This is a genomic window from Arthrobacter sp. 05N33_2 (genome assembly GCF_056397425.1).
In genome coordinates, this window is sequence record NZ_JBFTNJ010000001.1 from 113,071 (window position 1) to 336,719 (window position 223,649).

General features: G+C 68.1%; 208 protein-coding genes, 1 tRNA gene and 2 pseudogenes (2 of these 211 only partly in view). 83 read left to right on the plus strand and 128 right to left on the minus strand.

The features are described 5' to 3' along the window. A protein-coding gene (locus AC1DHX_RS00500) for a heavy metal translocating P-type ATPase (RefSeq protein ID WP_230008468.1) crosses the window boundary here: on the plus strand, positions 1-1,435 show its 3' portion. The gene continues 515 nt to the left of window position 1, outside the view; only the last 1,435 of its 1,950 coding nucleotides appear in the window; its start codon lies off the left edge, out of view; the stop codon is at positions 1,433-1,435. Here the strand turns inward: AC1DHX_RS00500 and ppsA are convergent, their stop codons facing one another. The 8 genes from ppsA to AC1DHX_RS00540 all read right to left on the minus strand — a co-directional run bounded on the left by ppsA (position 1,436) and on the right by AC1DHX_RS00540 (position 11,798). Next, entirely contained in the window at positions 1,436-3,865 is a 2,430-nt protein-coding gene (gene ppsA, locus AC1DHX_RS00505; protein ID WP_476859467.1) for a phosphoenolpyruvate synthase, read from the minus strand. 58 nt (positions 3,866-3,923) lie between these two features. Continuing rightward, positions 3,924-6,620 carry a cation-translocating P-type ATPase gene (locus AC1DHX_RS00510; RefSeq protein WP_476859468.1) on the minus strand — a complete coding sequence of 899 codons (2,697 nt, stop codon included), beginning with the start codon at positions 6,618-6,620 and terminating at the stop codon, positions 3,924-3,926. Positions 6,621-6,762: 142 nt separating this feature from the next. Further along, positions 6,763-6,981, minus strand: a complete 219-nt coding sequence (locus tag AC1DHX_RS00515) for a three-helix bundle dimerization domain-containing protein (protein ID WP_079552243.1) — start codon at positions 6,979-6,981, stop codon at positions 6,763-6,765. Between the two features lie 42 nt (positions 6,982-7,023). After that, positions 7,024-7,809: a glycosyltransferase family 2 protein gene (locus tag AC1DHX_RS00520; protein WP_459383645.1), complete on the minus strand. Its 786-nt coding sequence runs from the start codon at positions 7,807-7,809 to the stop codon at positions 7,024-7,026. Between the two features lie 5 nt (positions 7,810-7,814). Then, positions 7,815-9,344, minus strand: coding sequence for a PIG-L family deacetylase (locus AC1DHX_RS00525; RefSeq protein WP_476859469.1), 1,530 nt, complete (start codon positions 9,342-9,344; stop codon positions 7,815-7,817). After that, on the minus strand, positions 9,338-10,444 hold the full coding sequence (locus AC1DHX_RS00530; protein ID WP_476859470.1) for an acyl-CoA dehydrogenase family protein: 1,107 nt from the start codon (positions 10,442-10,444) through the stop codon (positions 9,338-9,340). The genes AC1DHX_RS00525 and AC1DHX_RS00530 overlap by 7 nt, the downstream gene beginning before the upstream one ends. A gap of 218 nt (positions 10,445-10,662) precedes the next feature. Next, a complete protein-coding gene (locus AC1DHX_RS00535) occupies positions 10,663-11,340 on the minus strand; it encodes an O-methyltransferase (protein WP_476859471.1) in 678 nt (225 codons plus the stop codon). Positions 11,341-11,432: 92 nt separating this feature from the next. Then, positions 11,433-11,798, minus strand: a complete 366-nt coding sequence (locus tag AC1DHX_RS00540) for a thiamine-binding protein (RefSeq protein WP_230008484.1) — start codon at positions 11,796-11,798, stop codon at positions 11,433-11,435. 177 nt (positions 11,799-11,975) lie between these two features. Here AC1DHX_RS00540 and AC1DHX_RS00545 point away from each other — a divergent pair, with 177 nt between their 5' ends. After that, positions 11,976-12,608 carry a TetR/AcrR family transcriptional regulator gene (locus tag AC1DHX_RS00545; RefSeq protein WP_028275272.1) on the plus strand — a complete coding sequence of 211 codons (633 nt, stop codon included), beginning with the start codon at positions 11,976-11,978 and terminating at the stop codon, positions 12,606-12,608. 51 nt (positions 12,609-12,659) lie between these two features. Here the strand turns inward: AC1DHX_RS00545 and AC1DHX_RS00550 are convergent, their stop codons facing one another. From AC1DHX_RS00550 to AC1DHX_RS00570, 5 genes and pseudogenes are all read right to left on the minus strand, one after another. After that, a complete protein-coding gene (locus AC1DHX_RS00550; RefSeq protein WP_223914633.1) occupies positions 12,660-12,899 on the minus strand; it encodes a hypothetical protein in 240 nt (79 codons plus the stop codon). Between the two features lie 108 nt (positions 12,900-13,007). Continuing rightward, positions 13,008-13,319 (minus strand): AzlD domain-containing protein, encoded by a 312-nt coding sequence (locus tag AC1DHX_RS00555; RefSeq protein WP_476849852.1) that lies wholly within the window; start codon positions 13,317-13,319, stop codon positions 13,008-13,010. Then, positions 13,316-14,125: an AzlC family ABC transporter permease gene (locus tag AC1DHX_RS00560; protein WP_476859472.1), complete on the minus strand. Its 810-nt coding sequence runs from the start codon at positions 14,123-14,125 to the stop codon at positions 13,316-13,318. Before AC1DHX_RS00560 ends, AC1DHX_RS00555 begins: the two co-directional genes overlap by 4 nt. Further along, the gene (locus AC1DHX_RS00565; RefSeq protein WP_230008480.1) at positions 14,086-14,532 is read right to left on the minus strand and encodes a DoxX family protein; all 447 of its coding nucleotides are present in this window, start codon (positions 14,530-14,532) and stop codon (positions 14,086-14,088) included. The genes AC1DHX_RS00560 and AC1DHX_RS00565 overlap by 40 nt, the downstream gene beginning before the upstream one ends. Before the next feature lie 97 nt (positions 14,533-14,629). Next, positions 14,630-15,530 (minus strand): annotated as a pseudogene (locus tag AC1DHX_RS00570) (glycerophosphodiester phosphodiesterase). Positions 15,531-15,580: 50 nt separating this feature from the next. Between AC1DHX_RS00570 and AC1DHX_RS00575 the strand changes: the two are divergent. Beyond that, positions 15,581-16,918, plus strand: a complete 1,338-nt coding sequence (locus AC1DHX_RS00575; RefSeq protein WP_476859473.1) for a DUF445 domain-containing protein — start codon at positions 15,581-15,583, stop codon at positions 16,916-16,918. Positions 16,919-16,942: 24 nt separating this feature from the next. On the opposite strand, the gene AC1DHX_RS00580 is transcribed toward AC1DHX_RS00575, so the two are convergent. The 7 genes from AC1DHX_RS00580 to AC1DHX_RS00610 form a co-directional block, all read right to left on the minus strand. Next, complete coding sequence (locus tag AC1DHX_RS00580) at positions 16,943-18,166, minus strand: MFS transporter (protein WP_223914637.1); 1,224 nt, start codon at positions 18,164-18,166, stop codon at positions 16,943-16,945. Positions 18,167-18,241: 75 nt separating this feature from the next. Beyond that, positions 18,242-19,087, minus strand: a complete 846-nt coding sequence (gene narI / locus AC1DHX_RS00585; RefSeq protein ID WP_476856154.1) for a respiratory nitrate reductase subunit gamma — start codon at positions 19,085-19,087, stop codon at positions 18,242-18,244. A gap of 2 nt (positions 19,088-19,089) precedes the next feature. After that, a complete protein-coding gene (narJ, locus tag AC1DHX_RS00590) occupies positions 19,090-19,710 on the minus strand; it encodes a nitrate reductase molybdenum cofactor assembly chaperone (RefSeq protein ID WP_476859474.1) in 621 nt (206 codons plus the stop codon). Continuing rightward, positions 19,707-21,449, minus strand: coding sequence for a nitrate reductase subunit beta (gene narH, locus AC1DHX_RS00595; protein ID WP_476859475.1), 1,743 nt, complete (start codon positions 21,447-21,449; stop codon positions 19,707-19,709). Before narH ends, narJ begins: the two co-directional genes overlap by 4 nt. Continuing rightward, the gene (locus AC1DHX_RS00600; protein ID WP_476859476.1) at positions 21,449-25,159 is read right to left on the minus strand and encodes a nitrate reductase subunit alpha; all 3,711 of its coding nucleotides are present in this window, start codon (positions 25,157-25,159) and stop codon (positions 21,449-21,451) included. Before AC1DHX_RS00600 ends, narH begins: the two co-directional genes overlap by 1 nt. Positions 25,160-25,302: 143 nt before the next feature. Beyond that, the gene (locus tag AC1DHX_RS00605; RefSeq protein WP_476859477.1) at positions 25,303-26,052 is read right to left on the minus strand and encodes a LamB/YcsF family protein; all 750 of its coding nucleotides are present in this window, start codon (positions 26,050-26,052) and stop codon (positions 25,303-25,305) included. After that, positions 26,043-26,966, minus strand: a complete 924-nt coding sequence (locus tag AC1DHX_RS00610; protein WP_476859478.1) for a hypothetical protein — start codon at positions 26,964-26,966, stop codon at positions 26,043-26,045. Before AC1DHX_RS00610 ends, AC1DHX_RS00605 begins: the two co-directional genes overlap by 10 nt. A gap of 126 nt (positions 26,967-27,092) precedes the next feature. On the opposite strand from AC1DHX_RS00610, the gene AC1DHX_RS00615 reads away from it, so the two are divergent. Further along, positions 27,093-28,448 (plus strand): MFS transporter, encoded by a 1,356-nt coding sequence (locus AC1DHX_RS00615; RefSeq protein WP_476859479.1) that lies wholly within the window; start codon positions 27,093-27,095, stop codon positions 28,446-28,448. A 58-nt stretch (positions 28,449-28,506) separates the two neighbouring features. Here the strand turns inward: AC1DHX_RS00615 and AC1DHX_RS00620 are convergent, their stop codons facing one another. The 4 genes from AC1DHX_RS00620 to AC1DHX_RS00635 form a co-directional block, all read right to left on the minus strand. Beyond that, complete coding sequence (locus AC1DHX_RS00620; RefSeq protein ID WP_476859480.1) at positions 28,507-30,837, minus strand: glycoside hydrolase family 65 protein; 2,331 nt, start codon at positions 30,835-30,837, stop codon at positions 28,507-28,509. 63 nt (positions 30,838-30,900) lie between these two features. Continuing rightward, a complete protein-coding gene (locus AC1DHX_RS00625) occupies positions 30,901-31,644 on the minus strand; it encodes an HAD family hydrolase (RefSeq protein WP_476859481.1) in 744 nt (247 codons plus the stop codon). A 118-nt stretch (positions 31,645-31,762) separates the two neighbouring features. Then, positions 31,763-32,134, minus strand: a complete 372-nt coding sequence (locus tag AC1DHX_RS00630) for a substrate-binding domain-containing protein (RefSeq protein ID WP_476859482.1) — start codon at positions 32,132-32,134, stop codon at positions 31,763-31,765. A gap of 274 nt (positions 32,135-32,408) precedes the next feature. Then, a complete protein-coding gene (locus AC1DHX_RS00635) occupies positions 32,409-33,026 on the minus strand; it encodes an alpha/beta hydrolase (protein WP_476849868.1) in 618 nt (205 codons plus the stop codon). A 261-nt stretch (positions 33,027-33,287) separates the two neighbouring features. On the opposite strand from AC1DHX_RS00635, the gene AC1DHX_RS00640 reads away from it, so the two are divergent. The 6 genes from AC1DHX_RS00640 (at position 33,288) to AC1DHX_RS00665 (ending at position 38,922) form a co-directional block, all read left to right on the plus strand. Next, positions 33,288-33,551, plus strand: coding sequence for a DUF6458 family protein (locus tag AC1DHX_RS00640; protein ID WP_018774860.1), 264 nt, complete (start codon positions 33,288-33,290; stop codon positions 33,549-33,551). 517 nt (positions 33,552-34,068) lie between these two features. Then, positions 34,069-34,887 (plus strand): DeoR/GlpR family DNA-binding transcription regulator, encoded by an 819-nt coding sequence (locus tag AC1DHX_RS00645; protein WP_476859483.1) that lies wholly within the window; start codon positions 34,069-34,071, stop codon positions 34,885-34,887. Continuing rightward, positions 34,884-35,870: a 1-phosphofructokinase family hexose kinase gene (locus tag AC1DHX_RS00650; RefSeq protein ID WP_230008209.1), complete on the plus strand. Its 987-nt coding sequence runs from the start codon at positions 34,884-34,886 to the stop codon at positions 35,868-35,870. Before AC1DHX_RS00645 ends, AC1DHX_RS00650 begins: the two co-directional genes overlap by 4 nt. 2 nt (positions 35,871-35,872) lie before the next feature. Next, positions 35,873-37,951: a PTS fructose transporter subunit IIABC gene (locus AC1DHX_RS00655; RefSeq protein WP_476856144.1), complete on the plus strand. Its 2,079-nt coding sequence runs from the start codon at positions 35,873-35,875 to the stop codon at positions 37,949-37,951. 67 nt (positions 37,952-38,018) lie between these two features. Then, positions 38,019-38,300 carry an HPr family phosphocarrier protein gene (locus tag AC1DHX_RS00660; RefSeq protein ID WP_018774864.1) on the plus strand — a complete coding sequence of 94 codons (282 nt, stop codon included), beginning with the start codon at positions 38,019-38,021 and terminating at the stop codon, positions 38,298-38,300. 334 nt (positions 38,301-38,634) lie between these two features. Continuing rightward, positions 38,635-38,922: a DUF7218 family protein gene (locus tag AC1DHX_RS00665; protein WP_230008207.1), complete on the plus strand. Its 288-nt coding sequence runs from the start codon at positions 38,635-38,637 to the stop codon at positions 38,920-38,922. A 35-nt stretch (positions 38,923-38,957) separates the two neighbouring features. On the opposite strand, the gene ku is transcribed toward AC1DHX_RS00665, so the two are convergent. Next, entirely contained in the window at positions 38,958-39,956 is a 999-nt protein-coding gene (gene ku, locus AC1DHX_RS00670) for a non-homologous end joining protein Ku (protein ID WP_476859484.1), read from the minus strand. A gap of 67 nt (positions 39,957-40,023) precedes the next feature. Between ku and AC1DHX_RS00675 the strand changes: the two genes are divergently transcribed. Further along, entirely contained in the window at positions 40,024-42,630 is a 2,607-nt protein-coding gene (locus tag AC1DHX_RS00675; protein WP_476859582.1) for an ATP-dependent DNA ligase, read from the plus strand. A 25-nt stretch (positions 42,631-42,655) separates the two neighbouring features. Here AC1DHX_RS00675 and AC1DHX_RS00680 read toward each other — a convergent pair whose 3' ends face one another. Beyond that, the gene (locus AC1DHX_RS00680) at positions 42,656-42,913 is read right to left on the minus strand and encodes a hypothetical protein (RefSeq protein WP_223914655.1); all 258 of its coding nucleotides are present in this window, start codon (positions 42,911-42,913) and stop codon (positions 42,656-42,658) included. Between the two features lie 370 nt (positions 42,914-43,283). Here AC1DHX_RS00680 and AC1DHX_RS00685 point away from each other — a divergent pair, with 370 nt between their 5' ends. Both AC1DHX_RS00685 and AC1DHX_RS00690 read left to right on the plus strand, forming a co-directional pair. After that, complete coding sequence (locus AC1DHX_RS00685; protein WP_476859485.1) at positions 43,284-44,885, plus strand: MFS transporter; 1,602 nt, start codon at positions 43,284-43,286, stop codon at positions 44,883-44,885. Between the two features lie 215 nt (positions 44,886-45,100). Beyond that, positions 45,101-46,156: an FUSC family protein gene (locus tag AC1DHX_RS00690; protein WP_476859486.1), complete on the plus strand. Its 1,056-nt coding sequence runs from the start codon at positions 45,101-45,103 to the stop codon at positions 46,154-46,156. Positions 46,157-46,168: 12 nt separating this feature from the next. Here AC1DHX_RS00690 and AC1DHX_RS00695 read toward each other — a convergent pair whose 3' ends face one another. The 8 genes from AC1DHX_RS00695 to AC1DHX_RS00730 form a co-directional block, all read right to left on the minus strand. Further along, on the minus strand, positions 46,169-46,951 hold the full coding sequence (locus tag AC1DHX_RS00695) for an SDR family NAD(P)-dependent oxidoreductase (protein WP_223914657.1): 783 nt from the start codon (positions 46,949-46,951) through the stop codon (positions 46,169-46,171). Between the two features lie 25 nt (positions 46,952-46,976). Beyond that, complete coding sequence (locus AC1DHX_RS00700) at positions 46,977-47,741, minus strand: hypothetical protein (protein ID WP_476859487.1); 765 nt, start codon at positions 47,739-47,741, stop codon at positions 46,977-46,979. Positions 47,742-47,864: 123 nt separating this feature from the next. Further along, a complete protein-coding gene (locus AC1DHX_RS00705; RefSeq protein WP_028276599.1) occupies positions 47,865-48,209 on the minus strand; it encodes a GNAT family N-acetyltransferase in 345 nt (114 codons plus the stop codon). After that, positions 48,206-49,546 (minus strand): acyltransferase family protein, encoded by a 1,341-nt coding sequence (locus AC1DHX_RS00710; RefSeq protein WP_476849876.1) that lies wholly within the window; start codon positions 49,544-49,546, stop codon positions 48,206-48,208. The genes AC1DHX_RS00705 and AC1DHX_RS00710 overlap by 4 nt, the downstream gene beginning before the upstream one ends. A 122-nt stretch (positions 49,547-49,668) precedes the next feature. Continuing rightward, the gene (locus AC1DHX_RS00715) at positions 49,669-50,553 is read right to left on the minus strand and encodes a class II fructose-bisphosphate aldolase (RefSeq protein ID WP_476859488.1); all 885 of its coding nucleotides are present in this window, start codon (positions 50,551-50,553) and stop codon (positions 49,669-49,671) included. Further along, positions 50,553-52,019, minus strand: a complete 1,467-nt coding sequence (locus tag AC1DHX_RS00720; RefSeq protein ID WP_476859489.1) for a GntP family transporter — start codon at positions 52,017-52,019, stop codon at positions 50,553-50,555. Before AC1DHX_RS00720 ends, AC1DHX_RS00715 begins: the two co-directional genes overlap by 1 nt. Positions 52,020-52,136: 117 nt before the next feature. After that, on the minus strand, positions 52,137-53,036 hold the full coding sequence (locus tag AC1DHX_RS00725) for an NAD(P)-dependent oxidoreductase (RefSeq protein ID WP_476849879.1): 900 nt from the start codon (positions 53,034-53,036) through the stop codon (positions 52,137-52,139). 37 nt (positions 53,037-53,073) lie between these two features. Beyond that, positions 53,074-54,561 (minus strand): four-carbon acid sugar kinase family protein, encoded by a 1,488-nt coding sequence (locus tag AC1DHX_RS00730; RefSeq protein ID WP_476859490.1) that lies wholly within the window; start codon positions 54,559-54,561, stop codon positions 53,074-53,076. A gap of 190 nt (positions 54,562-54,751) precedes the next feature. Between AC1DHX_RS00730 and AC1DHX_RS00735 the strand changes: the two genes are divergently transcribed. After that, positions 54,752-55,462, plus strand: coding sequence for a FadR/GntR family transcriptional regulator (locus AC1DHX_RS00735; protein WP_223914664.1), 711 nt, complete (start codon positions 54,752-54,754; stop codon positions 55,460-55,462). A 31-nt stretch (positions 55,463-55,493) separates the two neighbouring features. Here the strand turns inward: AC1DHX_RS00735 and AC1DHX_RS00740 are convergent, their stop codons facing one another. Further along, positions 55,494-55,751 (minus strand): metal-sensitive transcriptional regulator, encoded by a 258-nt coding sequence (locus tag AC1DHX_RS00740; protein ID WP_018774886.1) that lies wholly within the window; start codon positions 55,749-55,751, stop codon positions 55,494-55,496. 134 nt (positions 55,752-55,885) lie between these two features. On the opposite strand from AC1DHX_RS00740, the gene AC1DHX_RS00745 reads away from it, so the two are divergent. From AC1DHX_RS00745 to AC1DHX_RS00765, 5 genes are all read left to right on the plus strand, one after another. Beyond that, positions 55,886-56,848, plus strand: coding sequence for an SGNH/GDSL hydrolase family protein (locus AC1DHX_RS00745; protein WP_476849881.1), 963 nt, complete (start codon positions 55,886-55,888; stop codon positions 56,846-56,848). A 52-nt stretch (positions 56,849-56,900) separates the two neighbouring features. Further along, positions 56,901-57,110, plus strand: coding sequence for a dodecin (locus AC1DHX_RS00750; RefSeq protein WP_223914666.1), 210 nt, complete (start codon positions 56,901-56,903; stop codon positions 57,108-57,110). A 96-nt stretch (positions 57,111-57,206) separates the two neighbouring features. After that, the gene (locus tag AC1DHX_RS00755; RefSeq protein ID WP_476859491.1) at positions 57,207-58,178 is read left to right on the plus strand and encodes an aldo/keto reductase; all 972 of its coding nucleotides are present in this window, start codon (positions 57,207-57,209) and stop codon (positions 58,176-58,178) included. Positions 58,179-58,327: 149 nt separating this feature from the next. After that, positions 58,328-58,591: a GlsB/YeaQ/YmgE family stress response membrane protein gene (locus tag AC1DHX_RS00760; RefSeq protein ID WP_018774889.1), complete on the plus strand. Its 264-nt coding sequence runs from the start codon at positions 58,328-58,330 to the stop codon at positions 58,589-58,591. A gap of 169 nt (positions 58,592-58,760) precedes the next feature. Then, positions 58,761-59,216 (plus strand): hypothetical protein, encoded by a 456-nt coding sequence (locus AC1DHX_RS00765; protein ID WP_476859492.1) that lies wholly within the window; start codon positions 58,761-58,763, stop codon positions 59,214-59,216. On the opposite strand, the gene AC1DHX_RS00770 is transcribed toward AC1DHX_RS00765, so the two are convergent. Further along, positions 59,213-60,085: a putative protein N(5)-glutamine methyltransferase gene (locus AC1DHX_RS00770; RefSeq protein WP_476859493.1), complete on the minus strand. Its 873-nt coding sequence runs from the start codon at positions 60,083-60,085 to the stop codon at positions 59,213-59,215. The genes AC1DHX_RS00765 and AC1DHX_RS00770 overlap by 4 nt on opposite strands. A 267-nt stretch (positions 60,086-60,352) precedes the next feature. Here AC1DHX_RS00770 and AC1DHX_RS00775 point away from each other — a divergent pair, with 267 nt between their 5' ends. Next, positions 60,353-61,453, plus strand: a complete 1,101-nt coding sequence (locus tag AC1DHX_RS00775) for a lactonase family protein (RefSeq protein WP_476859494.1) — start codon at positions 60,353-60,355, stop codon at positions 61,451-61,453. Positions 61,454-61,518: 65 nt separating this feature from the next. Here AC1DHX_RS00775 and AC1DHX_RS00780 read toward each other — a convergent pair whose 3' ends face one another. The 3 genes from AC1DHX_RS00780 to AC1DHX_RS00790 all read right to left on the minus strand — a co-directional run bounded on the left by AC1DHX_RS00780 (position 61,519) and on the right by AC1DHX_RS00790 (position 62,692). Then, positions 61,519-61,866 (minus strand): hypothetical protein, encoded by a 348-nt coding sequence (locus AC1DHX_RS00780; protein WP_476859495.1) that lies wholly within the window; start codon positions 61,864-61,866, stop codon positions 61,519-61,521. A gap of 64 nt (positions 61,867-61,930) precedes the next feature. Beyond that, positions 61,931-62,425, minus strand: coding sequence for a MarR family winged helix-turn-helix transcriptional regulator (locus tag AC1DHX_RS00785; RefSeq protein WP_028276609.1), 495 nt, complete (start codon positions 62,423-62,425; stop codon positions 61,931-61,933). A gap of 194 nt (positions 62,426-62,619) precedes the next feature. After that, positions 62,620-62,692: transfer RNA gene (locus AC1DHX_RS00790), tRNA-Lys, on the minus strand. Positions 62,693-62,894: 202 nt separating this feature from the next. Between AC1DHX_RS00790 and AC1DHX_RS00795 the strand changes: the two genes are divergently transcribed. The 3 genes from AC1DHX_RS00795 to AC1DHX_RS00805 all read left to right on the plus strand — a co-directional run bounded on the left by AC1DHX_RS00795 (position 62,895) and on the right by AC1DHX_RS00805 (position 65,567). Next, positions 62,895-63,548 carry a hypothetical protein gene (locus tag AC1DHX_RS00795; protein WP_018774895.1) on the plus strand — a complete coding sequence of 218 codons (654 nt, stop codon included), beginning with the start codon at positions 62,895-62,897 and terminating at the stop codon, positions 63,546-63,548. Positions 63,549-63,931: 383 nt separating this feature from the next. Beyond that, the gene (locus AC1DHX_RS00800; protein WP_028276610.1) at positions 63,932-64,549 is read left to right on the plus strand and encodes a DUF47 domain-containing protein; all 618 of its coding nucleotides are present in this window, start codon (positions 63,932-63,934) and stop codon (positions 64,547-64,549) included. 1 nt (position 64,550) lies between these two features. Then, positions 64,551-65,567 carry an inorganic phosphate transporter gene (locus AC1DHX_RS00805; RefSeq protein WP_476859496.1) on the plus strand — a complete coding sequence of 339 codons (1,017 nt, stop codon included), beginning with the start codon at positions 64,551-64,553 and terminating at the stop codon, positions 65,565-65,567. Positions 65,568-65,578: 11 nt separating this feature from the next. On the opposite strand, the gene pstB is transcribed toward AC1DHX_RS00805, so the two are convergent. From pstB to pstS, 4 genes are all read right to left on the minus strand, one after another. Next, positions 65,579-66,358: a phosphate ABC transporter ATP-binding protein PstB gene (gene pstB / locus AC1DHX_RS00810; RefSeq protein ID WP_018774898.1), complete on the minus strand. Its 780-nt coding sequence runs from the start codon at positions 66,356-66,358 to the stop codon at positions 65,579-65,581. Between the two features lie 46 nt (positions 66,359-66,404). Next, positions 66,405-67,514 (minus strand): phosphate ABC transporter permease PstA, encoded by a 1,110-nt coding sequence (gene pstA, locus AC1DHX_RS00815; protein WP_476856130.1) that lies wholly within the window; start codon positions 67,512-67,514, stop codon positions 66,405-66,407. Further along, positions 67,515-68,447 carry a phosphate ABC transporter permease subunit PstC gene (pstC, locus tag AC1DHX_RS00820; RefSeq protein ID WP_223914675.1) on the minus strand — a complete coding sequence of 311 codons (933 nt, stop codon included), beginning with the start codon at positions 68,445-68,447 and terminating at the stop codon, positions 67,515-67,517. It lies immediately after the preceding gene. A 210-nt stretch (positions 68,448-68,657) separates the two neighbouring features. Continuing rightward, a complete protein-coding gene (pstS, locus tag AC1DHX_RS00825) occupies positions 68,658-69,779 on the minus strand; it encodes a phosphate ABC transporter substrate-binding protein PstS (protein ID WP_476849890.1) in 1,122 nt (373 codons plus the stop codon). Positions 69,780-70,054: 275 nt separating this feature from the next. On the opposite strand from pstS, the gene AC1DHX_RS00830 reads away from it, so the two are divergent. The 4 genes from AC1DHX_RS00830 to AC1DHX_RS00845 all read left to right on the plus strand — a co-directional run bounded on the left by AC1DHX_RS00830 (position 70,055) and on the right by AC1DHX_RS00845 (position 75,577). Continuing rightward, entirely contained in the window at positions 70,055-71,182 is a 1,128-nt protein-coding gene (locus AC1DHX_RS00830) for an FUSC family protein (RefSeq protein WP_230007454.1), read from the plus strand. Positions 71,183-71,267: 85 nt separating this feature from the next. Further along, complete coding sequence (radA, locus tag AC1DHX_RS00835) at positions 71,268-72,641, plus strand: DNA repair protein RadA (protein WP_223914678.1); 1,374 nt, start codon at positions 71,268-71,270, stop codon at positions 72,639-72,641. Between the two features lie 157 nt (positions 72,642-72,798). After that, entirely contained in the window at positions 72,799-74,925 is a 2,127-nt protein-coding gene (locus tag AC1DHX_RS00840; RefSeq protein ID WP_476859497.1) for a copper-translocating P-type ATPase, read from the plus strand. Between the two features lie 79 nt (positions 74,926-75,004). Beyond that, positions 75,005-75,577 carry a class I SAM-dependent methyltransferase gene (locus AC1DHX_RS00845; RefSeq protein WP_476859498.1) on the plus strand — a complete coding sequence of 191 codons (573 nt, stop codon included), beginning with the start codon at positions 75,005-75,007 and terminating at the stop codon, positions 75,575-75,577. 89 nt (positions 75,578-75,666) lie between these two features. On the opposite strand, the gene AC1DHX_RS00850 is transcribed toward AC1DHX_RS00845, so the two are convergent. Together AC1DHX_RS00850 and AC1DHX_RS00855 are read right to left on the minus strand one after the other, a co-directional pair. Next, a complete protein-coding gene (locus tag AC1DHX_RS00850; RefSeq protein WP_243178328.1) occupies positions 75,667-76,878 on the minus strand; it encodes a fatty acid desaturase family protein in 1,212 nt (403 codons plus the stop codon). A gap of 13 nt (positions 76,879-76,891) precedes the next feature. Beyond that, positions 76,892-77,971: a ferredoxin reductase gene (locus AC1DHX_RS00855; RefSeq protein WP_028276907.1), complete on the minus strand. Its 1,080-nt coding sequence runs from the start codon at positions 77,969-77,971 to the stop codon at positions 76,892-76,894. A gap of 97 nt (positions 77,972-78,068) precedes the next feature. Between AC1DHX_RS00855 and AC1DHX_RS00860 the strand changes: the two genes are divergently transcribed. Beyond that, the gene (locus AC1DHX_RS00860; RefSeq protein WP_476859499.1) at positions 78,069-79,277 is read left to right on the plus strand and encodes a PucR family transcriptional regulator; all 1,209 of its coding nucleotides are present in this window, start codon (positions 78,069-78,071) and stop codon (positions 79,275-79,277) included. Between the two features lie 26 nt (positions 79,278-79,303). Here the strand turns inward: AC1DHX_RS00860 and AC1DHX_RS00865 are convergent, their stop codons facing one another. Continuing rightward, on the minus strand, positions 79,304-80,662 hold the full coding sequence (locus tag AC1DHX_RS00865; RefSeq protein ID WP_476859583.1) for a protein kinase domain-containing protein: 1,359 nt from the start codon (positions 80,660-80,662) through the stop codon (positions 79,304-79,306). 172 nt (positions 80,663-80,834) lie between these two features. Beyond that, on the minus strand, positions 80,835-82,448 hold the full coding sequence (locus AC1DHX_RS00870) for a peptide chain release factor 3 (protein ID WP_028276909.1): 1,614 nt from the start codon (positions 82,446-82,448) through the stop codon (positions 80,835-80,837). A gap of 376 nt (positions 82,449-82,824) precedes the next feature. Between AC1DHX_RS00870 and disA the strand changes: the two genes are divergently transcribed. After that, positions 82,825-83,901, plus strand: coding sequence for a DNA integrity scanning diadenylate cyclase DisA (disA, locus tag AC1DHX_RS00875; protein ID WP_018774911.1), 1,077 nt, complete (start codon positions 82,825-82,827; stop codon positions 83,899-83,901). Positions 83,902-83,956: 55 nt separating this feature from the next. On the opposite strand, the gene AC1DHX_RS00880 is transcribed toward disA, so the two are convergent. After that, on the minus strand, positions 83,957-84,673 hold the full coding sequence (locus AC1DHX_RS00880; protein WP_476859500.1) for a hypothetical protein: 717 nt from the start codon (positions 84,671-84,673) through the stop codon (positions 83,957-83,959). A gap of 275 nt (positions 84,674-84,948) precedes the next feature. Here AC1DHX_RS00880 and AC1DHX_RS00885 point away from each other — a divergent pair, with 275 nt between their 5' ends. Both AC1DHX_RS00885 and AC1DHX_RS00890 read left to right on the plus strand, forming a co-directional pair. Beyond that, positions 84,949-85,785 (plus strand): HhH-GPD family protein, encoded by an 837-nt coding sequence (locus AC1DHX_RS00885; protein WP_476859501.1) that lies wholly within the window; start codon positions 84,949-84,951, stop codon positions 85,783-85,785. A gap of 16 nt (positions 85,786-85,801) precedes the next feature. Continuing rightward, on the plus strand, positions 85,802-86,299 hold the full coding sequence (locus tag AC1DHX_RS00890) for a hypothetical protein (protein ID WP_476859502.1): 498 nt from the start codon (positions 85,802-85,804) through the stop codon (positions 86,297-86,299). Between the two features lie 3 nt (positions 86,300-86,302). Here AC1DHX_RS00890 and dhaM read toward each other — a convergent pair whose 3' ends face one another. The 10 genes from dhaM to lysS form a co-directional block, all read right to left on the minus strand. Continuing rightward, complete coding sequence (gene dhaM, locus AC1DHX_RS00895) at positions 86,303-86,974, minus strand: dihydroxyacetone kinase phosphoryl donor subunit DhaM (protein WP_243178322.1); 672 nt, start codon at positions 86,972-86,974, stop codon at positions 86,303-86,305. Next, entirely contained in the window at positions 86,971-87,603 is a 633-nt protein-coding gene (dhaL, locus tag AC1DHX_RS00900; RefSeq protein ID WP_223914688.1) for a dihydroxyacetone kinase subunit DhaL, read from the minus strand. Before dhaL ends, dhaM begins: the two co-directional genes overlap by 4 nt. A 2-nt stretch (positions 87,604-87,605) precedes the next feature. Then, on the minus strand, positions 87,606-88,607 hold the full coding sequence (gene dhaK, locus AC1DHX_RS00905) for a dihydroxyacetone kinase subunit DhaK (RefSeq protein ID WP_476849901.1): 1,002 nt from the start codon (positions 88,605-88,607) through the stop codon (positions 87,606-87,608). A 157-nt stretch (positions 88,608-88,764) separates the two neighbouring features. Then, positions 88,765-89,046: a hypothetical protein gene (locus AC1DHX_RS00910; protein WP_476859503.1), complete on the minus strand. Its 282-nt coding sequence runs from the start codon at positions 89,044-89,046 to the stop codon at positions 88,765-88,767. 193 nt (positions 89,047-89,239) lie between these two features. Next, positions 89,240-89,773 (minus strand): amino-acid N-acetyltransferase, encoded by a 534-nt coding sequence (locus AC1DHX_RS00915; RefSeq protein WP_230009315.1) that lies wholly within the window; start codon positions 89,771-89,773, stop codon positions 89,240-89,242. Positions 89,774-89,834: 61 nt separating this feature from the next. Next, entirely contained in the window at positions 89,835-91,958 is a 2,124-nt protein-coding gene (locus tag AC1DHX_RS00920; protein ID WP_476859504.1) for a S9 family peptidase, read from the minus strand. A 252-nt stretch (positions 91,959-92,210) separates the two neighbouring features. Beyond that, positions 92,211-94,703, minus strand: a complete 2,493-nt coding sequence (locus tag AC1DHX_RS00925; RefSeq protein ID WP_028276917.1) for an ATP-dependent Clp protease ATP-binding subunit — start codon at positions 94,701-94,703, stop codon at positions 92,211-92,213. 590 nt (positions 94,704-95,293) lie between these two features. After that, the gene (locus AC1DHX_RS00930) at positions 95,294-95,620 is read right to left on the minus strand and encodes a histone-like nucleoid-structuring protein Lsr2 (protein WP_028276918.1); all 327 of its coding nucleotides are present in this window, start codon (positions 95,618-95,620) and stop codon (positions 95,294-95,296) included. A gap of 152 nt (positions 95,621-95,772) precedes the next feature. Continuing rightward, positions 95,773-95,943, minus strand: a complete 171-nt coding sequence (locus AC1DHX_RS00935) for a hypothetical protein (protein ID WP_223914693.1) — start codon at positions 95,941-95,943, stop codon at positions 95,773-95,775. A 2-nt stretch (positions 95,944-95,945) separates the two neighbouring features. Continuing rightward, a complete protein-coding gene (lysS, locus tag AC1DHX_RS00940) occupies positions 95,946-97,478 on the minus strand; it encodes a lysine--tRNA ligase (protein WP_476859505.1) in 1,533 nt (510 codons plus the stop codon). 100 nt (positions 97,479-97,578) lie between these two features. Here lysS and AC1DHX_RS00945 point away from each other — a divergent pair, with 100 nt between their 5' ends. The 3 genes from AC1DHX_RS00945 (at position 97,579) to AC1DHX_RS00955 (ending at position 100,211) form a co-directional block, all read left to right on the plus strand. Beyond that, positions 97,579-98,556 carry an alpha/beta fold hydrolase gene (locus tag AC1DHX_RS00945; protein ID WP_459383604.1) on the plus strand — a complete coding sequence of 326 codons (978 nt, stop codon included), beginning with the start codon at positions 97,579-97,581 and terminating at the stop codon, positions 98,554-98,556. A 56-nt stretch (positions 98,557-98,612) separates the two neighbouring features. Continuing rightward, positions 98,613-99,239 carry a thymidine kinase gene (locus AC1DHX_RS00950; RefSeq protein WP_028276920.1) on the plus strand — a complete coding sequence of 209 codons (627 nt, stop codon included), beginning with the start codon at positions 98,613-98,615 and terminating at the stop codon, positions 99,237-99,239. Between the two features lie 138 nt (positions 99,240-99,377). Continuing rightward, a complete protein-coding gene (locus AC1DHX_RS00955) occupies positions 99,378-100,211 on the plus strand; it encodes an alpha/beta fold hydrolase (RefSeq protein WP_028276921.1) in 834 nt (277 codons plus the stop codon). Between the two features lie 102 nt (positions 100,212-100,313). Here AC1DHX_RS00955 and AC1DHX_RS00960 read toward each other — a convergent pair whose 3' ends face one another. The 15 genes from AC1DHX_RS00960 to dacB form a co-directional block, all read right to left on the minus strand. Further along, entirely contained in the window at positions 100,314-101,822 is a 1,509-nt protein-coding gene (locus tag AC1DHX_RS00960; RefSeq protein ID WP_476859506.1) for an MDR family MFS transporter, read from the minus strand. Positions 101,823-102,005: 183 nt separating this feature from the next. After that, positions 102,006-102,908 carry a pantoate--beta-alanine ligase gene (panC, locus tag AC1DHX_RS00965; protein WP_476859507.1) on the minus strand — a complete coding sequence of 301 codons (903 nt, stop codon included), beginning with the start codon at positions 102,906-102,908 and terminating at the stop codon, positions 102,006-102,008. Between the two features lies 1 nt (position 102,909). Then, entirely contained in the window at positions 102,910-103,830 is a 921-nt protein-coding gene (locus AC1DHX_RS00970; protein ID WP_476859508.1) for a Rossmann-like and DUF2520 domain-containing protein, read from the minus strand. Beyond that, positions 103,823-105,421, minus strand: a complete 1,599-nt coding sequence (locus AC1DHX_RS00975) for a PH domain-containing protein (protein ID WP_476859509.1) — start codon at positions 105,419-105,421, stop codon at positions 103,823-103,825. Before AC1DHX_RS00975 ends, AC1DHX_RS00970 begins: the two co-directional genes overlap by 8 nt. An 18-nt stretch (positions 105,422-105,439) precedes the next feature. After that, the gene (locus AC1DHX_RS00980) at positions 105,440-105,952 is read right to left on the minus strand and encodes a PH domain-containing protein (protein ID WP_476859510.1); all 513 of its coding nucleotides are present in this window, start codon (positions 105,950-105,952) and stop codon (positions 105,440-105,442) included. Further along, complete coding sequence (locus AC1DHX_RS00985) at positions 105,933-106,457, minus strand: DUF3180 domain-containing protein (protein ID WP_476859511.1); 525 nt, start codon at positions 106,455-106,457, stop codon at positions 105,933-105,935. The genes AC1DHX_RS00980 and AC1DHX_RS00985 overlap by 20 nt, the downstream gene beginning before the upstream one ends. Further along, positions 106,454-107,023: a 2-amino-4-hydroxy-6-hydroxymethyldihydropteridine diphosphokinase gene (gene folK, locus AC1DHX_RS00990; RefSeq protein WP_476859512.1), complete on the minus strand. Its 570-nt coding sequence runs from the start codon at positions 107,021-107,023 to the stop codon at positions 106,454-106,456. The genes AC1DHX_RS00985 and folK overlap by 4 nt, the downstream gene beginning before the upstream one ends. Beyond that, positions 107,020-107,379: a dihydroneopterin aldolase gene (gene folB / locus AC1DHX_RS00995; RefSeq protein WP_476856113.1), complete on the minus strand. Its 360-nt coding sequence runs from the start codon at positions 107,377-107,379 to the stop codon at positions 107,020-107,022. The genes folK and folB overlap by 4 nt, the downstream gene beginning before the upstream one ends. A 13-nt stretch (positions 107,380-107,392) precedes the next feature. Then, complete coding sequence (gene folP / locus AC1DHX_RS01000) at positions 107,393-108,334, minus strand: dihydropteroate synthase (protein WP_476859513.1); 942 nt, start codon at positions 108,332-108,334, stop codon at positions 107,393-107,395. Between the two features lie 11 nt (positions 108,335-108,345). Beyond that, positions 108,346-108,990 carry a GTP cyclohydrolase I FolE gene (gene folE, locus AC1DHX_RS01005; RefSeq protein WP_223914705.1) on the minus strand — a complete coding sequence of 215 codons (645 nt, stop codon included), beginning with the start codon at positions 108,988-108,990 and terminating at the stop codon, positions 108,346-108,348. Between the two features lie 9 nt (positions 108,991-108,999). Next, complete coding sequence (ftsH, locus tag AC1DHX_RS01010; RefSeq protein ID WP_223914706.1) at positions 109,000-111,066, minus strand: ATP-dependent zinc metalloprotease FtsH; 2,067 nt, start codon at positions 111,064-111,066, stop codon at positions 109,000-109,002. A 198-nt stretch (positions 111,067-111,264) separates the two neighbouring features. Next, entirely contained in the window at positions 111,265-111,816 is a 552-nt protein-coding gene (gene hpt / locus AC1DHX_RS01015) for a hypoxanthine phosphoribosyltransferase (RefSeq protein ID WP_018774939.1), read from the minus strand. Positions 111,817-111,846: 30 nt separating this feature from the next. Beyond that, positions 111,847-112,881 (minus strand): tRNA lysidine(34) synthetase TilS, encoded by a 1,035-nt coding sequence (tilS, locus tag AC1DHX_RS01020; RefSeq protein ID WP_476850005.1) that lies wholly within the window; start codon positions 112,879-112,881, stop codon positions 111,847-111,849. 98 nt (positions 112,882-112,979) lie between these two features. Further along, positions 112,980-114,140, minus strand: a complete 1,161-nt coding sequence (locus AC1DHX_RS01025; RefSeq protein WP_476859514.1) for a zinc-dependent metalloprotease — start codon at positions 114,138-114,140, stop codon at positions 112,980-112,982. A gap of 109 nt (positions 114,141-114,249) precedes the next feature. Further along, positions 114,250-115,743, minus strand: a complete 1,494-nt coding sequence (gene dacB / locus AC1DHX_RS01030) for a D-alanyl-D-alanine carboxypeptidase/D-alanyl-D-alanine endopeptidase (RefSeq protein ID WP_476859515.1) — start codon at positions 115,741-115,743, stop codon at positions 114,250-114,252. 142 nt (positions 115,744-115,885) lie between these two features. On the opposite strand from dacB, the gene AC1DHX_RS01035 reads away from it, so the two are divergent. The 3 genes from AC1DHX_RS01035 (at position 115,886) to AC1DHX_RS01045 (ending at position 117,940) form a co-directional block, all read left to right on the plus strand. Next, positions 115,886-116,377, plus strand: a complete 492-nt coding sequence (locus AC1DHX_RS01035) for an inorganic diphosphatase (protein WP_018774943.1) — start codon at positions 115,886-115,888, stop codon at positions 116,375-116,377. Between the two features lie 127 nt (positions 116,378-116,504). After that, complete coding sequence (locus AC1DHX_RS01040; protein WP_476859584.1) at positions 116,505-117,260, plus strand: DUF429 domain-containing protein; 756 nt, start codon at positions 116,505-116,507, stop codon at positions 117,258-117,260. A gap of 80 nt (positions 117,261-117,340) precedes the next feature. Continuing rightward, positions 117,341-117,940 (plus strand): hypothetical protein, encoded by a 600-nt coding sequence (locus tag AC1DHX_RS01045; protein WP_476859585.1) that lies wholly within the window; start codon positions 117,341-117,343, stop codon positions 117,938-117,940. Positions 117,941-117,991: 51 nt separating this feature from the next. On the opposite strand, the gene AC1DHX_RS01050 is transcribed toward AC1DHX_RS01045, so the two are convergent. After that, entirely contained in the window at positions 117,992-118,912 is a 921-nt protein-coding gene (locus AC1DHX_RS01050) for an HAD family hydrolase (RefSeq protein ID WP_476859516.1), read from the minus strand. Positions 118,913-119,056: 144 nt separating this feature from the next. Then, positions 119,057-120,337, minus strand: coding sequence for a serine--tRNA ligase (gene serS, locus AC1DHX_RS01055; RefSeq protein ID WP_230008894.1), 1,281 nt, complete (start codon positions 120,335-120,337; stop codon positions 119,057-119,059). Positions 120,338-120,415: 78 nt separating this feature from the next. On the opposite strand from serS, the gene AC1DHX_RS01060 reads away from it, so the two are divergent. Then, a complete protein-coding gene (locus tag AC1DHX_RS01060; protein WP_230008895.1) occupies positions 120,416-121,480 on the plus strand; it encodes a diacylglycerol/lipid kinase family protein in 1,065 nt (354 codons plus the stop codon). Positions 121,481-121,515: 35 nt separating this feature from the next. On the opposite strand, the gene AC1DHX_RS01065 is transcribed toward AC1DHX_RS01060, so the two are convergent. The 3 genes from AC1DHX_RS01065 to AC1DHX_RS01075 form a co-directional block, all read right to left on the minus strand. Next, the gene (locus tag AC1DHX_RS01065) at positions 121,516-121,737 is read right to left on the minus strand and encodes a hypothetical protein (RefSeq protein ID WP_018774949.1); all 222 of its coding nucleotides are present in this window, start codon (positions 121,735-121,737) and stop codon (positions 121,516-121,518) included. Positions 121,738-121,831: 94 nt separating this feature from the next. Then, complete coding sequence (pheA, locus tag AC1DHX_RS01070; protein ID WP_230009146.1) at positions 121,832-122,815, minus strand: prephenate dehydratase; 984 nt, start codon at positions 122,813-122,815, stop codon at positions 121,832-121,834. 18 nt (positions 122,816-122,833) lie between these two features. Further along, a complete protein-coding gene (locus tag AC1DHX_RS01075) occupies positions 122,834-123,160 on the minus strand; it encodes a rhodanese-like domain-containing protein (protein WP_223914713.1) in 327 nt (108 codons plus the stop codon). A gap of 288 nt (positions 123,161-123,448) precedes the next feature. On the opposite strand from AC1DHX_RS01075, the gene AC1DHX_RS01080 reads away from it, so the two are divergent. Next, complete coding sequence (locus AC1DHX_RS01080; protein ID WP_476859517.1) at positions 123,449-124,924, plus strand: amidase; 1,476 nt, start codon at positions 123,449-123,451, stop codon at positions 124,922-124,924. A 315-nt stretch (positions 124,925-125,239) separates the two neighbouring features. Here the strand turns inward: AC1DHX_RS01080 and AC1DHX_RS01085 are convergent, their stop codons facing one another. Further along, positions 125,240-127,213, minus strand: a complete 1,974-nt coding sequence (locus AC1DHX_RS01085) for a sialate O-acetylesterase (RefSeq protein WP_476859518.1) — start codon at positions 127,211-127,213, stop codon at positions 125,240-125,242. A gap of 367 nt (positions 127,214-127,580) precedes the next feature. Here AC1DHX_RS01085 and AC1DHX_RS01090 point away from each other — a divergent pair, with 367 nt between their 5' ends. The 3 genes from AC1DHX_RS01090 to AC1DHX_RS01100 all read left to right on the plus strand — a co-directional run bounded on the left by AC1DHX_RS01090 (position 127,581) and on the right by AC1DHX_RS01100 (position 131,218). Continuing rightward, complete coding sequence (locus AC1DHX_RS01090; protein WP_476859519.1) at positions 127,581-128,726, plus strand: alcohol dehydrogenase catalytic domain-containing protein; 1,146 nt, start codon at positions 127,581-127,583, stop codon at positions 128,724-128,726. Between the two features lie 127 nt (positions 128,727-128,853). Continuing rightward, a complete protein-coding gene (locus tag AC1DHX_RS01095; RefSeq protein ID WP_476859520.1) occupies positions 128,854-130,359 on the plus strand; it encodes a peptide MFS transporter in 1,506 nt (501 codons plus the stop codon). Between the two features lie 4 nt (positions 130,360-130,363). Continuing rightward, the gene (locus AC1DHX_RS01100; protein WP_476859521.1) at positions 130,364-131,218 is read left to right on the plus strand and encodes a phosphotransferase; all 855 of its coding nucleotides are present in this window, start codon (positions 130,364-130,366) and stop codon (positions 131,216-131,218) included. 31 nt (positions 131,219-131,249) lie between these two features. On the opposite strand, the gene AC1DHX_RS01105 is transcribed toward AC1DHX_RS01100, so the two are convergent. Then, on the minus strand, positions 131,250-131,942 hold the full coding sequence (locus AC1DHX_RS01105; protein WP_476859522.1) for a DUF4190 domain-containing protein: 693 nt from the start codon (positions 131,940-131,942) through the stop codon (positions 131,250-131,252). Positions 131,943-132,090: 148 nt separating this feature from the next. On the opposite strand from AC1DHX_RS01105, the gene pgm reads away from it, so the two are divergent. Further along, on the plus strand, positions 132,091-133,740 hold the full coding sequence (pgm, locus tag AC1DHX_RS01110; RefSeq protein WP_243178293.1) for a phosphoglucomutase (alpha-D-glucose-1,6-bisphosphate-dependent): 1,650 nt from the start codon (positions 132,091-132,093) through the stop codon (positions 133,738-133,740). Between the two features lies 1 nt (position 133,741). Here pgm and AC1DHX_RS01115 read toward each other — a convergent pair whose 3' ends face one another. From AC1DHX_RS01115 to AC1DHX_RS01125, 3 genes are all read right to left on the minus strand, one after another. Beyond that, on the minus strand, positions 133,742-134,890 hold the full coding sequence (locus AC1DHX_RS01115) for a GGDEF domain-containing protein (protein WP_476859523.1): 1,149 nt from the start codon (positions 134,888-134,890) through the stop codon (positions 133,742-133,744). 168 nt (positions 134,891-135,058) lie between these two features. After that, positions 135,059-135,628: a hypothetical protein gene (locus AC1DHX_RS01120; protein WP_476859524.1), complete on the minus strand. Its 570-nt coding sequence runs from the start codon at positions 135,626-135,628 to the stop codon at positions 135,059-135,061. Positions 135,629-135,970: 342 nt separating this feature from the next. Then, a complete protein-coding gene (locus tag AC1DHX_RS01125; RefSeq protein ID WP_476859525.1) occupies positions 135,971-136,576 on the minus strand; it encodes a malonic semialdehyde reductase in 606 nt (201 codons plus the stop codon). Between the two features lie 231 nt (positions 136,577-136,807). On the opposite strand from AC1DHX_RS01125, the gene AC1DHX_RS01130 reads away from it, so the two are divergent. Then, a complete protein-coding gene (locus AC1DHX_RS01130) occupies positions 136,808-138,163 on the plus strand; it encodes a uracil-xanthine permease family protein (protein ID WP_223914722.1) in 1,356 nt (451 codons plus the stop codon). 130 nt (positions 138,164-138,293) lie between these two features. Here AC1DHX_RS01130 and AC1DHX_RS01135 read toward each other — a convergent pair whose 3' ends face one another. Together AC1DHX_RS01135 and AC1DHX_RS01140 are read right to left on the minus strand one after the other, a co-directional pair. Next, on the minus strand, positions 138,294-138,815 hold the full coding sequence (locus AC1DHX_RS01135; protein WP_476859526.1) for a hypothetical protein: 522 nt from the start codon (positions 138,813-138,815) through the stop codon (positions 138,294-138,296). Between the two features lie 83 nt (positions 138,816-138,898). Then, positions 138,899-139,816: an SDR family oxidoreductase gene (locus tag AC1DHX_RS01140; RefSeq protein WP_476859527.1), complete on the minus strand. Its 918-nt coding sequence runs from the start codon at positions 139,814-139,816 to the stop codon at positions 138,899-138,901. A 218-nt stretch (positions 139,817-140,034) separates the two neighbouring features. Between AC1DHX_RS01140 and AC1DHX_RS01145 the strand changes: the two genes are divergently transcribed. Continuing rightward, entirely contained in the window at positions 140,035-140,535 is a 501-nt protein-coding gene (locus AC1DHX_RS01145) for a DUF6328 family protein (RefSeq protein WP_028275968.1), read from the plus strand. Further along, positions 140,532-141,239, plus strand: coding sequence for a DUF6766 family protein (locus AC1DHX_RS01150; protein WP_476859528.1), 708 nt, complete (start codon positions 140,532-140,534; stop codon positions 141,237-141,239). The genes AC1DHX_RS01145 and AC1DHX_RS01150 overlap by 4 nt, the downstream gene beginning before the upstream one ends. Before the next feature lie 37 nt (positions 141,240-141,276). Here AC1DHX_RS01150 and AC1DHX_RS01155 read toward each other — a convergent pair whose 3' ends face one another. Next, a complete protein-coding gene (locus tag AC1DHX_RS01155) occupies positions 141,277-142,401 on the minus strand; it encodes a glycerate kinase (protein ID WP_476859529.1) in 1,125 nt (374 codons plus the stop codon). Between the two features lie 184 nt (positions 142,402-142,585). On the opposite strand from AC1DHX_RS01155, the gene AC1DHX_RS01160 reads away from it, so the two are divergent. Both AC1DHX_RS01160 and AC1DHX_RS01165 read left to right on the plus strand, forming a co-directional pair. Then, the gene (locus AC1DHX_RS01160) at positions 142,586-143,317 is read left to right on the plus strand and encodes a histidine phosphatase family protein (RefSeq protein ID WP_476859530.1); all 732 of its coding nucleotides are present in this window, start codon (positions 142,586-142,588) and stop codon (positions 143,315-143,317) included. Beyond that, positions 143,301-144,230, plus strand: coding sequence for an NAD(P)H-hydrate dehydratase (locus AC1DHX_RS01165; RefSeq protein ID WP_476859531.1), 930 nt, complete (start codon positions 143,301-143,303; stop codon positions 144,228-144,230). Before AC1DHX_RS01160 ends, AC1DHX_RS01165 begins: the two co-directional genes overlap by 17 nt. Before the next feature lie 13 nt (positions 144,231-144,243). On the opposite strand, the gene AC1DHX_RS01170 is transcribed toward AC1DHX_RS01165, so the two are convergent. From AC1DHX_RS01170 to AC1DHX_RS01210, 9 genes are all read right to left on the minus strand, one after another. Further along, positions 144,244-145,086 carry a glycerophosphodiester phosphodiesterase family protein gene (locus tag AC1DHX_RS01170; RefSeq protein ID WP_476859532.1) on the minus strand — a complete coding sequence of 281 codons (843 nt, stop codon included), beginning with the start codon at positions 145,084-145,086 and terminating at the stop codon, positions 144,244-144,246. A gap of 97 nt (positions 145,087-145,183) precedes the next feature. Continuing rightward, positions 145,184-145,447, minus strand: a complete 264-nt coding sequence (locus AC1DHX_RS01175) for a hypothetical protein (protein WP_476849936.1) — start codon at positions 145,445-145,447, stop codon at positions 145,184-145,186. A gap of 204 nt (positions 145,448-145,651) precedes the next feature. Then, entirely contained in the window at positions 145,652-146,470 is an 819-nt protein-coding gene (locus tag AC1DHX_RS01180) for an HAD family hydrolase (protein WP_476859533.1), read from the minus strand. A gap of 164 nt (positions 146,471-146,634) precedes the next feature. After that, positions 146,635-147,147, minus strand: a complete 513-nt coding sequence (locus tag AC1DHX_RS01185; RefSeq protein ID WP_223914728.1) for a YbhB/YbcL family Raf kinase inhibitor-like protein — start codon at positions 147,145-147,147, stop codon at positions 146,635-146,637. 13 nt (positions 147,148-147,160) lie between these two features. Further along, entirely contained in the window at positions 147,161-148,114 is a 954-nt protein-coding gene (locus AC1DHX_RS01190) for a carbohydrate kinase family protein (RefSeq protein WP_230010142.1), read from the minus strand. 72 nt (positions 148,115-148,186) lie between these two features. After that, positions 148,187-149,548: an MBL fold metallo-hydrolase gene (locus AC1DHX_RS01195; protein WP_476859534.1), complete on the minus strand. Its 1,362-nt coding sequence runs from the start codon at positions 149,546-149,548 to the stop codon at positions 148,187-148,189. Between the two features lie 31 nt (positions 149,549-149,579). Then, positions 149,580-149,882, minus strand: coding sequence for a rhodanese-like domain-containing protein (locus tag AC1DHX_RS01200; protein ID WP_028275958.1), 303 nt, complete (start codon positions 149,880-149,882; stop codon positions 149,580-149,582). A gap of 140 nt (positions 149,883-150,022) precedes the next feature. Further along, complete coding sequence (gene nhaA, locus AC1DHX_RS01205; RefSeq protein WP_476859535.1) at positions 150,023-151,405, minus strand: Na+/H+ antiporter NhaA; 1,383 nt, start codon at positions 151,403-151,405, stop codon at positions 150,023-150,025. Positions 151,406-151,543: 138 nt separating this feature from the next. Continuing rightward, positions 151,544-152,341 carry an alpha/beta hydrolase gene (locus AC1DHX_RS01210; RefSeq protein WP_223914733.1) on the minus strand — a complete coding sequence of 266 codons (798 nt, stop codon included), beginning with the start codon at positions 152,339-152,341 and terminating at the stop codon, positions 151,544-151,546. Between the two features lie 255 nt (positions 152,342-152,596). On the opposite strand from AC1DHX_RS01210, the gene AC1DHX_RS01215 reads away from it, so the two are divergent. After that, a complete protein-coding gene (locus AC1DHX_RS01215) occupies positions 152,597-153,703 on the plus strand; it encodes a GTP pyrophosphokinase (protein WP_223914734.1) in 1,107 nt (368 codons plus the stop codon). Between the two features lie 171 nt (positions 153,704-153,874). Here the strand turns inward: AC1DHX_RS01215 and AC1DHX_RS01220 are convergent, their stop codons facing one another. After that, positions 153,875-154,159, minus strand: coding sequence for a DUF1540 domain-containing protein (locus AC1DHX_RS01220; protein WP_028275954.1), 285 nt, complete (start codon positions 154,157-154,159; stop codon positions 153,875-153,877). Between the two features lie 126 nt (positions 154,160-154,285). After that, on the minus strand, positions 154,286-155,806 hold the full coding sequence (locus tag AC1DHX_RS01225) for a SulP family inorganic anion transporter (protein ID WP_476859536.1): 1,521 nt from the start codon (positions 155,804-155,806) through the stop codon (positions 154,286-154,288). 241 nt (positions 155,807-156,047) lie between these two features. On the opposite strand from AC1DHX_RS01225, the gene AC1DHX_RS01230 reads away from it, so the two are divergent. Beyond that, entirely contained in the window at positions 156,048-157,124 is a 1,077-nt protein-coding gene (locus AC1DHX_RS01230) for a bile acid:sodium symporter family protein (protein WP_476859537.1), read from the plus strand. Between the two features lie 5 nt (positions 157,125-157,129). Here AC1DHX_RS01230 and AC1DHX_RS01235 read toward each other — a convergent pair whose 3' ends face one another. The 3 genes from AC1DHX_RS01235 to AC1DHX_RS01245 all read right to left on the minus strand — a co-directional run bounded on the left by AC1DHX_RS01235 (position 157,130) and on the right by AC1DHX_RS01245 (position 160,398). Further along, on the minus strand, positions 157,130-157,705 hold the full coding sequence (locus tag AC1DHX_RS01235) for a LacI family DNA-binding transcriptional regulator (RefSeq protein WP_476859538.1): 576 nt from the start codon (positions 157,703-157,705) through the stop codon (positions 157,130-157,132). A gap of 81 nt (positions 157,706-157,786) precedes the next feature. After that, positions 157,787-158,395: a GNAT family N-acetyltransferase gene (locus AC1DHX_RS01240; RefSeq protein WP_476859539.1), complete on the minus strand. Its 609-nt coding sequence runs from the start codon at positions 158,393-158,395 to the stop codon at positions 157,787-157,789. After that, a complete protein-coding gene (locus tag AC1DHX_RS01245) occupies positions 158,392-160,398 on the minus strand; it encodes an FAD/NAD(P)-binding protein (RefSeq protein ID WP_476859540.1) in 2,007 nt (668 codons plus the stop codon). The genes AC1DHX_RS01240 and AC1DHX_RS01245 overlap by 4 nt, the downstream gene beginning before the upstream one ends. Before the next feature lie 241 nt (positions 160,399-160,639). Between AC1DHX_RS01245 and AC1DHX_RS01250 the strand changes: the two genes are divergently transcribed. From AC1DHX_RS01250 to AC1DHX_RS01280, 7 genes are read left to right on the plus strand one after another with little or no spacing between them, the layout of a single operon-like run. Next, positions 160,640-161,737 (plus strand): amino acid ABC transporter permease, encoded by a 1,098-nt coding sequence (locus tag AC1DHX_RS01250; protein ID WP_476859541.1) that lies wholly within the window; start codon positions 160,640-160,642, stop codon positions 161,735-161,737. Next, positions 161,734-162,594: an amino acid ABC transporter ATP-binding protein gene (locus AC1DHX_RS01255; RefSeq protein ID WP_476859542.1), complete on the plus strand. Its 861-nt coding sequence runs from the start codon at positions 161,734-161,736 to the stop codon at positions 162,592-162,594. Before AC1DHX_RS01250 ends, AC1DHX_RS01255 begins: the two co-directional genes overlap by 4 nt. Positions 162,595-162,608: 14 nt before the next feature. Then, a complete protein-coding gene (locus AC1DHX_RS01260; RefSeq protein WP_476899840.1) occupies positions 162,609-163,667 on the plus strand; it encodes an ABC transporter substrate-binding protein in 1,059 nt (352 codons plus the stop codon). Beyond that, positions 163,664-164,821, plus strand: a complete 1,158-nt coding sequence (locus tag AC1DHX_RS01265; RefSeq protein WP_476859544.1) for an LLM class flavin-dependent oxidoreductase — start codon at positions 163,664-163,666, stop codon at positions 164,819-164,821. Before AC1DHX_RS01260 ends, AC1DHX_RS01265 begins: the two co-directional genes overlap by 4 nt. Further along, complete coding sequence (locus tag AC1DHX_RS01270) at positions 164,805-165,692, plus strand: DUF1684 domain-containing protein (protein WP_476859545.1); 888 nt, start codon at positions 164,805-164,807, stop codon at positions 165,690-165,692. The genes AC1DHX_RS01265 and AC1DHX_RS01270 overlap by 17 nt, the downstream gene beginning before the upstream one ends. Next, on the plus strand, positions 165,689-166,849 hold the full coding sequence (locus AC1DHX_RS01275; protein WP_476859546.1) for an LLM class flavin-dependent oxidoreductase: 1,161 nt from the start codon (positions 165,689-165,691) through the stop codon (positions 166,847-166,849). Before AC1DHX_RS01270 ends, AC1DHX_RS01275 begins: the two co-directional genes overlap by 4 nt. A 10-nt stretch (positions 166,850-166,859) precedes the next feature. Next, a complete protein-coding gene (locus AC1DHX_RS01280) occupies positions 166,860-168,305 on the plus strand; it encodes an NtaA/DmoA family FMN-dependent monooxygenase (protein ID WP_476859547.1) in 1,446 nt (481 codons plus the stop codon). Between the two features lie 170 nt (positions 168,306-168,475). Here AC1DHX_RS01280 and AC1DHX_RS01285 read toward each other — a convergent pair whose 3' ends face one another. Further along, positions 168,476-169,459, minus strand: a complete 984-nt coding sequence (locus AC1DHX_RS01285) for an ABC transporter substrate-binding protein (RefSeq protein ID WP_476859548.1) — start codon at positions 169,457-169,459, stop codon at positions 168,476-168,478. Positions 169,460-169,742: 283 nt separating this feature from the next. On the opposite strand from AC1DHX_RS01285, the gene AC1DHX_RS01290 reads away from it, so the two are divergent. Beyond that, entirely contained in the window at positions 169,743-170,282 is a 540-nt protein-coding gene (locus tag AC1DHX_RS01290; RefSeq protein ID WP_476849954.1) for an SRPBCC family protein, read from the plus strand. After that, positions 170,283-170,885, plus strand: a complete 603-nt coding sequence (locus AC1DHX_RS01295; RefSeq protein WP_223914749.1) for a DUF6919 domain-containing protein — start codon at positions 170,283-170,285, stop codon at positions 170,883-170,885. Between the two features lie 51 nt (positions 170,886-170,936). Here AC1DHX_RS01295 and AC1DHX_RS01300 read toward each other — a convergent pair whose 3' ends face one another. Beyond that, a complete protein-coding gene (locus AC1DHX_RS01300; RefSeq protein ID WP_028275943.1) occupies positions 170,937-171,266 on the minus strand; it encodes an antibiotic biosynthesis monooxygenase family protein in 330 nt (109 codons plus the stop codon). Positions 171,267-171,494: 228 nt separating this feature from the next. Here AC1DHX_RS01300 and AC1DHX_RS01305 point away from each other — a divergent pair, with 228 nt between their 5' ends. Then, a complete protein-coding gene (locus tag AC1DHX_RS01305) occupies positions 171,495-171,815 on the plus strand; it encodes a GYD domain-containing protein (RefSeq protein WP_476849956.1) in 321 nt (106 codons plus the stop codon). 107 nt (positions 171,816-171,922) lie between these two features. Here the strand turns inward: AC1DHX_RS01305 and AC1DHX_RS01310 are convergent, their stop codons facing one another. Together AC1DHX_RS01310 and AC1DHX_RS01315 are read right to left on the minus strand one after the other, a co-directional pair. Next, a complete protein-coding gene (locus AC1DHX_RS01310; RefSeq protein WP_476856078.1) occupies positions 171,923-172,330 on the minus strand; it encodes a (R)-mandelonitrile lyase in 408 nt (135 codons plus the stop codon). Between the two features lie 87 nt (positions 172,331-172,417). Further along, positions 172,418-173,461, minus strand: a complete 1,044-nt coding sequence (locus AC1DHX_RS01315) for an NAD(P)-dependent alcohol dehydrogenase (protein ID WP_476859549.1) — start codon at positions 173,459-173,461, stop codon at positions 172,418-172,420. A 144-nt stretch (positions 173,462-173,605) separates the two neighbouring features. On the opposite strand from AC1DHX_RS01315, the gene AC1DHX_RS01320 reads away from it, so the two are divergent. Continuing rightward, positions 173,606-174,499, plus strand: a complete 894-nt coding sequence (locus AC1DHX_RS01320) for a helix-turn-helix transcriptional regulator (RefSeq protein WP_476859550.1) — start codon at positions 173,606-173,608, stop codon at positions 174,497-174,499. A 19-nt stretch (positions 174,500-174,518) separates the two neighbouring features. Here the strand turns inward: AC1DHX_RS01320 and AC1DHX_RS01325 are convergent, their stop codons facing one another. Then, positions 174,519-174,935: a DUF7793 family protein gene (locus AC1DHX_RS01325; RefSeq protein WP_476859551.1), complete on the minus strand. Its 417-nt coding sequence runs from the start codon at positions 174,933-174,935 to the stop codon at positions 174,519-174,521. 256 nt (positions 174,936-175,191) lie between these two features. Between AC1DHX_RS01325 and AC1DHX_RS01330 the strand changes: the two genes are divergently transcribed. Further along, on the plus strand, positions 175,192-176,034 hold the full coding sequence (locus AC1DHX_RS01330; RefSeq protein WP_476849961.1) for an alpha/beta hydrolase: 843 nt from the start codon (positions 175,192-175,194) through the stop codon (positions 176,032-176,034). Positions 176,035-176,243: 209 nt separating this feature from the next. Here AC1DHX_RS01330 and AC1DHX_RS01335 read toward each other — a convergent pair whose 3' ends face one another. From AC1DHX_RS01335 to AC1DHX_RS01360, 6 genes are all read right to left on the minus strand, one after another. Continuing rightward, positions 176,244-177,365 (minus strand): ABC transporter ATP-binding protein, encoded by a 1,122-nt coding sequence (locus AC1DHX_RS01335; RefSeq protein ID WP_476849962.1) that lies wholly within the window; start codon positions 177,363-177,365, stop codon positions 176,244-176,246. Positions 177,366-177,374: 9 nt separating this feature from the next. Beyond that, positions 177,375-178,202 (minus strand): ABC transporter permease, encoded by an 828-nt coding sequence (locus AC1DHX_RS01340; protein WP_026539571.1) that lies wholly within the window; start codon positions 178,200-178,202, stop codon positions 177,375-177,377. Then, complete coding sequence (locus AC1DHX_RS01345; RefSeq protein ID WP_476859552.1) at positions 178,189-179,076, minus strand: ABC transporter permease; 888 nt, start codon at positions 179,074-179,076, stop codon at positions 178,189-178,191. Before AC1DHX_RS01345 ends, AC1DHX_RS01340 begins: the two co-directional genes overlap by 14 nt. A 1-nt stretch (position 179,077) precedes the next feature. Then, positions 179,078-180,172 (minus strand): extracellular solute-binding protein, encoded by a 1,095-nt coding sequence (locus AC1DHX_RS01350; protein WP_476859553.1) that lies wholly within the window; start codon positions 180,170-180,172, stop codon positions 179,078-179,080. A gap of 329 nt (positions 180,173-180,501) precedes the next feature. Then, the gene (locus AC1DHX_RS01355) at positions 180,502-181,701 is read right to left on the minus strand and encodes a metal-dependent hydrolase family protein (protein ID WP_476859554.1); all 1,200 of its coding nucleotides are present in this window, start codon (positions 181,699-181,701) and stop codon (positions 180,502-180,504) included. Between the two features lie 50 nt (positions 181,702-181,751). Beyond that, positions 181,752-182,801, minus strand: coding sequence for a LacI family DNA-binding transcriptional regulator (locus tag AC1DHX_RS01360; RefSeq protein WP_476859555.1), 1,050 nt, complete (start codon positions 182,799-182,801; stop codon positions 181,752-181,754). A 166-nt stretch (positions 182,802-182,967) separates the two neighbouring features. Here AC1DHX_RS01360 and uriH point away from each other — a divergent pair, with 166 nt between their 5' ends. The 4 genes from uriH (at position 182,968) to AC1DHX_RS01380 (ending at position 187,817) form a co-directional block, all read left to right on the plus strand. Beyond that, a complete protein-coding gene (gene uriH, locus AC1DHX_RS01365) occupies positions 182,968-183,981 on the plus strand; it encodes a uridine-preferring nucleoside hydrolase UriH (protein ID WP_243178259.1) in 1,014 nt (337 codons plus the stop codon). Beyond that, on the plus strand, positions 183,978-185,402 hold the full coding sequence (gene uriT, locus AC1DHX_RS01370) for a uridine transporter UriT (protein ID WP_243178258.1): 1,425 nt from the start codon (positions 183,978-183,980) through the stop codon (positions 185,400-185,402). Before uriH ends, uriT begins: the two co-directional genes overlap by 4 nt. After that, the gene (locus AC1DHX_RS01375) at positions 185,399-186,355 is read left to right on the plus strand and encodes a ribokinase (protein ID WP_476849966.1); all 957 of its coding nucleotides are present in this window, start codon (positions 185,399-185,401) and stop codon (positions 186,353-186,355) included. The genes uriT and AC1DHX_RS01375 overlap by 4 nt, the downstream gene beginning before the upstream one ends. Before the next feature lie 301 nt (positions 186,356-186,656). Further along, complete coding sequence (locus AC1DHX_RS01380; RefSeq protein ID WP_476859556.1) at positions 186,657-187,817, plus strand: M20/M25/M40 family metallo-hydrolase; 1,161 nt, start codon at positions 186,657-186,659, stop codon at positions 187,815-187,817. Positions 187,818-187,930: 113 nt separating this feature from the next. On the opposite strand, the gene AC1DHX_RS01385 is transcribed toward AC1DHX_RS01380, so the two are convergent. Both AC1DHX_RS01385 and AC1DHX_RS01390 read right to left on the minus strand, forming a co-directional pair. Next, positions 187,931-188,902: a polysaccharide deacetylase family protein gene (locus tag AC1DHX_RS01385; RefSeq protein ID WP_476856072.1), complete on the minus strand. Its 972-nt coding sequence runs from the start codon at positions 188,900-188,902 to the stop codon at positions 187,931-187,933. Positions 188,903-188,917: 15 nt separating this feature from the next. Continuing rightward, positions 188,918-190,447, minus strand: a complete 1,530-nt coding sequence (locus tag AC1DHX_RS01390) for a purine-cytosine permease family protein (RefSeq protein ID WP_476849969.1) — start codon at positions 190,445-190,447, stop codon at positions 188,918-188,920. 107 nt (positions 190,448-190,554) lie between these two features. On the opposite strand from AC1DHX_RS01390, the gene AC1DHX_RS01395 reads away from it, so the two are divergent. Next, entirely contained in the window at positions 190,555-192,099 is a 1,545-nt protein-coding gene (locus AC1DHX_RS01395; protein WP_476859557.1) for a PucR family transcriptional regulator, read from the plus strand. A 36-nt stretch (positions 192,100-192,135) separates the two neighbouring features. Here the strand turns inward: AC1DHX_RS01395 and AC1DHX_RS01400 are convergent, their stop codons facing one another. The 4 genes from AC1DHX_RS01400 to AC1DHX_RS01415 all read right to left on the minus strand — a co-directional run bounded on the left by AC1DHX_RS01400 (position 192,136) and on the right by AC1DHX_RS01415 (position 197,070). Further along, positions 192,136-192,945, minus strand: coding sequence for an IclR family transcriptional regulator (locus AC1DHX_RS01400; RefSeq protein ID WP_476856070.1), 810 nt, complete (start codon positions 192,943-192,945; stop codon positions 192,136-192,138). A gap of 94 nt (positions 192,946-193,039) precedes the next feature. After that, positions 193,040-194,296 carry an aminopeptidase P family protein gene (locus tag AC1DHX_RS01405; RefSeq protein ID WP_223914764.1) on the minus strand — a complete coding sequence of 419 codons (1,257 nt, stop codon included), beginning with the start codon at positions 194,294-194,296 and terminating at the stop codon, positions 193,040-193,042. A 63-nt stretch (positions 194,297-194,359) separates the two neighbouring features. Continuing rightward, positions 194,360-195,769: an MFS transporter gene (locus AC1DHX_RS01410; RefSeq protein ID WP_230008206.1), complete on the minus strand. Its 1,410-nt coding sequence runs from the start codon at positions 195,767-195,769 to the stop codon at positions 194,360-194,362. 629 nt (positions 195,770-196,398) lie between these two features. After that, on the minus strand, positions 196,399-197,070 hold the full coding sequence (locus AC1DHX_RS01415; protein ID WP_476859558.1) for a GntR family transcriptional regulator: 672 nt from the start codon (positions 197,068-197,070) through the stop codon (positions 196,399-196,401). Positions 197,071-197,229: 159 nt separating this feature from the next. On the opposite strand from AC1DHX_RS01415, the gene glyA reads away from it, so the two are divergent. The 9 genes from glyA to AC1DHX_RS01460 all read left to right on the plus strand — a co-directional run bounded on the left by glyA (position 197,230) and on the right by AC1DHX_RS01460 (position 207,987). Next, positions 197,230-198,570, plus strand: coding sequence for a serine hydroxymethyltransferase (glyA, locus tag AC1DHX_RS01420; protein ID WP_476859559.1), 1,341 nt, complete (start codon positions 197,230-197,232; stop codon positions 198,568-198,570). Continuing rightward, positions 198,567-199,787: a sarcosine oxidase subunit beta family protein gene (locus AC1DHX_RS01425; RefSeq protein WP_026539064.1), complete on the plus strand. Its 1,221-nt coding sequence runs from the start codon at positions 198,567-198,569 to the stop codon at positions 199,785-199,787. The genes glyA and AC1DHX_RS01425 overlap by 4 nt, the downstream gene beginning before the upstream one ends. Positions 199,788-199,801: 14 nt before the next feature. Beyond that, entirely contained in the window at positions 199,802-200,146 is a 345-nt protein-coding gene (locus AC1DHX_RS01430; RefSeq protein WP_476859560.1) for a sarcosine oxidase subunit delta, read from the plus strand. After that, the gene (locus tag AC1DHX_RS01435) at positions 200,143-203,097 is read left to right on the plus strand and encodes a 2Fe-2S iron-sulfur cluster-binding protein (RefSeq protein ID WP_476859561.1); all 2,955 of its coding nucleotides are present in this window, start codon (positions 200,143-200,145) and stop codon (positions 203,095-203,097) included. Before AC1DHX_RS01430 ends, AC1DHX_RS01435 begins: the two co-directional genes overlap by 4 nt. Continuing rightward, positions 203,090-203,725 carry a sarcosine oxidase subunit gamma gene (locus AC1DHX_RS01440; protein WP_476859562.1) on the plus strand — a complete coding sequence of 212 codons (636 nt, stop codon included), beginning with the start codon at positions 203,090-203,092 and terminating at the stop codon, positions 203,723-203,725. Before AC1DHX_RS01435 ends, AC1DHX_RS01440 begins: the two co-directional genes overlap by 8 nt. Beyond that, positions 203,725-205,140 carry an L-serine ammonia-lyase gene (locus AC1DHX_RS01445; protein WP_476859563.1) on the plus strand — a complete coding sequence of 472 codons (1,416 nt, stop codon included), beginning with the start codon at positions 203,725-203,727 and terminating at the stop codon, positions 205,138-205,140. The genes AC1DHX_RS01440 and AC1DHX_RS01445 overlap by 1 nt, the downstream gene beginning before the upstream one ends. A gap of 2 nt (positions 205,141-205,142) precedes the next feature. Beyond that, entirely contained in the window at positions 205,143-206,018 is an 876-nt protein-coding gene (gene purU, locus AC1DHX_RS01450) for a formyltetrahydrofolate deformylase (RefSeq protein ID WP_476859586.1), read from the plus strand. A gap of 10 nt (positions 206,019-206,028) precedes the next feature. Next, entirely contained in the window at positions 206,029-207,300 is a 1,272-nt protein-coding gene (locus AC1DHX_RS01455) for an N-acetylglucosamine-6-phosphate deacetylase (RefSeq protein ID WP_476859564.1), read from the plus strand. A gap of 93 nt (positions 207,301-207,393) precedes the next feature. Then, positions 207,394-207,987 carry an NADPH-dependent FMN reductase gene (locus tag AC1DHX_RS01460; protein ID WP_476859565.1) on the plus strand — a complete coding sequence of 198 codons (594 nt, stop codon included), beginning with the start codon at positions 207,394-207,396 and terminating at the stop codon, positions 207,985-207,987. 56 nt (positions 207,988-208,043) lie between these two features. On the opposite strand, the gene AC1DHX_RS01465 is transcribed toward AC1DHX_RS01460, so the two are convergent. Continuing rightward, a complete protein-coding gene (locus tag AC1DHX_RS01465; RefSeq protein ID WP_476859566.1) occupies positions 208,044-208,862 on the minus strand; it encodes a GAF domain-containing protein in 819 nt (272 codons plus the stop codon). A gap of 489 nt (positions 208,863-209,351) precedes the next feature. Here AC1DHX_RS01465 and AC1DHX_RS01470 point away from each other — a divergent pair, with 489 nt between their 5' ends. Then, on the plus strand, positions 209,352-209,813 hold the full coding sequence (locus tag AC1DHX_RS01470) for a hypothetical protein (RefSeq protein ID WP_476859567.1): 462 nt from the start codon (positions 209,352-209,354) through the stop codon (positions 209,811-209,813). Positions 209,814-209,854: 41 nt separating this feature from the next. Here AC1DHX_RS01470 and AC1DHX_RS01475 read toward each other — a convergent pair whose 3' ends face one another. After that, positions 209,855-210,655, minus strand: coding sequence for a glycoside hydrolase family 25 domain-containing protein (locus tag AC1DHX_RS01475; RefSeq protein ID WP_476856060.1), 801 nt, complete (start codon positions 210,653-210,655; stop codon positions 209,855-209,857). Positions 210,656-210,802: 147 nt separating this feature from the next. On the opposite strand from AC1DHX_RS01475, the gene AC1DHX_RS01480 reads away from it, so the two are divergent. After that, on the plus strand, positions 210,803-211,678 hold the full coding sequence (locus AC1DHX_RS01480; protein ID WP_223914778.1) for a PhzF family phenazine biosynthesis protein: 876 nt from the start codon (positions 210,803-210,805) through the stop codon (positions 211,676-211,678). On the opposite strand, the gene AC1DHX_RS01485 is transcribed toward AC1DHX_RS01480, so the two are convergent. The 5 genes from AC1DHX_RS01485 to AC1DHX_RS01505 all read right to left on the minus strand — a co-directional run bounded on the left by AC1DHX_RS01485 (position 211,679) and on the right by AC1DHX_RS01505 (position 217,896). Further along, complete coding sequence (locus AC1DHX_RS01485) at positions 211,679-213,292, minus strand: glycoside hydrolase family 32 protein (RefSeq protein WP_476859568.1); 1,614 nt, start codon at positions 213,290-213,292, stop codon at positions 211,679-211,681. Between the two features lie 139 nt (positions 213,293-213,431). Continuing rightward, positions 213,432-215,030: a glycoside hydrolase family 68 protein gene (locus AC1DHX_RS01490; protein ID WP_476859569.1), complete on the minus strand. Its 1,599-nt coding sequence runs from the start codon at positions 215,028-215,030 to the stop codon at positions 213,432-213,434. A 520-nt stretch (positions 215,031-215,550) separates the two neighbouring features. After that, on the minus strand, positions 215,551-215,799 hold the full coding sequence (locus AC1DHX_RS01495) for a CDGSH iron-sulfur domain-containing protein (RefSeq protein WP_476849986.1): 249 nt from the start codon (positions 215,797-215,799) through the stop codon (positions 215,551-215,553). A gap of 30 nt (positions 215,800-215,829) precedes the next feature. Continuing rightward, on the minus strand, positions 215,830-216,894 hold the full coding sequence (locus AC1DHX_RS01500) for an iron-containing redox enzyme family protein (RefSeq protein ID WP_476859570.1): 1,065 nt from the start codon (positions 216,892-216,894) through the stop codon (positions 215,830-215,832). A gap of 744 nt (positions 216,895-217,638) precedes the next feature. Next, positions 217,639-217,896: a hypothetical protein gene (locus AC1DHX_RS01505; RefSeq protein ID WP_230010808.1), complete on the minus strand. Its 258-nt coding sequence runs from the start codon at positions 217,894-217,896 to the stop codon at positions 217,639-217,641. A gap of 274 nt (positions 217,897-218,170) precedes the next feature. Here AC1DHX_RS01505 and AC1DHX_RS01510 point away from each other — a divergent pair, with 274 nt between their 5' ends. Then, the gene (locus AC1DHX_RS01510) at positions 218,171-218,884 is read left to right on the plus strand and encodes a TetR/AcrR family transcriptional regulator C-terminal domain-containing protein (RefSeq protein ID WP_476849988.1); all 714 of its coding nucleotides are present in this window, start codon (positions 218,171-218,173) and stop codon (positions 218,882-218,884) included. A gap of 21 nt (positions 218,885-218,905) precedes the next feature. On the opposite strand, the gene AC1DHX_RS01515 is transcribed toward AC1DHX_RS01510, so the two are convergent. After that, positions 218,906-219,382 carry a DUF4188 domain-containing protein gene (locus AC1DHX_RS01515; protein WP_476859571.1) on the minus strand — a complete coding sequence of 159 codons (477 nt, stop codon included), beginning with the start codon at positions 219,380-219,382 and terminating at the stop codon, positions 218,906-218,908. 71 nt (positions 219,383-219,453) lie between these two features. Here AC1DHX_RS01515 and AC1DHX_RS01520 point away from each other — a divergent pair, with 71 nt between their 5' ends. Further along, entirely contained in the window at positions 219,454-220,134 is a 681-nt protein-coding gene (locus tag AC1DHX_RS01520; protein WP_476859572.1) for a MerR family transcriptional regulator, read from the plus strand. Here the strand turns inward: AC1DHX_RS01520 and AC1DHX_RS01525 are convergent. The 3 genes and pseudogenes from AC1DHX_RS01525 to AC1DHX_RS01535 all read right to left on the minus strand — a co-directional run. Beyond that, a pseudogene (locus tag AC1DHX_RS01525) lies at positions 220,071-220,553 on the minus strand (N-acetyltransferase family protein); the annotation flags it as partial. The gene AC1DHX_RS01520 and the pseudogene AC1DHX_RS01525 overlap by 64 nt on opposite strands. A gap of 32 nt (positions 220,554-220,585) precedes the next feature. Further along, complete coding sequence (locus tag AC1DHX_RS01530) at positions 220,586-220,936, minus strand: ArsR/SmtB family transcription factor (RefSeq protein ID WP_459383543.1); 351 nt, start codon at positions 220,934-220,936, stop codon at positions 220,586-220,588. 7 nt (positions 220,937-220,943) lie between these two features. Further along, entirely contained in the window at positions 220,944-221,795 is an 852-nt protein-coding gene (locus AC1DHX_RS01535; protein ID WP_476859573.1) for an aquaporin, read from the minus strand. 45 nt (positions 221,796-221,840) lie between these two features. Between AC1DHX_RS01535 and AC1DHX_RS01540 the strand changes: the two genes are divergently transcribed. The 3 genes from AC1DHX_RS01540 to AC1DHX_RS01550 all read left to right on the plus strand — a co-directional run. Beyond that, positions 221,841-222,515, plus strand: coding sequence for an arsenate reductase/protein-tyrosine-phosphatase family protein (locus AC1DHX_RS01540; protein ID WP_476856054.1), 675 nt, complete (start codon positions 221,841-221,843; stop codon positions 222,513-222,515). Between the two features lie 163 nt (positions 222,516-222,678). Then, on the plus strand, positions 222,679-223,101 hold the full coding sequence (locus tag AC1DHX_RS01545) for an arsenate reductase ArsC (RefSeq protein ID WP_476849994.1): 423 nt from the start codon (positions 222,679-222,681) through the stop codon (positions 223,099-223,101). A gap of 195 nt (positions 223,102-223,296) precedes the next feature. After that, positions 223,297-223,649, plus strand: partial view of an FAD-dependent oxidoreductase gene (locus tag AC1DHX_RS01550; protein WP_476859574.1) — the start only. 1,078 nt of this gene lie beyond the right edge of the window; the window shows 353 of its 1,431 coding nt (coding positions 1-353); it begins with the start codon at positions 223,297-223,299; the stop codon falls past the right edge of the window.

Sequence of the window (223,649 nt, forward strand, 5' to 3'; positions counted from 1 at the left end):
GGTCCCGCTGGACGGCGTCCTGCTCTCCGAGTCAGGCTCTTTCGATGAGTCCTCGCTCACCGGGGAGAGCCTGCCGGTGGAGCGGTCCGCCGGGGACGGGCTCATGAGCGGTTCGCTGAACGGTGAGGCCGCGGTCCGGATGCGGGTCACGGCGCGCATGGAGGATTCGCAGTACAGCCGGATCGTCGCCCTCGTGCAGGAGGCGGCGGACAGCAAGGCGCCCATGGTCCGGCTCGCGGACCGCTATGCCGTGCCGTTCACGGCCCTCGCCTACGTGCTCGGCGCCGTGGGCTGGATCATCAGCGGCAGCCCGGAACGCTTCGCGGAGGTCCTGGTGGTGGCCACGCCGTGCCCCCTGCTGATCGCAGCGCCGGTGGCGTTCCTCGGTGGCATGAGCCGCGCCGCGCACTCCGGTGTCATCGTCAAGTACGCCGGGGTGCTGGAACAGCTGAGCCGGATCAAGACGGCCGCCTTCGACAAGACGGGAACCCTCACGTACGGCCGCCCGTCCCTGCTGCGTATCCGGACCGCCGGGCCCCTCGCAGAGGACGAGGTCCTGCAGTTGGCGGCGTCCGCGGAACAGTATTCCTCACATGTCCTGGCCGCCTCGGTGATGGAGGCCGCCCGGAACCGGGCCCTGCCCTTCGCGGCCGCCACCGAAGCCACCGAATTCGCCACCCACGGGGTCCGCGCCAGGTTCGACGGCCAGGACGTGGTGGTGGGCAAGCCCGCGTTCGTCGCAGAGTGGGCGTCCGGCGTGGTGGAGGCGGGGCTGGCCAGCGGCGAGCTCGCCATCTACGTCGGTGCCGGCGGAAAATTCGTGGGCGCCCTGGTGATGAGCGATCCCATTCGCAAAGAGACCCGCCGCACCCTCGCCGACCTCAAGGCCCTGGGCGTACGCCGAACGGTCATGCTGACCGGTGACGCGCTCGCCACGGCCCGGCACATCGCGGACGAGGCAGGGCTCACCGACGTCCGCGCCGAGTGCCTGCCGCGGGACAAGGTCGAGGCCATCAGGTCGCTGCCGGACCGTCCGGTCATGATGGTCGGCGACGGCGTCAACGATGCCCCCGTCCTGGCGGTCGCCGACGTCGGAATCGCCATGGGCGCCCGCGGCTCGACGGCGGCCGGCGAGTCGGCCGACGTCGTGATCATCCTCGATGATCTCTCCAAGGTGGGGACCGCCGTCCGGATCGGGCAACGCACCGTGCAGGTGGCCCTGCAGAGCATCTGGATCGGCATCGGCCTGAGCGTGGCCCTCATGCTGGCCGCGGCCGCGGGCTACGTGCCGGCCATCGCCGGCGCCCTGTCCCAGGAACTGGTGGACCTCGCCACGATCCTCAATGCCCTGCGTTCACTCGGCCCCGGCCGCCACGGCGCCGCCAGCCCGGTGCGGTCCCGGGAAAGCGCGCGGCAGGCCCCGCTACCGGGATGACTATTTCCTGGCTGATTCTGTCTCCGCTGCCGCGACGGCTGACTCTGTCTCCGCTGCCGCGATCCGCGGCACGGTCTTGAGGTAGCTGTCCGGGTTCAGGGAGATCGAGTCGATCCCTTCGCGCACCAGGAACGCGGCGAACTCCGGGTGGTTGCTCGGTCCCTGCCCGCAAATGCCGATCTTGATCCCGGCGGCGTGGGCCTTGCGGATGGCCTCGCTGATCATCGCCATCACGGCCTCGTCCCGCTCATCGAAGAGCGCCGCGAGCTGGCCGGAGTCACGGTCCACACCCAGGACCAGCTGGGTGAGGTCGTTGGAGCCGATCGAGAACCCGTCGAAGCGGGTGGCGAACTTCTCGGCCAGGACCACGTTGGACGGGATTTCGCACATCATGTACACCTGCAGCCCGTTGCTGCCGCGGACCAAACCGTGCTCGGCCATCACGGCCAGGACCTTGTCTGCCTCCTGCGGCGTGCGGCAAAACGGCACCATGACAATCACGTTGGTGAACCCGAGCTTCTCGCGGACCCGTTTGAGCGCGGCGCATTCGAGCGCGAACCCCTCACGGTAACGGGGGTCGTAGTAGCGCGAGGCGCCGCGGAACCCGAGCATGGGATTCTCTTCCGGTTCCTCGAAGGCGGCCCCGCCGAGCAGGTGGGCGTATTCGTTGGTCTTGAAGTCGCTGAGCCGGACAATCACGGGGCGCGGATAATACGGCGCGGCGATCTTGGCGATCCCCAGCGACAGGGCGTCCACGAAGTACTCGGCCGGGTCCGCATACCCCTGCGCCAGCTCCCGGATCTGGCGCGCCTCGGCGGGATCCGTGACCCGTTCCGGGTGGACAAGCGCCATGGGATGGACGCGGATCAGGCTGCTGATGATGAATTCCATCCGGGCAAGCCCGACGCCGTCCGCCGGCAGCCGCCACCACTGGAAGGCCGCGGCCGGGCTGGCGATGTTGACCATGACGGCCGTGCGCGTCGCAGGCAGCGCACCGAGGTCCACATCTTCGGTTTCGAACGCCAGGGTGCCGTCGTAGACCCGGCCCAGATCACCTTCGGCGCAGGAGATCGTCACGGACCGGCCCTCGGCCAGGACGGCCGTGGCGTTGCCGGTTCCGACGACGGCGGGGACACCCAGCTCGCGGCTGACGATCGCCGCGTGGCTCGTGGGGCCGCCGTGGTCCGTGACGATCCCGGCTGCCCGTTTCATGATGGGCACCCAGTCCGGGTCGGTCATTTCGGTCACGAGGATGGCGCCGTCGCGGAACGCCGCGATGTCCGCCGCGGTCCGGATGACGCAGGCCGTGCCGTGCGCAATCGAGTCGCCGATGGCCGATCCGGTGGCGAGCACGGGCCCCTGTTCCAGCAGGTGGTGGATGGTGAACTGCGGCCCGGTCCGGCGTGACTGGACCGTCTCGGGCCGGGCCTGGACCATGAAGAGTTCCCCGGTCTCGCCGTCCCGGGCCCATTCCATGTCCATGGGCCGGCCGTAGTGGTTTTCGACCGTGACGGCCCAGCGGGCGAGGGCGAGGATCTCGGCGTCGCCCAGCACGAAGGCCCGGCGCTCGGCCTCCGAGGTGTCCACCATCCGGGTGCGGGCGCTCCCGCCGCGGCTGTAGACCATCTTCCGGGCCTTGGAGCCGAGGGATTTCTCGATGATCGGGGTGATGCCCTCCGCGGCCGCGGACTCTGTCAGGAGCGGCTTGAAGACCAGGTACTTGTCCGGATTGATGGTGCCCTGGACGACTGTTTCGCCGAGGCCCCAGGCCGCGCTGATGACGGCGGCGCGGGGAAAGCCCGAGTCGGTATCGATGGAGAACATCACCCCGGATGCCCCGACGTCGGAGCGCACCATCCGCTGGACGCCGATCGAGAGGGCGACGTCCATGTGGTCGAAGCCCTTGACCTCGCGGTAGCTGATGGCCCGGTCCGTGAAGAGTGAGGCGTAACAGCGGCGGCAGGCGTCCAGCAGTTCCCGCTCACCCGCAATGTTCAGGAAGGTCTCCTGCTGCCCGGCGAAGCTCGCGTCCGGGAGATCCTCCGCCGTCGCGCTGCTGCGCACCGCCACGGCGAGCCGGTCCATGCCGGCCCGGTCCCCCAGCGTCCGGTAGTGGGCGCGGATGGCTTCGGCGATGTCGCCGGGGAACTCGCTGGCCAGGAACAGGTCCCGGATGGCCTCGCCGGTGGCGCGCAGCGTGGCGTCCCCGGCCCGGTAGGCGGCAATACGCGATCGCATGGCGGCGTCGATCCCGTTAGCCACGACGAACGAGCGGTACGCGGCGGCTGTGGTGGCGAACCCGTCAGGAACCCGTATCCCCTCGCGTTGGAGGGTCCGGATGAGCTCGCCGAGCGAGGCGTTCTTGCCGCCGACCCGCGGGACGTCGGCCATGCCGATCTCGTCAAACCACATCACGGGCGATTCAGCCATGTCAGTACTCCTGCGGATTGTCGGTGGACCCATACTGCGCGGGACCGGTGTCCCGGGGTCAGGGGCTTTGGACCCGCGCGCCGCCGCCGGCTACTGTGCCGCCTGGGGGAAAGCCTCCTGTTCCCGCGCCGGGCCCGGCGCCGCCGGCGGAACCAGCCCGGCGGCGGACGATCTTGTACAGCCAGTCGGCGAGCAGGACGGCAGGGACGGCGGCCAGCGCCACCGCCAGGCCTCCCGGCGTCGGCGGCGCGTGGCCCAGCAGCGCCGCCAACGGCCCGAGGAACAGGAACACGCACAGCAGCCCCAGCTCGGCCAGCACGGCCCACAGCAGCAGCTTGTTGGTAAACCAGCCCAGCCGCCAGGGCGGGACGGTGGCGCTGCGGCAGGCGAAGGCGTTCGCCAGCTGGGCCAGGACAACCGTGGTGAAGGCCGCGCCCGACGCCGCCAGGAGCACGTCGCTAGCCGGCAGCTCGGCGCCGGGCCGCCACCCCGCACCGAGCAGAACCACCGTATACGCCGTCATCTCCATCAGCGCCTCGACCGGTCCCAGCAGCCCAAACACCCGAAACATGAGGGCGCGGTCCATCAGGTGCCGGCGCTCGGGCGGCCGCTTCAGCGTCCCCTTGCTTGGCGCCTCGCTGCCCAGGGCCAGGGCGGGCAGCAGGTCGGTGCCGATGTCCAGGGCGAGGATCTGCAGCACGCCCAGCGCCAGTGGGAAGTGGCCGCCGGACAAGGCCCAGATGACGAAGGGCGTGAGCTCGGCGACGTTGTCCGTCAGGTGGTACGTCAGGAAGCGCCGGATGTTCGCGTAGGTGGCACGGCCCTGCTCCACCGCGGCCATGATCGTGGCGAAGTCGTCGTCCAACAGCACGAGGTCGGCGGCCTCACGGGCGACGTCGGTGCCGCTCAGTCCCATCGCGACCCCGATGTCGGCCTGCTGCAGCGCCGGGCCGTCGTTGACGCCGTCGCCGGTCATGGCCAGGACATGCCCGCGGCCCTGCAGGAGCCGGGCCACGCGGAGCTTCTGTTCCGGCGTCACCCGGCTGACCACCACTCCGTCGCAGTCCAGCAGTGCGGCCAGGACGGCGTCATCGCCGGGCAGGTCCCCTCCCTGCAGCACGGTTTCCGTGGGGCCGAGCAGCCCCGTCTCCCGGGCGATGGCAGCGGCGGTGAAGGCGTGGTCGCCTGTCACCATCGCCACTTTGATTCCTGCGTCGCGGGCCGCTTGGAGTGCCACTTTCACCTCGGTCCGGGGAGGATCGTGCAGGCCCATCAGGCCCAGCAGCGTCAGCCCGGCCTCGACGTCCTCCAGCTTGAACGCGGCGCCGGGCGGCCCGGGCAGGCTGCGCTGGGCGACGGCGAGTACCCGCAGGCCACGGGCGGCCATCTCGTCAACCATGTCCATTGCGCGGTTCGAGCCGGGATCCGAAGCCCCGCCTCCGGTGGCCAGACACAGCGGAATCACGGACTCCGGGGCCCCCTTCACGAAGAGGGCGGTGCCGACGATTGCCGACTCCCGCAGCCGGCGGGAGTCGAACGCGAACCGGTGCGACGGCGTCGGCCATTCCGGCTGCTCACCCGGAAGGGCGAGGCGGACGGCGAGCGCGTCGATGGCCGCCTCCATCGGGTCCCCCTCGGCTATCCATCGGTCTTCGTGGAGGACGGCGCGCCCCACCGAGGCGGCGCGGGCAGCGACGCTGAGCCGCCGGGCTTCTTGAAGGCCGCCGCCCGTCATCTCGGCTTCGGGGCCGTAGCCCTGGCCATTGATGGTCAGCTCCCCGGCCGGGGTCCAGACCTCGACGACGTTCATCCGGTTCTGCGTCAGGGTTCCGGTCTTGTCGGTGCAGATGAAGGTCGTGGAGCCGAGGGTCTCCACGGCTTGGAGGTTGCGCACGAGGGCGTTGCGCCTGGACATGCGCTGCGCGCCGACGGCCAGGGAGAGCGTGACGGTCGGCAGCAGGCCCTCGGGGACCAGCGCGACGGCCACCCCGATGGCGAACAGGAAGGCGTCGCGCCAGGAAATGCCAATCACGAGCGAGAGGACGAAGAACAGGGCGCCGATGCCCAGGGCCATGGTGGCGGTGATGCGGACGATTCTTTGCAGTTCCAGCGACAGCGGGCTGGTGGGGGCTTCGACTTTACCTGTCAGGGATGCGATCTCCGCGAGCCGGGTCTGGCCGCCCGTCACCGAGACCACGCCTTCGGCGTGCCCGTTGACCAGGAAGGTCCCGCCGAAGGCGGTGTCGCCGGGGGTTTTGGCGACTGCCTCGCTTTCGCCCGTGAGCATGGACTCGTCCACCTCGCAGCCGGTGGCCAGGGCCAGCCGGAGGTCCGCCGGAACGCGGTCGCCGGCCACCAGCACCACGACGTCGTCCGGCACCAGTTCGGTGGAGTGGACCTTGATGACGCGGCCGTCCCGGCGGACTGACACCATGGCCGGGAGCAGTTCGCGGAGCTTGGCGGCGGCATGCTGGGCCCGCTCCTGCTGGATGTAGGCGAACACCCCGTTGACCAGGATCACCGCCACGATGGCGATGCCCAGTTCCGGCATGCCGGCAATGATCGCGAAGAGGGCCGCCACCCAGAGCATGATCGCGAAGAAATGGGTCAGCTCAGCCAAGAGCCTTCGCCAGCCGGGGACCGGACGGGGCTCGGGCAGTTTGTTGGCACCGAATTGCTTCAACCGCCGGACAGCTTCGTCGGCGCTGAGTCCGGCGACGGCTGACAGCGAGTCCTGCCCCGGCCCGGGATTCACCCCCGCGCTCCGCCCCTCACGGGCACTGCAGACCGCCGGCCGCCGCCGTCGAAATCGCCGGACAGCTGCGGGATCGCCGGAACTTTCCGGCGGTGTGGCGCGGATCCGGCGAACTCGGGGGTAGGGGGCGGCGTCACGTGCGTTAGTCTTCGGCGGCGCTGATCCCGAACTCGCTCTTGAGCCGCACGCGGGCGCCGCGCTCAACCAGTGTGGGTATGTAGGTCCGGATCCGGCCTGCGTTCAGGGCATCGAATTCCTCGCCGACGATCCCGGCGATGTGCCTCCGCGGTACGTGCGGAAACCTGGCAGCCAGACGCTCGACAACCTGATCAATGCTGGGTTCTTTCGCATCGTCCGTCACTTCTTCAGTGTGGAGCGGCCTGGTCCCGGCGTCAATGAATCTTCAACTGGCAGGCGGCAGCAGGTGGCCCAGGCTCCGCAGGTAGGTGCCAAAGCCGTGGGGCGCCCGGGCATGGGTCCGGCCGGAGGTCATGACCCTGATGCTGTCCGTCGCGGTGACCGTAAAGGCGCGGCTGCGGAGGCTGTGCACCAGGGTCCGGTCTTCTTCGGACGTGACCCGGGCGAACCCTCCGGCGGCAAGATAGGCGGAAGCCCGGACCCCGAAATTCGCGCCATAGATATGGGGGTGGTCCTCGCGGAACGGGTGGCGTTCGTGCCAGCACCGGAGCAGTTCAGGGTCCATCCCGGCGGGGTCCGGTTCCACGGAACCCAGCACGGCGTCGGCCCCGGCCTCGGCGAACTCCAGCTGGCGCACCAGCCAGTTCTCCGGCACCCGGGAATCGGCGTCGGTGTTGGCCAGCCAGGTCCGCCCGGCCCAGGGCGGCGGCGTCCAGCGCTGGCCGGGCGGCCGCCGCCTGGTCACGCCGATGCCGGAGGCCCGGACGCCAGCGGCCCGGCTGGCGCCGGCGCTGCGGTAGCTGACCTCCAATGCGCTGAAACGCGGGTCCGAGGCTGCGAAGCCGGCCATGACGGCGGCGGAACCGTCCGTGCAGCTGTCCAGCACCACCGTCACCCGGGTCTCGACGTCGGACCGGACCCTGCGCAGTGCGTCCGCGGACCGCTGAACGGCCTCCAACGCCAGTTCCAGGTGGTCTTCTTCGTTGTTTGCGGGCATGACGACGGCGACCCGGTCGATGCGGTGCCCGCGCGGCAACGGCAGCGCCGTCATCCGGGTCACCGGATCCGTTCCGGGCCGCCCAGGCCCGGCGCGGCACCCGGTGCAGCGTCCGGGGCAAGGAACACCTCGAGCACAAAGTCGCGCTCCTGGTAGGTCCCGCCGCCGGCCCAGCCCAGGTGCCGCCGGGCCGCGGCATGGACCGCGTCGCCGTCGAGTTCCCAGCCGGAAATGGGGTGCCGCCAGTGGCACAGCGCGAGGGTCCCGCCAGGCATGAGCGAGCCTTGAATCCGGTCGAACAGTCCGGCGAGCTCTGCCGGCGAGAGGTAGTAGCCCACCTCTGAAACCACGATCAGGTCGAACGATCCGTCCGGCCACTCGTTCGGGACGGTCAGGTGTCGCGTCGTCGCCGCGGGCAGGTGCGCGAGCCGCCTGGCGGCACGGTCCAGGGCGGTGCCGCTGGCATCGACGGCGAGGAAGCTTCCGCAGCGCGGCGCGAGTTCCACGCTCAGGGCCCCGATGGAGCAGCCGATCTCCAACCCGGACGTGTAGCTGCTGCCGGGCAGCGCGGCGAGCGTGAGGGTGCGTTTGCGCTGCTCGTACCAGCTCGAGGTGTACTGCCAGGGGTCCTCCTCCTGGGCGTGGACCGCATCGAACACGCGCTCCGCGTCGCCCGCGGCGAAGGGCTGCCGGGACCCGCCATCGCCCGGGCCGTCCGCCGGGGCGGCCGCGGGGTGCCAGGCAAACGTCTCCCAGGTCCGCTCAAAGTGTGTCAGGAAGGCCGGAGGCAGGAGCACCTCGTCGCCCGGCAGCCCGGAGAGCGGGCGCACCTGGGACACATGTGCCGCCATCGCGGCGGCCTTGGCCTCAAGCTCTGCCGGGCGCAGCGGCAGCCGGAACCAGCCGCGCCATGCCCCGCCGTCCGGGTCGCCGGGTCCGGTCAGGCCGGCCGCCCCGGCCGGGCCGCCGCCGGCGTCCGGCGCGCCTGGTGCCGCCCATAACCAGTACCAGATGGGGTATTCGAGGAGGGCGTGGCCCGCCGCGGCGCTGAGCCCGGCGGCAACGGATCCGAGGACGTCGTGGTCGGTGTGTCCATCGGAGCGGTAGGGCGCCACGAGAACCACCTCGTCGGCGGCGCGACCGCACACGGCCGCTGCCTCCCGGACCGCGTCCCGGACGGCGGCCCGGATCTCTTCCCGGTGCCCGGCGAGGTGACCGTCGGGCAGGCCCAGGCACTGCCACGCCACGTTCCCGGCCCCGTTCCCGGCTCCGGAAAGGCGTTTCAGGGCGTCGCCGAACTCCTGCAGCCGGACCGCGGCGAGCTGTTCCGGCGTCGTCGTTGGCGAGCCGGGGTGGGATCCTTCCCCCGCCGTGCACAGCAGCACGCGGACCGTGGCGCCGACGGCGTGCAGCCGGGCCAGCAGCCCGCCAGCCCCGAGCGATTCGTCGTCCGGGTGCGCGGCCAGGACAATGAAGGCCCGGCCGGCGAGCGCCGCGTCATCCAGCGGCAGGTCCGGCAGCCTGGCGGCGGGGCTGCCGGCCCAGGCGGCCTCGGACGTCCCGGCGTCGTTGTGTGTGAAAGTCACCATGGGTTGCCTTCGGCCAGTGCCAGGGCGCCCAGTTGTGCGTCGTCGCGCATCGCGTGGTGTTGGCGGATGTACAGGGCGAGATCGGCCATCCGTTTTCCGTAGCGCTCGTCAAAGGCGAGGGGGGCCGGACCGAGATTTTGGCTCACGAGCGTCTGGACGCGTTCGACGGCGGCGGCCACGCTGCCGCGCACACGCAGGGCTTCCTGCCACGCACCGCGGTCCGAGAGTTCGCCTGCGTCGATCCTTGCGGCCGTGCCGGCCAGGTAGGCGGTGAGGGCGGCAAGCGTTCGGTCAATCTCGCCGAGGTGGGCCAGCGCAATCTGGTCCGGTTCCCGTCCGCCGTCGGCGGCGTGCCGCAGGGAGTCGGCGAAGCTGCGCGCCACGGCGACGGCGCCGCCGAGCCAGCAGGCGGCCACGCCCATGCCGCCCCACGCGAAACCAGGGCGCTGGTAATACCAGCCGGCGCCGCCGAGGGGCACGGCGGGAACGGCCTCGAAGTGGACTGTGCCGCTGGGAATCTCGCGCAGTCCCAGGCTGGTCCACTCCGGATTCGCGAAGCCCACGCCGTTCGCGTGGAGGTCGACGGCGAAGGCGGCCCGGCCTCCGGCCTCCAGATGGGCCGTCAGCACGGCATGGTCCAGTTGGGCGGCGAGCGAGCACCAGGGCTTGGATCCCTGCAGGATCCAGCCGTCTGCGGATTCCTTGGCTTCAAGCCGCAGGCCGGGCGCCTCGGCGGCGAACACACCCCAGGCCCCCTCGAAGTTGGCATCGTCGGGGTCCGGGCAGTCCCGGCCGTGCCGTGCCGCCTCGTCGCCGGCCTGGGCCAGGATCGCCACGGCGTCCAGGTGGGGTTCCAGCACCCGTCCGGCGGCGACATCGACGGCGGTTACGGAGGCCAGAATCTCCCACAGGAACGCGGTCCGGCCGTCCCCGGGTTTGGGCGCCGCCGCCGCGGCCGCCTTGGCCAGCTCCAGCAGCCCCGGGACATCGCGGACGGCGTCCTGCGCCTCGGACAGCAGGGGGCTGATCGTCTCCAGGTCTGCGGCCGCGGAGCTGATCCGGACGGGTAGGGGGTGGTCGGAGATGGGGATCCCGTTCATTTCGGCTGCCTGTGTTCCTTCGGGCTGGGCGGATTCGGGCTGGGCGGATTCGGGCTGGGCCCGGCCACGTGGCTGAAGTCCTGCGCGTCCGCGGCCGCGCCGCCATCGCTGGCGCCGTCGACAAGTAATCTAAGCATACTTAGCACTTGGGGGTGGCCGGGGGCTGCACGGGGTCGGCTGCCACCGGCGCGTTCGCCCCGGCGGACAGTCTCTTGCGCCTAGCGGACGATCGCGAGGGCGAAGCCGTCCCAGCCTTTCGAACCCACGGTCTGGATCACGGTGCCGTCCAGCCGCGGGTCATCGCCCATCATCTGGAGCGTGCTGATGATTCCGGGGGCGTTGACCGGGTCCATCGACGCGTCCAGCACCGCACCCTCCCACACGACGTTGTCCACCACGATGGTGGTGCCGGGCCGGCCAAGCCGGATGGCCCAGTCCAGGTAGTGCGGGTTGTTTTCCTTGTCGGCATCGATGAACACGAAATCGAAGGGCGGCCCGGCCTCGCTTTTCAGCTCGGGCAGGGTGTCCAGCGCCGCGCCGACCCGGATCTCCACCTTGTGGCCCAGCCCGGCGTCGTCAACGTTGGTCCGCGCGACGCGGGCGTGCAGGGGGAGGTATTCACAGGTGACCAGCCGGCCGTCGTCGGGCAGTCCCTGGGCCATCCAGATGGTGCTGAAGCCGGCCAGCGTGCCGATCTCCAGGACGTGGCGCGCACCGGAGAGCTGGACCAGCAGTTTCAGGAGTTTGCCGGCGTTGGGGGCCACTTCGATGGCCGGCATGCCTGCCTCAAGTGCGCTGGTCACGGCGCGCTTGAGTGAACGGTCCGGGCGGACCACCGCGTCGGAGAGGAAGTTCTCGACGGCGACCCAGCCGGGGGCGGGTTGATGCTCGATCATGCCCCCAGTGTTCCAGCCGCCCGCGCCTGGCGGTACCCCTCCGGGCGCGCCGTTCCCGCCCGCGTTTCGGCGTGCGGTCCGGCTCAGTACGCCTAGTTTCCCGGCCGGGCTGGAATCTGCGGGCCGGTCCCGCCGGCGCCCTGCCCGTCGATGGCGTTTTCCAGCCGTTCCACCTTGCCGGTCAGCTCGCCGCTGTAGCCCGGCCGGATGTCCGCCTTGAGGACCAGCGAGACGCGCGAACCGTAGGCGCCCACCGCGTCCGTGGCCCGCTTGACGACGTCCATGACCTGGTCCCACTCGCCCTCGATCTCGGTGAACATGGAACTCGTCCGGTTGGGCAGGCCCGACTCCCGGACGATCCGCACCGCGGCCGCGACGGCGTCGTGGACCGACGCGTCGCCGGGCGCTTGCCCGTTGGCGGGGTCACCGGAGGGTGCTACGGAGAATGCGACCAGCATGTGGTGGTTCCCTTCACTCAGTCAGGACACCGGGGGCGAAAACTTCCGGGCTGTCCGGCACCAGTCTTTCACGCGATTCCAGCCCGGCAGCGGCCGGGCGCACCTCCGCCACCGTCATATAAGTCACTACCCGCCGGTAACAGGTTCGCGCACCCTTCGCGTTGCTACCCTAGGCAAATGAACCGGGCAGTAGACCGCAGGCCGCTCCGCGCAGATGCCGCGCGCAACGTGGACAAAATCATCGCCGCGGCCCGCCAGTGCTTCCGCGAGCACGGCCCCGAGGTGCCGCTGCAGACCATTGCCGTCACCGCCGGAGTGGGTCCCGCCACCCTTTTCCGGAATTTCGCCGACAAGGAAGAGCTGGTGCTCGCTGCCCTGAACCAGCAGCTCCGGCTGCAGGTGGACCCGGCCATCGATGAGGCCCTGGCCGATCCTGACGCCGCCGCAGGGCTCTTTCGGGTCATCGATGCCACGATGCATGTCGCCAGCGAAGAGGCCAACCTGCTGGGAGCTGTCGCGGGCCGGCGCGGGCTGCTGACCGGGATTACGGGTGGCCTGATTGAATCCATCGCCGTGCTGCTGGGCCGGGGCCAGGGGCAGGGCACCCTGCGCAGCGATATTTCCATGACGGACATGATCCGCCTGCTGGCCATGCTGATCGGCGTCGTGGACACCATGGAGCCGGGCTCCGACGCGTGGCGCCGGCCCGTGGCGCTGGTTGAGGACGCCATCCGGACGGAGCGGCCGGACCGGGCGTTGCCGCCGCAGGCCCCGCTGACGGGCACCGCGTTCGACGCCGTTCTCGGCTAGCACCCATAAGCGCCGGATCCTGCAGGTGCCCCGACAGTCCGGTGCCCGGCGCTAGTCTTCGGCCGGCTTTTCCTTGGCTTCGAGAAGGTGTTGCTGAAGCTTCTCTTCGGCTTCCCGACGGCGGCGGGACATTTCGCGCATTTCCCGGGTGGACTCAGCCCCGCCGGAAACATACGGCTCGTGCTGCTTGGTGCGCTGATCCTTGCGCGGCTCCGCGGCCTGCTGCTCCGCGGCTTGCTCGTCGGCAGCCTCCCGGCCGGCAGCCGGCAGCTCGCCGTCGTGTTCAGTCATGTTCGAATGCTCCCATGGGATCCCGGCACCAAGTAGGGACTAAAGACCGTTCCGGCGGCACCCCCAGCCCATCCGCGCTCCAGCGCGGTCAGGCGTTCCACTGGCGGGTCAGTCCCAGCCGAGCAGCCGGAGCCCGGCGGCCGCGGCCGCGCCGGCGATCACCACCACCAGGAACGGCGCACGCAACCACAAGGCGATGCCCGCCGCCGCCAATGCGCCCAGCCGGGCGTCCAGGACGAGCGACTGGCCGGAGGCGACAGCATTGACCACCGTCAGGGACGCCAGCAGCCCGATTGTCATGGTCCCGGCAATCCTGGACATCCGCGGGTTGCGGAGCAGGCTGGCCGGCACCAGGTAACCGAGCAGCTTCCAGGCGTAGGCGAGCAGGCAGGAGAGCAGCAGCCACATCCAAAGAGTCATGCGTCGTCTCCGAGGCGGTCACCGCGGGATTCGCGGGCCGGGTCGTGGCGGTGGTGCACGTGGTCCTCCGCGTACGGATCGACGTCCGGTTCCAGGCCCTCATCGCTGCGGCCGTGGCTGAACCAGCCGATCCCTGCCGCGACCACGGCGGCGACGAGGATCGGCACTCCCGGGGGCACGAACGGCACGGCCAGCACGGTGGCCAGCGCGCAGACCACCGCGATGGCCACAGGTTCCCTGCCTTTCAGCCGCGGCCAGAGCAGGCCCAGGAAGGCCGCCACGGCGGCGCCGTCCAGTCCCCACTGTTTGGGATCCCCGAGCGCCCCGCCGGCCAGTGCGCCGAGGGCGGTGAACAGGTTCCAGAGGACAAAGACGCCGATTCCGGCGGTCCAGAAGCCGCGTTTCTGCTCGTCGGGGTCCGTCTGCCCTGTGCTGGTGGCGGTGGACTCGTCGATGGTCAGCTGGGCCGCGGCAAACTTCCGCCACCCGCGCGGCTGCAGGAGGGCATTGATCTGCATGCCGTAGATGCCGTTGCGCATGCCCAGCAGCGTCGCGGCGCCCATCGCTGCGACGCCGGACCCGCCTCCGGCCACCACACCGATGAAGGCGAACTGCGAGCCGCCGCTGAACAGCAGCAGGCTCAGTGCCACGGTCTGCCAGAAATCCAGGCCCGAGGTTACGGACAGCGCACCGAAGGAGACGCCGTAGAGACCGGTGGCGATGCTGATCGATAAACCGATCCGCACCGCCTGTGACTGCAGGAATTTCACGGGCGCCGGTTCCGCCGCGTCAAAGTCCAGGCCCATGCGATGAGGGGCGCCTGGAGCGGGAGCCGCAGGGTGTGCACGCGTCGCCGGCGCGGCGAGCCCTCCGGCCCGTAGGCTTTGCGCAGGGCATCCACGTGGCCGGCGAGGAAGGCGGCGAACATCGCCGTGACGCAGCCCGCGGCGGCCCTCCGGGTGGCCGGGACCAGGAGCCCGACGGCGGCGGCGGCTTCCAGCAGCCCGCTCACTGCCACCCATTCCTCACGGGACAGGACGGCCAGGGGCCCGTTCGGCTGCTCGCCGGAGTCGTCCCGGCACAGGAAGTCAGGTACCACCGGGTGGAAAAATTCAGGCTCGCGGAAGTGCTTGGCGGCACTGGTGAGCAGCAGCGCGCTCATCGCTGCCGCGGACAGCGTCTGGAGGTCCGGGACGGGCCGGCGAAATGGCATGCAACAACTCAACCACAGCGGCCACGCCGGCCGTAATCCGCCCGGGACTCGGGGGATGTGAAGATGTCAGCCCAAGATCCGTGTGGCAGCCAGACGGCTACCGTGGGGGCCGGCTGTCCGCCATGAGCTGGGAGAGGACCTGGGCGGGCCAGTTGGTGGTGATCTCCTGGATCCCGAGTTTCCGGCACCGTTCGACGTTCGTCCTCGGTGTCGACCGTCCACACCCGGCACCGCAGCCCCGAGGCGAGCCAGCGCTGAACGGCCGGGGCGTGCGTGCGGACGTACCCGATGCCGGGGCCGGCAATGCCGGCCTCGGCCGCCGCCAGGATCCGTTCCCCCTCAGCCTGGGCGGCCTTCATCACGTTGGCCAGCGCCCCGCCGGTCAGGGCACCGAGGCCCAGTTCCTCCCGGATGTCCGCCACATTGACGTCATCCACGAGCTGGCAGACGGCCGCGGCCGGTACGGACTCCAGGAGGTGTTTTACGGAGTCGGGGCTAAAGCTCATGAAGGAAACCGTGATGTTCTCCAGCATCGACGTCCGCGGATCCCAGCCCTGGGCCCTCAGGACCTCGAGGGCCCGGTCCTCGAGTCTGAGCTGGTACGGGCTCGGGTGTTTGAACTCGATCGCCAGCCCGATCCCGCGGCCGGCCGCGCGCAGGATGTCGAGCAGGTCCGGCAGGGTCAGGAACTGCCCGGACTTGGCGCCGTAGGCCTCCGGGATCCGGGCTCCCTTCCAGGAGGAGAAGTCCAGTTCCTGGAGTTCTTGCAGCGTCCGGTCGGCCACCTGGCCGGTGCCGTCCGAGGTGCGGTCCAGGGTGGCATCGTGCAGGAGCACCACGTGCTGGTCCCGGGTCAGGTGGACATCGCATTCGACGCCGTCGGCGCCGTCGGCGATTGCCTGCAGGTACGCGGCCCGGGTGTGCTCGGCGAAGGTTCCGCTGGCGCCGCGGTGGGCATAGACCAAAGGCCGGGCGGCGGCAGGCTCATCAGTGGTCATGGTGCCACGTTAGCGGACCGTCCGTTTCCGTGGCGGGCTAGGCTGGGCTCATGCAGGTCAATACTGAGTCAACTTCCCTGACCGGCGCCGCGGGACGTCCGGGCGGCGCCCGGCCGGGCGGTCCCCCCGGACAGCGTTCCGCTGCCTCCAGCGACGTCGAGAAGGCCGCGGCGCTGCGCCGGATGAAGCTCCTGGCCCTCTCGCTGCTGGTCGTCATGGCGGTGATCTTCATCGTCGCGTTCGCCCTGCAGAAGCAGTATCCGGGGTTCGAATACGTCCGCGCCGCGGCCGAGGGCGGCATGGTCGGTGCCCTCGCGGACTGGTTCGCCGTCACGGCCCTGTTCAAGTACCCCATGGGCATCAAGATCCCGCACACCGCGATCATCCCGCGCCGCAAGGACCAGATCGGCGCCTCGCTGGGCGAATTCGTGGAAACCAATTTCCTCTCCGAACAGGTGGTCCAGGAGAAGCTGGCGTCCGCAGACATTGCGCGCAAGGCCGGCGCCTGGCTGTCCAGCCCCGGCGGCCCGGACCGGGTCGCCAAGGAGGGTGCCGCCGTCATCCGCGGCGCGTTCAAGGTCCTCAACGACGACGACGTCCAGGCCGTGATCGAGTCCATGGTCCGCAAGCACCTGCTCACCCCGCCGTGGGGGCCGCCGGTGGGCCGCCTCGCCGAGCGGATTTTCGACGACGGGCACCACCATGCGCTGGTGGACCTAATGGTGGACCGCACCGTGGACTGGGTGCGGGACAACCAGGAGACGGTCAACAGGCTGGTCACCGACCGGTCCCCGACGTGGGTGCCCTCGTTCGTGGACGGGCTGGTGGGCGACAAGGTGTATGTGGAGATCCTCAAGTTCACCCGCGCCGTGCAGTCCGACCCGCAGCACCAGGTCCGCCTCTCGATCGACAAGTACCTCAAGGAACTCGCGCAGGACCTGCAGCATGATCCTGTCATGATCGCCCGCGCCGAGGGCATCAAGGCCCAAGTGCTCGGCGACCCGGAGGTCCGCGAGCTCGCCTCCCGCACCTGGGAGACCATCAAGACGGCCCTGCTCACCGCCGTCGATGACCCGCACAGCGAACTGACCGTCAAGTTCAAGGCGGCCGTGCATGACTTCGGCACCCGGCTGCTGGTCGATCCCGAGCTCGCCGGCAAGGTGAACGCCTGGATCGGCGACGCGGCCGGCTACCTCGTGAAGACCTACCGCTCGGACATCGCGGGGGTCATCACGGACACCGTGGCCCGCTGGGATGCCGACGAGACGTCGCAGAAGATCGAGCTGCAGGTCGGCAGGGACCTGCAGTTCATCCGGATCAACGGCACGGTGGTGGGCGCCCTGGCCGGGCTGGCCATCTTTACGCTGGCCACCCTGCTGTTCGGCTAGCTTGGCCCCGCTCCGCGGCACCGGCTAGGCGGCCGCGACCTTGGCCTTGGTCCTGCCGTGCATGGCGAAGATGGTGAAGACAAGCGCCGCGAGCGCTGTGGCGACGAGCAGCAGCAGCCCGATCGCGTAGCTGTGCGCCGCGGCGTCATAGGTGGCGCCCATGATCAGCGGCGGGAAGTAGCCGCCCAGGCCGCCGGCCGCGCTGACCACCCCGCTGATGCTGCCGACCTTGCCCTCCGGCGCGAGGACCCCCACCCAGGCGAATACCCCGCCCGTGCCCAGGCCCAGCGCCGCCGCCATGGCGACGAACGTCAGGCCGGCGGGGACGTCGCCGTCGGGTTGCAGGTTCACCACCCAGGCAAGGACGGCGACGCCGGCGAGGGCGGCGATCACCACTGGCTTGGGACCGATCTTGTCGGCGAGTACGCCGCCCACCGGCCGCGCCAGCACGGCGGCGAGCGCAAAACCCGCGGTGCGGGCGCCGGCCGCGCTGGGATCGAAGCTGTAGACATCCCGGAGGTACGTGGGCAGATACGTGGCGAAGGAAACGAAGCCACCGAAAAGGACTGCGTAGAGGAAGCACAGCTTCCACGTGACCGGGGTCTTCGCGGCGTCGATCAGCTTGGGCATCACGGGCGCGTTGCTGCGGGTCCAGCCCGGCGCCTCCTTCAAGCGGAACCAGATGATGGCGGCCATGACCGCCAGAATCGCGGCGATCAGCAGGTGGGTGGGAACGTAGCCGATGGCGGCGACAAGCCGGGGGTTCAGGAAAGCGGCCAGGGCCGTTCCGCCCATGCCCGCGCCGAAGACGCCGGTGGCGAAACCCCGCCGGGCGGGCTCGTACCAAGCGCTGACAAAGGGGATCCCGACGGCGAAGACGGTTCCGGCGACCCCCAGCAGCACGCCGGCAGCCAGCACCAGGGCGAAGGAGTCGAGGCTGCCGCCGACTGCCACCAGCAGGATCGGGACGATGGAGGCCAGCAGGACAAAAGTGAACATGGCGCGGCCGCCGTACTTGTCCGTCAAGGCGCCGACGACGATCCGCCCCAGCGAGCCGACGAAGACGGGCATGGCCACGAGCACACCGGTGGTGGCCGGATTGAGGTGCAGATGCTGGGTGTAGAACGCGCTCAGTGTGGCGATGGAGTTCCAGGCCCAGAAGCACACCACGGAGGTCGAGGTGGCGAGCGTCAGATTGAGCGCCCGGCCCGCAGGGGCGGCGACGGGCGGGGACACTGCTCCGGCCACGGCGGTCTCCTTCCTGGTTCAGCAAAGCGGTTCAGCAAAGCGGTTCAGCAACGCAGCTTCAGCGATGGCACCGGGTCACCGGTTCCTGGTGTCCCGGTCCCGGGTTCCGACGGCGGACCAGCCCCGCCGGGCGCCGGCCGTGGAGCTCCGGGCGCCGGCAGCGCCGGCTGTGCCTTTGGCCCCGGCGCCGCCGGAGTCCCGATCCCGGGAGCGGTAAACGATGTAGGGGCGGAAGAGGTAGTGGAACGGGGCCGTGAAGGCGTGGACCAGGCGCGTGAACGGCCAGATCACGAACAGCGCCATGCCTACCAGGGTGTGCAGGTGGAAGGAGAACGGCGCCGCGGCCATCGCCGCGATGTCGGGCTGGAAGATGAACAGCGAGCGGAACCACGGGGCCACGGTCTCGCGGTAATTGTGCCCGTGCTCGCCCTCGAAGACACTCGCCAAGGTGGTCCACAGCCCGAACACGATGGCCGCGGTGAGCACCACGTACATGGTCTTGTCATTGCCGGTGGTGGCCATGAAGACCGGCCCGGTGGTCCGGCGGCGGTAGATCAGCAGGAGGATCCCGCCCAGCGTTCCGACCCCGGCGATCCCGCCGACCAGCAGGGCGTTGAAATGGTAGAACTCCTGGCTCATCCCGGCCGCCTGGGTCCACGCCATCGGAATGACCAGGCCGAAGAAGTGACCGGCGATCACGGCGAGCAGGCCAAAGTGGAACAACGGGGACGCAATCCTCAACAGCCTGGACTCATAGAGCTGGGAAGACCTCGTGGTCCAGCCGAACTGGTCGTACTTGTAGCGCCAGAGAAGTCCGCCGACCAAAACCACCACCATGACGTACGGCAGCACGCCCCACAGCACGATGTCCAGTGCGGTGAGTCCGACGGCGGATCCGGGTTCCGCTTCGAATGCCAGCATGCTCAGGCCCCCTTCACGGGCAGCAGGCGCGGATCGTACGGGTTCAGGCCCACGGCCTCCGTGGGCGGGCCGTAGCCGGCCATCCGCATGACGGCCTGCTCGTCCGCCGGGGATTTCCCGGGCAGCGTGGCGCAGACGGCCTGCAGGATCCGGGCGTGCGGCAGCTGGTCCCGGAGCAGCCCGAAGCGGAGCATCTCCAGGCTCGCCCGAAAGCGCGTCAGCAGCCCGCGGCCGGCCGCGAGGTCCACCAGCGCGGCGTATTCGAGGACCATCGGGAGGTAGTCGGGCAGTTCGCCGTGGGTGTCCACCAGGATGTCGCTTTGCCGGTAGGTCTTCTTGAAGTTGCCCAGAACCTCGCCGCGGCGCCGGGTGTCCCCGTCAGTCCAGTAGGACAGGTGCAGGGCGTGGCGCTTTCCGAGGTCAAACTCGCGCACGTACTGGGACTGGAGCTGGATCGGCGGCGTGGACTCCAGCTGGTCCAGGACCGCAACGAAGTCCGCCGTGGCGCCGGGGAACTCGGCCAGCGCGGCCCGCATCAGCGGGACCCGGCCGGTCAGTTCCTCGTCAGGGTAGGACAGGCACCAGGCCGCGGCGAGGTAGAGGACCTGCTGGCGGCGGGTCATGGCTGCTCCCCCGCCGGAGGGGATTCCGCGGGGCCCGCCGGTTTCGGCGGCGGCGGTTCCGCCGGAGGCGGTTTTTCCGGAAGCAACGCCTTTTCCGGAAAAAGCCCGGAGGGCGCTCCGGTGCCGTCCCAGTTCAGCAGGTTCACCCTGCCGCGCAGGGTGGTTTCGCCGGGCGCGGAGCCGGAGGTCTGCCGGTCCCGGAGGGCGTTGAAGGTTTCCACCGCCACGGGGACGGGCCGGCCGCTGGCTTCGCCGAAGTGGGCGGTATCCTGCATGCCCGGGCCGCCCTCGAAGTCGAGCGAACAGCCCATTTCCTCGAGGTCGTGGGCCTGCTCCACGTGGGCCTTCGGGATGACGTAGCGCTCCTCGTATTTCGCGATCGCCATCAGCCGGTACATCTCGTACATGCTCTGGCTGTCCATCCCCACGGCCTCCGGGATGGCGTCGTCCGGGTCGTCGCCGAGGCTGATGCCGCGCATGAAGGAGCGCATCGCCGCCAGCTTCTTCAGCACCGCGGTCACCCGGTCCGCGTCGCCGGCGGTGAAGAGTTCAGCGAGGTATTCCACCGGGATGCGCAGCGCGTCGATGGCGCCGAAAAGGTTGCCGGTGTCCTCGCCGTCGTGGCCCTGGTCGCGCAGCAGGTCCACCACGGGTGAGAGCGGCGGCACGTACCAGACCATCGGCATGGTCCGGTATTCCGGGTGCAGCGGCAGCGCCACCTTGTAGACCTTGGCCAGGGCGTAGACCGGCGAGCGCCCGGCCGCGTCGATCCAGTCCTCCGGGATGCCCTGGGCCCGGGCCTCGGCCTGGACGGCGGGGTCGTTCGGGTCCAGCAGCACGTCCATCTGGGCGTCGTAGAGTTCCCGGGGGTCCGTGACGGAGGCCGCCGCGGTGACGGCGTCGGCGTCGTACAGGAACAGCCCCAGGTACCGCAACCGGCCCACGCAGGTCTCGGAGCAGACTGTCGGGAGCCCCACCTCCACCCGCGGGTAGCAGAAGGTGCACTTCTCGGCCTTGCCGGTCTTGTGGTTGAAGTAGATCTTCTTGTAGGGGCAACCGGTGACGCACTGGCGCCAGCCGCGGCATTTGTCCTGGTCCACCAGCACAATCCCGTCCTCCACCCGCTTGTAGATCGCGCCGGAGGGGCAGGAGGCCATGCAGGAAGGGTTCAGGCAGTGCTCGCAGATCCGCGGCAGGTAGAACATGAAGGTTTGTTCGTACGCGAACTTGATCTTGTCCTCGGATTCCCGCCGGACCTTCTCCACGATCGGGTCCAGGTGGCCGTTCTCGGCGGAGCCGCCGAGGTCATCGTCCCAGTTCGCGGACCAGGTGATCTTGGTGTCCTGCCCGGTGATCAGGGACTTGGGCCGGGCCACCGGGAAGTCGTCGCCCAGCGGCGCGTCAACGAGGGTCTTGTAGTCGTAGGTCCATGGCTCGTAGTAGTCCTTGAGCTCGGGCTGGACCGGGCTGGCGAAGATCCCGAAGAGCTTCTTGACCCGGCCGCCCGCCTTGAGCACCAGCTTCCCGCGCTTGTTCAGCGCCCAGCCGCCGTGCCACTTCTCCTGGTCCTCGTAGCGGCGCGGATAGCCCTGCCCGGGCCGGGTTTCGACGTTGTTGAACCAGACGTATTCGGTGCCGGCACGGTTGGTCCACGCCTGCTTGCAGGTTACGGAACAGGTGTGGCAGCCGATGCATTTGTCCAGGTTCATGACCATGCCCATTTGGGCCATGACACGCATCAGTACTGCACCTCCTGGGAACGACGCCGGACGGTGGCCACCATGTCGCGCTGGTTTCCGGTGGGGCCAAGGTAGTTGAACGCGTAGGCGAGCTGGGCGTAGCCGCCGATCAGGTGCGAGGGCTTGACCAGCAGCCGGGTCACGGAGTTGTGGATGCCGCCGCGCCGCCCGGTGGCCTCGGACTTCGGCACATCGATGGTGCGTTCCTGCGCGTGGTGGACGTAGACCACACCGGCCGGCATCCGGTGGCTGACGATCGCCCGGGCCACCAGGACGCCGTTGATGTTCAGGCACTCCACCCAGTCGTTGTCCTTGACCTCGATGGCCGCCGCGTCGGCGGGGCTCATCCAGACCGTGGGCCCGCCGCGGGAGAGCGAGAGCATCAGCAGGTTGTCCTGGTATTCGGAGTGGATGGACCACTTGGAATGTGGCGTCAGGTAGCGGACCACCACCTCCATGGACCCGTCCTGGCCGAGCCTGGGTTCGCCGAAGAGCCGGTGCATGTCCAGCGGCGGCCGGTAGATCGGCAGCGCCTCGCCGATGTCCCGGATCCAGTCGTGGTCCAGGAAGAAGTGCATCCGGCCGGTCAGGGTGTGGAAGGGCTTGAGCCGCTCGACGTTGATGGTGAAGGGTGCGTAGCGCCGGCCGCCGGTCTCTGAGCCGGACCATTCCGGCGAGGTGATCACCGGAACCGGGCCGGCCTGGGTCTGGGCGAAAGTGATGTATTTTTCTTCGGAGCCCTCGGCCAGGTCCGCCAGTTTCCTCCCGGTGCGGATTTCCAGGTCCTTGAAGCCCTGCACGGCCAGCGCCCCGTTGGTGGTGCCGGAGAACGCCAGGATGGCCTCGGCCATCTTCGCGTCCGTATCGATCGCGGGACGGCCGTCCGCGGCGCCGCCAAGCATCACCCCGTTGGAACGGCTGAGCCGGTCCAACGGGCCGGCAAGTTTGTACGTGACGTTCTTGACCGTGAAGCCCAGTTTGTCCGCCAGCGGCCCGACGGCGGCGAGCTTGTCCGCGATGGCGGTGTAGTCCCGCTCGACGACGGAAAAAATGGGCATGTTCTGACCCGGGACCGCGGGGACGGACATGTCCCGCCAGTCCCGCACAATCCCGCCGGGCTGGGCCAGCTGGCCGGGCGTGTCGTGCTGCAGCGGCACGCTCACCAGGTCCCGGCGGACGCCGAGGTGGGTTTTGGCTTGCCGGGAGAACTCCTGGGCCAGCAGGTGGAATGCGTCGAAGTCCGTCTTGGTCTCCCACGGCGGGTCAATCGCGGGGGTGAAGGCGTGCACGAACGGATGCATGTCGGTCGAGGACAGGTCGTGCTTTTCGTACCAGGTGGCGGCCGGGAACACGACGTCGGACAGCAGGGTGGTGGAGGTCATCCTGAAGTCCGCGGAAACCAGCAGGTCGAGCTTCCCTTCGGGCGCCTGCTCATGCCATTTCACATCCTTGGGCTTGAGCCCCTCGGCATGGTCCTGGCCCAGGACATTGTTGTGGGTTCCCAGCAGGTTCCGCAGGAAGTACTCGTTGCCCTTGGCCGAGGAGCCGAACAGGTTGGAGCGCCATAGCACGAGGGTCCGCGGCCAGTTTTCCGGGGCGTCCACGTCCTCGATCGCCGGGTTCAGGGTGCGGCTCTTCAGGGCATCGGCGATGTAGCCGGCGGCGTCTGTCGCGGTGCCGGCGGCGACGGCCGCCCCGGCCTCGTCCGCGAGGTCCAGCGGGTTCCGGTCGAACTGCGGGTAAAACGGCATCCAGCCGAGCCGGGCGGACTGGGCGAGGGCATCCGCGGTGTGCATGCCGTCCAGGGCCCCGGTGGAGAGCGGGGACTTCAGCGCATCCGCGCAGTAGCCGTCCTGCCGCCACTGGTCCGTGTGCATGTACCAGTAGCCTGTGCCGATCATGGTCCGCGGCGGCCGGGACCAGTCAAGGGCGTTGGCCAGCGACAGCCAGCCGGTGACCGGCCGGGTCTTTTCCTGGCCGACGTAGTGCGCCCAGCCTCCGCCGTTGCGGCCCATGCAGCCGGTCAGCATCACCAGGGCCAGCACCGCCCGGTAGGTGCTGTCGCCGTGGAACCACTGGCAGATCCCGGCGCCCATGATGATCATGGACCGGCCCTTGGACTGTTCGGCGGTGCGGGCGAATTCGCGGGCCACCCGGATGCAGGCCTGCGCCGGGACGGAGGTGATCTCCTCCTGCCAGGCCGGCGTGTAGGGCGTCGCGGCGTCCTCATAGCCGGCGGCCCACTCCCCCGGGAGCCCGTCGCGGCCGACCCCGTACTGGGCCAGCATGAGGTCGAAGACGGTGGTGACCGGCTGGCCTTCCAGCTCCAGGACGGGAACACCGCGCCGGAGCACACTACCGTCCCCGCCGGCGTCCTCGAAGCACGGCAGCAGGATCTCGGCGCTTTCCGTTGAGACTTCCCGGAGGGACAGCGCCGGTTCGATCGCTTCGAGGTCCAGGTTCCACTTGCCCTCGCCGCTCTCTGAGTAGCGGAAGCCCATCGAGCCATTGGGGACCGCCGGCAGCCCGGTCTTCTTGTCGAACAGGACGGTGCGGAACGCCGCGTCCTCGGTCAGCGACTCGGCGGGAAGGTCCTTGGCGGTGAGGAACTTGGCCGGGGTGAGGGAGCCGTCGTCGCGCCGTTCGAGACGGACCAGGAACGGCAGGTCGGTGTACTGGCGGACGTAGTCGGCGAAGAACGGCACCTCACGGTCGACGAAGAATTCCTTGAGCATGACGTGCCCCATCGCCATGGCCAGCGCGGCGTCGGTTCCGGCCTGTGCGGGGAGCCATTCGTCGGCGAACTTCGTGTTGTCCGCATAGTCCGGGCTGACCGTGACCACCTTGGTGCCGCGGTACCGCACCTCGGCCATCCAGTGCGCGTCCGGGGTGCGGGTGACGGGGACGTTGGATCCCCACATCATCAAATACCGGGCGTCCCACCAGTCCCCCGATTCCGGGACGTCGGTCTGGTCCCCGAACACCTGCGGGCTGGCCACGGGGAGGTCGGCGTACCAGTCGTAGAAGGACGTCATCACCCCGCCGATCAGCTGGATGAAGCGGGTCCCCACGGCGTGCGAGACCATGGACATCGCCGGGATGGGCGAGAAGCCGGCGCAGCGGTCCGGGCCGTAGGCCTTGATGGTGTTCACGTGCGCGGCGGCGGCGATTTCGATCGCCTCCTGCCAGGAGACCCGCACCAGGCCTCCCTTGCCGCGGGCGCGCTGGTAGCGGCGGCGCCGCTCGGGGTCGCCCACGACGTCGGCAAAGGCCAGCACCGGGTCACCCAGCCGGGCCTTGGCCTCGCGGTACATCTCGACGAGGACGCCCCGCGCATACGGAAAACGCACCCGGGTGGGTGAATAGGTGTACCAGGAGAAGGCCGCGCCGCGCGGGCAGCCCCGCGGCTCGTATTCCGGGCTGTCCGGGCCCACGGAGGGGTAGTCGGTCTGCTGGGATTCCCAGGTGATGATGCCGTCCTTGACGTACACCTTCCAGGAGCAGGAGCCGGTGCAGTTCACCCCGTGCGTGGACCGGACCACCTTGTCGTGGCTCCAGCGGTCCCGGTAAAAGATGTCGCCCTTGCGGCCACCCTCGCGGAACACCGCCCTGCCGTCGTCGGTCTGGTCCCATTTCGTAAAGAATCGGCCCAGCTTCAACATTGCATCCGAGGCGGGCCCGTCCAGCCCCGCCGCGTCTCCGGCAGTCATTCCTTCAAGCTAGGGTGCCCCCTCTGGCCGGAACAGGGCCTTAGGACACTGTGGCAGGCCCGGGTCCGGGCGGCCCGGGAGCTGCCCGGCCGGCCCCGCAGTTCAGGGCCAGCCGGCCGGCCCCGCGGGTCGGGGCTCGCGGTTCAGGCGAAGCTCTCCAGCTCGACGCCGGCAGCCTCCAGCGCCGCACGGATCGCTGTCGCCGCGGCAACGGAGCCGGCGGTGTCGCCGTGGAGGCACAGCGATTGCGGCTCGATCCGGAGCACGGTGCCGTCGACGGCCTCGATTTCGCCCTTCGTGGCGAGCCTGACCGCCCGCTCGGCAACCTGTCCGGCGTCGAGCATCATTGCTCCCACCTCGGTGCGCGGCACGAGGGTGCCGTCGGGGAAGTAGGCGCGGTCGGCGAAGGCCTCGGAGAAGACGGGGTGCCCGGCTTCCTTGGCGATTTCCAGCAGGGCTGAGCCGGGGAAGCCGAGGACGGGCAGTCCGGGATCGTAGGCCTGGATGGCGGCGATCACGGCGGAGGCCTGCTCGCCGTCGTGCACGGTGCGGTCGTAGAGCGCCCCGTGCAGCTTGACGTAGTCCACCGAGGCGCCCACGGCATGGGCCACGCCGTCGAGCGCCCCGAGCTGGTAAAGGACCGCGCCGAAGAGATCGTCAAAGGTCATGTCCAGCGAGCGCAGGCCAAAGCCGGCCAGGTCCGGGTAGCCGATGTGGGCACCGACGTTGACGTCGAGCTCGTACGCCGCCCGGCAGGTGTCCAGCATGGTCACGGGGTCCCCGGCGTGCATCCCGCAGGCCACGCTGGCGCTCGTGACCAGCGGAAACATCGCGGCGTCGGCGCCCTTGGTCCAGGTCCCGAAGGACTCCCCCAGGTCAGTGTTCAGATCCAAAACGTGCCGCCGTCCTTCGTTGAAGTCTTCGGGGCGCCGCTGCCCTGAGTGCCGCCGCCCTGGGTGCCGCCGCCCGGGGCGCCGCCGCCCGGGGCGCCGCCGTCCGGCTGCGCGTCCAGGGAAGTTTCGTAGAGCGCTGCCGGGCCGGTGGTTTCCGCAAGGGCCTGCAGTTCTCCCGGAATCGTGTCCGGGATGGGCCCGAATGCTTCCCTGGCGTTCGCCACGACCGCATGGCCCATCACCCGGTTGCCCACGCCGCCTACGACGGCGCCGATACCGAAGGGCAGGGCACGGCCCAGCCAGGCTGTGCCCTGGGTCTTGAGCAGGGAGCGCAGGAACATCGTCTGGATCTTGGCCCGCACTGTACCGAAGCCGGCGAGGGGGACGCGGCGGGTGAAGGCCGCGGTCCAGGCCTGGGTGGGCCCCTTGCCCCGGCCCGCCGCTTGTCCGCTCAGCGAGCTCAGTAGCTGGGTGCCTTCCTCGCCCAGCATGACCGCCATGACCAGGGTGCTGGCTCTGTCCGGGTCCACCATCCGGATGCCGTGCAGTTCAGCAAGGGCCGTGGAATACAGTGCGGTGGCTTCGAGGAACCCGACTGCTGCGGCGGCCGAGAGACCCAGTGCGGCCGCAGTTCCGACGCCCGGAATCACGGCAGCCACGCCGACCAGCGCACCGCCGCCGGTGACGGCCAGCAGGTAGTCGCGCTCCAGGATGGCGGCGAGCTGCGCCGCGGTGGCCTGCGGGTGCCTGCGCTGAAGCCTGCGGATATTGGCCAGCACCAGCGGCCGCTGGACTTCAACCGCCCGCAGGAGCACCTTGTGCAGGCCGGGCCGGGGCTGGCCTGCCGCGTCGAACATCGCGCTGTGGGCTGTTTCCTGGGCAATCTTCATTGCCGGGTTGCTGCGCTTGGCCATGATCGCCTCTCGTCGGAACCATAAAACTAAGTGCACTTAACACTACACACGGGCAGGCAGGCGGGGTCGCCGCTGCGCCCCGGAGGGGTCCAGCCCGGCCGCGCGGCTGGCTACTAGACTGGGCCCATGCCCGCCCTGCGAGCCCTCCGCCCCTTCGCGCACCGGGAGTACCGCGTGCTGATCACGGCGCTGGCCATCTCCATCTTCGGTTCCGGGATGTGGGCCGTCGCGATGGTCTACGAGGTGATCCACCTGGGCGGCGGACCGCTGGAGCTTTCGGTCGTGGCCGCGGCGGGCAGCGTCGGGCTGGTGACGTTTCTGCTGGCCGGCGGCATCGCCGCGGACCGCGTGCCCCAGCGGCTCCTGATCATCGCGGTCGAGGGCGCCAACCTCGCCGTCGTTGCCACTGTCAGCGGGCTGGCCCTGGCCGGCTTGCTCGAGCTGTGGCATCTCGCGCTGGGGGCCTTCGTGCTCGGCGTCGGGGCTGCGTTCTTCTTCCCCGCCTACTCCGCCATCCTGCCGCGGATCCTGCCGCCTGAGGACCTGCTGGCGGCCAACGGCCTGGAAGGCACCATGCGGCCGCTGTTGCAGCAGGCCGCCGGACCGGCCGTCGCGGGCATCCTGGTGGCGGCCCTGTCCCCCGCCTACGCCGTCACCGGAGTGGCGGCCTGCCATCTGGTGGCCTTCTGCATCCTGAACCTCCTCCACCGCCAGCCCGCGGCAGGGGTCCCGGACAGCGGTGGGGCTACCGAATCTGGCCAGCCGCGGGCCAAGACGTCCCTGCGCCACGACCTCCGCGAGGGCGTCAGCTACACCGTCCGGACGCCCTGGCTGCTGTGGACCCTGCTCTGGGCCTGCATTTCGGTGCTGTTCCTGATCGGCCCCATCGAGGTCCTGATCCCCTTCGTGGTCCGGGACCAGCTCGGCGGGGACGCGCGCATGTTCGGCTTCCTGCTCGCCATCATGGGCGTGGGCGGTGCCGCAGCCTCGCTGGCCACGGCTTCTTTTCCCCTCCCGCGCCGCTACCTCACCGTGATGATGGTGTCCTGGGGAGCGGGAAGCCTGCCAATCGCCGCCGTCGGAATCATGGACAGTTTCTGGGCCGTGGCCGCCGCCCTCTTCATCTTCGGCGCCACCGGCGGCGTGGGCATGGTGATCTGGGGAACCTTGCTCCAGCGCCGGGTGCCGCCGCATCTGCTGGGCCGCGTCTCGAGCCTGGACTTCTTTGTATCCCTGGCCCTCATGCCGGTCTCCATGGCACTCGCCGGGCCGGCCGCCGAGGCGCTGCCGGTGTGGCTGATCTTCCTCGTCGCCGGGACCGTGTGCCCGGCGATGGCCGTTGTCGCGATGGTCGTGGCGCGGATGCCGGCCGATGAACTGGCCCACCCCCTCACCGGCGGTGAGGAGCCCGCCGACGCCCCGGCGCCTGCCGAATCCTCCGGACCAGGGCAGCCCGGCCCAGACCAACGCGGGGTCACCTAGCGCCCATGTCCGGGGGAATCATGGGTGCTAAGTGACCCCGCGTTGTTTCGGCGGCGGTTTAGACTGCGGCGCGCACCACCGGGATCGACGACGTCGGAAGGCCGCTGGGGAAGATGGTCGGTTCCGGGACGGTGACGGGCGCCAGCGGGACCCGGACCGGGCCGCCGTCGACCGTGAGCAGTTCCCCGCGCACGTCGACCTCCAGCGGCGCGCCGTCGCGGACGGTCAGGCTGATCGAATCCTGTTCGAGTCCGACGTGCAGGAGCCTGCCCTGGATCTTCAGGTGGAACTCGAGGCCGTCCCATTCGGCAGGCAGCCGGGGATCGAAGTACGGCACAGCGCCCTGGTCCCGCAGCCCGGCGAAGCCGCTGACCAGCGAGCTCCACACCCCGCCGGTGGAGGCGATGTGGACGCCGTCGATCGTGTTGCCGTGGGTGTCGTCGAGGTCGATGAACAGGGCGTGGGTGAAGTGGTCCAGCGCGGCCTTGCCGTAGCCGACCTCGGCCGCCATGATGCCCTGGACGCAGGCGGACAGCGTGGAGTCGCCCGTGGTGATGGGGTCGTAGAAATCGAAGGCGCGGCGCTTTTCCTCGGCGGTGAAGTCCTGCCACTGCAGGAACATGGCCAGCACGGTGTCGGCCTGCTTAAGGACCTGGTGCCGGTAGATCACCAGGGGGTGGAAGTGCAGCAGGAGCGGGTACTCGGACCGGGGAGTGGTCCAGTCCCACGGTTCCAGGGTCATGAAGTCGTTGTCCTGGGAATGGACCTGGAGGTCCTCGTCGTAGGGCAGCTGCATGCGGTTTGCTGCCTGCTCCCAGAGCTGGCGTTCGGCGTCGTCGATCTCCGGGTGGTCCAGTGCCGCCGCGGCGCGCAGGTTGAAGCGGGCCATGACGTTCGTGTACAGGTTGTCGTTGACGACGGCGGTGTACTCGTCGGGACCCGTGACGCCGTGGATGTGGAACAGTCCGTCCTTGCCGAAGAAGCCGAGTGAGACCCACATCCGTGCAGTCTCGATCAGCAGATCGGAGCCCAGGGTGGCCTGGAACTCGGTGTCCCCGCTGGCCCAGATGTACCGGTTGGTCGCGAAGGCGATAGCGGCGGCGATGTGGAACTGCGCGGTGCCGGCCGCGTAGTAGGCGCTGGCCTCGAGTCCGTTGATGGTGCGCCAGGGGAAGAGGGCGCCGTCGACGCTGAGCTCCTTGGCGCGGATCTTCGCCTCGGGCAGGAGGTCGTGGCGGAATTCCAGGACCTGGCGGGCGTTGCCCGGGTTCGTGTAGGTCAGGTAGGGCAGCAGGTACACCTCCTGGTCCCAGAAGTAGTGGCCGTCGTAGCCGGAGCCGGACACGCCCTTGGCCGGGATGCCGGCCACATCGGCGCAGGCCGTGGCCTGCGCGAGCTGGAAGAGGTTCCAGCGCACGCCCTGCTGGAGCTCGGTCTGGCCCGCAAGGACGATGTCGCTTGTGCTCCAGTAGGCGCGGTAGTGGTCCTCGCTCTCGGCGAAGATCTCGCTGACCGGCTTGAGGCTGGCTTCGGCGTTGTCGGCGAGGTCCTCGGCGGCCTGGCCCACGGCGTAGCTGACGCTCTTCTCCAGCACGAACGGTGCGTCCGCGCTGACGGCGAGCACGTAGCGCACGCTGCTGTCGTCCTGGTCCACCTGGGTGTCGAACGGCTGCACGCCGGCCGAGGTCCAGTGATCCACGGCCATCCCGAGCCGCTGCTTGGATTCCGAGGCTTCCCAGGACAGGCGCAGGGAGCCGTCCCCGCCGTCGAGCCGCAGGGGCAGCAGCACACGGCCGGCGTGGCGGCCGGCGCGGCGCGGATCATGGGCGGAGTGGTCCTCCACCGGCTGGTCCTGGCGGTTGATGACCGAGGACGTGACGTCCGCGGAGATATCCCGGTCGGCCGCCACTTCGAGGCTGATGCCCAGCGCCCCGCGGGTTGCGTAACCGACGGCGCGCCGTTCGGTGGTGGTCACGGTCGCGCCGGAACGGCACTGCCAGGTGATCCGGCACTCATAGATACCCGTGGCGAAATCCACCGAGCGGCGGTAGTCCAGCACGGTGGACTCCTCCAGGCTCAGCGGCTCGCCGTCGATGATGACGGTGAAGTTGTTGGCGTCCGGGACGTAGAGGATCCGCTGGCCGGTGCGGGCGAAGCCGTACGCGTTTTCCGCGTGCTTGATGTCCCAGGTCTCGTGGAAGCCGTTGATGAAGCTGCCCGGAAGTTCGGCGTCCGCGGCACCCCAGTGCGCGCCGCGGATGCCCAGGTGCCCGTTGCCGAGGCTGAACAGGGTCTCCAGGGTGCCGGCATTGCCGGGGAGGTGAACGGTCTCGACCAGCTGCCAGGGATCGTTGGGGAACCGGGCGCGGTCCGAGGTGATGAGAGCCATGGTTTAGGGGGTTCCTTCGGCGGGAGTGGGCAGTGGGCAGGGCGGTGGGGTGAGCGGGCCGGGCTAGAGCAGTTCGGCGAGGTCGTTGACCACGACCGTGGCCCCGGCGTCGAGCAGGGTCTGCCGGCCGGCGCCGCGGTCGACGCCGATCACCGAGCGGAAGTCTCCCGCGCTGCCGGCTTGGACGCCGGAGACGGCGTCCTCCACCACGACGCACTCCTGGCTTGGCAGGCCCAAGAGCCGCGCGGCGTATTCGTAGGTGGCCGGGTTGGGCTTGCCGGGCAGTCCCTCGGCGACGGCGACGACGCCGTCGACCACCACCGGGAAGTAGTCGGACAGGCCGGCAGCCTTCAGCACGGCAGGGGCGTTGCGGGAAGAGGAGACGACGGCGAGCTTGAGTCCGCGGGCCAGCGCGGCCTCAACCAGCCGGACGGAGCCCTCGTACGGCTGGACTCCGCCGGCCTCGACGATGTCGTTGAAGACCTTGTTCTTGCGGTTGCCGAGTCCGTGGACGGTGTCATGCGCGGGCTCGTCGTTCACCGGGCCCTCGGGCAGCACAATCCCGCGGGAGGCCAGGAAGTCCCGGACGCCGTCAAACCGCGGCTTGCCGTCGATGTGGTCGAAATAGTCGCTCTCACGGTAGGGCTCAGCACCGGGGACCGAGGCCAGGAAGCCGTCAAAGAGCTGCTTCCAGGCGTGCTCGTGCACCACGGCGGTGGGGGTCAGTACGCCGTCGAGGTCAAAAAGGATGGCGGTTGCACCGGAGAGCGCACCGGCGAGGCCGGAGGTGTCGGGAACTACAGTCATGAGTCGAGGTCCTTTCAGACGACGGGCAGGCAAGACGGTTTGGTCAAAGCGATGGTCTAAGGCAGGCAGTTCAGGGCTGCTCTGTTGGGGGCCGTTCCGGCGTCGGACGCCGTCCGGATCAGCGTCGGCGCGTGCTGGTGTGCTCTACCAATTTGGTGTCCAGCAGATGGTTCGACGGCGGACTGGCAGGCGGCGTGGCAAGTCCTGAGCGATGAAGTCTTTCAATCAGCAGGTTGGCCGCGAACGCGCCCTGGCCGGCCAGTGGCTGGGCAATTATGGTCAGGCCCAGGAACCAACTCATCTGATGATCGTCTATTCCTATGATGGACACGTTTTCCGGCGCTGACAACCCGAGCTCCCGCATGGCCATGAGCGCACCGCAGGCTGTCTCGCCGCAACCGGCGAAGACCGCGGACGGCATCCCGGGGTTTTCCACAGGCTCCACCATGGCCAGCCGGCCGCCTTCGATGCTGGAGCCGGCGTCGAGCACGAGGTCCGGAGGAGACAGTGCAGATGGAGAGTCCGGGGAGCGCGGGGACGTGCTGGATTCTCACGCGCGGGGTGTTGGCCTGCGGCACGGGCTCAGCCCTTTCTTCCCCCCGAAGTAGTGGGCCCGGTGTTCATGGCCGAGGTCGATTGTAAGCGCTTACATATTTGGCATGCAAGTGGATGATTCGGAGTTTGGCAGCGGAGTGGGAACGGGTTGGCAGGCCTGCTTGGCCGTGGGTTGGCGGGGCCGGGCGGGCGTCCTGGTCAGCGCCCGGTCAGCGCAGGACGTAGTGCCGCAGGAACGCACTGACGTCCACGAGTTCGGCCAGCGAGATCGTGTGGCCCATGCCCGGATAGGTCCTGGCTGTGAGCTGGGTATTCCGGTTCAGCCAAGCCTCGGTGTGCTCGGTAGCGGCGTCGTTGATGACGACGTCGCCCTTGTCCCGGCCCCAAAAGAACGGCGGCCGGGCGGTGAACGATTCACTCATCGCCAGCAGTTCGTTGTCCAGGACAAAACCCGAGAGCCCCACAGCTGCGCGGAATTGTTCCGGCCGGAGCCGCAGGAGCGTGCTGGCCATCGCCATCCCCTGCGAAAATCCGAACAGGCTGACGCTGCTGTGCCGGGCTTTGACCGACTCGATCCAGGCGAAGACCGCGTTCGTGGAGGCGATGACGTCGGCAAAGTCATGGGTGAGGAAATAGTCCAGCAGGAACCAGCCGTAGTGGTCTCCAATGTCCTTGGGTCCACGCAGGGCGGCGCAGCTGAACTCGGGCGGCAGGGAAGCGAACAGCTTGGACATGCGGAATTCGTCCGTGCCGTAGCCGTGCAGCATCACCAGCAGCGGGGTGCCGCCGCGTTCGTGTTCGGGTTTTGACCAGATCACCGTCTCCATTGGCTCAGCCTATCCAGCACCGCCACGCGTCCCGCACCGCACGGGGCCGCGCTCCGCGGCTTCCGCGGCGGAAACGGACCTCCGCCCCCCGGATCCGTGGCGCATCCGTCCGGAAAAGGCGAGGCTGGCCGAAACCGGCGCCGAAATTTTCCCCGCGGGGCGGAGGGCGCTTCATTGAAACAGTAGGAGCGGGGTTGTAGCGTGACGCTGGACAGCATGCTTACCATCATCAGTCCGCCCCCGGGCATCAAGGAGCACGTTATGAGAATCGGTTCCGCAATCTTCCTCATCGCCATCGGCGCCATCCTCGCTTGGGCCGTCGCCCCGGGGCTGATCCCCAATGTGAACCAGGCCATGATCGGCTACATCCTGATGGCGGTCGGCGTGATTGGACTCATCGCTTCTCTCGTCCTCGCCGGCCCCGGACGCGGCCGCACGCGCCGGGTCAGCGAGAGCCGCACGGTAGTGGACCCCAACACCGGCGAGACCATCACCCGCAATGAGAGCCGCGACGCAGGCATCTGAGATTTCCCCGCACCCACTGAGCGGCGCGGAAGCTAACGACCCGGAAGCCGGGCCGGACCTCGAGGTCGGGCCCGGCTTCCGCCATCCCGGCCCACTCCCACCACAACCGCAGCACATGCCCAGTCCCCGCGGCAGCCCATGGACATATTCCCCAAGTGCCCACTCCCCGGTCCGAACACTGGACATGTCCCCTGGCGCCCGGCCCGCAACCTCCGCAAGCGCAGCACATGCCCAGTCCCCGCGGCGGCCCATGGACATATTCCCCAAGTGCCCACTCCGCGGCCCGAACACCGGACATGTCCCCAGACGCCCGGCCCGACCACTGGACATGTCCCGCGGCGAAGCCCACCCTTCTGCGTTCATGTGGTTTTTCATTGACAAACCAACAAGAACAAAGATAAAGTCAAATAATTCCACTTCATGTGACGGGAGTCACCGAAGCGGCCAGGGCGCAATTCCAGCTCAACGCACGGCAAGAACAAGAACCAAGTCAGACGCAGTACGCAATGGAGGGTAAGTGTTCGCCGAAGAACGCCAGCAGCTGATCGTGGGGCTCATCTACGCCAGCGGCCGGGCCAGTGTCACGGACCTGGCCGAGCGCTTCAGCATCACCACCGAAACCATCCGCCGGGACCTCGCCGCCCTGGAAGCCTCCGGCAGCGTGCGCCGGGTGCACGGCGGCGCAGTCTCCCCGGACCGCTTCAGCACCACGGAAGAAAGCATCCTGGAACGGACCGTCCAGCGGCAGCCCGAAAAGACCCGGATCGCCGAGGCCGCCTTGGCCCTCATTCCCCAGGGCCTCACCGGCAGCATCCTGATCGACGCCGGCTCCACCACGGAGGCCCTCGCCGAACTCCTGTCCGCCCGGGCCGCCGGAGCCGCCGCGCAGGGCACCGTTGCGGCGTCCGGGTCCGACGCCGAACTCGTCGTCATCACCCACTCCCTGCCCATCGCATCCCGGCTGTCCGGCGGACCCGGGATCGCCCTGCACCTGCTCGGCGGCAAGGTCCGCGGCCTGACCCAGGCCGCCGTCGGCCAGTCCACGGTGGAAGCCGCCCGCCGGATCCGCCCGGACATCGCCTTCATCGGCACCAACGGCATCCATGCAGCCTTCGGGCTGAGCACACCCGATCCTGAAGAAGCCGCTGTCAAGGCTGCCTTCGTCCAATCAGCGCGCCGCATTGTGGTGCTGGCTGACTCCTCCAAGCTGGACGCGGAAACGCTGGTCCAGTTCGCCTCGTTGAAAGATCTGGACACCGTGATCACAGACACGCAACCCAGCCGGGAACTCGCCGACGCCCTTGCGGAAGCCGGAGTGGAGGTGGTGGTCGCGTGATTGTCACCCTCACCGCCAACCCCAGCCTGGACCGCACCGTGGCGCTGCCCGGCCCCCTCCTCCGCGGGGAAGTTCAGCGGGCCATCTCCGTCCGCCAGGAATCCGGCGGCAAGGGAGTCAACGTCTCCCGCGCCCTCGTCGCGTCGGGGCTGAAGACAGTCGCAGTTCTCCCCGGCGCCGAGGCCGACCCCGTCCTCACCGGCCTGCGGGAGACCGACGTTCCGTTCGCGGCCCTCCCGATTGGCGAGCCGCTGCGCAGCAACGTGGCCCTCACCGAGCCCGGCGGCGTCACCACCAAGATCAATGAACCCGGACCGGCCCTCAGCGAGGAGCAGCAGGAGGCCCTGATCAGCCTGTTGCTGGACCACGCCCGCGGTGCCGCCTGGGTAGTCCTGGCCGGCTCGCTCCCACCCGGGGTCCCGGCCGACTTCTACGCGACCGTCACCCGGCGGCTGCGGTCCATGTTCGACGGCGAGGCCGCACCACGGGTCGCCGTCGATTCATCCGGCGAACCCCTCGCCGCAGCGGTCTCCGGCGACACCTCGGGAAAGCCGGACCTCTTGAAACCCAACGCCGAGGAACTGGTGGAACTGGCTGCCGCAGCCGGTTTCGCCACGAACAAGTCCGCCGAGGAGCTCGAAGCGGACCCGGAGGCTGCAGCAGCCGCCGCCTCCGCCGTCGTGCGCTCCGGAGTGGGTGCCGTACTGGCCACCCTCGGCTCCAAGGGTGCCGTTCTTGTGACGGCCGACGGCGCGTGGCTGGCCACGCACCCGCCGGTCACCGCGGTCAGCACTGTCGGCGCCGGCGATTCCTCGCTGGCCGGATACCTGCTCGCATCCAGCCAGGGCGCCGCCCCGGTCGATTGCCTCCGTCAGGCGGTGGCCCATGGTGCCGCCGCCGCTTCCCTGCCTGGCTCCACTGTCCCGGCAGTCAACCAAACCACCCCTGATGCCGTAACCATCACGGCCCTCCGGAAGGATTGACAGTGACACAGCTCATTACCACCGAACTGGTCGAGCTCGACCAGAATCTGGGCAGCTCGCCCGAGGACGTGATCCGGCATCTGGCAGGCAGGGTTGCAGCCACCGGACGCGCCACCGAGGCCGAAGGGCTTTTCGCCGATGCCTTCGCCCGGGAATCCAAGACCGCCACGGGCGTCCCGGGCGGCATCGCGATCCCGCACTGCCGCTCGACGGCGGTCACCGAACCCACGCTGGCGATGGCGCGGCTGTCCCAGCCGGTAGACTTCGGCGCCAAGGACGGGCCCGCTGACATCATCTTCTTCATCGCCGCTCCTGAGGGCGCGGACCAGGACCACTTGAAGCTGCTTTCGAAGCTGGCGCGGTCGCTGATCAAGAAGGACTTCACAGCCAGCCTGCGCGCCGCGACCTCCGAGGCGGAAATTGTCGACCTCGTCGACGCCGCCCTGGCGGACAAGCCGGCCGCCCACACCGCTGCCGAAGCGACCGGCGCCGCATCCGCGGCCGGCGCCTCAACCGCGGCGGCCGCAACCGGTGAAGGTGCCGGCGCGGCGAAGGCCAAGGGGCCTAAGCGCCTCGTCGCCGTCACCGCGTGCCCCACCGGCATCGCCCACACCTACATGGCCGCCGACTCGCTCGTCGCCGCGGCCAAAGAGGTCGGCGTGGACCTGCAGGTCGAAACCCAGGGATCCTCCGGCGCCAAGGCACTTGACCCCGCCGTGATCGCCGCCGCCGATGCCGTGATCTTCGCAGTGGACGTGGACGTGCGCGGCAAGGAGCGCTTCGCCGGCATGCCGGTGATCAACGCGCCGGTCAAGCGAGGCATCGACGAACCGGACAAGATGGTCGCCGAGGCACTCGCCGCAGCGGACAACCCGCACGCCCACCGCGTGCCCCACTTCGGCGCCGAGGAGCAGGCTGAGATGGCCGCCGAGGAAAAGAGTGAGCACATTGGCACGAAGCTGAAGAAGGCCCTCCTGACCGGTGTCAGCTACATGATCCCGTTCGTGGCTGGCGGCGGTCTGCTGATCGCCCTCGGCTTCCTGCTGGGTGGCTACAACATCACCGCCTTCGCGGACAAGATCCTGGCGGAGAACAGCCTCACGAACTTGCCTACCGTGTACCCGGAGCTGGCCTGGGGCCCGCTGGGCGCCTACCTGGGGGCCGTGCTCTTCAAGATCGGCGCCCTGTCCCTGGGCTTCCTCGTACCCGCGCTGGCCGGCTACATCGCCTACGCCATTGCTGACCGGCCCGGCATCGCCCCGGGCTTCGTTTCCGGCGCCGTTGCCGTCTTCATGGGTGCCGGGTTCCTCGGCGGCATCGTGGGCGGCCTGATCGCCGGCTACGTGGCCCATTCGATCGGCAAGCTTAAAGTGGCCCGCTGGCTGCGCGGCCTGATGCCGGTGGTCGTTATCCCGCTCGTGGCGTCGCTCGCGGCGTCGGGCCTGTTGTTCGTGTTCCTGGGCGCTTACATCGCCCGGGTCACTGTCGGGCTCAACGAGTTCCTGTCCGGCCTCACCGGTGCCAGCGCCATCGCCCTGGGCGTCATCCTGGGCCTGATGATGTGCTTCGACCTCGGCGGTCCCGTCAACAAGGTTGCCTATTCCTTCGCAGTCGCCGGCCTGGGCGCAGCCTCCATCACCAACCAGGCCCCGTGGCAGATCATGGCGGCCGTCATGGCCGCCGGCATGGTCCCGCCGCTGGCCATGGCGTTGGCCGCGACCGTGCTGAACAAGAGGCTCTTCAGCCTTGCGGAACAGGAAAACGGCAAGGCTGCCTGGCTGCTGGGGGCCTCCTTCATCACCGAAGGCGCCATCCCGTTCGCCGCCGCGGACCCGCTCCGCGTCATCCCCGCCAGCATGCTCGGCGGCGCCGTGACCGGTGCCATCTCGATGGCGGCCGGCGTGGGCTCGAAGGCCCCGCACGGCGGAATCTTCGTCTTCTTCGCGATCGATTCGTTCCTGTGGTTCTGCATCGCCATTGCGGCCGGTACCGTGGTCGGCGCCTTCGCCGTGATCGGGCTCAAGCGCTGGGCAGTCAAGAAGCCGGTTGATACGGTGGAAACGGTTCCCGTAGCCGCCTGAACCGGGACGCTTTTCCAAGCAGATACTCACAGCTGACAAACACCCAAGCTGACTTCAAGGAGCAGAAATGACCGAACGTAACGCCACCATTGCCAGCCGGGTCGGGCTGCACGCCCGTCCGGCCGCCATCTTCGCCGAGGCTGCAGGCGAGTTCGACAACCTCGAGATCACGATTGCCCGGCTGGGCGAGCCCGAGGACGAGGCGATGGACGCCGCCAGCATCCTGTCGCTGATGAGCCTCGGCGCATCGCACGGCGAAGTTGTGGTGTTGCGTGCCGAAGGTGAGGGCGCCGACGCCGCACTTGACCGCCTCGTGCAGATCCTTGAGACGGATCACGACGCCGAATAGCCCCACCTTCCGGCCCCGCGCCGGAACACCGGCAGCTTCAGTTGGCCCGGCCGGCCCCGATCAGGGGCCGGCCGGGCCTTCGCGTTGCCTGCCGCTTCGTTCAGAAGCAACGCGGGGTCATTTACGGCCCATTCCGGTGGGGTACTTGGGCGCTAAGTGACCCCGCGTTGCTCTGGCGGCGGACCGTCGGGGCAACTTTTATAAGCGTTTTATAAGCGGCCTTAGCAAATGCTTGTCATGGCCCCGCGGCGCGGCTAGTTTGGAATCCCCCGGCGGCACCGACCGCGGGCCGCCGCCCATGTGGTTCCCGGCCGAAGGAGATGATCGCGCAGCCATGCCAACGACGAAAGGCGAGCCCCAAGGCTCAGAGAGCCCCAGCATCAAGGACCCCGAGCTCTATGAGAAGTTGCTCGAGGACGGCGCCTCCAAGCAAAAAGCCGCCAGGATCTCCAACGCCGCCGCCCAGCGGGGCCGGTCCTCGGTCGGCCGCAAGGGCGGCAAGGCCGGAGACTACGAGGACTGGACAGTGCCGCAGCTGAAGGCACGCGCCAAGGAGATCGGCCTCAAAGGTTACTCGGCCAAGAAGAAGAGCGAGCTCATCTCCGCCCTGCGGAACTCCTGATTAACGTGCACGACGGCGCCAGCCGGCATCCGGGCTCAGGCACGCTTTCGCGCCGTCTTCGACGCCGTCACTTTAGGCGCCGCTTCAGTCTTGGAAGCCGCCGCAGTCTTGGAACCAGTCCTGGTTGCCGCCGTCTTGGCGGCCGTGGATTTAGTGCCCGTGGACTTGGCTGCCGCCGTCTTGGCGGAGGTCCTCGGGGCGGCCTTGGCAGCAGAACCGGAGCCTCCGGCAGGAGTCTCCGCCGGCCCACCGCCGCGCTTTTTCTCGATGCTGCGCTTGAGGGCTTCCATCAGGTCGATAACTTCGCCCTCGCCGGCCTCGGCGGGGGCGCCGAAGGTCTCCTCCGTGTCCAGCGACTCCCCCTTGTCCAGCTTGGCCTCAATCAGCTGACGCAACTGCTCCTGGTAATCATCCGTGAACTGGTCCGGCTCAAAGTCGGAGGCCATCGAGTCAACCAGGGCCGCGGACATCTCGCGTTCCTGCGCCGAGATCCGGATGGAGGTCTCGAGTGCGGGAAAGCTGGCCTCGCGGACCTCGTCGGCCCACAGCAGCGACTGCAGCACCAGGACCTCGTCGCGAATCCTCAGCGCGCCAAGCCGGGTCTTGTCCCGGAGCGCGAACTGCACAATTGCCACCCGGTCCGTGTCCTCGAGGGCGCGCCGCAGCAGCACATAGGCCTTGGGCGACTTGGAGTCGGGTTCAAGGTAGTAGCTCTTTTCAAACATCATCGGATCGAGCTGGTCGACCGGAACGAACTGGACCACTTCGATTTCGTGGCTGTTTTCCGCCGGGATGGACTTGAGCTCGTCGCGCGTCAGGACCACCGTGCGGCCGTCGTCCTCGTAGGCCTTGTCGATGTCCTCGTAGTCGATGACCTTGCTGCAGACCTCGCAACGGCGCTGGTAGCGGATCCGGCCGCCGTCGGCGTTGTGGACCTGGTGGAGGCTGATGTCGTGGTCCTCGGTGGCGCTGTAGACCTTGACCGGCACGTTGACCAGCCCGAACGCTATTGCGCCTTTCCAGATGGCTCTCATGGATCAAGTGAACATCACAGTTGCGCGGAGGTGAAGGGTTTTGCCCAACGGTAAGGAACGCGTCCGCGTGGACGGGCGCGAACTGGTGCTCACCAACCTGGAAAAAATCATGTACCCGGAGACGGGCACCACCAAGGCCGACGTCCTGGCCTACTACGCCGCCGTCGCGCCGGTGCTGATCCCCGCCGCCCGCAACCGGCCGGCCACGCGCAAGCGCTGGGTCCACGGCGTCGGGACCGCCGACGCCCCCGGGGAAATGTTCTTCCAGAAGAACCTGGACCATTCAACGCCCGGCTGGGTGCCCCGTGCCGCCATCACGCACAAGGACCGGACCATCCAATATCCCCTGGTCAATGATCCCGCCACCCTCACCTGGCTGGCCCAGATCGCGGCCCTGGAGATCCACGTGCCGCAGTGGCGGGTTGACTCCCACGGCAACGCCATGCCGCCCGACCGGCTGGTGCTGGACCTGGACCCGGGCGAGGGCGCGGGACTGGCGGAGTGCGTGGAGGTGGCCAGGCTGGCCCGCACCATCCTGCAGGACGTTGGCCTGGACCCCGTACCGGTGACGAGCGGCAGCAAGGGCATCCACGTCTACGCGGCCCTGGACGGGTCCCAGAGCTCGGACCGGATTTCCGACTTCGCCCGCGAACTGGCCCGCTCGCTCGAGGCAGACCACCCGGATCTCGCCGTCAGCGACATGAAAAAGACCCTGCGCACGGGCAAGGTGCTGGTGGACTGGAGCCAGAACAACGCGGCCAAGACCACGATCGTGCCGTACTCGCTGCGCGGCCGGCTCCGGCCGACGGTGGCCGCCCCGCGCACATGGCGGGAACTCAGTTCCGCGTCGCTGCACCAGCTGGATTTCCAGGAGGTGATGAAGCGCGTCGCAGCCGGCAAGGATCCGTTCGCCCCGGTTTCCGGCGGCCGGCACGGCGCCGGAGCCCCGGCGGCGCACGCGCCGGACCGCCGGGCGGACCACCGGGACGTCCACCTGCCCGGAGGGCGGGCCGAAATCTCTCCCGAGCCGGCCGGCGACGGCGGCGACACCGATCCGCGGCTGGAAAAGTACCGCACCAAACGGGACAGGGCGGCCACTCCCGAGCCCTTCACCGCGGACCGGCACCACGCCGGGGACGACGGCGGGACACGGCGGGAGAAGTTCGTCATCCAGGAGCACCACGCCAGCCGGCTCCACTACGACTTCCGGCTGGAACGCGACGGCGTGCTGGTGTCCTGGGCACTGCCCAAGGGCGTCCCGACCAGCAAAACCAAGAACCACCTCGCGGTCCAGACCGAGGACCACCCGCTGGACTACGCCGACTTCGAGGGTGACATTCCCAAGGGCCAGTACGGCGCCGGGACGGTCAGCATCTGGGACCACGGACACTACGAATGCGAAAAATGGATCGCGGGCAAGGAGGTCATCGCCACCTTGACCGGCGCGGAGGGCGGCGGCCTCGGCGGACCGCGCAGGTTCGCCCTGATCCACACCGACCGGGCCGATGACCAGTGGCTGATCCACCTGATGGACCCGGCGGGCCCGCAAGGCCGTCCCGTCCCGCCGCTCCCGGCCGGCACGGCGGAGCATACCGAGAAAGACACCGACGAGGCAGCGGACGAGGGCGGGGAGGACGGCTCAGGGGACGGCCGCGGCCATGGTGAGGGCGGAGCGGAAACCGCCGACGGCACCGAACGTGCCCCCGACGCCTCAGGGTTCAGCCCGATGCTGGCCACATCAGGGACCCTGGCGGACCTTCCGGACCTGGACTGGCAGATCGAGCTCAAGTGGGACGGGGTGCGGGCCCTGGTGATCGGCGACGCAACGACAGTCCGGCTCATCAGCCGCAATGGCATCGACATGTCAGTGAGCTACCCCGAGCTGACGGACCGGTCCTCCTGGCCGGAGCAGGGCTTCGTCGCCGACGCCGAGATCATCGCCGTCGGCCGCTCCGGCCGGCCCGACTTCGGGCTGCTGCAGGGCCGGATGAAACTGAGCAGGGCCGCCGACGTCGCCCGGGCGCAGCAGTCGACGCCCGTGCGGCTGATGCTGTTCGATCTGCTCTTCGACGCCGGCGAGGACCTGCGGCGCCAGCCGCTGAGTGAGCGGCGCCGCCGGCTGGAGCAGTTCTTCCGCCCTTCCGCCGCCCCGGTGGAGCTTTCCGGCGTGATCGATGGCGACGTCGCGCACATCCTGGAAAGCGCCGCCGAGCTCGGACTCGAGGGGGTCATGGCCAAGCGCACGGACGGGCGCTACGTCGGCCAGCGCAGCCGGTCCTGGCTCAAGCTCAAGGTTGAACGGACCCAGGAGGTGGTGGTGGGCGGCTGGCGGCCCGGGAAAGGGGGGCGCCGGGAATCCGTGGGCTCGCTGCTGCTGGGGATTCCGGACGGCTCGAAACTACGGTATGTGGGCCGGGTGGGCAGCGGCTTCAGCACCCGTGAACTCAAGGAACTCAGGCAACAACTCGACGCCCTGCCACGGAAGACCTCCCCGTTCCGGGACGTGCCGGACGCTGACGCGGCAGACGCCAACTGGGTGAGCGCAAAACTCGTCGGCGAGGTCACCTTCGGGGAATGGACCGGCAACGGGAAGCTCCGGCACCCGGTGTGGCGCGGCTGGCGCCTGGATAAGGCGCCAGCCGACGTCGTGGCTGACCCTGCCGCCGGCCCCTAGTCGTGTGGGGCCAGCGGTGATGGGGCTAGTCGTGGTGGGGCAGCTGCGGACGGCTTTGCCGGTGCATGGCGCCGGCGGCCACCTGCTGGCCCTGCCGCCCGCGGGCGGTGTCGCGGTCCTTGGGGTGCCGCTGCTTGCCGCTGCCGTCCGGCCATTGCTGTCCCTGGCCGGGCCCGGGGGGAGCGTGGTGCAGGGCCTCGGGTCCCGGGGCTTCAGCCATGGACTGCGCCAGATGGCTCGCGACCTCGGGCTCGATTTCTTCTCCGAACTGATGATCCGCCATTGATCTTCCTTTCCGCTGTAATTAACCGCTGTGAAATGAAGTGTCCATCAATCGTAGGACTGCCCCGGGGAGATGTCTGTAGCGCCCGCCGTCGGACTTTCCGTCGGCCCGAATCCCGTCGGAAACCCCCGCAATCGAGGGCTGGCGCGGAAAATTTTGGGCGCGGCGCCGCCGGGAAGGCCGGTTCCCAGTATCCGCGCGGCGAAAGTGGGCAAAAGAAATTAGTGAATTGCCCCCAATTTGCACCCGAAATGGGCGATCATACGGCACACAACTCGGAAACTCCAGAGAATTCCCGTAAAATTGAAAGCCTGCCCAGAGCGGGGCAGCTACAAGTCGCAAGCAAATGATCTCCCTAGGAGCTTCCCAAATGCCCACAGACCGAAGCACGACCGACTCTTCAGCAGGCGTCATCGACGCCAGCAGAACCAACCAAGGCGCACCCAAGGGTGTGAAGAAACCGAAGCTACGTCGCCGTCGACTCCGCGAGTCCGACGTCAACGTTGTCGACCAGCCGATGCTAAAGAAGGCACTCGGCGGCACCATCGTGGGTAACACCATGGAGTGGTACGACGTCGGCGTGTTCGGCTACCTGATCACCACCATGGGACCGGTATTCCTGCCGGAGGCGGACAAGTCCGTCCAGACACTGTTCCTGCTCGGAACCTTCGCCGCCACCTTCATCGCGCGCCCCCTCGGCGGAGTCGTGTTCGGCTGGCTTGGCGACAAGATCGGCCGCCAGAAGGTCCTCGCCGCGACCCTGATGATCATGGCCGCCAGCACCTTCGCCGTCGGGCTCCTGCCCGGCTACGCACAGATCGGCATCTGGGCTGCGGTCCTGCTGGTCCTGTTCAAAGTTATCCAGGGCTTCTCTACCGGCGGGGAATACGCTGGCGCCACGACCTTTGTGAGCGAGTACGCCCCTGACAAGCGCCGCGGATTCTTCGCCAGCTTCCTGGACATGGGCAGCTACCTCGGTTTCGCCCTTGGCGCGGCCCTCGTTTCGGTGTTGCAGCTGACCCTCGGCCAGGACACCATGGAGCAGTGGGGCTGGCGCATCCCGTTCCTCCTTGCCGGCCCGCTCGGCCTGATCGCCGTGTACTTCCGGAGCAAGATCGAGGAATCCCCGCAGTTCCAGGCAACCCTGGATGCCCAGGAGAACCTCGCCAAGGACGCAACCGCCTCGGACTCCACAGCCTCCAAGGGCCCGGTGGGCATCGTGAAGGCGTACTGGCGCTCCCTCATCGTCGCGATGATCCTGGTCGCGGCAGCAAACACCGCCGGCTACGCACTGACCTCCTACATGCCGACGTACCTGACGGAGTCCAAGGGCTACGACGAGCTGCACGGCACGCTGCTGACCATCCCGGTGCTGGTCATCATGAGCCTCTGCATCCCGCTGACCGGCAGGCTTTCGGACCGGATCGGCCGCCGCCCCGTGCTGTGGATCGGCGCCATCAGCACCGTCGTCCTCGCCACCCCCGCCTTCCTGCTGATCGGCATCGGTGAAATCTGGTCCACGCTGGCCGGCCTTTCCCTGATTGCCTTCCCCGTGACGTTCTACGTGGCCAACCTGGCGTCGGCCCTGCCGGCCCAGTTCCCGACGGCCAGCCGCTACGGCGCCATGGGCATCGCGTACAACTTCTCTGTGGCCATCTTCGGCGGCACCACGCCGTTCATCGTTGCCGCCCTGATCAGCGCAACCGGCAACGACATGATGCCGGCCTACTACCTGATGGCCACCTCGGCGATCGGCGCAGTAGCGATCTACTTCCTCAAGGAATCCGCCCAGATGCCGCTGCCCGGCTCCATGCCGAGCGTGGACACCCAGGCCGAGGCCCGCGAACTGGTCGCGACGCAGGACGAGAACCCGCTGATCGACCTCGAGCACATGGACATGCCCATGGTCGCACCGGCCGTCGATTCCACCGCAGGGCGCGGGGAAGCCGAGAAAGTCCCGGCCACAGCCTAAGCCTGCCGGTCCGCCCGGACCGGCAGCAGCAGTCCAGGCTACGTAGCTGACAGCCCCGCCCTTTGAGGCCTGTTCCGGATGCTTACCCGTTGGGGGACGCATCCGGGCAGGCCTTAGGCGTGTCCGAACCACTATTAGCACCCGGGCCCCGCGAACCCCGCAAACCCCGGGCCCCCGGGGAAACAACAGGAACCACAGGAATCGGAGAGGCAGTTGTGAAGTCCCTGCTGCACCACATCCGTTCGCTGCACAGCCTGGCCCCGGCCAACAAGGACCACGTGTCGGCTTGGCGGGTGGCGATCAGCGTGGCCGTTCCGTCCCTGGCGCTCCTGGCGGCCGATCGCCCCGGGCTGGCGGGCTACGCTGTTTTCGGCGCGCTGACCGGCATGTACGGCCGCACCGAGCCTCACCAGCTCCGGCTCCGGCATCAAGGCCAGGCGGCTGTCCTTTTGGTTGCCGGCGTAGGAGTCGGCGTCTTCCTCTCGGCCCACCACATTCATTCGTGGGCCCTGGTGATCATTGAGGCCGCGTTCGCCGGCGTGGGCTCGCTGTTCACGGACAAGACGGCCCTGAAACCCGCCGGTCCCTTCTTCGGGATCCTGGCCCTGGGCGCGTGCGCCTCCGTTCCCGCCGCCGTCCCCTGGCACACGGGCGTTCTCATCGCCGCGGGATCGGCCGCGTTCTCCATCATGGTCGGCTTTGGCGGCTGGTTTGTCGGCCGCACCTGGCAGCGCGGGAGGCGGCGGGACGTCACAGTGCTGCGCGGGGCCGGGCGCCGGGCGGCGTGGCTGCATGCCGCCCGCTACGTCACCGCTGTCGGCGGCGCCGGGACCCTGGGGGTCCTCAGCGGCAGCGGCCACCCGCACTGGGCCATGGCCGCGGCGGCGGTGCCGCTTGCCGGTGCGGACCTGCCCAGCAGCGTGTACCGCGGCGTCCACCGGATCGTCGGGACACTGGGCGGTCTCGTGGTGGTCGCGGCGGTCCTGTTCCCGTGGCCGGGGTCACCGCTGCTGGCCTTCCCCGGGCAGGAGGCCGCCGTCCTGGTCTGCCTCGTGATCGTGTTGCAGTTCAGCACCGAGCTGTTCATGACCCGGCACTACGGCCTTGCCATGGTCTCCTTCACCCCGGTGATCCTGCTGGTCGGACAGCTCGCCGCGCCGGCCGATCCCGCCGTGCTGGTGACCGAACGGGCCGTCGAAACACTGGTGGGCGCCGCCGTCGGGATCGCCGTCGTCGTACTGATCCGCCGACGGCGGCTGGCCGCCCGCTGATGTACCCGGTGGCTACTTGGCGCGCCGCGCCGGCCCGGCGATGAGCTTTGAGGGCAGCACCCGCGAAACCGAGGTCAGGACCTTGTAGCGCTTGCTGGGGATCGAGACGGCCTTGCCCTTGGCGTTGTCCGCCAGTCCCTCGCTGACCACCTGCCGGGCCTCGAGCCACATCCAGCGCGGCGTCGCCGTCTTGTCCATCCCCATCCGGTCGTGGAACTCGGTGTGGGTGAAGCCGGGGCACACGGCGGTGACCTTCACTCCCCGCGCCGCATAGGCCATGTTGGCCGAGCGCGAGAAACTCAGCAGCCAGGCCTTCGCTGCGGAATAGGTGCCGCGGGGCAGGAAGGCCGCCACGCTGGCGACGTTGATGATCCTGCCGGACTGGCGCCCGAGCATGCCTTGCAGGGCGGCGTGGCTGAGCTCCATGGCGGTTTCGACATGGAGCTTCAGGTGTTTCTTCTCCTCGGCAATGTCGTTGTCCTCGAAGGGCCGCAGCAGGCCGATTCCCGCGTTGTTGACCAGGATCTCCACCGGCCGCGCGGGGTCGGTCAGGCGCGCGACGACGGCGGCAATCCCTGCGTCGTCGGTCAGGTCCGCGGCGATCGTCTCCGTCGCGGTCCCGTAGCTGTTCTCCAGCTCCGCCGCGGTGGCCGCGAGGCGGCCGGCGTCGCGGGCCACGAGCACCACGCGGTGGCCCTGCTCGGCGAGCTGGCGGGCGAACTCGGCGCCAAGGCCTGCCGTCGCGCCCGTGACCAGGGCTGTGCTGCCGGATGTAGAGGCTGTTTGAGGGTTCATAGCGACAGCCTAGTCTCGTCCCGGCTCAGGCCAGGGCCGTGTCTTGCGCCAGTTCGTCCCCTGCCGGGTCACCGTCATCGAGCAGGTGGCGGTTCTGAAGCTCTTCGGCCGCAAGCTCGTACCAGGTGTGCGCCCCGAAAGAGGGGCTGCTGGTGTCGAGGTGGCGGTAGAGAGCGTCCGCGAGCCGGCACAGCGCCGTGTCGGACAGTGCCCGGACCGTGGCCACAGGATCCAGCGTTCCCTCGAAGTACTCCGAAAGCGCCAGCCCGTCGATGGAGCCAAGGTCGCTGGCGCCGCCGGTTTCCGCGGCCAGCGGGCTGTTGGCCTCCCCCAGCCCGGAGTCGGATCCGGAGCCGGGCCCGACGTCAAGCAGTCCGGCAGCTTCGCTGTCTCCGTTCCCGGCGACGGCGACGGGGGCCGGGCGGTCGTCGGTGTCGAGTCCGGCGAGGACTTCGGCGTCGGCGCCGACGTGCACGAGGCAGATTGGCAGCACCGCCGGCTCGTCGAGGGCGAAACGAAGCGGTCCGGACTCTGCGGAGCCCCCGGCATCGGGAGAGGGCAGGTGTCCGGCATCAGCGAGACGCCGGAGGTCCAGCAGCACCTCAGGGTCCAGGTGGGAGGCGCCGTGGAGATCGATGACCACGGCGGCGCCCGGTTCGAGGCGGCAGGCGCGGCGCACAATGTGCAGGAGGGTTGCTGAGTCAGACTGGGTAACGCAGCCGGTAATTTCGAGGGTGACCTGTGCGGGATCGACGTCCACCCGGACAAGCACACGCAGTTTATGGTTCATGGGGTACTCCAAAGTCACCTGTCCAAGAGCCAACTGCATAACTCTGGTCAAACTTTACGAGGTTGGTCCGCTGCCCACAAGCGGGCAGGCCGATGACTCCGTTCCGGCCCCCGCGCCAGGCGCTCAGGCTCCCTCTGGGACCCGCTCCGGCCAGTCCACATACTGGTGGTACGACTCATGTTTGCGCAGGTAGCGGTACATGAACGGGCAATTCGGGATGATCCGCTTGCCGGAGGCAACCACGTCATCGAGGGCGAAGTGCGCCAGCACTTTGGCGAGCCCTTGGCCCTGGAACTGCTCTGCGGTATCCGTGTGGATAAAGTCGATATGGCCCGGCCTGTCGATGAAGCGCACCTGGACGGCCAGCTTGTCGCCGACACGGAGTTCGTAACGGTGCAGCTCGTCGTTCCGGGTGGTGGAGACGTCCGGGGTGAAGGTGTCTTCCGTGGTTGCCGAGTTCTCCGTCATGGTTCGACATTGGCACTTAATGGCGGGCGTGGCAATGGCGGTTCCGATCCGCCCTGCCCGTCAGGTGGCGTCGTGAGCCGAACCGGAATCCGGCCCAGGAGCACGACGGCGAGCGCGAAGCAGGCGGCACCCCCGCCGAGGAGCCCGGGCGTGAGCCCGGTGAGCGCGGCGTTGACTGCCGGGACAAAAACGGCGACGGCGGCGAGCAGCACGGCGGCCGCCGGCCGGCTCGGCGACGGGCCGGACGCCGTCGGCCGCTCCTCCAGCCTGCCAAACAATGCCACCACCGGCAGCAGCAGGGCGATGACGCCCAACAGCACCAGGGGCCGCCCCCACCACCAGGCCGCACTACCCCCGGGGGGCTGCGGGAAATCCGTCAGCAGCAGCACACCGGACATCGCCGCCAGCAGGGGCAGATGCCACAGATAAACAGTCATGGACCGCCGGCCGGCCACGCCCATCATCCGGCGCACCCCGGCCACGGACGCGATCCGGGACAGCACCGGCCGGAAGAGCTGGAGGGCGGCGGCCTGCGAGATGCCCAGGAGCAGCAGCGTCACATTGGGCGGATTGAGGTTCACCAGCATGTTCCCCGAATACAGCCCCAGCAGGACTATCAGCCCCAGCAGCATGTTGCTGGCAACCATGATGCCCAGGTGCGCCGGCCGGCCCGGCAGCAGCCGCGGGCCATCCGCCACGATGAATCCGAGCTGCTGCACGGCGCACCACAGGAACAGCATGTTCAGGTATGCCAGCAGCGGCAGCACTCCCCGCAGGCAATCGACCGTCACCACCAGGGCGGTGAGGCCGGCGAAGGTCAGCCATGGCGCGCGGGTGTGGAGGGCCGCCAGCCAGGGAAGGTTGAGTTGCGCGGCGAGGTACGCGGCCAGGAACCACAGCGGCATGCCGGCTCCGCTGGTGAGCAGCTCGATGACCTGAGGGTCAACCCCTGCGAGGCGGGCCGCCGACAGGCCAACGAACATGACCGCCAGCAGGACGGCGGCCGGCCGAATCAGGCGCAGCAGCCGGGCCTGCATGAAATCGAAGGCGTTGCCGCCCCTGGCGCGGAGCCGGCGCCAGGACTGCAGCCCGGTGATGCCTCCGGCCACAAAGAACAGCGGCATGATCTGGAAGACCCACACCACTGGTTCAAACCAGTGCTGATCGCCCAAGGTGTTCTCGGACGTCACGGTGCCGTCCGGGTGCAGTACGGGACTCACCATCATGGTGTGCGCGACCACCACCAATGCCAGGCAAAAGAACCGGACAAGGTCGATCACCGGGTCTCGGTCCGGCATCGGCGCCGGGTCGCCGGTTGGCCGCTGCTGCGCAAGCATGGCACCCCTCGGGAAGACAGGCTGTGTTGCCATCATTGTCGGGCCGCGGCGCCCTGGCTGCCAGAGCAGTATGGCCCGGATGCGCGCCGGCTGCGGGCCATACTGCCCTGGCAGTCACAGTGTCAGCGCGAGAGTGTGGCCAGGGCGGTGGCCGCGAAGGTCCTGGCCGAGGCATTCCACAGGCCCAGCAGTGCCTGGAGGTTCTCGCCGTCAGCCCGGTGCGCTGTGGTCTGTTCCTCAAGGACCGTCAGGACGCCGGTGCGCAGCTCCGTGTTGAAGTTGACCTTGCCCACGTTCATCGCGGCGGCCTTGACCAGTTCCTCGGCCGGAATGCCGGAGGCGCCGTGCAGGACCAGCGGGATCCGGGTCCGCACGGCGATGTCCTGCAGCACGTCCCAGCGCAGCCGGGGCTCCCCTTTGTACTTGCCATGGACATTGCCCACAGCCACGGCGAGAAGCTGCGCCCCGGTGCGGGCCACGAAGTCCTCCACCTGGGCGGAGTCGGTGAGCCCGGCGGGGGCGTCCGCCACTGTGCTGCCTGCGTTATCCGCGGCGTCGGTCCCGAAGGCCCGGTCCTCGTCGCCGGCGAGTCCGCCGAGTTCTGCTTCAATGACGACGTCGGCCCGGCCCTGCGCTGCCAAGGCCGCGCGGACGTTCCGGACCAGGGCGATGTTGTCCTCGTACGGCAGCGAGGACCCGTCGACCAGCACCGAGTCGGCCCCGGCACTGACGGCGTCGGCGATCACCTGCGGGTCGGTGGCATGATCCAGCTGCACCGCAATCGGCACGGAGGCTGCGTCGGCGAGTCCGCGCAGGGCGGCGACCAGCCGCAGCCCGTTGGGCGTTGCCGCGGTCTTCGGTGCGACCAGCAGGATGGCGCCCCGGCCGGATTCCTCGGCCGCCCCCACAACGGCGAGCGCGGTGGTGAAGTCGTAACAGGTGAACGCCGGAACGGCAGAGCCTTGCTGCAGGGCGCCGGTCACCAGGGTGTCCAGTTGGGTACGCATCAGGCGCTCAGTCCCCCCACCAGCATCCAGGCGACGAATGTCAGGGCGAAGCCTGCCAGTCCCAGCGCGGTGGTGAGCACGGTCCAGGTCCTGAGGCCGTCGGCGACGGTCAGTCCGTAGTAGCGCACAACCACCCAGAAACCGGCGTCGGTCACGTGGGAGAGGCCGAGGGCGCCGAATCCGATGGCGATCACGATCACGGCGGTCTGCGCCGGCGTGTAGCCGCCGCCGGCGACGGCGGAGGAGAGCAGGCCGGCCGTGGTGACGATCGCGACGGTGGCCGAGCCCTGGGCTGCGCGGAGGGCGAGGGAGATGATGAAGCCAAGCAGCAGCAGCGGAACGCCGAGCGTGTCGAGGGATTCGGAGAGAGCCTTGCCGATTCCGCTCACCTGCAGGACGCTGCCGAACACGCCGCCTGCCGCAACAACCATCAGGATGGACGCGATCGGAGGCAACGCGCCTTCGAAGATTTCGCCGGTTTCCGTCAGCGACCACTGCCGGCGGACGGCCAGAAGGAAGAAGCAGAGCGCAACGGCCACCAGCAGGGCGAAGACGGGGTTGCCCACGAACGCCGCGACGCCGTACCAGAAGTCGTTCTTGTCGATCACCAGGGTGCCGACGGTGCCGAGGAGGATCAGCACGATCGGGGTGGCGATGAGGAAGATGATCAGTCCCGGACGGGGCGGGGCGATGGCTTTGCTGCCCGGGCCCTCGTGGCCAACGCGGACCATGGTGGCGGAGCCGAACTCGTCCACCTGGGTTTTGACGGCCGGCAGCAGTTCGTAGGTCTTGCGGTTCATGATGGACGCGACCCAGTAGGACAGGAAGCCCAGCGGCACGCAGATCGTCAGCGAGATCAGGGCGATCAGTCCGATGTCGGCGCCGAGCACGCCGGCACCGGCAACAATCCCCGGGTGCGGGGGCACGGCCACGTGGATGGCTAGCATGATGCCGGCCATGGGCAGGCCGAACTTCACCGGGTGGACGTTGGCAATTTTAGCGAAGGCGTAGACGACCGGCACCAGGACAATGATGCCGACCTCGAAGAACACCGGAATCGCCACCAGGAAGCCGACTGCGGTGAGGGCGACGGCCACCCGGGTGGCCCCGAGCTTGGCGGTGAAGTGGTCGGCGAGGGACTGGACGCCGCCGGATACCTCGATCATCCGCCCCAGGATCGCGCCGAGCGCAATCAGGAGGGCGACCTTGCCCATGGTGCCTCCCACCCCGGCGGCCACCACGGTGAACACGTCCTTGAGCGGGATCTGCGCGGCCACGGCCACCAGGATACTGACGGTCAGCAGGGCCACGAAGGCCTGGATCTTGAAGCGGATGATCATCACCAGCAGCAGGGCGACGCCGGCCGCCGCGATTGTCAGCAGCAGCGGAGTTCCCAGCTCCACGGCCGGCTTGATGACGGGCGCGTCGGCTGCGCGCACCATCAGGGAATTGAGCAGGGGGGTCATGAAGAGGTGTCTCCTTTGACAGGAAGGTCGCCCAGCGAGTCAGTCGCCGGGAACAGTGGGGTGGGGACCCGGCGACGGCGGAGGGGGACCGCCGTCGTCGGGGATGGGGGTGGCTGGTTAGGCGGTGCGCCTGGTGGGCGCGACGACCTTGATGACGGCGGAGTCATCGGCGGCGGCGAGGCCCTGGGCCTGGCCAAGGAGGTAGAGCTGCTCGGCGGCGGCGGCCACCGGGGCGGCGAGGCCGGCGGCGCGGGTGGCCTTGCCGACGATCCCCATGTCCTTGACGAAGATGTCCAGCCGGCTGAGGACTTCGGCGCCGTCCTCGGTGTAGGCCTCCAGGATGCGCGGTCCGCGGTTGGAAAGCATGAAGGAACCCGCCGCGCCGGCTTCAAGGGCGGCGAGGGTCTTGGCCTGGTCCAGGCCGAGGGCGTCGGCCAGGGCCATCGCCTCGGCGGCGGCGGCGATGTGGATGCCGCAGAGCAGCTGGTTGACGGTCTTGAGGGCCTGGCCGTCGCCGGGCTTGTCGCCGACCACGGTCAGGGTGGAGGCGAGCAGCTCAAGGGCCGGGCGGGCCTTTTCCTGGGCCTCGGGCGAGGCGCCCACCACGATCAGGAGGTCGCCCTCGCCGGCACGCTTGGGGCCGCCGGACAGCGGGGCATCAACCAGTTCGACGCCGTATTCGGCCAGGCGGTCGACGGCGGCCGGGATGGCCTCGGTGCCCACGGTGCTGCCCAGGATCACGACGGCGCCCGGCTTGAGCACGGAGGCCACGCCGTTCTCGCCGAACAGGACATCGTTTAGCTGTTCACCGTTGCGCACTGCCAGCAGCAGCGCGTCGGCGCCTTTCGAGGCTTCCCGTGCGGAGGCGAAGGTGCGGATGCCGGCCTCTTCAGCCAGCTTCAGGCGCGGTTCGGCGATGTCGAAGCCGTGGACGGTGAGCTCGCTTGCCAGGCGCGTGGCCATGGGCAGGCCCATGGCGCCAAGGCCAAGGACGGTGATGGTGTAGTTGCTGGTCATGGTGTTCTCCATCGAATGACGTTTGGTGCTGGGGGGATTAGAAGGTGTTGCTGAGCTTGCGCGTGACATCGGCGAGGGACTGGTCGTCGCCCACGTTGCCGGCGAAGACGATGTACGGGATGCCCTTGGCCGGTCCGTCCACCGGTTCCCACAGGCTGACGATGCCCGGCAGCATGGGCCCGCGGACTATCGCGTGCCGGATTTCCAGGCCGTGTGCGGCCACGTCCGAGGATGTGATGCCGCCCTTGGCGATTACGAAGCGGGGCGGGAAGGTCTTTAGCGTGCGGTTCACCACGGCGACGACGGCGGCAGAGACGGTGCGGGCGATCCGCAGGCTTTCGGCGGCGTCGGAGGTCTTGATCAGGAGCCGGCTCGTGTGCACGATCACGTCGCCGCCGCGGAGGGCAGCGACGACCGTGTCCACGGTTTCGTCCAGGTACTCCCCCGCGTTGTCGCCGAGGAGCTTCTCGACGTCGATCTCCACGATCCGGGCCGCGCTGTGCTGTTCGGTGAGGGCGTTGAGCTGGCGGGTGGTGACACCGACGTGCGAGCCGACCACGATCAGGCCACCGGCTTCCGAGGGGATGTTGCCCGCATAGGCTTCCTCGCCGCTGAGTTCGGTGCGGATTTCCTGGCCGATCCGTGCCCGCACAAACGGCGGGCCCACGCGGTAGAGCAGCTTCTTGCCGCGGCTTTCCGCTTCTTCCAGGCCCAGGGCCAGCGCCCGCAGGTCGTTTTCGGTGACGATGTCCGCCACGATCGGAGTCGAATCCGTGGCGGCGTCGATGGCATCGGCAATGGCCTTGGCGGAGATCATCGGATCGGCGGACGCCCGGATGATGTCCAGATCCAGCACGATCACCGAATCCGCGGGGAACCGGCCGTTCGACTTCTCCTCGACATACTTGGCCATCTCCGAGTTGGCGAAGCCGAAGCTGGCGTCCCGGGCGAATTCGGTCTCGGCCACGGGGGTGAGCTGCCCGGCGTCCGTGCCTGTGCCGCGGGTGAAGTGCACGCCGCCGACCGTCACGCGGCCGGCGTCAGGGAACGCGGGAACGATCACGACGCCGTCCGTCTTCTCGCCGTTGACGGCGGTGACGGTAGCTGCGATGACGTCCGGTTCGAGCGGGTAGTGTCCGCGGAGGGTGGAGTCGCTGCGGCTGACAAAGCTGAGCCGAAGCGCGGGTTCAGCGGTCGCTGCGGCCGCGAGTGCGTTGCGGACGATCTCCTCGTTGCGGGCAGCCGCCTCGGCAGGGTCAAGGCTGCGGGTGTTGGTGAGCACGTAGACCGCGCGCTGGCGCTGGCCGTCGACTTCGTAGGCGAACGCCCAGGCAAAGTCCGCCACTTCCCAGCGGGTGAGGACCGGCAGGTTCGCCACGGACTGGGTGCCGGTGGGGTCGTCGTCGAGTACGACCAGGACACGGGGGGATGCCTCGGAGGAGGCGGCCACGCTGTCTGCCACCAGCCGGGCGGGGATCTGTACTTCCGCGGGGAAAGCGGCGAGCACGTCTGCTTCGAGGGGCACTATGCACTCCATTGTGTGTGGATCTGTCAGTGGAAAACTGCGGTTCTCCGCGAGCCGCAGCAGGAACAAAATGTAAGATGTCAGACATCTTGCATATGAATGCTAGTGTGGCATATGGCACAACGACGCGCAAGTAGACTTGGCCATCACGGAGCACGCCATCAGGCAACAAGTCGCTGGACGGGGAGAATTGGCTAGGAAATCGCTGGTCGGCGTTGTGGCCGACGAACTGCTGGACCGGATTATTGGCGGCGAGTTCCCGCCCGGCGCGAGCGTCCCCGGCGAACTGGAGCTCAGCTCCCGGCACGAAGTCAGCCGCATGACCGTGCGCGAGGCCATGAAAACCCTTGAAGCCCAGCGGATCCTCAGCGTGGAACGCGGCCGGGGCACGTTCGTGAACCCGGTGAACCGCTGGGGCTCCCTGGACGCCGTGCTGCGGGCAGCCTCGGAAGGCACAAACGACGCCTCGGCCGCCATCCAGCTCATCGAGCTCCGGCGGATGCTGGAGACGGGCGCCTGCGAACTGGCCGCCGGGCGAATGTCGGACACGGACATCCAGGCCCTCCGCGCGCACGTCGACAGGATGCGGCTAGCCCACGAGAGGAATGATCTCGCGGCATTCGTGGAGGAAGACCTCGCTTTCCACGACCTCATCCTGCAGGCCTCGGAAAACGTCTTCGTCGCCGTGTTATTCGAACCCTTGCACCGCGTGCTGGAAAAACGGCGGACGGAAACTTCCAAGGTGCCGGAGATCCAGGAGCACGCCATCGGGCACCATCAGAACATCGCTGACGCCCTGGCCTCCCGCGACCCGCACCGCGCCCGCGACGCCATGGACGCCCACATGCAGCAGACCCTTGACGATCTGAAGACCTTCGTGCTGGCCGGAGGCCCCGCCTGACGCGGACCCGCGCTTTGCCCGGATAATGAACTCAGGCGAGCGAGAGGAAGAGCTTCTCGAGTTCGGCGCGGTCCAGGCTGGGGTCTTCCTGCTGCATGCACTGCTGCAGGCCCGTCGCAATGATGGAGAATCCAGCCTTGTCCAGGGCACTCGACACGGCCGCCAGCTGGGTCACGACGCTCTTGCAGTCGCGGCCCTCCTCGATCATCCTGGTGACGGCCGCGAGCTGGCCCTGGGCGCGGCGAAGCCGGTTAATGACAGGCTTCATGTCGGTGGGATCGAGTTCCATTGGTTCCTCCGGTTCGATGCGTCAGGCTCCACATTATACCCCCCTGAGTATTTCGCCTCCCGGGTGGCGGACGGCCGGGGGTGGCCGCCGCGGCCTCATGCCGCCCCGCTAGGGGCATAAGTACCTAGCGAGGCATGGAATATCGGCGTATTGCTGGTGATGTGAACGCCGCCAGGTTCCTAGAGCCGGACGCCGGCGGTACCGGCGTCAACCTCCCCGCCGCGGGGCCGTGGCATCCAGGGGATCAGAGCTCCGCACGCGGCCGTGCCGGTGACCTGCGTTCCCGGCCCTGGAGCCGGTATGTCGCTTTGGGCGACTCGTTCACGGCAGGCGTCGGCGACCCGGAACCGCTGAGCCCCGGGGGCATTCGGGGGTGGGCGGACCGCATCGCCGAGGAACTCGGCGAGGGCCGCCGCGAGTTCGGGTACGCAAACCTTGCCATCAGCGGCCTGGTCCTGCGCGAAATACTCGACCAGCAACTCGGACCGGCCCTGAACCTGAAGCCTGACCTCGTCTCGCTCTCCGCCGGCGGGAACGATCTCGTGTTTCATCGCGGCGATCCGGACCGGATGGCCGCGGCCCTGGACGACGCCGTGGCAGCCCTCTCTGCCACCGGGGCCACGGTGGTCCTGTTCACCGGGCCGGACTGGGGCGAAACCGCCGTGTTCGGACACATCCGGGGGAAGGTCGCGGTATTCAACGAGAACATCCGTGTCATCGCCGCCCGGCGTGATGTCGTCATCGCCGATTTGTGGGCCCTGCGGCAACTGAGCGATCCGCGGATGTGGGATCCGGACCGCCTGCACTTCTCGCCGCTGGGACACCACACCATTGCGGCCATGGTCCTGGACACGCTCAGCGTGCCACACCGTCTGCGGCCGCTGGAACCGAAGCCGATGCCGCCGGGCAACTGGCGGGAGACCCGGGCCGGTGACCTGGCATGGATGGCGCACTACATGCTGCCCTGGATGGTGAGCCGGATCAGGCCGCGCGCAGACACCCCGCCCCGGCAGGCCAAACGCCCGCTGCCCGGACCGCCTCCCGGGGTCCCGGACTCCGGGCACAAACCCCTAGTCCGGCCGGGTTCGGTCGGCTAGTCTGCAGGAACGGCCCACAGCCGGGCATCGATGGCGATCACGAGGAGCGAAGTTGCCTAATCACACTTACAGCATTTCTGAAATTGTCGGAACCTCGAACGAGGGCGTCGATGCGGCCGTCCGGAACGGCATCGCCGAGGCCGCCAAGACCCTCCGGAACCTTGACTGGTTCGAAGTCAAGGAGATCCGCGGCCACCTTGAAAACGGGCAGGTCGCCGACTGGCAGGTCACCATCAAGCTGGGGTTCCGCCTGGAGCGTTGACGCCAGACTCCGGAGCGGGCCGGCACGCACCGTCCCGCTCCGGAGAAACCCGCAACCCGTCAGGGCAGAGGAGGCCAGGGCGGAGAGGAAAACTTCATGCGCTATACGCATCTGGGCCGCTCCGGCCTGACAGTCTCGCGGCTTTGCCTGGGCACCATGAACTTTGGCCCGCAGACCGAGGAGACGCAGGCCTTCGCCATCCTGGACACCGCGCAGGCCGCCGGCATCAACTTCGTCGACACGGCCAATGTGTATGGCGGGTCCAGCCACCGCGGCTGGACGGAGGAAATACTCGGCCGCTGGTTCGCCCAGGGCGGCGAGCGCCGCGAGCGCACGGTGCTTGCCACCAAGTTGTTCGGCACCATGACCGACCGGCCCAACGAGTCCAAACTCTCGGCACTGCACATCCGCCGGGCGCTCGATGCCAGCCTGAAGCGGCTGCAGACGGACTACATCGATCTGTACCAGTTCCATCACGTGGACCGGAACACGCCCTGGGATGAGATCTGGCAGGCTGTCGAGGTCGCCGTCCAGCAAGGCAAGATCCTGTACTCCGGCAGCAGCAACTTCGCCGGCTGGCACATCGCCCGGGCCCAGGAAACAGCCGGCCGCCGCAACTACAACGGGCTGGTCAGCGAGCAGTCGATTTACAACCTGCTGACCCGGGACGTGGAATTGGAGGTCATCCCGGCCGCCCAGCAGTATGGCCTGGGGATCCTGCCATGGTCGCCGTTGCACGGCGGCCTGCTCGGCGGAGTGCTGAAGAAGGAGAACGACGGCGTCCGGCGCATCGCGGGCCGGGCCCTCGAGGCGCTCAAGTCGCACCAGAAACAGATCCGGCGATACGAGGAATTCGCCGCCGAACTGGGTCAGGAACCCGCGGACCTGGCACTCGCGTGGCTGCTCCACCAGCCGGCAGTCACCGCTCCGATCATCGGCCCGCGTACCCTCGAGCAGCTCGAAGCCTCCGTCAGGGCGCACAAATTGAAGCTCGACACCGATGCACTCAAGCGCCTCGACGAGATCTTCCCGGGCCACAGGACGGCTCCGGAAGACTACGCATGGTAGGGCGCAGTCGGCTGTTTTGGCACCCCGCCCGCCGAACCCACGGGTGTCGGGTGGCTCTTTGATACTAAGCATGATTAGTATTAGGGCAGAAGGATGTAGCGCACCCGGCGATCCGGGTGCCTCCTCTATGAAAGAAGAAGGAACGAAAAATGGGTTTTCTCGCATTTCTGATTCTGGGCCTCATCGCCGGCGCCATCGCTAAGGCTATCCTCCCGGGACGTCAGGGCGGTGGCATCATCATCACTCTGATCCTGGGCGTCGTCGGCGCCCTGCTCGGCGGATTCATTGGCAGCGCACTGTTCGGCGTGGGCATCAACGAGTTCTTCTCGCTGTCGACCTGGCTGCTGGCCATCGGCGGTGCGATCATCGTCCTGCTCGTTTACGGCATGATCAGCAAGCGCTCAGCCCGCTAACACGGAAGCTGACCGGAAACCGGCCCTGGGTTATTCCCGGGGCCGGTTTTTTGCACTATTTTGACAGCAAGGCGGCCCGCCGGCCGCATGGTCCGGCACTGCCACCCACTGTCCACGAACTGTTCAACAACGTCTACTTTTCACCTACGTCAGGGAGCAGGAGCACAGCATGAAGGGCAAATTTCTTTTCGCCACCGGACTGGCAGCAGGGTACGTCCTGGGATCGCGGTCAGGCCGCGCAGCCTATGACAAGCTCAAGGCCAGGTCGGCAGAGCTCTGGCACAGCAAGCCGGTCCAGGACAAGGTGGCCGCGGCAGCAGAAACGGTCAAAGACAAAGCCCCCGAGGTCTCCGAGCATCTCGGCGAAGCCGCGCGCCGCGCCGGTACCGTCATAAGCTCCGCTGTCCACCGCGATGCCGGCCACGGAAGCACGTCCGCGGCCACGCCCGGAACGGCCACGCCAGGAAAACCGGGAGCAGCCACGCCCGGAACGCCGGCACCCGCGGCCCGCGATGTCCATTCCGACCCTGCGCTCACCGACCAGACCGGCCAGGACTGGTCAGACGAGGGCGGCGCCACCCCGGCGGGCCCCGCCACCAACGTGGACGGGGACAAACTGCCCTAGGAGTTTCTTTGAGGGGCCACCGTCGCCGCCCCTGCCGGCCACCGCCCGCCGGAGGGCAGCAGCACGCCGGCCACCACGGTGGCCCCCAGTTCCTCCGAGCGCAGCACCCGGGCCGCCAGTCCGTGCCCGCGGAGGATTCCGGCCGTCTGCGCGGACTGCCGGCGGCTGGTCTCTATCAGCACGTGGCCGCCGGGCGCCAGCCACTGCCGCGCGCCGGCGGCGACCCGCCGCTGCACCTGAAGCCCGTCGGCGCCGCCGTCGAGGCAGGCCCGCGGCTCGTGGACGCGCGCTTCCTGCGGCATGGTTTCGATGTCTGCCGAGGGAACGTAGGGGGCGTTGACGGCCAGCAGCCGGACCCGGCCCCGGAGGGCCGCCGGGAGGGGAGCATAGAGATCACCCTCGTGGACCTCCCCGCCCAGGGGCAGGACGTTGGTGCGTGCACAGGACACGGCCGCGGGGTCGATATCGGCGCAGTGGAGTTCGGCGGGGCCGGCGAGGGCCGCGAGCGCCGCACCGACAGCGCCGGACCCGCAGCACAGATCGACAACGACCGGTGCCGGGGCGTCGCCCCGCGCCATGCGGCTTGCGTCCAGGAACGCAGCGGCCTGCCGGACGAGGAATTCCGTCCGGCGGCGGGGCACGAAGACTCCGGCGTCGACCGCGATGCGGAGTCCGCAGAATTCCGCCCAACCGAGAATGTGTTCAAGGGGAAGGCCGGCGACCCTCCGGCCGGCCATCCGTTCGAGCGCCTCCGGGGTCGGGGCCGCGTCGATCAGCAGGCGGGCCTCGTCTTCGGCAAACACGCAGCCGGCTGCCCGGAGCCTGGCCGTGAGTATCTCGTGCGGGGAAAGATGGCGGATTACTGGCATGGGTGCGCCTTTCGGTCGGGTGTCAGACGCCCTCACCGTGAGCTGGCCGAGGCCGGCACTGCTGGGCGGGCATCCTTTCTGGACTTGCGTGAACGGGACCCACCTCCTTTTGCTGCAGTTGCTCGATTGCCCCATGCTACCGAAGCCGCCCGCGGCCAGCTGTGATTGGGTCTGCTGTGATTAGTCCGGGTTTTGCGGCGGACTGCGGCGGCGGATTGTGACGCCTGCTTGGGATGCCTTGGCGGCGGCGGCTGGCAGGATGGCAGCATGGACTCCCTCCCTGCCCACGATCTCATCTGGACCGGCTCCTACACGGCAGATTCCGGCGGCCGCGGCACGGGGATCGGCGCGGTTGCCGCGGCGGCCGACGGCACATTGCGCTGGTTGGGTGTTGCGGCGGCGGCCGACTCGCCGTCCTTCCTGGCGGTCCACCCGTCTCTCCCTGTGGTCTATGCCGTGGCCGAGCAGGCCAGGACCGTCCGGGCCTACCGCCGGGCCGGCGCGTTTGGACTGGAGCCCGCGGGCCCGGCGTGGCCGGCCGGTGACGCGGCCTGCCATGTCGCCGTCGAGCCTTCCGGCCGTTTCCTCGTTGTCTGCTGCTGGGGCGACGGCCGGGTGCTGTTCTATGAGCTCGACGCCGACGGCGGCATTGTTGACCGGACGGCCGGCGTCGAATCGCGCGACCCGTACGGTGAGACTCCCGGCGGCGGCCCCGGCGAACGGGAAAAACGGCCGAGCCGCGCTCATGCGGCACTTATGCTGGCCGACGGCAGGGTGATGACCACCGACCTCGGCCACGACCTGCTGCGGATCTGGAATGTCGGATCCGGACCGGGGCTGGCTCTGGGGCCGGCCCTGGACCACGAGGTGGTCCTGCCGCGGGGCAGCGGCCCGCGGCACCTGGTCCAGCATCAGGGCGGCCATGTCTTTGTGGTGACCGAGTATTCAATCGAGGTGGCTGTGGCCGGGTTGTCGCCGGACTCCGGGGACTTCCGGCTCGGATTCGTCGGGCCCGCCGGCGCCGCCGGGGCGCAGCCGGATGATTCGGCGGCAGAGATCGCGTTGGCGGCCGACGGCAGGTACGCCTATGTGGGCGTCCGCGGTTCGAACCGGGTCTGCGTGCTGGAGGTGGAGGCCGGGGGCGCGGCGCTGCGTCCGGTGGCCGACGTCCCCAGCGGCGGCGACTGGCCCCGGCACCACGCGGTCCGCGACGGCTTGCTGCACGTCGCCCACGAACGCTCCGGCGACATCGTGACGTTTCCTCTGGACGCGGCATCAGGGTTGCCGGGTATCCCTGCGGACCGGCTGCAGGTGGCCTCCCCCACGGCGCTGGTGCCGGCCCGGCCCCGGCTGGCGCACCGGGGGTGAGGAGCCGGCGCCCGGCTGACGCGGTGCTGCGGCGAAGAGCAGGCTGGTGAGAAACGGCCGCTGGGTCAGCAGGCCGCGGCAAGCCCCGCAGCAGCCTGATCGACGCCCTGTTCGCCACCATCCAGCTGGATCCCGCTCAACTGAAACCCGCCCTCCAGCTGGAACACGCTCTCCGCCTGGAAACCGTCGGCGAAGTGGAGTCCGTCCCCCGGCTGGATACCGCCGTCGAGCTGGAAGCCACAGGGACAGCGCCACAGGGCCGGAAGATCGAGGGACGGGTCCGCGGGCCCGAACGAGTAGGAGGGCATCGCCGGCTCAGGCGAGGTCCACTGCATGGGTGCGCCGCAGTGCAGCGGGGCGCCGGGCGGGAGCACTGTCGCAGGGTCCCCGGTCAGGGTTGCGGATTCAGCCACGGCGCCTACTCTCGTTGAGATCTAAAAAACAAGTAGTAAGCATACATATAACTAGTTAAACGAGCTAGTTATGCCGCTCGGCGCCGATGGCCGCGCTCATCCGGCGGAGGAAAGTAATGACCACGCGGGCGTCCTCCGCGCTCATGGACTCTGCCACCTCCATCATGCGCCGGTGCATGTGTCCAAGCGTGGCGCGGACTTCGGAGTCCGTCGCCACCGTCGGCACGATCACAAGGGAGCGCCGGTCCGTCGGGTGCGGCTCCCGCCGGACATGCCCGCTTGCTACCAGCCGGTCGATCAGGGACGTTGTGGAAGCGGTGGTGATGCCCAGGACGCGGCTGAGATCCTTCGGGCCAACCCGTTCGCCTGTCGCCTTAGCCCGCAGCAGGTAGCGCAAAGCCAGCAGGTCCGTCTCACCCATGCCCATCGAATCGCGGGTGGACCGCCTGGTCGCCACCTCCGAGATCCGATAGTCGCGGAGGGCCTGCAGGATCGCCGCCGGAGGATCCAGGCTGTCATCGGGGCCATACCAGTATCCGGAGGCGCCGTGGGAGTCCATTCGCCAAGCCTAGCGGAACTGGTAACTAGCCAGCCGTGCAATCCGGGTGGCTGCAGCCACACGGCCCCAGGGCCCCGGAGCCCTGGCGGCTAGGGCCCCCGAACCGCCCGGACTGGACCCCGGTGGCGGGCACAAAAAAACCCCGGCCTCCTGTTGCCAGGAAACCGGGGTTTTTCCACTCTTCGCTAAAAGAGTGGGCCCTGTGGGGATCGAACCCACGACCCACGGATTAAAAGTCCGATGCTCTACCAACTGAGCTAAAGGCCCCAGCCGACAGCCCCGAACCAGCGGATACATCCGCTGATGCAGCGCGTTTCGGCCCAGTCCATTTCTGGACGTTAACACTGTACCCCAGACCCGGGCCGGCTTTTTTCACGTTGGCCGCACCGGCGGCGTCGGCCCCCGGCGTCTACGGCAGCAGCGCGCACCGATCCTCGATTCCCTTGCGGCACTGGAGTAGCGTGGGGGCATGAGCGAGCAAGCAGGATCAAGCGCCCCCGGCCCGCGGCACCACAAGCCGAAACCCTTCGCACCGATCGACTTTGAGCCTTTCGCCGGAGGGGCCGATCCTGCCCGCGTCTCGGAGGCGGCCCATCTGGCCGCGCAGGCTCTCGTGCGCCGCGGCCGGGACAGCGACGATCCCAAAGTCACCAAACGGCTCGTCAAACTCGCCGATGAGCAGGGCCTGGAAGCAATCGCCGAAATGTGGGCCGAAAGCCCCGCCCGGTCCCTCCCCGGCGCGCTGTGGCGCCTGTACGCCCTGCGGGCCGCCACCATCCAGGATCCCGAGCGGATCTCCGTCTACTTCAAGGCGGGCAAGGACACGGCCCAGGTTTCGCATGTGGTCGCCGGCGCGGCCGAACCGCCCGGCGCCGATGAGATGAAATCCATGGCGGACGCCATCCTCTCCGGGGCGTTCGACGGCGAATTCGACGTCGCCCTGGAACGCTCCGCAGCGTTCTGCCGCGTGGTGGCCCTGGGCCAGGCAACGCTTGCGGACAACGCCGAGCACAGCAACGAAAACCACGCCAGCAAACTCACCCGCAACTCGCATCTGCTCGTCAAGACGGCCGAGGACCTCGAGCACGCCGCCAACGCGTGGCGGCTGGGCGAACTGGACTGAGGGGCCAGCCGGGCCGGGCGGCAGGCGCCCGGATGACGGGCCCGCAGCACCCAGGACACGCACGGCTCGGGCAGGCTGTCAATGTTGACTTGCATGAACCTACGTAGAAAACTAAAAGCGGTGCCGAACCGCGAAACCCCCGGGCTTCAACATTTAGCCGCCTAGAGCGGCCTACCGCCGAGAGGCGTATCCGGTTCGGCACCATTTTCATGCCTTCTGACCCTGATGTTCGCCCGGTTTTCACCTGCGCCGTCACACGCCGCGTCGGGCCGGGCCGGACCCGCCGCGGACGGTAAAGTGATGCGTATGCACTGGTCACCGTCAAGTCACACGGCCGGCCGGCTCCACCCGCGAACCTCCTCCCGGAAGACCGGTGACACCACGTGAAGCTGCGCCTGTTCCCCCAGGAGTCCGCCGGACTGAACCTGCTCTCCCAAATGGCGCGCCAGATCGTGCTGGGGACCGGAACACTCTCGGAGATCCTCGGCGCCCCGGCCAGCGAGCATGCCCGGCTGGTGGAGGACATGCACAACCACGAGGCCAAATCCGCGGAGCTGCACTTTGCCCTCCTGACCCATATGCGCACCAGCTTCGTGAACCCGCTGCCGCGCGAGGACATGTACACGCTGTCCCGGTTCCTCAACGAGGCCATGGAGAAGCTCGACGCCGCCGCCGAGCTCGTCTCCCTTTACAAGCTCGAACGGCTGCCCAGGCGGGCCGCCGACCAGCTGGAAATCATCAGCCGCCAGGCCGAACTAACGGTCGATGCGATGCGGCGGCTGAACAATCTGGACGACCTCGAGGACTACTGGATCGAGATCCTGCGCCTGGCCAAGCGTGCCGAGCGCACGCACCGGGTCTGGGTCGCGGACATGCTCCACGAGATGAAGGCCATGCAGTACGCGCGCAACCGCGACGTCGCGAACCAGCTCGTGGAAGTCACGAAGGACATGCGCCGGATCGCCACCCAGGTGGGCAGCATCATCGTCAAGGAATCCTGACGTGGTGCTCTTCTTCCTTGCCCTGGTGCTGCTCTGCGCCGGGGCCTTTGCATTCCTCAACGGGTTCAGGGACGCGTCCTCGTCGGTGGCGCTGGCCGTGCGGACGCGCGCGCTGACCCCAACAGTGGCGGTGATTCTGGCCAGCCTGTTCAACTTCATCGGCGCCGGGCTGAGCGCCGCCCTGGCGCTGGCCGTCAGCCAGGCGTGGCTGTCGCTGCCGCCGGGCACAAACGGCCTGACGATTCTGCTGGCCGCGCTGCTGAGCGCCATCCTCTGGGGCGTCTACTTGTGGTGGCGCGGCATCCCCTCGTCCTCCACCCATGCCTTGGTCGGCGGGCTCGCCGGGGCGGGGGTCGCCAGCGTCGCCGTCGGCGGAAACCCCGTCATGGGCGTTGACGCCTCGCTCCTGTCCCAGGTGGTGCTCCCGCTGCTGATCTCACCGGTGATCGCCTATGCGGGGTCGTTCCTGCTGGTCTGGCCCGCGGGCTGGGCGGCCCGGTACACGCCGCCCAATGTCGTCAACACCCGCTCCCGGCGGGCCCAGGCCATTGCCGCGGGCGCCGTCGCCTTCGGGCACGGGCTGCAGGACGGCCAACGCACCAGCGCGGTGGTGATCCTGGCGCTGCTGGCGGCCGGGCTCTCCGACGGCGGTTCAGTGCCGGCGTGGGTGGCCCTGCTGACGGCCGTCTTGCTGTCGGCGGGAACCCTCGCGGGCGGGTGGCGGATTTCCTACACCATCGGCTACCGGCTGACCCGGGTCGATCCCCTGCGCGGATTCGTCGCGCAGATGTACAGCGCGGTGATGCTGCTGGTGGGCGCGATCGGGCTGCACTGGCCCGTCTCCACCACGCACACGGTGACGGCGGCAACCCTTGGCGCCGGCGCCAACCAGAGTTTCCCGGGCACCGACCGGCGGCTGGTGATCCGCATCCTGGTGTTCTGGGTAGCGACCCCGGTTGTCACCGCCGCCGCCGCGTTCGTCCTGCAGTTGGCGCTCTCGACGGTGGCCGGCCTGTAGGACTCGGTTGGTTATCCGAAGCGGCCGGAGACGTAGTCCTCGGTGGCCTTCTCGGTCGGGTTGCTGAAGATCGTGGGGGTGTCGCCGAACTCGATCAGCTTGCCCGGCTTGCCGGTGCCGGCAATGTTGAAGAAGGCCGTCTTGTCCGACACGCGGGCAGCCTGCTGCATGTTGTGCGTCACGATCACCACCGTGTACTGGTCCTTGAGCTCGTTGATGAGGTCCTCAATGGCCAGCGTCGAGATCGGGTCCAGGGCGGAGCAGGGCTCGTCCATGAGGATCACCTGGGGTTCAACGGCAATCGCGCGCGCAATGCACAGGCGCTGCTGCTGGCCGCCGGAGAGCCCGGAGCCGGGCTTGGCCAGACGGTCCTTGACCTCGTTCCAGAGGTTGGCCCCCTGCAGGGACCGCTCCACCAGGACATCGGCCTCGCCCTTGGAGATCTTCGTGTTGTTCAGCTTCACGCCGGCCAGCACGTTGTCCCGGATGGACATGGTGGGGAACGGGTTGGGGCGCTGGAACACCATGCCGATCTGGGACCGGACGGTGACCGGATCGACGCCGGGGCCGTACAGGTTGTCCCCGTCCAGCAGCACTTCGCCCTCAACCCGCGCACCGGGAATGACCTCGTGCATGCGGTTCAGGGTGCGCAGGAAGGTGGACTTGCCGCAGCCCGAGGGGCCGATGAAGGCCGTGACGGACTTGGCGTCGATGTTGATGTTGACGCCTTCGACGGCCAGGAATTTGCTGTAGTAGACGTTGAGGTCCTTGACGTCGATGCGCTTAGACATGGTGTTCCTTCACTTGCTGGAGGTAGGGGCGGCGGGCGCGGATGGCCTAGCGGCCTGTCTTGGGGGCGAAGATGCGGGCAATCAGGCGGGCGCCGAGGTTGAGCAGCATCACCAGGATGATGAGCACCAGGGCCGCCCCCCAGGCCCGTTGGGAGGACGGATCCGGGTTGGACGGCGAGGTGGGGTTCAGGATCTGGGTGTAGATGAAGGTCGGCAGCGAGGCCATCCAGCCGCTGAACACGTTGGTGTTGATGGTGGTCGCGAATCCGGCGGTGACCAGAATCGGCGCGGTTTCGCCGATCACGCGGGCGATCGCCAGGGTGATGCCGGACGCGATGCCGGAGATCGCCGTCGGGAGAACCACCTTGAGGATGGTCCGCCACTTGCGGACGCCGAGGGCGTAGGCGGCCTCGCGGAGTTCGTTGGGCACGATCTTGAGCATTTCCTCGCTGGAGCGGACCACCACCGGGATCATCAGCACCGACAGTGCGACGGCGGCGACGGCGCCGGTCTTGGTGCCCGGGCCGACCACCGCGAAGAACGCGGCGGCGGCGAACAGGCCGGCGACAATCGAGGGGATGCCGGTCATGACGTCCACGAAGAAGGTGATGGCCCGGGCCAGTGCGCGGTCCTCGCCGTATTCCACGAGGTAGATCGCGGTCAGCAGGCCCACGGGGACCGAGATGAGGGTGGCGAGCACCGTGATCAGCAAGGTGCCCATGAGCGCGTGGTAGATGCCGCCCAGCAGGGGGGCACCTTCCTCGACCGTCTTGTTGTCAAAGGCGCCGGTGACACCGTTCATGGAGGTGGTGAGGAAACCGGGATCCAGGAGCCCGGGTAGCCCATTGATCAACACGGTCCAGATCACCGAGAACAGGGGCAGCAGGGCAACCAGGAAGGCCCCCACAACCAGGCAGGTGGCCAGCTTGTCCTTGGCTTTGCGGGCGCCTTCCACAATAAGGCTCCAGCCCACCAGGCCGGCGGCGAAGAGGACGGCGGAGACGATTCCCCAGCCGAAGGCATTGAAGCCGATCAGCGCGAGGATCGCGGCGCCGAGGATCAAGGCAACGGCCAGGACGATGTACGGCGCGGCCTTGGGCAGTTGGCCCCTGGTCAGCGCCGAGCGCTTGCGTACCGGAGTCAGGGTGGAGGTCATTTAGTTGGCTCCCGAGAATTCTTTGTGCCGGCTGATGATTCCCCGGGCAATCATGTTCACTCCGAGGGTAATGACGAACAGCACCAGGCCCGCGGCGATCAGCGTGCTGACCTTGAGCCCGCTGGCCTCGGGGAAGTTCAGGGCGATTTCGGCGGCGATGGTCTGGTTGCCGGTCTGGATCAGGCTGGCGGTCAGGGCTCCGGAGGACAGCACCAGCGCGACGGCCATGGTCTCGCCGAGGGCCCGGCCCAGTCCCAGCATCACGGCGCTGATGATTCCCGGCCGGCCGAACGGCAGCACGGTCATCCGGATCATCTCCCAGCGGGTGGCCCCGAGCGCCAGCGCGGCCTCTTCGTGCAGCTTGGGGGTCTGCAGGAAGATTTCGCGGGTCAGGGAGGTGATGATCGGCAGGACCATGACGGCGAGCACGATGCCGGCCGTCAGGATGGTCTTGCCGGTGGCGGAGGCGGGGCCCTGGAAGATCGGCAGCCAGCCCATGTTCTCGGCCAGCCAGTTGTACGACGGCGAGATTTCCTTGGCCAGGAACGCGACGCCCCAGGCGCCGTAGACCACGGACGGGATGGCGGCGAGGAGGTCAATCACGTAACCCAGGCCGGAGGCGAGCTTGCGCGGCGCGAAGTGCGAAATGAACAGCGCGACGCCGATCGCGATCGGCGTCGCGATCACGAGAGCGATCACCGAGGCGATGAGGGTGCCGATGACGAGCGGCCAGATGTAGGTGAAGAATCCTTCGCCGCCCTGGATCTTGTCCGCCGGAGCCACGAGGGCGGGGAGCGCCTGGATCACGAGAAACAGTGCCACGCCGAAGAGCACGACGAGGATCAAACACCCTGCTGCCAAGGTGGCTGCGGAAAAGACTTTGTCACCGGCGTGGCCTGCGCCCCGGGACTTGGTCAGGGAGGTGGTGGTCACTTCACGGTCCTTCGGTTTGGATGGGATCCGGGCGCCGGGTGCGGAGGCCTCCGCGGCCGGTGCCCGGCAAATATAGATGTATGGAACAAACGCGTCAGTTCCCTGCTCCATGGCGGCCGCCGGTGACGGCCGCCATGGAGCAGGGAACCTCGATCAGGCCTGTGTTTCCACTATGCCTTTTTCCACTTCGCCTCGCGGCGCAGCGTATCCCTAGGCCTTGGCCTTGACGGAGTCGACGGCAGCCATGGCCTTGTCCTGGAGGGTCTTGGACAGCGGCGCCGACTTGGCGGCGTCGGCGGCGGCCTGCTGGCCCGCGTCGGAGGCGGCGTACTTGACGAAGGCCTTGACCAGGTCAGCGGTGGCCTGCGTGTCGTAGCTGGTGCAGACGATGTGGTAGGACACCAGGACGATCGGGTAGGCACCCGCGACCGTGGTGGTGCGGTCCAGCTTGATGGCGAGGTCGTTGGCGTTGCGGCCCTCGACCGGCTTGCCCTGGTCAACTGCCTTGGAAGCTGCCTCGGCGGAGATCTTCGTGAAGGAGTCGCCGACCTTGATCTGCGCGGTGCCGAGCTTGCCGCTGACAGCGGAGTCGTCGGCGTAGGTCACGGCGCCGGGGGTGTCGGTGACAGTCTTGACGACGCCGGAGGTGCCCTTGGCGTTCTCGCCCTTCAGGCTGGCGGGCCAGACGCCGGCTGCCTTGTCAGTCCACACGGAGGGGGCTACGGCGGACAGGTAGTCGGTGAAGTTGGTGGTGGTGCCCGAGTCATCGGAGCGGTTCACCGGTGTGACCTTGAGGTCCGGCAGCTGGACGCCCGGGTTCATGGCCGCGATGGCGGGGTCATTCCAGTTGGCGACCTCGCCGCGGAAGATCTTTGCGACGGTGGCGGCGTCGAGCTTCAGGTCCGTGATGCCAGGGACGTTGAAGGCGACGGCGATCGGGGAAATGTAGACCGGAATGTCAATGGCTCCGTCGGGACCACACTTTTCCTTGGAGCTGGCGAGTTCGTCATCCTTGAGGTAGGCATCGGAGCCGGCGAACTGGGCCGAGCCGTCGAGGATCGCCTTGCGTCCGGCGCCGGAACCGTCCGGGGAGTACTGCACAGTTGCGCCCTGGTTCGCGGTAGCGAAGTTGGTCTTCCAGACATCCATGGCTGCGCCCTGGGCGGAAGAACCGATGCCGGTCAGGGTGCCGGTGACCGCGGGACCCGAGGCGGACGGCGCCGCGGTCTGGGCCGTGTTGGTTGCGTTGTCCGAACCGCAGGCGGTCAGCGCAAGTGCGCCGACGGCGATTACAGCGATAGCCGCGTTGCGGCCGAAGCGGAGAGCCTTCACTGAGTTGTACCCCTTCCAGGGCTGTGAGTGCCGGGCCTGGAGAAGGCCCGCAGGGATGCGTACGGGTTTGTACCTTTACCGACCGTAAGTGGCCCAGGTGAAGAGAATTGCGGACCAAAGTGAACGGCCGGTGAACGACGCGGGACTATTGGCTTACATATGCCGGGCCGCCATTGTGTTCTGTGCGTCACAGTCGTATCGGCCACACAGTGCCCGCGGCCCGTGCCGTGTCCTGCCGTGCCGGCCGTCCCGGCGCAGCAAATAGACTGGAGGGCATGGCCTCCGCGACTGGACTCTCCGCAAGCGCACGATTCCTGCGCGGCCGGGTCCGCACCGGCTTTGTCCGGAGCCGGAACTCCCTGGGCCCGGCCATCCAGATGACCACTTGCGCCGTGGGCGCTTACGCTTTCGCAGAATACGTCCTGGGTCACAGCGGGCCGTTGTTTGCGGCCACGTCATCCCTTATTGCGCTCGGTTTTTCCCGCGACCCCAGACTGCGCCGCGTCATCGAGGTGGGCTTGGGCTGCACGCTCGGAATCGTGGTCGGAGACCTGCTGCTGCACTGGCTGGGCTCCGGAATCTGGCAGGCCGCCGTCGTGCTCCTTTTCTCCATCCTGCTGGCCAGGTTCCTGGACAGCGGGACGATTTTCACGACGCAACTGGGCCTGCAGTCGGTCCTCGTGGTGCTCCTGCCCGCACCGATCGGGGGTCCGTTCACCCGCAGCATCGACGCCGTGGTGGGCGGAGTGTTCGCGCTGCTGATGACCGTCCTCGTTCCCAAGGATCCGCGGCGTGAACCCCGCAGCGACGTCAAGAAGCTCCTGCACGAGCTCGCCGAGGTGCTGCGGGAATGCGCCTCGGCGCTGAGCTACAGCGATTCCACCCAGGCCTGGCATGCCCTCATCCGGGGCCGGAACTGCCAGCCGCTCGTCGACGCCATGCGCCAGTCGCTGCGTGCCTCCGGCGAAGTGGCAACCCTGGCCCCAGCCTACCGGCGGCACCGGGACGAGCTGGACCAGATGGAGCAGTCGCTGGACTACATCGATCTTGCGCTGCGCAACAGCCGGGTCTTTGCGCGCCGCCTGACCAGCGCCATCAACCATGCGGCGCTCTCGGACGAGGCCACCCAGAACATCGCCGAGGTCCTGCAGGAGACGGCCGCCGCCGTCGACGAACTCTCGCTCGGCCTGGCGGAAGTACACGACGGCGCCCGCCGCGCCCACCTGCGGACAGCACGCTCGGAGCTGCGCGAGATCGCCGTCCGGCTGCATCCGCGGATACTGGACGTCCAGCGGCTGGAGGGCGAAACGGTGGTCATGCTGTTCCGCCCGCTCATGGTGGACCTGCTCGAGGCCGCGGGGCTGGATTCCAAGGAAGCCCGGGACATCCTGCCCCCGCTGTAGCTGCTGCAGCTGGCGCACGGCGCGCTTGTTGTCGCTGGCCCCCGCCGGCGCACTTGTTGTCGCTGGCCCCCGATAGTGTGGACCAATGGCTACGAAGACTTCCCGGGGGCCGAAGGCGCCCGGCTATAAATGCGCCGAATGCGGCTGGACGACGGCCAAGTGGGTGGGCCGCTGCGGCGAGTGCCAGGCGTGGGGCAGCGTGGAGGAGACCGGCACCGCCGTCGCCCGGACGACGGCGGCCACGACGGTCCTGGAACCGGCCCGCCGGATCGCCGACGTCGACGCCACTACCGCCGCTTTCCTGCCCACCGGCGTGGATGAACTCGACCGTGTGCTCGGCGGCGGGCTGGTGCCAGGCGCCGTGATCCTGCTGGCGGGCGAGCCCGGGGTGGGCAAGTCGACGCTGCTGCTGGACGTTGCGGCCAAGTTCGCCCGCACGGCGCAGGACGTCCTCTACATCACCGGTGAGGAATCCGCGGCCCAGGTCAAGCTCCGCGCGGACCGGATCGACGCCGTCGCCGAATCCCTGTACCTGTCCGCCGAAACTGACCTGGGGCAGGCCCTGGGGCAGGTGGAGAAGCTGGAGCCGCGCCTGCTGGTGGTGGACTCAGTGCAGACCCTCAGCAGCGCCGACGTCGAGGGCAGCGCCGGCGGTGTGTCCCAGGTGCGCGAGGTGGCGGCGTCCCTGATCGCCGCGGCCAAGCGCCGCAACATGACCACGCTGCTGGTCGGGCACGTGACCAAGGACGGCTCCATCGCCGGGCCCCGGCTGCTGGAACACCTCGTGGACGTCGTCTGCCAGTTCGAAGGCGAACGGCACTCGCGGCTGCGGCTGCTGCGCGCGGTCAAGAACCGCTACGGACCCACCGACGACGTCGGCTGCTTCGATCTGAACGAGGACGGCATCGAGGGCCTCGCCGATCCCAGTGGGCTGTTCGTCTCCCGGACCAAGGAGCCCGTTTCGGGAACCTGCATCACGGTCACGCTGGAGGGCCGCCGGCCGCTGCTGGCCGAGGTGCAGGCGCTGCTCGCCGAGAGCGCCAGCTCCCAGCCCCGCCGCGCCACCAGCGGGCTCGACAGCTCGCGCGTCGCGATGCTGCTGGCCGTCCTGCAGCAGCGCGCCGGCTGCCTGCTGAACAAGGACGACTCATACGTGGCAACGGTCGGCGGGGTCAAGCTCAGCGAACCCGCCACGGACCTCGCCGTGGCCCTGGCTGTGGCTTCGGCCAAGGCCAGGAAGCCGCTCCCCCAGCGGCTCATAGCCTTCGGCGAGGTGGGCCTGGCGGGCGAAGTCCGCCCGGTGCCCGGCATCAACCAGCGCATCCAGGAGGCGCACCGGCTCGGCTTCACCCATGCCGTGGTACCGGCCAGCCCCAACGGGCACGGACCGGTTCCGGCGGGCTTCTCGGTCCGCGAGGTCGGCCACCTGGCCGAGGCCCTGGGACTGCTGATCAGCTGACGCCGCGAATGCCGGGTGGTCCGGTGGTCTGGGACCTCGGGATGATGGGCGTTATCGAGGTCCGCTGAGGCTGGAAATGCCCTCTTGCCAAAGATACCCCCCGGGGGTATGTTTGGCGTAGCCGCAGATGACTGAGCATCCGTCAGGAGCACACACCATGGAACACCGGCACAGCAGCCCCGGCGCGGACCAGGGCCTCAGGAACCACAGCCCGGGCGGGACGCCGCACGGCAACCATGCCGTGGGCTCCGCCGCGGATGAGCACACGGTACACAGCCACGGCCAGCATGCCGGGCACAGCGTCGCGATGTTCAGGGACAGGTTCTGGCTGTCACTGGCCCTGGCCGTGCCGGTGGTCTTCTTCAGCCCCATGTTCGCGGAACTCCTGGGCTACGCTCCTCCCGCCTTCCCCGGCTCAGCGTGGATCCCGCCGGTGTTCGGCACGGCAATCTACCTCTACGGCGGCCGTCCGTTCCTCAAGGGCGGACTCAATGAACTGAAGACGCGAAAACCGGGGATGATGCTGCTGATTGCCATGGCCATCAGCGTCGCCTTTATCGCCTCGTGGGTGACCAGCCTCGGCATCGGCGGTTTCGATCTCGACTTCTGGTGGGAGCTGGCGCTGCTGGTCCCCATCATGCTGCTGGGCCACTGGATCGAGATGCGCGCCCTCGGCTCGGCGCAGGGTGCGCTGGATGCCCTGGCGGCGCTGCTGCCCGACGAAGCGGAACGCGTCACGGCCGCCGGCACGGAGACCGTCAGCCTCGCCGAACTCCGCGCCGGGGACACCATCCTGGTCCGCCCCGGCGGCCGGATGCCGGCCGACGGCACCGTCAGCGGCGGGCAGGCCGAATTCGACGAATCCATGATCACGGGCGAATCAAAAACCGTCCTGCGGGCCCCGGGGGATCCCGTGGTGGCCGGAACCATCGCCACTGACAACTCCGTGCGGGTCCGGGTGTCGGCCATCGGCGAGGACACGGCCCTCGCCGGGATCCGGCGCCTCGTGGCCGAGGCGCAGGCGTCCTCCTCCCGGGCCCAGGCCCTGGCCGACCGGGCTGCGGCCTTCCTCTTCTACTTCGCGGCCGGCACCGGCGTCCTGACGTTCATCTTCTGGACCCTGATGGGCAGCATAGGAGACGCGGTCACCCGCACCGTGACGGTCCTGGTGATCGCCTGCCCCCACGCCCTCGGCCTTGCCATCCCGCTCGTCATCGCCATTTCCACCGAGCGCGCCGCCCGGGCGGGCGTCCTGATCAAGAACCGGATGGCCCTGGAGCGCATGCGGACAGTCGATGTCGTGCTGTTCGACAAGACCGGAACCCTGACCAGGGGCGAACCGGAACTCAAGGAAGTCGCCGCCGCAGACGCGGGAACAACCGGCCAAGACGCCGCGCAGGATACGGTGCTGGCACTCGCGGCCGCCGTGGAGGCTGACAGCGAACATCCCCTGGCCCGCTCAATCGTTGCCGCCGCCCGGGAACGGGGACTGAAACTTCCGACGGCGGACGGGTTCACGTCGCTGACCGGCCGCGGGGTCCGCGCCACGGTCGATGGCCGCACGGTCCAGGTGGGCGGTCCGGCCCTGCTCCGGGAGCTGGGTCTGCAGGAGCCGCCGGAGTTGGCCGCCACGACCGGCGCCTGGCTGAAGCGCGGCGCGGCGGTGCTCCATGTCGTGGACGGCGGCAGGGTCCTGGGTGCTGTCAGCCTCGAGGATGCCGTACGGCCCGAGTCCCGCCAGGCCGTCCGGGCCCTGCAGGCACGCGGCATCAAGGTGGCCATGGTCACCGGCGACGCCCGGCAGGTGGCGCACGCCGTCGCCGCCGAGCTCGGCATCGACGAAGTGTTCGCCGAGGTCCTCCCCGCCGACAAGGACAAGAAAGTGGCGGAGCTCCAGGGCCGCGGGCTGAAGGTGGCCATGGTGGGCGACGGCGTCAACGACTCCCCCGCGCTGGCACGGGCGGAGGTGGGGATCGCGATTGGCGGCGGCACGGACGTGGCCGTGGAATCTGCCGGCGTGGTCCTGGCCGGCAACGATCCGCGGGCTGTGCTGTCAATGCTCGACCTTTCCAGCGCGAGCTACCGGAAGATGTGGCAAAACCTCGTGTGGGCCACCGGATACAACATCATCTCGGTGCCGCTGGCTGCCGGTGTCCTCGCCTTCGCCGGAATTGTCCTGTCCCCCGCCGCGGGCGCCGTGATGATGTCGGCGTCGACCATTGTGGTTGCCCTGAACGCCCAGTTGCTGCGCAGGCTCAAGCTCAACCCGGCCGCGGTCAGCTGACCTGGTGGAGGCCCCCATGCCGGAAACCACCCGCCGTGAGTCATCATTCGGGAGATCGTATGCCCGGGTAGGTCCGCGGATGGACGCCCGCGGCGCAGCAGAGCACCGCCGCCGGCTCGTCGCGCCGGCGCACGGCTTCGTCATCGAAATCGGGGCGGGCTACGGGGCCACCTTCCCGTTCTACCCTTCCACGGTCTCCGGCGTGCTGGCCCTCGAACCGGACCCCACGCTCCGTGCGCTGGCCCTCGCCGCCGCCGGCAAGGCCCCTGTGCCCGTCACGGTGAGGGACGGCGTGGCGGAAGCGCTGCCGGCGGCGGATGCCTCGGCCGACGTCGTCGTCTCCAGTTTGGTGCTGTGCAGCGTGGCGGACCCGTCCCTCGCCCTGGCGGAGGTGGTCCGGGTCCTGCGCCCCGGCGGCCTGCTGCTGTTCTACGAACATGTCCGCTCAGCGCACCGCCTGCTGGGGGCTGCCGAAGACCTGCTCACACCGCTGTGGGGCCGGGTGGCAGGCGGATGCCACCCGAACCGTGACACCGCAGCCATGATCGCCGCGGCAGGCCTGAGCGTGCAGGGCATCGAGCGCTTCGGCTTTTCGGTGCTTCCCGGCAATCCGCGGCTGGCCCACGTCCTCGGCGCGGCGGGCAAATCCTGACCCCGCCCCGGCACAACGAAGAGGGGCGCCTGCCGCGATGGCAGACGCCCCTCTCATGATTTCGCTCCGGCTGAGCCGGCCTGGATTTGCTAGGCCTTCTTGGGCGGCAGCGCCAGCTTGAAGATCTTCGCCCACGTGGAGCCGACCTGCTTCAGCAGCGGACCCGTGGTGTACGGCAGTCCGTAGCGCTTGCAGATCTCCTGCACCTTCGGCTGCACCTCCGCGTAGCGGTTCGAGGGCAGGTCCGGGAACAGGTGGTGCTCAATCTGGTGCGAGAGGTTGCCGGTCATGAGGTGCATGAACTTGGAGCCGGAGATGTTGGCCGAGCCGATCATCTGCCGCACATACCAGTCACCGCGGGTCTCGCCCTCCACCATTTCCTCGGTGAAGGTGTCGGTGCCTTCGGGGAAGTGGCCGCAGAAGATCACTGCGTGCGCCCACACGTTGCGGACGGCGTTGGCGGTCAGCGTGCCGTAGAGGGCCTGCTTGCCGGAACCGGTCAGCATGGCGACGGCGGGAGTGGCGGCGTAGTCCTTGGTGAACTGCGTCAGTGCCTTGCGGCCGAGGGCCTTCAGGTCCTTGGTCAGGGCTTCCTTGGACTTCCGGCCCTCTTTGTAGTCCACCAGTTCGAGGTCGTAGATCGCGATGCCCCACTCGAAGACCGGTGCCAGCAGCGCGTTGTACAGCGGGTTGCCCAGGTTGAAGGGCGTCCATTTCTGGTCCGGATCCATCCGCAGCAGGTTGTATCCGATGTCGTTGTCCTTGCCGACCACATTTGTCCAGCGGTGGTGGAGATCGTTGTGGGTGTGCTGCCAGGAGCGCGCGGGGGTGACGAAGTCCCATTCCCAGGTGGTGGAGTGGATGTCCGGGTCCCGCATCCAGTCCCACTGCCCGTGCAGGATGTTGTGCCCAAGTTCCATGTTTTCCAGGATCTTGGCGAAGCTCAGCAGCGCGGTGCCGGCGAACCAGGCGGGCTTCTTCTTGCTGACAAGGAGCAGGGCACGGCCGGAGAGCTCCAGGCCGCGCTGGATCTTGATCATGCGGCGGATGTAGGCGGCATCGGCGGACCCGCGCTTGGCGAGGATGTCATCCTTGATGGCGTCGAGTTCGCGCCCCAGCTCCGCCACCTGCTCGTCGGAGAGGTGGGCGGCCGCGGGCGGACGCAACAGCGGGCTGCCGGTCTCGGCGAGGGCGCCGGGCCGCGTCTTCGCGACCGTGACGACCTTCGCTGTGTCGGCTGAACCGCTGGTGGCGGGGGTGTCGGCGTCGGAAAGGTCCGGTTTGTTGGAAACAATCGTCATGCGGTGATACTCCTCAGAGGTCGAGGTTAACGGGGCCGGCGGCTGCCGACACGCACGTCTGGATTAGTTGGCCGGGCTCGCCGTGCACTTCGTTGGTGCGCAGGTCACGGACGTGGCCGGCCCGCAGCGGGATGAGGCAGCTGTGGCAGATACCCATCCGGCAGCCGCTGGGCATGAGGATGCCGGCGTCCTCGCCGACATCGAGCAGCGGGGTGTCGCCATCGGCCTCGACTTCACGGTCGGAGGCCTCGAAGGTGACCAGGCCGCCGTCGTGCCCGGCGCCGCCGGCGAGGCTGGTGCTGAAGCGTTCGATGGTCAGGGTGCCCGAGCTGGCCGCGGCCTGCTGGGCGTCCTCCGCTTCGGCCTCCCACAGCGCCTCGGCGTCGTTGAGGAACCCTTCCGGACCGCATGCGTAGGCGGCGCGCTGGCGCCAGTCCGGGCAGAGCCGGTCCAGGTCGGCGGCCGAGGTGAAGTCCAGCCGTCCGCTCTCACCGGTGAACCAGTGCGTGACGCGCAGGTTGGGGAACTGGTCGGCGAGCTCGGCGAGTTCTTCACGGAAGATGGTGTCCGCGGCGGTGCGGGCTGTGTGGATCAGGACGACGTCCGAATCCGGGCGGTGCGGAACGAGCGTGCGGATCATCGACATCACCGGGGTGATCCCGCTGCCGGCCGTGAGCATGAGCAGCGGCCGCGGATGCTCGGGCAGGACGAAATCGCCCTGCGGGGGCGCCAGGAACAGGACGTCGCCGGGCTTGGTGCCGCGCACGAGGGCCCCGGAGACGGCGCCCATGTCGGTCACGGTGATTGCCGGGTCCTGTCCGGCGGGGGCGCTGAGCGAGTAGGACCGCCAGTGGCGGACACCGTCGAGCTCGACGCCAATACGGGCCCACTGGCCGGCAAGATGTGCTTGCCAGCCGCGGCCGGGACGGAAGAAAATGGTGGCGGAATCGGCCGTTTCTGGAACCACCCTGGTGACTACGCCGCGCAATTGGCGGGCGGAAAACACAGGATTGAACAGCGACAGAATGTCTTCTGGAGCTAGTGGGGTGGTCAGTAGAGATGCGGCGCGCGCCAGCTTACGGAGCCGGATCATTCATCAAGCTTATGTCAGATTGCGCCATACTTCTTCACCCAAGGCATACGATCGACTCAAGAAAACTATCCCGCCGCAACAACTCATCGGACTGTTCATGAACACATCCCCTGCCCGGGAGCCTGCCGGCCCCACCCCCGCCTACGATCCTCCCTGGCTGGCCCTGCCGCGGGAGGTCAGCGACATGCTGCGGCCGCGGATGCCCGGCATTGTGGAGGCCATCATCGAAGCCGTCCCGCAGCTCGTCCCGGCGTACGCCAGGCCGATCGAGGGGCGCTTTGGCAGGGGGCTGCGCAGGGGCGTGGCCGCGGCACTGGACCGCTTCCTGCAACTGCCCGGGACCCGGCTGCCGGCGCTGTCCGAGGAAAGCCGGGACCTGGTGGCCGGGCTGGGCAGCGGCGAGTTCCGGCAGGGGCGGAGCATGGACGCGCTCCTGAGCGCCTACCGGATGGGCGCCCGCGTGACGTTCCGGGAGATGTCCAAAGTCTCAGTGGAACATCATCTGGGCCAGGGCGTCGTGGTGGATCTGGGCGAATCGATCCTCGCGTACATCGATGAGCTGTCAGCGGTCAGCGCCGAGGCCTACGCCTTTGAGCAGTCCGAACGGGCCGGAGCAGTGGACCGGCGGCGCACCGAACTGCTGGACCTGCTCCTGCTCGGCCAGGCCGACGAGGCGGCCCTGCGCCAGACTGCGGCGATGGCGGACTGGTCCCTGCCCCAGCGCATGGCGGTGGTGACGCTGCCGCTGGACCGCGCGGCCGGGCTGCGGCTGCGCCTGGGCCCGGGCACCCTTGTGATTGAGCGCGAGACCGATGTTGTCGCCCTGGTGCCGGCGCGGATGTCGCGCTCCGCCCGGGACGACCTGGACCGTGCCCTGAAGGGGCGCGGCGCTTCCGTGGGACCGGCCGGGGGCTGGGAGAGGGTTCCGGACTCGCTGCGGCTGGCCGTGCTGGCCGCCGCAGCACTGCCTCCGCGGGAGGGACCGGATGACCCCCCGATCTGGGCCGACGAGCACCTGGCGCAGGTGATTCTCGGTGCAGAACCCTCGGCGATCACCGAACTCGCCAACCGCCGGCTCGCGCCGCTGGAAGGGCTCCGGCCCGCACAGCGCGACCGGCTCGCCGAAACCCTGCTCTCCTGGTTGCGCCACTGGGGCCAGCGGGCGCCCGTGGCCGCCGAGCTCGGGATCCACCCGCAGACCGTGGGCTACCGGGCAGCGCAGCTGCGCGAGCTCTTTGGCGACGCCCTCGAGGACCCAACGGCGCGCTTCGAACTCGAACTGGCCCTGCACGCCGGCCGGCGGTAGGCCAAGCCCGTCGGGCGGACCGCAGGTTACCCGGCGAGCGCCCGCCGGCTGTGGAGCCGCAGCTCCAGGTCGTGCATCACGAGCGCCGCCAGGTCCTCCAGCGCGGCAGTGTCCTCATCGCTGAACTCGCGGGGCTCACGGTCCAGGATGCAGAAGGTGCCCAGGTTGTAGCCGTCCGGAGTGCGCAGCGGCACCCCGGCATAGAACTGCAGGCCGAACTCGCCTGCCACGAGGGGGTTGGCCAGCGTCCGGGGATCGTTGACGGCGTCCCGGACAATCCAGGCATCGCCCTGCAGGACGGCGGAGGCGCACAATCCGGGGTCCCGGCCGATTTCCGTGACATCCGTGCCGTGGTGGGACTTGAACCAGATGCGGTCATGGTCCACAACACTGACAATCGCCACGGGCACCGAGAACATGCGTGCGGCCAGCGCCGCGATCCGGTCAAAGACGCCGTCCGCGGGAGTGTCCAGGATCCGGTACCGCTCGACCGCACGCATGCGCCCTTCTTCGTCGGTCAACAGCGCGGCCGGGTCCCGGCGGCGGCGTCCTGTGCCGCTGATGACTTCCTGGCGCAGGGCCAGGGACACTTCCCGGGCCGGCGGGCGGGCGGCCGGATCCCTGTCCAGCATGGAGGTCAGCAGGGCCGCCCACATGGGCGCGATGTCTTCGGGGACGTCCGGGTCGTGGAGCAACCGGGCCAGGGCGGACTGCACCGGCGCGCCCGGATAGGCCATTTTCCCTGTCAGGCCTTCCAGCAGGACCAGCCCCAGCGAATAGACGTCGCTGGCGGGGCCTGCCGGTTCGCCGGCAGCCTGTTCAGGGCTGAGGTAGGCCGGGGTGCCGGAGCTGTCATCGGGGTCGCCGTGGTGGCCTTCGCGGATGGTGATGGCCACGCCGAAGTCGCTGAGTTTGGCGCGGGCGCGCCGGTCCTCGACGCTGTAGTCCACGAGCAGGATGTTGGCCGGCTTGACGTCCCGGTGGATGATGCCGTGGTGGTGGATGTGCGCAAGACCGTCGGCGAGATCGTGTCCGATCAGCGCCATGTGGGCCGCCGACAGCGGACCCTCGGCCGAGCGGCGGCGCAGGTCGGGGCCGCGGACGAGTTCCATCACCAGATAACTGAGCCGGCGGGTCGGGTCACTGAGGTCCGTGCCGGCGTCGAACAGTGTCACGAGGGCGTGGTGGGCCATCCCCGCCAGGATCCGCACTTCATCGGCCTGCCTGCGGGTCCGCTCTTCGTCCACTGTCCCGTCGCGGAAGAGTTTGACTGCCACTTCACGCCCCAGGACCTCGTCCGTGGCACGGTACACGCTCGATTGGCTGCCCCTGCCAATGAGTTCTTCGATCCGGTAGCGCCCGCTGAGCAGGAAACCGGGGTCCATGGTTGTCAAAGGTCTACGTGGTCCCTCTAATGGGGCCGCCGCTGGAAGCGGGCGGATCAGTCCAAAGCCGGGACAAATCCCGGCACCCGCACCATAAGCAAGCTTACTTATCATAACGCGAAAACCGGATTCCGGAAGACTTCCCGGGACCCTTTCGGTCCGCCGCCTTGGGCTATTTTGCGGGGTTGTGGGTCCCGATCGGCACCAGGGTGAGGTCAGGGTGGTTCTTTTCGATCCGGCGCAGGGCCCAGACGTCGTTGAACAGGGCCAGGTATTCCCCGTCGGAGCGCAACAGGACTTCGGCGCCGGGGACGTTGGCCAGCGCCGGCATGGCGTCGGCGGTCGAGATCCGGGCCATGGAATACGGGAGCCGCTCCAGCCGCATCGGGGCGCTGAAGTCGTGCGCCATGCGGTCCTCGACCACTTCGAACTGCATGGGGCCGACGGCGGCAAGAACGGGCGCCTGGTCACCGCGGATGTCGGAGCGGAGCACCTGGATGACACCCTCGTGCTCGAGTTGTTCGATGCCGCGGCGGAACTGCTTGAACCGGCTCGGGTCCTTGGAGCGCGCCACCTGGAAGTGCTCCGGGGCGAACAGCGGGATCGCCGGGAACTCCACGGGCTGGTCCAGGAACAGGCTGTCCCCCACCCGGAGGGAGGAGGCGTTCACGAGGCCCACCACATCGCCCGGGAAGGCCTCGTCGATCACCTCGCGTTCGCGGCCGAAAACCTGCTGGGCGTACTTGGTGGCGAAGGATTTCCCCGTCCGGGTCTGGGTGACCACCATGCCGCGCTCGAACATGCCGGAGCAGACACGGATGAAGGCAACGTGGTCGCGGTGGGCCTTGTTCATGCCGGCCTGGACCTTGAAGACGAACCCGGCGAACGGGGCATCCACGGGGCGGGGGTCGCCGTCGACGTCGGGCCGCGGGGCAGCGGGCGGGGCGAAGTCGACGAGGGCGTCGAGGATTTCCTTGACGCCGAAGTTCAGCGCGGCCGAGCTGAAAAGGATCGGCGTCGCCTTGCCGGCGTGGAAGGCCGCGACGTCGAACGCCAGGTTGGATTCGATGACCAGCCCGGCCTCGTCCACGGCGTTGGACCAATCGTCGCCCTGGCTGGCGGCGGCCTCGTCGGGGGTGAAGTATTCGGTGAGGGCGATGTTGGCGCCGGCGTTGTTGCGCTTGAACTGCGCGAAGCGGTCGTTGCGCAGGTCCCAGACGCCGCGGAAGTCGCCGGAGATGCCAACGGCCCAGGTCAGCGGCATCGGCTGCAGGCCGGTGCGCTCGGTGATCTCGTCCATCAGCGCCAGGGCGTCCAGGCCGGGCCGGTCCCACTTGTTGATGACTGTGATGATGGGCAGGTTGCGCTGCTTGCAGACCTCGAAGAGCTTCATGGTCTGGGTTTCCAGGCCCTTCGCGGCGTCGACCAGCATGACGGCACAGTCCACGGCCGCGAGCACGCGGTAGGTGTCCTCGGAGAAGTCGGCGTGGCCCGGGGTGTCCAGGAGGTTGATGACGGTGTCCCGGTAGGCGAACTGCAGAGCGGCAGAGCTGATGGAGATGCCGCGGTCCTTTTCCATCTGCATCCAGTCCGAGACCGTCTCCTTGCGGTTGGCCTTTCCGCTGGAGGCGCCGGCCGTGCCGATCACCTTTGCGTGCAGCGCCAGGGCCTCCGTCAGGGTGGATTTGCCGGCGTCGGGGTGCGAAATGACCGCGAAAGTCCGGCGCCGGGCCGCCTGCTTGTGAATCTCCTGGACTCGGGCGGGGCTGAGGACTTCTTGAGACACGATGCTACTTTCGCTGCGGCAGTGGACGGGTCACGGCGCGGAGAGCCCGCGGTACACCCAAGGATCCAAGTTTATCGCAGGCCGCGGACCACGGTCGAAGCTGCGTCCGGACCGCGCATGAAGCTGCGCGAGGCCCGGGCACGAAGCTGCGGCCTTGCGGCGCCAAAATGCCGTCACGGACGGCGCCCGGGGCAGCCCTTCAGGAGGCCCGCGGCGGCACGCCGCAATGGACCACTTTAGGGCTTGCCTGTGCGGAAGTGGCCTTGCTTTACCCCTATCATGGGGAGAGCGGGGAACTGAGTACTTTGATCCTGCCGGGAGACCCTGGAATCCGGCGCACTTGCAGGCTCGTCCCTGCACCTTTGAAGGGAAATCTATGGCTCGGAGCCCTGAAGATGCGCTCAAGGCGACCCTGGCCAGGGTGGCACCGGGCACAGCCCTCCGCGACGGCCTGGAACGCATCCTCCGCGGCCGGACCGGCGCGCTGATCGTGCTGGGCATCGACAGGACCATCGAGTCCATCTGTTCGGGCGGCTTCGAGATCGGCATCGACTTCTCCCCCACCCGGCTGCGGGAACTGGCGAAGATGGACGGCGCCATCGTCTGCGACAAGGATGCCAGCAACATCCTGCGCGCGGCGGTCCAGCTCGTCCCGGATTCGAGCATCGAAACGCAGGAATCGGGCACCAGGCACCGGACCGCGGAACGCGTGGCCATCCAGACGGGCGTCCCGGTCATTTCGGTCAGCCAGTCAATGCAGATCATCGCGCTGTACGTGCACGGGCTGCGCCACGTCCTGGAGGGCTCCGAAAAGGTACTGGCCCGCGCCAACCAGGCCCTGGCAACCCTGGAACGCTACCGCTCGCGCCTGGACCAGGTCACCAGCTCGCTCTCGGCCCTGGAAATCGAGGCCATGGTGACGGTCCGTGACGTCGCGGTCACCCTGCAGCGCCAGGAAATGGTGCGCAGGATCTCCGAGGAAATCTCCCAGTACGTCCTGGAACTGGGCGAGGACGGCCGCCTGCTCTCGCTGCAGCTGGACGAGCTCACCGTCGGCCGCGGCCCGGGCAGCGACGTCATCATCCGCGACTACTCCGGGCCGGCCGCAACAGCGGAGGACATCGACAAAGCGGTCAAGGCCCTCGTCAGCCTGGGCCCAACCGAGCTGATCGACCTGGGCAAGATCGCCGGGATCGTCGGCTTCGCCGGCGGCGAGGCCAACCTCGACGCCGTCGTGCAGCCGCGCGGCTACCGCCTGCTCTCCGGGCTCAAGGCCGTGCCGAAGGCCGTCGCCGACCGGCTCGTCGACCACTTCGGCGGCCTGCAGTTCCTGATGGCGGCAACAATCGATGACCTCATGACCGTCGACGGGATCGGTGACCAGCGTGCCAGGACCGTCAGGGAGGGCCTGAGCCGCATGGCCGAGGCCAGCCTGCTGGACCGCTTCCTCTAACCCCCTCCACAAGCCCACCGGGGGGTAATCGGGGGGGTAACAGGAGTTATGCGGGTCAGCTGAGCTGGAACACGGCCTTGGGGCTGTTCTTGTTCGCCAGGCGCGCGGTGAAGACGTAGTAGGCGCCGCCGGCACCGGGCGTGGCCTCGACGGGCTCGCAGCCCTGCACCGTGCGGTTGCGCTGCCACGGGAAGTTCGCCGTCTCGCTCTTGCCCGGAGCAATGGTCTTCATCAGGTCCGCGCTCTCCGCCTGGCAGTCCTTGGAGGAGAAGATCCGGTCCGAGCCGCTGGTGATCATGTACTCCATCTGCGACGTCCCGATGTTGACCTCGCACGGGACCTTGTTGTTGTTGGTCACCGTGAGGCTCAGCAGCGGCTTCTCACCGGCGGCGTAAGCCTGTTTGTCGGTGGCGGCCGTAACGGTGATCAGATTCTGCTCGCAGCCCTCCCCCGATGTGGCCGTGGGTGAGGCCGAAGCCTCCCCGGACGCCGTCGGGCTCCCCGACGCGGAGCCAGCCGGGCTGGCCGCCGGCGACGCTCCTGCCCCGGACGGCTGGGCGCCGGCAGACTGGCCCCCGCCCATGGCATTCGAGACCGCCACAAAGCCGCCGAAGGCCACGGCGATGGCGAGCAGCAGGACCACCCCTGCAAACAGCCGGCGGCGGCGGTAGACCCGGCGCAGTGGGGGCCGTCCGGATTTGCGCCCGGATTGCCCCGGGGCGGAACCTTTCGGCCGCGAACCGCCCGTACCTGAAGTGCCTTGCCTGACCATTCTTCTAGCCTAGAGAACCACGCGGGCTATGGCGCCCGACCACGCCGCGGGACCTGACGCCGTCCCGATCCGTTACCCCGATCTATTACGCTGAATGGATCGAAACTCTAACCCCCACGCCCCCCGTATCCGCCGCGGCACTGCGGGACCCCCTGCCCGCCGGGGCGCCCGCCCGTGCCGACAATCTCCCAGCCCTCCATGCGGCCCTGGATGACTGGTTCGCGTCCAACGCCAGGGATCTGCCGTGGCGGGCCGCGGACTGCACGCCCTGGGGTGTGCTGGTCAGCGAAGTGATGCTCCAACAGACGCCGGTGGTCCGGGTCCTGCCGGTCTGGGAGGAGTGGCTGCGCCGCTGGCCGGAACCGGCAGATCTGGCCGGCGAACCCGCCGGGGAGGCCGTCCGGTCCTGGGGCCGGCTGGGATATCCCCGGCGCGCCCTGCGCCTGCATGCTGCCGCCGTCGCCATCAGGGACAGCCACGGCGGGGCCGTCCCCGGCACGTACACCGAGCTCCTGGACCTGCCGGGCGTGGGCAGCTACACGGCCGCGGCCGTCGCCGCGTTCGCCTACGGACGCCGCGAAACGGTGGTGGACACCAACATCCGCCGGGTCCACGCGCGGCTGGTCACCGGCTCTGCCCTGCCGGCCCAGGCCCTGACCGCCGCCGAAATGCGGCTGGCGGCATCCCTGCTTCCGGAACGCCCCGGCGCCTCGGTGCGCTGGAACGCCGCCGTCATGGAACTCGGCGCCCTGGTCTGCACTGCGCGGACCCCCAAGTGCGGCCAGTGCCCTGTCCGGGAGTCCTGCGCCTGGCTGGCGGCCGGGGAGCCGGCGCCGACGTACACGCCCAAGGGACAGGCCTGGCACGGCACGGACCGGCAGGTGCGCGGCGCCGTGATGGCCGTCCTGCGGGCAGCCGAGGAGCCCGTGGCGCCGGTCCTGTTCCACCAGGCTCCCGCGGACCTGGGCTTCGAACCGCAGGGCATCGGCATTCCGCTCGCGGCCCTGCACCGGCTCAACGCGGCCCCCGAGCAGCTGGAACGGGCGATGGCAGGGCTGCTGGGCGACGGCCTCGCCGAACTGCACCAGGGCGGCTTCCGGCTCCCGGGCTGAGGATCTACGCTGGAGCATGCGCAAGCTGGCGGCCGCGGCCGTGCTGGTCCTCACCGCAGTCGTGGCTGTCTCGTGCCGGCCGGAGGCCGCCTGCCCGGCGATCGCCCAGGCGCCCGTTGTGTCGCTCACGGTGGACCGGGAGTACGCCCCGTCAGTGCGGACCATCCATCTGGCCGCGTGCCAGGACGGCCGCTGCAAGGAGGCGGACCTCGAACTGGTTCCCGGGAGCACGGCCGTGGACCAAGGCTGCGAGCCGGGCCCCTACGGCGGCGACGGCGTCTGCTCGGCCACTTCTTCGCCCGACGGCACCCTGACCGGAATGCTGATGATGGAGACGCTGAGCGCCAGCCGGATCGAGGTGACGGCCACAGGCACGGACACCGCCGGGAACCCGCTGCCGGCCCGGACCGCGGCGTTCACGCCCCGGGCGGCACACCCGTTTGGTGAGCAGTGCGGAACCTTCATCACCGCCAGCGTGGTGCTCGACGCGGCCGGCCTCCGCCAGGCACCCTAGCGCTTACGGTTCTCCGAACCCCGAGCCGACCAGGCGTTCAAGGTAGTCGACCGCCTTGGCGGCGTCCGGGCCGCTGGCCTCCACGTGCAGGACGGTTCCCTTGCCGGCGGCAAGCATCATGAGCTCGGTCATGGAGGCGCCATCGGCGCCGTTCACGGTCACCTCGGCGTCCATGGCGGACAGGCCTCCGGCGATCTTCGCTGCCGGCCGGGCATGCATGCCGGTCTGGTTGACGAGTTCAAAGTCCCCGGTGGCGTCCGGCGGCTGCTGGTGCACATGCCCCGCCTCCGCGGGATGGGCGGGGGGCCGGTAGACGGCCTCGGCCGCGTCCTTCACCGCTGCCGCTTCGGCCCCTGCCTGGGCAGCCACCGCGGCCGCGACGAGTCCTTCGACGATGGGCGCGTCAGCAATCAGCACCGAGCCTGGATCGGCTGCAAACTCCGCAGCGGACTCGGCCGTCATCACCGCGGAGCCGAGGTCGGCGAGCACCACCACACCGTCACCGGCAGCCTGCTCCAGGGCCGCCATGACCTTGTCCAGGCTCGTGCCGATGCGGCCGTCGTCGGTGCCGCCGGCGGGGAGGATCAGGACGTCGGGAGCCATCTGCGCGGCGAGTTCGACGGCGCCGTCCGCGATCTTGGAGCTGTGCGAGACGACCACCAGCCGGACTGTCATTCGGCCGCTCCGGCCGCGGCGCGCAGAATCAGCGCGCTGGAGACCGCTCCGGGGTCGCGGTGGCCGATGCTGCGCTCCCCCAGGTAGCTGGCCCGGCCCTTGCGGGCGAGCATCGGATCCGTGGACACGGCGCCGGCTTCGGCGGCTTCCGCCGCGGCAAGCAGCACCTTTCTGACGTCCCCGTCGCCGTCGCCAGCCGCTGCGGCGGCCGCCTCGATCGCGGGAGTCCAGGCGTCCACCATGGTCTTGTCGCCGGATTCGGCCTTGCCGCGGGCGACGATCCCGTCGCGGGCGGCCTGCAGCGCGGCGGCGAGGGTGGCGGCGTCGACGTCGGAGCTCTCACCCAGGGCCGTGGCGGCCCGCAGGAACGCCGTGCCGTAAAGCGGGCCGGCCGCCCCGCCAACCTTGGACATCAGCGTCATGGCCGTCAGTTTCAGCGCCGCGGCCGGGGTTTCCGGCGGCGCCTCGGCAAGTTTGTCCATCACGGCCCTGAAGCCGCGGTCCATGTTCTCGCCGTGGTCCGAGTCCCCGATAGGCCGGTCCAGCTCGATCAGTTCCACCCGGTGTTCCGCCATGGCCTGCGCCGAAAGCGTCAGCCACCGCACCGCCCAGCCGACGTCCAAGCCCACGGTCAGACGCCCCAGCGAAGGGCCGGAGTGTGCACTGGAGCGTCCCAGAGCGTTGTCATCTCGTCATCGAGGCGCAGGACAGTGATGGAGCAGCCCTGCATTTCGAGGGAGGTGATGAAGTTGCCCACCAGGGAGCGGGCCACGGTGACGCCCTGCTCGGCCAGTTTCTGCGCGGCCCTGCGGTAGACGATGTACAGCTCGCTTTGCGGGGTGCCGCCCATGCCGTTGACGAACAGGAGCACCTGGTCCCCGGAAGCAAGGCCGAGGTCGCTGACCACCGGATCCAGGAGCCGGTCGGTGATGCCGTCGGCGTTTTCCATCGGGATGCGGTGCCGTCCCGGTTCGCCGTGGATGCCGATGCCGATCTCGATCTCGTTTTCCTCGAGCTCAAAACTGGGCACCCCGGCATGCGGAACGGTGCAGGCGGACAGCGCCACGCCCATGCTGCGCACGTTCTGGTTGACGCGGTCACCGATCGCGGCGACGGCGTCCAGGTTGTCACCGCGCTCCGCGGCCGCACCGGCGATTTTCTCGACCAGGACGGTGCCGCCAACGCCCCGGCGCCCGGCCGTGTACAGCGAATCCTCCACGGCGACGTCGTCGTTGACGAGCACGGTGCGGATCTCGACGCCTTCGGCCTGCGCGAGTTCGGCGGCGGTTTCGAAGTTCAGGACGTCACCGGTGTAGTTCTTCACGATGTGCACGACGCCGGCGCCGGAGCTTACGGCCAGCGTGGCCGGCAGGATCTGGTCCGGAGTGGGAGAGGTGAACACGGCGCCCGGGACGGCGGCGTCGAGCATGCCCAGGCCCACGTACCCGCCGTGCAGCGGCTCGTGTCCGCTGCCGCCGCCGGAGACGAGCCCGACTTTCCCTGCGACGGGAGCGTCCTTGCGCACGATGTACTTCGGGTCCGGGAAGACGGTCACGAGGTCGGCGTGAGCAAGCCCGAACCCTTCCACTGACTCGTCGACCACGGCTTTGGGATCATTGATGAGTTTCTTCATGGCGGTGCTCCCTGGATGGTGTCCTGGCTGCTTGCTTAGACCCTACTACCGGGGCACGGCCGGCGGTAGGCTCCCCGTTCCCCCGGCCCGGGCTCCCTGGCGGGCTGCGAATCCCGGGGCGGCGGGGTTGTGGCCGTGCGTTCCAAACCCCCGCGCTTCAGGCTTGCTGGTCGGCCCACGCCGGAGAATGCGGCCAGGCATCCACGCCCAGCCATGAGAACGGCGGCGCGGTGAGCCGGCCCTTGCGGGCGCGGGACGCGGCCGGCGGTCCTGACGCGGCAGATACCGCCCCGGCGGTCTGCCCCGTCACGCCGGCGCCGGCGCCGGGCGAGGAGTGGTTGGCGGGCTCGGGCGGCAGCGCTTCCAGCGGCTGGTCCGGCGGCCCTGCCGGAGCGCTGGCGATTGACCTGTGGATTGCGGAGAGATCGGGAAAAATCACGGCTTTGTGCAATTTTTTGCCTCCGGAAGTATGGCGGCCCACCCCCTGGGCCGGCATCAGTTTATCCATCAAATTTATTGAAGGGAAGCCCTGCGTGGACGTCGAGTTCCTGGCGGCCGCCGACGCCGGCGCCGTCTTCGCCGGCCGGGACGCCGCCTTCGCCGGCCCGGGCGCAGCCGCAACCCGGCGAGGGCTACAGCTCCTTGATCATCCTGGTGTTGCCCAGCGTGTTCGGTTTAACCCGCGCCAGGTCCAGGAACTCGGCCACGCCTTCGTCGTGCGAGCGCAGGAGCTCGGAATACACCACGGGGTCGACGGCGGTCTGGTCAGCCATGACTTCAAAGCCGTGCTTCTTGAAGAACTCCACTTCGAACGTCAGGCAGAAGACCCGGGAGACTCCCAGCGCGCGGGCATCCTCCAGCAGGCGCTCCACCAGCGCGTGGCCCACGCCCTTGCCGCGCCAGACGTCCGAGGCCGCGAGCGTGCGGACCTCGGCGAGGTCCTCCCACATGACGTGCAGCGCCCCGCAGCCGATCACCTCACCGTCTTCGGATTCTGCGATCCGGAACTCCTGCAGGCTTTCGTAATAGGCCACGGTTTCCTTGGCCATGAGGATCCGCTGGTCAGCCAGCGGCGCCACGAGGGTCTTGATGGCGCCAACGTCGTCGGTGCGGGCGGGGCGGATGCGGATCGTCTCAGTGGCGGTCTCAGTCACGGTCTCAGTCACAGCCCAATCTTACGGGTGCCCCGGGCGCGGCCGGCTCCCTGCCGGCACGGGCCCCGGGCCGTCAGAGACCTAGTTCGTCGGGGACGGGAACGTCCTTGTCCAGCAGGTTCCTGGCCAGGAAGTGCTCCACGACGCCGTACCAGACCTTGGCGTGCTGCGGCTGCAGGATCCAGTGGTTCTCGTCCGGGAAATACAGGAAACGGTGGTCCGTTTCGCCGTTTCCGTCCGCCGCCAGCTGCGACTTGGCGAGCAGCTCGTACCAGAGCCGGAGTCCCTCGCCGATCGGCACGCGGTAATCCTTGTCGCCATGGATGACCAGCATGGGAGTGCGGATGTTCTCCACGTGCAGGTGCGGGGAGTTCTCCAGCGCCATCTCTGCCGTCATCTCCTTGAGCCAGTACTGCGCGGCGTCGGTGGTGGGGCCGAACTGGTCCAGGGCCCAGAGGCTGGCGTGCGTGACGATTGCCTTGAAGCGGTCCGTCTGCCCGGCCACCCAGTTGGCCATGTACCCGCCGAACGAGCCGCCCATGGCGGCCGTGCGCGTCTGGTCGATGTCGGAGCGCTGCACGACGGCGTCGGTGATGGCCATCAGGTCGGTGAACGGAGCCTTGCCCCATTCCCCCCAGCCGCGCTGGATGTGGTCCTGACCGTAGCCGGTGGAGAGGGCAGGGTCCGGGAGTAGCACCGCGTAGCCGCGCGCCACCAGCAGCCACGGGTTCCAGCGCCACGTCCAGGCGTTCCAGGATCCCAGCGGGCCGCCATGGATCCAGAGCAGCAGCGGGGCCGGTGCCGCGGCGGACGCGCCCTCGGGGAGGGCCAGGTACGCGGGCACAAGGGCGCCGTCGGCCGCCGTCGTCTCCACGCGCTCCAGCGTGCCCTTGAAGTGCGGGCGTTCCGCGGGCGCGGGCAGGCGGACGACGTCACCGGAGGCGAGGTCGATCCGCACAGGTTCGGCGGGGAATTCGTAGGAGCTGCGCAGGGCGTAGGCGCTGCGTCCGTCCGGTGCGACGACGACGTCGGTGTACGCCGCGGCGTCGGCCGTCAGGCGTAGCACCTGGGCCGCCCCGTCCGGGTCTCCGGCCACACCGATCCGGAATACCGGCGATGCGCCGTCCTCGTCGGCGGTGACCAGCAGGGCCGATCCGTCCGGCAGCCATGCGGCGGGGCGGGCCCAGCGGTCCCAGTCATGGGCGAGCGGCGTCAGGGCGCTGCCCCCTGCCGCCGGGCCAGTGACGTGGAGGAGGTGCAGCTTGACCTGTGGCGCCGCCAGCGGCGTGGTGTCGCTTTCGCTGACCACCACCAGGCTCCGGCCGTCCGGGCTGACCGGGCCCGGGAAGTAGCTCAGGCCTTCCGTGTCCAGCAGGACCGTGCGGGTGCCGGTGGCGACGTCGATGGCGACCAGCACGGAACGTGAATCGGCGTTGGCGAGGGGCTTGGCGAAGCTGCTGTAGATCGTCGTGCCGTCCGGACTGAGCACCGATTCGGCGTCCCTGAGCCGCGTTCCGGCGTCGGGCGTCAGGTTGCGCAGCTTCAGCGGCGGCGCGTCGTCGACGGTGGCCGGCTTTCCGGCCTCCAACGGGTCTCCGGGTTCGACGGCGAACAGCCGCGGCTGCGCCGGGCCCAGGTCCGCGTCCCAGTAGCGGACTGGGTAGCCGCTGTGCAGGATGGCCGCGACCTTGTTGTCTTTGCGCGCTTTCCGGCGTTCCTCGTCATTGTCCTCGTCCGTGGAGCCTGCCAGGACCGAGGCCGCGACCACCACGGTGTCGGCGTCCTTGGCGGCGTGGACCCCGCCGATTCCGCCGGCCCGGGACAAGGCCACCCGGGCTTCGCCGCCGTCGGACGGCAGGATCCAGAGGGCGTTCACCGGGTCGGCCTCGGGGCTCTCCGGGTCGGGACGGGCCGAGGTGAAGTACAGGTCGCCGTTGGCGGCAAACACCGCACCGGCCTCCCCTTTGGCGCTGCGCGTGATCCGGCGGGCCTGTTTGGCCCCGCCCGGATCCACCTCCCACAGAGCGGTGCAGTATTCGGTGCCCTTCGCGCCGAGTGTCGCCACGGTGGTCACCAGCCGGGTGCCGTCCGGGCTCAGCGTCAAACCGCTCACTCTGGGGATCGCGAGGTAGTGGTCCAGATCGTGGAAGGGGGTCTCGGGTTGTTCGCTCAGGGTCTCTGAGTCCTTAGCAGCCATGCACCGATTCAACACCGAATGTGGCATCGATCACAAAACGTTCACTAAGAGTGAAACATTGCTTTCAGATAGGGCTCCCGAATCATGCGGGACGGGCCCTGGCGCTTCAGCACGGACACCGTCCGCCGTTCGCCGAAGATGGCCGCTAAGCCAGCTCCCATAGCGGCCATCTCTGGCAAATGGTTCACGACGGCGGGCAACGCAAAGGCCCCGCCGTCCCTTTCGGGGCAGCGGGGCCGTTGTTGATGGTGCTTAGACGCTCGGAGCGATCTCCGGGATGCGCGGCTTGGCGTTGCCGGCGAAGGTGAACTTCGCGTCGTCGCCTTCGCCTTCGACGTCCACCACGACGATGTCGCCGGAGTGCAGTTCGCCGAAGAGGATCTTCTCGGAGAGCTGGTCCTCGATCTCGCGCTGGATGGTGCGGCGCAGCGGCCGGGCACCCATGGCGGGGTCGTAGCCGCGGGTCGCCAGGAGCACCTTGGCCGCGGACGTGAGCTCGATGCCCATGTCCTTGTCCTTGAGGCGCTTCTCCAGGCGGGCGACGAACATGTCCACGATCTCGATGATCTCGTCCTGGGTCAGCTGCGGGAAGACCACAACATCGTCAACACGGTTCAGGAACTCGGGGCGGAAGTGCTGCTTGAGCTCTTCCGTGACCCGGGCCCGCATCCGGTTGTAGCCGGTCTGCGTGTCCGTGCCGGACTGGAAGCCGGTGGCAACGCTCTTGGAGATATCCCGGGTGCCGAGGTTCGTGGTCATGATGATCACGGTGTTCTTGAAGTCCACCACGCGGCCCTGGGAGTCGGTCAGGCGGCCGTCTTCCAGGATCTGCAGGAGCGAGTTGAAGAGATCGGCGTGCGCCTTCTCCACTTCATCGAACAGGACCACGGAGAACGGACGACGGCGGACCTTCTCGGTCAGCTGGCCGCCTTCCTCGTAGCCCACGTAGCCCGGAGGGGCACCGAAGAGCCGCGACACCGTGTGCTTTTCCGAGTACTCGGACATGTCCAGGGTGATCAGGGCGTCTTCCTCGCCGAACAGGAACTCGGCGAGGGCCTTGGCCAGTTCGGTCTTGCCGACGCCGGTGGGGCCGGCGAAGATGAACGAGCCGCCCGGACGCTTGGGGTCCTTGAGTCCTGCACGGGTGCGCCGGATCGCCTGGGACAGGGCCTTGATAGCCTCGTTCTGGCCGACCACGCGCTTGTGGAGCTCGTCTTCCATCTTCAGCAGGCGCGAGGACTCTTCCTCGGTCAGCTTGAAGACCGGGATGCCGGTGGAGTTCGCCAGCACTTCAGCGATGAGGTCTTCATCAACTTCGGAGATGTCGTCCATGCCGCCGGTCTTCCACTGGCGTTCCTTTTCGGCGCGCTCGGCAATGAGCTTCTGCTCCTTGTCGCGCAGCGACGCGGCGCCTTCGAAGTCCTGCGCGTCGATCGCGGATTCCTTCTCCAGCTTCATGGCGGCGATCTTCTCGTCCATGATCTTGAGCTCCGGCGGGGCAGTCATGCGGCGGATGCGGAGCCGCGCACCGGCCTCGTCGATCAGGTCGATCGCCTTGTCCGGCAGGAAGCGGTCCGAGATGTAGCGCTCGGAAAGGGCCGCCGCCGAGGCGAGGGCGCCGTCGGTGATGGTGACGCGGTGGTGCGCCTCATACCGGTCGCGGAGGCCCTTGAGGATCTCGATCGCGTGCGCGACGGAGGGTTCCTTGACCTGGATCGGCTGGAAGCGGCGCTCCAGCGCGGCATCCTTCTCGATGTGCTTGCGGTATTCGTCCAGCGTGGTGGCACCGATGGTCTGGAGCTCGCCGCGGGCCAGCATGGGCTTCAGGATCGAGGCCGCATCGATGGCGCCTTCGGCGGCACCGGCGCCCACCAGGGTGTGGATCTCATCGATGAACAGGATGATGTCGCCGCGGGTGCGGATCTCCTTGAGGACCTTCTTCAGGCGCTCTTCGAAGTCGCCGCGGTAGCGGGAGCCGGCCACGAGGGACCCGAGGTCCAGCGTGTACAGCTGCTTGTCCTTGATGGTCTCCGGGACGTCCCCGCGGACGATCGCCTGGGCCAGGCCCTCGACGACGGCGGTCTTGCCGACGCCGGGCTCACCGATCAGCACGGGGTTGTTCTTGGTGCGGCGGGAAAGGACCTGCATGACGCGTTCCATTTCCTGCTCGCGGCCGATCACGGGGTCCAGTTTGTTCTCGCGCGCCGCCTGGGTCAGGTTGCGGCCGAACTGGTCCAGGACAACGGACCCGGCCGGGGTCCCCTCAGCCTGCCCGGGGCCGACACCGGCGCCCGTGGCTTCCTTGCCCTGGTAACCCGAGAGCAGCTGGATGACCTGCGAGCGGACCCGGTTCAGGTCTGCGCCGAGCTTGACGAGCACCTGGGCGGCAACGCCTTCGCCCTCCCGGATAAGGCCGAGGAGGATGTGCTCGGTACCAATGTAGTTATGGCCCAGCTGCAGCGCCTCGCGCAGCGAGAGCTCCAGGACCTTCTTGGCGCGGGGGGTAAAGGGGATGTGGCCGGAGGGCGCCTGCTGGCCCTGGCCGATGATCTCCTGGACCTGCTCGCGGACACCGTCGAGCGAAATGCTCAAGGATTCAAGGGCTTTGGCGGCAACACCTTCACCCTCATGGATCAGACCCAAGAGGATGTGTTCGGTACCAATGTAATTGTGGTTCAGCATGCGTGCCTCTTCTTGGGCAAGCACAACTACGCGACGGGCACGGTCCGTAAATCGCTCAAACATTTCGCCACACTCCTAGCTACGACGTACTTTGATGCTACGTGGCCGGGTTCCAGATTTGGGGCTTGTTCGCCACAGGGGAAACCGGAGGGTTGCGCAACCGCGCCAGGACCGGGTCCCGGACAAGGGGCAAGAACCGCCCGGAACCCCACCGGACGGGCGCAACCTGCCGATCCGGAAGGGCGCATTCGGCCCTTCCGGACGGGCGCAACCGGCCGCTAAGCGGGCCAGCCGGGTGGACGGGCGCACCGACGGAAGGGCGCCGTCGGCATGGCAAAGGTGCCCGAATTGACGAAGATGGCCGCTAACCCTGGCCCCATAGCGGCCATCGTCGGCAAATGGTTCACTTCGTGCGGGACATATGCCTGGAAATGCTGCAGGTGAGGAACATGGGCGGCGGAGCCTGTTCATCGCCGGACGGGCGGGCCGATCTGCCGGACGGGCGCACCGACGCCGGCATGGCAATGCCCCCGTCAGATAACGGGGGCATTGGCATTTGACAGACGCTCGATTACGACGGCATGAAACGTGATTGCGGCTTGATACTGCGCCCACATGCCGGGCCCGGCACTGCGCCCTGACGCGGGGCCCTGCTAGGAATTAGCCTTTTGGTAGGCTTCCTGAATTTCAGCCTGGATGCGTCCGCGGCTGTTTACCGCATAGCCGTTGTCCCGTGCCCACTGGCGGATCTGGGCAGAGTCCTGATTCCGTCCGCTGGAAATTTTCGTGCGCGTGGCGCGTCCGCTTGACGTTTTGCGCGCGTGCGTCACAAATCGGTCCACCGCGGAGCGCAGTTCTGATGCATTGCTTGACGACAGGTCTATTTCGTAGCTGACGCCGTCAAGGCCAAACCGGACAGTTTCGTCCGCGGATCCCCCATCCAGATCATCAACGAGGATGATTTTTACTTTCTGTGCCATAAAGGACTCTCTTTCCAAAGATCGAGCGTTTAGAAAAGCAGGATGTATCTGGAATAAGTATCCTCCGCGTTACAGCAGGGAGTCAAAGCGCAAAACTCTGTCCAAAGGAAAACCTAAGGCGGCAATAGGGAACTATTACTTCTTTCGGGTAATTAGCTTCCCAGGGTCCCGGATTCCGGTCCTTTGGCCCTAGTTTCGGCCTCGGCATGGGCGCGGGCTTCTGCCTGCCGCTCTGATTTGTCGGCATTGAATATGGATTTCATGGCAAACCAGAAAAGCAGGCCCACCACGATGGGGGGCAGCAATACGGCGATATAGTCCATGCTCAGTGTCCTTCGGGCTTCAACAGGGGGAAGAGGATCGTTTCGCGGATGCCGGCTCCGGTGAAGAGCATCACGAGCCGGTCGATGCCGAGGCCGATCCCGCCCATGGGCGGCGCGCCGTACTCGAGCGCACGGAGGAAGTCTTCGTCCAGCTGCATTGCCTCCACGTCACCCGCGGCGGAACGGCGGGACTGTTCGGTGAGGCGTTCGCGCTGGATGACCGGGTCGATCAGTTCGGAGAACGCCGTGCCCCGCTCCATGCCGCCGATGATGAGGTCCCAGGCCTCGATCAGGCGGCCGTCTTCGCGGTGCTGGCGGGCCAGCGGCTGCGCGGACGGCGGATAGTCGTAGACGAACGTGGGGTTGAGCAACGTCGGCTCCACCAGTTCACCGAAGAGTTCGACGACGAGCTTCTCGGCTTCCCAGGCGGCGTCGACCTTGACCTCGTGCTTGGCAGCCAGCTCCAGCAGCTCGGCAACCGGGGTGTCGGGGGTTACTTCCTGGCTCACGAAGTCGGACAGTCCCGGGTAGACCGCCAGCCAGGTCCATTCGCCGTCGAGGTTGATCTCCCCGGCTTCGGTCTGCAGCACGCGGCCCACACCGGCGGCGTCGGCGGCGTCCAGGATGATCTCCTTGATCCGGTCCGCCATGACGAACTGGTCCGCCCACGCCTCGTAGGACTCCAGGGTGGTGAACTCGGGGCTGTGCGTGGAGTCCACGCCCTCGTTGCGGAAGACCCGGCCCATGTCGTAGACACGGTCGATCCCGCCGACCACCGTGCGCTTGAGGTAGAGCTCGGTAGCGATGCGCAGCGTCATCTTCTGGTCGAAGGCGTTCATGTGCGTCTCGAAGGGACGGGCCGTGGCGCCGCCGTGAACCAGCTGCAGCATGGGGGTTTCCACCTCAACGTAGCCCTGGCGGTGCAGGGTTTCGCGGATGGAGCGGGTGATCGCGGCGCGGGTGTACACCATCTCGCGGGCTTCGTCTCGGACAATGAGGTCCACGTAGCGCTGGCGGACACGCGTTTCTTCGTTCAGCCCGGCGTGCAGCACGGGCAGCGGGCGCAGCGCCTTCGAGGCCATGGTCCAGGAATCCGCCATGACGGAGAGTTCGCCGCGGCGTGAGGAAATGACCTCGCCCTTGATGAAGACGTGATCGCCGAGGTCCACGAGAGACTTCCACTCCGCGAGCGCCTCCTCACCGATGTTGGCCAGGCTCAGCATGACCTGCAGCCGCACGGCCTTCCCGTCCAGGCCGCCCTCCTGGAGGGTGGCGAAGCAGAGTTTGCCCGTGTTGCGGATGAAGACGATGCGGCCGGTCACGCCAACGGCGTCGCCAGTGGTTTCATCGGCCTGCAGGTAGGCGTATTTCTCCCGGATTTCCGTGAGCGAGTGCGTGCGTTCGACACCCACCGGATATGCCTCGACGCCGCGTTCGATCAGCTTGGCGCGCTTCTCCATCCGGATGCGGGTCTGTTCGCTGGCATCATGCGGCTCGGCGGCGTTGTTCGGGGTGGGGGTGTTTTGGGAAGTCACAATCCCCAAGTTTACCGTCGATTTGCGTCCGGGAAGGTCCCGGCCCGGTTCTGCCCGGGCGGCAGCCAGGCGGACGGGGTGCGGGAATAGACTCGAAGTTGTGGAGACATGGACAGTGAGGACCGACGACGGCAAGGGACACCTTGAGCTGCACACCATCCGCCCGGCGGGGCACGCACCGGGCAGAACAGCCGCGTCCGACGCCGCCGTGGCGTCCCGCGGCGAAGGATCCGGCGTCGTCGTCGTGCACGGGACCCTGATCACCGATGCGCTCTACCGGTCCTTTGCCCGAAAACTTTGCCGGCTGCTGGACCAGCCGGTGCACTGCTACAACCGCCGCGGACGCGCAGGTTCCTCGCACCAGCCGGCCGACTATTCCGCCGCCACCGAGGTGGCCGACCTGGCAACCGTGCTCCGCGAGACCGGCGCCAGCGACGTCGTGGCCCACAGCTATGGCGGGTTCGTGGCCCTCGAGGCCGCCCGGCGCCTGCCGATCCGCAGGATGGTGACTTACGACGCCGCCGTGAGCCTCTCCGGGAACCTCACCCAGCGCTGGCGGCCCGAACTGGAAAGGTCCGTGGCTGCCGGCGAACTCGACCACGCCTGGGCGCATTTGGTGCAAGGCCTGGAGACGGCCGGCCCGGTGTCCATGCTGCCCTTGGGCGCGCTGCGCATGCTCAGCATCCTCTCGGCCCGGACCAGGCTCGGCGCGGAAATGCGGCAACTGCTGCCCACGGCCGTCGCCGAGATGCGCGCCGTGCTGGATGCCGACGCCGAACTCGAGGATTTTGCCGCCATCACCACCCCCACCCTCATGCTCAGCGGCGGCTGGAGCCCCGGCTACTTCGCCGACACGAGCCACCAGCTTGCCGACGCCGTCCCCGCGGTCAGCTTCGCCGTGGTCCCCGGGCAGCTCCACGAAGGCCCCATCCGGCCGGGAAGCCGGCTGGCCCTCCGCACGGCCCGGTTCCTCCACGGCGGGCCCGGGGCAGCGACCCCGCCGCCCGTCAGCCTGGCCGGCAGCCTGGCCGCCGCGGGCGTGCCGGCCCGGTGGCGGCGCAGTGGGCCCGGCCGCTGAGGGCTGCGACGCGACCGACCGCTAGAATCGGGGGCGACCCTTTCGAAAGGACCCCCTTGGCCAAGCTCTACTTCCGCTACGGCGCCATGAACTCCGGCAAATCTACGGGGCTTCTGCAGGCGGCCTTCAACTATGAGGAACGCGGCCAGCGGGTCCTGCTGGCCAAGCCGGACGTGGACACCAAGGGCGACTCCGACGTCGTGTCCCGCCTGGGCATGACCCGTTCGGTGGACTTCCTGATCCCCGCCGGCGCGTCGGCCCGCGATCTGTTCACCGCCCAGGCCCACGGCGACGATCCCGACGCCCTGCTGCAGCACGTGGACACCCCGCCGGTGGCCTGCCTGCTGGTGGACGAGGCCCAGTTCCTGGAACCGGAGCAGGTGGACGACCTCTTCCGCATCGCGGTCCTGGACAACGTCCCCGTCCTCGCCTACGGCATCCGCACCGACTTCCGGACCCGCGCGTTCCCCGGTTCCCTGCGCCTGCTGGAGATCGCGCACACCCTCGAAGAGCTCAAGACCATCTGCCGCTGCGGACGGAAGGCCATCTTCAACACGCGCCGGATCGGGGACCACGTGGTGTTCGACGGGAACCAGGTTGCGATCGATGGCCAGGACGTCTGGTACGAGTCGCTCTGCGGCGCCTGCTACCTCGAGGTCTCCGGCGGCCGGCTGGGCAACTAGCGCCGGCGCGATCATGCAGCGCCGCTGCGACGGGACCACAACTGAACTGCTGTCATGGTGGACTGCGCCCTGCTGGACTGGCGCCATAGTGCACCGCGGCTTACTGCACTGGGGCGTGGCCTCGGCTAGGCTCGGAGCATGACCCGCGAGAACATCAGAACCCCCAACGGCGGAACGATCGAGCTTTTGAGCACGGGCGCCGAGCTCGCCTCGGCGGGTTCGGGCATCGTCGTCGTGCCGGCCTCGATGGTGACGGCCGCCGACTACACCCGTTTCGCGCAGAAACTCAGCGCGTCACTGGGGCGGCCGGTGCACACCTTCAACCGTCGCGGCCGCGGCTCGTCCTCCCCGCAGCCTGAGGATTACACCCTCGACGTGGACATCCACGACCTTGACGCCGTCATGAAGCACACCGCCAGCACGGACGTCTTCGGCCACAGCTTCGGCGGGGCAGTGGCCCTGCACGCGGCCCGCACCCTGCCGGTGGAACGGCTGGCCGTGTACGACCCCGCCGTGTCCGTCAATCACAGCGTCACGGCGGACTGGACGCCCGAATACGAGCGGGCGACCGCAGCCGGCGACGACGACCGCGCCCTCGCCGTCCTGCTCAAGGGCCTGGAGACCGGCAGCGCCCTGTCCCGGATGCCGCTGTCCATGCTGACGCTGGCGAACAAGCTTTCGGCGGGCACCCCGATCGGCAAGCAGCTGCGCGACCTCATGCAGACCGGCGTCCGCGAGATCAAGGCGATCATCGCCGCGGACATGCCGGCCGAACCCTTCCTGGAACTGCCGCTGGAAACGCTGATCATCGTGGGCGAGAAGAGCCCGGCGTATTTCGGCGTGGCCTGCGCCCAGATCCACGATGTGCTCTCCGGCTCCAGCTATACGATCCTGCCGGGCATGGGCCATGACGGTGTCAACAAGGCGCCGGACAAGCTGATCGCCGAGCTCAGCGCGTTTTACGCAGGCTGACCCGCAACACGCAACGCCCTACAAGCAACGCGGGGTCACTTAGCGCCCATTCCGGAGGCTCAGACCGGCGCTAAGGGACCCCGCGTTGTTTGTTAATTGCAGCTAGTGGGCGGCCGCGTGTGCCGCGCCTTCGGTTTTGCGCATCATGGCGGACAGCACGACGGCGGCGACGGCTATGACGGCCGCCGTCAGGAATGCCGCATGCATGCCGGCGACCATGCCCGAGGCAACGGCCACGAAAGCGTAGATCGAGACCAGCAGCGCCGTGCCGGCGGCGCCGGCCACCTGCTGCAGCGTGCTCATGATGGCCGAGCCGTGGGAGTACAGGTGCGGCGGCAGCGGGTTCAGGCCCGTCGTGAACGCGGGGGTGAACAGCAGCGCCAGGCCCAGGCTCAGTGCCACGTGCAGGGCGATGATCCACCCCAGCGGCGACGTGGCGTCCAGCATGGAGAACTGCCAGAGGGACAGCACCATCATGATCGAGCCCGTCACTGTCAGCGGCAGGGGCCCGACCCTGTCGAATACGCGGCCGATGAAGGGCCCCAGCAGGCCCATGGCGAGGCCGCCGGGCAGCAGCACCAGGCCGGTCTCGAGGGACGTCAGGCCGCGGATCTCCTGCAGGTACAACGGCAGCAGGATCACCGCGCCGAAGAGCGCGATCATGGCCACGACCAGCAGCAGCACCGATACGGTGAACATCCGGAAGGTGAAGGCGCGCAGGTCCAGCAGGGGGCCGCCGGTCTTCTGCAGCTTCAGCTGGCGCAGAACGAACGCTGCCAGGGCCAGCACGCCAACGGCCAGCGCCACCACGGCGGGGGTGGGGGAGCCTGCCTGGCCGCCGCCGATCTGGCTCAGGCCGTACACCAGGCCGCCGAAGGCGGGGACCGTGAGCACCACGGAGAGGGCATCGAGCCGGGTTTTCCCGGTCTCACCGATGTTGGTCAGGTACCTGGCCCCGATGGCCAGTGCGGCGAGGGCGATCGGCAGTACGAAGACGAACATGAACCGCCAGGAATAATGCTGGAGGATCAGGCCGGAAACTGTCGGACCCAGTGCCGGCGCGACGGAAATGGCGATGCTGACGTTGCCCATGACGGCGCCGCGGCGCTCCAGCGGCACGAGCGTGAGGATGGTGGTCATCAGGAGCGGCAGCATGATGGCGGTGCCGCCGGCCTGGACGATGCGGGCCAGCAGCAGGACTTCGAAGCCCGGCGCGAGGGCGGCCAGCAGGGTGCCGCCGGAGAACAGTCCCATGGCCAGCATGAACACGGCACGGGTGGTCAGCCGCTGCAGGATGAATCCGGTGGTGGGGATCACGACAGCCATGGTGAGCATGAAACCGGTGGACAGCCATTGCACGGTGGGCGCATCGATGTTCAGGTCCACCATCAGCCGTTGCAGGGCCACGTTCATGATGGTCTCGTTGAGGATCACGACGAAGGTGGCCACCAGCAGCGTGGCGATGATGGCCACGGACTCCCGGGGCATCTTTGCCGGCGCGGTGGGCGCGGTGGATGCGGCCGGGGCGGCCGGGGTGGCCGATCCGGCGACGGCGGGGGCACCGCCCGGTGCGGGATCGCCAGAGGCGTTGGAAGAGACGTCTGTTGACATGGGAATTCCCTCAGGGAGTTTGGTGTGGGTCCGGCGAGCGTCGGCGCTGCTGCAGGTTCCAACAGTCTAGGGCCCGGGGGCATTCCCGTCACCGCGAAAGCAACGCGGGGTCAGTTACGGCCCATGACGGGCGGCGGCATGGGCCGTAACTGACCCCGCGTTGCTTTGTGGTGGGGCTGGGGGCTAGGAATTCAGGGGCACGTTGTCGATGAGGCGGACGGGGCCGACCGTGGCGGCGATGATCGCCAGCCCCTCGCCGCGGAACGGGGTGTCCCGGCAGTTCTCCGCGAGGGGCTCGAGGGTGCGCGGATCCACTACCTCGAAATAGTCCAGCTCCACGAGCGGCTGGGACCGGACGAGGGCCTGCGCCGATTCGATGTCCAGCGGCTCATGGGCGTTGGCGCGCTCCTCGATGAGCCGCAGTGCGCGGGAGAGCACCAGGGCCGCCTCGCGCTGGTCTTCGGAGAGGAAGCGGTTGCGGCTGGACAGCGCCAAGCCGTCGGCCGAGCGCACAATGGGCACCGGCACGATCTCCACGGGAAAATTCAGGTCAGCCACCATGCGCTGGACCAGGGCCAGCTGCTGCGCGTCCTTCTGGCCGAAATAGGCGCGGTACGCGGGCTGGCCGCCACCGGGCAGGCCGGCCCCAGGGATGCCGTAGTGGAGCAGTTTCGCGACGACGGTCAGCGCGCCGTCGAAGTGCCCTGGCCGGGACGCGCCTTCCCATTTTTCGCCCAGGAGTCCCGCCGTGATCCGCACGAGGGGTGCCCCGCCGGGGTAGACCTCATCAACACCCGGCGCGAACGCCAGGTCCACCCCTTCGGCGTCGAGCAGCGCGAGGTCGGCGTCGAGCGTCCGGGGGTAGCGTTCGAGGTCCGCGGCCTCGCCAAACTGAAGCGGGTTGACGAAGATGGTGGCCGCCACGACGTCGTTCTTGGCGACGGCCGTCCGGGCCAGCTGGGCATGTCCCTCGTGCAGGGCGCCCATGGTGGGCACGAGGCCCTGGGACGTGCCGCCTTTCTGTGCCAGCAGCCGGGCGCTTGCGGCGCGGAGCTGGGCAGCAGTGGTGACGAGTTGGATTGCCATGTCAGGGTCCTTCCGGGGCGGGCGTCCCGTTCTGGCCGGGGCCGCCGAGCGCCTGTTCGATGCCGTCGAGTTGTTCCGGCTTCAGCAGTCCGCGGCTTCCTGCCCGGCGGGCTGTCGCCCGGGCCATGGCCAAGTACGCCTCAAGAATATCGCCGGCGGCGCCGCCGTCGTACTCGCGGAGGGCGCCGGCGTGCGCGGCCACCGTGCCGGTGTCACCGCGGGCCACGGGCCCGGTCAGGGCCGTTTCGCCGGAGGCGAGGGCGTTCTCGAGGGTGGCGCGCAGCAGCGGGCCCAGCATCCGGTCCGGGGCGTCGACGCCGACGTCGCGGAGCAGCTGCGAGGCCTGCGCCACGAGCGTGACCAGGTGGTTGGAGCCGTGCGCGAGGGCAGCGTGGTAGAGGACGCGGTCGGCCTCGGCGATCGCGACGGGCTCGGCGCCCATTTCGACGACGAGTGCCTGGGCGATCGGCAGCATCGCGGCGTCGGCCGTGACGCCGAAGGTGCAGTCCAGGAGCCTGGTGAGGTCCAGGCTCATGCCCGTGAACGTCATGGCCGGGTGCAGCGCGAGCGGCACGGCACCGGCGGCGCGGACCGGATGCAGGATCCCGACGCCGAAGCGCCCGGAGGTGTGCGCCACGAGCTGGCCGGGCTGCCAGGCGCCGAGCTTGGCCAGTCCGTTCACCAGCGGGCCCAGGGCATCGTCCGGGACGGCGAGCAGGACCAGTTCGGCCCGCTCCACGATGTCCTGCACATCCAGGATCGGGACGCCGGGCAGGAGCGTTTCGACGCGTTCTTTGCTGGCTTCCGAAACGGCCGACGCCCCGATGACGGCGTGCTCGGCTCCGCGCAGCGCCGCCCCCAGGACGGCGCCGACCTTCCCCGCGCCAATAATTCCGACGCCGAGGCGTCCTGGTTTAGCCATGATGCGGGCCTTCCTGGTGGTCTTCTGCGGGTGGTGCGGCCGGCTGGGCCGCCGGCTCCAGCCAGTGTTCGCTCTTCTGGTGCTTGCGCGCGGCACGGGCACGGGCCGACTGGGCATCGAACAGGGCCCGGGCTTCGTCGAGGCCGGCCTGGATGAGCCGCGGGGCCACCGGACCCGCCGTGGTGTGCAGGACCAGGTCGGCCACCCGGAACCGCCGGGCGAGCGGGCCCTGCTGGAGCGCCATGGACTGGGTGCGCTGGTGCGGCACCACCACGAAGTTCCGCCACCAGCGGCCCGACCTCAGGAGCAGGGCGGTCTCCGTTGCCGCGAAGCCGTTGCGGCGCCAGCCCAGCGGCGCCAGGAACCGGGCCCGGCGCGGGCTGGTGACGAAGCCGCCGTCGGCGGCCTTCCCTGCTGGGCTGCCCGGGGTCCCGGCAGGGTCCGCGAGGCCGGTGATCCCCGCGGTGAACAGCCCCACCGGGTCCTGGGTCCCGGGATCCGGGAGCACCAGGGAGAGGATGTCCATGACGTCGCCGAGGTATCCCACCGGAAGCAGCGTTGTCCGGGCCGATCCTTCGCCGGCGCTGCCGGCCAGGCCGTAGCCGGCCACGTTGACCTGGATCCGGTACCAGCCGAACATCCGCCACAGCGGCGGCTGGCTGACCTTCAGCGCCTGGATCCTGCCCGGCGGAACGGTCTGCGCCTGCGTGTCCAGCAGGCCGTAGCGCAGCCGGATGCCGTCCGGGGAAATGGCGGCGGTGAAGTTGTAGCCCTTGTTGAACGAGGACCAGTAGGAGGCGATGAGCCCGATTGCGGCTGGGACCAGGAAGACCGTGAAGTTCCGGTTTTCCGTGACGGCGGAGAGCATCACCGAGGCAATGCCGCCAGCCAGGATCACGACACTTTGTTCGCTCAGGAGCAGCGAGCCCACCAGGCGCGGCGGCGGCACGGTGAGCACGGCCTGTTCGGGGGCTTCCACGGCGGCGGCCGCCGGCTCTCCGGACTCCGGGTCTCCCGGCTCCCGCGCCGGCGTCCCGCCCGCGGCACCGGAGGCTCGGGCCAGGATTGTCGCGCGGAGCTGCCGGGCCTCGTCCGCGCGCAGGTACGCCAGGCGCACCGCGGACTGGCCGGCGTCGGCGACTTCGAACCGCAATTCAGCCAGTCCGAAGATCCGTGCCAGCAGGGGTTGCACGACGTCGATCGCCTGCACCCGGTCCAGCCTGGCCTGCCGCTGCTGCTTGAACAGGAAACCGGTGTTGACGCGCACGTAGCCGCCGGCCACCTGGTAGCGGGTGAAGTACCAGCTCAGGACGTAGCCGAGAACGGTCAGCAGAATCAGGGCGCCGCCGCCGAGCAGCAGCCAGGGCGCCCGTCCGGCCAGCCGCTCGTCGAAGAGCGGGCCGCCCTGCAGGAACCGTTCGAAACTGTCGCGTCCAAAAAAGAACAGCAGTGCAGCCAGCGCCACCCAGCCGCGGACAAAGGGCGACGCGGGGTGCACGCGCAGCCAGCCGGCGTCGGCAGTTCCTTCGATACCGGAGCCGACGGCGGTTCCGTCGGCGGCGCGCCCGGCATCCTCCGGTGTCAGCGCCATCCCGTCACGGCCTTCCCGTCACAGCCCGGCCAGCCGGGCTTCGCCGCGGGCGGACAGTTGTTCGCGGAGCCGGGCGCCTTCGCTCGCGGGCAGCCCGGGAATCTCGGCGCTGGTCGCGGCGGCCGCGGTGTGCAGTTTCAGTGTGCACAGGCCCAGCTGGCGTTCGACCGGGCCCACCGCGATGTCGACGTACTGCATCCGCCCGTAAGGAACCACGAGCGTGCGCTGGAAGAAAATGCCGCGCCGGATCAGGAGGTCATCATCACGCTCGGCGTAGCCGATCGAGCGCACCTGCCGGGGAATCAGCGCGAGCCGCCACAGGGCCAGCAGCAGCGCGACAGCGGGCAGGGCGACGGCCAGCCAGACAGGCAGCCAGGTCCACACGCCGGTCAGCACCAGGATTAGGGGAAGCGACAGCAGGGCCACCGCGACCAGGGTTCCCAGCGCCCATCCCGCGAGGCGCACCGTGACGTACTTCGGGGACACCCGGAGCCAGTCGATGCCCGGAGGATCAATCGCTTCGGTAGGCATATTCGCCTTCCGCCGAGGGCTTGCTGCGCTTTCCCTGCACGCCGGGCCGGGATTCGGCGTCGCCGTCCTCGGGGGGAATCCGGCAGAACCGCTCGACAACGAGCCCGACGATCACCATGATCAGTCCGCCGCCAGCCATGGCCAGGGCCTGCCAGGTGATCTCCTGGTTGCTGCGCAGGTTCCACAGCCGCAGTTGCTCCACCACGATTCCCGCGTGCCAGCCCAGCAGGACCGACCCGGTGTAGGCGCAGGCCTGCGCGAGGACCAGGGTCCAGGCAGCCAGGATGGGGTTGAGGATTTTCTTCTTCTTGCCGTTGCGCCACCGGAGCACGCGGATGCCCAGCACCAGCGTGAGGGCCACGATCACGCCCATGGTCACCAGGCCCGTCAGCGGCAGCACCGGGGTGGCCAGGCCGTAGCGGCCGGAGAGCATGGTGGCGAACCAGCCGGCCACGGCCAGGACCACGCAAATGGCAACCAGGAGCAGGGGGCTGGTCAGCTTCACGGCCGCTCCGCCGCACCGGGCACGCCGGTGATCTCCGTGGCAGTGACATCCGCTGCGGCGGGGTTCTGGAAGCCGTCAAAGGTGGCAAGGCCGGCGAAATCGGCGGCTTTCGCCGCGAGGTCGCCCACGCGTTCGCCGTTGAGCTCCGCCGCGGGATCGATCAGCGACCACGGGTAGAGCACGAACGCCCGTTCCGCGGCCCGGGGGTGGGGCAGAGTGAGCTCGGGATCGGAGCTGACCACATCCCCGTACGTGATGATGTCCACGTCCAGGGTCCGCGGCCCCCACCGGACCTCGCGCACGCGCAAATGCTTCTGCTCCACGTCGTGGCAGTGCTCGAGCAGACCGCGCGGCGGCAGCGACGTCTCGACGGCAATCACCATGTTCAGGAAGTCAGGCTGGTCCGGCGGGCCTCCCACGGCCTTGGTCTGGACGATCGGCGAGATGGCCAGCAGGCGCACCTCCGGCGGGTCGACGAGGTCCGCGACGGCGGCGGACAGGGTGTCGCTGCGCTCCCCCAGGTTGCTGCCGAGCGCGATCACGGCACGGGTGTAGAGCGGGCTCACGTCCGCCTCCGGTGCACGCTGACGGCGACGTCGCCAAAGTCGACTTCGATCGGGGCCTTGGGCTTGTGCACGGTGATGTCCACGGCGTCGACGGCGAATTTCTGCAGGACGTCCTCGGCAATCCGCACCGCGAGGGCCTCAATCAGGTTCAGCGGCTCACCCGTGATCCAGTCCCGGATGCAGTTGGCCACCTCGCCGTAATGCGCGGTGTCCAGGACGTCGTCGGAAGCGGCCGCTTTGCTGAAGTCCAGGTGCAGCACCGCGTCGACGACGAAGGGCTGCCCGTCGCGGCGCTCAAAATCGAACACACCGTGATGGCCGACGGCGGTGACGCCGCTCAGCGTGATCTGATCCATGGTGCCGGCCGGATCAGTTGGTGCCGGCGGGGGCGGAACCGGCCGGTGCCGGGGGAACCATGCGGGCGGCGACCTTGACGGCGTCCAGGCTCGCGCCGACGTCGTGCACGCGCACAGCCCAGGCGCCGCGGAAGGCGCTGATGGCGGTCATGGCGGCGGTGGCGGCGTCGCGTTCAACCGGCTGGGCGGCCTTGCCGGCCACGGTCAGGAGGCTGCCGAGGAAGCGTTTGCGTGAGCCGGCGACGAGGACCTTGTGGCCCATGGCCTGCAGGACATCCAGGTGCTGCAGGAGCTCCCAGTTCTGGCCCTCGTTCTTGGCGAAGCCCAGTCCCGGGTCCACAATGATCTGTTCCGGCGCGACCCCGGCGGCGTACAGCTTGTCGCGGACGCCGGCGAGCTCGGTTACGACTTCCCCGGCGACGTCACGGTAGTCGGTCAGGGAGTTCATGGTGCTGGCGTCGCCGCGGCGGTGCGTGAGGATGTAGGGGACCTTGGTGCGGGCGGCGAGTTCGGCCATTTCCGGTTCCATGGTCAGGCCCGAGACGTCGTTGATGATCGCGGCGCCGGCCTTCAGGGCCGCGGCAGCCGTCGCGGCGTGGGTGGTGTCGATGCTGACCAGGGCGCCGGCCTTGACCAGGGCCTCGATGACCGGCAGGACCCGGCGCTGTTCCTCGTCAGCGCCGACTGCCGTGGCACCCGGGCGCGTGGACTCGCCGCCGACGTCGATGATGTCCGCCCCGGCGTAGAACATCCGCAGCCCGGCCGCGATCGCTGTGTCCGCCGTCGCGTGTGCTCCGCCGTCGCTGAAGGAATCAGGGGTGACGTTGAGGATTCCCATCACCAGTGTCCGGTCCGTGGGCAGGTCCTGGAACTTCGCCGCCGGGCGCGGTTTGCGCAGGATGGGCAGGGGCGAAGTGGCGGGGCCGGTGCCCGGGGCTGCAGCTAGGGAGTCCATGGTCTGTGTTCTTACCTTCCGAGTATGAGGCTCATGGCTTCGGCACGGGTGGCCGGGTCATGGAGTTGCCCGCGCACTGCGCTGGTGACGGTCTTGGCGCCGGGCTTGCGGATTCCCCGCATGGACATGCACAGGTGTTCACATTCGACGACGACGATCGCGCCACGCGGATTGAGGTGCGTGACGAGGGCCTCGACGATCTGGGTGGTCAGGCGTTCCTGGACCTGCGGGCGCTTGGCGAACATGTCCACCACGCGCGCCAGCTTGCTCAGGCCCGTGACCTTGCCGTCGTGGGACGGGATGTAGCCCACATGCGCCACCCCGTGGAACGGCACCAGGTGGTGTTCGCAGGTGGAATAGAACGGAATGTCCTTGACCAGCACGAGTTCCTCGTGCTCGAGGTCGAAGGTGGTGGCCAGGATCTCGGCGGGGTCGTGGTGCAGGCCTGCGAACATTTCCACGTAGGCCTTGGCCACCCGCTTCGGGGTGTCAAGGAGGCCGCCGCGGTCCGGGTCCTCACCGATCGCCAGCAGGATTTCCCGTACTGCCGCTTCGATCCTGGGGCGGTCCACCTTGGACTTTGAATGCGGGGATCCTCCGTCCCCCGCCGAAGCAGCGGCGGGGGCGGGAACGTCGTCGTCGAAGTTAGAAGTCACAGAAGAAGCCTAGCCGGGATGACCATCAGTCCCGATATCTGTTGCACCGCCCTGGAAGGACTCCTGCCCGCCGACGCCCTGGGCATGCGGGGGCTGGGCATCCAGGGGCTCTTCGAGCCGGGCGTGGGTGGCTTCCTCCTGGGCTTCACGCTCCGCCTTTTCGCGGCGTGACTCCACCGGGCCGGCGGTCTGGAGCGTGCGGGTCTCCTTGGAGAGCCAGACGTCGCGGAAGTCGCGCTTGCGGATGTTGGTGAAAATTTGCGCGATTTCGGCCTGGTTCAGTGTTTCGCGTTCGAGCAGTTCCAGCGCCAGCTCGTCCAGGACATCCCGGTTTTCGGTCAGGATGGCGTAGGCCTCATCATGGGCACCGTCGATCAGGCGGCGCACTTCCTCGTCGACGATGTAGGCGATCTGGTCCGAGTAGTTGCGCTCGTGGCCGGCGTCGCGGCCCAGGAACGGCTCGCCGCCGCCCTGGCCGAGGCGCACGGACCCGACCCGTTCGCTCATGCCGAACTCGGTGACCATCTTCCGGGCGATCCCGGTGGCCTTCTCGATGTCATTCGACGCGCCCGTGGACGGATCATGGAAGACGAGTTCCTCGGCGACGCGGCCGCCCATGGCGTAGGCCATCTGATCGAGCAGTTCGTTGCGGGTGATGGAGTACTTGTCGTTTTCCGGGACCACCATGGTGTAGCCGAGGGCACGGCCACGGGGCAGGATGGTGATCTTGGTGACCGGGGCGGAGTTCCGCAGGGCAGCCGCGACGAGGGCGTGGCCGCCTTCGTGGTACGCGGTGACTTTGCGTTCGTGTTCCTTCATGACCCGGCTGCGCTTCTGCGGGCCGGCCATGACGCGGTCGATCGCCTCGTCCAGGGCGCGGTCATCGATCAGGTTGGCGTTGGACCGGGCCGTCAGCAGGGCGGCCTCGTTCAGGACGTTGGCCAGGTCCGCGCCCGTGTAGCCGGGGGTCTTCTTGGCAACAGCCTTGAGGTCGACGCCGGCAGCCATCGGCTTGCCCTTGGCGTGCACCTGCAGGATCTGGTCGCGGCCGATCAGATCGGGGGCCTCAACCCCGATCTGCCGGTCGAAGCGGCCCGGGCGCAGCAGGGCGGGGTCCAGGACGTCGGGGCGGTTCGTGGCGGCAATCAGGATGACGTTGGTCTTGACGTCGAAGCCGTCCATTTCCACCAGCAGCTGGTTCAGGGTCTGCTCGCGCTCGTCGTTGCCGCCGCCGATTCCGGCGCCGCGGTGCCGGCCGACGGCGTCGATCTCATCGACGAAGATGATCGCCGGCGCGTTGGACTTGGCCTGCTCGAAGAGGTCGCGGACACGGGAGGCACCCACGCCGACGAACATTTCCACGAAGTCGGAGCCTGAGATGGAGAAGAAGGGTACGCCGGCCTCGCCGGCAACCGCGCGGGCCAGGAGGGTTTTGCCGGTGCCCGGAGGGCCGTAGAGCAGCACGCCCTTGGGGATTTTGGCGCCAACGGCCTGGAACTTGGCAGGTTCCTGCAGGAATTCCTTGATCTCCTCGAGTTCCTCGACGGCCTCATCGGCGCCGGCGACATCGCTGAAGGTCACCTGGGGCATGTCCTTGTTGACGAGCTTGGCCTTGGACTTGCCGAACTGCATCACCTTGGACCCGCCGCCCTGCATCCGGGAGAGCAGGAACCAGAACAGGACGCCGAGCAACAGCACGGGCACCAGCAGGGAGAAGAGCCCGGAGAACCAGTTGTTTTCGATCGGCTGGTCGGTGAAGCCGCCGGACGGTTTGGAGTCCGTGACGGCCTTGACGACGTCCTGGGCGCGGGCGTTGACGAAGTAGAACTGGACGTTCTTGCCCTTGTCCTGCCCGTCGACCTGAAGGTTGTCCTTCAGGACCAGGTCCACCCGGTTCTCGGCGTCAAAAATCTTGGCCTGTTCAACCTTGCCGCCGGCTGTCAGCAGCTCAAGGCCCTTGTCGGTGTCAATCCGGCTGGCGCCGCCCGGCGCAAGCGTGGCAAATGCCAGCAGCAGCATGGCCACCACGACGACAATCCAGATGCCGGGGCCCTTGAAGAAACTCTTAGCTTTCATCTGTTCGGGGCTGGCCCCGTCCCTCCTGGTAGTGCTGCACGGCGACCGGTCTGCGCGCGTGTGGTGCTGCGTCAGCTTCTAGCTATACACCGTCGCACTACCTCACGCACGGCAAAGGGCAAAAGTTCCCTGTGGGCGTAGCGGGGCCGGGCCTCCGGCCGCCCGGGGCCCGGGCGGGGTTGCCATCGCGTGAACGATTTACTCGTAGACGTGCGGGGCCAGGGTGCCGACGAAGTCCAGGTTGCGGTACTTCTCGGCGTAGTCCAGGCCATAGCCCACCACGAACTCGTTGGGGATGTCATAGCCGACGTACTTGACGTCGATCTTAACCTTGGCGGCCGTCGGCTTGCGGAAGGCGGTGCAGATTTCCACCGACGCCGTGCCGCGGGATTCCAGGTTCGTCTTGAGCCAGGACAGCGTGAGGCCGGAATCGATGATGTCCTCGACGATCAGGACGTCTTTGCCCATGAGGTCGGTGTCGAGGTCCTTCAGGATGCGGACGACGCCTGAGGACTGCGTGCCCGAGCCGTACGAGGACACGGCCATCCAGTCCATGGAGACGTGGGTGTGCAGCGCACGGGCCAGATCAGCCATGACCATGACGGCGCCCTTGAGCACGCCGACGATCAGGAGGTCGCGGCCCTCGTAGTCCTTGTCGATCTGCGCCGCGAGTTCGGTGATCCGTTGCTGGATCTGTTCCTTGGTGTAGAGAACGTGTTTGAGGTCTGCCTGGACGTCGTTTGAATCCACCAATGGCTCCTGTGTAGATGCGGGGTGCGACTAATTTCGGGGCGGCTGTTGAGGCCGGAATACAAGCTTCCCACAGCGGGCGGCTTCGCGGGGAACACCGGCGGCGGACGGCTCCGCCGCAAGGAGCTGCGCGAGCGAGAGCCGGTAGACGCTGACCGCGCCGGGAAGCTCCACCGGGCCGGCCGATCCCTGCCGGCGCAGGAGCGCTTCCGCCGCGAGCAGCCGCTGGTAGCTGGGCTGCTGACCGCCGACGGCGGCGGCGGCCTTGGCGATCACCCGGAACCTCACGGCCGGGGCCAGGTCCCTCAGCCCGGCCTCCGGAAGGCTGATCTCCTCCCCTGTCTGCTGGCGCAGCCGCTCGAAAGTGTCGTTCGCCACGTCCTCCAGGTAATCGGCGTCGAGCTGCAGGATCGCGGCCGTGCGGGCGAGCGATTCGGCAACGCCGGGGCCAAGCTTGTCCTCCAGCAGGGGCAGCACCTCAACCCGTGTCCGGGAACGCGCGTACACGGGGTCGGTGTTGGACGGGTCGTGCCAGGGCTCGAGGTCCTCCACCCGGCAGATCTCCAGGGTGTCCGCGCGCCGCAGGCCCAGGAACGGGCGCAGCAGCCGGCCGCGGGCCGGCCGCATCCCGGCGAGGGACCGGGTACCCGACCCGCGCGCCAGGCCCAGAAGTACTTGTTCCGCCTGGTCATCGAGGGTGTGGCCGAGCAGGATTGAGGCTGCACCTGCCTCGTCCGCGGCGGCCTCAAGGGCCGCATGGCGGGCGTCCCGGGCGGCGGCCTCGGGGCCCGCGCCGCTGGAGGCGACGTCGACAGTCCTGATCGTCACGGGAGAGAGCCCGAGCTCCTCGAGGGTCCGGGCCGTGGTGGCCGCGACCCCGGCCGAGCCCGGCTGCAGCTGGTGGTCCACGACGACGGCGCCGACAGAGACAGGATGGCCGTCCACGTGGCCCCGGCGCCCGAAATAGGCGGCGACGGCGGCGAGAGCCAGCGAGTCCGGCCCGCCGCTGCAGGCAACCAGGACGCGGTCCGGGTAGCCGGCCGCGGCGAGGGCGTCCTGCAGCATTTTTCGTGCCGTGCCGACCACCGGCGCGAGGCGGCCGGGCCGGCGTCGTCCGCTGGAAATCGAGGTCGAACCGGCGCCGTCGGGGGCAGTCATGGCGGCTAGAGGCCCATCCGGTCGAGCCAGAGCCGGGAGTCGTGGATCTCGGGTTCGCTGGGGAGGTGGTCCGCGGACTCCCAGACTTTGTTGAAGCCTCCCATGCCGGCGGCGGCCACCACTTCCCGGACGAACTTGGCGCCGTCACTGTACTGGCGCATCTTGGCGTCGAGGCCGAGCAGGTTGCGGATGAATTTCTCGATCATGCCGCGGTCCTGGCCGCGGTCGTTGAAACGTTGCCGGATGGTCTTCACCGAGGGAACGATGCTGGCGTCCACGGCGTCCATGACCACATTGGCGTGACCTTCGAGCAGGCTCATGAGGGCAGTCAGGCGGGACAGGGCCGCCTTTTCCTCCGGGTTCTGGAGCAGGTCCAGGATGGCGCCGCGTCCGGGCGCGGCGCCGGGTGCCGCGCGGTCCTTCAGCGATTTCGCGGCCGCCGAGGCCCGTTCCATCAGGGAATCGACATTGCCCAGCAACAGTCCGCTGAGGTTTTCGATCTCCTGGAGCATGTGGTGCCGCAACCACGGTGCGGCGGCGAACTGCACCCGGTGGGTCTGTTCGTGGAGGCAGACCCAGAGCCGGAAGTCCGCGGGTTCGATTTTCAGTTCGCGTTCCACGGAGATGATGTTCGGCGCTACGAGCAGCAGCCGTCCGGAAGCGGGGGCCGTGGAGTTTTCGGCCAGCGCGGAGAAGGGATCGTACTGGCCCAGGACTTTGCTCGAAAGGAAGGCCAGGATGGCGCCGAGCTGGCTGCCGGTGATGGCCGCGCTGACCCCGGCAGCTCCGGGGCTGAGGGAACCACGGCCCTCCAGCAGCTTTCCCATGGCGGGCTTGAGCATGACGGCGAAGCTCTGCGTGTTGGCCTTGGCCCATGAGGCCCGGTCCACGACGAGGACCTCGGAGTCGCGCAGGTCCCGGGCGGCGTCCAGTCCGGTGATGTGGTGGACGTGCGGCACGGAAATGTCCGCCATGAGCCGCAGATTTTCGACGGCGGCGCCGATCTCGGCGCTGCCCAGGACGGGGCCTGCCGGCGTCAGCCGGGCTGCCGTGGACGCGGCGAGCTCCCAGTTGATGAGATCCGGGACCTGGACCGATGCCGCACTCGGCGTCTTGGGTGATGTCTCGCTTGATGTCTCGCTTGCAGAGGACTCCATGGGGTCCATCAGATCACAGGGCCCCGACAATGCGCCTTAATTTTCGCTGACCGGCGAACCGCCCGGGGCTCCGGGCCGAAGGGCCAGACCGGTGCGGGGTCCCGGCCGGCCGGCGCCGTCAGCGGCAGCCGCAGCCGGCGAGGACGGCGGCGGAGCGGTCCAGTGCGGCTTTGTTCGCGGCGCCGGGGGTCAGCCCGTTGCCGACGAAGGAAAAGACCAGGAGCCGGCCGTCGGCGTCGACCACGGAACCGCTAAGCGCAATGACCGTGTTCAGTGTGCCCGTCTTGGCGCGGACCAGCCCGGCGCCCGCGGCCGAGGCCGCATCCGTGTAGCGGTCCCCCAGGGTGCCGGTGAGCCCGGCGACCGGGAACCCGCTCAGGGCGGCGCGCAGCCGGGGGTCTGTGCCCGAGGTCATGGCCCGGACCACGTCCGTGAGCTGCCGGGCCGAGACCCGGTTGGCCAGGGCAAGGCCGGAGACGTCCGCGGCCCGGAGCGAGTCAGTGGGAACGCCCATGTCCTGGACCTGCTGCAGCACGGCGGCAATGGCGTCGTCGCTGCTGCCGGGCCGGCCGACGTCGAGGGCGGTCATCCGTCCCATCACCTCGGCGAGGTAGTTGTCCGAGGTCTGCAGCATCATGTCCACCTGCTGCCCCACCGTGGCGGACTGGACCTCGGCCAGGACTTTGGCGTGCCCGCCCTCCGGCGCGTCACCGGTCCGGCCCCGGGCGACGCCGGGGGCAACGGACAGCCCCCCGGCCGCCGCGGCCGCCGTGAGCCGGGCGGCGAACACCTCGGCGGCGGTCATGGCGCCGTCCTGCGGGCGGGGTCCGGTGGTCTTGGCGGGATCGAACCTCGCGGAGTTCAGCGCCAGCGGGTACAGCGGGGCCATCTCCCCGGCGGCGACGTCCTCTGGGCTCCACGCCTGGCTGAGCGAGGGGCCGCTGAAGAGGGAGTCATCCAGCAGGACGTTCACCGTGCCGGTGACGCCGCCGGCTTTGAGGGCATCGATAGTGGCCTTCGCGAGCGTGGTCAGCCCGGCGCGGCCCAGAACGGCGCCCGGGGCCGATTCCCCGGCGCCCAGGAGGACATCGCCTCCGCCGGTCAGGACCACCGAGCCGGGGGTCGGCCCTGCCAGCACCCGGGTGCTGAAGCGGCGGTCGGGGCCCAGGACGCGCAGGGCCGCGCCGGCTGTGAGGAGCTTCATGTTCGACGCCGGAACGCGAGCCTCGTCGGCAGCCCGGTCGAAGAGGACCTGCCCCGTGGCGGCGTCCTGGACGATGCCGGTGAAGGTGCCGGCGCCGTCGGGCTTAAGGGTCTGGTTCAGCTGCGCGGCGAGGGCGGCCCCGGCCGGAACCGGCGCGGAAGCGCTGAGGGGCCCGACTGCCCCCGAACTGTTGCCGGGAGGGCTCAGTGTGGCGGGGATCTGCTGCCAGGGCAGTGCTGTCTGCGAGGCGTCGGAGGACCTGTCATGGCCGAGGAACGCCGGGGCGATGGCGATGCCGGCCGGCACTGCCACGGCCACCACGAGGAGGGTCTGGAGCAGCAGCGCGGGCATCCTGCGACCCCTGCCGGGCGCCGGCTGGGTACCCTCGCGGCTGGTTCTCGGTTTCATGCTGCTGCTGGTCCTTAGTCCTGAAATGTCCCCACTAGTTCCTGAAACCAGCGCCTCTCGCTATATCCTCAATAGTAGTCGGCGGCACCGACAGCCCTTATGCACGTGCCGCGCACCCCCTGAATTCGTCAAGGAGCATTCCATGAAGCATGACGTGACCATCGAGATCCCCAAGGGATCGCGCGTCAAGTACGAAGTCGACCACGAGACCGGCCGCGTCCGCCTGGACCGCGTCCTGTTCACGTCGATGCAGTACCCCACCCACTACGGTTTCTTCGAGAACACCCTGGGTGAGGATGGGGATCCGCTGGACGCGCTGGTGCTCCTGCAGGACTTCGACCTCTACCCCGGCGTGATCGTCGAGTCCCGCCCGATCGGCGTGTTCAACATGACCGACGACGGCGGCGGCGACGCCAAGGTCCTGTGCGTCCCGACCGATGCCCGGTTCGACCACATCAAAGAGATCAGCGATGTCAGCGAGTTCCTGATCAAGGAAATCGAGCACTTCTTTACCCGTTACAAGGATCTGGAGCCGGGCAAGTGGGTCAAGGCCGAGGGCTGGGGCGACCGTGCCGCCGCCGAAGCCGAACTGGCAGCCTCCATCAAGCGTTACGTTCCGGCAGCCGGCCACTGACCGTTCCTGCACTCCAGCGCGGGGTCACGTACCGCCCATCCGGGGTTCCGGAACGGGCGGTACGTGACCCCGCGTTTTTGTTGGGCGTTTTTCGATTGGCGTTCAGTCAAGTGGCTGGGGCGCGGTGATGCGGACTCTCGGCGTCGACCTCGCTGCCGCCGCGAAGAAGACGGCGGCGGCCGTCATCGAATGGGATGGCGGCGCGGCGCGCCTGGCGCATCTGTCGTTGAACGTGGGCGACGAGGAGATCCTCCGCCTCTTCGGCACCAGCGCCATGACGGGGATCGATTCCCCCCTCGGCTGGCCGGACGCGTTTCTTCCCTTCATCGCCGGGCATCTGACCTTCGAACCCCATCCGGTGCTGGACCATGACGGGATCGAGGGCCGCCGGCTGCTCGCCTACCGCGACACCGACCGTTTCGTCACCGGCAACACCGGCATGATCCCGCTCAGCGTCTCCGCGGACCGGCTGGCCCACCCGGCGATGCGTTGCGCGGTGATTCAGGCGAAGATCGCAAGGGAGTACGGTCCGCAGGCCAGGGACGGCAGCGGCCGGCTTGCCGAGGTGTACCCGGCGGCGTCGCTGAAGCTCTGGGGGATCCATGCCCGCGGCTACAAGGGGCGCGGGGCGCCGGAGGCGGAAATGCTGTCCTCAGCGGTGGCGGACCTGGCCGTGAAGGCGCCGTGGCTGGACCTGGCGGAGTACCGGGCCGATCTTGCGGCGTCCGATGACATGTTCGATGCCCTCATCGCCTCCCTGTCCGCGCGGGCCGTCGCCGTCGGCGCGACGCTGCGGCCCGGGCCCGGGCACGCCGCGGCGGCCCTGACCGAAGGCTGGATCCACCTGCCCTCCGGCCAGCTTTCCGGCCTCGCTTCCCGGTAACCGCCTCTGTTACGGCCCCGGCACAGCACGCCCGCCAACAACTTGCCCCGCAAGTGCCAGCAGGTAGTGTGTCATCCAGAATGTTCACGCTGACCATCAATCAAACCGACAGCCGGCGCGACGGCGACCGCGTGCCGCAGCTCCTCAAGGACCTGCGGCACATTCCGGCGCGCCTTGATTTCGACCGTTCCGTCGAGGATGAGGTCCAAGGGATCCTGGACTGTCCGCATCAGACGGTGGAAGCGGCCATGATCGCCCTGCGCAGCGGCAGCTGGTATGTGGGCATTGGCGTGGGCCCGGTCAATGAACCCCTGCCGAACCAGATCAAGGACGCCTCCGGGCACGGGCTGATCTATGCCCGGCGCGCGGTGGATCGTCTCCGGACCCACAAGGACCGCGTCCGGGTGGCCGTGGAGGGCCCGCTGGCCGATGTTGCGGCAGAGGCGGAAGCCGTGCTGCGCCTCCTGGGCCACATTGTGCACGACCGCAGCCACGCGGAATGGCGGGTACTGGACCTGCTCACCCCGGGGGTGCGGGGTCAACAGAAGGCGGTCGCAGTGGAACTCGGGATCACCACCCAGGCCGTGAGCAAGGCCGTGGCCCGGTCCCAGTGGAATGAAGAGCACGCGGCCCGGCCCGCTGCGGCGCGGCTCCTGAGCCTCATCCTCGACGTCCGCTAGCCGTCCCGGCCCCTCCTCGGAACCGCCGGACCCTGCCGCGCCTTTGAGGCCTTAGAGGAGGCTGCGAAGCACGTGCGCGGCGCCGTCGTCGTAGACCGATTTCGTCACTTCATCCGCGGCGGCAATCACCTCAACGGGGGCCTGGCCCATGGCCACGCCGCGGCGCGCCCAGGTCAGCATCTCGATGTCATTGCGGCCGTCGCCGACGGCGACAGTGCGGTGCGTTTCGATGCTGAGCCGGTCGCGGAGCTGTTCCAGTGCGCTGGCCTTCGTGACACCGGCAGCGGCGATGTCCAGCCACGCCGTCCAGCCCACCGAATACGTGACGCCGGCGAGCCCGATGTGGCGGATCGCGGTGTTGAATTCTTCGGGCGTGTTCTCCGAGCTGAAGACCACCACGCGCACGGCAGTTGCCTCCAGCATGGTCTGGAAGTCGACGCCGACCGCTTCGACGCCGAAGCTGGCGTCCTGGAAGCGTTCCGTGGACAGGAAGTTGCCGTCCCCGTCCTCGAGCGCGTACTTGGCCGAGGGCAGCCGCTTGCGCAGCGCGCGAAGGACCGGCCCGGGGTCGAACGTTGCCTTGTGGAGGATTTCGTAGCCCTCCGGCAGGCCGGAGTCGACGCGCAGGATCACACCGCCGTTGGAGCATACGGCGTAACCGTTCTCGATCCCGATGTGTTCGATGACGGGCAATGTGGCGTTGAGCGAGCGGCCGGTCGCGATCATGACGTGGTGGCCTGCGGCCACCACGGCCTGGGCGGCCTCGCGGACGGGAACCGACATGTGCCCGTCGTGGTCCACGAGGGTGCCATCGACGTCCAGGGCGATCAGCATCTTGTCGCCGGCCCGGTTCCGAGAGTTTCCCACCCGGGCCGCGCTGGCCGGGGCCCCCGTGTTCTGGTCTGTCGTGTTCTGGTGTGTGGTGCGCCGGTCATCGTTGCCGGCGACTGAGGATTCAGTCATTGTTGTCATCTCACAAGTAGAGCAGAGACCCCCGACTGCCGCTAGGACACACGCCACAGCGAGGCGTGAACTTGCGGTAAACACCCACGGAATGTTCCCGTGGTGGGCGTTTGCCCGGCGGCCATCGGAGGCCTGGCTGGGGTCGGATCGGGGTTAGAGGACGGGGAAGACCGTCATGCCGCCGAGGTACTTCTGCAGGGCGGCGGGGACGTTGACGGAGCCGTCGGGGTTCTGGTGGTGCTCCAGGATGGCGACGATCCAGCGGGTGGTGGCCAGGGTGCCGTTGAGCGTGGCGACTGCCCGCGTGCCCTTGGGCGCGCCGTCCTCGTTCAGAACCCGTTCCCGGATGTTCAGCCGGCGCGCCTGGAACGTGGTGCAGTTCGACGTCGAGGTCAGCTCCCGGTATGCGCCCTGGGTGGGGACCCAGGCCTCACAGTCAAACTTCCGGGCCGCGGAATTGCCCAGATCGCCGGCGGCGGTGTCAATGACGCGGTACGGGAGCTCGCACTTGGCCAGCATCTCCTCTTCCCATGCCAGCAGGCGGGCGTGCTCGGCGGCAGCGTCCTCAACCGTGGTGTAGATGAACATCTCCACCTTGTTGAACTGGTGGACCCGGATGATGCCGCGGGTGTCCTTGCCGTGCGAGCCCGCCTCGCGCCGGTAGCACGAGCTCTGGCCCGCATAGCGGATGGGGCCGGCCGAAAGGTCCAGGATCTCGTCGGCGTGGTAGCCGGCGAGGGCCACCTCCGAGGTGCCCACAAGGTACAGGTCGTCCTCGGCGAGACGGTAGATCTCGGCGTCGTGCTTGACGTCAAAGCCGGTGCCCTGCATGGTTTCCGGGCGGACCAGGGTGGGCGTGATCATGGGGACGAACCCGGCGTCGATCGCCTGTTCCATGGCCATCTGGAGCAGCGCCATTTCCAGCCGGGCGCCGACGCCGCGCAGGAAGTAGAAGCGTGAACCGGAAACCTTCGCCCCGCGTTCCATATCGATGGCCCCGATCAGCTCACCGATCTCGAGGTGGTCCTTCGGCTCGAAGTCGGGGAATTCGCGCGGCGTGCCCACCGTCTTGACCACAATGTAGTCGTCCTCACCGCCGGCCGGGACGCCGTCCTCGATCAGGTTCGGGATGGTCCGGAGGAGTTCGTCCTGGGCGGCCTGGACGAGATCGGCCTCGGCCGATGCCGCCTTGACGGAGGCCGCCAGAGCCTTGACCTCGGCGAGGAGGGTCTGCTTTTCCTCGCCCTTGGCCTGCGCGACCTTCTTGCCGTACGCATTCTGCTCGGCCCGCAGGTTCTCGAACCGGATCAGGGCTGCCCGCCGGGCCGAGTCCCCTGCGATGATCGCGTCCACCGCGGATTCGTCGGCGCCTCGGGCGCGCTGGCTGGCACGGAACTTGTCCGGATTTTCGCTGAGGTCTTTTACGTCGATCACCAGACAAGAGTATCCAATCCGGTCACGGTTGCCCGGCAAGCCGGCCTGCATGCGCTGGCGGGATACTGTTGGATCACAATGCGCGACTGGCTGCTCTACCTCGTCATCGCTGGGGCCCTGGTCTTTGCCGTCTCCAGCTGGTGGGGGGTGCGCCGGCTGAAGGCCAAGCACACCCGCCGTGCCGTGTGGGAGGAAACCCACAGCCCGGGCCCGGGCCGCCAGAAGGTGGCCGTGGTCCTGAACCCCATCAAAGCCAAGTCTGCCGAGGCCCGGGGCCTGATTGAGGCAGCGTGCGCGGCGGCCGGCTGGCCGGCGCCCCGCGTCTTTGAAACCACCGCAGAGGATCCCGGCTTCTCGCAGGCGCGGGCTGCGGTGGCCTACGGGGCCGACGTCGTCCTGGCCGGCGGCGGCGACGGTACCGTGCGTGTGGTGGCGGAGGTCCTCGCCGGGACGCACACCGCCATGGGCGTGATCCCGCTGGGCACCGCAAACCTCTTGGCCCGCAATGTGCATCTGGAGGTCAACGACCTCGCCGGCAACGTGCAGGCCGCCCTGTTCGGGCACCAGCGGTTCATCGATACGGCGCGGCTCACCCTGGAAAATTCCCTCACCGGGGAGTCAGCGCAACACACGTTCCTGGTGATTGCGGGCATCGGCATGGACGCCGAAGTAGTCAGCGACACCCTTGACGGCCTGAAGAGGGCGGTGGGCTGGCTGGCGTACACGGAAGCCGGGGCCAGGCACCTTCTGGGGCGCCGCAAGAAGGTCTCCATCGCGCTGGATGGCCAGCCTGAGCAGGCCCGGAAGATCCGCAGCGTCCTGTTCGCGAACTGCGGCCTGATCCCCGGGGGAATCGACTTCATCCCGCAGGCCATGATCGATGACGGGATGCTGGACGTGGTGGTGATGAGCCCGCGCAGTGCGATCGGCTGGCTGGCCATGTACACAAAGATCGTCCTGAAGCACAAGAAGGACCTGCCGGTCATGACGTATTACCGGTGCGGCAAGATCACCATCCGGTGCCCGGAACCTATGCCCACCCAGGTCGACGGCGATCCTTCCGGCGAGGCCACGATGGTCACCGTCGAGGTGGACCCGGGATCCCTGCTGGTGAGGGTAAAGGACGGCGCCAAAGGCCGCTAGGCCGACGGCGGCTGGAGCGCGCCAGGAGCGAGGGACTAGGCGCTGGCGGCCTTCTTGGCCTCTGCCGCCTTCTTCGCCTCGGCCGCAGCCTTGGCGGCCCGGGCTTCGGACTGCTCACGGATCATTGCCTGCTCCTCTTCGAAGCGCAGGCGGTCCGCGCGGTCGGCGTCGTCGCCGTCCCAGTCCTGATTTTCAGCTGTGGGCTTGGGATTGACAATCATTCCCTGGCCGTCATTTTCTGTGCTGGTGCCTGACATGACCCGCTCCCTCCCGTAGGGGAATTCCCCAATATGGATCAGGCAAGCATACGCACAGTTGGGAGGGCGTGGAAGTGCGCCATATGGCATTTGCCTACGCTCTGGGCGAAGCCCCCGGGGTATATTCCGGCACAGCAGATGCGCCGCCCAGTATGTCTTTCACCCACGCATGCGCGGCGCGGAATGCCTGGTCGGAGGTGTGCGGCGCGACGCTGGTCCGGTGGCCGTCGGCACGCTGGTAGGACCCGAGGAAGCGGGTGGCCGGGCTGATCCGGTGAAGACCTGCGAGCGCGTCGGCCACCCGGGCGTCGGCGACATGGCCGTCGGCGTCAATGCTGAAGAAATAGTGGCCCAGGTACTGCCCGGTGGGCCGGGATTCGATCCGGCTCAGGTTTACGCCGCGGGTGGCGAACTGGTCCAGGATCTCCATCAGCGCACCCGGCCGGTCCTCGGGCAGCGGCACCACGACAGTGGTCTTGTCGGCTCCGGTGGGGGCCGGCAGTTCGCCCGGGCGGCCCACCAGCACGAACCGGGTGACGGCTCCGGGGTTGTCGCCGATGTTTTCCGCCAGCACCTTCAGGCCCGGCTGCTCGGTGGCCACGATCGGGGCGCAGATCGCGGCGTCGTAGTGGGCGCCGTCGCCATCCAGCAAGCCCATGGCGGCAGCGGCGGTGGAAGAACCGGGAATGTATTCCGCATTGGGAATATTGGCGTCCACCCAGAGCCTGCACTGGGCCCAGGCGTGGCCGTGGGTGGAGACGCGCCGGATGTCCCCGAGCGCCACGCCGGGCCTGGCCACCAGGACGAAACTGATGGGCACCAGAGCCTCCCGGAGGATCCGGAGTTCCTGGCCGGTGGCGATGGCGTCGAGGGTGGCGGTGACCCCGCCCTCGACCGAGTTTTCGATCGGTACCATGGCCGCATCGGCGGAGCCGTCCCGAACCTTGTCCAGCGCCGTGTTCACATTCGAGGACGGGATGCGGATGGCCTCCGCCGCGTCCGGGACCTGCATCAGGGCCGCTTCGGTGAAGGTGCCCTCGGGTCCGAGGAATGTGTAGGTGAGCGTCGGTGCGGGCATCAGTTCTTCCTTCTTCAGTTACAGGACAACCGGTTTGAGGCCGTTGTCGGACACCAGCGGCATGCCGGTCTCAACCCACTGGTCCATGCCGCCGGCCACATTCACGGCGGAATATCCCATTCCGACCAGCCACTGGGTGGCCCGGAAGGAGCGGCCGCCGGTGCGGCATATGACGTAGACGTCCTCGTCCGGGTCCAGCTCCTCGATCCGGGCCGGCAACTGGTCCATGGGAATGTGCAGGGCACCCTCGGCGTGGCCCGCAGCCCACTCATAGTCCTCGCGGACGTCCACGATCTTGGCACCATCGGGGATGCCAGACACGCTTACGCTCTGGAAGTCGCTCATGTTGACCCTTTCCGCAGAATTCAAGCTCCGATCCCAGCGTATCCCCCGCCGCTGGCACCGCACCCCCGCTGGCGGCACGTTACGCTTCTGGGGACCGCAAAGGAGACCTCATGGCTGCCGAACACCCCGCGGCGCGGCCGGTCCGCGGCCCCCGCCACGGGACATGCCCTCCCCTGGCCGCGCGCGCTGGGCATGATGCCAACGTGTCCTTCCGCCGGACCCAGGAATGGGCATGTCCCCCGGGTAGCCGGCCCGCGCGGCCCCACGTACGGCCGGAGTCCCGCCTCCTTGGCTGAAATCCACGAACTCTCCGCCGTCGAGCTCCGCGATGCGCTCCGTTCCGGGGAACTGTCCGCCAGGGCCGCCGCCGATCATTTCCTGGACCGGATCGAAGCCGAGAATCCGCACCTCGGTGCCTTCATCACGGTCACCGCGGAACAGGCGCGGAAAGACGCCACGGCAGCTGACCGGCGCTACGCCCTCCGGAGCCGGAACGGCGGCGCCTTGCCCCTGCTGCACGGAATGCCGGTCGCCTTCAAGGACCTGACGGATGTGGCCGGGGTCGTCACCACGCATGGAAGCGCGGCCCTGGAACGCAAGCCGGCCTTGGCCGACGGCGCAGTTCCCGCCGCGCTCAAGGCCGCCGGGGTCCTCTCGCTGGGCAAGACACAGGTCCCGGAGTTCGGCCTGACCGCCTACAGCGAGAACCGGATCGCCCCGCCGTCGCGCAATCCGTATGCACTCAGCCGCAGTTCGGGCGGCTCCTCGGGCGGCAGCGCTGCCGCGGTGGCCGCGGGGCTGTTGCCGTTCGCCCCCGGGTCCGACGGCGGGGGCTCCGTGCGGATCCCGGCCGCGGCATGCGGACTGGTCGGGTTGAAGCCCGGACGTGGGCTTCTGCCGGCCGGGGAAAGCTCGGGCGATCCCGCGCAGCTCGTGGTTGCCGGACCGCTCGCCCGCTCCGCCGCCGACGCCGCGCTGCTGCTGGATGCTCTGGTGCCGGGCCCGGACAATCAGGGTGCGGGCGAACAGGGTGCGGGCGTTCCGGGCATGGGCAGCCGGACGCACGCCGGCTACCTCGAACTGACCGCCAGGGAGCCCCGACCGCTGAGGATCGGCATAAGTCTCGACAGCCCGTGGCAAGCGAAGTTTCCCTTCATCCCGGACAGTGAGGCGCTCGACGCACTCGCGGACGGCATCTCGCGGCTGGAGGCGGCGGGGCACGAGACGATGGAAGCCGCGATTCGCTACGACAACCGCTACCCGGATGCTTTCACCACAGCCTGGACGGCCGGCATTGGCAGCGCGCGCATCTCGCCGCAGCGCGAGGCGCTCCTGACGCCGCTCACCAGGACTTTCCGCCGGCGGGCACAGCAGCGCAGTGCAGCCAGACTCAACGAATCCCTCGGGTTCCTCCGGCAGTTCCAGCAGGACACGATTGTCCAGTACGCCCAATGGGACCTCATAGTGACGCCGGCCCTGGCGCAGACACCCCGTCCGGTGGGCTGGTTCACGGGCGCGACCCACGGCGGAGGCTACTGGCCAACCGCGGAATGGGCGGGCGACGCCGACGGCGACTACCGCAAACAGTGCGAGTACGCTCCATGGTCATCCATGGTCAACGTTTGCGGGCTGCCGGCCATCAGCATCCCGGTGCACTGGACCGGCGGCGCCCCTGGTTCCGGCCTGCCGATGGGCATCCAGGTGATCGGGCCGATGGGCTCCGAGGGGCTCCTGCTGCAGGTGGCCGCCCAATTGGGCTTCTAGCCGTGGACCCGGCACTCACCCGTGGGCATGCCCACTCCTGACGCCGCGCAGGGGACATGTCCGGAACTCACATCGGGCACCGGACATGTCCGTCCTCCACCAGTCGGGACATGCCCATTCCGCACGCCGCGCACCGGACCCGCCCGCCCTTCACGCCGCGCAATGGACATGTCCAGCGCTCATCACGGACATGTCCGCCCGTAGCCGAGGCGGGTGGACATAATGCCATCATGTCCACGCCCGGGCGCCAAGAATGAGCATGTCCCCCGGTGAGGCCCAGGAACTCAACCAACTCGCCCTCGACGGACCGCAGCCCTACCCGCGGAAGTAGCCCGCAACGTCGGCGATGATCTGCACCGAGCCACTCGAGGTATTCGTGATCTTGACCTTGCCGTCCGGCCCCACCGGGACCACAGCGAGGTTAGCAACCGCCTGACCACGCTGGTAGGAGAGGTTCGAGGCGTTCGGCGTGGACGAGCCCGAGGCGAACGCAGTGAGGTATCCGATGGACTTGGACTCGGTGACGGTCAGGTTGACTACCACGGCGGCCACGGTGGTGGGAATCCCCTTGACGCCGCGCACGTGGACAGTGACTGAACCGCCCGCCGCGACGGGGCCGGAGGTGACCCGCGTGTCCAGGAACCGCGTGGGGCTCCAGGCTCGCAGGGCCCCTACCTGTGTAGGTTTGCCGGGTAGGAAGTACCCGGTGACGTCTGCGATGATCTGTGCCGATCCGGACGACGTATTTGCCACCGTCACTTTCCCGTCGGTCCCGACGGGAACCACAACACCGTTGGACACGGTCTGTCCCGCGGAGTAGTTCAAATTGGAAGTGCTTGGCATCGGGGACCCCGTGGCGTAGGCGGTCAGGTAGCCGAGCGACTTCGTCCCGAATGCCGTGATTCTCAGGACCACCGCCGAGGCATTGGCCGGGATACCCGTCGTGCCGCCGGCTTTGAAGGACACCGTCCGTCCGCCGGCGACGGCCCCGGAGGAGGAACCCGTGTCCAGCAGCCGGGTGGGCTTGACGGCACTGAAAACGCCCGGCGCTGTCGGTGTGCCGTCATGGAAGTACGCAGACACATCGGCGATCAGATGCACGGTCCCGGACGAGGTGTTGGTCAGGGTCAGCCGGCCGTCGGTGCCAAGCGGGACCATGGCGAGGTTGGAAACAGTCTGCCCCGCAACATAGTTCAAGTTCGGGGTGTCCGGTTTGGATGTCCCGGAGGCATAGGCGGTGATGACGCCGGACGACGTCGCCGAGGTCACCGTCAGGTTCACGGCGACCGCGGACGCATTCGCCGGTACGCCGCGGACGCCGGCGACGCGGAAAGTTACCGACTTGCCCGCTGCCACCCGGCCCGGCCAAATCCTGGTGTCCAGGAATCGTGTTGGGTCGATGGCGATGGCCCGGCCCGCACAGTTGGGCACGCTGAGGGCCGGTGTGGCGATCGGCGACGCCCGGGTGTTCGCGATCGCCTGCCAATACGCGGCAAGAAATGCCCGCCCCAGGTATTCGACCCCCGTCCGCGAGAAGTGGGTGGAGTCCCCCGGGTTCAGGGCGCAGGCCATCGATGGCGCGAATCCTGTATAGGCCACGCGGTCTGGGGTTTGGTAGTGGCTCTTGTCCACGTTGGCCCGGCCAGGCACACTCGCTATGCTTTCCGGCGACATGCGTCCCACGACAAAGGGCAGCGTCGGCGCGGACAGCCGACTGCGGAAGAAGGCAATGAGTCGGTCCAGGCTCGCACTGTATATGGCGGTGGTTGTGGCGGAGTTACTCTCGCCCTGGTGCCACAGGATCCCTTTGAGGTCCACCGCGTACCCGGCCGCCTTCGCCGCCGCAATACCGCTCAACGTCTGCTTGACCGCCAGCGCGGGCAGGTCATAGCCCGGCGCGGAAGCCGCCCCGACTGACCAGGTCAATGTCCCCGGCGCTGCCGTGAATGCGGTGTCGCCGTGTGCCGCGGGGATGATGAGGACTCCGACGTCGGCGGGCTGGGTCTTCAAATACTCCCTGGCCATCGTCGTCGCCGGAGAAATGCCGCTGGGGGTGTCGAGCATGTCAAGCGGGACGGAGGCCGAACGGAACGTGCGGGTTTTCGCTCCGTACTGGAAGATACGCGGGTCTGCCGCCGTGTCTGCCAGGCCGAGGACGGGAACGCCCCGCCCCGACATGTTCGATTGACCGACCGCGAGAAAGACGTGAAGAGTGGTGATGGCCTTTGCGGCCTGCGCCGGCACCATGCCCGCGATCATCAGCACGCATACCGACAGGCCGATCAGCAACCGGTGAAACCGCCGGTCGTGGACCGACGTCGCAGACCTTCCCGGCGGTTCCGGGGCCCAGTGCCACCGGGGCAACAGCCGCAGGATAGAGGCCGTTGTTGAGGAGGGCACTGTCATCACTGCCGGCTCTGCCGAGTCCGGGGGACGGCAGAGCTTTCCCCAACCAGCCATGGTTCACACTTTGGCGCAGTCACCTTGAGGTTTTCTTGCCCGCGGCGGTGGCTGGCTGCCCTACGCGAAACCGCCGCACCCCCAGCCACCCCAAGCCCGCGGCCGCCGTCGGACCTCCCCAGCCCCCCAAATGGACGCTGGCGGCGGCAGGCGGCTATCGTTCACTCAAACCCGACCAGGCCGCGAAAGAGGATCGATGAAGATCACCGGTGCAGTACTTGAGGAAATCGGCCGCCCCCGCCCCTTCGCGGAGTCCAGGCCGATCAGCATCTCCGAGCTGGAACTGGCGGCTCCCGGCCCCACCGAGATCCTGGTCCGGATGGAGGCCGCCGGGATTTGCCATTCGGACCTGAGCGTCGTCGACGGCAACCGGGTCCGGCCCGTTCCCATGCTGCTGGGCCACGAGGCCGCGGGCCGCATCGTGACGGTCGGTTCCGGCGTCACGGACCTGCAGCCCGGTCAGCGGGTGGTCATGTCCTTCCTGCCCCGATGCGAGAACTGCGCGAACTGCGCCGAGGACGGCCGGCTGCCCTGCACGGCAGGGTCCAAGAGCAACAACGACGGGACCCTGCTGCACGGATCCCGGCTCCTGAGCCGCGACGGCGAGCCCGTCCACCACCACCTGGGCGTCTCAGGCTTCGCCACCCACGCCGTCGTGGACCGCGCTTCCGCCGTGCCGGTGGACGACGACATCCCCGCGGACATTGCGGCAGTGCTGGGCTGCGCCGTGCTGACCGGCGGCGGCGCGGTGCTCAACGCGGCCCGGCCCCGCCCGCAGGACAGCATCATGATCGTCGGCCTTGGAGGGGTGGGCATGGCGGCGCTCATCACCGCCGTCTCGCAAGGAATCTCGCGGATTGTCGCTGTGGACACGCTGGAGCAGAAACTCGATCACGCCCGCCGCCTCGGCGCCCACGAGACATACACCCCGCAGCAGGTCCTCGACGCCGGGGTCAAAGCCAGGTTCGTGATCGAGTGCGCGGGAAATCCCCGCGCGTTCGAGACCGCGTTCGCCGCCACCTCCCCCGGCGGCACCACCGTCACGGCGGGACTGCCCTCCCCCGAGGCCCGCGCCCAGCTGGCGCCGCTGACCGTCACCGCCGAAGCCCGGACGATCGTGGGCAGCTACCTGGGCTCCGCCGTCCCGTCGCGGGACATCCCGAGATACGCCCAGTTGTGGCGGGACGGGAAACTGCCCGTCGAGGAGCTGATCTCGGACCGCATCGCCCTGGCCGATATCAACCGGGCCATGGACCAGCTGGCGGACGGCCTCGCCATCCGGCAGATCATTATGTTCGACGCCGGCGAGCCCGTCCAGGAGCCCGCCGGCGAGCCCGTCTAGGACGCAGCCGCCCAGCCCGGAACGCCCCGCGAAACCGGCGGAAAGAGAGGCAAAACACGGCCGCGGTTGCTTGCCTCGGGCCTGCTCGAATGTGACAATCGCGCGTCACAATGTCACCATTAAGTAAATGAGCACAACTCATTTATCCAATCCCCCCGCTATAACGCCGGGCGATCCCTCGTTACGTCCCCCCACCAAGACACCGGGCGACACCTCGTTTTTTGGCCACCCAAAGATGCTGGCCAGCCTTTTCTCCGTAGAGATGTGGGAGCGCTTCTCCTTCTACGGAATGCAGGGGATCCTCCTTTACTACATGTACTTCACGGCTGCCCAGGGTGGCCTTGAGATTCCACAAGCTTTGGCGGCCGGCCTCGTCGGCGCCTACGGCGGCGGCGTCTACCTCTCCACAATCCTCGGCGCCTGGCTCGCGGACCGGCTCTTCGGGTCCGAGCGGGTGCTGTTCGGCGCGGCCGTCCTGATCATGGCCGGCCACGTCGGGCTGGCACTCGTGCCCGGCATACCCGGCCTGATCGCCGGACTGGTGCTGGTGGGCGTCGGCTCCGGCGGCCTGAAGGCCAATGCCACCGCCCTCGTCGGCAGCCTGTATGGGGAGAAGGACGAACGCCGCGACGCCGGGTTCTCCATCTTCTACATGGGCATCAACGCCGGTGCGCTGATCGGCCCGCTGGTCACCGGCTGGCTGCAGGAAAGCCGCGGCTTCCACTGGGGCTTCGGCGCCGCCGCCGTCGGCATGGCCATTGGCCTTGTCATCTACTCGCTGGGCCGCAAGAAGCTGCCCGAAGAAGCACACCGGGTACCGAACCCGCTCCCGGCCGCCCAGCGCACCCGCTACGGCCTCGTCTTCGCCGGCATCGCCGTGATCATCGCAGTGCTGCTCGTGACCGGCACGGTGAACGCCGAAAACCTGGCCATGTCCATGGCCTACGCCGCAATCGGCGCGTCGGTGCTGTACTTCGCGCTGATCTTCAGCAGCAAGAAGGTCACCCCCACCGAGCGCGGACGGGTCGCAGCGTTTATCCCGCTGTACATCGCCTCCGCGGCGTTCTGGGCCCTGTTCCAGCAGCAGTTCACCTTCATCGCCGTGTACTCGGAGGAGAAGCTGGACCGGAACCTGTTCGGCTGGGAAATGCCTGCCGCCTGGGTCCAGTCCATCAACCCGGTGTTCATCATCATCTTCGCCGGCATCATGGCCGCCCTCTGGACCCGGCTCGGCCGCAAGCAGCCCGGTTCGGCCCTGAAGTTCTCGATCGGCCTGTTCGTGATGGGCCTTGCTTTCCTGGCGTTCATCCCGCTGGCCGGCGGTGGCAAGACCCCTCTGCTGGCTCTGGTTGGAATCCTGCTTCTGTTCACGCTTGCAGAGCTGTTCCTTTCCCCCATCGGCCTGTCTGTGACCACCAAGCTGGCGCCCAAGGCCTTCCACACCCAGATGGTGGCACTGTTCTTCCTCTCGGTGTCCCTGGGCACCACCCTGGCCGGCATCCTGTCCGGCCTGTACAACCCGCAGGACGAGCTGCCCTACTTCATCGGCATCGGCGGAACCGCAATGCTGCTGGCTGTGGGCCTGGCGGTCGCCTCGCCGGCGATCAAGAAGCTCATGGGCGGCGTACGCTGACCCGATGAGCACCGCCCATCGCGTTCCGGTTGCTTCGCGCGTCTACACCCCCGCCCCCGGCGAGGCGTCCGACGTCGAAGTCATGCCGGCAGGCGATGTCACCGACGGCGTGGTGCGGGTTGGCGGAACTATCCGCCGCCCGCACCAGCCGCAATCCCTCGCCGTCGCCGAGTACCTCGACTGGCTGGACGACGCCGGTTTTGCGGGCTCCCCCCGCTTCCTCGGCCGCGACCCGCAGGGCCGGGACGTCCTGACCTTCGTGCCGGGAGACTGCGCCGGGACGCCGCCGGAATCCTGGGTGCAGTCCGAGGACCTGCTGGCCTCCGTGGCCCGCCTGGTGCGGCGTCTGCACACCACGTCCGCCGGCTTCGTGCCGCGGGCCCACGCGTTCCCGCCCCGGCCGGTCCGGCCGAACCCCACCGACGCCGCCGGACTCATCTGCCACCTGGACGTGACACCCCAGAACGTGGTGGTCCGGGACGGCCTGGCCGCGGGACTGGTGGATTTTGACCTCGCCGGCCCCGCCACGGCACTTCACGATTCGCTCAACACCGCCATGCTCTGGGTGCCGCTCCGCGACCCGTCAGATAGGTGGCCGGGCTGGGAAGACCAGAATCCGTTCCGCCGGCTGCGCATCTTCGCCGATGCCTACGGCTGGAGCGAGGATGAACGACGCCGGCTGCCCGGCGCCGGGATCGACGCCGCGGCGCTCAGCTACGAGCGGATGCGGCACAACGCCGCCGCCCTGGGCGGCGGCTGGGCGCGGATGTGGCAGGACGGCGTGGGCGGCCAGATCAACCGCCGGCGCGCTTGGCTTGAGGCCAACGCGAAGCCCCTGGTGGCTGCGCTGACAGCCTGACCAGGCGCGGCTCCGGCGCCACAGGGCAGACCTAGGCTCCGTACCCGCTGTTGCGCGCGGTGCCGATGACCAGTCCGAAAATGACCAGGACCAGGATCGTGACGGCGATGCCCACGTAACCCATCACCAGGCCGGCGATCGCCATGCCCCGGCCGGCCGGTTCGCGCCGCAGGGCCAGGTGCCCCAGGATCACGGCGGCCAGCTGTGGGAGCAGGAAGAATCCGAATCCCACCAGTGCCGCGATGCCGCAGCACATGCTGGCGATGCTCAGACTCTTGGGCGACGGCGGCGCGCCGTAGTACGCGGGCTGGCCGTAGGCGTTGGGGCTGCCCGGCTGGGCATACGGCGACGGCTGGCCATACGGGGCGGCCGGCTGGCCGTACGGGGCGGCCGGCTGGCCGTAGATCGGGGGGTACGGGCTTGAGTACTGGCCGCGGTCAGGTGCCGCCTGGCCGGTGTAGGGCTGTTGTCCGGTGTAGGGCTGCTGTCCGACGTGGGGCTGCTCGCCCGTGTCGGGCTGCTGGCCTGCGTGAGGCTGCTGGCCCGGGTAGGGCTGCTGCGGGGATTCGGGTTGCGCGAACTGCTGCGTCGCCGACGGTCCCTGGTCCTGGCCGGCGGGTGGTGCCTGCCCCGGCGGAACGTCGGGTTGCTGGTCCGGGAGGCGCAGGGTCGGCTGGTAGCCCTCCGGGGTCTCGTCTTTGCCTTGTTTTGGCTGTTCAGTCATGGCTTGTCCCCTCAAGAAGTCTCTGGATCCAGAGTACCGCCGCACGGTTGGCTTGGGACCGGGCCTATTGGCTGGTTTTCTTTCGTCACAGGAGCGGGTTTGGCGCGAAACCGTGTTGCACCCCGCCCTCGTCTGGCATGCTGGTGCCATGGCTAGCCGCGCGGGCACAGTTGCCCAACCCCAAGACCTTGTTGACCTCACTGCGCTTTTGGATGCGTACTACGACGTTTCGCCGGACCTTTCGGACCCGGGCCAGCGGGTGGCCTTCGGCACCTCCGGGCATCGGGGATCGAGCCTGAAGGCGTCCTTCAACGAACCCCACATCCTCGCCATCACGCAGGCGATCGTGGAATACCGGGCAGGCCAGGGCATCACCGGCCCCCTCTACATGGCCAAGGACACCCATGGCCTGAGCGAGCCCGCACAAAACTCCGCCCTCGAGGTGCTGGCCGCCAACGGCGTGCACGTCCTCATCGACGCCCGCCACGGCTACACGCCCACCCCTGCCCTGAGCCACGCCATCCTGACGCACAACCGCAATGCCGCCCCTGGCGCGCCGCAGGCCGACGGCATCGTGGTGACCCCCAGCCACAACCCCCCGGGCGACGGCGGATTCAAGTACAACCCTCCGCACGGCGGCCCCGCGGACACCGACGCCACCGGCTGGATCGCCAACCGCGCCAACGAGCTGCTGGAAAACGGCCTGCGCGGCGTCAAGCGGATTCCGGTGGCCGAGGCACTGGCCGCCGGGACCACCGGCAAGTTCGACTTCCTGAGCAGCTACGTCGACGACCTCCCCTCCGTACTGGATCTCAACGCGATCCGCGAGGCGGGCGTCCGGATCGGCGCCGACCCGATGGGCGGAGCGTCGGTGGACTACTGGGGCGAGATCGGTGAGCGCCACCACCTGAACCTCACCGTGGTCAACCCCACCGTCGACCCGCAGTGGGCTTTCATGACGCTGGACTGGGACGAGAAGATCCGGATGGATTGCTCCTCGCCGTCGGCGATGGCGTCCCTGATCAACCGCATGTCCGACGGCGCCAAGTTCGACGTCGCCACAGGCAACGACGCCGATGCCGACCGCCACGGGATCGTCACCCCGGACGGCGGGCTGATGAACCCGAACCACTACCTCGCCGTCGCCATCGATTATCTGTACCGGCACCGGACCGGCTGGAACCCGCAGTCCGTGATCGGCAAGACCCTGGTTTCCTCATCCATCATCGACCGCGTGGCCGAGAGCCTGGGCCGCAAACTTGTTGAAGTGCCCGTGGGCTTCAAGTGGTTCGTCCCCGGGCTGCTGTCCGGAGAGGGCGCCTTCGGCGGCGAGGAATCCGCCGGTGCCTCCTTTAACAAGATGGACGGGAGTGTCTGGACCACCGACAAGGATGGCATCCTGCTGGCTCTGCTGGCCTCGGAGATCACGGCGGTGACGGGCAAATCACCGTCGCAGCTGTACAAGGGCCTCACCGACCAGTTCGGCGACCCCGTCTACGCCCGGATCGACGCGGCCGCCACCCGGGAGCAGAAGGCGGCGCTGGGCAAGCTCTCGCCGTCGGACGTCACCGCGACCGAACTGGCCGGCGAAACGATCACGGCCAAACTGACCGAGGCGCCGGGCAACGGCGCCGCGATTGGCGGCCTCAAGGTCGTTACCGAAAACGCCTGGTTCGCGGCCCGGCCCTCCGGCACGGAAGACGTCTACAAGATCTACGCCGAGTCCTTCAAGGGTGCCGAGCACCTCAAGCAGGTCCAGGCCGAGGCGAAGGCGCTGGTGGACGGGGTTATCTCGTAGTTCAGCCGCCGGTGGCCAACTCGGCGCGGTCCCTGCCAAGCGTCTTTGCCTGGTAGAGGGCCGCGTCGGCCGAGATCACTGCGGCATCGAGGCCGCCCGGGCCGGCGCCGGTGGACGCGATGCCGTAGCTCACGGTGGGCAGCCGGGGAATGACTGCGGAGCCGGATTGATGGAGCCGGACGCTGATGTCGGCAGCGATTTCCCGTGCCCGGTCCGGCGTGACGCCAGGCAGCAGGAGGATGAATTCCTCGCCGCCGTAACGGCCCACGAGGTCGGTGGAGCGGACGGTGCCGGAGCAGGCCCTGGCAAAGGCCTGCAGAGCGGAGTCTCCGGCCGAGTGGCCGAACTGATCGTTGATGGCCTTGAAGTGGTCCAGGTCCGCGAGGATGATCGATGCCGTGGTGCCGGTCCGGCGCAAACGGCGGAGTTCGTTTTCGGCGAGGTCCAGGAACGCAGAACGGTTGAGCAGGCCCGTGAGGCCGTCCACGGTGGCCCGTGCCCGGAGATCCTGGGTCTGCTGTTCGTAGCTCAGCTCGGCCATGGTGAAGGAAGCAACCACGAGCGTGATCGTCGAGAAGACGGTCATGGGGACGGAGCCGAACACCGATGTGAAGACGGCACCGTCCGGTCCGTTCGCCAGGAAAGCGACGAGGCGGCCCAGGTAGAACACGGCCAGGATGCCGGCGCCCACGGCGAGGGGACGGTGGACGCGCGAGTAGTCGCGCTCGAGCAGGAACAGCTCCCGGGATGCCAGGCCGATCAACACGGCCATGAATCCCAGGTACACCGGGCCTCCCGCCCAGACGTTGGTGGCCGGGTGGCCGAGGAAGGAAGCGACGGCGGTGGCGGCAGGACCGGCCGCGAGCTGCCAAGGCCGGAGGGAGGGGGCACGGAGGGATCGTCCGCCGGCCCAGATGCTGGCGGCACCGGCGACCAGCAGGACGTTGCCGGCAGGGATGGCCCACCCCTGCTGCGCCGTACCCTCCAGCAGGTACGCGGCGTTGCCGACCAGGAACAGCAGGAGCGCCATGCACCACCAGCCGCTGTAGTGCGACCGGGTGCGCCGGAACGTAATGAAGTAGAAAAGCATGAGCAGTGTGAGATCGACAAGCGCCAAGGCAACCCGCAGTGTCGCGGCGTCAAGCATCATTTAGTGGTCCCCCCGGTCCGCTGTGACTTGCCCGAAATACTCACTTCGTCTTCGAATTACCGTCGAATGGCTGCCGAAGTTGACCCAAGTATGGCACCCGCTCCGCAAGAATCCAGCGCCGGCGTCGCGGATATGACGTCGTGGCCTCCCAAGACGCCGTTCTGGCGCCTACGCCTGGCCGACAGTCCACAACTTCAGGATCCGGCGAGTGGCGTGCCCGCCGTCGGGCGCCATGTCCACGAGCGCTATTCGGTCAAGCGCGAACGTGTCCCCCTGCCGGAGCCGTTTGTCGCCGTGGTGCGAGACGTGCGGCCGGTACCCCTCCTGAGTGTAGGCAGGCGTGGAGATCCGGCCGGGCAGCTGATCCACGATCCGGACCAGCTCGTTGTGGAGGACCTGCAGCTCATTGCTGGGTTCAATCAGGTTGACCGGGATTGACCCTGCGCGCCCGAACCCGGCTTCGCCGCCCACGCTGATCCGGCAGCCCAGGGCAGCGGCCACCGGGTCCGCCATGAGGGCGGCGATGTGGTCGGCGAGCGGATCGCCCGCGGCCGGCGGCGTGCCCGGCCCGGGTTCGGCGCGGGTTTCCTGGCCGGGTTCGACGACGCCGGACTTCACGACGCCGGCCTTGACCACGTCGAACTTGACCATGGTGAGATGCAGCGGCCAGTCATCCCGGGGAAACTCGAGCCCTTCGGCTACCGGTTCCACGAAGGCCACCGCGATCAGGTTCCGCATGGGAAAAGTGTGCCACGCCGCGGCGCCTCCGGGGCCGGGCGGGCGCCGCAAACTCACAGTGCCGGCGGCGACGGCGCGGACTAAAATGGGAAGTGGCCCTGGGTGTGGGCCTTGCGCTGAACCGCAGAATCGCATCCCGCGTGCCTCCGGCCTGTCCCCCATGGTGCCGGAGGCACCTCCGCGGGAGGACAGTGCCGCAGGCACCTCCGCGGGATTACAGTGCCGGAGAACGGCGCCGCAGGCACCTCCGCGAAAGGACAGTGCCGGAGGCACCTCCGCGGGAGGACAGCGCCGCAGGCACCTCCGCGAAAGGACAGTGCCGGAGAACGGCGCCGCAGGCTGTTAGACGGTGCGGACGACGTCCTCGTAGGCGAATTTCGGCTTGGCTTCGCCCCAGGCGTCTGCCCCGGGCTGGCCGATGTTGACCACCAGGAAGCTCTTCTGGCTCCCGTCGGGGAAGAACGCAGCGTCGATCTTGGCGAAGTCGGCACCGGTCATGGGACCTGCCGCGAGGCCCAGGGTGCGGACCGCGAGGATGAAGTAGCCGGCCTGCAGGTGGGCGTTGTTGTTGCCCGTGGCCGCGGCGAGATCCGGCGCGGCGTCATACATGGCCTTGGGGGCGTTGTAGCCGGGAAGGAACGCGTCCCACTGCTCCTGCCACGCGGTGTCGTAGCTCAGGACCGCGACGAGCGGCGCTGATGCCGTCTTGGCGCGGTTTCCGGCGGCCAGCGCATCAACAAGCGTGGCGCGGGCTTCGTCGGAGCGCACGTACGTAACGCGCAGCGGCTGGGAGTTGAACGCCGTGGGGCCGAACTTCGTCAGTTCGTAAATCGCGCGGGCCTGCTCGTCGGTGACGGCGCCGGTGAAGGCGTTCGCCGTGCGGGCTTCGGCAAAGATGGCGTCGACGGCGGCTGCCTCGATTACTGCTTCATCGTGGGCGAGTGTCATGGGCATCCCTTTCGCTGGGCCGGCGCACTCTTGGGCGGCCGGCGTCTCCTGCTGTCAATAGTTGCAACTTCAACGGACGGCGCCTGCTTCCCGCTGCGTCCTGTGACGTCGGGCACACCGGACCGGCCCGCAGCACGCCGGCCCGACGGGACGGCCGGTAAATGCTGCGCGGTAAAGTTGCTCGGGAAGATTCCTTCCCGCCCGCCCCACATTCTCTGAAAGGCTCCCGGCATGAGCATGCTCGGCACCAAATGGAAGCTCCACGGCAACGGCAAGTCCGTCCGCCCCGGTGAGGTCGTCAGGCCGGATGAGCGGCTCACCTGGCCCCTGACGGTAGGGATCGGGATGCAGCATGTTGTGGCCATGTTCGGTGCTACCTTCCTAGTCCCGATCATCACGGGCATGCCGCCAGCCACCACCCTGTTCTTCTCCGGCATTGGCACGCTCCTGTTCCTGGTCATCACGCAGGGACGGGTGCCCAGCTACCTCGGTTCCAGCTTCGCGTTCATCGCGCCGATCATGGCTTCCCAGCAGCAGTTCGGCGTCCCCGGGGCACTCGGCGGCGTGGTCTTGGCGGGCGCGACCCTCGCCGTCGTCGGCGCCGTAGTGCAGAAGTTCGGCGCCGGCTGGATCAACCGAGTCATGCCGCCGATCGTGACCGGCGCGATCGTGGCGCTGATCGGCCTGAACCTGGCACCCGCGGCGAAGGCCAACTTCGACCAGGCCCCCGTCACCGCCTTCATCACCCTGGCCGTCATCATCGTGGTCAGCGTGTTGTTCCGCGGCATGCTGGGCCGGCTGAGCATCCTGGTGGGTGTCCTGGTGGGCTACCTTGTTGCGATGATCCGGGGCGAGGTGGACTTCTCCAAGGTGGACAGTGCTGGGTGGGTGGGCCTGCCGCATTTCCAGACCCCCGAATTCCACCTGGGCGTCGTGGGCCTCTTCGTGCCGGTCGTACTGGTGCTGGTGGCAGAGAACATCGGCCACGTGAAATCCGTGTCCGCCATGACGGGGCAGAACCTCGACGGCGTCTCCGGCCGCGCGCTGCTGGCCGACGGCGCCGCCACCGTACTTGCCGGTCTTGGCGGTGGGTCCGGGACGACCACCTACGCCGAGAACATCGGCGTCATGGCCGCCACCAAGGTGTATTCGACGGCGGCGTACTGGGTGGCCGGCGCCTTCGCTGTGATCCTGAGCTTCTCGCCGAAGTTTGGCGAGCTTATCGCCACCGTCCCCGCCGGCGTCCTGGGCGGCGCGGCCACGATGCTGTACGGCATGATCGGCGTGCTGGGCGTGAAAATCTGGGTCCAGAACAAGGTGAACTTCTCCAACTCGATCAACCTGACCACGGCCGCCGTCGCCCTGATTGTCGGGATTGCCGACTACACCTGGACCATCGGCGACTTGAAGTTCACCGGGATTGCGCTCGGCTCGGCCGCGGCCCTGGTGATCTACCACGGCATGAAGGCGATCGCGAAGGTGCGCGGCACGGTGGCCGAACCGGAAACCGAAGATTCCGCGCCGGCCGCAGCTTCGACGGCCGCGGTCAAGGCAGCCGTCAAGCGCTCCCCCAAGAAGCGCCGCTAAAGAACGCCGCCCGGAAGCGCGCGGCGAGCGGGCAATCCAGCAGACGAGAAAGGCCGGACTCCGCCCAAGGGCAGGAGTCCGGCCTTTTCGCTGTCACGGCCGGCAGCGCCGGGGCGCGACGGGCCTGGGACTAGCCGGCGTCGAAGGCGTTCTTGTCATCGTCGCGGTCCTTCGGCGACTTGTTCTCCGGCAGGTCCGTCCCGGAGCCGTCCGGCAGCCCCGCCGCGTCCTGTCCGGACTCAGAGGAGAAGGGCCGCCCGGCGTCGGGCTCTTCCGTGTTGGCACCGTCCATCTCCGCTTCCGACGACGGCACTGCCGTCTCGGAATTCTCCGAGGCGTCCGGGTCGAAGCCGGGGGTTGCGCTGGCGTTTTCTGAACTCATTTGTTCCTCCGCTCCTCCGAAGCGTCCTGCTCCGGGTTCTCCTGCACTGTCTTGGTCTTCTGCACCGAACTGGCTCAGGTCCGGCGCGCCGGCCGGATACGTCTCGCCGTCGGGGCTGTCCTGGTTCAGCCCGGCGGCGTCGAAGGCCTCCTCCTCGCGGGGCTGGGCAAATTTCTTCCCATCGCCGCCCATCTCCTGCTCGGCGGTCGGCGTGCCGTAGCCGCCCGCTTCCTCGGTGACGGACTTGGGATCCTGCTGGTTTTCAGTCATGTCATTCCTCCTGGTACTGGAAACTGGTGCTGGAAATGCGACTAGCTGGCAGTGGACGGGTCCGGAGCGGGTTCAGAGCGGGTTCAGAGACCCTTGCCTCCGGTGACCGGAAGCACGGCTCCGGAAATGTAGGAACCGTGGTCGGAGGCGAGAAGGACATAGGCGGCCGCGAGCTCCGCCGGCTGCCCCGCCCGCTGCAGGGGCGTGTCCTGGCCGAAGGACGGGAGCTTGTCGGGCCATTCGGTGGCCGGAATCAGCGGTGTCCAGATGGGACCCGGGGCCACGGCGTTGACCCTGATCCCCTTGGGTCCGAGCTCCTGGGCCAGGGCTTTGGTGAAAGCCACCTGGGCCGCCTTGGTCATGGCGTAGTCAATGAGTTCCGGGGACGGGTTGAAGGCCTGGATTGACGCCGTGGTGATGATCGACGCACCCGCTTCCAGATGCGGGACCGCGGCACGGGCCGTCCAGAGCAGGGAGTACAGATTGGTTTTGAAAACGCGATCAAACTCTTCGGTGGGCAGTGATTCGAAGCTCTCGCGGTTCTTCTGGTAGGCCGCATTGAGCACCAGGACGTCGAGGCGCCCGAATTCGGCCAGCGTCGCCTTCACGATGTCCGCCGCGAAGTCCTCGCTGCGGCCGTCGCCGGGGAGCAGCAGGGCCTTGCGGCCGGCCTTTCGGATCCACTCGGCGGTGTCCTGCGCGTCGTCTTCTTCCTCCGGCAGGTAGGAGATGGCGACGTCGGCCCCCTCCCGGGCGAAGGCGATCGCCACCGCCCTGCCGATTCCGGAGTCGCCGCCCGTGATCAGGGCGGCCTTGCCGCTCAGGGCACCGCTGCCGCGGTAGCTTTCCTCGCCGTGGTCCGGCTTGGGCTCCATGGGCGCGGTGAGGCCGGGCTGCTTCTGGACCTGTTCCGGGAACGGGCCGGAATGGTAGCCGGCGCGCGGATCGCGCGGCTGTTCGGGCTGCTTGGGCTGATCCTGCCGTTCGCTTGAGTCGCTCATAGTCCGCCTTACAACGTGTCGGTTTCCAGGATGTTCATCGATCCCGTGTGGCCGGGGCCCGCTGAATCCATCCCAGCGAAGTAATCAGTTTCTACCCTAACTACAATATCGTCAGCAAGCTTAGTACCAACTTGTTTTTGGCAACTCTCAAGCCTAGGTTGAGGGTGGGGCCGCATGTTGTGGCGGCCTTGGTTTCAGGATTTTGCGGAGGAGTACCGATGACCGGCCCAGTAGTGCCGAAGAACGACGGCAGGGACGAGTCCGTTGCGGAGCGGATGGACCGCAACTGGGTCGAACTGCTGCAGGAACTGCGCGTACTGCAGACCGGCGTCCAGATTCTCGCCGGCTTCCTCCTGACGCTGCCGTTCCAGTCGCGCTTCGAGACGCTCGATGACTACCAGACCCGCCTGTATCTCGCCAACGTCGTCCTGGCCGCCCTGACCACGGCCACGATCCTGCTGCCCGTGAGCGTGCACCGCCGGCTGTTCCGGCAAGGGCTGAAGCAGGCCCTCGTGAGCAGCGCGGACATCATCGTCAGGTTTTCGTTGACCGGGGTGGGGCTGCTGAGCGTGGGCACCACCTCACTGATCTTCGATGTCACCGTAGGCCGGACGGCGGGCGTGATCGCCGGCGTCGGACTGCTCGCCGTGCTGGTGCTGCTGCTGGTACTTGTCCCTGCCTGGATCCGTCGACGGGCCCGCAAAGAGGAGTCGCTATGACAAACGTTTCACATGAGCGCCACACCGCAGGCACCGGAACCATGGGCAAGTGGGTCAAGGAACATGGACTGCTTCTGGCCAACATCGGGCTGTTCGTCGTGTTTTTCGGCGGCATGGTCCTGAGCGGGGCAAGCACCTACAGCGACGAGCAGCTTGCCCACGGCGAACCTGCCGTGACCGTCCTGCAGTACCTTGGCACCGGGAACTTCCTGGAGGCGACTTTCGAGAACTGGGAGTCGGAATTCCTGCAGATGGGCATGTACGTCATCCTCACCGTCTTCCTGTTCCAGAAAGGGTCCTCCGAGTCCAAGCCGGTGGGCCGGACCGCCCCGCAAGACGAGGATCCCCGGCAGGCAAAGCTCAAGGAGTCCACGCCGTGGCCGGTGCGGCGCGGCGGCTGGGTCCTCAAGCTCTATGAACACTCGCTTTCGATCATGTTCCTCCTGCTGTTCCTGGCGTCGATCGCCCTGCACGCGGTTGGCGGCGCGGAGGACTACAACAGTGACCAGCAGGCGCACGGCAAGCCCACCGTGACGGTGCTGGGCTATCTGGCGACGAGCCGATTCTGGTTCGAGTCCTTCCAGAACTGGCAAAGCGAGTTCCTCGCCGTGGCGGTCCTGGTGGGCGCCTCGGTATACCTGCGCGAGAAGGGCTCCCCCGAGTCCAAACCCGTGGCCGAACCGCACTATGAGACCGGCGCCTAGACGGCAGGCCGGCCGGCACGGGCGTCAGGAAGGCGCGTCAGGCGCCTTCGAGGACCTGGCTGGTGACCCAGGTGAGGTACTTTGCGGCGTTTGCTACTGCGTCCTGGGGGCTGCCGGCGACGTCCAGCAGCTGCGCCGCGGCCACCACGCCGTGACGGGCAAGGTCCTCCGGGGTGACGAGGATCCGGCCGGCCACCACGACCACCGGAATGCCAAGGGCCTGGGCGGCATCGGCGAGGGCAATCGGCGCCTTGCCTGCCAGCGATTGGCTGTCCATGGAGCCTTCCCCGGTGATGACCAAATCAGCCACCGCGAGTTTCGCGTCCAGCCCGGTGAGACCGGCCACCAGCTCGAAGCCGCCTTCCAGGGCGGCCGTGCTGAAGGCCAGGAACGACGCCGGGAACCCGCCGGCCGCCCCGGCCCCGGGCACGTTGACGTCCCGGCCGGTACTCTGGCGCAGGACCGAAGCCCAGTTGCGCAGGCCGGCGTCGAGCAGTTCCACCGCATCGGCGTCGGCGCCTTTTTGCGGTCCGAACACGTGTGCCGCGCCGTCACTGCCGAACAGCGGGTTTTGGACGTCGACGGCGATCCTGAACTTCACCCCGGCCAGCCGCGGGTCCAGGCCGCTGATGTCCACGGACGCGACGTCGGCAAGCGACCCGCCGCCGAGGGGCACCACGTTGCCGGCGGCGTCCAACGGCTTGAGTCCGAGGGCGCGGAGGGCCCCGCTGCCGCCGTCGCTCATGGCCGAACCGCCTACGCCCAGCACGATTTCCGTGGCACCGGCGTCCAGTGCGGCGGCGATCAGCTGGCCGCAGCCGTAGCTGTGGGCGCGCAGGGCGTTGGCCGGTGTGGGCTCCATGTGCGCCAGCCCTGAGGCCTGCGCCGTTTCAATCACCGCGGTGGCGCCGCCGAAAGCATCCGCCCGGATGGCCCACGCGGCACCGATCGGGGCCAGGATCGGGCCGACGACCGCGTTGAGCCGTTCCTCGTAGCCGGCCGCGACGGCCGCCTCGAGGGTTCCTTCGCCGCCGTCGGCCACCGGGAACTGGATGGCGTCGGCCTCGGGGTAGACGCGGAGGGCGCCTTCGGCAATGGCCGCGGCGGCTTCGACGGCGGTGAGGGAACCCTTGAACTTGTCCGGGGCGATGAGGATGCGCATGGCTCTATCCTGCCAGCCCGGCGGCCCCGGTGTTGCTCGATCGCCGGTGCAGGGGACAAATCCGCGCCACCGGGAGTAACCTTTCTGCCACACATATTCCAGCCCGGGCCCGCCCGGCAGAGGACGACGTTGGAAAGCAACGGATAGGGGGACGGTGAGCCACTATGGACACGGCGTTCCGGGCGTGAGCGAGTTACTGCTCGTGCGGCACGGTGAAAGCCAGGGCAACGTTGCCGCCACGCTGGCTCAGCAGGCCGGCGCGCATGTCATTGACGTCCCGGCCCGGGACGCGGACGTCGGATTGTCGGACACGGGACGGGAGCAGGCGCTGGCCCTGGGCAGACTCCTCGCCGGCTACCCGGACGGCCGGCGCACGCCAGTCTGGTCCTCGCCCTACCTGCGCGCACGCCAGACCGCGGAACTCGCCGTCCAGACCGGCGGCTGGCAAACATCTATCCTGATCGATGAGCGGCTGCGCGACCGTGAGCTCGGCATCCTGGACATGCTCACTTCGGCCGGGGTGGAAGCCCGCCTCCCGGAGGAGGCCGGCCGGCGGCGGTGGCTCGGCAAGTTCTACTACCGTCCCCCGGGCGGCGAGTCCTGGGCGGACGTCGTGCTCCGGCTTCGCTCGCTGCTCGCCGACCTCGACACCAGGCATCCGGGCGGGGGCGTCCTGTTGGTCTGCCACGATGCCGTGATCCTGCTCATCCGCTACATCCTGGAGGGGCTCTCGGAGGAGCAGCTGCTGGACATCGCGGCCGCGTCCACCATCCTCAACGCCTCCGTCAGCCGCTTCATCCGGCCCGGCGGCCGGGGGGAATGGCAGCTGGAGGGGTTCAATATGGCCGACCACCTCACGAGCGAAGGTGTCCCGGTAACCCAGCACTCGGGAGACGCCGATGTCCACCCCCGCTAACTCCCGGCAAGCGAAACGCCGCCCCCAGGCCGAGGCCGTCACCCCTGCTTTGCTGCGGGCCTGGCCGCTCCCCGACGGCGGCTCCGGAAAGGATGACCGCGGCTCCGTGCTGGTGATCGGCGGCGCGCGCAAGACGCCCGGAGCGGCGTTGCTCGCCGGCGTCGCCGCCCTCCGCGCGGGCGCTGGCCGGCTGACCCTGGCCGTGGCGGAGTCCGTGGCGGTGCCGCTCGCCATCGCCCTGCCCGAAGCCGGCGTCCTTGGCTTGCCGGAAACGACGGCCGGGACCGTGGTCGGTTCCGCCGCCGGGTCCCTGGCCGCCGAGCTGGAAACCGCCGACGCCGTCCTGGTGGGGCCGGGCCTGGACGACAAGGACCAGACCACGGCGCTGCTGCGCGAACTCCTTCAGGCCGCCCCGGGCAGCCCGCCGTGCATTGTCCTGGATGCTTTTGCCCTGGCCAGCGTCCCGGAGCTCGAAGCCGAACTGGCGCCGTGGGCCGGCCGGCTGATCCTGACCCCGAACGTCACGGAGGCGGGCATCCTGCTCGGGCGGGAGGTCGAGGACCTGCACCGCCAGCTCCCTGAGGTTGCCGACAAATACGGGGCCGTGGTCACGTGTCAGGGGGCCATCGCAGAACCCCGCAGCACCGGCAGGGCTGCCACGTCCGGGGCCGGCCTCTGGGAGATCACCACAGGGCACAGCGGGCTGGGCACCTCGGGCAGCGGGGATGTCCTCTCCGGCGCCATCACCGGCCTCCGCGCCAGGGGAACGGGCAACGCGCAGGCCGCCTGCTGGGGAACGCATCTGCATGCTGCGGCCGGAGACCGCCTTGCCAGCCGGCTGGGCGGCCTGGGCTATCTCGCCCGGGAGCTCACCGACGAATTGCCGCCACTCATGATGGAACTCTCCGCCTGAGCGGAGCGACCCTTCAGGACCAGGTCCCGCGCTCCTGGAGGACCGATTTGAGCAGGTCCGCGCGGTCCGTGACAATCCCGTCGACGCCAAGGTCAAGCAACCGGTGCATTTCCGCGGGCTCGTTGATTGTCCAGACGTGGACCTGCAGCCCGTGCCGGTGTGCCCGCCGGATGAAGCCCGGCGTCACCACAGGCACGGCGCCGTAGCGGACGGGGACCTGCAGGGCGTGGACTCCGCGCAGTGCCCGGCGCACCACGGCGGACATCAGCGGCGTCGGCAGCACGGGGCCCAGCAGGACGAACACGGCGTTGGACACGATGCCGGCCGAGCTCGCGGCGGGACGGCTCAGCTGCTTCAGCACTGCCCGGCGCCGCCGGTCCGAGAAACTGGCCACCAGCACGCGGTCGTGCAGTCCGTGGCGTTCGATCGCCGAGGCCAGGGTGCCCACGGAGTTCCAGTCCTTGACGTCGATATTGAGCCGGACGTCCGGGAAAGCAGCGATCAACTCATCGAACCGCGGGATCGGTTCGGTCCCGCCGATCCTGGCCCGGGCCACGGTTGAGGCCGGAAGGTCAGCGATTTGGCCCCGGCCCTCTGTGATCCGGTCCAGGGTCTTGTCGTGGAAGAGCACCAACACGCCGTCGGCCGTGGTGTGCACGTCCGTCTCCAGATGCCGGAACCCGAGGTCGACGGCGGCGCGGAACGCGGCCATCGAGTTCTCCAGCCCGTCCAGCGAAAAGCCCCGGTGGGCCAGCGCCAGCGGCGCCCGGGAACCGCCCGGGGCCGGGGTGGCGGCGCCCTCCGGGCCGCCGTCGCGATCCCCGCGGGGGGCAAAGTAGGGGTGCAGGTCAGTCACTCCTGAAGCGTACCTTGGTCTGCCGGGACCGGGGCTTGGGGGGCCGGTACTGGCGGGCCGGGCCCATCCGGGCCGGGTCAGCGGGCCTCAGTGGGCCTCAGTGGGACGGGGTGTCAGGAGCCTGCTGGCGGATTTCGACGCCGTCACTGCAGTGCAGCAGCGTGCGGCCGCGGCCGCCGTCGAGGTCGACCCAGACGACGCTGTGGTCCGCCGTCACGGCGTCCACAAGCCCGCCGGTCTCAAGGCCCGGGGCGAGCCGGACGCTGACGCGGTCGCCCTGGCGCAGCTGCCTCCAGTGCCGGTCCGGTTCCACCGGGTGCAGGGGTTGTTCGTCCGTGTTGTTGATGCGGTGCCTGGCCATGATGTCCCCATTCTCGGTCAAACGTTTCGTCGCGAGCTTCCAGCCTAGGAGGCCAAGGTGAACGCCAGTTGACCGCGAGCTGGGAATCCGGTGTCCGCCGGGAACCGGGGCGGGCGTGGGGACCTGGGCCGGGGGCGGGCGTGGGGACCCGAGGCGGGTGCGTGAACCGGGGCGGGCGTGGGGCGCGGGTGCGGGGCCGGGGTTTTAGGGCAGCCGGACGCCGAGTTCGGCGAGCTTGGACTCAAGGATCTGGGCGACGCCGTCGTCGTCGAAGTGCGGGGCCTGCCGGCCGGCGGCCCGGATCGCTTCCGGGTGGCCGCTGGCCATCGCGTAGCCGTGCCCGGCCCAGCGAAGCATCTCGATGTCGTTGGGCATGTCCCCGAATGCCACCACGTCCGCGGCGCCGATGCCGAGGGACGACGCATATTCAGCCAGGGCCACGGCCTTGTTCACGCCTGGCAGGGACAGCTCGAGGAGGGCCATGTTCGGCGCCGAGTGCGTCGCGGCGGCCAGATGGGCGACGGCGGGCGTCACCTCGGCGAGGAACTCGTCGGCGGTGCCTTCGCGGACAATGGCCAGGAACTTCGCCACGGCGTCCGCCTCCGTGAGGGTGGTGTGAAGCGGGGCCGGGGTGAATTCCGCGAGCAGTTCGCTCGAGCCGTTTTCGATAAAGCCCGGTTCCAGATGGAAGCCGGTCAGGGTTTCGGCGGCAAACAGCGCGGACGGACGCAGCCGCTTGATGATGCGGCGGGCCTCGAACATGGCGTCGAGGTCCAGTGTCCGCGCCGAGAGCAGGCGGTCGGCCTCGAGGTCCCACACGACGGCGCCGTTGGAGCAGATGACCGTTCCGGCATGCCCCAGCTGGTCCTGCAGGGGGTGGAGCCAGCGCGGCGGCCGTCCGGTGACGAACACCAGTTCCAGCCCGGCGTCGCGGCAGGCGTGGAACGCGCGGACGGTCCGGTCGCTGATTTTGCCGTCATGGCCGAGGATCGTTCCGTCAATGTCACTTGCTACCAGCCGCATAGTGCCAGTCTACGTGCGCCGGGGCGGTAGGCCCTCGCGGCCGCATTCGCCGAGTTCGCCGGACCGCGTCGGGTTCGCCGGACAATCACGGCGAATTGGGGAGGTTCCGGCGAACTCGGCGACAGGGGCGACAGGGGCGACAGCCTCGGCGGGCGGCGGCGGGCTCAGTGACGTTCGAAGATGCCGGTCAGCGTGCCCCGGCCCAGGGTGTGCTGCGACAGCTTCGCCTCCAGGCTGCCCGGAGCGGTGTGCTCGTTGAGTCCGGACGGTGCGATGTCGAGCGCGTGGACGGTGATGACGTACCGGTGCGGCCCGTGTCCGGGAGGCGGTGCGGCGCCCAGGTAGCCATGGAATCCGGCGTCGTTCTTCAACTGGATGGCGCCCGCGGGAAGGAGCCTGCCGCCCTCGGCGCCCGCTCCTGCCGGCAACGAGGTGACGTCGGCGGGGACGTCCAGCACGGCCCAGTGCCAGAAGCCGCCGCGCCCCGGGGCGTCGGGGTCGAACATCGTCACCGCGTAGCCCTTGGTGCCGGCCGGGGCGCCGCTCCAGCTCAGCTGCGGGGATTCGTCCCGGCCGCCGGCGCGCATTTTGCCGCTGCGCTGGGCGGCCGGGAGCGTCTGGCCCTCCGCGTAGGATTCACTGCGGACGGGGAACACCGGAACATCGTGCCGTGTCATGGCTGCCTTTCACTCACTGCAGGGGCTGGGCCCCCATTTCCATCCGTGCCAGTTCCGCGCGCGTAGGCGGGTTCGCGCCGGCGCGGGACACGGTGACCGCCGCTGCCCGGGAGGCATGGGCGAGGACATCGCGGAGGCTTTCGGCGGAGAGTTCGCGCAGGCCCTTGCGGTTTTGTGCCCCGTCCAGGCCCAGATCCACAACGCCGGACAGGAGCGCGGCCATGAAGGAATCCCCGGCGCCGACTGTGTCCGCGACGTTGATCTCAGGGGCCGGGAACTGCGCCTCACCGGCGGCGTTGATGCCCCAGGGGCCCTTGCTGCCGCGGGTCACCACCACCATTGCCGGCCCTTCGGAACCGCCCAACGCCTGCCAGCGGCGGGCCGAGTCCAGCGGGTCCACGCCCGGGTAGAGCCATTCGAGGTCCTCGTCAGAGGCCTTCACAACGTCGGCGAGGCGCACAAACTTTTCGGCCTGCCCGCGGGCGTAGTCCACGTCCGGGATGATGCTGGGACGGCAATTGGGGTCGAAGCTGATGGTGGCGGACGGGTGGGCGCGCTCGACGGCGGCAAACACGTCGGCGGCGCCCGGCGCCAGCATGGTGGCGATCGAACCGGTGTGCAGCAGCGTGGTTCCCTGGAGCAGGAACGGCAGGCGCGCCGCGACGCCGGGAAGCTCCCAGGCGAGGTCGAAGGTGTACGTGGCGGCGCCGGCGTCGTCGATCAGGGCGGAGGCCACACTGGTGGGCAGCTCGTCGGGTCCCAGCGGGAGCAGCACGGAGCTCGACTTTAGGTGCGCGGCCAGGGCCTCGCCATACGCATCGCGGCCGTAGCGGCCGATGAACTGGACCGGATGGTCCAGCCGCGCCAGCCCCACCGCCACGTTGAGGGGGCTGCCGCCGACATGGGCCTGGACGCCGGAGGACCGCTGGACAACATCAACCAGCCCCTCGCCAATAACTGTGAGCATGACCATACTCTGCCAGAGAATGCGCTCCGGTGCCGTGTGTTGCGCCCCCACCCGCTTCCGCCCTGCCGGCGCTCAGGCCGCGGTGGTGTCCAGCGCGATCCCCGCGGACGCGGCATGGGCAAACCTGGCGTCAATGTGGACCACGTCCCGGCCTGCCCGTTGCAGGAGGCTGGCGGCGACCCCGGCACGGTACCCGGAGCCGCAGTGCACCCAAAGTTTCCCGGCGGGAATGTCTCCGAGGCGCAGCAACAGTTCGTGCAGCGGCACGTTGACCGCGCCCACCACGCGGGCGGCAGCGAATTCGTCGGCCCGGCGCACGTCCAGGACAGTGTCCTCAGGCGCCCGGCCGGCGAGCATGCCGTCCCAGCCCACGCGCGGGTAGGAGGCGAGGCCGGCCTGTGGGGCGAGGGCGTGCGGCTCGGAACCGAGCGCGGCGTCGGGGGATTCGATGCCGATCCGGGAGAGGTCGCGGATGGCGTTCTCAACGTCTTCCCGCGAGCCCACCAGGGTTAGCGGTTCGCGCCACGGCAGCACCCAGCCGAGATAGGTGGTGAAACTGGAGCCGGAGCCATACTCAAAACTGACGCTGCCCTTGAGGTGGCTGTTGGCGAACGCCACGCGCCGGCGCAGGTCCACCACCCACTCGCCGCCGTCCAGGCGCCGGGTGAGTTCGGCGGCATCGAGCGATGCCGGAACGGCCAGCTCGGCAGGGCCCGGGCCGCGGACATTGGCCGGGCTCATGTGCGCGTAGTAGGAGGGGTGGTCCGTGAGGTTGGCGATGAGCTGGCGGACGAAGTGGTCCTCATCGGGGTCCGTCAGGGCGTGGTTGGCGGCAAGCTGCTCGCCGATGGTGGAGGACCGGGCACCGCTGGCGGGTCCGGAGGAGCAGAACGAGCCGAATCCGTGGGTCGGGAACAGCGCCGCGTCAGGGCCGGCCTCTGCGGCGAGGCGACGGACCGAGGCGTACTGGTCGTGGGTCAAGCCAACGGTGTCCGCCTCGGCGACAAGGTCCGTGCGGCCCACCGAGCCATACAGGAGGCTGCCGCCCGAGAAGACGGCCTGCTTCCCGCCGTCGTCCACGATGAAGGACAGGTGGGTATGCGTGTGGCCCGGCGTGGCGACCGCCTTGACGGTAAGCGAGCCCACGCGGACCGTTTGGCCGTCCGTGATGGGAGTGCGCTCGAACCCGACGGCGTCGGCGGCGTTGACGAGATAGCTGGCGCCGTGGGCGCGGGCCAGGATCAGCCCGCCGGTGATGTAGTCATTGTGCATGTGCGTTTCGGCCACGTGCGTGATGGCTACCCCGGCGTCACGGGCGGCCGCCTCGATGCGGTCGGTGTCGCGCTGCGGGTCGATCGCCAGCGCCACTGAGCCGTCGTGGACCAGGTAGCTGCGGTCCCCGAGCTGCGGGGTCTCGATGACGATGACTTCCATGGTCCCTCCGGTGCGGTCAGCCCCTTGAAGGTCAGCCCCGGTTGACGGGGTGTCCCTCGTCCTGCCACTTCATGATCCCGCCGGTGACGTTGACGGCGTCGTATCCCTGGTCCTCCAGGTAGGTGGCAGCCTGGGCACTGCGGCCCCCGGCGGCGCACATGACGTAGACGGTGCCGCTGGCCGGGACCTCGGCGAGGGACTGGACGAACCGTGAGAGCGGGATGCTCCGGGCGCCGGGAACGCGGACGGCGACGTATTCGTCTTCCTCGCGGACATCGACGATTTCGGTGGCATCGCCCAGGGCGGCCAGGTCCTTGACGGAAATGCTCTTCATGCCTGTTCCTTTCGCGGGCGCCAGACGGCCCGGCGCGCGTATTCCAGCTCAATCATGATACCCCTTGGGGTATCATTGACCCTCCGGACGGCCCCTCCCGCCACACCCCTAAATATAGCCCGTCGGCCTGGCCTGCCAACCTAGCCTGCGGGGCGGTCCTGCTGGTAGACGTCCGGGATGCCGTCGTGGTCCGAGTCGACCTGTTCCGCCTCCTCCGCACGCCGGTACTGGTGGTTGCGTGTCCGGAGCACCGTGGTGGCAAGGAGCGCGGCGAGCAGTGAGGCCGCGAGGATCCCTACCTTCGCGTGGTCTTCATGCGCAGTGCCCTGGCCGAAGCTCAACTCGGCAAGCAGCAGCGAGACCGTGAAGCCGATGCCGGCGAGGATGGCGAGGCCGAAGACGTCAATCCACTTGAAGGACCCGTCCAGGCGGGCCCGCGTGACTTTGGTGATGAGCCATGTGGTGCCGAGGATCCCCGCCGGCTTTCCGGCAACCAGCGCCACGATGATGCCCACCGCTACGGGGTCCGTCAGGGCGGCACCGAGGCCCTGCCAGCCGCCTATGGCCACCCCGGCGGAAAAGAACGCGAAGACCGGGACGGCGATCCCGGCCGAAATGGGGCGGAACCGGTGTTCGAAAATCTCCGCCAGGCCCGGGCCGGCTTCAGGGCCGCCGCTGGCCTTCGAACGTTTGACGGGAATGGCAAATCCGAGCAGGACCCCGGCCACGGTGGCGTGGATGCCTGATGCGTGCACGAGGGCCCACGTCGCGAAGCCGAGCGGCAGCAGGATCACCCAGGCTGCGGCTGCGTGCGTGCCGAAGAACCGCCGGTATTTGTGCGCCAGGAACGTGTAGAGGCCCAGCGGGAGCAGGGCCAGCAGGAACGGCTCGGGGTGGAGATCGCTGGTGTAGAAGATCGCGATGATGGCGATGGCCAGGAGGTCGTCGACGACGGCGAGGGTCAGCAGGAAGATCCGCAGCGCACTGGGCAGGTGGGAACCGATGAGCGCCAGCACCGCGACGGCGAAGGCGATGTCGGTGGCGGTGGGAATGGCCCAGCCGTGCAGCGTTTCGGGACCGGAGAGGTTGATGGCCGCGTAGATGAGTGCCGGAACGGCCACACCGCCAACGGCGGCGGCCACCGGAACCACGGATTTGCTCGGTTCGCGCAGGTCGCCGGCGACGAACTCGCGCTTGAGTTCGAGCCCCACCAGGAAGAAGAAGATGGCCAGCAGTCCGTCGGCGGCCCAGGCGCCCAGGCTCAGGTCCAGATGCCAGGGCGCGTAGCCGATGGTGAAGTCGCGCAGTGCGAAGTAACTCTCCGAGGCCGGTGAGTTGGCCCAGATAAGGGCCACCATCGCCGCGGCGACCAGCAGGGCGCCGCCCACGGTTTCCTTGCGGAGGATCTCGCCGATCCGCAGGGCCTCGGCATAGCTGCCCCGGCCGAAAATGGTGAGGCGGGGCGGCGAAGGAGGAGGCGGTGTTGGTGAAGAGGGTGTCGGCGAAGGGGGCAGGGCGCTCATGGGGTCCTCAAAATGGGGTCGACGGAACTATGCCGACCAGACTTCCCGGCGCACCTGCGCTCCAGTCTATTCGCTTTCGCCGGCCAGGGGATGCCATCGGGGACACCGGGGCCCCCCATCCCGGCCGCCGGGCGGACTTCAGACCAGCAGCTGCTGCACGAGTTCACGGCATTTCCGGTATGCGGGTGCCTTTGGGTCGATGAGCGCGAAGTGGTCGCCCGGGACCTTGAGCAGCTGGACCGGCGCGCCGGCGGCCTTGGCTGCGCCGGCGTAGGTCTCGGACTGGCTCACCGGCACGGTATCGTCCTCCGTGCCGTGAACGGCATATACGGGCACGCCCAGCGGCACCGCACTCATGGGGTCGGCAAATTTATGCCGTTTGGGATATTTCTCCGATGAGCCGCCCAGGAAGTTGCTGACGGCGCCGTTGCTGAGGTTGAGCCGCTCGGCGGCCGCGAGGTTAAGTACCCCCGACTGGCTGACGACGCCGGTGAGCTGCACCGCGCCGTCGTCGTCGCCCCGACGCGTCAGCTGGCGGTCCGCGTCCGGGGCACCAAGCCCCGCGAGCCGGCGCCGTCCCGCCGCCCAGACGGCGAGGTGGCCGCCTGCCGAGTGGCCCAGGGCCACCACGCGGTCCAGTCCCAGCCCGTGCTCGTCAGCCAGTTCACCGAGCTTGTCGATGCCGGCCAGGACGTCGGCGAACGTGTTGGGCCAGCCTCCGCCGTTGCCGGCCCGCCGGTACTCCAGGTTCCAGGCCGCCATGCCGTGCGCGGCGAGGTCCTTGGCAAGGGGCTCCCCCAGTTCTGCGCCGTACTGCGAACGCCAGTACCCGCCATGGATCACCACCACCACGCCCTTGGGCGCGGCAACATCCGGGAGGAAGAGCTCACCCCACTGGCTGGGGTCCTCGCCATATTGGTACTTGTGCCTCTTCACAGCGTCCTCCTTGGGGCCCGGTGAACAGGCGGCGGAGACTGCCCCCAGAGTCACCGCCGCTGCGGCCGCGATCATAGTCCGCCGCCGCATTTCAGCCATATGCTGAGCCTACCTTGGGCACCAAGCGGCCCAGCGCAGGCCGGACCCCTCGCATGCCGGACCCCTCCCATGCCTGCTGCGCCGCCCTTGCCTGCGGGCGTGCCCGGCGTTGCCAGCCTGCGGGCCGGTGCCGGTGGTGCGCCGTAAGCTGGATCCATGGCGAGCAACTGGGACCGTTTGGACGTGAGCCTGCGCGATTCCGTGCAGGAGAACGTGGAGTTGTACGAGCGGGTCCGGCCTGCCCTGAAGCTGGTCACCCGGGAGGTCCTGCTCACGCTGCGGACCATGCTCAAGGACACCGAAGTCACGCCGTTGTTCGTCACCGGACGCACCAAGACCGTTGAATCCTTCCGCGAGAAGATTTCCCGCATTGAGGAACCGCTGGAGCCGGGCGGGCCACCTGTGCTGAAGTTCCCGGACCCGTTCCGGACCCTGAATGACATGGTGGGAATCCGTGTGATCACGAAGCTGCCGGCGGAAAACGCGGTGGTGGCGAATCTGATCAAGCGCCAGCGCCAGCTCTTTGACTGCCGGGGGGACCGGGAAAAGGACATCGGCTCGATCGAGTCCGGCACATACGGCTACTCGAGCCGGCACCTGATCCTGCGGACCATCCAGAACGAGGCCGTCAAGGACTACCAGCTGGCCTTCAACCCGGACGTCCCGCCGAACGGCAGCTACTTCTTCGAGTGCCAGATCCGCACCGTCTTCGCCCACGCCTGGAGCGAGATCGAGCACGACATCCGGTTCAAAGCCGAGGACCCGCGGGCCTGGACCCCGCACTTCGACCGCCAGTTCACCGCGACGGCCGCCATGCTGGAGACCGTGGAGAGCGCGTTCTCGGACCTGCACGAACGCTACGAGGAGGTCCGCGGCTACTGGGACATGGACGGTGAGGGTGCCGCGCAGCTGACGCCCAACCGGATCCGCGACGTCTGGCGGACCCTGCTGCCGCACGTGGACCGGAAGGTCGACGACGACTGGGGCTGGGCCGCGGAGCTCATGGCCGCCCACGGCCTCAACCAGACCATGCAGCTCGCCGGGCTGCTTAGCGCCAACCGGATCACCGAGGTCCGCAAGGCCCTGGACCACCGCTACTCCCCCGGGCCGGACCGGCTGCTCGATGACCTGCTGCTGTGGCAGTACGGCACCGAACACATCGAGCTCACCGCCGAGCCGGCCGACGCCGTCCCGCACCCCCGGCGCGACAGCCTCCTGCGGCGGCTCAAGCAGATCGAACGGTACCGGCTCACCCAGGGCTAGCGCGCCTGCCTCAGCGGATGCCCTCTGCCACCACCGATTCTCCCCACCTTTGAACCAGCGACGCCGGTCCTCACCGGCGGTTCGGCCCGACACGCCGGGTGCGGCGACCAAAGGTGGGGAATTTCAGCGCCAGCGGGGCGGATGGTCGATGGACGCGGACGGCGGGTGCGGCTACGTGTGGGCGTAGGTGAGGCAGTCGGCGTTGTCGACGCCCGGGCCCACATGAACTTCGGGCGCCTTGCACATCAGATGGTCGTTGTGGGTGCACTCGGAACGCTGGCAGGCGCCGACGTCGGCCAGCACCTTGGGGAGCCCGCCGTGCACCCCGATGTCTATGAAGGTCGCGCAGGAGGCATGATCTGCGGCGCCGCCGACGGTAATGGCGGCCGCGTTGCAGTGGGAGTGGTCATTGAAGGAGCAATTGCTCACGCTGCAGTCGGCTACGTGCGTCGTCATTGGATTTCCTCCATGCTCCGGCCACCCGGACGGGCGGCGCCGTAAATCCACGCTAGGCCGCACCAAGGCAAACAAAAAGACCCAAACGTGTGACCTAATACCGGCCCGACCGGTCGCGCCGCCCCGTCAGTTCCCCGCGCCGAGCTTGCCGGCCAGGCGTTCGCGCATCAGGGCGCTGGCCCGGTTCAGGCCCACGACGTCGACGCTCTTGCCGTGCTGCCGGTACTTCTCCGTGATGGCATCCAAAGCGGCGATCGTGGAGGTGTCCCACAGGTGGGAGTCGCGCATGTCGATGACCACGCGCTCGGGGTCCAGTGCGTACTCGAACTGCGTGTAGAGGTCATTCGCGGAGGCGAAGAACAGCTCGCCGTCCACGCGATACGTGGCCCGGCCGCCGTCGTGTTCCGTCACGGTGCGCTCGACGGTGACGAAGTGGGCCACCCGCCTGGCGAACAGGACCATCGCGACGAGTACGCCGACGCCGACGCCGATTGCCAGGTTGTGCGTGGCAACGGTGACCACCACCGTCGCCGCCATGACGGCGGTTTCGCTCTTGGGCAGGGCCTTGAGGGTGGCGGGCCGGATGCTGTGCCAGTCAAAGGTGGCAACTGATACGAAAATCATGACGGCCACGAGCGCGGCCATCGGGATGAGGGACACAATGTCTCCGAGTGCCACCACGAGGATGAGCAGGAAGACGCCGGCCAGAAGGGTGGAGATCCGGGTCCGGGCGCCGGAGGCTTTGACGTTGATCATGGTCTGGCCGATCATTGCGCAACCGCCCATGCCGCCGAAAATGCCGGTGACAATGTTCGCGACGCCCTGCCCCCAGGCCTCGCGGGTCTTGGCCGAACGCGTGTCCGTGATGTCATCCACGAGCTTCGCGGTCATGAGGGATTCGAGCAGGCCCACGAAGGCCATGGCCAGCGCGAACGGGAAGATGACCTGCAACGTTTCGAACGTGTTCGGCACGTTGGGCAGTGACAAAGAGGGCAGCGAGTCCGGCAGTGCACCCTTGTCCCCCACAGTGGGAACGACGACGGCGGCCGTCACCGTGATGAGCGTCAGGGCCACAATGGCCACGAGGGGTGCGGGGACGGCTTTGGTGAGCCTGGGCAGGCCGAAGACGATCAGCAGGCCCAGCGCGGTGAGCGGGTAGACCAGCCAGGGCACTCCGATCAGCTCGGGCACCTGCGACAGAAAGATCAGGATGGCCAGGGCGTTCACAAACCCCACCATGACCGGGCGGGGGATGAACCGCATCAGTTTCGCCACGCCGGAGAGGCCCAGCACGATCTGGAAAATGCCGGCCAAAATCACCGCCGCCACAAGGTAATCCAGTCCGTGGGACTTCACCAGTGGGGCGATCACCAGGGCGACGGCGCCGGTGGCCGCAGAAATCATCGCCGGACGGCCGCCGACGAAGGCGATGGTCACTGCCATCGTGAAGGACGCGAACAGCCCGATCCTCGGGTCCACGCCGGCGATGATCGAGAAGGCGATCGCCTCAGGAATCAGCGCCAGTGCCACCACGAGGCCGCCCAAAACCTCGGTCTTGAGCCGTCGCGGGGACGTCAAGGCGCCTCGGACCGATTGCAGTTGCGCGGGCGTGGCGGCCGGGGCCTGCGCGTCGATACTGGTGGCCATCGCTGGCTCCGTTCGTGGTCAAGGAGGCCGAACGGCCTCCAGATGTCAAAGAATGTGCAGAATTCAGGGAAGGTGGGGCGCTGCGTCGCGCCGGGGTGGGGAGTTCGCCTTTCGGGCTCACCCACGCAATGAACCCTACCCGTCGGACTCCCGCCCGCACGGCCGCCTAAAAATCTGACATATTTGTCCGACAGGTGGTCACGAAGTGGCACCCCGTGGACGCCGGTGGCACCATTCTTGGATGCTTGAGGCAACTAAAACTTCGAATACCGCCCGGGACGCGGGCACTGCCGCCGACGTCCCGGCCAATCCCGCCCTCGCCGCCGAGGCAAAGATTGCCCGCATCGCGGTGACGGTCTTCCCGGTCCTTGTGGTGGTGGCCGGACTCGCCGGCTTCCTGCTCCCCGGCGCGTTCAAACCCCTCGCCCCCAGCGTGCCCTTCCTGCTGGGCATCATCATGTTCTGCATGGGCCTGACGCTGACGCCGCCCGATTTCGCGTCGGTGGCCAAGCGGCCCTGGGCCGTGGCCCTGGGAATTGTGGCGCACTACGTCATCATGCCGGGGGCCGGCTGGCTGATCGCCGTCGGCCTCCACCTCGAGCCGGAGCTTGCGGTGGGCCTGATCCTGGTGGGCTGCGCGCCGTCGGGCACCGCCTCCAACGTGATGGCGTTCCTCGCCAAGGGCGACGTCGCCCTGTCCGTGGCCGTCGCCTCCGTGTCCACCCTGATCGCGCCGATCGTGACGCCGCTGCTGGTGCTGTTCCTGGCCGGCTCGTACCTGAACATCGACGCCGGGGGCATGGTCCAGGACATCGTCAAGACCGTCCTCCTGCCGGTCATCGCCGGACTGCTGGCCCGCCTCTTCCTCAAGAAGCTCGTGGCCAAGGTCCTGCCCGCGCTGCCGTGGGCCTCGGCCGTCGTGATTTCCCTGATCGTCGCGATTGTCGTGGCCGGCAGCGCCAGCAAGATCGTCGCCGCGGGCGGCATCGTGTTCCTCGCCGTGGTGCTGCACAACGGCTTCGGCCTGGGTCTGGGCTACCTGGCCGGCAAGCTGGGGCGCCTGGATGACAAGGCGCGCAGGGCCCTCGCCTTCGAGGTCGGGATGCAGAATTCCGGCCTGGCTGCCACCCTCGCCACCGCGCACTTCGGCGCGCTGGCGGCGCTGCCGTCTGCGGTCTTCTCCCTGTGGCACAACGTCTCCGGCGCGATCGTGGCCGCGTGGCTGGCCCGGCGTCCCCTCCGGGAGGCCGCAACCCCGGAAGCCGCACCGGAGGCCGCAACCCAGAACACGGCACCGGAGGCCGCGCTGAAAGCCTAAGGTTCCTAACCCCGCAACTGTGCCAGCAGCAGAATGACGGCGCGCCCGGCCAGGATCTCGGGGGTGTCCGTGCCGGCGGGGACTACCTCGTGTCCGCCCTGGACAGCAAGGCTGCCGGGCCCGGCGTCGTCCGTGATGAACACGTGGGGCGTGCCGCGGCCGGCGGGCTCTGCCATGGCTTCGGAATCGTCGTCCGCCTTCGGCGCGCTGGTGTGGATCACGCCGTCGGCTCCGCCGGAGAGCATGAACTGCCGCCAGTTCCCGCCCAGCAGGATGACCGGCTGGTAGCCGTGCTCCGGCAGGATCCTGGCCAGCACCGTGGCGATGGCCCTGTCCCGGGGCTGCTCGAGGTCCGGGACGGCCACGGCCACCAGCTCCGTCCGGCCCCGGCGCATTCCCCGGGCGGCACTGTTGGCCACATAGCCAAGTTCACGGACCGCGGCGTGCACCCGGTCCTGGGTGGCTTCGCTGATCCGGGTGGTACCGCCGGAGCGGCCGGAGAGCACATAGGAGACGGTGGTCAGGGAGACCCCGGCCGTCTGCGCGACATCGCGGATGGTGGGCTTGGATCCAGGCCGCACTGATGACTCCCGGCTGTTTCTCCGCCGGGTCCGCGGCGGCTCGTGAAAACGTTGTTTTAGGGCAGACCCCCTGTGTGAACTCTAGCCCGAAGCGCCGGTTCCCGGCCGACGCCGACCAAGCAGCGCGGCGGGGTTTGCGCCCGGCAGGTCCTTGGTGAATGCCAGCGGCCCGATGGTTTCCGGGTCGGCGGAGAGATCGAACTGTGCCTCGTAACCGGTGCTCAGGTAGAGGTGTTTCGCCTCCGGCTGGCGCGGGCCGGTTGTCAGGTAGACCTTCCGGTAGCCGCGACGGCCGGCCAGCGCCTCCAGCTCGGCAAGGACAAACCGGGCCAGTCCGCGGCGGCGGTGCGCTGAATGCGTCCAGATCCGCTTGAACTCGGCGGTCTGCGGGCCGTGCCGGCGGAACGCGCCGCCGGCCACGGATTCGCCGTTCTCGCGCACAATCAGCAGGGCCCCGCCCGGCGCGGCGAATTCCTCGGCCGGGTAACGGTTGAGTTCCTCCGCGGCGGCCCCGCGGCCAAAGAGGCTGCCGTAGCGGGTGTCGTATTCGACCGCGAGCTCGTCCAGGAGCGGACGGACCCTGGGATCGCTCATGGGGAGATTGAGGACCGTCAGCGCGGCGGTGTCCACGGGCGGGGTGTCCACGGGCGGGGTGTCCACGGGCGGGGTGTGTAGTGGGGACGGGGTCATGACGGGTCCTTTCCGCCGGCGGCGGCCTGCGGCACCGCCCGGCCGGCGTCCGTTTGATCGTTGTTCGCCAGGCCGCTGTCGGCCGGGCCGCTGTTGGGGTTCGCCAGCAGGTTCAGGACTCGCCGGGCCAGGGCATCGTTTTCGCGGAACGGCGCGGCGTTGGTGCCGGGCCGGGCGAAGGCGCCGGTGCCCCAGCCGGAAGTACCGGGCCCGACGCCGAACAGCCGTTCGCGCCGCTCCCCCACCGGACTGATGAGCTCGTTGTGGGCGGACACCAGGAGCCGTCCGGTCGCGTGCGTGCCGTCGGCAGTGAGGAGCTGCTGTTCAGTGCCTAGCCCGGAGGCGTGCAGCTGGCGCAGCAGCGGGTTCGCGGAGCGGGCCACCGACGGCGCCGGGAGCCGGGCCTCGATCAGGGCCGGCGCTGACACGCTGATCCCGGATTGGGCCGAGCGGGCGACGAACCGGCCCGAGTACTCCGCGGCCTCGATCTCCAGTCCCGGGCCAATGAACTGCAGCAGACCGGCCCGGTGGATCGCCAGCATCTCCCGCAGCCTGCGCGGCGGCGGCCCGGAGTCGACGAAGCTGAAGAAGCCGTGCCACCAGCCCTGGACCTCCCGCTGCGACCGCGCGTTCAGCCGCTCGGACGGCACCAGCCGGCCCAGGTCCATGTAGGACTTCAGCAAGGAAGTGAACAGGGCCAGGGTTTCCGAATGGTCCGGCCCGGTGCGCAGCTCAAGGTCGCGGCCAATGTACGCTGCCACCGCCGACTGGAAGTCTGCGTGGCCGGCGAAAACGCGGCCGGCGAAGGGATGGTCCAGCCGTTCGAGGTCCAGGTGGAGCCCTGCGTCCGGGACGGACCCGGCGACGAGCCGCCGGCGCTCCTGGCTGTACCAGTCCGCAGCGGCGAACCGTTCGGCGAATTCCCGCCAGCCGATCCGGACCCGTTCCGGGTAGCCGGTGAACAGCTCGCGGTAGTACGCGTAGCCGGCGTCCTTGGCGATCAGGGGCCACAGCTGGGCGCGGAAGTCCACCTCGCCGGGCGCACCCAGCAGCGCTGTGACGGCGTCGGCCGTGAAGAACGCCGGCTCGCCCGCTGCGTCGCCGCGCAGGGCGGACGTGATCTTGGAGTGGTAGGGCACGCCGCGGCGGGAGCCGGCCCACAGCCGCGGCTCGGCACCGGAGGGCACGTAGCGCAGGCGGCCGCCTGGCAGCTCCTCGAACCTGCCGCCGCGGCCCTCCATGAGCAGGACCAGCAGGTCCACGAAGGCCAGGCCCATGCCGGAGACAATCACGTCCTGGCCGGCGGCGAGGGGTGAGTAGTCGACGTCGGTGGTGTAGCTGGGCGCCGCGTGGAACGCACCGTGCCGGGCGGCAAAACCGGCCCACGCCGCAGACTCCTCATTGGGCAGCGAATCCGTGTGCCCCAGGGAGGCGATCACGACGTCGGCGGGCAGCACCGCGCCGCCGGCCAGCCGGACGCGGTAGCGTTCCGGACCCTGGTCGGCTTCATGCTGCACCGGTTCGACGGCGGACGCCGTGTCCCGGTGCACGGTGACGGTGGTGTCCGGTCCGAGGGCGGCGACGGAGCGGCGGAAGAACCATTCCAGGTAGACACTCTGCAGCTGCCGAGTGGGGAAGGTGGCACCGGTGAGGGCGGCCAGCTGGCGCCGGAGTTCCGCCGGCAGCTCCGGAACATCCGCGATGGACCCGTCCAGGACCCCGGCGGCCCACTTTGCCAGGCCGGGGCCGTCGACTGCGGGTCCCTCGCATTGGACGGAGGCATCCGTGAACATCGTGACGTCCGCCGCCGCGGAGTTGAGCATCAGCCCGGGATGCTGCTCGTAACGCCAGATCCTGCCGGCACCCGGGGTGTGCGGCTCCACGACGTGGATCTGCAGGGCGCCGTCGAGCAGCTCCGGCCGGTTGGCGGCGAGGCGTTCCAGCAGCCCGGCCGCGCGCGGGCCGCCGCCGATGAGGACCACGGATCGGGCATTCACTGGCATGACGGTCTCCTGGCTCGGGTGCGGAGCCCTCATGCTAGGCACCCGAAATGGAGCCGGTCGAGGCGCCGGTCACGGCCGTTCACCCCGCGTAACGCGACGTAAATCGAGGCAAGAATTCGTCGTGTGACGCCGTGCGAACCTGCGTGAACGTATGCAACCTGCCGCCTTGCCGCGCGTTTTCGCACGGCCCTAGATTGGCAGCCAACTACCCCCACAGCAACTGGAAGAAGCGAGGTGGCGCATGAGTTCAACAGCAACCCCGGTGGCACAGTCCGCCCCGGAGCCGGCGTCCGCCGGCATCGAATCCGCACCCGAGACCGCGGAGGTCCGGCCCGCAGGACCCGTACCCGCCGGCGAGTGCGCACCGGCCGGAACAGTCGGCTCCGGTTCGGTGGGCCGCAAGGCCGCAACCGACTACGCCGACTACCGGCTGGTCCCGGCCCGCCACCCGTGGCGCTGGGTGGGCACCGCCGTCGTCGCCGTGGGCGTGGCCGGCATTGCCTGGTCGCTGGCCACCAACCCGCGCTGGGAGTGGGGCGTGGTGGCGCAGTGGTTCACCGCGCAGTCGATCGTGAACGGCCTGCTGGAGACCCTGAAACTGACGGCGATCTCCGGGGCGCTCGGCTTCATCCTGGGGTTCATCCTGGCGCTGATGCGGCTGTCCGCGTCGCCCCTGCTGGTCTCCGTCTCATGGACGTTCTCCTGGATTTTCCGCTCCACGCCGCTGCTGGTGCAGATGCTGCTCTGGTACAACCTGGGCTACCTCTACGAGAAAATCAGCCTGGGGCTCCCCTTCACGGACGTGCGCTTCTTTGAGGCGCAGACCACCACCCTGATCAGCCAGTTCGCCGCGGCAGTCCTCGGCCTGACCCTGAACCAGGCCGCCTACTCCGCCGAGATCATCCGCGGCGGCATCCTGTCCGTGGACCAGGGCCAGCTCGAGGCCGCAACCGCCCTGGGCATTCCGGCCTGGCGGCGTTCCACCAGGATCGTCCTGCCCCAGGCCATGCGGGCCATCCTGCCCACCGCCTTCAACGAGGTGATCGGCCTCGTCAAGGGCACCTCGATCGTCTACGTCCTGGCCTATTCCGAGCTGTTCTACACCGTCCAGGTCATTTACAACCGCACCCAGCAGGTCCTGCCGCTGCTGCTCGTGGCCACGCTCTGGTACATCGTCATCACCTCGGTCCTGAGCGTCTTCCAGTACTACATCGAGCGGCACTACTCCAGGGGCGCGGTCCGCACGCTGCCCCTGACCCCGCTGCAGAAGGCCCGCAAATTCCTCGCCATCCATACGCCCGCCGGCCGGGAATCGAACCAGGAAAGGGGCACCCGATGAGCACCGCACTCCGTACGACCACCCAGACCCCGTCCGCGGCCGCTGCCACGGACGCCGTAACCACCCGCGGCCTTGTCGAGATCACGAAGGTCCGCAAGTCCTTCGGCGCCGCGGAAGTCCTCAAGGGCATCACGCTGACGGTCGAGCCCGGGGGTGTCGCCGTGATCGTCGGACCGTCCGGATCCGGCAAATCCACCCTCCTGCGCACCATCAACCACCTCGAAAAGGTCGACGCCGGGTTCATCGCGATCGACGGCACGCTGGTGGGCTACGAGGTCCGCGGGCGCCGGCTCCACGAGTTGCGCGAAAAGAACATCCTGAAGCAGCGCACCGAGATCGGCATGGTGTTCCAGAACTTCAACCTCTTCCCGCACCTGACCGCGCTGGAAAACGTCACCGAGGCACCGATCGTCGCGCCGCGGACCGGAAAACCCCGGCTCTCCAAGACCGAGGCCCGCGACCGCGGGCTGGAACTGCTGGACCGCGTGGGCCTGAAGGACCGTGCCGGCGCCTACCCGCGCCAGCTGTCCGGCGGCCAGCAGCAGCGCGTCGCGATCGCCCGGGCGCTTGCCCTGGACCCGAAGATCCTGCTCTTCGACGAGCCCACGTCGGCCCTGGACCCGGAACTGGTCAACGAGGTCCTGGACGTCATCCGCGGGCTGGCCAAGTCCGGCACCACGCTGATCATCGTCACGCATGAGATGGGCTTCGCCCGCGACGTCGCCGACACGGTGGTGTTCATGGACCAGGGCCAGATCGTCGAGCAAGGCACACCCCAGGAAATTTTCACCAACCCGCGCGAAGTTCGCACCCGGAGCTTCTTCTCCAAAGTCATCGAACCCGCTTTCAACATCTAAGGAACCCCATGGCAATGAGCTCCGCCCTCCGCACCGCCCGCGCGAGTACTGGTCCCCGGCGGACGCGTGCCGCGCTTCCCGCCGTCGTCCTCATCGGCACCCTGTCCGGCACCGTGGCCCTGAGTGGCTGCGCGGATCCCGGCGCATCTGCCGCGTCCGGCGGGCAGCCGGCGACGATGGCTGCCCGCAACGGCGTCGTCTACAACACCTCGCCGGACCAGCAGCGGATCCGGGCCGAGAAGGATGCATCCCTGGCCGCGAAGGTCCCCGCGCTGATCGGCAAGGACGGCAAGCTGACCGTCGCGACGACGGCGGGCGCGATTCCGCTGTCCTTCCACGCCACGGACGACAAGACCCCGATCGGCGTGGAGGTGGACCTGGCCCAGCTGGTCGCGGACAAGCTGGGCCTGGACCTGGACGTCCAGGTGACCTCCTGGGAGAACTGGCCGTTGAAGACCCAGTCCGGCGACTTCGAGGCCGTGTTCTCCAATGTGGGCATCAATGCCGCCCGCGTGAAGCTCTTCGACTTCTCCAGCTACCGCGCCGCGTACATGGGCTTCGAGGCGAAGAAGAGCTCCGGTTACAACATCAAGGGCTCCGATGACATCTCCGGGCTGAAGATCTCGGTGGGCTCGGGCACCAACCAGGAGAAAATCCTGATCGCCTGGAACAAGGAGCTCGAGGCCAAGGGAAAGGCGCCCGCGGTGCTGCAGTACTACTCCTCCGACGCCGACACCATCCTGGCGCTGTCCTCCGGCCGCACCGACCTGAACCTCGCGCCCTACCCGTCCGTCACGTACCGGGAAAACACCCGCGACGACCTCAAGGTGGTGGGCAAGGTCAACGCCGGGTGGCCGTCCGAGACCCTGGTCGCGGCCACCACGCTCAAGGGCAACGGCCTGGCCCCGGCCATCACGGACGCCCTGAACTCCGCGATCAAGGACGGCTCCTACGCCAAGGTCCTGGACCGCTGGGGACTCTCCGAGGAAGCCCTTCCCGAGTCCACGACCGTCACTGAGGGCAACTTCGGGACAGCCCCTGCAGGGAAGACCCAGACCGGGATCAGCAAGTGAGGTTCCAGGTCCTCGACATCATCCCGCACCTGAAGAACCCGGTCACCGGGGAGATCGTCTCCACCGCGGACCGGCTCAACCAGGTGGTGGAGACCGCGCGCCGGGCGGAGGGCCTCGGCTACGACAGCTTCTCCGTCGGGGAACGCCACGCGGGTGAGTTCATCTCCTCCTCCCCCACCACCGTGCTCGCCGCCATCGCCGCCGTCACCACCAGGATCCGGCTGCAAAGCGGCGTGACGGTGCTGTCCGTGCTGGACCCGGTGCGGGTCGCCGAGGACTACGCCACGATCGACCAGCTCAGCCGCGGCCGGCTGGAACTGGTGATCGGCAAGGGCAATGAGGTGCTGCAGTACCCGCTGTTCGGCCTGGACCTGGCGGACCAGTGGGAGCTCCTTGCGGAGAAATATGCCCTGCTCCGCCGGCTTTGGACCGAGGAAAACGTCACGTGGTCCGGGAGGTTCCGCGCCGCGCTGACGGAGCCCACCACCACGACGCCGCGGCCCTTCGCCGGGGCGCCGCGGGTCTGGCACGGCTCCGCCACCAGCCTGGCCTCGGCGGCGCTGGCGGCGCAGTGGGGCGATCCGCTGTTCACGGCCAACGCGATCCAGCCGCGGGAAAACTACAAGGTGCTCATTGACCACTACCGCGAGGAATACGCACGCCACGGCCACGATCCCCGGCACCAGTACCTGGGCTCCGGATCCGGCGCGGGCGGGGTGTTCATCGCGGACACCACACAGGAGGCCAAGCGGCAGTTCGGCCCGGTCTACGAGGCCCTCACGACCGGCCGGAACGTTCCCGGCAACAACTCCCCCTACCGGGACATCGACCACGCCGTCGCCGACGGTCCGGCCCTGGTGGGCAGCCCGGAGCAGGTGATCGACAAGATCCTCAGCTACCACGCGCTCTACGGCCACGACCTGCAGTCCATCTCGCTGCCCACCACACTGCCCTTCGCCCAGCAGCTGGAAATCCTCGAGCGCTTCGCCCTCGAAATCATTCCGGCCGTCCGCGCCGCCGCGCCCACCACGCTCTGGGCCGACGGCGACCCGTACGCCGGCCGGCCTGCATTCGCCGGCACTACTGAGACCGACGCCGCCCGCGTCACGGCCGACCACACCCACCACAGGAGCTCCCATGTCCACGCCCACTGACACCGACGGCCGTCCTGACATTCGTCCCGACCGCCGTCCCGACAATGAATTCCAAGCCGCCTGGGCGGACTGGCATGCCGCGCACGAACGCCACCGCGCCGACCCCCACGGCTTCCTCGCCGTTACGCACCTGCATTGGCTCGATGCCGCGCCCGCCCGGCTGGACGGCGCGCCGGGCACCTGGAGCGTCGAGGACGGCGCAGTCCGCCTGGCTTTGGGGGCCGGCGAACGCGTCCTTCGCGATGGGCGGGAACTGAACGCCGACGGGACCGGAGCCACCGTGTTCCTCGGCCCCATCCCCGAGCGCGACGGCCTGAATCTGCGGGTGGAGGATGCCGGCGCCGGCCATACCGTGATCGAGCTCGCCAAACGCGGCGGCCGCTATGTCGTGCGGCCGCGGCATCCCCTGAACCCGCTGCTCACCGGCTACCGCGGCACGCCCGTCTACGCCCCCACCCCTGAATATGCCATTTCAGGAATATTCGTCCCGTTCGCCGAACCGCGGCCCACCACCGTGGGCGCGGCGGTCGAAGGAATCCACCACGTCTACGAGGCCCCGGGGGAAATCCACTTCCGGCTCCGCGGCAAGGACCTGAGCCTCACCGCATTCAACGGCCACACTCCGGGCACGCTGTCTGTCCTTTTCACGGACGCGACCTCGGGCAAAAGCACCTACGCGGCCAACCGCTCGCTCACCGTGGCCGCTCCGGGCGCCCACGGCACGGTCTGGCTCGACTTCAACCGGGCGGTGAACCTGCCGTGCGCCTACACGGACCTCGCCACGTGCCCGCTGCCGCCGGCCGAGAACCGCCTGCCGGTGCCCATCGAGGCCGGCGAACAGATCCCCTACGAACGACAGGACGCATCATGAGCAGCCATCCCGCCCAGAACGGGCCCCGCGAACTCGGCCTGCTCCTGCTGGAGCTCGACGGCGCCGGCAGCCACCCGGCCGCGTGGCGGGTTTCCCGCACAGCACCCGCGTCCGTGCTGGGCCCGGAACACCTCCGCGGCGCCGTGCTCGCCGCCGAGTCCGCCGGATTCCACGCGGCGACGTTTTCCGACCCCGGCCTGCCGGACCCCGGGCACCCGGACGCCGCGGCCCGGCTCAACGCCCTGCAGCGCGCCGCGTTCGCCGGCCCCGTGACCCGCTCCCTCGCACTGATTCCGGAAGTGGACACCGCCTACACCGAGCCGTTCCACATCTCCACCCAGCTGGCCAGCCTCGACTACGTCTCCGGCGGACGGGCCGGCTGGCTGGTGGCCGCTTCATCAAGCGCGGCCGATGCCGCCGCCGTCGGACGCGACACCGTGCGCGGGGACCGGCTCTCCCGCGAGGCCGCCGATTCGATCGAGGTCAGCCGCAGGCTCTGGGACTCCTGGGAGGACGACGCCGTGATCCGCGACGTCCCCACCGGGCGCTACCTCGACGTCGACAAGCTGCACTACATCGACGTCGAAAACGGCAACTATTCCGTCAAGGGTCCGTCGATCATTCCGCGGCCGCCCCAGGGCCAGCTGCCCGTCCTGGCCCCGGCCGGGCTCCTCGCCCCGGAGGCCGTCGCGGCCGGGGCAGCCGACGCGCTCCTGGTCTCGGCCCCGACGCCCGGACTCCTGGCCGCCGAGCTCGCGGCGACGCGCGCAGGACTCGCCGCCGGCGGCAACGGTCCTGCGCTGATCGCCGAGCTCGACGTCGTGCTGGACTCCCGCGGCCAGGCCGCCGCCCAGCGGCTGGCCGGGCTGAACGGCCACACCCCGTGGCAGAGCCCGCGCGCACAGTTCATCGGCTCGGCGGTCGGGCTTACCGATCTGCTCACCGAGGTGCTGGCCTGGGCCGAAGGGGTCCGCCTGCACCCCGCCGTGCTGGACACGGATCTTGAGGAACTGACGCGGCTGGTGCTGCCCGAACTGCGCCGGCGCGGGGTCCTCGCCCCCACCAGCCCGGACGCCACATTCCGCGATCAGCTGGGGCTGGCACGGCCAGCCAGCCGCTACGCCGCCGCATCCAGCGCCCCCGGCGCGGAAAACTAAGGAGCCCACCATGAGCCACAGCACCCACCCCGCCGCTGAATTCACCGCGTCCGGGTTCATCCCCTCTGGTCAGCTCCAGCTGGGCGTGTTCTTCCAGGGCGTCAACTCCGGAACCGTCTGGAAGGCGGCCGAGTCCGGCTCCCAGACCGACTTCGAATCGTTCCGGCGCATCGCCCAAACCGCCGAGCGCGGCCTGTTCGCGGCGTTCTTCCTCGGCGAAGGCCTGCGGCTGCGCGAGCATCTTGGCCGCCCGCACGCGCTCGACGTCGCCGGCCGTCCCGACGCGCAGACCGCCCTCGCCGCCTTGGCCGCGGTGACCACCAAGATCGGGCTGGTCGCAACCCAGAACACCACGTACAACGACCCCGCAGACCTGGCGCACCGGCTCTCCACGCTGGATCTGCTGTCCGGTGGCCGCGCGGCCTGGAACATCGTCACCACGGACAACGCCTGGACCGGCGCCAACTTCCGCCGCGGCGGCTACCTGGACCATACCGACCGGTACACCCATGCCGAGGCTTTCGTGGAAACCGCCAAGCGGATCTGGGACGCGTGGGACGACGGCGCCGTCGCGGACTCAGCCTCCGCCGAGCGGTGGTCGGCGGAGGGCGCGGTCCGGCGGGTGCGCCACACCGGCCGGCACTACACCGTCGACGTCACCCCGCGGCTGCCGCGCAGCGCCCAGTACCGGCCGGTGCTGTTCCAGGCCGGGGATTCGCCCGCGGGCAGGGACTTCGCCGCCCGGCAGGCGGACGTCATCTTTTCCGCGCACCCGCAGCTCGATGACGCCCTGGAGTTCCGCCGCGACATCGTGGAGCGCACCCTCCGGGCCGGCCGCGGCGCCCAGGACGTGAAGATCATGCCTGCCAGCGAGTTCATCCTCGCCGCCACGCCGCGGGAGGCCCTCGAAAAGAAGGCCTGGGTCCGCAGTCTGCAGATCGGCCCGCAGCAGGCCATCGCATACCTCGAACAGTTCTGGGGCCGGGAACTGCAGGGCTACGACCCCGACGGCCCGCTGCCGGACATCGACCCCGTGGTGGAGGAAACCTCCGAAACGCGAGGCAGCGGCTTCCACGGCGCCAAGGCACGCCAGCTGGCCGACCAGTGGCGGGCCGAGGCCACGGAGAAGGGCCTGTCCATCCGCCAATTCGTCTCGGCCAAGACCAGCCGGGGCGACTCCACCTTCACCGGCTCGTACACCGAGGTCGCGGACCGGCTCAGCGAGTATGCCCGGACCGGTGCCGTCGACGGCTTCAACATCTCGCCGTGGCTCATCCCGTCCGGCCTCGACGACATCGTCAACCACCTCGTGCCGGAACTGCAGGAGCGCGGCGTGTACCCCACCGAGTACGCGGGCAGCACGCTGCGGGAGAACCTCGGCCTGGCCACCCCGGTGCGCACAGGTGCCAGCGTCGAGGCCGGCATCGATTCAGGTTCGGTCACGGCACAGGCCTAGACGATCACCGCTGCTTCACCACGCAGGCACAACGAATCCCCGCCGGAGACGTTCCCGGCGGGGATTCGTTGGCTTTCGGCACCGTTCATTCAACCAACGCGGGGTCACATCGCGCCCATAATCCTCTCCGGGTTGGGCGCGATGTGACCCCGCGTTGGATTTAGGGCGGCCTACTTCTTCGGCAGGCCCGCCGGGTTCAGCTCCGACTTCGCGACGGCTTCCGCGGACAACCCCCAGCGGTCCAGGATCTTGGCGTAGCTTCCGTCCTGGATCAGATGGTTCAGTCCGGCCTGGGCCGCTGCGGCAAACCCGTTGTCCTTCTTGGTGGTGACGGCGATGCTGGCCTTCAGCGGCCAGCCGCCGTCGACCAGGCCGACGAGCTTTGTCTTGGCGTCGGAGGCCGCCTTGTAGGCCGCCGTGGCGTTGGGGCCGAACGTGAGGTCCGCCCGTCCGGACTGGATGGCGAGCTGGGAGGCGGAGTCGTCGTCGTAATACTGGAACTCCACGGGCTTGAGGCCGTTTTTCTTGTTCTCCTCATCCCAGCGCAGCAGGATTGCCTCCTGGTTGGTGCCGGAACCGACGATCACGCGCTTGCCGGCGACGTCCGGGGCCGATTCGACCTTGGTGACGCTGCTGTCCGCCTTGGCGTAGAAGCCGAGCTTGTCCTCACGGTAGCTGGCGAAGTCGAACTTGAGCTTGCGCTCCTCCGTGACGGTGACATTGGAGAGCACAGCCTCGTACTTGCCGGAATCGACGCCGAGCGGCCAGTCGGCCCAGGCCGTCGGGACAATGTCTGCCTCCAGGCCCAGGGACTCGGCCAGAGCGACGGCGATATCCACCTCGTTGCCCACCGGGGTCTTGTTGTCGGTGGCGTAAACGGCCAGCGGCGCCGCAAACGGGCTCACCGCCACGGTCAGCTTCCCGTCCTTCTTAATGGCTTCCGGGACGAGCGCGGCGGCCGCGGCATCCACCGTGGCCTTGACGCGGTCCTGCTGCGGCGAGAGGTTGAACTGCTTCACCCCGGTGGACGACGCCGCCGCTGCCGACGGGCCGCCGGCAGCGGCGGCGCCGGGATCGGAGCAGGCCGCCAGACCCAGGACAGTGGTGGCCGCCAACGCGACCGCGGCGCCTGATTTAAACGAAAGACTGGACATGTTCTCCCCTTGAGAGTGGACTGAAATGGTGCTGGTGCCAGCAACTATCCGGGGCCCGGGAGAGCCGGTCAAAGCGCCGTGAAACCGGGTGAAACCAAGGGATACAGGCGGTAATACCCGTTCATCCGGCGTCCGCGGACGCTGCCTGCGGACGCCCTGTGTTACCGAAGATTGCCCTGCGTGACGCGACGGGACGGAATTGTTCACGGCAGGCCGCAACTGGCCTAGCCTGCATAGAAGACCTGCAAGGTGACAGCACGACACAGGAGGGGTGAACTTGTCAGTGAGCACGCACCAGCAAACGCACCGGACCACGCACCGGCTCGGCATCAACGCCCCGGCGGACCTTGTCTTCAGCATGCTGCGCGACGCCTCACACTGGCCCTACCTCGAGGGCCTGACGGTGTACTCGGAGCGCGTCAGCGGCGACGACGCCGGCCACGAGCTGCGCACGTCCGTGGTGTCCAACGGCTCACTCAGTTCAAGCCACTGCTGGCGCGTCTTTGACACCGCCAGCCACCGCGCCCAGTTCCACCAGCTGGACCTCGAGCCCCCGTTCCGGGAGCTCGGCGGCGACTGGGCGATCCTGCCGGCGGACGGGCTCTCCGTGGTCACGCTGAACCATGAGTTCGAGGTCGACGACGAGCACCTCACCGAGCGGATCCGTGCGATCATCGAGGACTACAGCCGGCGTGAACTGGAGGCGTTGCGGATCAGCTGCGAACGGTTGTCCGTCCTCCTGCAGCACCACGCCCCGCAGACGCACCCCACCCCACATCTCACGGCGCAGTCCACCCCGCACCCCACAGCACAGGAGGCCTAAATGTCAGAGGCCAGGTTCACGACGGAACGGGACAGCTTCGGCCGGCTTCTCGCGGACCGCGAAGTCTGGCGGCAGGCCTCCACGATCCCGGCGGCCGGCGAACTGACCGCCCGTTGGCTGGAGGGCAACAGCCAATACCAGCCGGGAGTCTTCGCGCCCGGGTTCGACGAGGAGACCGCGGCCATCGCCGGAGAGCTCGCCCGGCTAAACCGCAACGGGCTCTTCACCAAGGAATCGCAGCCGGGCGTTCAGGCCGGGGGCCTCGCGCAGCGCGCCTACGTGACGGCCTTCTGCGGCCCGGAGGCGGCGACGGCACTCCTGGCCCTGTCCGCACGGACCGGCCTGGTGACGGTCGTCCACGACCCCGGCGAGGCGAGCAGCGTCTCCATCCCGGTGACCGTACAGGACGACGACGTCGCGACCTTGCTCGGCAGCAGCGAGGGGCCCGTTGGGGAGGACCAGCTCAGGGACTGGGCAGCCGAGACCAACGAGACCTTGGCCCTGGTCCTGGCGGATGCCTGGTACGTGGAAATCTTCGACCCCGTCTGGGGCCGGAACGATGTCCTGTTGGCCGCCGTACTCGAGGCGCTGCAGGCCGCTTAGCCGGCGGGAACGCGCGCCGCGCTGCCGGCGGCGACCCGGTTCCCTGTAAATTCACATATCGGTCGCATCCCACCCGATGCTCGCGGCCTCGTCCAGGGTTCGCGCCTCGAAATGCTCCAGCATGTCCTTCATTGCCTCGAGGCCCTGCTTGAACAGGGCAGAATCCCGCCACTGTTCAATCTGTTCCAGGGACTCCCACGGGCCGGTGCTGATGAACCTGTTCTTGACGTCGCGATCGTGCATCAGCACGGCTTTGGCGTTGGGAAAGTCTTCCTTCGTCTTCCTGGCCAGATCCCGCCAGGCCTGCACAAAATCGTTCTCGCGGCCGGGATGCACCAGCCAGATTCCGAGCGTATAAACAGACACGTCGATCGCCTCCACTGTCCGTACGGGTTGATACGCCGATTATGTTCCTGTCCTCCGGCCGGCGGTAGTGCCGGACCGCCCGGAGCCCGGTTGTGGCCGCAAATGAACCGTTGTAAGGGTGAAGTGGAAGGCCTAGCATGTGGGCAGACCCCCACTCTGGGGCCAGCCTCGGACCTTCCATCGTTGGGAGCGGGCACACGTTCGGATGCCGATGTCCTGGGCGAACACAGGATAGGAAAAACGATGAGCAAATATCTGTTCGAAGCGAACTACGTCGGCGACGGAATCAAGGGACTCATGCGCGAGGGCGGCACCAAACGGCGTGATGCCGTTGTCGAAGCCCTCAAATCGGTGGACGGCTCACTGGAAAGCTTCTACTACGCCTTCGGGGAGACCGACGTCGTCGGAGTCTTCGATATCCCCGACCAGGCCAACGCCGTCGCCCTGTCACTGATGATCAATTCCACCGGCGCCGTGAACCTGCACATGAAACCGCTCATGTCAGCAGAGGATCTCGACGCGGCAGCCAAGAAGACGCCGTCGTACCGGGCCCCCGGGCAATAGCCCACGCGGTGCCCGGCATGCCGCTGCGGGGCCAGTCCCCCGGGCTGGCCCCGCACCGGCAGCGCCGGATGTTTTAGCGCAGCCGCGCTAACTGCCTGGCGGTCGTGCTACTTGGCGCCGTTGTATTCCTCGTCGGTCACGAGGTCACCCCACTCAGACTCCGCGCCCTCCGCGGGCGCTTCCCACATCGCGAGGTGGGTCATGAAATGGTCCGGCGCGGCCCCGTGCCAGTGCCATTCGCCCGGCGGCGTGTAGATCGTGTCGCCGGGGCGGATTTCGGTCACTTCGCCGCCGCGGGCCTGGACCAGGCCGACACCTTCGGTGACGTGCAGGGTCTGTCCGACGGCGTGCGAGTGCCAGGCCGTGCGGGCGCACGGGGCAAAGTGCACCGCGTTGACGCGCATGCGGGACGGTTCGGGCTGCGGGGCCGCGACGACGTCAAACCAGACGTCGCCGGTGAACATCTGCGCCGGTCCCTTGACGCTTGGCTTCCTGGCTTGGATTTCCACTGTCATTTCCTCACAGGGTGTTTTTGTCGGGTGGCGGGCGCGACCGGAGGCCGCGTCCGCCCACTCCCGGGGTTCTTCGTGCGCTGCTGCGTCCTAGTTCAGGGTCGCGGTGTCGATCACGAAGCGGTAGCGGACGTCGGAGGCCAGGACGCGCTCGTAGGCGTCGTTGATCTTCGCGGCCGGGATGACCTCGATTTCGGCGCCCAGGCCGTGCTCGGCGCAGAAGTTGAGCATTTCCTGGGTTTCGCGGATGCCGCCGATCATCGAGCCGGCGAAGGAACGGCGGCCCATGATCAGGGCGAACGCGTTCACCGGGAGCGGTTCCGCGGGGGCGCCGACGTTGACCAGTGCGCCGTCGAGGGTCAGCAGCTGCAGGTAGGAGCTGATGTCGATCGCGGCACTGACCGTGTTGATGATCAGGTCAAAAGTGCCGGCAAGGTCCGTGAAAGTGTTCTCGTCGCTCGTGGCGTAGTAATGGTCCGCGCCCAGCTTCAGCCCGTCTTCCTGCTTCTTCAGCGACTGCGAGAGGACCGTGACCTCGGCGCCCATGGCGTGGGCGATCTTGACGGCCATGTGGCCGAGTCCGCCGAGGCCGACGATCGCGACCTTCTTGCCGGGACCCGCGCCCCAGTGGTTCAGCGGCGAGTAGGTGGTGATGCCGGCGCACAGCAGCGGCGCGGCGACGTCGAGCTCGATGCCCTCGGGAATGGTGACCACGAAATTTTCGGTCACAACGACGTGGGTGGAGTAGCCGCCCTGGGTGATGGTGCCGTCACGGTCGACGGCGCCATAGGTGCCGGTGTTCCCGGCGAGGCAGTACTGCTCCTCGCCGGCCTGGCAGTTGACGCACTCGCCGCAGGAGTTGACCATGCAGCCGACGCCGACCCGGTCACCGACGGCGTGCTTGGTCACGGCCGTGCCCACCTCGGTGACAATGCCGGCAATTTCATGGCCGGGAACCAGCGGATAGGTCTGCAGGCCCCAGTCGCCGCGGACAGTGTGGATATCGGAATGGCAGATCCCGGCGTACTTGATCTCGATCAGGACATCGTGCGGTCCAACGTCGCGGCGCTCGATGGTGGTGAGGGCGAGCGGCTCGGTCGCGGACGGTGATGCGTAAGCGTTGACGGTAGGCAATGAATCTCCTGCTTGTTGATCGTTGGGGGTTGTTCAACGGAACACCATCCATCAAACCCGGTAACGCAGCCGTGAGGGAGTCTCTGCTGATAGGGGTACTGGCAGGGCCTCCCTCAGAGAGCCCAAAGGCCTAACGTTGATGGCATGGATAATCGAGAGGCGACCCGCGAGTTCCTTGCCTCGCGCCGGGCCAAGATCACCCCCGAAGAGTCGGGATTGCCGATCTACGGCGCGAAACGCCGGGTCCCCGGACTCCGCCGCGGGGAAGTCGCCATGCTGGCCGGCGTCAGCGTCGAGTACTACACGAGGCTGGAGCGGGGAAACCTGTCCGGCGTTTCGGAGGGGGTGCTGGACGCTGTGGCCAGGGCCCTGCAACTCGACGACGCCGAACGGGCCCACCTCTTCGATCTGGCCCGGGCGGCGGCCCCGGGCAGCCGGACCCGCCGTCGTCCCCGTCCCGCGGAGTCCGTCCGGCGCAGCGTTCAGCTGACGCTGAACGCCATCGCCCACGCGCCCGCCTTTGTGCGGAACGGACGCATGGACATCCTTGCGGCCAACCCGCTAGGCCATGCCCTGTATTCGGACATGTACGCGGGTCCGGCCCGCCCGGCCAACCACGCCCGGTTCATCTTCCTGGACGCACGATCGCGCAGCTTCTACCCGGACTGGGGCCGTGCGGCGAGCGACACCGTCGCGATCCTGCGCACCGAGGCCGGCCGGGACCCCTACGACCGCGGGCTGACCGACCTGGTCGGGGAACTATCGACGCGGAGCGAGGAATTCCGCACCTTGTGGGCGGCGCATAACGTGCGCCAGCACTACACCGGGCTCAAGCACTTGCACCACGCGGTGGTCGGGGATCTCCACCTGATGTACGAGGCAATGGACGTCTCCGCCGACGCCGGGCTGTCCCTGCTGATCTACAACGCCGAGCCCGGCTCCGCGTCGGAAGATGCGCTGCGGCTGCTGGCCAGCTGGGCCGCGACCAACCAGCAAGTCAAGGAGGCCGGGGCGGCTTTTACGGTGGACAAGGCCTAACCGGGGCAGGCCGGCACTGTCACGCCAGGGCGGAAATGCCGTCCGTGTATTCACCGGACTGGCCGCTGGAGGTGAAGTTGTTCAGCCAGGCCATAGCCTCGTCCCGGGACGTGAAGAATTCGTGGGGGTAGCGGGTGTGCCGGCTCATGGCCGCCGCGATCACACGATCCACTGTGCTGGATCCAAGCACGGCAATCGCCAGAACCCCTGTTGTCTGCGCGAACTCGTACCTGGCAGCCGCGCTGATCTCCACGTCCGTCATTTCGGAGAGCATCGGCATCGGTATTCCGCCGCTGATCTGCGCTACGGCCAGCATCGCGTCCCTGGCATCGTCGACATCAACAAACGTGCCCGGCTGCCAGACGGATGTGATGATGCCCGCACTGATGCTCAGCACGTTCTTTCCGTCAGCAGCTGCTATATGTCCTGGCATCATCGAGACCATTGTAGGGCCGGTCCTGACAAGCCACGGGTTTGGGGCCCGGTGCGCGTGGCGGACCGCAAACCATGGCTGCACTCCGCGTCGCTGACCGGCAAGGCGTACCCCGGGTGCCACGTGGCCCGCAGCCCGTGCCGGTATTCAGCAAAGGCATTGCCTTCGCCATGCCCCGCAGGCATACTCGTGCCTGCGGGAGGACGTCCCCGCGTCCCCCACCGACGACCCGCGATGCACACGCGAACGGATGAGCGCCATGGCTGATATGACGAACCTCGAGCAACAGCAGGTGGACCGGGCGAACGCTTCCGGCCTCAAACCCGTCGTCTTCGTCCACGGACTGTGGCTCCTGTCCAGCAGTTGGGACCGGTGGCGGGCCCTGTATGAGGAGAACGGCTACACCACGCTCGCCCCCACGTGGCCCGATGATCCCGAAAGCGTCGATGAGGCCAGACGCGACCCGGAGGTCTTTGCCAAGAAGATGGTCAGGCAAGTCACGGACCACTACCTCGACGCGATTGGCCAGCTCACCATCAAGCCCGCCGTCGTGGGGCATTCCTTCGGCGGACTCATCGCCCAGAGGATCGCCGGAACCGGAGCCGCCGCAGTCACGGTGGCGATCGACCCCGCACCGTTCCGGGGAGTCCTGCCGCTGCCGGCCTCAGCCTTAAAGTCAGCAGCGCCTGTGATCGCGAATCCCGCCAACGCCAAGCGTGCAGTGTCTTTGACTTTTGACGAATTCCGTTTCGGCTGGGCCAATGCCCTGGACGAGGACGAAGCCCGCCAATTGTTTGACACCTTTCATGTCGCGGCCTCCGGTGTGCCTCTGTTCCAGGCTGCAACCGCAAACCTCAACCCGTTCACCGAGGCCAAGGTCGACACGAAGAATCCGGATCGGGGGCCGTTGCTGATCATCTCCGGGGAGAAAGACCACACCGTGCCGTGGGCCATCGCCAATGCGTCTTACAAGCGTCAAAAAAGAAATTCGGCGCACACGGCAATCAAGGAGCTGCCGGACCGCGGCCACTCTCTCACGATCGATCACGGCTGGCCTGAGGTCGCCCAAACCGCCCTGGACTTCATCAAAGAGTTCGGCTGAGTACTGCCGGCCAGAGTCAACGTGTCCGGCCGAGGGCATGCCCCTGCCGGCGCTCAGCAGTGGACATGTCCCCCCCTCAGGAATGGACACGTCCCCCGGCGCGGCCCAGGGATGGACATAGTGGGCATATGTCCATCCCTGGGCGCCGGAGGAGGGCATGTCCCGCGGAGGGGTGCCGGAACCGGCCCGGCCGTCACAGCATCCGGCGGTCAGGACTCCAGGACCAGCAGCTGGGCCTTGTCCGCGTCCCAGCCCACCCACAGCTCCTCATCCGGCCGGATCCGGGCGACACTGTCGGAGCTCAGCTCACGGAGCTGGAGGTCGTGGCCGCCGGCAGTGAGGCGGTGGCGGACCGTGGCGCCAAGATTCGTGGAGGACAGCAGGGTCGCGGCGCATCCGTTGCCCGCCGCGGCCCGTGTCCTGAATTTGAGGTGCTCCGGGCGGATGGAGACGGCGTAGTTCTCACCGCTTGCCCCGCGGTCCCGGACCTTTGCCATACCCAGTCCGCCGAGGTCCACCACGGCTTCCTCGCCGTTGCGCTCCACGATGGTGCACGGGATGAGGTTGGTGTCGCCCAGGAAGCTGGCCACCCAGTCGGTCATGGGGTGGTTGTACACCTCCTCCGGCGGGCCGGACTGCACGATCTGCCCGTCCCGCATCACCACGATCCGGTCCGACATGGCCATGGCCTCGTCCTGGTCGTGTGTCACGAACAGCACGGAGATGCCCAGGCCCTTCTGCAGGGTCTTGATCTCCTCCTGCATCTGCTCGCGAAGGCGCTTGTCCAGGGCTGCCATCGGCTCATCCAGCAGCAGGGCCGCCGGGTTGAAGACCAGTGCCCGGGCCAGCGCCACCCGCTGCTGCTGTCCGCCGGAGAGCTGGCGCGGCTTGCGCCCGCCCATCTTGCCCAGTCCCACACGGTCGAGGGCTTCCTCGGCGCGCTGGCGGCGTTCCGCGCGCGGGACCTTCCTCATGCGCAGCGCAAACTCCACGTTTTCCAGCGCGCTCATGTGCGGGAACAGGGCGTAGTTCTGAAACACGACACCGAGATTGCGGTCCCGGGGCGGCAGCATGTCCACGGGTTTGCCGTCAATGAGGATGGCTCCGGCGGTGTGTTCTTCAAACCCCGCCACCATCATCATGGTGGTCGTCTTGCCGGAGCCGCTGGGGCCCAGGAGGGTCACGAACTCCCCCGGCTGGACTGTCAGGTCCAGTTCGTCCACGGCAACGACGTCGCCGTAGTGCTTGCTGACCTGGCGGAGCTCAATGGCGCCCTGGGCGGCCCTGCCCGTGCCGGGAATGGGCCCGGCGGAAATCACTGATGCGGTCATCGACTTTCCTTACGTTTGTGCGGACACGGCCAGCGGCAGCATCCGGGTTGAAGAGCGGCGCTTGAGGACAAACAAGACCTGGAGCAGCAGCCCGATGGTGGCGACGCTGACCAGCAGGGCGGAGGACACCGCGATCTTCGGGGTCAGGTTGAACTGGATATCCGTGAACATCTTCACCGGCAACGTGGTGGCCCCCGGGGACTGCATGAACAGGGACATCACCGTCTCATCGATGGAGACCGAGAACGCGAAGAGCGCCCCGGAGATCAGGCCGGGCAGGATGATGGGCAGATACACGTGCCGCAGGACGGAGAGCGGTCCGGCCCCGAGGCTCTGCGCCGACCGGACCAGGGCCGGGTTGAGCCCGGCGAGGCTGGCGCGGGTGGTCAGGTACACATAGGGGGTCGCGATCACGGCGTGCGCAAGGCCGATGGGGACGATGCTGCCCACCATGCCGATCGAGATGAAGAACTGGTAGAACGCCAGCGCCAGCACCACGGTCGGCACGATCATCGGCGCGAGGATCAGACCCACCACGGCGGGCTGGCCGGGAAACTTGCGCCCGTGCAGGCCGATCGCCGCGGTGGCGCCCAGCAGCACGCCGATCACGACGGCGATTGCCGCCGACTGCAGGCTGGCCGTCAGGGCGGAGGTCCAGGCCCGGTCGGCGAAGAATCCGGCCACGGCGGCGAAGGAGATTCCCTCCGGCGGGAAGGTGATGTAGCGGCTGTCGTTCAGCGCGACCGGCACCACAATCGCTGTCGGAATGACGAGGAACAGGAAGGCCGGGATGGAAAGAAGCGCCAGCAGCCGGTGCTGTGGATTAGTTGTCTTCATGTTGGCCTCCTGCCTTGAGGACGCGCTGGTAGACGGCCACGAGGATGCTGACCATGACCGTCAGGATGACGGCCAGCGCAGCGGCCCCGGAGAAGTCCGTGAGCTGTCGGGCGTAGTAGTCGATCTGGTTGGCGATCATCATGTCGCCGGGCCCGCCCATCACCACCGGGGTGATGAAGAAGCCTGTGCTGATGATGAAGACCAGCAGCCCGGCCGCGGAAATGCCGGGCATGCTCAGCGGCAGCGTGATCCTGCGGAAGACGGATCCTTCCCGCGCGCCAAGGGAGCGGGCCGCGAGCCCGAGCCGGTCATCGATCGATGTCAGCGAGGAGAAGATCGGGAACACCGCGTACGGCAGGAGGCAGTGCACCATGCCGACGATCACGGCGAACCGGTTGTGCAGCAACGGGACCGGCGCACCGGTCAGCCCGATTCCCTGCAGGAATGCGTTCACAATGCCGTTGTCCTGGAGCAGGACCGCCCAGGCGAAGTTCTTCACCAGGATGCCGGTCCAGAACGGCAGGAGTACGACGGCGAACAGGATCACCCGGGTGACGTTGCCGGCCCGCCACAGGACCATGGCGATGATGTAGCCCAGCACCACGGTGACAATGGTGCTGGCCAGGCTGATGGTCAGGGTGTTGACCAGGGCGCGCATCACTAGCGGGTCCTCGAGGACCCGCTGGTAGGCGTTGTCGGCGAAGCTTGCGCCGACCAGTTTGCCCAGCGGCGTCAGGAACAGCACGACGTCGAAGGCAAGGATCGGAGCCAGCAGCAGCCACCAGCCGCTGCGCCGCCGTCGGGGTGCTGTCTCGGCGGAGGCAGGCGCGCCGCGGCCCCGCGGCCGGGGCCGTTCGAGGGTTGCGTTGCTCATGTCAGCTGGCCTGCCAGAGCTTGAACTGCTGCTCGGTCTTCTTCAGGTTCTGCGACCACCACTTGTCGTCTCGGACCAGGATCTTGTCCGCGAGCCGGGGGCTGGTGGGGAGCGTGTCGGCGATTTCCTTCGGCAGCTTGGACAGCGCCGGGGTGTTGGCCAGGGTCAGGTTGGTGACCTTGTCGAACGCCGCGCCGGCCTCGGCGTCGTTGGACATGAAGTTCATCAGTTTGAAGGCCGCTTCCTTGTTCTTGGCGCCCTTCGGAACCACGAAGTAGTCGCCGGCGAGGACGGCGTTTTCGGCGGAGAAGTTCAGTTTCGCGCCGTCGTTGCGGGCTGCGTTAATGCGGTTGTTGAAGCTGGTGGAGAGCGAGACCTCGCCGGAAGTGAGCTGCTGGATGGGCTCCTGGTTGGCGGCGTGGTACAGAAGCCGGTCCTTGCCCGGGTGCTGGCCCAGGACCCTCAGGGCCCGGTCGACGTCGAGCGGGTAGATCTTGTCGAAGGGGACACCGTCGGCCAGCAGCGCGGCTTCCAGGACGGAGCTGTCGGAGAGCTGGTTGTACACCGAGCGCTTGGTGTTGTACTTGCCCTGGTCGAAGAATTGGGCCCAGTCTTTCGGGGCCTGCGCGTCGGAAATGACCTTCTGGTCCCAGGCCATGACAAACAGGAAGCTCAGGTACTTGATGCCGTATTCAGCCTTCGCGTATCCGGGCAGGCCCCTGTCGCTGATGATGTCGTAGTCGAACTTCTCCAGCAGCCCCTCGGCCACGGCCACCTCATACTCCGGCGCCGTGATTTCCACGAGGTCCCACTGCACGTCGCCGGACTGGACCTGGGCCTTGAGCGCGGCCAGGGAGGTGTTGGCCAGCAGCGTCGTCTGGATCCCCGACTGCTTGGAGAACGGGTCCAGGATTGTCTGGGTCAGCTGGTCGTTGTACGAGCCACCATAGGACGTGACGGTCACCGTCTTGTTGGCAGCGGCACTTTCGGCGGGCTTCGCCGCGCAGCCGGAGAGCGCCAGACCCGCAAATGGCGTCAGCGCTGCCGCCTTGAGGAGCTGCCTGCGGTCAAAGGGAGTGGAACGGAATGCTGTCATGGGGGAAGTGCCTCTCATGGACGCGGGCACGCCAAAAGAGGGCGTGCAGGATTGCGGGCGTGGCGGGGTGCGGTGCGTGTGATTGCGTGTGACGCAGTGAAGCGAGAAGAAGTGAAGAGAGAAGGAGAAGTGACAGCTGCGGTTCGCGCGCGCCATCCATTCCAGCTGGAGATCTCGAGTCCGCCTTCCGGCGGCTTTTCGGTTTCGCAACTGTAACTGTGAAGTTGCTCACTAGTCAACAGTTGTATTGCTTTAAGAAACAACGAGATTTCTGCCCCGCGAGCTCCCCTAACGCCGGCCCTCCTGAGCCCGCCCGGGCATCTCCAGGGTCACCGAATGATGCGCCCGTCGTGGATAACAGTCCTCGACCTGTTGTGGTCCCAGAGAACTGCCGGGTCCACAAAGGGGTCGCCGTCCAGAATCACGGCATCGCCCGCCATTCCAGCGCCGATGCTCCCGATGCCTGGGTCCTGAAGGAGCTCTGCGTTTACTGAGGTAAGGGATCTCAGCGTCTCCAAGACGCCTGCCGCCTCGATCTGCAGCCGAATGCCGACAAGCTGATCATCCTCAAGGTCCCCCATCAGGTCGGATCCGAAGCCCACCTTGACTCCGGCCTGCAGGGCCAGTTCCACAGCAATTTTGCCGGCCTCAAGCACCTCGGCGTTCTTGGCCTGGGAAACGGGGTTCAGGCCCATTGCAGCTCCCCTTCGGCTCATGGCGTCGTAGGCGGCAAGCGTCGGCACGAGGAAGCTCCCGTGCTCGGCCATCATCTGCGCCGTGTCCCGGTCCAAGAGGTTCCCGTGTTCTATGGAACGTACCCCGTTTTCCACGGAATGCCTGATTGCCTCGGGTGAATACGCATGGGCCGCCACGTAACTCTTGCGCCGGATGGCCTCGTCCACCACCGCCCGGACTTCTTCCGCTGAATACTGCGGCAGCCGGATGGGATCTGTCAGGGAGACCACGCCTCCGGAAGTCATGATCTTGATGGCGTGGCTTCCCGTGCGGAACCGATCACGAACTGCCCGGCGCAGGTTGTCCACCCCGTCCACCACGGCGCACATGTGACCGTGATCGAAGCAGACATCCAGATCCGCGGACCGGGGATCGCCATGGCCACCGGTTTGGCTGAGGGCCGGACCCGTGTAGTAGTATCTCGGAGCCGTGACCAGGCCGCTGCGGATGGCGCGGGCCAGCCCGCTGTCCCCGCCGGCCACATCGCGGACGGTCGTGAATCCCCGCCGCACGGCGGCGCCCAAGCGGCGCGCCCCCACCAGTGCGGTGTAGCTCAGGAGCGAGCGCTCAACCTCAAGGCCGCCCAAACCCACGGCGTACGCGTGAAAGTGGGCATCGATGAGCCCTGGCACCACGACGCGGCCGCCGGCGTCGATCACCTCACCTTCGGGGATGACGTCGCCGGTCTCCTGGATGATCCCGTCCCGGAACAGGATGGATCCGCTCGCCAGCTCGGGCGAATGTCCGTCAAAGATCCGGGCATTGTGGATGGTCAGGGCGTCTGCGTTGGTCATGCTGACAACTCCTCGGGTGAGATGTTCGTGGGTGGGCTCGGTCCGGTTTTCTAGGTGCTGGCCGGTTCCGTGGAACCGCGGACCATCAGTGAACCCTGGAGGATCAGCTGGTGCTGTTCCAAGCCCTTGCCCTCCATGACCCTGCGGAGCTGTTCGCCGGCCCTGGCCCCGAGGGCGTCGCCCGGAAGGTGGACGCTGGTCAGGCCCGGGTTGGACGTGGCCGAATAGGGCAGGTCATCGAAGCCTGCCACGGCCAGTTCCTGCGGAATGCGGACGCCGGCCACCCTGGCTTCCTGCAGCACGCCGTAGGCATGGGTATCGGTGGCGCAGACGACGGCGGTGACACCGTCCCGCTGCCAATCCGGCCACGCCGCGGCGAACGCGCCGGCGGCGACGCCGACGTCAATGGTGGTGCCGATGACATGGTCCGTGGCCACGGTGATGCCCAGCGCCGCGGACTCCTCTAGGAATGCCGCCCGCCGGATATCGAAGGTCGCCGTGCCGGTCACACTGTCCATGTACGCCGCTTGTTTGTGTCCGGCGTCCGCCAGGTGCCGGGCCAGCAGGCGGGCGCCGTGTCCGACGTCGAGATTCACCGAGGGGGCGAAGGACTCCAAGCCGGGGGCGTCCAGCAGAACGAGAGGCCCAGCGACGGAAAGATCCTCCAGGAACTCCGCGCTGGGCGCATCTACGAGCAGCCCGGCCGGCCGCAAAGCCAGGAGCCGGCGGACGTCGTCGACGCGCGGGAACTCCCCGGCGTCCGTGACGGAGAGCAGCAGCTGGTATTCGGCGCCGAGCGCGCCGCGGACACCTGCAATGACGTTGGCGAAGAAAGGGTTGGAGATGTCCGGCGCCACGAGAATGACGATCGAACTGATGCCCTTGGCTAGCGAACTGCCAATACTGTCCACCACATAGCCGAGTTCCGCAATGGCTTCCCGGACCCGCGAAATGTTGTCCTCCGAGACCCGCCCCTGGGTCTTTCCGTTGGCCACAAGGGAGACCGTTGCGGTGGAGACCCCGGCCCGCGCAGCCACCATCGCCGCAGTGACGCGCGGGGTGCGCCCCCGAAGCTCGTGTACTTGTTCGCCGGATTCCATACCTCGATCGTAGCCGGGAGTGACGCATCGCACCTGCCGCAAGACATCAAGCGCTTGACGTCACTTACGTTAAGCGCTTGACGCTTGACGCTTGACAGTGCCAAACTCACTCTGAACGCTTTATCGCACCGCCCCGGCGGACCCCCAACGACGTGGAGATATTTACGTGGATCCCATCACCCTGAAACCGGAACGCAGGAAGATCATCCTGGACTGCGACCCAGGCCATGACGACGCCGTGGCCATGCTGCTGGCTCACGGCAATCCGTACATTGAGCTGCTCGCGGTCACAACGGTCGTCGGCAACCAGACCCTCGAAAGGGTCACCCGCAACGCCCTGTCGGTGGGCACGATTGCCGGCATCACCGGCGTCCCCTTCGCCGCCGGCTGCGATCGGCCCTTGGTCCGCAGCATCGAAACCGCCCCCGACATCCACGGTGAGAGCGGCATGGACGGCCCCGCCCAGCCCGAATCCAGCATCGAACTGGACCCGCGCCACGCCGTCGACCTCATCATCGACACTGTTATGGCGCACGAGCCTGGCACTGTGACGCTGGTGCCCACGGCAGGACTGACCAACATTGCCATGGCGGCCCGCAAGGAGCCGCGCATCGTGGAGCGCGTGAAAGAAGTTGTGCTCATGGGCGGCGGGTACCACGTAGGCAACTGGAGCGCCGTTTCCGAATTCAACATCATCATCGACCCCGAGGCCGCACATATTGTGTTCAACGAGCCGTGGCCGGTGGTCATGGTGGGCTTGGACCTCACGCACCAGGCCCTCGCGACCCCCGAAGTCGTGGAAAAAATCGCCGCCGTGGGTACCAAGCCCGCCCAGTTCGTGCTGGAGCTGATGGAGTTCTTCACCAAGACGTACAAGGACGCCCAGGGCTTCGATTACCCGCCCGTCCACGACCCCTGCGCGGTGGCCTACGTCATCGATCCCACGGTGATGACCACCCGCAAAGTCCCCGTGAACATCGAACTGCAGGGCCAACTGACGCTCGGCATGACCGTCGCCGATTTCCGCGCCCCGGCACCGGAGGACTGCCACACGTCTGTTGCTGTGGACCTCGATCACGCGAAGTTCTGGAACCTCGTCACAGACGCCCTGGTGCGCATCGGCGACGTGGACCCGTCCGCCGCCGTCAGCATCGGCGCAGGAAACGGAGCCAACTCATGAGCACTCTGACTTACGAATCCAAGACAACGGGACGAAGCGTCGCTGCACTCACGGCGGCCCTGTTGACGGCCTGCATTGCCTTCCAGCTCAACGCATCGATGCTCAGCCCCGCCCTGGTCACGATGGGCAACGAACTCCACACCGATCAGGCCGTGATCGGCCTGTCCCAGACCTGGTTCTTCACCGCGGCAGCACTGTTTTCCCTCTTCCTGCCGCGCCTGAGCGACATTGTGGGGCGCAAGAAGATCCTGCTGGGCATGATGTTGATGATGGCTGTCGGCTCGGTGATCGCGGCCATGGCTCCCGATATCACCTGGCTCTTCGTCGGACGCATCATCCAGGGCGTCAGCGGCCCCACGGTCCCGCTGTGCCTGATCATGCTGCGCTCCGCCGTCAGTGACCCGCGGAAGTACGGTGCCCTCATGGGCCTCATCACCGCCGTCAACGGCGGGGTTGCCGGCGTCGACTCCTTTGTCGGCGGTTACTTCGCCGAGCATTACGGATTCCGCAGCATCTTCTGGCTCATGGTGGTGCTGGCCGTCGTGGCGGCGGGCCTGGTCGCCGTTCTGGCCGGTGAGAGCAAGCCGGCGGTGGGCACCAAGATGGACTGGCCCGGCGTCTTCTTCATCGTGATCGCGGTCGGCGCCCTGCTCACAGCCCTCAACGAGGCCTCCAAACTGGTCAGCGGATTCTCCCCCGGCACCCTCGCACTGGCGACTGCCCTCATCGCCGTTGCAGTGATCGCCTTCTTCGGGTTCTGGACGGTGGAAAAGCGCTCCCGGCAGCCCATGGTGGAGACCGCCCACCTGCGCCAGCGCTCCACTTGGGCGCCGTTGCTGACCACAATCCTGACCATGACCGGCGTCTTCGCGGTCATCAACGGGATCGTTCCCGCCTACGTGCAGGCCACGGCTCCCGGCTTCGGCGTGGGACCGACCGAAATGTCACTCATCATCCTGACTCCCTACGCCCTCCTGGGCTGGGTTGTCGGACCCATCAGCGGCCGTTTGGCCCCGGTTTTCGGCTACACCAAAGTTTTGCGGATCGGCATGGCCGGCAGCGTCGTGGCCCTGGCGATCATCGCCTTCTTCGGCCTCAGCAGCCTGCCCATGATGATTGCCGGAACAGCGTTGCTGGGCATCATGTACGCGGGTACGGTCAACATCATGCTGAACGGCCTTGGCGTTGTCCTCTCCCCAGCTGGCAACCCCGGCTTTCTCCCCGGCATGAACGCCGGCGCGTTCAACCTGGGCGCCGGCCTGAGCTTCCTGGTCCTGCCGGCAGCGCTGGTGGCCTCTTCTGCACTGGGCGATGCCCAGGCATCCTACTTGACCGCGATCACGGTGGGCCTGATCATCACCGTGGCGGCTTTCGCCGCCTCACTCCTGATTCCCAAGCCCTTGGAAGCTGAGGCGAAATGACCCGCCCGGACTCTGGCCGGATCGTCGTCGTCGGTTCACTGAATGCGGACCTGACCATCTACTGCGACAGGCTCCCCCTCCCCGGCGAAACGGTGCACGGGAATGGCTTTGCGGTCAATCCCGGCGGCAAGAGCGCCAACCAGGCGGTCGCGGCGGCCAAACTCGGAAGCCGGGTCGCGCTGATCGGTGCGGTGGGCGACGACACCAACGGGACCATGCTTCTGGCCTCCACCGCCGGGGCCGGGGTGGACATTTCCCGCGTCCGCCGCACGCCTGATGCTGCGACCGGCGTCGCCGTCATTTCCGTCGACGCCCACGGTGAGAACAACATCATCATCTCGGCCGGAGCCAACGGCACACTGGCGCCCGGGGATGTTGCCGCTTCCGCCGAATTGTTCGAGGGCGCGTCCGTGATGTGCCTGTGCCTCGAGGTCGGTCTGGACACCGTTGAGGCCGCGGCCCGCTTGGGCCACGACGCCGGGGCGACAGTTCTGCTCAACCTGTCGCCCTACGCCGAGATCCCGGCGAGCTTGGCCGCACTCTGCGACATCCTGCTGGTGAACGCGCATGAGGCGTCGCTGTTCCTGGGCGGCGCCGCCGTGCCCGACGCCGGGGCTGACACCGCGGCGTGGGCGCCGGTCCGGGACAAGTTCGCCGATCGCGGACTGCACCGCGTTGTGGTCACTTTGGGGGCGAACGGCTCCGTCGTCCTGGACTCCGGAGCCGGCGCCGAGGGCCGCATCACCCGCATTGAACCCACCAGGGTCGACGCCAAGGACACCACCGGTGCAGGCGATGCATTCACCGGGGCCGTGGCTGCGCGCCTTGCCGCCGGCGATTCACTTCCGGCCGCTGCCGCCTTCGCGTCCGTTGCCGCGGCCTTGGCAGCGACCAGGAAGGGGACGCAAACGGCGTACCCGAAAGCGGCGGATGTGGAGGGACTGCTCGCTTAACGGCCACCCCCGCCAGTTAGGGCCGCCACGGGAGGGGGCGCCGCAGAGCCTGTCTGCGGCGCCCCCTCCCGGTTAAGCGCCGGACCGGTCTGGTGGTCCTTGGTTGATGCAACCCAATTGCACAGCAGATTCACAGCGAGGCGCTATTGAAGTTACAGCCGCGGGGCCGACAATGGTTCGACCTGATAGGAGTATTTGCCGGGCGATGGTGGCCGCGACTTACTGGAGCGTCAGTGGCGAGCGTCCTGACCAATCGAGCCGGAGCAAGCGAACTTGTACCGACTAGTGATGGGCTCCCGGCATGATCACTCTCCGCAAGCACGTACTTCCCTCGCTCCTCGCCCTGGTCCTGCTCTCGACGTCGGCCTGTACCTCCGGTGTCGCGGCTGGCATCCCGTCGGCCGGCGTTCCGTCCGGTGGCACACCATCTGGCACACCCTCAGGTGGCACACCGAGCAAATCCGGCGGCGGGACGAGCCAATCCGCCGCACCCGCCGAGTCCGTCAGCCCGAGTGCTGCGGTCCCGCAGCTAACCCCGGCGAGCACGGTGGATGCGCGCACGGTGCTGGCGGCGTTCAAGTCCCGGGACATGGTGGGGCACCTGCAGGCGCTGCAGCGGGTGGCCGATGCCAACGGCGGGAACCGGGCCTCGGGCACCTCGGGGTATGAGGAGTCGGCCCGCTACGTCGAGGAACAGCTGCGCGCCGCCGGGTATGAACCGGTGCGGCAGAGCTTCACGTTCAAAGAGGACGGCCGCCGCGGCAAGACGGTGGAGTCCTTCAACATCCTCGCCGACACCGGGGGCAGTGCCGGGCACACCGTGGTGGTGGGCGCGCACCTGGACTCCGTGCAGGAGGGACCGGGCATTGATGACAACGGCAGCGGGGTCGCGGCCGTCCTGGAGACCGCGCGGTGGATGAAGGAGGCCGGGATCACCCCGGCCAACCGGGTCCGGTTCGCGTTCTGGGGCGGCGAGGAGGACGGGCTGTACGGGTCCCAGCACTACGTCGACGAACTGAGTGCGGCCGAGATCGGCCAGACCGCGGCGAACCTGAACGTGGACATGGTGGCCTCGCCCAACGGGGTCCGCTCGGTCCATGACGGGGACGGCACGGACTTTGGCCACGCCGGCCCGGCCGGGTCCAAGGCGATCGAGGACGTCTTCTTCCGCTACTTCCAGGAGAACGCGCTGCCGGCCGAGACCACGCCCTTTGACGGGGGCTCGGACTACGACGCCTTCCTCTCGGCCGGCATTCCCGGCGGCGGGCTGTTCACCGGGGATGAGAAGAGGAAGACCCAGGCCCAGGCGCAGGCCTATGGCGGGGTGGCGGGCAAGGACCTCGATCCCTGCTACCACGAGGCCTGCGACACGATCGCCAACACAAACCCGGAACTGCTCACCGAAATGTCCGGCGCCCTGGCCTACGGCACCGTGGCCTACGCGATGGCCAAGACCGGCTAAACACCAGCTTCGCCGCCGGCTGCGGGCCGCCCCGCAGGAAGGTCCCCGGCCCAGCCACCTTCTGACGAGGGGCCGTGCCGGGGACCTGTGCTTGCCAGGGCCGAATTTGTGCCCTAGATTCCGGCCCCGCGCCGCGCCGTGGCTCCTTGGGGCTGCCGCACGCCGGCCGGTGTGAACTGTGCGCCGGTGTCCGGGAATCCGGGCACGGCAATGCGCGCGTGGGTGTGGATCTCCTCGACGGAGTCGCGCGTGTGCTGCGCGATCTTCTCCATGGTGGTGACCCACATGCCGTCCATCGACTTGACCCGGTCCATCAGCTGTTCCAGGGCCACGGCCTTGGACGGCCGGCCGGAAATGAAGGGGTGGTTGGTCAGGACGAAGCAGCTCCCGGCAGCGTGGTGGGCCTCGGCCTCCAGCGTCCACATTTCGAGGACCTTGGCCGGGCTTTCGATGACGCCGCTTCCGGTGACGCCCGGGTAGAAGGCATACTGCTCCCAGTCGTCCAAAGCCCAGTCGACAGGGATTTCCACGAGATCGCGGGGGTCTGCCTCGGCAACGCTGAAGCGGTACGGCGCGTCGCCGTCGAGCAGGCTTGAGTCATACAGGAACCCGCGGTCGGCAAGGAGGGCCGGGGAATGCCAGTTGAGCTCCCACCACGGTGCCCTGTAGCCGGTCGGCCGGACGCCGGCGGCCTTGGCCAGGGCATCCAGGCCCCGGTCCAGGTACCGCGCCTCCGTGGCGGCGTCGATGCCTTGCATGGGTTCGTGCAGGTACCCGTGGTGTGCAATCTCGTGGCCGCCGTCGGCTATCCGGCGGACCACGTCCGGGTAGCATTCGGCGGTGAAACCCGGGACGAAGAACGTCGCCTGGATCTGCTGGCGCTCGAGGATCTGCAGAATCCGCGGGACGGCGACCTTGGGCCCGTAGGACTGGTGCGTCATGAGGGACATGCGCCTGGTGCTCTGCGGGTCATGGGCGATGGTGCAGGATTCGGCGTCGACGTCGAAGGTGAAGGACGCCGCGGCACGATGACCTTCGGGCCAGGTAATGGGATGGGCGGTGTCGGCGAAAGCGGGGAAGTTCACGGGGTTGATCTCCTGCTAGAGGGCGGCGGGCGTGGTTGATGTGACCGCAAGGCCGGTAGCGTCAGGTGAATCTGCGGTCTGTTCGCTGGGGGTGGGGACATCCAGGAACTTCCTGTGGAACCGCGGACCGAGGACGGCGTAAGCCGCGGCACTGGCCAGTCCCCCGGCGAGCCAGGACAGGTCCCATCCGCCCAGGGCGACGGCGATGGGCCCCTGCATGGCCGGCACCAGTCCGTACATGAACAGCCAGGTGGCGAAGATGCCGATGAGCAGGGAAGCGACACCGGCCGGATTCACGCCCGGCAGGCGTTTGGTGCCGACGGCGTCAAAGAGCCGGGACGGGTCGCCGGGCCAGCGCTTCTCGATCCAGAAGTAATGGACCAGCATGACTCCGCCCCAGGCAGCCACCCAGGCGACCAGCCCAATCAGCCAGGCATCCAGCACGGAGGCGAAATCCTCCTGGAAGATGAAGAAGATCACGGCCGCGAGGGAGAAGACGCCGACGAACAGGTTCAACTTGCGCCGGCTGATGGAGATGTCCAGGGCCTGCGTGGCGACGGAAAAGGTGTAAATGTTCAAGATGTTGGTCGCGATCGGGCCGTGCAGGACCATGAGCAGCACCGGGAGGGCCAGCGCGCCGAAGTTCTGGACGATGAGTTTGCCGGGATCAATTTCACCCGTGTTGGTCGCCAGGCTGGCCCCCAGGATGCCCAGCCAGACGACCGGGATGAACTGGCCCAGCACCGAGGCGAGGTAGACCTTGCGCTTGGGCACCGAGGTGCTGACAAAGCGGGAGTAATCCGCGGCGTAGGTGAACCAGGTGATGCCCCAGCCGATGCCGATGGCCGTCATGACTGCGCTCATCGCGGCGATGCGTTCCGAGCCTTCCAGGATGTGGCCGGCCGGGCCGGCGTAGGTCCAGTTGATCTTCATGCCGAACCAGGCCACTGCCGACATCACGGTCAAGATGATGATGGTGGGCGGAACGGTCCACTTCTCGAAGGCAGCAATGGCTTTATAGCCGAACCAGGCGATGGCTACCTGTACAGCCATGATGAAGGTGGCGATGCCAATCTTCCAGGCGTAGTTCTTGGCCTCCGGGTCAACCCAGCCGAGCGTTCCGAACAAGGCCATGACCAGATCCAGGATGATCCAGGTGTTGACCGCACACCAGCCGATCACCAGGAGAGCCTGGATGCCGGCGGGCAGGTAGTTGCCGCGCCGGCCGAAGGCGGCGCGGGCCAGCACCATGCCGGTCGCCCCGGTCTTCTGGCCCAGCAGGACGAAGCAGCCGAAGAGCAGCATCCCGATGAGGTTTCCGAGGACAAGAACCGTGACGGTGTCCGCGAATCCCAGGCCAAGCTGGATGCCGAGCGCTCCGAGCACCCAGTTGATCGGGGCGAGATTGGCGCCGGCCCAGATCCAGAACTGGCCCGAGACCTTGCGGGTCCGTTGTGATTCGGGGATGGGCTGGAGCCACGCTTCGTGGTCTACGCTCGCTTCCGGCGCGGTGCCGGCAGGGGCCGCTGGGGATTTTTGACGCATGTGGAGCCTCCGAGGATGTGTGGGATTCCTCAAGATTATGTGTCGCAGGCCACATACGACTATATACAATGTGTCTAAATATACCCAGAGCAACGCGACGGAGTGTAATGTCCATCCTTCTTCAAGACGTCCTGAACCACCCGACCATGGCGGCCGCCGACCCCATTGTCCGCGCCGCGGCCAGGGCCGCCGCCCGGGCGCAGCTCCGGTGGATCCACTCCAGTGAAATCATTGATATCGCGCCCCTGCTGGCCGGCGGGGAACTTCTGCTAACGGGCGGAGAAGCCCTGGCCCTCGCCTCGGAGGAGCGGCAGGTCAACTACATCCGCCAACTGGCGGAGCGGGGCGTTGCCGCCGTAGCTATCGAAACCGGGTCCGCCCTGCCGTCCCTGCCGTCCTCAATGGTGGCGGCCGCCGAAGCAGCCGGCCTTCCGCTGATCGAACTTCGCGGGGTGGTGCCGTTCGTCGGAATCACGCAGGCCATCAATTCGATGCTGGTCAGCGACTCGGTATCGCAGTTGCGGCGGGCCGATGAGGCCAGTCACGCGATGGCCGTCGAACTGGCGCACGGCGGTGGCCTGGACCGGATCCTCGCCGTGCTGGCCGGCATCATCAATGCCGAGGTGACGCTGACGTCCATAGCCGGCGCGACCCTGGCCAGCGCAAGCCCGGGGCGGGCCGAGGCCGCCGACGTCGATGCCTCCACCGTTGGGCCGCAGGAGCAGGCACGCCTGATTCACATCGACGTGCCTATCCGCGGCATCCTTGCGGCTCAGCTGCTGCTGCGGGTCCCGGCGGACGAGGACCAGAACCTGGCCCGGACGGCCGGAAATCGTTCTGTCGACATCCTGGCCCTGGCATTGCTGCAGCGAATGTCCCCCGGGCTCAAGGAAGTCGCCGGGGCGGCCCTGCTTCGCGCGATTGATTCCGGCAGCCAGGCCTGGCGGCTCCAGCAATTGGCTTCCGCGGCCGGGATTCCGCCGGGTGCCACAATCGTGGCCATCATGGTCCGCTCCGGCATGCTCCAACACCTCCGCGCTTCTGTGGAGCAGCTCTTGGCCCGGCGGGCGCAGCCCAGCGCAACCTATGTCGATAATGCCGAGCTGCTGGCGGTCGCGGTCCTCCCGGGCGACAGGCCGCTGGACAGCAGGGACGCACTTCTGGCTGGTCTGCGGGCGCTACCGGCCCCATCAGACACGCTGGTTGCCGTCGGCCCGGTGGCCGCCGGGATTTCGGAAGCCCCCTGGTCCTTGTCGGAGGCCAGACTGACCCTGGAATTGGCGGGCGCGCTGGGGCAACCACATACGGGAACCCAAGGTCCGCACAGTCCCGTGATCGATTGCGAGGCATTCGCCGTCGAACGCCTCGCTGTTGGAAGCCTGGATACCGGGCAGCGGCGGAACTTCGTGCGCCAGCAGCTGGGGGCCCTCCTGGATTATGATGCGCAACGCAATTCCCGGCTGCTTGACACCCTGGCCATGTGGCTGGATTCCGGCTGCAACACGGCCCAGGCGGCGAGGGAACTGCACGTGGAGCGGCAATCGATGCATCAACGGCTGCAGCGGATCTTCGAGCTGTGCGGCGGCGACCCCCGGCGGACGGGCCGGCTCGCAGCGTTGCATTTGGCCGCGCGGCTGGCCCGGCTCAGCTGACGTGCGCTCGGCGCCTTAGTCCGGGCGCGCGCCGCGTCAGCCGTTGCTGGACGCCCGGCCGCCCAGCCGGCTGGTGATCTTGTCGGCCGCAGCGGCGCACGCTTCGCCCAGGCCCTGCAGCCCTTCGCGTGAGACGCGGAACCGCGGCGCCGAGATCAGGACGGCCGCCACGATATCGCCGCGGTGGTCGTGGACGGGAGCGGCCACGCCCACTTCATCGATGGAGGATTCGCCGTAGTTGATGGCCCAGCCCCGGGCCGTCACGTCCTTGAGCTTGATCTGGTAGCCATCCAGGCCCGCATCATCGAGCCCCGGGTAGCTGATCGCCCCGCTGCGCAGGAGCACACGGACGCGTTCGACGGGCGCTGCGGCCAGGAAGACCTGCACGGAGGCGCTCATGGCGTCGGTGTACCGGGCTCCCAGCGGGGTGGTGTGCTTGATCTGGTGGTGGCTGGCGATCTGCTCCACGCACATTGACTCTGCGCCGTTCCACACCATGAGGGCGCTGGTTTCGCCGGTCTGTTCGGTAAGTTCACGCAGGACCGGATACGCCACCCGCCGTTCTTCCAGTTCGGCCAGCAACGGCCCGGCGACGGCGATCAGTCCCAGCCCCAGCCGGAAGCGGCGGGTTTCCGGATCGCGTTCCACCAGGTGTTCCTGTTCGAACGTGGCCAGGATCCGGGAAACCGTGCTCTTGTGCAGGCCCACCCGGTTGGCGATCTCGGTGACTCCGAGCAACGGTTCGTCCGCCGTGAAGGTTCGCAGCACGGCGATGGCGTTGACGATGACGGAGGTGCCCTTGGTGTCGCCGTTTCCGGTGGTCCCGGGAGATTCTGCTGGGGTCATGGTGTCTACCATCATTCCGCATGAGGGCCCAAAAGCGGCGCCACGGTGGACGTGGCGCCGCTTCTGGGTCCTGCCTTCAGGGGGTCTGGGCGCCTCAGGCTCCGATGATGTTGTATTCGGGGCCGAACGGGAACTTCGTGATGTTCTCGGCTCCGTCTTCGCCGACCACCAGGATGTCGTGCTCACGGTAGCCGCCTGCGCCGGGCTGGCCGTCCAGGACGGTGATCATGGGTTCCATGGAGACCACCATGCCGGGCTCGAGCACCGTGTCGATGTCCTCGCGGAGTTCCAGTCCGGCTTCGCGGCCGTAGTAGTGGCTCAGGACGCCGAAGGAGTGTCCGTAGCCGAACGTCCGGTTGGCGAGAAGCCCGTGGCCCACGTAGATCTCGTTCAGCTCGGCGGCGATGTCCTTGCAGACAGCCCCCGGCTTGATGAGCTCGAGGCCGCGCTTGTGGACCTCGACGTTGATGTTCCACAGTTCGAGGGAGCGGGCGTCGGGTTCGCCGTAGAACAGGGTGCGCTCCAGTGCCGTGTAGTAGCCGGAGGTCATGGGGAAGCAGTTCAGGGACAGGATGTCGTGTTCCTGGATCTTGCGCGTGGTGGCCCAGTTGTGGGCGCCGTCGGTGTTGATGCCGGACTGGAACCAGACCCAGGTGTCACGGATTTCCGAGTCCGGGAACGTCCGCGCGATTTCGTGGACCATGGCTTCGGTGCCGATCAGGGCGACCTCATATTCGGTGATGCCGGCGGTGATGGCGTTGCGGATGGCTTCGCCGCCCAGGTCGCCAATGCGGGCCCCGTGCTTGATCACCTCGATCTCTTCGGCCGACTTGATCATCCGCTGGCGCATCGCCGCCTGGGCAACATCCACCAGGGTGGCCCCTGCAAAGGCCGCCTGGATCTTGTTGCGGTTGTCCAGCGGGAGCGAATCGTCTTCGACGCCGAGCCGGCGGGGGTTGATGCCGCGGGTGCGCAGCGCCTCCTGGATGGCGAAGATGTAGTTGTCCCGGCGCCAGTCCGTGTACACCACGTTGTCGCCATAGCTGCGCCGCCACGGCATGCCGGCGTCGATGTTGGCCGTGACGGTCACGGTGTCGTCCTTGGTGACCACCATGGCGTAGGACCGGCCGAAGTAGGTAAAGAGGAAGTCCGAGTAGTACTTGATGGAGTGGTAGCTGGTCAGGACGACGGCGTCCAGGTCCTTTTCGGCCATGATGCGGCGCAGTCCGCCGAGCCGGCGCTCAAATTCGGCGTTGGAAAAGGTCAGCTTTTCCTTCTGCCCGTTGTGCAGGACTTTCAGTCGCTCCAGTTCGGCGATGGACGAAGCGTTGTTGGACGTTGCGATGGTCATGGTGGTGGTGCCTTTCTGCATTGCTGTTCTTTGGAGGGGAAAATTTGGGGGCGTCGGCCGGGACTACTCGTGGCGCAGCGGTTCCTTGCTGGTTTCACGAGAGAGGACGACGGCGATCAAGGAGATGACCGCGGCGCCGGCGAGGTACCAGGCAGGAGCCAGGGCATTGGCCGTCGCGGCGATCAGGAGGGTCGCCACGAACGGCGCCGTGCCGCCGAAGAGCGCGTTGGAGAGATTGAAGCTGACGGCGAAGCCGCTGTAGCGGACGCGGGTGGGGAACATCTCCGCCAGGAAGCTCGGGAGCGTACCGTCGTTGAGCGTCAGCATGCCGCCCAGCAGGATCTGGACCAGGACGATCACCAGGAAGTTCCCGGTGCCCAGCAGTGCGAAGGCCGGCACGGTCAGCAGGATGAAGCTCAAGGATGCGGCGATCAGCACCTTTTTGCGGCCGTAGCGGTCCGAGAGCATACCGGTCAGGAAGATGAACCCGATGTACGTCACCAGGGCGATGGTGGTGGCCAGGAAGGATTCGGCCGCGCCGAGACCGAGCTCCGAGGACAGATATGTGGGCATGTAGCTCAGGATCACGTAGAACCCGACGGCGTTGAGCAGCACGGCTCCGACGGCCTTCAGCAGCAACCGCCAGTGCTTCCGGAAGAGGCTGGATACCGGGGCCTTGATGGCCTGGTCCTCCTCTGCCAGTTCGCGGAACACCGGCGTGTCTTCGAGCTTGGTGCGGATGTAGCGTCCGATCAGGCCCATCGGTGCTGCGAGCAGGAACGGCAGGCGCCATCCCCAACTCTGCATCGCCTCGGCGCTGAGCAGGACGGTCAGCAGGCCCGCGAGCAGGGAGCCGAGCAGCAGGCCCGCGGCCGTGCTGGCCGGAACCACCGCCGCGTACAGGCCGCGTTTGTTGGCCGGGGCGTACTCGACCAAGAAGGCGGACGCGCCGGCGTATTCGCCGGAGGCGGAGAAGCCCTGGACGACGCGCACCACCAGGAGCAGGATCGGGGCCCAGATGCCGATGGAGTTGTACCCCGGGATCAGTGCGATGCAGAAGGTCGCTCCGGACATGATCAGGATAGACAGGGAAAGGGCAGTCCGGCGCCCCACCCGGTCACCGATGTGGCCCCAGACGAAGCCGCCAAGCGGCCGCACCAGGAACGAGATGGCGAAGAGGGCGAAAGTCAGTAGAAGCGCCGTCTGGGGATTGGACTCGGGGAAGAAGACCGCGGCGATTGTTGCGGCCAGGTAGCCGTAGACGGCGTAGTCGAACCATTCGACGAAGTTTCCGATGAAGCTGGCGGCGACGACCCGCCGTCGGGTTTCCTTACTGACTGCGGGATCGTGGCCGCCAGGGGCCGCATGGCCGCTCAACGTGGTCTGTCCCGAGGACGTACTGCCATGCCCGCTATTCGACTCCGGGCTGGTCTGCCCCGCAAGTGTCGACGGGGAGAAATTTTCGTTACTCATGTGTCCACCAAAGAGTTTTGGGAGTTGCAATCAGCGCAACGCTGTTGCACCAGAGTAGGCGTGACGCATGACACAGTCAATGCTTTTTGTGATTTCTCTTACGCGGATCAATCCGGATGAGGCACCAAGACAGCGCCGCGGGCACCCAGCCGGACCGCACAACAATAGTTGCAATGAACGAAACGGTGTTGCATAAATTGAGCGATGTGTCCGTCAACTTGGGGAAAGCTTGAGCCGGACGGCGCCGCGGTTCCGCTCAGTCCGGCGCGGTGGCACACTAAGTGGACTATCGAGTGACTGGGGGGATCCACGTCAGGAGATCGTCATGGGCATTCTGGTACGTACGCGCACTTCAGGTCGCCGGTCGGCGGTCGAGCCATGATGGCCGGGTGGGCCTATCTCATGGCCGGAATCATGACCGTCGACTCGCTCCTGCTGGGGCTACTTCTGATGAACGTGAAGTGGCCGAAGCGCTGGAAGAAAAACGGCTGAAGTTCCGGAACTCTAATCCACTGCGGCGGTGACTCGGGCGCCCGTCGTGGTCGAAGTCGCCGGTCACGTGCGGGCTCGCCGGAAGCTTAAGGCGAGCCCGCACGCTTCCCGCGACCTCGGCGGGAGGGTCGCCGCGGCTAGAGGACCTTGCGGATGGTCTCCTCGAAGCTGGTGACGTGGTGCAGGGCGAGTTCGCCGGCCCTGTCCGCGTCGCCCTCGGCCACCGCCTTGAGCAGCTCCACATGCTCGCTAATGTGGCCGCTGACCGAGGGGACCTTGTCCAGGACCAGGCACCAGATGCGCGTGGCCAGATTGTCGTAGCGGATCAGCGTATCCTCCAGGTGCGGGTTGGCCGCGGCCCGGTAGATCAGGCGGTGCACCGTCAGGTCGTAGCGCATCAGCTCCCGGGACTCTGCTGGGCTCGGGGCCAGTTCCGCAATGGTCTTGGCGACATCCAGCAGTTCGCGGCGCATGGCGGCGTTGGCCCGCGTTGCCGCCCGCCGCGCCGCCAGGGGTTCCAGCAGTTCCCGGATTTCCGAGACGTCGGCCAGCTCCGTGAAGTCCACGGTGGTGGCAAAGGTTCCCCTTCGCGGGTAGGAAACCACCAGGTGGTCCACTTCCAGCCGCTTGATCGCTTCCCGCACGGGAGTGCGGCCGAACCCGAGCTCGGCGGCGAGCTGCCCGTCATTGATGGGTTCGCCCGGCCGGATTTCGAGCATGATCAGCTTGTCGCGCAGCTGCCGGTACGCGGCCTCCGCCTGGGAGAGGGCTTCGTCCTCTGCGGGCGGCAGGACGGTCAGTGCATTCACGGCTCGGCTCCGTTTCTGGATTTCAACGTTCCTGGATTTCAACCGGAAGCCTGGTTCCACTTGGCTTCCAGCTATTGACTCTGGTGTGATCTCAATCATACCATTGTTCTCACACTGATATATCAGTCATAGCAATAGTGGTATTTCAAAGGAGCAACCGTGGTTGAGCAGTTGAACGAGCGACTTTCCGTAGTCGATCCCGAGGTCGAAGAGGCCGTGGCGCGCGAACTGAAGCGCCAGCAGTCCACCCTGGAAATGATTGCGTCCGAGAACTTCGCCCCCGCCGGGGTCATGGAGGCACAGGGTTCGGTGCTGACCAACAAGTACGCCGAGGGCTACCCGGGCAAGCGCTACTACGGCGGCTGCGAGCACGTTGACGTGATCGAACAGCTCGCGATCGACCGGGTCAAGGCCCTGTTCGGCGCCGAGTACGCCAACGTCCAGCCGCACTCCGGCGCGCAGGCCAACGCCGCCGCCATGTTCGCCCTCCTGGAACCGGGCGACACCATCATGGGACTGGCCCTGGCCCACGGCGGCCACCTCACCCACGGGATGAAGATCAATTTCTCCGGCAAGCTCTACAACGTGGTCCCGTACCACGTGAGCGAGCACAACCACCTGGTGGATATGGCCGAAGTGGAGGCCCTGGCCCTTGAGCACCGGCCCAAGATGATCGTGGCCGGCTGGTCCGCCTACTCCCGGCAGCTGGACTTCGTCGAGTTCCGGCGCATCGCCGACCTCGTGGGCGCCTACCTCATGGTGGACATGGCACACTTCGCCGGCCTCGTGGCCGCCGGGCTTCACCCGAACCCGGTCCCCTACGCCGACGTCGTCACCACCACCACGCACAAGACCCTCGGCGGACCGCGCGGCGGCGTGATCCTGGCCAAGGAGGAGTACGCACGCAAGATCAACAGCGCCGTGTTCCCCGGCCAGCAGGGCGGCCCGCTGGAACACGTGATCGCGGCCAAGGCCGTGGCCTTCAAGATCGCGGCGTCACCGGAGTTCAAGGAACGCCAGGAGCGCACGCTCGAAGGCGCCGGGATCCTCGCGTCCCGGCTCCTGAAGGACGACGTCGCGGCGGCCGGGATCTCCGTGGTCAACGGCGGCACCGATGTGCACCTGGTCCTGGTGGACCTGCGGGACTCGGAACTGGACGGGCAGCAGGCCGAAGACCGGCTCCACCGGATCGGCATCACCGTCAACCGCAACGCCGTCCCCTTCGATCCCCGCCCGCCCATGGTGTCCTCCGGGCTGCGGATCGGCACCCCCGCCCTGGCCACCCGCGGCTTCGGTGCCGCGGAGTTCACCGAGGTGGCGGACATCATCGCCTCCGCCCTCATCTCGCAGGCGCCCGGGGACGAACTCAGCGACCAAACCGCCGCTGAACTGCGTGGACGCGTCAGCGCCCTCGCGGACCGGTTCCCCCTTTACCCGCATCTCGGCACCGGCACGACGGCGACCGGGCTTGAGGCAGAACTGATTGGAGCAGCACAATGACCACCGAACACCTGCCGGAGCACCCGGACTTCCTCTGGCGCAACCCGGACCCCAAGTCCTCCTACGACGCCGTGATTGTGGGCGGCGGCGGACATGGACTGGCGACGGCGTATTACCTGGCCAAGAACCACGGGATGACCAACATCGCCATCCTGGAAAAAGGCTGGCTCGCCGGCGGCAACATGGCCCGGAACACCACCATCATCCGTTCCAACTACCTCTGGGACGAGAGTGCGGCGATCTACGAGCACGCCCTGAAGCTCTGGGAGATCCTGCCCGAAGAACTCGAATACGACTTCCTGTTCAGCCAGCGCGGGGTTATGAACCTGGCCCACACCCTGGGCGACGTCCGCGAAAGCGTCCGCCGCGTCGGGGCCAACAAACTCAACGGCGTCGACGCCGAGTGGCTGGACCCGCAGCAGGTCAAGGAACTCTGCCCCATCCTGAACATCAACGACAACATCCGCTACCCGGTCATGGGCGCCACCTACCAGCCGCGCGCCGGCATCGCCAAGCACGACCACGTCGCCTGGGCGTTCGCCCGCAAATGCGACGAGCTCGGCGTGGACATCATCCAGAACTGCGAGGTCACCGGCTTCATCAAGGACGGCAACCGCGTCACCGGGGTCAAGACCACCCGCGGCACCATCAACACCGAAAAGGTCGGACTCTGCGCCGCCGGGCACAGCTCGGTGCTTGCCGAAATGGCCGGATTCCGGCTCCCCATCCAGTCCCACCCCCTCCAGGCACTGGTGTCCGAGCTCCACGAGCCCGTCCACCCCACCGTCGTCATGTCCAACCACGTCCACGTCTACGTCTCCCAGGCGCACAAGGGCGAACTGGTCATGGGCGCCGGCGTGGACTCCTACAACGGCTACGGCCAGCGCGGATCCTTCCACGTGATCGAGCACCAGATGGCAGCCGCCGTCGAACTCTTCCCGATCTTCGCCAGGGCCCACGTGCTCCGGACGTGGGGCGGGATCGTGGACACCACCCTGGACGCCTCCCCGATCGTAGGCACCACCCCGGTGGAAAACATGTTCGTCAACTGCGGCTGGGGCACCGGCGGATTCAAGGGCACACCGGCGGCCGGGCTGACGTTCGCCCACACGATCGCCACCGGAGAACCGCACAAACTCAATAAGCCCTTTGCACTCGAGCGCTTCGAAACCGGCGCCCTGATCGACGAACACGGCGCCGCCGCCGTGGCCCATTAGAAAGAGGTAAGGACATGCTCCTGATTCCCTGCCCCAACTGCGGTCCCCGCGACGAGACCGAATTCCACTACGGCGGACAGGCCCACGTGGCCTACCCCGAAAACCCGGCAGAGCTCACGGACCGCGAATGGGCCGAATACCTGTTCTACCGCGACAACACCAAGGGCGCCTTCGCCGAACGCTGGCTGCACAGCACCGGCTGCCGGCAATGGTTCAACATGCTCCGCGACACCGTCACCTACGACATCCAGGCCGTATATCCGATGGGCCAGCCGCGCCCTGACAAGGAAAACGCAGCCACGGGCCCCACAGTCCCCACCGTCACCAGCCCCGTCTCCCCGGAAGGAGCAGTCAAATGACCGCTCAGCCGCAGCCCGCGCGTCTTAGCACCGGCGGACGCATCGACCGCAGCGTCACGTGGCGCTTCACCCTGGACGGCCGTGAGTACACTGGCCACCCCGGCGACACCCTCGCCTCCGCCCTGCTGGCCAACGGCCGGCTCCGCGCGGGTGACTCCCTATATGAGGGCCGGCCCCGCGGCATCATGTCCGCCGGCGTCGAGGAATCCAACGCCCTGGTCAAGGTCGCGGCCCGGTTCCCGGGCCACGTGGCCGAATCCATGCTCCCGGCCACCACGGTGTCCCTCGTGGACGGCCTCAGCACTGAACTGCTCAGCGGACTGGGCAAGCTGGACCCGGCCGAGGACCACGCCGAATACGACAAGAAGTATGTCCACACCGACGTCCTGGTGGTCGGTGGCGGCCCGGCAGGCCTGGCCGCGGCCCGCGAGGCCGTCCGCTCCGGCGCCCGGGTCATCCTTATCGACGACCAGCCCGAACTGGGCGGCTCGCTGTTGTCCGGCTCCACGGATCCGGCCCTCGTCGAGAGCATCGAAGGGCAGCCCGCCCTGGAATGGGTGGCCAATGTTGAAGCCGAACTGATCTCCGCGGCCGAGTGCACGGTACTGAACCGCACCACGGCCTTCGGCTCCTACGACTCCAACTACATCATCGCGGCCCAGAACCGGACGGACCACCTCCTCACCCCGGCCGCGCCCGGCGTGTCCCGCCAGCGGATCTGGCACATCCGCGCCGCCCAGGTCATCCTGGCCCCGGGCGCCCACGAACGCCCGCTCGTTTTCGAAAACAACGACCGCCCCGGCATCATGCTGGCCTCCGCGGTGCGCAGCTACCTCAACCGATACGCCGTCGCCGCCGGTTCCCGGGTGGTCATCAGCACCACCAACGACAGCGCCTACGCCCTGGCCGCCGACCTCCGCGCCGCCGGCATCAAGGTCGAGGCCGTCGTGGACGCCCGCCCACAGCTGAGCGAAACCGCCGCGGTAGCTGCGGCCGCGGGAACGCGGGTGCTGATCGGCAGCGCCGTCGCCAACACCACCGCCGCTGTGACCGGCGACGGTCGGCTCCTCGGCGTCACCGTCCGGAGCATCAACGACGCCGGCGAACTCACCTCGGGCATCGAACACCTCGCCTGCGACCTGCTGGCCGTCTCCGGCGGCTGGTCACCGGTGGTGCACCTGCACTCCCAGCGCCAGGGCAGGCTCCGCTGGGACGAAGACCTCGCCGCCTTCGTCCCCAACAGCGTGGTCCCCAACCAGCAGGTGGCCGGCTCCGGACGCGGCAGCTTCGACCTCGACGACTGCGTGGCCGAAGGCATCTCCGCCGGGGCCGCGGCGGTCATCGCCGCGGGCTTTGAGTCCGATGCTGAACCGTCTGCGCCGACGCCGCCGCGCGCCGCCGCCCCCACCCGCCAGCTCTGGCTGGTACCCGGGCAGGACGGCGGCCCGGATGACTGGCACCACCACTTCGTGGATTTCCAGCGCGACCAGTCCGTGGCCGATGTCCTCCGCTCCACCGGTGCCGGCATGCGGTCCGTGGAGCACATCAAGCGCTACACCTCGATCAGCACCGCCAACGACCAGGGCAAGACCTCCGGGGTGAATGCGATCGGCGTCATCGCCGCCGCGCTCCGGACAGCCGGCGAAGCGTCCCGCGGGATCGGCGACATTGGCACCACCACCTACCGCGCACCCTTCACGCCCGTGGCGTTTGCCGCCCTGGCCGGACGCCAGCGCGGCGAACTCTTCGACCCCGCACGCCTCACTTCCATTCACCCCTGGCATGTCGTCCAGGGAGCCCTCTTCGAAGACGTCGGCCAGTGGAAGCGCCCCTGGTACTACCCGCAGGACGGCGAGGACATGGACACTGCGGTGCTCCGTGAATGCGCCGCCGTCCGGGAATCCGTGGGCTTCATGGACGCCACCACCCTGGGCAAGATCGAGATCCGCGGCAAGGACGCCGGCGAGTTCCTGAACCGCATCTACACCAACGCGTTCAAGAAACTCGCTCCGGGTTCGGCCCGCTACGGCGTCATGTGCACCCCGGACGGAATGATCTTCGACGACGGCGTCACCCTGCGCCTGGACGAGGACCGGTTCTTCATGACCACCACCACCGGCGGCGCGGCCAAGGTGCTGGACTGGCTGGAGGAATGGCTGCAGACCGAATGGCCGGAACTGGATGTGCACTGCACCTCCGTCACGGAGCAGTGGTCCACCATCGCCGTCGTCGGTCCGAAATCCCGCGCCGTTCTCGCCAAAGTGGCTCCGGAACTGGCAGCCGACGGCGGCCTGGACGCCGAGGCCTTCCCGTTCATGACGTTCAAGGAAACCACCCTGGCATCCGGTGTCCAGGCCCGGGTCTGCCGGATCTCGTTCTCCGGCGAACTGGCCTACGAAATCAACATCCCGTCCTGGTACGGGCTGAGCACCTGGGAAGCCGTGGCGGCGGCCGGCGCGGAGTTCAACATCACCCCGTACGGTACCGAGACCATGCACGTGCTGCGTGCGGAGAAGGGGTATCCGATCGTCGGCCAGGACACTGACGGGACCGTGACGCCGCAGGATGCCGGCATGGAATGGGTCGTGTCCAAGGTCAAGGACTTCATCGGCAAACGCTCCTACACCCGCAAGGACGCCGGCCGCACCGACCGGAAACACCTGGTCAGCGTCCTCCCCGTGGACGGCACCATCCGGCTCCCCGAAGGCACCCAACTGGTGGAACAGGGCATCACCGTCAACCCCGCCTACGGCCCCGTGCCCATGCAGGGATTCGTGACCTCGAGCTACCACAGTGCGGCGCTGGGCAGGTCGTTTGCCCTGGCCCTGATCAAGAACGGCCGCAACCGCATTGGCGAGACCCTGGTGGCCGCCGCCGGCGACCAACTCGTGGACGTAATCGTCGCAGAAACCGTACTATTTGACTCTGAAGGGGCCCGCAAAGATGGCTGACACCGCAGCACTCGAAAATTCCAAGAAGATCCAGACCCTCAGGAAGAGTCCGGCATCACTCCTGAGAACGGCTTTTGAAGCGGGATCCGTTGCGGGCACCGTGGAGCTGCGCGAGGTGCCGTTTCTGACCATGGCAGGGCTCCGGGTCGATCCTGCCGGCGACGCAGGGCAGCGGCTGGGCGCCCTCACGGGTGGCCTGCCCTCCGCTTCCGGGGAAGTCCGCGGCAGCGGCAACACCGCAGTGCTGTGGCTGGGCCCGGCAGAATTCCTGCTCGTGGCCCCCGCCGAATCCCACGAAAGCCTGGGCGGTGAGCTCCCCCGGGCGCTCATCGCAGCACTGGGCGACGGCCAGGGCCAGGTGGTGGATCTGTCCGCCAACCGCACCACGCTCGAGCTCTCCGGACCCCGGGCCAGTGCCGTGCTGGAGAAGGGCTGCGCCCTGGACCTGCACCCCCGCGTCTTCCAGCCCGGAACGGCCCTGTCCACGGAAATCGGCGGCATCCCCGTCGTTCTGTGGAAGACCGGGGACGAGACCTACTGGATCTTCCCGCGGGCATCCTTCGCGGAGTTCCTCGGCCGCTGGCTCCTCGACGCCATGCGCGAATATGCCTCCACCGAGGTCCCCTGATGGCGCTCAGCGTCCTCGACCTGTTTTCTGTTGGCATCGGGCCGTCCTCCTCCCACACGGTCGGCCCGATGCGGGCGGCCAAGCGGTTCGCAGACGGGCTCAAGAGCGACGGGCAGCTGAGTTCCACGGCGAGGGTGCAGGCCGAGCTGTTCGGTTCCCTCGGCGCTACCGGCCGGGGCCACGGTTCGGACAAGGCCGTCGTCCTGGGCCTCCAGGGCCAGGACCCCGAGACAGTGGACACGGGCACTGCCGATGACCAGGTGGCTGCCGCTGCGCTGGATGCGGAGCTGCAGCTCGCCGGCCATCACCGGGTGGATTTCAACTGGGATGAGGACGTGGTCCTGCACCGCCGCAAGTCGCTGCCCGCCCATCCGAACGGCATGACCTTCCGGGCCCTCGACCACGCCGGCGACGTCCTCAGCGAACGGAGCTTCTATTCGGTTGGGGGCGGCTTCGTCGTCGATGGCAATGCACAAGGCGCCGACCACGTGGTGGCCGACGACACGGTGCTGCCCTACCCGTTCACAACAGCTGACGAACTCCTTGAAATATGCCACCGAGAGAATATGTCCGTCTCCGACGTGATGCTGGCCAACGAACTCGTCTGGCGCACCGAAGCCGACCTCCGGGAGAAGCTCTTGGCCCTGTGGGCGGTCATGCGCCAGTGCGTGGACAACGGCTGCGCTGCCGAGGGCATCCTGCCCGGCGGGTTGAACGTCAAACGGCGCGCCCCGTCGTTGTTTCGGACGCTGGCAGCATCCGCCGTCAGCGCCGAGGCGGACGCCCGGAACCCATCGCCGGTCCAGGTCCCGGCCGACCCGCTGCTCGCCATGGAATGGGTGAACCTCTTCGCGCTGGCCGTCAACGAGGAAAACGCCGCGGGGGGCCGGATCGTCACCGCGCCCACCAACGGTGCCGCCGGCATTGTGCCGGCCGTGCTGCACTATTACGTCAAGTTCGTCCCCGGCGCCAACGACGAAGGCGTCATCCGCTTCCTGCTGGCGGCGGCCGCCGTCGGGATCCTGTTCAAGATCAACGCTTCCATCTCCGGCGCAGAGGTCGGCTGCCAGGGCGAAGTCGGATCCGCCTGCTCCATGGCGGCGGCGGGACTCTGCGAAGTGCTGGGCGGGACCCCGGAGCAGGTGGAAAACGCCGCCGAAGTCGGGATCGAGCACAACCTCGGGCTGACCTGTGACCCCGTCGGCGGGCTCGTGCAGATCCCCTGCATCGAACGCAACGCGATCGCCAGCGTCAAAGCCATCAACGCCGCCCGCCTGTGCCTCCACGGCGACGGCAGCCACAAAGTCTCGCTGGACAAAGCAATCAAGACCATGCGCGAAACAGGAGCAGACATGAAAACCAAGTACAAGGAAACCTCCCGCGGGGGCCTCGCCGTGAACGTCGTGGAGTGCTGACCATGGCCGCGGACCAGACACCCGACACCGTTGAGCACGTCCTGACCCTGGACTGCCCGGAAACGCGCGGGATAGTCCACGCCGTGTCCGGTTTCCTGCTGGACCAGGGCTGCGACATCCTGGAAAGCAAACAGTTCGACTCACAGCTGGACGGCCATTTCTTCATGCGGCTCCACTTCGCCTCGGCCGGGGACCAAACAACCCTGGACACGCTTCGGGAAGCCTTCGTTCCGGTCGCCGACAAATTCGGCATGCGCTGGGACCTGCGGCGGCACGGCAGCAAACGGCGGGTCCTGATCATGGTCTCGAAGTTCGAGCACTGCCTCAACGATCTGCTGTACCGGGCCCGCACCGGTGAACTGCCCATCGAGATCGTCGGCGTCGTCTCGAACCATCCCGATCACCGGCGGACCGTCGAATGGCACGGAATCCCGTTCTTCCATGTGCCCATCACCCCGGACACCAAGCCCGCGGCCGAGCAGCGGCTCCTGGAACTGATCGACCGGATGGACGTTGAACTGGTGGTCCTGGCCCGTTACATGCAGGTCCTCAGCGACAACCTCACCCGCCAGCTGGATGGCCGCGCCATCAACATCCACCACTCTTTCCTGCCCAGCTTCAAGGGCGCGAAGCCCTACCACCAGGCGCACGCCCGGGGCGTGAAGACGGTCGGCGCCACAGCCCACTATGTCAACGCCGAACTGGACGAGGGGCCGATCATCGCCCAGCAGGTAGTGGAAGTAGACCACACCTTCGGGCCCGAGGACCTCGTGGCCGCCGGACGCGACACCGAGTGTAAGGCGCTCTCCAACGCCGTCCGCTGGCACTGCGAGGGACGCGTCATCCTCCAGGGCAACAGGACGGTCGTGCTGCGCTAGGTTTGGCACCATGATCCTGCCCCTCGAGGACCGCGAAGCCGCCGCCCCTGCCTACATCCTGCGGGGTGCCCTCATCACGGACGGCGCCTGCACACCGGGCTGCGTGGTGGCGGTGAAAGGCGGCCGGATCGCCTACGCGGGACCCGGCGATGGCTTTGACGCCGCACATTTCCCGGATGCGGAGGAGCTCCCGCTGCCGCCCGGCAGCTCCCTGCTTCCCGGGCTTGTCGACCTCCATTGCCACGGCGCCGCGGGCGGCGGATTCCCGGCCGGCAATGACCGGGGCTGCCGGGCGGCCGTGGACTTCCTGCACCGCAACGGGACCACCACCCTCCTGGCGAGCCTCGTCACCGCCCCGGAAGATGAGCTGGTGGGGTCGCTCGGCGTACTCAACGTCCTGGCGGCCGAGGGACTGATCGCCGGCGTGCACTCCGAGGGGCCCTTCCTCTCCGCCGCCCGGTGCGGCGCGCAGGACCCGCGCTGGCTCCGCGCCCCCGACCCTGCGCTGCTCCGGCGGCTGGTGGCGGCGGCCGGCGGAGCCCTGCGGACCATGACGTACGCCCCCGAACTGCCCGGCGCGAGTGAGCTCCTACGGATCCTCACGGACCACGGGGTGATCCCCTCACTGGGCCATACCGATGCCGCTGCCCCCGTGGCCGCGGCCGCACTGGCGGAAGCCGCGGACCTCATCCGCGGGGGCGCGGCTTCCGGGGTCTTCGGGCCGCGGGCCCGGCCCACGGTGACCCATCTGTTCAACGGCATGCCTCCCCTGCATCACCGGAGTCCCGGACCGGCGGCCGCGTGCCTGCGGCTGGCGGCCACCGGCACGGTCGTGGTCGAGCTCGTCGGCGACGGCGTCCACCTCGACCCGGAGACGGTCCGGATGGTCTTTGACCTGGTCGGAGCCGGGGGCATCGCGCTGGTGACGGACTCCATGGCGGCAACCGGTCTGCCCGACGGCGACTACGAACTCGGCCCCGCGGAAGTGGTGGTGCACGACGGCGTGGCCACCCTGCGGAGCAACGGCGCCCTTGCCGGGGGCACGGCGACCCTGTTGGAGGTTGTCCGCATGGCCATCGCGGCGGGGGTGAGTCCGGCCGACGCTGTCGCGGCGGCCACCCTGGTCCCGGCCCGGGTCCTGGGCCTGGAGACGGAGATCGGCGCCCTCCGGGCTGGAATGCGCGCCGATATCATCGCCGTTGACCCGGGCTTCGACATCGTGGCCGTGCTGCGCGGCGGACGGATTCTGCCGGACCATCACGTGCCGCGCGTTAGCCCCTGAACCCGCGGGGCCTACGGCGGTTGCGGAAGTTTCGAGCCCTTCGTTTTGTTGTTCTGAGTGTGGGCAAACATTACTTCCGGAAAGGAGCCCGCCATGATCCGCATCGCTATCGTGCTCGGGAGCACCCGGCCCGGTCGCCTCGGAAAGGCCGTCGCCGACTGGGTAAGTGCCCGGGCATCAGAACGCGGCGATGCCACCTTTGACGTCCTCGACGTCGCCGATTTTGATCTTCCGCTGCTGGACGAGCCGCTGCCACCCTCCTTCGGCCGCTACAGCCAGCCCTACACCAAGGCCTGGTCCGAAGCTGTCGACGGATTCGACGGCTACATCTTCGTCACGGGCGAGTACAACCACTCGATTCCCGGCGCACTGAAAAACGCTGTGGACTACCTCTACAAGGAGTGGAACAACAAGGCGGCCGGGTTTGTCAGCTACGGAAGCAGCGGCGGCATCCGCGCCGTCGAACACTTCCGCGGAGTGTCCGCGGAGCTGCAGATGGCCGACGTCCGGGCCCAGGTGGCGCTGCCCCTGGCCACGGAGTTCGCGAATTACCGCACTTTCATCCCGACGGCGGCCGCGGAAAAGAGCCTGCAGATCCTGTTTGACCAGGTGATCGCGTGGTCCGGCGCGCTGAAGGTCCTCCGGCCAGGTCATGCCCACGGAACAGAAGACGCCAGCGCGGCCTGACCGCTGCCCTGGCTTAGCCCGGATTGCCGTCCCGCGGGGCGCGCGCCGGTGTCCGCCTACGCCGGAGTCCCCGTCCTGCGCCGCCGCCGCCGGACGGGGGGCGTGTCTCCGCCATGTGGCGCCGCGGCATAGGGACTGGGCAGGGGCACGTTCTGGCCCGGAACGGAATCGGGCACCAGGACGTGGACCGTGGCGCCGGATGATTCCCGCGCGGCTCCGCCCGCGACGCTGCGCAGGTAGTCAAGCGCCCCTTCTTCACTGAACCCGTACTCCCGCACCAGCGTCCGCAGCGCCAGCCCTGCCAGTGCCCGGGAGAGCTGCGCCGAAGAGAGATCTGCGCCGCCCCCGGACCTCAGCGCCAACTCCTGGACCAAACGCAGTGCACGGGAGATGTAGCGGGCCAGCCGAGCCGCTGCGATGATGTCTGCGCTGGTGAAGACGTGCGGCCACGCGGCGTACAGGTTCACGGCGGCATGGAAGACCGCTTGTGGTGCCAGTGGAACGGATACGAGGGACCGGACCCCGAAGGCTGCGGCAGCGCTGGCGTACCCGGGCCAGCGCCGCTCCAGGGAAGTGTCGCCCACGAACACATATTCGCCGGTTCGGACCGCCGTGCGGGCGGGCCCGTCATCGAAGGAACGCTGCGCCTCGTCGGCGGCCCGCGCCGGTGCGCTGCCCGCAGTCAGCGTGAGGGCCTCCGCGGACCCGACCAGTGTCACTGCCCAGCTGATCCCACGGCCGGGACCACCGATGTCGTCGACAAACTCGCTCACGGCTTCGCTGAGGAAGGCACCGACATCCGGGTCGTTGAAGTGCAGCTCCCAGAAGGAGGCATAACGATCCTGCCGGCCGTCTCCTGCAATTCCTTGGGTCATGTTCCACGCTCGAGATCAAAGCACGCAGCTCACTGCTGAACCGATGAAAACAGCATACGTCCGGGCGGACACCGCCGCGCCTCCCATTTGTCAGAGCCAGGGCCTCTGTCGTTTTGGTATGGTTCCGGGCTGTCCCGGCGACCTGTTTCGATGAACTGTTCCTCAGCTGTTCCGCTGAGCTGTTCCCGAGACAGCGGGAAATCTGCTTCAGCGCCGCGGCGGCCCAGGGAGGCTTTTAACATCCGCCCTGGACCGCCCGCCCCGGCTTCAACACCAGTCGCGGAGGACCCGTCCCGCCGTGGCACAACCATTAATACCCGCGTTCCGCAGGTCCCAAAAGGGCCTTTGGGCCCGTGCCGGCCGGCAGCGCACTACCGCCCATTTCACCCCCGGCGGATGAGGTCCGCACGCGCGTCCGGGCAGACGATGGATATGCCCTTCGATGCCCCACTGCTCGGGGGCGATCCCAGCTGGGAGAGGAGCCTCCAAATGTCAAGACCGCACGCAATCACCGTGGGATCCATCGCGCTTGCGACCGCCGTCGTACTGGTCACCGGATGCAGCCCCACGAGTCCGCCGGCTGCCACCCCAAGCCCCACCGCGGCCATCTCGAGCCCGCCCGCGAGCGTGTCGGAAATCTGCGCTGCTGCCGATGCCCATGCCGCGGCCCTGGCGAATTTCAAGGCCACGCTCAAGCCGGACGCCACCATCGAGCAGGTGCGCGCGGCCCAAGACCAAGTCTCCAAGACCTATGAAGAGCTGGCCAAGGCAAGCGAGAACCTCGCCCAGCAACGGGCGGAGGCGGTTATGGCCGCCGAAGCCAAGTTCAATGCCGCAGTCGCCGCGGTGCCTGACAATGCCACGTTAACTCAAGCAGCTGATTCCCTCCGGGACGAAGCCTCCAACGTCGAGGCCGCGATCCGCGACCTCCGGACTGAGGTCAAGTGTTAGCGGTCTGACATGTCTTGTCCCAATCGGTGCCCGTTGGGCCCTCAGATACAGGAATGGTCGTAGTCGAATCCTCCCGACACGTACTGGGCAATGGTGACTTTCCCGCCGGCCGTCAGTGGCGCCTCGGAGCATTTGCGTTTTGCCACGGCGAGTGACTTCGCCCCGGCCAGCCAGCTGGGCAGCGTGTAAAGGTTGCTCGAGGACGGCACCGTTCCCACAATTTGGGTCCACTGCGTCTTGGCGGAGTAAAGGCCCGTTCGGGCTCCGACACTCGCGAAGTAGGCCGCCATCCCCTCCAGATCGGCACGGTTCGCCGCCGGGCGGGTTGACCAGCTGTTGCCGGTCTCGACATCGAGCCACCACGTGTAGGCCGCCGCGTTGCTTATCCCCCGGATGTTGGCATCGTCGTAGGCCTTGGCATAGCCGTACATGTAGGAGCAGGCTTCCTCGACTGAACCCTCGGTGCACTGTCCGTAGGGGTTGGCGACGGTGGTTCCTCCGTAGTTGTTGCTGGTAGGCCACCAGGATCCTGAAGTACCGGGGTTGGCGGTGTTCACGTAGAGCGCGACCAGGGGCTGGCCAGTCCCGCCGGTGGACGTCCCGGCCCAGGACAGCTGCGTCGCCAGACACGGGTTGGTGGTGTTGGCCAGCCCATTGTTCACGCCGACGACGGCGAACGTCTGGCCCCGGGGCAGCGTTTTGCCGCATTGGGGCCACGACACATCGTTGCCCGGGCCCGCAGCCCCGGCTGCGTGGGCCGGCGTTCCGGCCAGCATCAGCGCGAAGCTTGCGGCGGCCGCAAGGATCACCCGGCAACGCGAGGAAAAGGGTGCAAGGGACATGGTGGGCCTTCCCGTCGATGCTGCTGAGCAGTTAGCACAGCATGGCCGCCGCAGGTTTGCCCGGTCAAGGCTTTCGGTAGTGAGTTCATGGGCCGGTCCGCCGGCGGCTCCCACAGACGCGGTGGCCCGGCATGGGAGGATCGGTGTATGGAAACCACCCCGGAGGTCCTGCGCTATGCGGCCTTTTCCACGACGCCCAACGGCGGAAATCCTGCAGGCCTGGTGCTGGATGCCCGTGATCTGGATGATGCCGGGATGCTGGCGGTGGCGGCCGCCGTCGGGTACGCAGAGACGGCTTTCGTGACGGAGCCGGGCATCGACGGCGACCCGCGCCGGAGCCGGGTTCGGTACTTCTCGCCGATCGCCGAGGTGCCATTCTGCGGGCATGCGACGATTGCGCTGGCCGTTGCGCTGAGCGCACGCGACGGGGCGGGCGCCTTCACCTTCGAGACCCCCGTCGGCCCCGTCCGCATAGAAACGGCGGGAGATGGTGCCGAGATCACGGCATCCTTCACGGGCGTTGAACCACAGCTGGCCGCCTTCGACGACGACGTCCTGGCTGAACTTCTTGGATTGCTCGGTTTCGGTCTGGACGATCTCGATCCGGCCTATCCGCCGCGGATCGCGTATTCGGGGAACTGGCATCCGGTGCTGGTCGTCGCGGACCGCTATCTTTTCGACTCCTTTTCCTTCGATCCGGAGGCCGTGCGCCGGCTGATGGACGCACAGGGCTGGGCCGCGACGGTGACCGTCCTGCACCCGATTGCAGATGGCGAATTCGAAGCCCGGAACCTGTTCCCGGTGGGTGCCATCACGGAGGACCCCGCAACCGGGGCGGCCGCGGCGGCCGTTGGCGCCTACCTGCGCATCCTGGGCCTGGTCGATCCCCCGTCGAGAGTCCTCATCCACCAGGGACGGCACGTCGGCCGTCCGGGCCTGCTCACCGTGGACATTCCCGCTGCCGGCGGAATAGTGGTCAGCGGCAGGGCCGTCCGGATCCCCGCCGCTGCGGGCAACAGCTGATCACTGGGTGGAGGCTAAGCGCCGGTAGCTGAAGGACTTCAGCGTCAGCGTGCCCCCTGCCGTGACGGCTTTGACCCCCGGCGTCCCCGCAGCGGGGAAAACGAGTGACGTCATGGTCTTTTCCCCGCCGTTGATGAAAACCTCCACCGAGCAATAGTCGACGAAAATCGTTAGCTCCACCGTCCCGTTCCGCGCTGGGCTGGCTGCGCGCCGCGATGCCCGATAGTCGGGGCTGAGTTCTGCCTTGCCGGTGGCGGCAACATCGGACTCCCGGGAGATGAATGCTGACTCGGTGGCGAAGTCGTATCCGACGGTGGCAAACGTGCCCCCGCCGCTTTCGAGTTCGATCCTGGCAACGGAACCGTCGTCCTGCGCTGTCCGCTCTAGAGTTACATCGAGCCGGTACGCCCCGCCTTCCGGGACCGGCAGTTGTCCTGCGCCATCCGGTGTCAGTCGACGTTCCCCGGTGGTTGCCGCCGGGCCTTCAAGGGACTTCATGGCAGTCGTGGGGCTCGACACCAGCGTTGGCTTTCCGGCGATTGTTTGCAGCCGTATGTCCCTCACTATGGAGTCGGCGCCGCCGTGCCAGTCCTGAGTGGGCAGCTGCCGGGCGTACTGCCAGTTGTTCATCCACCCGATGGCGTGCCGCGAGGACATCCGCTGGCTTTCGGTGAGCCTGGGATCATCCCACGTCACGGCGGCGTAGAAGTCGGAGCCGGCGTCGAGCCACTGGTGCGGCCCGTCAGACGGGGTGAATCGGGTTCCGTCCCATTCGCCAGTCCAGTAGGCAACGCCCGTGGTGAAGCCCTCTTCGCTCCCGTTGGCGCTGGCGGCCAGGACCCAGGTCCGTTTGGATGGATCACCGTCGAGATCCAACTGGAAGAGGTCCGGGCACTCTAGGACGCCCAGACCTTTGCGTTCGATGCCTGAGGCGTAGTTCCAGTCCAACAGGTTCGACGACGTATACATGCCGATCTTGTCACCTTCGGCCAGGGCCATCACCCATTGGCCGTGGGCCGCATCCCGAATGATTTTGGGATCCCGCCAGTCCGGTTCGCCCGGGTTTTCCATGACCGGGTTCTGCGCATAGGCGGTGAAGGAGTATCCGTGGTCAGTGGAATAGAACAGGGACTGCCGCTGGATTCCCTGGTCCTGCTGCGTCATGACCGCGATGACAGCCCCCTTGCCAAAGCCGGCCGAATTGTCCTGGTCCACCACGGCGCTTCCGGTTTCGATGTCGCCCAGCCCGTTTTTGTACTTGGTGATCGCCACTCCCTCCTCCTTCCAGTGCACAAGGTCCGTGCTGGTCAGGTGGTACCACTCGGTGCCGTTCTCCTTCGGGTACCCGGCGTTGTAGAGGTAGTAGTAGTGCCACACGCCGTCGAGCAGGATGGGACGCTGCGGATCATTCATCCAGTTCTTCCCGGGCGTTATGTGATAGCTCGGCCGGAACTCGGATGCCCCCTCGGGCCGGTCGAAAGCTGGCTGCGCCTGCCCGGCGTGGCTCTGGGAACCCGGGCTGGATCCCGGCGAAGGGACCAGCGCCACCGCGATCAGAACGGCCGCGGCGGCGGCCACGGCGGCCACCATCCAGATCGTCCAATGGTTTTTCATGATTTAACATTCCTGGTCTTGGTGGAAGCCATCCCGCCCATCTATGGCCCGTCGGTCTAGGCCCTGTCGGTCCAGGGCCTGCGGGGGGACGGAAGCACCCGGAAATCCGGGCGCTTCCGTCCCATGACTGCCTACTGCACTACTTGTACAGCCCGGCACCGCCGACGTTGAGGTTCGTGGGCAGGTACCCGAACGGGCCTAGGCCGTTCTGGCCGAAGCTGCGGTCAACGGCCGAAACTCCGTTGCGGAAGTTGATCTTCACGGTGGGCGAGAGGGACCCGCCGCGGACGCCGTCCACGTTGTCGATAAAGGACTGCACCAGCCCGCCCGGCTGCACGTAGTGCGAGTAGGCCTGGAACTGGCGGCCGTTCTGGCGGGGATCCGGCCCTTCGGGCGCATTGGCTGGCATATTCAGGTCCGTGGGGGATGCCAGCGTCAGGCCGCTGTTGTTCATGGGCTGGTAGTCGGAACGGACGCCGTCGCCCACAAAGCCGTAAACTCCGTCGGGGCCCCGCATTCCATCCGCATAGGTGAACTGGTGGCTGATGGTGAACAGGTAGTACTTGTTCTTGCCGCCCTCGCTCTGGATGAAGATCTGCGGACGCTCGGTCTGGTCGTTGACGCAGTTGGCGGACAGGATCGGCGGCAGGAAGTGCCATTTGGTCAGGTCTTTGTTGTCCGCCACGGCCAGGCCCACGTTGGCCGTCTGGAACCATGCACCGGTGGTGGCGTTGACGGTGTTCGCGGATTCGGCGCGGGGGTCCCCGGGCTGGTAGCCCAGGTCCTGCTCCGTGCACTTGTAGTCGCCCCGCTGGCCGCCGGCGTTGCCTTCGAAGACCATGAAGGTCTTGCCCGGGTGCGCCGGGTCTACGAACGTGTAGGGGTCCCGGAAGGCGAACCCTGGGTTCTGGGCCTTGTTCTGGTACATGACGCCGTCCGGCTCAAGGAGTTTGGTGTGCTCGAAGCCGTCGAAGCTCACGCCGTTCTTGTCAGCGTGGATGTTGCCCAGTGCCTTGGCGATCACGGCATCCGGGGCGATTCCGCCGCCGCCGGCGTTGCGCTCGGCAACGTCGTAGAACGTCGTTGCGGTGTAGAAGACGTTGACGTGGTTCCCCTGCATGAGGCGGGTGGAACCGGACCATTCGGTGTTGCCGACGGAGGTGTTGTCCAGGAACAGGTGTCCGCCGTAGTTCCACTTGTCCTTGGCCGGATCGGCGTTGGTCTTGCGGAAGAAATAGCCGATCCGGGCGTTCCAGTGCCGCTGGTCGAAGCCGTAGCCGGCGTGGCGGTCGGCAACGAGTGAGAAGATCACGTCCCAGCCCTTGTAGCTGATCTGGTTTGCGTTCTCGTCGGTCAGGGACCACGTGTCCCAAACCCAGACGTCGTCGTTCATGGCCGGGAAGTCCTGGGGAATTTCCGGCATGGTGACGTTCGGGCTCATGGAGTTCTGGCCCGGGGTTACGCTTGTGCTGCTTTGGGCCATGATCTGCTTGGCATCGGCACGCGTCCATTTGGAGGTGAAGGCCGCGGCTGGATCGAACGCCTGCTGGGTGTGCTTCGTGGGCAGGGGGAAGCCGGGTGTCGGAGCCGGCATCTGCCCGCCGCTCGGCGGATCCGAGGGCATGTTTGCCTGGGCTGACGGAACGGCAAGGAAGACGGAGGCCGCCACGGCCGCCGCCAGTGCAGCGGCGACAGAACGCCACCGCAGCTTCCGGTGTGTATTGGGGTGCTCGTGCATTTTTGCTCTTCTCGCGGAGTTGAGACCATTCGTGGAAGACGGGCATATGCCCTCATTCCCCGAAACTCCGGCAGCCCCGATGACACCGCAGGCGTCATCGAGGACGCCATCGTGTCGAGGGGACGGGACCTCGGTAGGGCCCCGTCGGTGGCCCGGGAGGGTGCTGACCTCCTGGACGTTCATCACCGTAGACAGTGCCGGCGAGGATTCAAAACCACATTTCAGACACCAAAACGGCTCATACCCCGGTCGATGTAAGCGCTTACACAAACTCTCCGCGCGCGTGCCACGACTCAAAGAGTGAGTCAAATATTTCCTAAAAAATATGCTTTCTTTTTCAAGTCGCCCGCTGTTTACCTGTTCGTTGCCCCGCAGCCGTCCTTCACCCAGCCCACACTGCGGAGCACGACGCCGGCGCCTTGAGTGAGGCGCCGGGTGTCCAAAGCGTTCGTACTCCGGTCACCGGAGGCCACGAATCCGGCGATAAGTGCCACAGATCCCCAACCATTCCCGGGGTGCCTCACGTCGCTTCTCTCGTCCCCGGGGTGGCAGGGAATTCGGTTCGGAACCCGATCAATTTGTGGGTGCCGTCGCAGTAGGGTTTGATCGCGGACGCGCCGCAGCGGCACAGGGCGACTGTTTTGCGCGACCGCGGCACTGCTCCCCCGGACGGGGTGACGATCTCAAACTCGCCGCGGACCAGGATCGGTCCATCGGGACAAATAACAATGGCGGCGTCGTTGGACGATTCCTGCGGGTTCTGGTTCATAGATGCTCCCTGACTGGGTTCGTGCCCGGGTCAGACCCCGGCGGGGACAGGCGGCTTCAGCGACGACGTGCCGCTCTCCCACGCCCCCATGATGTGCGCGGTGAGTCGGGCGTCGATGGCGAGCACCGCCGTCGCGCCGAACAGGACGTCCGGAAGGAGATCCGGTTCTGCCTCCACGAGCCCTCCGGCGAGATCCCGGCCCGCGATCTGTTCGTGGACGGCGTCCGCTTCGACGTGCTCGTCGAAGTACGCGGTCACATCGGCCCCGAATCCGAGACGCCGGAAACCGTTGCCGTACAGCTGATTCGGCCGGGAGGAGGTCATCTCATAGATCGCCAGATGCCCTGCGATGGCTCCCCGCAGTCTGCGGTTCAGGCCGAAAAGGGACATCATGTTGACGGCGGCGAGAGAGATGGCCGGGACGGCATCCACATAGCCGCCGTAGACATCGTTCAGCCCCAGCCCTCGCATGGTCCGGGCGAAAAGTGCGCTGTGCATGCGGTCCGGGCGGCCTCCGCCGTACTCGTCAGCCTGTATCTCCACCAGCGCAGCCTTGGCCCGCCCGGTCAGCCTCGGGATCGCCCAGGTGTGCGGATCGGCTTCCTTGAGCTGATAGATCGATTTGTGGACCAGGAATTCACGGAGCTGCCCGAGGGTGGCCAGCTTCGCCACATGGCGGGACATGCCCGGTCCACCGTCCTGGCCCGCGAGCCCGAACAGAATGTCCGCCACCGCGTCGCTGTCCAGGCCGGCGGCAGGAGCAGGCTGGACTGATCCGGCGGACGAGCGGGCCACGGACCGCAGCTCCAGCTCGAACGGTCCCTCCAGCAGCTGCCGGAGTGCGATCAGCCCGGGGTTCCATTCCCAGCGGTCGTCCACCCCATCCAAGCCGCCGTAGTGCAGCTCGTAGAGGCAGAACAGGGTCAATTGCACATCGCCGTCGTCGATGATGTCATCGGCGAGTGCCAGCTGCCCGTTGATGAGCTCGGTGAGATCGCGCAGCGTGCCCTGGGCTGCGGAATCATCTCCGGTCCCGTCGGCCAGAAGCCGGAAAAGGCCACGGCTTATGGGTCCGCGCGCGTCAGGGATCTTCATGTTTTCTCCTACGTGGGCCTCAGCGGTTTTGGCTGCGGCCGGTGAAAGTGCGTCGAAGTGAGCCCGCCCCGGGGTTACGGCCGGAGGGGCCCCAAGGGTGCAGCCCCTTAGCTGTTGCCGGTGTAGACGAGGCTGTCCGGGTCGACTTCGTTCGCCGGGGCATCCGCGAGTCCCTGCGGGGACAGATCCATGTCCATCAGCGCGGGTCGTTGATTGTGGGCCGCGGAGGCTCCGGTGGTGGCAGTGCTGTGGTTGAAAACGGTGTGCCCCTAATACTTTGTTGGATACAGACCCCGGAGGGTGCTGACTGTCACGGGCGGGGTATTTCCATCTGGAACCCGCACCGGCACCGGAGAACACGCGTCCGGAGATAGTCGCCCAGAACATCCGGGCTCCCGGCGTGTGTGGAAACCGCCCGGTGGGCACTTCGCCGCTCGGGGTCCACTGCGGACATCGGCTCCTGGCAGTGGCGGTAGGCGTCCTCCCGGTGCATGGCACCGCCGCTGTTCCCGTTCCGCGCCGGGATGATTGCGAGAAACGCCGCAGTCGTAGCTACCACGTGCGAGCTGCCGCAGTTGGTGCAGCTGATGGCGGCCGCGAGGGTTTCCTGCTGCGGATTCAAGGTGGCGACAGAGTCCAGGAGCAGGTGCCGGTCGGTCTCACATGTCGCACACCAAGGCCGCCGCCCTCGGGGCTGGTGGGTATCCCGGGGCAAGTACGTGCTTGACGTGATTGTCATCCGGGTCAGACCAGGCCCGGGTAGCTGGCCAGGATGTAGTCCGCCGCGGCTGGTCCTTTCATGCGGAGGCCGTTGCGCTTGGGATGGATCTGCTTTTCTTTCATGGCCGCCCAGAAGGCATCTTCGGGGCGGGGCGCGGTCTGGCTCAGGAAGCACCAGCTGGTGTAGAGCCCGTAGAGGCAGTCCCGGCCCAGTGCGTGGTCGGATGCAGGGTCCCGGGTGGTGGCTTCCTGCAGGAATTGGTCGTATTGGGAAGTTGCCATGAGTGGCTCGTTTCTTCGCGGTGCATTGTGTGCCGCCGTGTGGCTACAGCAGCTGAGCGTCAAGGCCATGCACGGGGCGATGAAGCAAGATCCCGCACTGCTGCGTCACCGCAGATCCGGGAATAAAGCGCTACTGGGCTGGCGGTCCACATCCTGCGGAAACCAGCCAGTGCAACTTCTCTACGATGTAGACTGTAGGCGTAGACTACACATTAAGCAACCGGCTTTTCATCCCGGAACTGTAACCACTCTGTACCGACCCGAACGGAAAACCATGTCGCCCGAAGAGCACCCGGCGCCCCCTGCGGCTCCCGGCAAGAAGGCTCGCCTCAGCCGGGAGATTGTCCTGTCGACGGCACTGGCACTGGTGGACGCCGAGGGACTCGACGCCCTCACCATGCGCAGGCTCGGACAGGAACTCGGGCGGGATCCCATGAGCCTGTACCGCTACGCCGCCAACCGCGCAGCCCTGCTGGACGGCGTCTCAGAACTCGTGCTGAACGAACTGGCCATCATTCCCGATGATCCCGACTGGCAGTCGCAGCTCCGGCGCATTGCCCACGACCTGCGGCTCCTGGCGCTCCGGCACCCCAACGTCGTGCCCCTCCTCGTGACCCGCCCCCTGTCAACGCCCCTGGGCCTGCGGCCGCTGGGAACATTGCGTCCGCTGGAGCAGATCCTGTCCCTGCTGATCGACGCCGGATTCGCCCCCGTTGACGCATTGCACGTCTACCGCGCCTACTACGGATACCTCTACGGGCACATCCTCAACGAACTGCAGGAATTCGTCGTCGACCCCGAGGAAAATGAGGCCCTTCTCCGGCTGGGGCTGCACCGCCTGCCACCGAAGGAATTCCCCCGCCTCCGCGCCCTCGCCCCGGTCCTCGCCGACTACGACGGGATGGCCGAACTGGATGAGGGAATCACCATCCTGCTCTCGGGGCTCGCGGCCCGCTGCCGGATGCCGGATTCCCCGACCAAACCATGATCCGGAAAGGCACCGGTCATCTCAGCCCGGGTTGGACAGCCGGTCCTTCGCCTGCTGGCTTCCGGGCCCCACGGGCAGAAGCTCTGTGGCCTGCGCGAGACCCTCGGTAGGCATAGAGACATACATGCTCTCGGCCCTGCTTGCCTGGAAGGTCTCATGCCAGATGCCGACAGCTTTTGGGGCCTTCCTTGCCTGGCGGTTGAAGGCAGCCCACGCGGGCCTGTGCTCGGATTGGGGCGCACTTGCGTAGGCATACAGCTTGTCCACCGAGTCCCAGTACTGCACAATGACCGGCCCGCCGGCTCCGAGGGCAAACCGGCAACCAAGGAGGCCGGACCCCGGCTCCCGGAAGAGTTCGGTCAGCATCCGGGGCATCGCAAGGAACACCGGCAGCCAGAGATCCGGACGCCAGGGACTGTTGATGCGCATGCCGATGAGGAAGACCACCAAATCACCGGAATGGCGGTGAGTGAAACGTCCAGCATTGATGCGTGCCATACTTTTCTCCTAACTGGATACCACTACTCCCCAATATTGGCGAGTGCGACTATCCAAGTCAAGGAGAATCTTTGCGCATCTCACAGCTGGCCGCCGCTACTGAGATTCCGGTGGCCACCATCAAGTACTACCTTCGGGAGAAATTGCTTCACGAGGGCGTGCTGACGTCCGCGACGCAGGCCCGCTACGACGACTCGCATGTTCGGCGGCTGAAGCTCATCCGGGCACTCATTGGGACCGCCGGGCTCAGCATCAGCGCCACCCGCCAGGTGCTGCTTGGCCTGGAGAGCCCGCCGGAGTCAGGCCACGATCTGCTCGGAATTGCGCACCACGCGGTCACCCGGACCGCACCGGACGACGTCGACCTTTCCTCGGCACAGCGGCTCCTGGACCGCTGGGGATGGGGCGCGGAGACATGCGACCGCGATACGCAGGCCGCCCTGGTGGAGGCCCTGCGCGGGCTCTCAGATGCCGGGTTCGATGCGCCGGCTGCGCTCTTGGACCGCTACGCCGCGGCAATGCGGGACATCGCCGCGGCCGACCTCGAAAGTGTCCCCACCGATTCGGCCGAGGCCGCAATGAGGCACGTGGTTCTTGGGACACTGCTGATGGAACCGGTACTCCTGGCCATGCGCCGGCTTGCCCAGCAAAGCGCATCCTTCCAGCGGTTCGGCGGGGCGGGGTCCTCGACGACCGGGGAGCGCCGCTCGATCAGCACCGTGTCCCGCCATTGCCCTTCGCTGGGGCCGTAGCTCATGCGGGCAATGCGGTTCCGCCGGCCGACGACGGCAAATCCGTTCGCGAGGTGGAGCTTCAGGCTTGCTTCGTTTTCGGGGAAGACACTGGCCTGGATCGTCCAGATCCCGCATCGTTCGGTCGATGCGGCCAAGGCCTGAAGCAGCGCGGCCCCGACTCCCTTGCCGCGGGCTTCCGCGGCGACGTAGACGGAGTGTTCGACCACGCCGGCATAAACGGGCCGCGCTGACACCGCGGAGACAGCCGCCCAGCCAAGGATCCCGCCCTCGGGAGCCTCGGCGACGAGGCGGTGCGCGGGAAGCCGGGAACTGGTGAAGCGTTCCCAGTCCGGCACTTCCGCCTCAAAGGTGGCGTGGCCGGTGGCGATTCCTTCGCGGTAGATTCCCCGGACGGCCGCCCAGTCGTCCTCGCGCATGGAGCGGATCGTCACCGCGGACTGTTGCGCGGTCACAGCGTCGCCAGGAGCCCGGCCGTCTGCTCGAGCGCGCCGGGCACCAGGGAGTAGTAGGCCCACGTGCCGCGCTTTTCACGGTGCAGCAGCCCGGCCTCGACCAGGACCTTCAGGTGGTGGGAGACCGTGGGCTGGCCCAGGTCCAGCGGCTCGGTGAGGTCGCAGACGCATGCCTCCCCTGACTCGCCAGCCTTGACGATGGAGAGCAGCCGGAGCCGGTTCGGGTCGGCCAGCGCCTTGAAAACCAGGGCCCTCTGCTGGGCTTCCTCGGCACCCAGGGCAGGGGGCCCTGCCGGGGTGCAGCAGGATTCATCCGTGGCCGGCTCGAGTACAGGCAACAACTTCATGTACCCATTATGCCCTGATATTGACAATCATCAATGTATGGGCGCGGGAGCTCGGGTCGGTCGACCCGGCGCAGATCCGCTTTGGGTGGGGGCGGCATTGTTCGGCCGCCGGCCAAGGCTCGGAGCGGGCGGTTTCGGCACTGTGCGCCAGGACGACGCCGTCCGCGATGCGGGCCGCGGCCGGGAACAGGATGAGGAGAAGGCCAATTCCTATTGCTGCGCCGATCAGCTGCGCCAGAACGTAGCCTGGAACTGAGGCCGGTGCGATGCCGGCGAAGGTGTCGCTGAAGATGCGGCCCACCGTCACTGCCGGATTCGCGAACGAGGTCGAGGACGTGAACCAGTACGCGGCTCCGATGTAGGCGCCCACCGCCGGCGCGGCAAGGACGCCGCGGGAGGTGGCAGCCAAGGCGAAGATCAGCAGGACCAGTCCCGCAGTGGCGACAACTTCACCCAGGAGATGCCCCGGTGTTGCGCGCTCCTTGGACGAGATGGAGGTGCCCACCTCAAACATGGCGTTCGCGACCATACTGCCGCTGACCGCACCCACGGTCTGGGCAACCACATAGGTGCCCAGCTCCGGCAGGGTCAGGCCGGTACCGGCGCGGCGGCCCAGGATCCAGTCGGCGAGGGAGACCACGGGGTTGAAATGCGCGCCGCTCACAGGCCCGAGCACCAGGATCAGCACCGTCAGGCCCAGCACTGTGGCGGTGCTGTTCTGCAGCAGCTGCAGGCCAACGTCACTGGGTGAGAGCTGCTGCGCGGCGATCCCGGAGCCGACGACGATGGCCACGAGCAGGCTGGTACCGAGCAGTTCGGCGATGGCGCGGCGCCACAGCGGCGGCTGGTTGGAAATCATGGCAACAGCTTGACCGAAAGAATTAGCTCAGTCAAAATTGAACCAATGAATATTGAGGCAGCAGAGGGCTTTCGGGCGCGGGCAGCCAGGCACGCAGCCCTCGGCGATCCTGCGCGGCTGCGCATCGTTGATCTGCTGACCCTCGGGGACTTCTCCCCGACGGAGCTGCAGGCGGAGCTGGGGATGCCGTCGAATCTGCTGTCCCACCATTTGCGCACGCTGGAAGATGCCGGACTGGCAACCCGCCACCGCTCCGAAGCCGACAGGCGCCGCAGCTATATCCGGCTTGCTGCCGGCGCCCTGCAGGGCCTGGTGCCGGGGGCCGAACACGGGGCGCGCCGCGTCCTGTTTGTCTGCACACGAAACAGCGCCAGGTCCCAACTGGCCGTTGCTCTCTGGCAGCAGGTCAGTGAAATTCCCTCGACGTCGGCGGGAACGCATCCCGCAGACCGCATCGCCCAAGGCGCTATCGACGTCGCCCGCCGTCATGGCCTGGACCTCCCAGAGCTTCCTCCGCGCAGGCTGGAGCAGGTGGCAGACGAGGGCGACTTCATCGTGACCGTCTGCGACAAGGCCCACGAGGAACTGCCCGGATTGGCTGGAATCCACTGGTCGGTGCCGGACCCGCTGCGCCCGGGCACCAAAGAAGCTTTCGACATGGCGTTCAACGACATCACCCGCCGCATCAATGACCTTGCACCCCGCGTAACCGCCGCCTAGGTCCGTCGCAGAAATCCGCCGAAAACAAATATTGACATTCATCAATCTATAGCCCGATACTCTCTATATCGATCATCATCAATGTTCGGTTGAGAGTTTCAAACCGGGCGCAAGACTCCAGACTGTATCGCCCACTCACCTCATTGATTCCAGGAGAAACCCCGTGAGCACAGAAACCGCCAAGAAGCCCTCCGTCCTCTTCGTCTGCGTCCACAACGCCGGCCGCTCCCAGATGGCCGCCGCCTTCCTCACCACCCTCGGGGAGGGCCGGATCGAGGTCCGCTCCGCCGGATCCCAGCCCGCGGACAAGGTCAACCCGGCAGCCGTGGAGGCCATGGCGGAGCTCGGCATCGACATGTCCGCCGAAATCCCGAAGATCCTCACCACGGAGGCCGTGAAGGAATCCGACGTCGTGATCACGATGGGCTGCGGCGACGAATGCCCCTACTTCCCCGGCAAGCGCTACGAGGACTGGGTCCTGGAGGATCCGGCAGGCCAGGGCGTGGAAGCCGTACGCCCGATCCGCGACGAGATCAAGACCCGCATCGAGGACCTGATCGAGTCCCTGACCCCTGCCGCCAAGTAAGGGCCAGCACCACACGTCTGACAGAGGACGGAGAGGGGGTGAGCTGAATGAACACCGGATGCTGCAGCGACGGATGCTGCGACGACGAGGATCAGGACTGCTGCTAACCCAACACCGGCGCCTGCCGGCCCAACCCCGGCCGGCAGGGCCAACCGAAAACAACCGCAACACCACAACGGATGAAAGAGGACACCCATGGATTTGACGAAGAACCTTCCCGTTGCCGTGATCGGCGCCGGCCCCGTGGGACTGGCCGCCGCGGCCCACCTGATCGAACGCGGACTCGAACCGCTGATCTTCGAAGCCGGCCCCTCCGCCGGCGCCGCGATCGAGCAGTGGCGCCACATCCGGCTGTTCTCACCGTGGCGGTTCAACATCGATGCCGCCGCCGTTCGCCTGCTCGAAGCCGCTGGCTGGGAGGCGCCCCGGCCCACCGCGCTGCCCTACGGCGGGGAACTCATCGATCGGTACCTGGCCCCGCTGGCCGCGCTCCCGGCCATCAGCTCCCGGCTGCAGACCGGCGCCAGAGTCATCGCCGTCACCCGCAC

What these genes read in the sequence shown, in the direction of transcription:
- AC1DHX_RS01530 (WP_459383543.1), bottom strand. Translation starts at nt 220,936, where the DNA reads ATGAAGTTGTTGCCTGTACTCGAGCCGGCCACGGATGAATCCTGCTGC.
- AC1DHX_RS00560 (WP_476859472.1), bottom strand. Translation starts at nt 14,125, where the DNA reads ATGGGCCTGGACTTTGACGCGGCGGAACCGGCGCCCGTGAAATTCCTG.
- AC1DHX_RS01325 (WP_476859551.1), bottom strand. Translation starts at nt 174,935, where the DNA reads ATGATGCCAGGACATATAGCAGCTGCTGACGGAAAGAACGTGCTGAGC.
- AC1DHX_RS00620 (WP_476859480.1), bottom strand. Translation starts at nt 30,837, where the DNA reads ATGGCTCTCATCACCTCGGACCGCGCCCGGTTCCCCAACGATCCCTGG.
- AC1DHX_RS01285 (WP_476859548.1), bottom strand. Translation starts at nt 169,459, where the DNA reads ATGTCCAGTCTTTCGTTTAAATCAGGCGCCGCGGTCGCGTTGGCGGCC.
- AC1DHX_RS01380 (WP_476859556.1), top strand. Translation starts at nt 186,657, where the DNA reads ATGATCACTCTCCGCAAGCACGTACTTCCCTCGCTCCTCGCCCTGGTC.
- AC1DHX_RS01245 (WP_476859540.1), bottom strand. Translation starts at nt 160,398, where the DNA reads ATGCCAGTGAATGCCCGATCCGTGGTCCTCATCGGCGGCGGCCCGCGC.
- AC1DHX_RS01395 (WP_476859557.1), top strand. Translation starts at nt 190,555, where the DNA reads ATGTCCATCCTTCTTCAAGACGTCCTGAACCACCCGACCATGGCGGCC.
- AC1DHX_RS00665 (WP_230008207.1), top strand. Translation starts at nt 38,635, where the DNA reads ATGCCAACGACGAAAGGCGAGCCCCAAGGCTCAGAGAGCCCCAGCATC.
- AC1DHX_RS00535 (WP_476859471.1), bottom strand. Translation starts at nt 11,340, where the DNA reads ATGATCGAGCATCAACCCGCCCCCGGCTGGGTCGCCGTCGAGAACTTC.
- AC1DHX_RS01230 (WP_476859537.1), top strand. Translation starts at nt 156,048, where the DNA reads ATGCTTGAGGCAACTAAAACTTCGAATACCGCCCGGGACGCGGGCACT.
- AC1DHX_RS01195 (WP_476859534.1), bottom strand. Translation starts at nt 149,548, where the DNA reads ATGGAAGTCATCGTCATCGAGACCCCGCAGCTCGGGGACCGCAGCTAC.
- AC1DHX_RS00935 (WP_223914693.1), bottom strand. Translation starts at nt 95,943, where the DNA reads ATGGACTATATCGCCGTATTGCTGCCCCCCATCGTGGTGGGCCTGCTT.
- AC1DHX_RS00840 (WP_476859497.1), top strand. Translation starts at nt 72,799, where the DNA reads ATGGAACACCGGCACAGCAGCCCCGGCGCGGACCAGGGCCTCAGGAAC.
- AC1DHX_RS01025 (WP_476859514.1), bottom strand. Translation starts at nt 114,140, where the DNA reads ATGGACCCCATGGAGTCCTCTGCAAGCGAGACATCAAGCGAGACATCA.
- AC1DHX_RS01270 (WP_476859545.1), top strand. Translation starts at nt 164,805, where the DNA reads ATGTCCACGCCCACTGACACCGACGGCCGTCCTGACATTCGTCCCGAC.
- AC1DHX_RS01045 (WP_476859585.1), top strand. Translation starts at nt 117,341, where the DNA reads ATGTTCACGCTGACCATCAATCAAACCGACAGCCGGCGCGACGGCGAC.
- purU (WP_476859586.1), top strand. Translation starts at nt 205,143, where the DNA reads ATGGCCGCGGACCAGACACCCGACACCGTTGAGCACGTCCTGACCCTG.
- AC1DHX_RS01035 (WP_018774943.1), top strand. Translation starts at nt 115,886, where the DNA reads ATGAAGCATGACGTGACCATCGAGATCCCCAAGGGATCGCGCGTCAAG.
- AC1DHX_RS01295 (WP_223914749.1), top strand. Translation starts at nt 170,283, where the DNA reads ATGTCAGAGGCCAGGTTCACGACGGAACGGGACAGCTTCGGCCGGCTT.
- AC1DHX_RS00760 (WP_018774889.1), top strand. Translation starts at nt 58,328, where the DNA reads ATGGGTTTTCTCGCATTTCTGATTCTGGGCCTCATCGCCGGCGCCATC.
- AC1DHX_RS00680 (WP_223914655.1), bottom strand. Translation starts at nt 42,913, where the DNA reads ATGGCGGATCATCAGTTCGGAGAAGAAATCGAGCCCGAGGTCGCGAGC.
- AC1DHX_RS00955 (WP_028276921.1), top strand. Translation starts at nt 99,378, where the DNA reads ATGACCCGCGAGAACATCAGAACCCCCAACGGCGGAACGATCGAGCTT.
- AC1DHX_RS01400 (WP_476856070.1), bottom strand. Translation starts at nt 192,945, where the DNA reads ATGACCCCAGCAGAATCTCCCGGGACCACCGGAAACGGCGACACCAAG.
- AC1DHX_RS00765 (WP_476859492.1), top strand. Translation starts at nt 58,761, where the DNA reads ATGAAGGGCAAATTTCTTTTCGCCACCGGACTGGCAGCAGGGTACGTC.
- AC1DHX_RS00705 (WP_028276599.1), bottom strand. Translation starts at nt 48,209, where the DNA reads ATGACGGAGAACTCGGCAACCACGGAAGACACCTTCACCCCGGACGTC.
- AC1DHX_RS00920 (WP_476859504.1), bottom strand. Translation starts at nt 91,958, where the DNA reads ATGGCTGCTAAGGACTCAGAGACCCTGAGCGAACAACCCGAGACCCCC.
- AC1DHX_RS01440 (WP_476859562.1), top strand. Translation starts at nt 203,090, where the DNA reads ATGGCTGACACCGCAGCACTCGAAAATTCCAAGAAGATCCAGACCCTC.
- AC1DHX_RS01105 (WP_476859522.1), bottom strand. Translation starts at nt 131,942, where the DNA reads ATGACTGAACAGCCAAAACAAGGCAAAGACGAGACCCCGGAGGGCTAC.
- AC1DHX_RS01405 (WP_223914764.1), bottom strand. Translation starts at nt 194,296, where the DNA reads ATGACCATCGCAACGTCCAACAACGCTTCGTCCATCGCCGAACTGGAG.
- AC1DHX_RS01040 (WP_476859584.1), top strand. Translation starts at nt 116,505, where the DNA reads ATGCGGACTCTCGGCGTCGACCTCGCTGCCGCCGCGAAGAAGACGGCG.
- AC1DHX_RS01260 (WP_476899840.1), top strand. Translation starts at nt 162,609, where the DNA reads ATGAGCTCCGCCCTCCGCACCGCCCGCGCGAGTACTGGTCCCCGGCGG.
- AC1DHX_RS00880 (WP_476859500.1), bottom strand. Translation starts at nt 84,673, where the DNA reads ATGGTCAGGCAAGGCACTTCAGGTACGGGCGGTTCGCGGCCGAAAGGT.
- dhaK (WP_476849901.1), bottom strand. Translation starts at nt 88,607, where the DNA reads ATGAAGAAACTCATCAATGATCCCAAAGCCGTGGTCGACGAGTCAGTG.
- AC1DHX_RS01050 (WP_476859516.1), bottom strand. Translation starts at nt 118,912, where the DNA reads ATGACAACAATGACTGAATCCTCAGTCGCCGGCAACGATGACCGGCGC.
- AC1DHX_RS01155 (WP_476859529.1), bottom strand. Translation starts at nt 142,401, where the DNA reads ATGCGCATCCTCATCGCCCCGGACAAGTTCAAGGGTTCCCTCACCGCC.
- AC1DHX_RS01410 (WP_230008206.1), bottom strand. Translation starts at nt 195,769, where the DNA reads ATGAGTAACGAAAATTTCTCCCCGTCGACACTTGCGGGGCAGACCAGC.
- AC1DHX_RS00525 (WP_476859469.1), bottom strand. Translation starts at nt 9,344, where the DNA reads ATGGTGACTTTCACACACAACGACGCCGGGACGTCCGAGGCCGCCTGG.
- AC1DHX_RS00530 (WP_476859470.1), bottom strand. Translation starts at nt 10,444, where the DNA reads ATGAACGGGATCCCCATCTCCGACCACCCCCTACCCGTCCGGATCAGC.
- AC1DHX_RS01535 (WP_476859573.1), bottom strand. Translation starts at nt 221,795, where the DNA reads ATGATTTCCAACCAGCCGCCGCTGTGGCGCCGCGCCATCGCCGAACTG.
- AC1DHX_RS01475 (WP_476856060.1), bottom strand. Translation starts at nt 210,655, where the DNA reads ATGTCCCTTGCACCCTTTTCCTCGCGTTGCCGGGTGATCCTTGCGGCC.
- AC1DHX_RS00600 (WP_476859476.1), bottom strand. Translation starts at nt 25,159, where the DNA reads ATGACTGCCGGAGACGCGGCGGGGCTGGACGGGCCCGCCTCGGATGCA.
- AC1DHX_RS01515 (WP_476859571.1), bottom strand. Translation starts at nt 219,382, where the DNA reads ATGGCACGCATCAATGCTGGACGTTTCACTCACCGCCATTCCGGTGAT.
- dhaM (WP_243178322.1), bottom strand. Translation starts at nt 86,974, where the DNA reads ATGACAGTCCGGCTGGTGGTCGTCTCGCACAGCTCCAAGATCGCGGAC.
- AC1DHX_RS01445 (WP_476859563.1), top strand. Translation starts at nt 203,725, where the DNA reads ATGGCGCTCAGCGTCCTCGACCTGTTTTCTGTTGGCATCGGGCCGTCC.
- AC1DHX_RS01340 (WP_026539571.1), bottom strand. Translation starts at nt 178,202, where the DNA reads ATGAAGACAACTAATCCACAGCACCGGCTGCTGGCGCTTCTTTCCATC.
- AC1DHX_RS01190 (WP_230010142.1), bottom strand. Translation starts at nt 148,114, where the DNA reads ATGCTCACAGTTATTGGCGAGGGGCTGGTTGATGTTGTCCAGCGGTCC.
- AC1DHX_RS00710 (WP_476849876.1), bottom strand. Translation starts at nt 49,546, where the DNA reads ATGCTTGCGCAGCAGCGGCCAACCGGCGACCCGGCGCCGATGCCGGAC.
- AC1DHX_RS01500 (WP_476859570.1), bottom strand. Translation starts at nt 216,894, where the DNA reads ATGAAGATCCCTGACGCGCGCGGACCCATAAGCCGTGGCCTTTTCCGG.
- pstA (WP_476856130.1), bottom strand. Translation starts at nt 67,514, where the DNA reads ATGACCTCCACCCTGACTCCGGTACGCAAGCGCTCGGCGCTGACCAGG.
- AC1DHX_RS00610 (WP_476859478.1), bottom strand. Translation starts at nt 26,966, where the DNA reads ATGGCCAAGCGCAGCAACCCGGCAATGAAGATTGCCCAGGAAACAGCC.
- AC1DHX_RS01115 (WP_476859523.1), bottom strand. Translation starts at nt 134,890, where the DNA reads ATGATGCTTGACGCCGCGACACTGCGGGTTGCCTTGGCGCTTGTCGAT.
- nhaA (WP_476859535.1), bottom strand. Translation starts at nt 151,405, where the DNA reads ATGAGCGCCCTGCCCCCTTCGCCGACACCCTCTTCACCAACACCGCCT.
- AC1DHX_RS01510 (WP_476849988.1), top strand. Translation starts at nt 218,171, where the DNA reads ATGTCGCCCGAAGAGCACCCGGCGCCCCCTGCGGCTCCCGGCAAGAAG.
- AC1DHX_RS00555 (WP_476849852.1), bottom strand. Translation starts at nt 13,319, where the DNA reads ATGACTCTTTGGATGTGGCTGCTGCTCTCCTGCCTGCTCGCCTACGCC.
- AC1DHX_RS00550 (WP_223914633.1), bottom strand. Translation starts at nt 12,899, where the DNA reads ATGACTGAACACGACGGCGAGCTGCCGGCTGCCGGCCGGGAGGCTGCC.
- AC1DHX_RS00520 (WP_459383645.1), bottom strand. Translation starts at nt 7,809, where the DNA reads ATGACGGCGCTGCCGTTGCCGCGCGGGCACCGCATCGACCGGGTCGCC.
- AC1DHX_RS01275 (WP_476859546.1), top strand. Translation starts at nt 165,689, where the DNA reads ATGAGCAGCCATCCCGCCCAGAACGGGCCCCGCGAACTCGGCCTGCTC.
- AC1DHX_RS01350 (WP_476859553.1), bottom strand. Translation starts at nt 180,172, where the DNA reads ATGACAGCATTCCGTTCCACTCCCTTTGACCGCAGGCAGCTCCTCAAG.
- AC1DHX_RS01240 (WP_476859539.1), bottom strand. Translation starts at nt 158,395, where the DNA reads ATGACCCCGTCCCCACTACACACCCCGCCCGTGGACACCCCGCCCGTG.
- AC1DHX_RS01305 (WP_476849956.1), top strand. Translation starts at nt 171,495, where the DNA reads ATGAGCAAATATCTGTTCGAAGCGAACTACGTCGGCGACGGAATCAAG.
- AC1DHX_RS00685 (WP_476859485.1), top strand. Translation starts at nt 43,284, where the DNA reads ATGCCCACAGACCGAAGCACGACCGACTCTTCAGCAGGCGTCATCGAC.
- pheA (WP_230009146.1), bottom strand. Translation starts at nt 122,815, where the DNA reads ATGCCCGCACCGACGCTCACCTACACATTCCTCGGACCCGAGGGCACC.
- AC1DHX_RS00830 (WP_230007454.1), top strand. Translation starts at nt 70,055, where the DNA reads ATGGCCTCCGCGACTGGACTCTCCGCAAGCGCACGATTCCTGCGCGGC.
- AC1DHX_RS01130 (WP_223914722.1), top strand. Translation starts at nt 136,808, where the DNA reads ATGAGCATGCTCGGCACCAAATGGAAGCTCCACGGCAACGGCAAGTCC.
- AC1DHX_RS00960 (WP_476859506.1), bottom strand. Translation starts at nt 101,822, where the DNA reads ATGTCAACAGACGTCTCTTCCAACGCCTCTGGCGATCCCGCACCGGGC.
- AC1DHX_RS00890 (WP_476859502.1), top strand. Translation starts at nt 85,802, where the DNA reads ATGCGCAAGCTGGCGGCCGCGGCCGTGCTGGTCCTCACCGCAGTCGTG.
- AC1DHX_RS00925 (WP_028276917.1), bottom strand. Translation starts at nt 94,703, where the DNA reads ATGTTTGAGCGATTTACGGACCGTGCCCGTCGCGTAGTTGTGCTTGCC.
- AC1DHX_RS00725 (WP_476849879.1), bottom strand. Translation starts at nt 53,036, where the DNA reads ATGACCAGCAACTACACCATCACCGTCCTTGGCCTTGGCGCCATGGGC.
- AC1DHX_RS00865 (WP_476859583.1), bottom strand. Translation starts at nt 80,662, where the DNA reads ATGGACCCCGGTTTCCTGCTCAGCGGGCGCTACCGGATCGAAGAACTC.
- AC1DHX_RS00860 (WP_476859499.1), top strand. Translation starts at nt 78,069, where the DNA reads ATGAACACATCCCCTGCCCGGGAGCCTGCCGGCCCCACCCCCGCCTAC.
- AC1DHX_RS01470 (WP_476859567.1), top strand. Translation starts at nt 209,352, where the DNA reads ATGTCAAGACCGCACGCAATCACCGTGGGATCCATCGCGCTTGCGACC.
- AC1DHX_RS00565 (WP_230008480.1), bottom strand. Translation starts at nt 14,532, where the DNA reads ATGCCATTTCGCCGGCCCGTCCCGGACCTCCAGACGCTGTCCGCGGCA.
- AC1DHX_RS01375 (WP_476849966.1), top strand. Translation starts at nt 185,399, where the DNA reads ATGACCCGCCCGGACTCTGGCCGGATCGTCGTCGTCGGTTCACTGAAT.
- AC1DHX_RS01360 (WP_476859555.1), bottom strand. Translation starts at nt 182,801, where the DNA reads ATGGAATCCGGCGAACAAGTACACGAGCTTCGGGGGCGCACCCCGCGC.
- AC1DHX_RS01185 (WP_223914728.1), bottom strand. Translation starts at nt 147,147, where the DNA reads ATGACACGGCACGATGTTCCGGTGTTCCCCGTCCGCAGTGAATCCTAC.
- AC1DHX_RS01215 (WP_223914734.1), top strand. Translation starts at nt 152,597, where the DNA reads ATGGCGAGCAACTGGGACCGTTTGGACGTGAGCCTGCGCGATTCCGTG.
- AC1DHX_RS01150 (WP_476859528.1), top strand. Translation starts at nt 140,532, where the DNA reads ATGACAAACGTTTCACATGAGCGCCACACCGCAGGCACCGGAACCATG.
- AC1DHX_RS01180 (WP_476859533.1), bottom strand. Translation starts at nt 146,470, where the DNA reads ATGCGGCTGGTAGCAAGTGACATTGACGGAACGATCCTCGGCCATGAC.
- AC1DHX_RS00795 (WP_018774895.1), top strand. Translation starts at nt 62,895, where the DNA reads ATGAGCGAGCAAGCAGGATCAAGCGCCCCCGGCCCGCGGCACCACAAG.
- AC1DHX_RS01075 (WP_223914713.1), bottom strand. Translation starts at nt 123,160, where the DNA reads ATGAGCGACTTCCAGAGCGTAAGCGTGTCTGGCATCCCCGATGGTGCC.
- AC1DHX_RS01175 (WP_476849936.1), bottom strand. Translation starts at nt 145,447, where the DNA reads ATGGCCAGGCACCGCATCAACAACACGGACGAACAACCCCTGCACCCG.
- ppsA (WP_476859467.1), bottom strand. Translation starts at nt 3,865, where the DNA reads ATGGCTGAATCGCCCGTGATGTGGTTTGACGAGATCGGCATGGCCGAC.
- AC1DHX_RS00845 (WP_476859498.1), top strand. Translation starts at nt 75,005, where the DNA reads ATGGACGCCCGCGGCGCAGCAGAGCACCGCCGCCGGCTCGTCGCGCCG.
- AC1DHX_RS01100 (WP_476859521.1), top strand. Translation starts at nt 130,364, where the DNA reads ATGAGCACCGCCCATCGCGTTCCGGTTGCTTCGCGCGTCTACACCCCC.
- narJ (WP_476859474.1), bottom strand. Translation starts at nt 19,710, where the DNA reads ATGACCCGCCGCCAGCAGGTCCTCTACCTCGCCGCGGCCTGGTGCCTG.
- AC1DHX_RS01095 (WP_476859520.1), top strand. Translation starts at nt 128,854, where the DNA reads ATGAGCACAACTCATTTATCCAATCCCCCCGCTATAACGCCGGGCGAT.
- AC1DHX_RS01460 (WP_476859565.1), top strand. Translation starts at nt 207,394, where the DNA reads ATGATCCGCATCGCTATCGTGCTCGGGAGCACCCGGCCCGGTCGCCTC.
- AC1DHX_RS00975 (WP_476859509.1), bottom strand. Translation starts at nt 105,421, where the DNA reads ATGGCGCTGACACCGGAGGATGCCGGGCGCGCCGCCGACGGAACCGCC.
- AC1DHX_RS01220 (WP_028275954.1), bottom strand. Translation starts at nt 154,159, where the DNA reads ATGACGACGCACGTAGCCGACTGCAGCGTGAGCAATTGCTCCTTCAAT.
- AC1DHX_RS00970 (WP_476859508.1), bottom strand. Translation starts at nt 103,830, where the DNA reads ATGGCTAAACCAGGACGCCTCGGCGTCGGAATTATTGGCGCGGGGAAG.
- AC1DHX_RS01435 (WP_476859561.1), top strand. Translation starts at nt 200,143, where the DNA reads ATGACCGCTCAGCCGCAGCCCGCGCGTCTTAGCACCGGCGGACGCATC.
- AC1DHX_RS01430 (WP_476859560.1), top strand. Translation starts at nt 199,802, where the DNA reads ATGCTCCTGATTCCCTGCCCCAACTGCGGTCCCCGCGACGAGACCGAA.
- narH (WP_476859475.1), bottom strand. Translation starts at nt 21,449, where the DNA reads ATGCGTGTCATGGCCCAAATGGGCATGGTCATGAACCTGGACAAATGC.
- AC1DHX_RS00740 (WP_018774886.1), bottom strand. Translation starts at nt 55,751, where the DNA reads ATGGAACTCGATCCCACCGACATGAAGCCTGTCATTAACCGGCTTCGC.
- AC1DHX_RS01335 (WP_476849962.1), bottom strand. Translation starts at nt 177,365, where the DNA reads ATGACCGCATCAGTGATTTCCGCCGGGCCCATTCCCGGCACGGGCAGG.
- AC1DHX_RS01255 (WP_476859542.1), top strand. Translation starts at nt 161,734, where the DNA reads ATGAGCACCGCACTCCGTACGACCACCCAGACCCCGTCCGCGGCCGCT.
- AC1DHX_RS01485 (WP_476859568.1), bottom strand. Translation starts at nt 213,292, where the DNA reads ATGAAAAACCATTGGACGATCTGGATGGTGGCCGCCGTGGCCGCCGCC.
- AC1DHX_RS00850 (WP_243178328.1), bottom strand. Translation starts at nt 76,878, where the DNA reads ATGACGATTGTTTCCAACAAACCGGACCTTTCCGACGCCGACACCCCC.
- AC1DHX_RS01135 (WP_476859526.1), bottom strand. Translation starts at nt 138,815, where the DNA reads ATGACTGAAAACCAGCAGGATCCCAAGTCCGTCACCGAGGAAGCGGGC.
- AC1DHX_RS00770 (WP_476859493.1), bottom strand. Translation starts at nt 60,085, where the DNA reads ATGCCAGTAATCCGCCATCTTTCCCCGCACGAGATACTCACGGCCAGG.
- tilS (WP_476850005.1), bottom strand. Translation starts at nt 112,881, where the DNA reads ATGCTGCAGGACGCCCTCGCCGCGGCCGGCTACCCGGACCGCGTCCTG.
- AC1DHX_RS01480 (WP_223914778.1), top strand. Translation starts at nt 210,803, where the DNA reads ATGGAAACCACCCCGGAGGTCCTGCGCTATGCGGCCTTTTCCACGACG.
- AC1DHX_RS01310 (WP_476856078.1), bottom strand. Translation starts at nt 172,330, where the DNA reads ATGACAGTGGAAATCCAAGCCAGGAAGCCAAGCGTCAAGGGACCGGCG.
- AC1DHX_RS00660 (WP_018774864.1), top strand. Translation starts at nt 38,019, where the DNA reads ATGACCGAACGTAACGCCACCATTGCCAGCCGGGTCGGGCTGCACGCC.
- AC1DHX_RS01060 (WP_230008895.1), top strand. Translation starts at nt 120,416, where the DNA reads ATGCGCGACTGGCTGCTCTACCTCGTCATCGCTGGGGCCCTGGTCTTT.
- AC1DHX_RS00640 (WP_018774860.1), top strand. Translation starts at nt 33,288, where the DNA reads ATGAGAATCGGTTCCGCAATCTTCCTCATCGCCATCGGCGCCATCCTC.
- AC1DHX_RS01495 (WP_476849986.1), bottom strand. Translation starts at nt 215,799, where the DNA reads ATGAACCAGAACCCGCAGGAATCGTCCAACGACGCCGCCATTGTTATT.
- AC1DHX_RS01355 (WP_476859554.1), bottom strand. Translation starts at nt 181,701, where the DNA reads ATGACCAACGCAGACGCCCTGACCATCCACAATGCCCGGATCTTTGAC.
- AC1DHX_RS01465 (WP_476859566.1), bottom strand. Translation starts at nt 208,862, where the DNA reads ATGACCCAAGGAATTGCAGGAGACGGCCGGCAGGATCGTTATGCCTCC.
- AC1DHX_RS01390 (WP_476849969.1), bottom strand. Translation starts at nt 190,447, where the DNA reads ATGCGTCAAAAATCCCCAGCGGCCCCTGCCGGCACCGCGCCGGAAGCG.
- AC1DHX_RS01320 (WP_476859550.1), top strand. Translation starts at nt 173,606, where the DNA reads ATGGATAATCGAGAGGCGACCCGCGAGTTCCTTGCCTCGCGCCGGGCC.
- AC1DHX_RS01120 (WP_476859524.1), bottom strand. Translation starts at nt 135,628, where the DNA reads ATGCGGAACCTGATCGCGGTGGCCTTCGTGGAACCGGTAGCCGAAGGG.
- AC1DHX_RS00855 (WP_028276907.1), bottom strand. Translation starts at nt 77,971, where the DNA reads ATGATCCGGCTCCGTAAGCTGGCGCGCGCCGCATCTCTACTGACCACC.
- AC1DHX_RS00615 (WP_476859479.1), top strand. Translation starts at nt 27,093, where the DNA reads ATGCCCGCCCTGCGAGCCCTCCGCCCCTTCGCGCACCGGGAGTACCGC.
- AC1DHX_RS01140 (WP_476859527.1), bottom strand. Translation starts at nt 139,816, where the DNA reads ATGAGCGACTCAAGCGAACGGCAGGATCAGCCCAAGCAGCCCGAACAG.
- AC1DHX_RS00695 (WP_223914657.1), bottom strand. Translation starts at nt 46,951, where the DNA reads ATGAACCCTCAAACAGCCTCTACATCCGGCAGCACAGCCCTGGTCACG.
- AC1DHX_RS01145 (WP_028275968.1), top strand. Translation starts at nt 140,035, where the DNA reads ATGACCGGCCCAGTAGTGCCGAAGAACGACGGCAGGGACGAGTCCGTT.
- AC1DHX_RS01345 (WP_476859552.1), bottom strand. Translation starts at nt 179,076, where the DNA reads ATGAGCAACGCAACCCTCGAACGGCCCCGGCCGCGGGGCCGCGGCGCG.
- folB (WP_476856113.1), bottom strand. Translation starts at nt 107,379, where the DNA reads ATGGATCAGATCACGCTGAGCGGCGTCACCGCCGTCGGCCATCACGGT.
- AC1DHX_RS00720 (WP_476859489.1), bottom strand. Translation starts at nt 52,019, where the DNA reads ATGACCCCCCTGCTCAATTCCCTGATGGTGCGCGCAGCCGACGCGCCC.
- AC1DHX_RS00540 (WP_230008484.1), bottom strand. Translation starts at nt 11,798, where the DNA reads ATGCTGGTCGCATTCTCCGTAGCACCCTCCGGTGACCCCGCCAACGGG.
- AC1DHX_RS00755 (WP_476859491.1), top strand. Translation starts at nt 57,207, where the DNA reads ATGCGCTATACGCATCTGGGCCGCTCCGGCCTGACAGTCTCGCGGCTT.
- uriT (WP_243178258.1), top strand. Translation starts at nt 183,978, where the DNA reads ATGAGCACTCTGACTTACGAATCCAAGACAACGGGACGAAGCGTCGCT.
- pstB (WP_018774898.1), bottom strand. Translation starts at nt 66,358, where the DNA reads ATGTCTAAGCGCATCGACGTCAAGGACCTCAACGTCTACTACAGCAAA.
- disA (WP_018774911.1), top strand. Translation starts at nt 82,825, where the DNA reads ATGGCTCGGAGCCCTGAAGATGCGCTCAAGGCGACCCTGGCCAGGGTG.
- AC1DHX_RS00625 (WP_476859481.1), bottom strand. Translation starts at nt 31,644, where the DNA reads ATGACTGTAGTTCCCGACACCTCCGGCCTCGCCGGTGCGCTCTCCGGT.
- AC1DHX_RS01250 (WP_476859541.1), top strand. Translation starts at nt 160,640, where the DNA reads ATGAGTTCAACAGCAACCCCGGTGGCACAGTCCGCCCCGGAGCCGGCG.
- narI (WP_476856154.1), bottom strand. Translation starts at nt 19,087, where the DNA reads ATGCTGGCATTCGAAGCGGAACCCGGATCCGCCGTCGGACTCACCGCA.
- AC1DHX_RS00635 (WP_476849868.1), bottom strand. Translation starts at nt 33,026, where the DNA reads ATGGAGACGGTGATCTGGTCAAAACCCGAACACGAACGCGGCGGCACC.
- AC1DHX_RS00745 (WP_476849881.1), top strand. Translation starts at nt 55,886, where the DNA reads ATGGAATATCGGCGTATTGCTGGTGATGTGAACGCCGCCAGGTTCCTA.
- AC1DHX_RS00700 (WP_476859487.1), bottom strand. Translation starts at nt 47,741, where the DNA reads ATGAACCATAAACTGCGTGTGCTTGTCCGGGTGGACGTCGATCCCGCA.
- AC1DHX_RS01165 (WP_476859531.1), top strand. Translation starts at nt 143,301, where the DNA reads ATGTCCACCCCCGCTAACTCCCGGCAAGCGAAACGCCGCCCCCAGGCC.
- AC1DHX_RS01505 (WP_230010808.1), bottom strand. Translation starts at nt 217,896, where the DNA reads ATGGCAACTTCCCAATACGACCAATTCCTGCAGGAAGCCACCACCCGG.
- AC1DHX_RS00775 (WP_476859494.1), top strand. Translation starts at nt 60,353, where the DNA reads ATGGACTCCCTCCCTGCCCACGATCTCATCTGGACCGGCTCCTACACG.
- AC1DHX_RS00980 (WP_476859510.1), bottom strand. Translation starts at nt 105,952, where the DNA reads ATGCCTACCGAAGCGATTGATCCTCCGGGCATCGACTGGCTCCGGGTG.
- AC1DHX_RS01225 (WP_476859536.1), bottom strand. Translation starts at nt 155,806, where the DNA reads ATGGCCACCAGTATCGACGCGCAGGCCCCGGCCGCCACGCCCGCGCAA.
- AC1DHX_RS01455 (WP_476859564.1), top strand. Translation starts at nt 206,029, where the DNA reads ATGATCCTGCCCCTCGAGGACCGCGAAGCCGCCGCCCCTGCCTACATC.
- AC1DHX_RS00785 (WP_028276609.1), bottom strand. Translation starts at nt 62,425, where the DNA reads ATGGACTCCCACGGCGCCTCCGGATACTGGTATGGCCCCGATGACAGC.
- AC1DHX_RS00715 (WP_476859488.1), bottom strand. Translation starts at nt 50,553, where the DNA reads ATGCGTACCCAACTGGACACCCTGGTGACCGGCGCCCTGCAGCAAGGC.
- AC1DHX_RS01280 (WP_476859547.1), top strand. Translation starts at nt 166,860, where the DNA reads ATGAGCCACAGCACCCACCCCGCCGCTGAATTCACCGCGTCCGGGTTC.
- pgm (WP_243178293.1), top strand. Translation starts at nt 132,091, where the DNA reads ATGGCTAGCCGCGCGGGCACAGTTGCCCAACCCCAAGACCTTGTTGAC.
- AC1DHX_RS01200 (WP_028275958.1), bottom strand. Translation starts at nt 149,882, where the DNA reads ATGAAGAGCATTTCCGTCAAGGACCTGGCCGCCCTGGGCGATGCCACC.
- panC (WP_476859507.1), bottom strand. Translation starts at nt 102,908, where the DNA reads ATGGCAATCCAACTCGTCACCACTGCTGCCCAGCTCCGCGCCGCAAGC.
- AC1DHX_RS00545 (WP_028275272.1), top strand. Translation starts at nt 11,976, where the DNA reads ATGAACCGGGCAGTAGACCGCAGGCCGCTCCGCGCAGATGCCGCGCGC.
- radA (WP_223914678.1), top strand. Translation starts at nt 71,268, where the DNA reads ATGGCTACGAAGACTTCCCGGGGGCCGAAGGCGCCCGGCTATAAATGC.
- AC1DHX_RS00575 (WP_476859473.1), top strand. Translation starts at nt 15,581, where the DNA reads ATGCAGGTCAATACTGAGTCAACTTCCCTGACCGGCGCCGCGGGACGT.
- AC1DHX_RS01425 (WP_026539064.1), top strand. Translation starts at nt 198,567, where the DNA reads ATGACCACCGAACACCTGCCGGAGCACCCGGACTTCCTCTGGCGCAAC.
- AC1DHX_RS01540 (WP_476856054.1), top strand. Translation starts at nt 221,841, where the DNA reads ATGAATATTGAGGCAGCAGAGGGCTTTCGGGCGCGGGCAGCCAGGCAC.
- AC1DHX_RS01065 (WP_018774949.1), bottom strand. Translation starts at nt 121,737, where the DNA reads ATGTCAGGCACCAGCACAGAAAATGACGGCCAGGGAATGATTGTCAAT.
- ftsH (WP_223914706.1), bottom strand. Translation starts at nt 111,066, where the DNA reads ATGAAAGCTAAGAGTTTCTTCAAGGGCCCCGGCATCTGGATTGTCGTC.
- AC1DHX_RS01090 (WP_476859519.1), top strand. Translation starts at nt 127,581, where the DNA reads ATGAAGATCACCGGTGCAGTACTTGAGGAAATCGGCCGCCCCCGCCCC.
- AC1DHX_RS01125 (WP_476859525.1), bottom strand. Translation starts at nt 136,576, where the DNA reads ATGACACTCGCCCACGATGAAGCAGTAATCGAGGCAGCCGCCGTCGAC.
- ku (WP_476859484.1), bottom strand. Translation starts at nt 39,956, where the DNA reads ATGAGAGCCATCTGGAAAGGCGCAATAGCGTTCGGGCTGGTCAACGTG.
- AC1DHX_RS00930 (WP_028276918.1), bottom strand. Translation starts at nt 95,620, where the DNA reads ATGGCACAGAAAGTAAAAATCATCCTCGTTGATGATCTGGATGGGGGA.
- dacB (WP_476859515.1), bottom strand. Translation starts at nt 115,743, where the DNA reads ATGAAACCGAGAACCAGCCGCGAGGGTACCCAGCCGGCGCCCGGCAGG.
- AC1DHX_RS01490 (WP_476859569.1), bottom strand. Translation starts at nt 215,030, where the DNA reads ATGCACGAGCACCCCAATACACACCGGAAGCTGCGGTGGCGTTCTGTC.
- AC1DHX_RS01330 (WP_476849961.1), top strand. Translation starts at nt 175,192, where the DNA reads ATGGCTGATATGACGAACCTCGAGCAACAGCAGGTGGACCGGGCGAAC.
- folP (WP_476859513.1), bottom strand. Translation starts at nt 108,334, where the DNA reads ATGGACTCCCTAGCTGCAGCCCCGGGCACCGGCCCCGCCACTTCGCCC.